Genomic DNA, 225,688 nt, shown 5'->3' on the forward strand with positions numbered 1-225,688 from the left:
GCCCTCGCGCGTATCTGAGCAGCATGTAACGGGGCCGCCGCAGGTCAGGGTGCGGCGGCCTCGCGCAGCACCAGCACCCCGTACCGGTCGAGCTTGACCGTCTGTCCACTGTCGACTCCCGCGCCGGTCAGCAGGTCGGTGCCGCCGGTGACGACGGTGACCTCGACCGGATCGGCCCGGTGGTTCAACAGGAACCGCACGTGGTCGCCGGCCGGCGTCACCCGCACGGTCGTCTCCACGTCGGCGAGGTCGGCGTACGGGCCGGTGAGGCCGTGCCGGTCGAGCACCTGCCGCACCACCCAGGAGACGCCCGTCTGGTCGAGCCCGGTGGCCACGTACCACCCGTGCCCGGCGCCGAACGCGTGCCGGGTCACCGCCGGCGTGTCGGCGTAGAAGTCCGCTTCGTACGTGCCGATCACCTCGGCGCCGTCGGGGACGACGATCTCGAACAGCAGCCGCGATCCCACGACGAGCCCGTCCGTACCCAGCCGTACGGGGTTGACCACGTCGGCGGCGCGCGCGTCCCACTCGTCCACCCGGATTCCCATCAGCGGCGCGAGCGGACCGGGAACGTCGCCCGGGAACGCGAGGTCGTTCTCGTCGACGCGACCGGACAGGAACGTCGACAGCACCGAGCCGCCGCGCCGGGCGACCGCTTCGAGGCGGGTCGCGAGGTCACCCTTGACCATGTGCAGCGCCGGCGCCACGACCACCTCGTACCCGGTGAGGTCGGCGGTCACCGGTACGACGTCGAGGTCGACGCCGGCGTCCCACAGCGCGTGGTGGTAGCTCAGCACCACGTCGAGGTAGCGGACCAGCCGCGACGGGCCGTCGGAGAGCTCCAGCGCCCACCAGCTGTCCCAGTCGAACAGCAGCGCGACGCGGGCCGGCGTGCGGGCGCCGAGCGTCGCGTCGCCCAGCCGCGCCAACTCCGCACCGAGCTCGGCGACCTCGCGGAAGACGCGCGTGTCGGCACGGTCGCCGTGCCCGATCACCGCGCCGTGGTACTTCTCGCACGCGCCGCGGGACGCCCGCAGCTGGAAGTACAGCACCGCGTCGGCGCCGTGCGCGACCGCCTGCCAGCTCCACAGCCGCAGCAGACCCGGACGCTTCAACGGGTTCACGTCGCGCGACGCCGTGTAGCTCGGCGTCTGCTCCATGAGCCAGAACGGCTGCCCGCCCTTGAGCCCGCGCATCAGGTCGTGGGCGAGCGCCATGCGCGCCTGGGACGTGTCGTCGGGCGGGTAGTTGTCCCACGAGACGAAGTCGAGGTCGGCAGCCCAGCGGTGGTAGTCGATCGGCCGGTACATGCCCATGAAGTTCGTGGTGACCGGGAGGTCGCCGGACTCGCGCAGCGCGGCCTTCTCGGCGCGGAAGTTGGCCAGCATCGCGTCGGACATGAACCGCAGGTAGTCGAGCGTGATCCCCTGGAACGCCGTGTGGTCGGGGCCGCGCCAGTGTTCGGTGAGCGCCGACGGCGGCTCGATCTCCTCCCAGTCGGTGAACCGGTGGGACCAGAACGTGGTGTACCAGGCGGCGTTCAACGCATCGAGCGTCGTATATTTGTGACGCAGCCAGGTGCGGAACGCCACCCCGCACCGGTCGCAGTAGCAGGCGCCGCCGTACTCGTTGCCGACGTGCCAGGCGACCACCGCCGGGTTCCCCGCGTAGCGGCGCCCGACCCGCCGGGCCAGTTCGGCCGACAACCGTTGGAACGCCGGCGAACTCGGGCACGAGTTGTGCCGCTGCCCGAACCGGTGCCGCCGCCCCTCGAAGTCGGTGCGGGTCACCTCCGGGTACGCCCGGGCCAGCCACGGCGGGTGGGCGCCGGTGCCGGTCGCCAGGCAGATCGAGCGGCCCTCCGCGGCGGCGCGCTCCACCACGCGGTCGAGCACCGTGAAGTCGTACACCCCCTCGGCGGGGTTGGTCAACGCCCACACGAACACCCCGACGGTCACCGTGTCGATGCGGGCGGCGTCGAAGAGTTCGTAGTCGCGGCGCCACACCTCCTCCGGCCACTGCTCGGGGTTGTAGTCGCCGCCGTACCGAATCTTCATTCGGTGAACTCCGCTTTGATGCGCCCGATCATCGGCGCGCACGTGCGCACCAGAGCGAGCACGAACAGCGGCGCCGCCAACAGGAGCACGACCTCCGACAGCAGCAGCGTCACGCCGACCGCCACGAAAAGCAGCGCGGCGACGCCGACGGTCACGCGCGGTTCGGCGCCGAGGAAGAACGCGGCGAGCCGGGCGACGTCGCGGATCCGGAAGTCGAAGAGCGAGGTGACGACGAGCGCGAGCACGCCCCACATCGTCACCGCCGCCGCGATCACCACGAGCAGCACCGCCCACCACCCGGGCACCCCGGCCGCGGCGAAGTTCGCGAGCGTCACCGCGACCACGGTGAGCCACGCCAGCGCCGGCAACCAGAGCGCGAGCGCGCCCCGCACGTTCACGCGGTAGCCGCGCACGAAGGCGGCCGCCGGTGCCAGGTCGGTGATGTCGTTGCGCCGGTGGTGCAGGGCGTAGACCGCGGCCGACAGTGCCGGACCGAACGGCACCGCGCACAGCGCCACCAACGGCAGGTTGCTGACGTCACGGTCGAGCAGCGCCAGCGGCACCAGGCCGGGCAGCGTGGCGAGAACGAGGAACAGCCCGACCACGAGCACGGTGTAGACGTTCGCCGCGGCGCGGGACAGCGGCCCGTCGCCGAACTGAAGCGGCTGGTTTGTCGCCGAGGGAGGCGACTGCCGCGCGGTGCCCACGTCCGTCATGACAAGAGCCTCTCACGAAGCGGCCCGGCCGCGCCGACGCGGCCGGGCCACGAACCGTTATCCGTTGGCCTTCTTGAACCGGTCGTAGGCCTTGTTCACCAGGTTGATGTACTGGTCGCTGTTCTTCGCCTTCAGTTCGGCGACGTAGGCGTTCCACTCCGAGAGCGGCCGCTGGCCGAGGATGAACTTCAGCGTCATCTGCGTGACGTGGTCCTTGAGCGGCGTCTCCCAGAGCGTCGCCTGCTCGCGTTCCTCGTCGGTGAACGGCGCCGGCGGCTGCACGGCGACCGGCTTGCGGTTGGCCTGTTGCTTCTGGACCTCCTGCTCCTCCGCCGAGAAGAAGCCGTTGACCAGTTCCGGCGGGCCGCCGTAGGCGAACACGCCGTTGTAGAAACCGAAGTCCTTCTGCAGGTGCTTGGTGCCCTTCGGGTTCAGCCCGATCACGTTGACGTCCGGCGCCAGCGACCGCTTGCCCGACCCGTCCTTGGTGAACGTCGTGCCCTCGACGCCCCACTTGGCGAACTCCTGGCCCGCGTCGGAATAGTAGAGCCAGTCGATGAACTGCATCATCGCCACGAAGTTCTTGCTCTCGCGCGCCTTCTTGGAAATCATGACGCCGTTCTCGGTGCGGCTGGCCGGGTTGATCTCACCGGCCGGGCCGATCGGCAGCGGGATCTTCGCGATCGTCGCGCTCGGAATGGTCTTCGCGAGGTCGTTGCGGTAGTCGTTGACGAGCGTCTGCGCATTGCTGCTGATGACGAACGACTTGCCGTTGGCCAGCTTCTGCCGCGCCTGGTCGTCGCTCTGGGTGAAGCTCTCCGGATCGAGCAGGCCCTCGGCGACGAGCTTGTGCAGGTACTCCAGCGCCTGCTTGTACGCGTCGGTCGCACCGGTGTACTCGAACTTCTTGGTGCTGTCGTTGAACTTCGCGTGCTGGTAGTTCCAGCCGCCGAACGACCCCCACGACGCGGTGACGATGTTGATGAGGTTTCCGCCCGGCGTCGGCTTGCTGAACCGGTCGGAGAACGGGTAGCTCGACGGGTTGGCCGCCTTCATCGCCTTCAGCATCGTGTAGACGTCGTCCCACGTCTTCGGCGTCTCCAGATTCAACTGCTTGAGGACGTCGGTGCGCACCGCGATCGAGTAGTCCTGCCACGGCTTCTCGTGCAGGCCGGGCAGCAGGTAGAAATTGTTGTCCTGCTGCCGGAGCGAGTCCATCTCCGGCTTCAGATTCCACTTGGCGATCTTGTCCTTGAGGTTGGGCATCAGGTCGATGTACTCGCTCACCGGCAGGATCGCACCCGAAGACACGAACGCGTTCTCCGCCGGGTGGTACGTCTTCGGGATGATGAACGGCGCGTCGCCGGCGCCGATCAGCAGGCTGCGCTTCTGCTCGTAGTCACTCAGCGGCACGGCGACGGGTTCGAGCTTCACGTTGGTCCGCTTGGTGAGTTCGGACCAGAAGAGCCAGTCGTCCTTGAGCGCATAGCTCGGGTGGTTGTTGTACAGGATCGAGAACGACAGCGCCTCGGTCGCCTTGAACTGAGTACCGACCTTGTAGTCGGCCATCGCGCCCGCGCGGTTGCCGTCGAGGTCCTCTGACTCGGATTCGTCGGGGCCGGTGTCGCACGCGACGAGCGTGAACATCGAGGCCCCGGCGGCGAGGATCGCCGTGCGCCGGGATAGGCGGTACATGGGGACTTCCTTTCGTGCGGGGGTGGGGACAGCGGCTCAGCCTTTGACCGCGCCGAGCAGGACGCCCGACACGAAGTACCGCTGGACGAACGGGTAGACGAGGAGGATCGGCAGTACGGTGAGCACGATCGTCACGGACTGGATCGTCGCCCCGGACTGCACGAGTTCGCCGGCGGCGCCGCCCATCGCCTCGGCGCCGGTCGCGCCGGCGATCAGGTTGCGCAGGTACACGGTCACCGGGAACATGTCCAACTGGTCCATGTAGAGGAACGCGGTGAACCACGAGTTCCAGAACGAGACCGCGTAGAACAGGATCATCGTGGCGACCACCGCCTTCGACAACGGCAGCACGATGCGCCACAGCACGCCGTAGGTGGACAGGCCGTCGACGGCCGCGGCCTCCTCGAGTTCCAGCGGCAGGCTCTCGAAGAACGCCTTCATCACCAGCAGGTTGAACACGTTGATGGCGTTGGGCAGCACCACGGCCCAGAGCGTGTTCGTCATGTTGAGGCTGCTGATGAGCACGTAGTTCGGGATCAGGCCGCCGGAGAAGAACATCGTGAACACGGCGATGCCGATGAGCGCGGTGCGTCCCTTGAGATGCTTCTTCGAGAGCACGTAGGCGTAGCAGGTGGTGAGCACGATGGCGATCGCGGTGGCGACCACGGTGTACACGATGGTGTTGCGGTAGTTGGTCCAGAACATCGGGTCGGACATCACGAGCTTGTACGAGGTGAGGTTGAACCCGCGCGGCCACAGGCTCACGCGGCCCGCGATGATCTGGGCCTCGTCGCTGAGCGAGCGCGAGACCACGTTGACGAACGGGTACAGCGTCACGATGACGACGATGGTCAGGATGACCGCGTTGAACACCTGGAAGACGCGGTAGCCGCGGCTGACGCGCTGCCCCTTTCGCCGCACCGGGCGGCGCAGCGCCGGCCGTGGCGTCGCGGGGGCCTGGTGACGGGCGGTGGCTACCACAGGCTCGCTCCCACCGTGCGTCGGGAGATGGCGTTCGCCGACAGCACCAGCGTCAAACCGATCACGGCCTCGAACAGGCCGATCGCCGCGGCGTAGCTGAAGTTGTTCGACTCGAAGCCCATCCGGAACAGGTACGTCGAGATGACGTCGGCGGTGGGATACGTCAACGGGTTGTACAGCAACAGGATCTTCTCGAACCCGACCGCCATGAACGTGCCGATGTTGAGGATCAGCAGCGTCACCATCGTCGGCCGGATGCCGGGCAGCGTGATGTGCCAGGTCTGCTGCCACCGGCCGGCGCCGTCGATGCGGGCCGCCTCGTACAGGTTGTCGTCGATCGTGGTGAGCGCGGCGAGGTAGAGGATCGTGCCCCAGCCGACGGTCTGCCACACCTCCGACGACACGTAGATGGTGCGGAACCACTCCGACTGCTGCAGGAACGGCGTCGGGTCGCCGCCGACCGCCTTCACCAACTGGTTGACGGTGCCGTCGACGGAGGTCAGCTGCATCACCATCGCCGCGATGATGACGATCGACAGGAAGTGCGGCAGGTACGACACCGACTGCACGAACCGCTTCAGCGAACGGGTGCGCACCTCGTTGAGCAGCAGGGCGAGCACGATCGGCAGCGGGAAGCAGAACAGCAGCGTCAGCCCGCCGAGGACGAGGGTGTTGGTGAACACGTCCCAGAACGTCGGGTCGGACATGAACAGCTTCACGTACCGCAGGCCGACCCAGTACTCGCCGAGGATGCTGCCGCCGGGCTGGAACTTGCGGAACGCGATGACGTTGCCGACCATCGGCGCGTACCGGAAGACCGCGAAGAACAGCAGCGGCAGGGCCGCCAGCGAGTACAGCTGCCAGTCGCGGCGCAACGCGCGTCCCCAGGACGGCCCGCGGGCCTTGCGCGGTTCGGGTGTCTTGCGCGGCGCCAGGGTCGTCACGACCTCACCTCCCGTGATTCGATCCGCGCCGGCACCGCGAGCCGCCGCTGGTGGCCGACGACGCGCTCCGGGCCGGTCAGGCGCAGCGGCAGCGCCGCGACGAACTCGCCGCTGGACCGTCCGAACCGCAGTTCCACGTCGCCGGGTTCGACGACGCGGTGACCGTCGACGCCGATGAACGACGTCGCGTCGGCCGGAACGGTGAACACCACGCGGGCCTCCGCGCCGGGGTCGAGCGGCACCCGCGCGTAGCCGACGAGCTTTACCACCGGCCGGGTCGTCTGCGCGACCGGGTCGTGCAGGTACAGCTGCACGACCTCGACGCCGGCCCGGTCGCCGGTGTTCCGGACGGTCACCGCGGCGGTCACCTCGCCGTCGGTCGTCCACGGGCCGTCGGCCGACGCGTCGGTCCACTCGAAGCTCGTGTAGCTCAGGCCGTGGCCGAACGGGTACGCCGGCGTCGGGTCCACCGAGGACACGTCGGTGCGCCGGCCCAGCGGCGGGGCCAGGTACGTGGTCGGCATGCCGCCGGCGTCGCGCGGGACGCTCACCGGCAGCCGCCCCGACGGGTTCACCGCACCGGTGAGCACCTCGGCGAGCGCCTGCCCGCCGCGCTGGCCGGGGAAGAACGACTGCACCACGGCGGCGGCCGGCGCGGTGTCCGGGCCGAGCGCGTACGGCCGGCCCGACAGCGTCACGAGAACGGTGGGCGTTCCGGTGGCGAGCACCGCCCGCACCAGGTCGGCCTGCACACCCGGCAGCGTCAGGTCGGCCACGTCGCAGCCCTCGCCGGAGGTGCCGCGGCCGAACAGTCCGGCCCGGTCGCCGACGGCGAGCACGCACACGTCGCTGTCGCGGGCCACCGCCACGGCCGCGTCGAAGCCGTCCCGGCCGGGGCCGTCCACTGTGGACCCCGGTGCGTAGGTGAGGCCCGGCACGAGGTCTGCCAGGGCGGTGCGCAGCGACGGCAGGTCGAGCCCGAGTTCGACGTCGGGGTGGTTGACACCGACGTGCGTCGGGAACGCGTAGCAGCCGAGCAACCCGAGCGGGTCGTCGGCGAGCGGTCCGACCAGGGCGACGCGGCTCCCCGCCGACAGCGGCAGCACGCCGTCGTTGCGCAGCAGCACGACCGACTGCCGCGCGAGCCGCAGCGCGACGTCGCGTCCGGACTCGTCGTCGAGGTCCAGGGCGTCGGCGGCCGGTGACCGCCAGCCCTCGTCGAGCAGGCCGAGTTCCGCCTTCTGCGTCAGCACCCGGGTGACCGCGCGGTCGATGAGCGCCTCGTCGACCGCGCCCCGGCACACCGCGTCGACCAGTGGCGCGCCGAACGTGTCCACTGTGGGCAGTTCGAGGTCGATCCCGGCGCGCAGCGCGAGCCCGGCCGCGGCGGCGGCGTCGGCGGCCACACCGTGCAGGGTCTCCAGGAACCGCACGGCGTAGTAGTCGGAGACGACGGTGCCGGTGAAGCCCCAGTCGTCGCGCAGCAGCGCGGTGAGCAGTCCGCCGTCGGCGGCCACGGGTACGCCGTCGATCTCGGCGTAGGAGTTCATCACCGACCGGGCGCCGCCGATCCGCAGCGCCATCTCGAACGGCGGCAGGATGACGTCGAACAGTTCCCGGCGTCCCATCGGCACCGGACCGTGGTTGCGGCCGCCGCGCGAGGCCGAGTACCCGGCGAAGTGCTTGAGCGTCGCGACGATGCCGGCGTCCTCCAGCCCGCGCACGTACGCCGATCCGACGGTGCCGACCAGGTAGGGGTCCTCGCCGATGGTCTCCTCGGTGCGGCCCCACCGGTAGTCGCGGGTCACGTCGAGCACCGGCGCGAGACCCTGGTGGACGCCGGCCGCGCGCATCGACCGTCCGATGTGGCCGGCCATCTCGGCGACCAGGTCGGGATCGAACGACGCGCCCCAGCCCAACGGCGTCGGGTAGACGGTGGCGCGCCAGGCCGCGAACCCGGTGAGGCACTCCTCGTGCACCTGCGCCGGAATCCCGAACCGGTTCGCGGCCACGATCTGCGCCTGCGCCGCGGCCAGCGACCGGGCACCGCGGGCGGGGTCGACCGGCGCGGTTCCGTACGGGCGCGTCAGCTGACCGAGACCGTGCCGGATCAGGTCGGGCCACGGCGGCACGTCGCGCGTCATCTCGGCCTGGTGCGGGGCGACACCTATGCCCGACTCGTCCGCGCCGACCCAGACGCCGACCAGCTGGGCGACCTTCTCCTCGACCGTCATCAGCGCGACGAGCGCCGCGGCCCGTTCGGCGGGCGACAGCGCCGGATCGCGCCAGGCGGGCGGGCTGTCGACAGGGATCTGAAGACTCATGCGGTCCTTTCACAACCGGCGACGGGCAGCCGGCATCGACCGGCGTCGGGGCCGGCGGGCTGATCACGTTGTGGGGGCGGGTCGTCGGGGGCGGAACGAGGTGTCGAAACTTTCGGAAAATACTTCGGTACTTGCGACGCAACATAGGTCCGCGTCAACGTCTCTGTCAAGGTTGTCAAATGCGTATCCGTCCCGATTCCAAGGCGTAACCGGGTTCAGCTTCGCGCTCACCGCTGCTAACGTCGTGCCGAAACTTCCGGCAACCCCCACTCGAGGTTTCGATGACGCTGCCGACAAACGGTGCCGCTTCTCCGACGATCGCGACGATCGCCGGCGAGGTCGGCGTCTCGGTCACCACCGTGTCCAAGGTGCTCAACGGCCGCGCCGACGTCGCGCCGGAGACGCGGGCGCGGGTCGAGGCGAGCCTGCGCCGGCACCAGTACCGGCGGCGCACCCGGCGGCAGCCCGTCGGCACCGCGCAACTCGACGTCGTCTTCCACGAGTACGCCTCCGCCTGGGCGATGGAGATAATCCGCGGCATCGACGCGGTCACCACCCCGGCGGACGTCCAGATAGGACTGTCGCATCTGGACGGTCAACACCGGCCCGACCAGCGCTGGCTCGACGGCGTGCTCGCCCGCCGTCCGCTCGGTGTGCTGTTCGTGCTGTGCACCGTCACCGACGCGCAGCGGCACCAGCTGGAGCGCCAACGGATCCCGTTCGTGGTGGTCGACTCCGACAGCGCCACGTCGGCCGCCGTGCCCACCGTCGGCGCGAACAACTGGAACGGCGGCCTGCTCGCCACGCGTCACCTCATCGGTCTCGGCCACCGGCGGATCGCGATCATCGCCGGCCAACGGGATGTGCTGTGCAGCCAGGCGCGCCTGGCCGGCTTCCGGTCCGCGCACGACGAGGCCGGCCTACCCGTCGACCCGGAACTGGTGCGCCACGGCAACTTCTTCGTGGGCGGCGGCTTCGAACACGCGATGGAACTGCTGACCGGTCCCCGCCGGCCGACCGCCGTGTTCGCCGGCTCCGACATGCAGTCGGTGGGCGTCTACCGGGCCGCCCGCCGGCTCGGCCTGCGCATCCCGGACGACCTGTCGGTGATCGGGTACGACAACCTGCCCGTCGCCGAGTGGATCGGACCGGCGCTGACCACCGTCAACCAGCCGTTGCGCGACATGGCCGGCACCGCCACCCGGATGCTGCTCGACCTCGCCCGCGGCGTCGAACCGGCGACCCGTCGCATCGACTTCGTCACCGAACTCGTGGTCCGCGAGAGCACCGCGGAGGTTTCCTGAGATGGCGCTCTTCGACCTGCCGCTGCCCGAGCTGCGCCGCTACTCCCCCGACGTCCCCGAACCCGCCGACTTCGACGCGTTCTGGAAGGCGAGCATCCCCGACGTCCCCCCGCTCGACGACGTGCGGCCGGAACCGACCCACCTGCGCCTGGTCGACACCTGGGACGTCACGTTCACCGGGTTCGGCGGCGTGCCCGTGCGGGCCTGGTACACGCGCCCGGCCGGTGTCGACGACCCGCTGCCGGCGGTGGTCGAGTACCTCGGCTACGGGCGCGGGCGCGGGCTGCCGCACGAGCGGCTCACCTGGGTCACGGCCGGGTACGCCCATCTGCTCATGGACAGCCGGGGCCAGGGGGACCAGTACGGAAACGGCGGCGACACCCCCGACCCGCACGGCGGCGCGCCCGGCGGGCCCGGGCCGGTGACCCGCGGCATCCGCACGCCGCAGGACTACTACTACCGCCGCCTGATCGTCGACGCCGTCCGCGCGGTGTCCGCCGTCCGGGCGCTGCCCGGCGTCGACCCGCGACGCGTGGCGGTGGTCGGCAACAGCCAGGGCGGCGGGCTGGCCCTCGCCGTCGCCGGGCTGGTGCCCGACCTCGCCGCGGTGCTCGTCTCGGCGCCGTTCCTGTGCCACGTCCAGCGGGCGATCGAGATCACCGACGCCGCACCGTACGGCGAGATCGTCACATACCTGTCGGTGCACCGCGGGGCCGAGGCCGCCGTGCGGCACACACTGTCCTATGTGGACGGCGTGAACTTCGCCCGCCGGGCGAACGCGCCGAGCCACTGGGGCGTCGGCCTGCGCGACACCGTGTGCCCGCCGAGCACGGTGTTCGCCGCGTACAACCGCTACGGCACCGACGACCGCACCATCGAGGTGTACCCGTTCAACCACCACGAGGGCGGCGAAGCCGTCCACGCACAACGCCAGATGGCCTGGCTCACCACGCGTCTCATCTGACCCTCCCGCGATCGTGGAGTGGACACCACGCGGTGAGGTACGTAAACTATTTCTTACGTACGTCAGGAGGAGATGAGCGAGCCGCCCCATGAGCATGCACGGTGACGAGTTGGTCCGGTTGCTGACCGCCCTCGCCAGCCCGCAACGGCTGCGGATCCTCGCGGCACTGGTCGGGGGCCGGCGTTACGTGACGGAGCTGGCCAGGCAGGTCGGATTGAGCCGGCCGCTGGTGCACGCGCACCTGTCCAAGCTGGCCGCGGCCGGCCTGGTCACCAGTGAACTGGAGCTGGCCGAGGAGGGCCACGGCATCCGGTACGTGCAGGTCACCCCGTTCGTGCTGCACCTGACCCCCGAGCTGATCGCCGACGCGGTGGCGACACTGCCGGAGAACGACAAGGAGAAGACATGACGTGGCAGGAAGCGGTGATGGGTGCGTCCGGGATGGCGTTCGTCCTGGTCATCACCGTCGTGCTCATCATGCAGGGCGCGGCGACCTGGCGGGCCCGCATGACGGTGGCGCGCGAGGAGGCGCACCGCCGGCTCAGCGAGGACGCGATAAAAGCGCAACAGGAGACCGCGGCGAAGCTGGAGAAGGTGCTGGCCGAACTCGCCGTGATCCGGGAGAAGACATCGGCACTGGAGCGCGCGCTCGCCGAGGTGGGTGAGCCGTGGCAGCCGACCCGGTGATCGAGGTCGACTCGCTGACCAAGCGGTACGACAAAACGACCGCGGTCGACGGGCTGAGCTTCACGGTCACCGGCGGCAGCGTGGTGGGACTGCTGGGCGCCAACGGGTCCGGCAAGACCACGACGATGCGGATGCTGCTCGGCCTCGCCGCGCCGACCACGGGTCGGGCGACGATCGGCGGCCGGCCCTACGCGGCGATCCCGCACCCGGCGCGGGAGGTCGGCGCGGTGCTCGACGCGGCCCAGTTCCACCCTGGGCGCACCGGCCGCAACCACCTGCGCGTGTTCGCGAAGGCGGCCGACGTACCCAAAACCCGTGTCGACGCATTGCTCGCACAGGTCGACCTGGAGGACGCGGCGCGGAAACGGGTCGGCAAGTACTCCCTCGGCATGCGGCAGCGGCTCGCCCTGGCCACTGCCCTGCTGGGCGACCCGCGGGTGCTCGTCCTCGACGAACCCGCCAATGGCCTCGACCCGCACGGCATCCGCTGGCTGCGCGACTTCCTGCGTGCCCAGCGCGACGAGGGACGCACGGTGCTGCTGTCGAGTCACGTGCTCGCCGAGGTCGCCCAGGTCGTCGACCACGTGGTCGTGCTCGCGAAGGGTCGCCTCGTCGCACAGGGCGCCGTCGACGAGATCGCCGGCACCGGCACGCTCGAAGACGCGTTCCTCAAACTCACCGGGGACACCAGATGACACTCGGCGCCGAGCTGATCAAACTGCGCACCGTACGGGTCCCCTACGCCCTGCTCGCCGTGGCCCTCGCGTTCGGTGTCGCGCTCACGGTCGCGATCGCCCTGACCAGCGAGCCGGCCGAACTGGCGAGCGAGGTCGGCGCGCGGCTCACGCTGTCGACCGGTGGGAACATGGCGGGGATCATGGCCCTGCTGCTCGGGATCATCGCGTCCGGCGGCGAGTACCGGCACGGCACGATCCTGCCGACGCTGTTCGTCACCCCCGACCGGGGCCGGGTCGCGCTCGCCAACGCGGTCGCCAGCGCCACGGTCGGCGGCCTGATCGGCGCGGTGGCGGTGGTCGCGACCGGCGGCGTCGGCCTGGGACTGATGGCGGCCCGCGACGTGACGGTCGGTCTGTCGGACGCCCAGCTCGTCGGGATCGCCGTCGGCGGGGTCGCCTTCCCGGCGCTGTCGGCCGCGTTCGGGTCTGCTCTCGGGACGCTGGTGCGCAGCCAGGTCGCCGGCCTCAGCATCGCGTTGCTGGCGCTGTTCGTGGTCGAACCGGTGCTCACCGAACTGGTCGACGGCTACCAGCGGTACTCGCTCACCGGCGTGCGGGTCGCCCTGATCGGCGGCGACGCGGAGGCGGCCGGCGCGGCGGACGGTGGCCTGCCGCCCGCCTGGCTCGCCGCCGTCCTGTGGACGGGCTACACCGTCGCGCTGGTCACGGCCGCGACCGCGGTCGCGAGGCGGCGCGACGTCTGAAAGCGACGTCTGAAAGCGACGTCTGAAAGCGACGTCTGAAAGCGACGTCTGAAAGCGCGCCTGAAACCGGCGATCCGCCGCGAAGGCGCCCGCAATGTCCCTATCGTGAGCCGTGGCATCAGATCCGATCCTCGGTGCGGCGCTGCCGGTCCACGTCGGGCGGCAGCCGATCTACCACCGCACCGGCGACGTGGCCGCCTACGAGCTGCTCTTCCGCGCCGACGCGGGAGCCGTCGAGGCGTCCGACCGCAGCAGCTTCGCCACCAGCCGGGTGATCGTCGCGGCGTTCAGCGACTTCGGGGTGGAGGCGCTGGCCGGCAACCACCCGTGCTTCGTCAACGTCACCCGCGAGTTCCTCGTCGGCGACCTGCCGCTGCCGTTCGAGCCCGGCCGGGTCGGCATCGAGGTGCTCGCCGACATCGAGGTCGACGACGCGGTCCGCGACGGCGTGGCCGCGCTGGCGCGGCGGGGTTTCCAGATCGCGGTGGACCAGAGCGGCACCCGGCCCGGGCAGGAGGCGCTGCTCCCGTACGCCACCCACGCGAAGATCGACATGCTGGTCGACGACGAGGCGACGATCAACATCGCGCTCAGCCGGTGCGCGCTGTACCCGCACGTGCAGCTGATCGCGGAGCGGCTGGAGTCGCCGGCGGCCGTCGACACCGCCACCGCGCTCGGGTTCCAGTTGCTGCAGGGCCACGCTCTCGGGCGTCCCCGCGCATTGACCGCCACGGCGCTCGGACCGCTCCGGCTGCGCCGGATCCACCTTCTGGTCGAACTCAACAAGGCCGACGTCGACCTCGACCGCGTGGTCTCGATGGCGCAGACCGACCCGGGCCTGGCCCTGCGGGTGCTGCGGCTGGTCAACTCGGCCGCGAGCGGCACCCGGCGGACCGTGTCGTCGATCGCCGAGGCCGTGATGCTGCTGGGCACGCGGCAGTTGCAGCAGTGGGTCACGTTGATGGTGATCGCCGACATCACCGAGGGCGACGAGGCGGCCCTGACCTCGGCCGCCACCCACGCCCGGCTCTGCCGGCTGGTCGCCGAGCGGCGACGGCTCAACGGCGACACCGCGTTCACCGCCGGCCTGCTCGTCGCGGTCAGCGACCTGTTCGGGCTGCCGGTCGCCGATCTGGCGGCCGAGCTGCCGCTGGCCGGGGAGCTGCGCGAGGCCCTCATCACCGGGACCGGTGCGCTGGCGGACGTGATCGGGACCGTGCACGTCTACCGCGCCGGGTACGCCTTCGACGGCGAGATCACCGCCGACATGCTCGACGCGATCCGCTGGAGCAACGCGATCCCGGCCTGAATTCGACGATTATCGACGACAATTCGACAATACGTCGATCGAATTGGTTCCAGTCAATGTCGTGCTATCGTGTCCGCAATCCGGCCCTCCCCCCGGTTCAACCTGTCGACGCAGCGTCAGGACCGGGAGGACCGCGCACCCGGCTCCGGCGTTGCCCCGCCCCCGGGAGCCCGCCATGTTTCCCACCCCCGCCCTCAATGCCCGGCGGCATTGGTTTCTCCGCGCGCTGACCATCGCCGCCGTCCTCACCCTCCTGCTCACCAACGTGTGGGTGGAGCGCGCGTCGACGCACGGAAACGTGCAGAGCCCGGCCTCCCGGAACTACGGGTGCTACGAGCGGTGGGGATCCAACCACCTCGACCCGAACATGGCCGCCACCGACCCGATGTGCGCACAGGCCTGGCAGGCCGAGCCCGCCGCCATGTGGAACTGGAACGGCCTGTACCGCAACGGTGTCGGCGGCAACCACCAGGCCGCCGTGCCCGACGGCCAGTTGTGCAGCGGCGGCCGCACCGAGAGCGGCCGGTACAACGCGCTCGACGCCGTGGGCCAGTGGCGGGCGACCGAGATCGGCAACAACTTCTCGATCCGGCTGTTCGACCAGGCCAGCCACGGCGCCGACTACATCCGCGTGTACGTCACCAAGCAGGGCTTCAACTCCCTGACGACGCCGCTCGGCTGGGGCAACCTCGAACTCGTCGCCCAGATCGGCAACACGCCGGCGAGCCAGTGGCAGGCGGTCACCGGCGGCGTGCAGATCAGCGTTCCGGCCGTGGCGTCGGGCCGCACCGGGCGGCACATGGTCTACACCATCTGGCAGGCCAGCCACATGGACCAGGCCTACTACTTCTGCAGCGACGTCCGGTTCCCGGGTGGGGCGGCCGACCCGCCGCTGCCGGGCCCCGGCCCGGACCCGGATCCCGATCCGGGCACCGGTGGCTGCACCGCCACCTACACCACCGCGTCGCAGTGGTCGAACGGCTTCCAGGGCGATGTCAAGGTGACCGCCGGCTCCACCGCCATCACCGGCTGGACCGTCAACATGACCTGGCCCGGCAGCCAGACCGTCACGCAGGTGTGGAACGCCACCGTCACCAACAACGGATCCACGGTGCTGGCGAAGAACGTGGGGTGGAACGGCAGTCTCGCGGCGGGAGGCACGGCGTCGTTCGGCTTCCTCGGCAGCACCAACAGTTTCAACAACGTCCCCACATTGGCCTGCAACGCGACCTGATTCCACCGCGGGGCCCGCGCGTGCGGGCCCCGCATTTTGTCCTCAACCCGGGAGCCGGTGCGCCGATCAGGTCGGCATGGCGACGCTGTTCAGGCGGGGCGGACACGAGCCGCCCCAGGTTCCGGAGGCCGGCATCCCGGTCGACCGGATCGTGGCCGAGCGCCTCGTCACCGCCCACTTCCAACCGATCGTGCACCTCGACACCCGGGAGGTGGTGGCGTTCGAGGCGCTGGCGCGGGGCCCGGCCGGTACCGTGCTGGAGCGTCCCGACGCGTTGTTCGCCGCGGCGGCGTCGGCCGGGCTCGCCTGGGAACTGGACACGATCGTCCGGGTGGCGGCGTTCCGGGCCGCGCTCGACGCCGACCTCCACCCGTCGGTGTCGCTGTTCGTCAACGCCGACCCGGCCAGCGTCGGCCGTCCGGTGCCGCCCGAACTCGTCGGCACGCTCGCCGAGGCGCTGAGCCGGTTGCGCGTCTTCCTCGACATCTCCGAACGGGCGCTGGGCTCCAGCCCGGCCGCGACGCTCATCGGCATCGAGCGGGCCCGGTCGACCGGCTGGGGCATTTCCCTGGACAACGTCGGGCTCACCGCGGACTCGTTGGCGCTCATGCCGTTCGCGCGTCCCGACGTGGTCAAGGTCGACGTTTCTCTGTTGCACGGGGACGGGCACCAGCGCGCTCCGCGCGTCCTCGGCGCCGTGACCGCCCACCGCGAGCGGACCGGTGCCGTGACCCTCGCCGCGGGCATCGAGACGGCCGAGCACGTCCGGACGGCGCGGGCGCTGGGCGCCTCCTACGGACAGGGCTTCCTGTTCGGACGCCCGGAGCCGCTGCCCAAGCGCACCCGCAACCCCGTGCACCCGCTGCCGCTCATCGACAGCCTGCCGCCGGTCGAGGCCGACGACACCCCGTTCCTGGTCGCCTGCGCCCACGGCCGCGCCGCGCCGGCGCCCCGCGCCGTCATCGAGGCCCTCGCCGACGACCTCGAACAGCGGGCCGCCCTCGACCAGGACCCGCCCGTCTTCCTCGCCTGCCTGCCCGCCCAGCACATGATGTCCGGCGGCCCGCTGGCGTTCCTCGAGGTGATCGCGCGGAGTGCGAGCTTCGCGGCGGCACTGTGCGCGGAACCGCCCCGGCACCTGCCGCCGGGTGCGCTGATCCACGCGCTGGACGCCGCCGACCCGCTGCGGGCCGAGTGGGTCACGATCGTCATCGACCCGCACCGGGCCGTGCTGCTGGCCGCACGCGGCGACGCCGAGGACGGGACGATGTCGTTCCGCCTGACCTACGACCGGTCGGTGGTGGTGCGCGCCGCCCGGATCCTGATGCGCCGGATCACGACGTAGTTCTGTACACCGTGAACACGAAGTCGGGGCACACCATCTGGCAGGCGGTGCACCCGGTGCAGCCCGGCGTGAGCTCCGGGTACCGGTAGCCGATCTCGTTCACCGTCGACGACATCACGAGCACGTCGGGCGGGCAGGCGGCGATGCACAGCTCGCAGCCCTTGCACTTGTCGACGTCGATGACGAGCGTGCCGCGGGAGGTCTTCACTCCGGGAACACCCCTTTCCGCTTGAGGGCGGAGACGGCGTTGGCAGCCGTCAGGTTGATGTGGTCCAGGGCCGCCCGGGCGGCGGCGTCCGGGTCGCCGGCGCGCAGCGCCTCGTACTCGGCGCGCAGGGCGGCGCGCTCGGCCGGTAGCGCGTCCTCGATCGCGAAGCGCGCCGCCGCCGGCACCAGGCCGCTGAACGTGCGCAGCAGCGCCCGCAGGTGGTTGCCGGCGGCCGACACGTTCACCACCCGCCGGAACTCGCGGGCCAGGCCCTCGAATTCGTCCACTGTGGACGCCCGGTCGAGCGCGTCGTCGAGCTTCGCCAACGACTCCAGCACCGCCGGGTCGGCCTTCGCGGCCGCGCGGCGGTTGGTGAGCGCGCTGAGCATCGCGTACAACTCGAACGCCTCGAACACGGTGTCGGCGTCGAACCCGGCCACGAACGCGCCCTTGTAGTGCGGCATGCGCACCAGGCCGTCGCGTTCCAGGCTCATCAGCCCCTCCCGCACCGGAACCCGGCTCACGCCCAGCGTGGCGGCGACGCCGTCGATGTCAATTCGGTCGCCGGTGCGCAGCGTCCCGTCGAACAGCAGGCCGAGGATGTGGTCGGCCACCGCCTCGCTCGTCTTGGTACGGATCAAAGTCACGGGGTCACCAGTTCGCCGATCGGATACGCCTGCTCCATCGTGCCGCCCTGGTAGTTGGCGCCCTCCGCCGCGGGTACGAACCACCCGGTCGGGCACATCGTGAGGATCTCCACCAGCCCGAAGCCCTTGCCTTCGAGCTGCACCTCGAACGCCTTGCGCAGCATGCGTTTCGTCTGCTGGACCCCGGCCGCGGTCGACACGGCGCCCCGCGCCACGTACGCGGTGCCGCGCAGCTTCGCGACGAGGTCGGCGACCGGCACCGGGTAGCCGTGGGTCTCCGGGTCGCGGCCGTCGAGGCTGGTCTTCGTGCGCTGCCCGATGACCGTGGTGGCCGTCTGCTGGCCGCCGGTGTCGCCGAACACGCCGTTGTTCAGCATCACGCAGGTGACCTTCTCCCCGCGCGCCGCCGCGTGCAGCACCTCCTGCAGCCCCTCGTTGGCCATGTCGCCGTCGCCCTGCAGCGTGAACACCGCGCAGTCGGGCCGCATCCGCTTGATGCCGGTGGCGCACGACGGCGCGCGGCCGTGCAGGCACTGGAGCACGTCGACGTCCATGATGCGGACGAAGCTGCCGTAGCAGCCGTGCCCGACGACGCCGATGGTGCGCTGCACGATGTCGAGGTCCTGCAGCACCTCCAGCAGCAGCCGCAGCGCCACCGGTTCCCCGCAGCCCGGGCACAGCGAGTGCTCGCCCAGCAGCAGCGACGGCTTCGGCGCCGCGACCAGCTTCCCACCCACCGGCGGTTGACTCGTGTCGATGGTCATCGGGACGCCTCCAGGATCAGGTTGCGGAGCACCGGCGCGTCGAGCAGTTCCCCGTACGCCAGCCCGGACTCGGCGATGCTCACCCCGCCGATGAACCGGATCGCCGACCGGTCGGCCGCGTGCATGCGCACGTCGTCGAGCATCTGGCCGGCGTTGAGCTCGAACACCAGCACCCGCTTCGCCGTCCGGGTGGCCTCGGTGAGCGCCGCGCCCGGGAACGGCCACAACGTGATCGGCCGGAACCAGCCGACCTTGTGCCCCTCGGCGCGCAACTCACGCACCACGTACTCGACGAACTTGGCCGCGCTTCCGAACGCCACCACGACCGTCTCGGCATCGTCCACATCGGACTGTTCGTGCAGCTGCTCGGCGTCCTCGATGGTCTGGAACTTCGTGGCGACGGCCCGCCAGTGGCGGTCGGGGCCCGGCCCCGGATCGGTGGCCTTGCCCATCGCCCAGGTCCAGATCTGGCGCGAGCGGCCGGTGCCGCCGCCGCTGCCGTCGAGGGCCCAGTCCTTCGGTGGCAGCGGCCCGAAGTCTCGCTTGCGGATCTCGACGCCGACGCGCGTCTGCGCGATCAGCGGGTCGCCGTAGAGGATCACGGGTGCGCGGTACCTGTCGGCGAGGTGGAACAGCCGCTGGGTGTGCTCGACGGCCTCGGGAACGTCCTTGGGCGCCAACGTGATCGTGCGGTAGTCGCCCCAGCCGCCGCCGCGCGTGCACTGGAAGTAGTCCTGTTGGTTGCGCGCCATGTTGAAGACGACCATCGGCGTCTCGTTGAGGGCCGCCTCGGCGATGGCCTCCTGCATCAACGCGATGCCCTGCCCGCACGAGCCGGTGGCGGCGCGCGCACCCGTGGCGGCCGCGCCGATCGCCATGTTGACGCCCTCGATCTCGCTCTCCGCGTTGATGAACACGCCGCCGGCCGCCGGCAGCTTGTGCGACATGTTCTCCAGCAGGCCGGTGAACGGCGACATCGGGTAGCCGGCGAAGAACCGGCACCCGGCCGCGATTGCCGACTCCGCGATCGCCGCCGACCCTTCAAGAAGCTCCATGACCGGCCTCCAACGCCTTCCTGTTCGCGGGCGCGTGCTGGCGCCGGTAGGGCGGCAGCAGTTCCTCCATCGCCGCGGCGAGAGCCTCCGGCTCCACCATCCGCGCGACCGCGTTGTACGCCCCCAGCAACACGAACCCGATCGCGTTCGGCGCGCCGACCTTTTTCGCCACGGCCGCGGCGTCGATCGTGTGCACCTCCATGCCGTCGGGCAACGCGGCCGGGTCGACGAGCGGAACGTTCGCGATCACCGGACCACCCGGCCGCAGCCGGGCGAGCACGGGTTCGCTGAACCGGTGGTGCGCGACGATCGCCGACCACGCCGAGGCGAGCACCGGCAGCGCGTGCAGCGGCCCGTCCCCGACGACGACGCTGGCCTTCGACGGCCCGCCGCGCATCTCACCGCCGTAGTCGGCGGACAGCATCGCGTGCAGACCGGCCCGGGTGGCGGCCAACGCCAGCGTCTTGGCCAGCAACTGGATCCCCTGCCCCCCGATACCGGTGACGATGACCTCGCGCTCCACCGCCCACCCCCTCTCGCCGCCCGCCGCCGCTGCTTGCCGCCGCCGCTTGACACCGTTTAGATATTGAATACAAAATTCAACCCGAGGGCAAGAGGAGGTCAACCATGCGCGCGGCCGTCCTGCACGGGTTTGGGAAGTTGGTCGTCGACGAGGTGGCGGATCCGGTGCCGCGGCCCGACGAGGTGGTCGTCGACGTCACCTGTGTGCAACCGAGCGTCACCGAGTGCGGGCTCGTCCTCGGCGAGCCGATCGCCATGCACGCGCAGCTCGCGCGGGCGCTCGCCGACGGGCCGGTGCGGTTCGGCGGCCACGAGTTCTGCGGCGTGGTCAGCGAGGCCGGCGCGGACAGCGGGGTTGCGGTGGGTGCGACGGTCACGGCCGTCGAGACCATCCATTGTGGACGCTGTGCGGCCTGCCGCCGCGCCCGACCCGACGCCTGTGCGCGTCCCGAGTTCATCGGGTTCACCCGGCCGGGCGCGTTCGCCGAACGGGTCGCCGTGCCGGCCGCCAGCGTGGTGCCGGTGCCCGCGGGGGTCAGCGCCTCGGCGGTCGCCGCCATCCAGCCGCTCGCCGGGGCGATCCACGCCCACGCGGAGGCGGACATCAGGCCCGGCGAGAGCGTGCTCGTCATCGGCGCCGGGGTGATGGGCCTGCTGGCGATCCAGGTCGCGCGGCACGGCAACGCGGGCGTCGTCATCGTCGCGGGCCGCAGCCCCGCCAAGCTCGCGCTCGCCGAACGCTTCGGCGCCGACGTCGTCCTCGGCGCCGACGCCGACGTCCGCCGGGCCGTCCGCGACGCCACCGACGGCATCGGCGCCGACGTGGTCATCGAGACCGCCGGCGGCCCGCCGGAGGCCGGCCTGGCGGGCGTCGCGACGCTCGACCTGGCGGCCCGGTGCGTGCGCCGGGGTGGACGGATCGTCATGGTATCCGTGCTGCCGCAACGGTTCGAGGCACCCGTCGGGCTGCTGCGCGAGCGCTCGGTGGCGCTGCTGCACCCGCGCTCCGGCGCCGGCGGCTACTCCCCCGCCGCGAGCGTGTTCGAGTACGCGCTGCGGCTCGTCGCCCGCGGCGACGTCGACGTCGAGTCGCTGGTGACCCACCGGCTACACGGGATCGACGCGCTCCCGGAAGCCGTGGAGATGACGGCGAACAAGGCCGCGCACGGCGCGATCAACCCGGTGCAGGTGGTGCTTCCCTAGCGCGCAGGGCGGCCTTGTCGACCTTGCCGCCGGTGCCGAGCGGGAGTTCCGGGAGCACCACCACGTACTCGGGCCAGTCCTGTTTGGACACTCCGCTGGCGGCGAGGTGCGCGCGGAGGTCGTCGAGGTCCAGCGGACCGCCGTCGCGGGTCACCAGGTAGGCGCAGGCGCGTTCGCCGAGGATCTCGTCGGGGACGCCGACGACGGCGACCTGGGCCACCCGCGGATGGGTGCCGACGGCCGCCTCCATGGCGGGGGCGCTGACGTTGTGACCGCCGCGGATGATGAAGTCGGCCGCGCGGCCGGCGATCGTGAGCCAACCGTCGTCGTCCAGCGCCGCCAGGTCACCGGTCAGCAGCCAGCCGTCTTCGCGGAACAGGCGGGCGTTCGCGTCGGGGTCGTCGACGTAGCCGGGCGTGCAGCCTGGACCGCGGACGCCGAGTTGCCCGTCGGCGCCGAACAGGCGTACCTCGGTGCCGGCGACCGGGCGGCCGACCGTGCGCAGGCGGCGCTCACGCGCGTCCCGGATGGTGGTGACCGAGATGGGGCCGGCCTCGTTGGAACCGTAGAACTGGAGCACCGAGCACCCGGTGCGGCGCTCGAACTCGGCGGCGCGCTCGTACGGGACGCGCTCGCCGCCGGTGAACAGCACCCGCAGCGACGACAGGTCCGCGTCCGCCATCGCCGGATGGTTGAGCAGCATGACGAACTGGCTCGTGACCGCCGCGAGCACGGTGACGCGGTGCTCCTCGATGAGCCGCAGCGTCCCGCCCGCGTCGAACTCCTCCGTGAGCACGGTCGGGAAGCCGTACATGGCCGGCACGATGTGCGCGCTCCACAGCCCGAAGCCGTACGGCGCCGGGAGAACGCTCGCCATCACCTCGTCCGGGCCGAATCCGGCCGCCGCGGCGGCGAGCGGGCCGAAGTACTTGCGGACGTTCATCGTCTGCCCGACGCACTTGGGCAGCCCGGTGGTGCCCGAGGTGGAGTTGATGAAGAAGAGGTCGTCCGGGCCGAGTCCCTCCACAGTGGACTGTCCGGAGGGGACGGTGGCGAGATCGAGTTCCAGGTGGCGGACGCCGGCCCGGGCCGCGATCTCCTTTCCGGGACGCCCGCGGTGCTCGCGCCGCGTGGCGAGCGCGACGGCGCCGGTGTGCCGCACGACATGCGCCACCTCCGCGTCCCCCGCCCGGGGGCCGAGCCCGACGGTCACCAGCCCGGCCTTCTGCGCGGCCAGGTACGCGACGTGGGTGAGCGCGCCACCGGTCAGCAGCACGGCCAGCCGGTCGCCGCGCCGCCAACCTGCGTCGACGTATGCGGTGGCCAGCCGGCTCGACAGGTCGTCGTACTCGCCCCAGGTGAGGGTGGCGTCGGGTGCGTGGAAGGCGATCGCGTCGGGTGGGTTGCGGCGCACGAGATCCGTGACCGTGCGGGCGTCCCAGTGACCGGCGGCCGTGTGCCGGGCGATCGTCGCGTCGTCGAACTCAGGCACCGGCGCCACCGTCCATCCGGAGCACGGCGCCGGTGGCGAACCGCGCCTCCCGCGAGCCGAGGAAGGCGATCGCGGCGGCGATCTCCTCCGGATCGGCCACCGGCGGGTCGACCAGCGCGCGGCCGTGGGCGAGCAGGTCCGGGTCGGCGTCCGGCACCGGTCGGATCGCCTGACGCATCGGCGTGTCGATCGAACCGGGGCACACGCACGCGAACCGCACGCCCGCCTTGGCGTACTCGACGGCGAGCGACCGGGTCAGCGCGACCAGCCCGCCCTTGGACGCCGAGTACGCCGCGCCGTACCGCCAGCCGCGCACGCCGGCCAGCGACGCGACGTTCACCACCGCGCCCCGGCTCTCGATCAGGTGCGGCAACGCCGCCCGGATGACGAGGAACGGCCCGGTGAGGTTGACGGTCAGCAGCCGGTGCCATTCGCTGAGGTCGACGTCGGTGGTGTGCCCGAACGAGGCGACGCCGGCGGCGTTCACGACCAGGTCGAGGCGGCCGGCCCATTCGACGACGCTGTCGACCGCCGTCCGGACGGCGGCCTCGTCGGTGACGTCGACCTCGATGTCGAGGCCGGCGGAGCCCAGCCGGTCGCCGATGCCGTTCGGCGTGATGTCGGCGCAGGCGACGAGCGCGCCGTCGTTGGCGAGGCGCATCGCGGTCGCCATGCCGAGTCCGGAGCCGGCACCGGTGACGAGTGCGACCCGTCCGGCGTACCTCATTCCTTTGGGCTCCGTTGTGCATCACGCATCGTCCGGGCGTCGTGGCCGGCGAGCGCGTCGATGCCGACCTCGGCGTTGTGCGCGTGCGCGACGTGGTGCAGCCCGAACACCGAGTCCATGCCGGCGTGCAGGCCCATCAGGTCCTCGGCCTGATTCACCGCGCGCTTGGTGAGGGCGAGCCCGAGCCGCGGCATCTTCGCGATCCGTCCGGCGATGTCCAGTGTGGACGCTTCGAGGTCGGCCCGCGGCACCACCCGGTTCAACATGCCCAGTTGATACGCGCGGGCCGCGTCGACCCGCTCGCCGAGGAACAGGAACTCCTTCGCGAACCGGGGACCCATCACCCACGGGTGGGCGAAGTACTCGACGCCCGGGATGCCCATCCGCACCACGGGATCGGCGAAGAACGCGTCGTCGGCCGCCACGACGAGGTCGCAGCACCAGGCGAGCATCAGGCCACCGGCGACGCAGGCGCCCTGCACGCTCGCGATCGTCGGCTTCGGGATCTCCCGCCAGCGCCGGCACATCCCGAGGTACACCTCGGACTCGCGGGCGTACCGGCTCTCCGCACCCGGCTTGCCGACGTGGTCCCACCACATGCCGGCCCGGCGCGGGAACGACGTGTCGATGTCGCGCTCCGGGGTGCCGATGTCGTGCCCGGCCGAGAAGTGGTCGCCGGCGCCGGCGAGCACGATCACCTTGACCGCGTCGTCGTCGCACGCGGTGCGGAACGCGTCGTCGAGCGCGTAGGTCATCGCCGAGTTCTGGGCGTTACGGTAGCGGGGCCGGTTCATGGTGACCACGGCCACCGGCCCCTCGGTCCGGTACTCCACGACGGTCATTGGACCTCCAGGTTCAACGCGCGGGCCAGGCGCGTGAGGTGTGCGTCGAGGTCGCAGGTGGCGGCCAGCGCCCAGGCCCGCTTGGCGTACAGGTGCAGGTCGTACTCGACGGTGTAGCCGATCGCGCCGTGGCACTGGATCGCCCGGCGCGCGACGAACCGCGCGGCGTCGACCGCGGTGACGACGGCGGCGGAGACGTCGCGTTCCCGTGTTCCGGTGGCTGTGGCTGTGGCTGTGGCGGTGGCCCACGCCGCCGCGTACACCAGCGGTTCGGCGAACTCCAGCTGCAGCAGCGCGTCGGCGAGGTGGTGCTTGACCGCCTGGAAGCTGCCGACCGGCACGCCGAACTGCGTCCGCGTCGTCACGTGGTCGACGGTCAGGTCGAGCATCCGCCGGCCGAGCCCGAGCAGTTGCGCGGCGGTGGCGAGGTCGGCCCGGTCGCGGACGAGCGCCACCAGGTCGGGGTCGTCGGTGACGACCTCGCCGGGCGCGTCGTCGAGCAGCCGGGCCGCGCGCGACCCGTCCACTGTGGACACGTCCGTGCCGGTGACCGGTCGCACCACGGCGGCCGGGCCGGTGAGGTCGAGCACCAGCGACGCCCGGCCCGCCCACGGCACCGGCCCGTCGGCGCGCCGCACCGCGACCCAGGTGTCGCCGGCCAGCACGCCCGGGGCTTCGAGCCCCGGCCACGCGGCCGCCGCGAACAGGGGTGCGGCCACCGCGGCCGTCTCGGCAACGGGCAACGGCACCGCCGCGTAGCCCACCTCGATGAGCACCGGCACCAGGTCCACATCGGACAGTCCGAGGCCGCCGTTCTTCTCCGGCACGGCCATCCCGGGTACACCGAGCTCGATGAGCGCCGCCGCCACACCGTCGACGGGTCCGCCCGTCCACGACGATCGCACCACCGCCGGCGGGCAGGTGTCGGCGAGTACCTCTCGGACCGCGTCGCGCAGGGCGAGCTGGTCGTCGGTCAGCGCGAACCGCATCACCGGCTCCTGGGCAGCCCGAGCAGGCGCTCGGCCACGATGTTGCGCTGGATCTCGTTGGTGCCGGCGTAGATCGGACCGCTGAGGCTGAACAGGAACCCGCGCGCCCACGCGTCGTCGCGTTCGGCGTCGGGGCCGAGCAGTTCCAGCGCCGTCTCGTGCAGGGCGACGTCGAGTTCGGACCAGTGCAGCTTGGTCAGGCTCGACCGGGCACCGGGCGACCGGCCCGCCAGCATGGCGTCGACCTCGCGCGCGGTGAACAGTTCGTACGCGCGGGCACCGAGCCAGGCCCGCACCACGCGGTCCCGCAATCGAGGGCCGGCGTTCGTGGAACGGGCCAGGTCGACCAACCGCTGTGCCGAGGCCAGGAAGCGGCCGGGCGAGCGCAGCGTCAGCCCGCGTTCCGAGCCCGTGGTGGCCATCGCCACCCGCCAGCCCTCGCCGACGCCGCCGAGCACCACGCCGCCCGGCACCGCGTCGTCGGGCAGGAAGGCGTCGTCGAAAAACACCTCCGCGAATCCCTCGTCGCCGTCGAGCCGGCCGAACCCGCGCACGGTGACGCCGGGCGTGTCCAGCGGCACGAGCAGATAGGTCAGGCCCTTATGACGCGCCGAGGACGGATCGGTGCGGAACAGGCCGAACAGGTGGGTGCAGAACGCGCCGCGCGTCGTCCACGTCTTCTGGCCGTTGAGCCGCCAGCCGCCGTCGACCCGTTCGGCGCGACTGGTGATGGACGCCAGGTCGCTGCCGGCGCCCGGCTCCGACCAGCCCTGGCACCACAGGTCCTCGGCCGCGGCCATCCGCGGCAGGAGAACGTCGCGCTGCTCGTCGGTGCCGAACTCGAACAGCGTCGGCGCCAGCAGGAAGATCCCGTTCTGGGTGACGCGTTGCGGCGCGCCCGCCGCGTAGTACTCCTCCTCGAAGACCAGCCACTCCCACAGCGACGCGTCGCGCCCGCCGTACGAGTGCGGCCACGACACCACCGCCCACCGCGCCGCGAACAGGTCGCGTTCCCACTCGAGGTGACGGGCGAACCCGTCCCGCGTGTCGCCCGACGGCAACGACGCGGGCACGTTGGCGCTCAGCCACGCGCGCGCCGAGGCCCGGAACGCGGCCTCGGTGGAGGTGTCGGTCAGATCGATCACTTGCCGAACTCCTCGCGCACCTTGTCGGCGACGCCCGACAGGTTCAGCTCGAACGTGAACCCCTGCTCGAACCGGTAGCTGCGGCGCACGTCCCACGGGTCGATCCCGTTGAGCGACTCCTTCGCGGCCCGGATCACGGTCGGGTCCTTGGCGGCGATCTCGCCGGCCACCGCGAACGCCGCGTCACGCAGTTCGGCGCGCGGCACCACCCGAAGGACCGACCCGTACGCGTGCAGTTCGGCCGCCGTCGCGGTCGCCGACGTGTACATCATCGCCCGCATCCGGTGCTGCGGAACGAGCCGGGACAGGTGCGTCGCCGCGCCCAGCGCGCCCCGGTCGACCTCGGGCAGCCCGAACGTGGCGTCGTCGCTGGCGACGATGATGTCGGCGTTGCCGACCAGGCCGATACCGCCGCCGAGGCAGAACCCCTGCACGGCCGCGATCACCGGCACCGGGCACTCGTACACCGCCGCGAACGCGGCCGCGCACCCGCGGTTCACGCCGATCAGCGCCGAGAAGTCGGTGGCCGCCTGCAGTTCCTTGATGTCGACGCCGGCGTTGAACCCGCGTCCCTCGGCCCGCAGCACAACGACCCGCACCGCCGGATCGGCGCCGAGTTCCCCGAGCGCGGACGCCAGCCGGAACCACCCCGCCACCGGCAACGCGTTCACCGGCGGGTTGTCCATGACGACCTCGGCCACCCCGAGTTCGTCCACAGTGGACGTGATCATTGACTCTCCCCGACGAAGAAGGTTGCCCAACCGCGTACCGCCAACGTGCCGTCCTGCTTGTGACAGAACAGTTCCAGGTCGACCATCGGGTCACCGTCCACCGTGTACTCCCGCTCGACGCGGCCCGAGCACGAGACGGTGTCGCCCGGGAACACCTGCGCGGCGAACCGGACCTTGAAGCGGCGCACCGCGGCGGCGCCCAGCCAGTCCGTCGCCCACGTCGCCATCAGCCCGGCCTGCAGCATGCCCAGCGACAGCGGCGCCGGCAGCCCGACCGACGTCGCGAACGGCTCGTCGTGGTGGATCGGGTTGAAGTCGCCCGACGCGCCCTGGTACCTCACGAGATCGGTGCGGGTGAGCGGCCCGACCACCAACGGCTCCGGGACGTTCACGTCTCCACCCCCGTCAGGGTCGCCGACGCCACGAGGGTGCCGCTTTCGTCGCGGAACTCCGTCACCATCACGGCGAACGTGAGCGTCCCGTTGCGGCCCTGCTTCTCGTAGACCTCGGTGATGCGCGAGGTGCCGACGAGTCGTTGCCCGGCGCGCGGCGGCGGGCCGTGGAACACGAACTCCTGCTCGGCGTGCAGCCCGCGGCTCTGGTCCATCGCGACGGCCGTCCACGGGTCGGATGCCCCGGTCTGCCAGAAGAACGCGGTGGTGAGGAACGTCGGCGGGATCACGGGTCCGTCGACTGCTGGTTTGTCGCCGAGAGAGGCGACGGAGGACGACCGGACGGCGCGGGCGAATTCCCGTATCTTCCCGGCTTCCAGGTCCATCACGAACGGTTCACCGGTGGTGCCGACGGCGGCGGAGTCGACCACGAAGTCCCCCCTTCACGGGTGCTGGCTGCTCACCGAGACGACCTCGCCGACCAGGTAGGACGCGTAGTCGCTCGCGAGGAACACGATGACGTTGGCGACCTCCCACGGCTCGGCCGCGCGGCCGAACGCCTCCCGGGCGGTCAGGTCGGCGAGGAGGTCGTCGGTGGTGACCTTCGACAGGTGCGGGTGCATCGCGAGGCTCGGCGCCACGGCGTTGATCCGCACGCCCGCCGTCGCGGCCTCGATCGCCGAGCAGCGGGTCAGCGCCATCACGCCGGCCTTCGCGGCGGCGTAGTGGGCCTGGCCCTCCTGCGCCCGCCAGCCGATCACCGACGCGTTGTTGACGATCGCGCCGCTCCCCCGCGGCATCATGTGCCGCAGCGCCGCCCGGGTGCAGCGGAACGTGCCGGTGAGGGTCACGTCGAGGACGCTGTGCCACTGCTCGTCGGTCATGTCCACAATGGACGCCGTGCCGCCCAGCCCGGCGTTGTTGACGAGCACGTCGAGGTGCCCGAAGTGCTCGACCGCGCGGTCGAACAGGTTCTGCACCTGTGCTTCGTCGGTGACGTCGCACGGCACCGCCAGCGGCTTGTGCCCGAGCACCTCGGCCAGCCGCTCGGCGGCCTCACCCAGCCGGCGCTCGTGCCGGTCGCTGATCGCCACGTCGGCACCCTCGCGGGCGCACCGCTCCGCGGTCGCGAAGCCGATGCCGGTGCCGGCCGCGGCGGTGACGACGACGGTCCGCCCCGTCAAAAGGCCGCGCCCGTCGGGTGGTGTCATGGATTCCTCCGTCGGTACTCGCCGAGCGGCACCGACACCGAGTCGTCGCCGGGCAGCGCCGGCCGGTCGGGTTCGGCCGCCGCCAGCGGGGTCGTCTCGCGCATCGTCGCCCGGTAGCGGACCGCGAGATCCTGGTACACCCGGGTCCCGTTCGCCTTCCAGGCGAGCTCCGCGTCGTTGAGGTCGCGGGTCACCTTCGCCGGTATCCCGCGCGCCAGCGTGCGCGGCGGCACCTCGAACCCCTCCGGCACCACGCTGTGCGCGGCGACGAACGCGTACTCCCCGATCACCGCGCGGTCCATCACGACCGCGTTCATGCCGATCAGCACGCCGACGCCGACGTGGCAGCCGTGCAGGATCGCGCCGTGCCCCACGTGCCCGTCGCGGTCGAGGATCGCCGACGCGCCCGGAAAGCTGTGGAACACGCAGCCGTCCTGGAAGTTGGCGCCCTCCCGCACCTCGATCCGCCCGAAGTCGGCGCGCAGTGTCGCGAGTGGACCGACGAACGCGCCCGGTCCGACGTGGACGTCACCGATCAGCACCGCGGTCGGGTGCACGAACGCGGTCGGGTCGACGACGGGCACCAGCCCCTCGAACTCATACGCCGGCATCGAGCCTCCTCAGGCGGTCCAGCACCGCGTCCGCCTCACCCATGATGCGGTCGATCAGCTCCGCGCACGAGGGCAGGTCGTCGATGAGCCCGGCGACCTGACCGGTGGCCATCACGCCGGCCTCCGGCCGGTCCTCCACCATCGCCGCGCGCAGCAGCATCGGCGTGTTCGCGGCCAGCAGCACCTGCCCCAGACCGAGGTCGTGCGAGCGGCGCATCACCAGCCCCTCACGCACCAGGTCGCGCCATTTCGCGCCGGTGACCCGGCGGAACCCGGCGGCGCTGCGGGCCGCGCCGGCCAACTGCCGCACGCCGCCGCGGCCGACCAGCCGGGCCACCGCGGGCGTGCGCAGGACGCGTTGCGGCACACCGTCGAGCGCCGACGTCACCACCGTGTCGGTCACCGACGCGGCCAGGTACCGCTCCTTCACCGCCGCGCCGACCGGGCTGTCGGAGGTCAGCAGGAACCGCGTACCCATCGCGATGCCGGCCGCGCCGTACGCGAGCGCCGACACCAGCCCGCGTCCGTCGAAGTACCCACCCGCGGCGATCACCGGGATGTCGACGGCGTCGACGATCTGCGGCACCAGCAACGAGGTCGGCACCTGCCCGGTGTGCCCGCCGCCCTCGGCGCCCTGCACCACGACCGCGTCGACGCCCCAGCCGGCCACCTTCTCCGCGTGCCGGCGCGCGCCGACCGACGGCACCACCGCGACACCGGCGTCCTTGAGCCGCGCGATGAGGTCGGGCTTGGGCGCCAACGCGAACGAGGCGACGCGTACCTTCTCCCGGATCAGGAGATCGACGCGGTCCCGGGCGTCGGGCGCGTCGGCGCGCAGGTTGACGCCGAACGGCGCGGCGGTGCGCTCACGCACGTCCACGATGGCTTTTTGCAGTTCGGAGAGCGACAGCGTCGCGGCGGCCAGAATGCCGAGCCCGCCGGCGTTGGACGTCGCGGCGGTGAGCCCGGCGTCGGAGACCCAGCCCATGCCGGTCTGCACGATCGGGTGTCGGATCCCGAACAGGTCGCAGATCGGCGTGCGGATGACCATCAGGAGACCTCGGCGGACCGCAGATCGGTGGGGTCGATGACGGTGCGGATCAGGTCGAGTTCGGCGTCGGTCGGCTGGCGGGTCTCGGGGACGTCGTTCGGCACGACCAGTTCGAACGCGGTGGCCGCTGTCACTTCCTCGACGGTGACGCCGGGATGGGTCGACACCAGCCGCATCCGGTGATCGGGCGTGTCGAAGTCGAACACCCCGAGGTTGCTGACGACGCGGCGGAGGTGGTGGAACCGGCTCGCCTCCGGGCCCGCCGCCGCGGCGCGGTCGTACCCGACGCCACTGACCATGTCGACAGTCTCGACGAACGAGCGGTGCGCGTGCCGGGGAACCCAGTAGCTGGTCGGGTGGTTGACGGTGTTTCCCGGCGCGCCGCGCACGCCGAGCAGCTGCACCTTGGGGCGACGGTGGTCGCCGATCGCGGAGATGTTGGCGTTGCCGTACCGGTCGATCTGGCTCGGTCCCATCATCACGTGCCGGCGCCCCGACCACAGCACGTCGAACGCGAACCGGAACGGCATCCAGCCCTCGATCACCGGTGGCTTCTCGCCGATGGCCCACGTGCCCTGGCCCAGATACGCCTCGCCGTCGGTGAGCATCAGGTCGGGTTCGAACGTGGCCCGGGCCAGCCGCGCACCGATCATGGGGACGAGACCGATGGGGCTGGCGAGGATCTCCCCGTCGCCGCGCCACGCCTCGGCGCAGGCGACCACACAGATCTCGGCCCGGGTCGCGCTCACGCTACGGCCTCTTTCTGATAGACGCTTTCGTCGACGTCGAGATAGCGGGCACGGAACGCCGCCCACGCCTCGGGATCGCCGGCCGCCTTCACGTACTCGCGTTGGAACGCCTCGTCGCGGCCGTAGTCGGGTTCGCAGGACGTGAAGTGCGCGCCACCCGGCGCCTCCACCACCCCGCGCACCATGAACCGCTTGATGAGCAGTGTCTGCACGGGCGCGGTGGCGGTCAGTTCCTTGGCGTCGACGATGCGCTCGCACGACACGTACGCGCGGTCCGCGGCGGCGCAGTACAGCTCGTCGAAGTACGGGTCGGGGCCGAGATACTGGGCGTTGCCGGCCTCGTCGGCCCGGTTCATGTGCACCAGCGCCGCGTCGAGTTTCAGCGCCGGCACGGCGACCAGTTCCTCGCCGCCGTACGGGTTGGCGACCGTGCGCAGCTCGGGGTTGACCGTCATGACGTCGGAGCCGAGGCCGACCCGGGTGGGCAGGAACGGCAGCCGGGTCGCCGCGGCGTACAGGCCCCACTGCAGCATGCCCTCGTCGTACTCGGTGACGCGCAGCGTCCCGGCCTGGCGGGCGGCGCGGAAGTGCGGTTCGAGCGGGATCGAGTCCAGCGACACGAACCCGTAGATCAGATGCCTCACCTTTCCCGCGGCGAGGAGCAGGCCGACGTCGGGCCCGCCGTAGCTGACCACGGTGAGGTCGGTGAGATCGGACCGCAGGATCGCCCGCACCAGCGACATCGGCTTGCGGCGCGAGCCCCAGCCGCCGATCCCGATGGTCATGCCCGACGACAGTTCCGCCACGACCTCGGTCTCGGTCATCCGCTTGTTCGCCATCGCCACCTCTTGCACTCGCGGCCGGTCGGGTCGGCGTCAACATAGCAAGCGCTTGGTTGGTTACGCTACACTGCGCTGGGCGATATCCCAGACTGCGTACCGAATAGACTTCAGCTGCCGTACAGACCCAACGACGAAAGAGCTGCCCATGGCGCGTGAACCCGGAGAGCGTCGGGAACGGATCCTCGCGAGTGCGGCGGGGCTGTTCGCGCGCAAGGGGGTCTCGGCGACGACGGTCCGGGAGATCGCCGACGAGGTCGGCATGCTCTCCGGCAGCCTCTACCACCACTTCGACTCCAAGGAGGCGATGGTCGACGAGATCGTCGCGTCCTACCTGGAGGACCTGCGGGTGCGGTACAAGGCGGTGACGGCCCGCGACGCCGATCCCCGCACGAAGCTGCACGATCTCGTGATCGCCTCGCTGGAGGTGGTCGAGGCGCACCCGCACGCCACGGAGATCTACCAGAACGAGGTCAACTACCTCACGCAGATCGAGCGTTTCGGCTACCTCAAGAACGCCGGCAAGGAGGTCCAGAGCACCTGGCTCGAGGTCATCAACGCCGGTGTGCGCGACGGCGTGTTCCGGTCCGACCTCGACCCGAAGGTGCTCTACCGCCTCATGCGTGACTCGGTGTGGCTGTCGGTGCGGTGGTTCAAGCCCACCCGCGACTACCCGGTGAGCCGGTTCGCGGAGGACTGCATCACGCTGTTCCTCGACGGGCTCTCCCCTAGGACCTGAACAGCCCCAACGGCTGGAGGGACCCGGCCAGGCCGCCGCTCTCGAACGCGGCGGCCACCGCTTCCACCGTCCACTGTGGATCGCGCAGCCCGTCGCCGAGCACCGCCGGGTGCCGGATCAGCGACAGTTCGGTGCCGTCGATGCGCACCACCTGGCCGTGCACCGCGGCCGACAGGTCGGAGAGCAGATACACCACCGCCGGCGCGTTCTGTTCGGCCGGCTTGCCGATGTTCTGCCGCTGCGCCCGCTCGCCGAGGTGCTTCTCGAACGCCTCGGCCATCCGCGTCTGCGCGTTCGGCGACACCGCGTTGACGCGGATGCCGCTGCCGGCGAGGTCGACCGCCCAGCTGTAGGTCAGCGACGCCACGCCGCCCTTGCTGGCGCCGTACGCGCCCATGTCGGCCGACCCGGCGTGCGCCCCCGAGGTCACGTTGACGATCGACCCCCGCGTCATCGCCCGGATCGCGTGCAGGCCGCAGTAGGCGGTGCCGAGCAGGTTCACCTCGATCACCGCGCGGAAGTCGTCCGGGTCCTGGTCGAAGGGGCTGGCGAGGCGGAAGATGCCGGCGTTGTTGACGAGGCCGTCGATCGCGCCGAACGCGTCGACGCAGTGCGCGACGAGCGCGCCGGCGCCGTCCCACGTCGCGATGTCGGACGCGTCGGCGACCGCGCGGCCGCCGGCGGCCTCGATCCCCGCGACCACCTCGCGCGCCTGCTCCGCGTCGACGTCGTTGACGACGACGGCTGCGCCCTCGCGCGCCGCCAGCGCCGCGTACGCGGCACCGAGCCCGCGCCCGGCACCGGTGATCACGACCGCCTTTCCGTTCAGAGCACCGGTCACGACAGGCGCTCCACCACCATCGCCATGCCCTGACCGCCGGCCGTGCACATGGTCTCCAGCCCGAACTGCTTGTCGCGCCAGCGCAACGAGTTGACCAGCGTGGTGGCGATGCGGGCGCCGGTCATGCCGAACGGGTGCCCGAGCGCGATCGCTCCACCGTGGACGTTCACCCGGTCCGGATCCAGCCCAAGTTCCCGGATCACCGGCACGACCTGGGCGGCGAACGCCTCGTTGATCTCGACCAGGTCCACATCGGACACTCCGAGACCCGCGTGCGCCAGCGCCCGCCGCGACGCCTCGATCGGGCCCAGGCCCATGATCTCCGGGCTGAGCGCCGAGACGCCGGTCGCGACGATCCGGGCGAGCGGTTGCAGCCCCAGGTCGCGGGCGCGCGTCGCGCTCATGACGACCACCGCGGCGGCGCCGTCGTTGAGCGGGCACGCGTTCCCGGCGGTGACCGTCCCGTCGGGCCGGAACACCGGCGCCAGCGTCGACAGCTTCGCCAGCGTGGTGCCCGCGCGGGGCCCGTCGTCGGTGGCCACGACGGTGCCGTCGGGACGCGTCACCGGCGTGATGTCCACGTCGAAGAACCCGTCGGCGATCGCCTTCTCGGCCCGGTTCTGGCTGAGGACCGCGAACTCGTCCTGCTCCTCGCGGCTGACGCCGCACCACTGCGCGACGTTCTCCGCGGTCTCGCCCATCGCGATGTGCAGGTCGGGAAGCCCGCCGCTCGCCCGCGGGTCCACCCACCGCCCGGCCGGCGCGAAGGGCCGGAACGCCGGGTTCTTCGTGTCCGGCATCCCGTCGGCCTTGCCGTTGCCGTACCGCGACACCGACTCCGCGCCGGCGGCGAGGAACGCGTGCCCCTCGCCGGCCCGGATCGCGTGGAACGCCATCCGGATCGCCTGCAACGACGAGGCGCAGTACCGGTTCACGGTCGTGCCCGGCACGCCGTCGAGGCCGAGCCGCACGGCCACCGAGCGGGCCAGGTTGTAGCCCTGCTCGCCGGCCGGCTGGGCGCAGCCGAGCATGATGTCGTCCAACGTCGACGGATCCAGCGCGGGCACCTGGCCCAGGGCCGCCCTGGCCATCGCGACCGCGAGGTCGTCGGCGCGCATTCCCGCCAGCGATCCCTTGTTCGCGCGTCCGATCGGCGAGCGCGCCGCCGCCACGATCACCGCATCCACGGCGCCTCCTATAAGGACGATTTGATGACCTTGCCGCTCGCGTTGCGCGGCAACGCCTCCACGAACTCGACCGTCCGCGGCACCTTGAAGTTCGCGAGCCGCTCCCGGCACCACGCGACGAGATCTGCCGCCGACGCCGTCCGGCCGTGACGCAGCACCACGACCGCGCGGCCGACCTCACCGAGCCGCTCGTCCGGCGCGCCGACGACGGCCGCCTCGGCCACCGCCGCGTGGTGCGCCAGCACCTGTTCGATCTCGGCCGGGTACACGTTGAACCCGCCGCAGATGTACATGTCCTTGAGCCGGTCGGTGATCTTCAGGTAGCCGCGCTGGTCCAGCACGCCGATGTCGCCGGTGTGCAGCCAGCCGTCGTCGTCGATCGCGGCCTTGGTGGCTTCGGGATCGTCGAGGTAGCCGACCATCACGTTGTAGCCGCGGATGAGCACCTCGCCGGGTTCGCCGGCCGGCACCGGCTTCCCGTCGGCGTCGACGACCGCGAGCTCCACGCCGGGCACCGGCCCGCCGCACGTGTTCGCCACGGTTTCCGCGGTGTCGTCGGGCCGGCACATCGTGGCGGTGCCGGCGGTCTCGGTGAGCCCGTACGCGGTCAGCACCCGCTCCAGCGTGAGTTCGGCGTGCAGGCGCTCGATCAGCGCCACCGGAACCGTTGTCGCGCCGGTGACCGCGACCCGCAGGCTGCTCAGGTCGTACTTCCCGCGGTCGGGATGGTTGAGGATCGACGTGTACAGCGTCGGCGGTCCCGGCATCACGGTGATGCGTTCGCGCTCGATCAGCCCGAGCGAGGCGTCGACGTCGAACACCGCCTGCGGCACGATCGTGGCGCCGCGCAGCAGGCACGCGAGCACACCGGCCTTGTAGCCGAACGTGTGGAAGAACGGGTTCACGAGCAGGTACCTGTCCCCGGTCCGCAGGCCGGCGAGGTCGCTCCAGGTGGTGTAGAGGGCGATCGCCTGCGCGTGCGTGAGCATCGCGCCCTTCGGGTTACCGGTGGTGCCCGAGGTGAAGAAGATGTCGCTGACGTCGCCACCGTCGATCGCGGCCGCCCTCGCCGCCGCGGCTTCCGCGGTGACGCGGGCGCCGCCGGCGATGAACTCGTCCCACTCATTCAACAGGACGGTTTTCTCCAGGTGCGGAACGTCCTCTGTGGACAGCATTCCCACGTAGTCGTTGCCGAGGAAGCCGTCGACGGTCACCAGCAGGCGGGCCTTCGTCCGGTTGAGGATGTACGCCGCCTCGGCGCCCTTGTAGCGGGTGTTCAACGGGATCAGCACGGCACCCGCGCGGACCGCGCCGAGCGCGGCGACCACCCACCGCCACCCGTTGGGCGCCCACATCGCGACCCGGTCGCCCGGTTCGACGCCGGCGGCCATCACCGCGCGGGCGAACCCGTCGACCTGCCCGGCGAGTTCGGCGAACCGGATGCGGGTGGCACCGTCCACAATGGCCTCACGGTCGCCGTACGCGGCAGCCGCCGCCTCGACGAGTGCGGGCAGCGTGTCTGCGCGGAGTGGATCGGGCTGCACGGAACGCAGCTTACCAAGCGAATGCTTGCTTGGTAAGCTGTCGACCATGACCGTCGCGTACCTGGTTGATGCGCTGCGCACCCCGGTCGGCCGGCGCGGCGGCGCGCTGGCCGGCGTCCACCCCGCCGACCTCGGTGCACACGTGCTGCGGGCGCTGGTCGACCGCACCGGCATCGACCCGGCCACCGTCGACGACGTGATCTTCGGCTGCGTCGACACCATCGGCCCGCAGGCCGGCAACATCGCCCGCACCTCGTGGCTGGCGGCCGGGCTGCCCGAGGAGGTGCCCGGCGTCACCGTCGATCGGCAGTGCGGGTCGTCGCAGCAGGCCGTCCACTTCGCCGCGCAGGCCGTCCTGTCCGGAACCGCCGACCTCGTCGTCGCCGGCGGCGTGCAGAACATGAGCGCGATCCCGATCGCGTCGGCGATGGCGGCCGGGCAGGCGCTCGGCTTCACCGACCCGTTCTCCGGCTCGGTCGGCTGGCAGCGCCGCTACGGCGACCAGGAGATCTCCCAGTTCCGCGCCGCCGAGCTCATCGCGACGAAGTGGGACCTCGGCCGCGCCGAGATGGAGGAGTACGCGCTCGGCAGCCACCAGCGCGCGATCCTCGCGATCGACGAGGGCCGGTTCGCGCGCGAGATCGCGCCCATCAACGGCGTCGACACCGACGAGGGCCCGCGCCGCGACACCTCGCTGGATCGCATGGCCGGTTTGAAGACCCTGTCGGAGGGGGGACGCGTCACCGCCGCCCTGGCGAGCCAGATCTCCGACGGCGCGGCGGCGCTGCTCGTCGCGTCGGAGCAGGCCGTCGCGCGGTACAACCTCAAGCCCCGGGCGGCGGTTCGACACCTCGGCGTGCGGGCCGCCGACCCGGTCTACATGCTCACCGGCCCGATCCCGGCCACCCACCGCGCGCTGGAGCGCAGCGGCCTCACCATCGACGACATCGACCTCGTCGAGATCAACGAGGCGTTCGTCCCCGTGGTGCTGGCGTGGCAGCGTGAACTCGGCGCCGATCTGGCCCGCGTCAACGTGAACGGCGGCGCGGTCGCGTTGGGCCACCCGCTGGGCGCCACGGGTGCGAGGCTGATGACGACGCTGCTGCACGAACTCGAACGCACCGGCGGACGCTACGGCCTGCAGACCATGTGCGAGGGCGGGGGGACCGCGAATGTCACCATCATCGAACGGCTCTGATGTGGACGGTCGCGCCGTTCTGGTGACCGGCGGCAGCCGCGGCATCGGCCGCACGATCGCGGAGCGTTTCGCCGCGGCCGGTGCCCGGGTGCTGGCGTGCTCGCGGCGCGCGCCCGACCCGCCCGCCGCCGGGGTCGAGCACATGTCCGGTGACGTGCGTGAGCCCGCGGTCGCCGCCTCGTTGGTGGAGGAAGCGGTCCGCCGCTTCGGGCGCCTCGACGTGGTGGTGAACAACGCCGGTGGCGGCCCGTCCGTCCCCGCCGCCGAGGCGTCGCCGAACCTGGTCACGTCGGTGGTGCGGCTCAACCTGCTGGCGCCGTTCTTCGTGGCGCAGGCGGCGAACGCCGTCATGCAGAAGCAGACCGGCGGCGGCCTCATCATCAACATCGGCAGCGTCTCGGCCACCGAACCGGTTCCCGGCACCGCCGCGTACGCCGCGTCGAAGGCCGGCCTGTCGGTGCTCACCCGCGCGCTCGCGGTGGAGTGGGCGCCGCTCGTGCGCGTCGTCGAGGTGATGGCCGGACTGGTCCGCACCGACGAGAACGAACACCACTACGGCGACGAGGAGACGCTCGCCGCGGTCGCCGCCACGGTCCCGTTGGGCCGCATGGCCACGCCGAACGACATCGCCGACGCGTGTCTCCTGATGTGCTCCCCGCTAGCCGCGTACCTCACCGGCGCTTCTCTCCGCGTCGACGGCGGCGGCCAGCTCCCCGCGTTCACGACGGTCACCCACCGCCCCTGACCCCCGTTGATCTTGGGAGGGCGGCGGGCGTCAACTCGCGGCGCAGGTCCGCGGGGGTGCCGGCCAGGAGGCGGTTGGCGGTCGCTCGTTTGAAGTAGCGGTGGGCGTCGTGTTCCCAGGTGAAGCCGATTCCGCCGAGTAGTTGGATGCATTCCCCGGTCACCTCGAATGCGGCGTCGGTGGCGACCAGCTTCGCGATCGTGGCGGCGGTGTCGAACTCGTCGGTGTCGGCGACGCGCACGGCGTACCAGGCGCTGGAGGTGGCGGCCTCGACGTGGACGGTCAGGTCGGCGACGCGGTGCCGCAACGCCTGGAACGTGGCCAGCGGGGCGCCGAACTGCTCCCGCGTCCGCAGGTGTGCCACCGCCGCCGCGAGCGCGGCGCGCGCGACCCCGACCGACTCGACCGCGAGCGCGGCGCGCAGCAGGCTCAGCGCGGGCCCGGCCGACGGGCCGACCCGTTCCGCCGGTGCCGCCTCGAACACGAGCGTCGCCTGCGAGCGGGTCTGGTCGAGCGTCGGGTGCACGGTGCGCTTCGCGTGCGCCACCGGCACCGCGAACAGCCCGGAATCCGTTGCCACCACGGCGATGTCGGCGTCCGCACCGTTGAGGACGTGGACGGCGGTGCCGTCGACGAGGTATGCGTCACCGTCGCGCGTGGCGGTCAGCGCTGGCCCCGCCGGATCGGGGAACGCCAGCGCGGCCACCGTCGACCCAGCGGCCAGGCCCGACAGCAGCGCGGCACCGGCCGGCGTCGACGGGTCGACGGCCGCCGCCGCGGTGACGGTGGCCAGCAACGGCACCGGCGCCAGCGCGGCACCGGTCTCCTCCACCGCGATCGCGACCTCGACGAGCGACGCGCCGAAGCCGCCGTGCTCCTCCGGGATCGCCAGCGCGGTCAGGCCGAGCTCGTCGACCATCTTCGTCCACAGTGGAACGTCCGACTTGGCCAGCAGCCGCCGGACGGTGGCGCGCAGGTCCTCCTGCTCGTCGGTGAATGCGAAGTCCACGACCGTCACCCCCGACGCGATCGGCCGAGCACGTGGTTGGCGATGATGTTGCGTTGGATCTCGTTCGAGCCGCCGTAGATGGTGTCGGCGCGGGTGAACAGGAACAGCCGCTGCGCCGCCGACAACTCGTACGGTTCACCGTCGGCGAGCGTCGCCGCCGCGCCGTGGACGTCCATCGCCAGCTCGCCCAGCCGCCGGTGCCACGTCGCCCACATCAGCTTCGCCACCGACGGTGCGACCCCGTCGCCCGAACCGAGCGTCCGCAACGCCTGGTGCCTCAGCGCCTGCAGCCCGACCCACGCGTCGACGATCCGGTCGCTCCACGCGGGATCGTCGAGCAGGCCACGGTCGTGGGCCACCGTCACGATCTCGTCGAGTTCGCGGGCGAACCCGATCTGCTGGCCGAGCGTCGCGATCCCGCGTTCGAACGCCAGCGTTCCGGTGGCGACCCGCCAGCCCTCGCCGGGCGCGCCGACGATGTTCGACGCCGCCGTCACCGCCCCGTCGAAGAAGACCTCGTTGAACTCCGAGGTGCCGGTCAGCTGGACGATCGGCCGCACCTCGACGCCCGGCTGGCGCATCGGCACCAGCAGGTACGACAGGCCGGTGTGCCGCTTCGAGCCCGGCTCGGTGCGGGCGAGCACGAAGCACCAGTCGGCCAGGTGCGCCAGCGACGTCCACACCTTCTGGCCGGTGACGCGCCAGACGTCGCCGTCGCGCTCGGCGCGGGTCTGCACGGCGGCGAGATCGCTGCCCGCGCCGGGCTCGGAGTAGCCCTGGCACCAGAACTCCTCGGCCCGCGCGATCGGCGGCAGGAACCGGTCGCACTGGTCCTTCGTGCCGTAGGCGATCAGCGTCGGGGCGAGCAGGTACTCGCCGATGTGGCTCAGCCGCCCCGGACCACCGGCGCGGGCGTACTCCTCGAAGAACGCCACCTGCGTCGCGACGTCGGCACCGGCGCCACCGTGCGACGCCGGCCAGCCGAGCCCGATCCAGCCGGCGGCGCCGAGCGCCTTCTCCCACCGCGCGCGCAGCTCGACGTTCTCGTGCTCGCGGCCGGGTCCGCCGGTGCCGGCCAGCGCGGCGAACTCACCGGTGAGATTCGCCGAAAGCCAGTCCCGGACGCGGGTGCGGAAATCCATCTCAGGCCCCGTACACCGGCACCGGGGCGGGCGCGTCGGCGATCAGTTTGTGCACGACGTCGCCGAGTTCCGACGGCGTCCAACGCCGGCCGGCGTCGGCGGGCGGCCCGTGCCGCCAGCCGTCGGCGAGGCTCACCTGTCCGCCGCTCACCTCGAACACCCGTCCCGTCACGCCCGCCGACCCCACGCTCCCCAGCCACACCACGAGCGGCGACACGTTCTCCGGCGCCATCGCGTCGAACCCGTCGGCGGGCGCGCGCATCATGTCGACGAACACGGACTCCGTCATCGGCGTGCGGGCGCTCGGCGCGATCGCGTTCACGGTGATCCCGTACCGCGCCAGTTCCACGGCGGCGACCTGGGTGAGGGCGACGATGCCGGCCTTGGCCGCGGCGTAGTTCACCTGGCCGACGCTACCGAACAGGCCGGCGCCGGAACTGGTGTTGATGACGCGCGCGGCCCTCGGGTCGCCGGCCTTCGCGCGGTCGCGCCAGTAGGCCGCCGCGTGGCGCAACGGCGCCGCGTGACCCTTCAGGTTGACGCGCACCGCGGCGTCCCATTCCGCTTCGGTGATGCTGACGAGCATGCGGTCACGCACCAGGCCGGCGTTGTTCACGAGCACGTCGAGCCCGCCGTACGTCGTCACCGCGTGCGTCACCAGCTCCTGCGCGAACGCCCAGTCGGCGACGTCGCCCGGGCATGCGCTCGCGGTCCCGCCGTCCTTCTCCACCGATTCCACGACGGCGGCCGCGGCGTCGGCGGACAGGTCGTTGACGACGACCCGGGCCCCGGCGGCGGCGAACGCGTGTGCGTGCGCCCGCCCGATGCCCTGCCCGGCGCCGGTGACGACGACCACGCGGTCGGCACAGATCATGTTCCGATCTCCTTCCGGTAGCGCCGCACGCGTCGCTCCGTTCCGGCGAGGTCGGACGCGTCGCCGCGGATGACGACGCGGGACACGCCCAGCGACGCCAGTTCGGCCACCTCCGCCGCGGTTCGGGGCGCCCGCGCGGTCACCTCGATCGCGGCCGGGTCGCGCCCGATCGCCGCGCATTCCTTTCGTAGCACGGCCAGCAGGTCGGCCAGGCCGCCGGCGTCGACGCCGAGCGGGTAGAAGCCGTCGCCGTACCGCGCGGCGCGGCGGGCCGCCGCCGGACTGTGGCCGCCGACGACGATCGGCACCCCGGCCGGCCGCACGGGACGCGGTGTCGAGTGGACGTCGCGGAACGCGGTGAACTCACCGTCGAATGTGGACGGTGCGTCCGTCCACAGTGCACGCATCGCGGCGAGGTACTCGTCGGCGCGGCGCCCGCGCGCCTCGAAGGGGACGCCGAGCGCGTCGTACTCCTCGCGCAACCAGCCCACCCCCACGCCGGCGAGCAGGCGTCCGCCGCTCAGCCTGTCGATCGTGGACAGTCGCTTCGCGAGGTGCACAGGATGGTGCAGCGGCAGGATGAGCATCGCCACGCCCAGTTTCAGCGTGGTGGTGTGCGCGGCGGCGAATGTCAACCAGTGCAACGGATCGGGTACGTCGTCGTCCGGCCCGAGGCTCATGACGCCGCTCGGGTCGTACGGGTACACCGGCGCGTACGCCGCCGGCACCACCACGTGCTCGACCGCCCACACCGACTCGCACCCGAGCTCCTCCACCAACCGCACGAACGCGGCCGCCGCGGCGGGATCGGCACTCGCGATCGGCGACATGACACCGAGGTTCACGCGATGCACCCTACCAAATGCTTGCTTGGTAAGGATACGGTAGGCGGGTGCTGCTCGACTTCTCCTCCCGCCCCGGAGCCGCCCTGGTCGTCGGCGCCACCGGCGGCATCGGATCCGCGGTGGCGCACCGCCTGGCCGCCGCCGGCAGCGCCCTCGCGCTGACCTACCGCACCGACGCCGCCACGGCGGACGCCCTCATCACCGCCCTGCCCGGTGAGCCGCATGCGTGGGCGCTTGATCTCACCGACGCGGCCGCCACGGCGCGGGTCGTCGCGGCGGCCGCCGAGCGGTACGGCGGCCTGCACACGGTCGTGTACGCCGCCGGGCCGCACGTGCCGATGATCCACCTCAGCCGCGTCACCCCGGAGCAGTTCCGCGATCAGCTCACTGCCGACGCGGTCGGCTTCTTCACGCTCGTCTCGGCGGTGCTGCCGGCGCTACGTGAGAGCCGCGGCAGCCTCGTCGCCGTCACCACGGCCGCCACCCGGCGGTACCCCGTGCGCGACGGGCTGTCGGCCGGTCCGAAGGGTGCCATCGAGGCGCTGGTGCGCGGGATCGCCGCCGAGGAGGGCCGGTTCGGCGTGCGCGCCAACTGCGTCGGCCCAGGCATGACCACCGACGGCATGGCGGTGCGCCTGATCGCCAACGGCGACCTCGACGACGCCGCCCTCGACGCGGCGCGGAACAACATCCCGCTGGGCCGCTTCGGCACCGCGGACGACGTCGCCGCCGCCGTCACCTTCCTCGCGAGCGAGCAGGCGCGGTACATCACCGGCCAGAAGCTGGACGTCGACGGCGGCTACGGCGTCTGACCGCCGTTCCTCAAGGCGTTTCGATCTCCTCCAGTTCGACGCCCACCGCGTGCTGGTACGCGCGGTCCAGCGCCCGGCCGCCGCCCTCCTCCGTGGCCACCACGGCACCCCGGATCAGCACGTACCCGCGGTCGATGACGCGCCGGGACGCGCCCAGGGCGGGCTCGGCCATCACCACCGCCACACCGTCGTCGGCGGCGAGCCGGGCGACGGTGTCGGCCAGTTCCCGCACGATCAGCGGCGCGAGCCCGGTCATCATCTCGTCGAGCAGCAGCACCCGGGGTTTGCCCATCAGCGCCCGGGTGACCACCAGCATCTGCTGCTCACCGCCGGACAGCACGCCGACCAGACTTTTCAAACGCGTACGCAGGATCGGGAACCGGTCGACCGCCTCGTCGACCGCCGACCGGGGCAGCCGCAGCAGTTCGGCCATCACCTGGAGGTTGTCGGCGACGTTCAACCGCGGGAACAGCTGCCGCCCCTGCGGCACGATCGCGATGCCCGCGCGGGCCCGGGCGGCGGGGCGCAACGAGCTCACGTCCTCGCCGTCCAGAAAGATCTTTCCGGACGCGGGGACGGATCCGTACGCGGCCAGCAGCAGGCTGCTCTTGCCGGCGCCGTTCGGCCCGACGAGCGCGGTGACGCTGCCGCCCGGCACCGTGAGGTCCACATCGGACAGTGCGCTGCTGTGTCCATATCGGACGGTGAGCCCCTCGACCCGCAACTCATGCGCCATGAGGCACCTCTTCGTCCTCGTCGGAGTCCGCGACCCCGAAGTAGACCTGCTGCATCTGCGGGCTCGCCAGGCACTCGCGCGGATCGCCGTCGAACACGGCCCGGCCGCGGTCGAGCAGCATGATGCGATCGACGAGCCCGGCGACGAGGTCGACGTTGTGGTCGACCAGGATCACCGCGTGCCCGCGCCGCTGCACGGTGCGGATGACGTCGATGATGCCCGCGACGCCGGACGCGTCGGAGCCCGCGAACGGCTCGTCGAGCAGCATGACGACCGGGTCGGACCCGAGTGCCCGGCCCACCTCGACCAGCCGCTGCTCGCCCAGCGTCAGGTCGCCGGCCTCGCGCTCCAGGTCGGACAGACCCAACTCGGACGCGATCGTTTCGACCGCCGACGTGTCCTCGGCCATCGACGGGCGGAGGATGCCGAGCGCCGCGGCGAGCGTCATGCGCCACGGGTTCGGCATGCGCCGGGCCGCCCGGCCGAGCAGCAGGTTGTCGCGCACCGACAGTTCCAGCGCCAGTTGCGGGTACTGGAACGTGCGGGCGAGGCCGGCGCGCGCCCGTTTCGACGCCGGACCGCTGAGCCGGTTGCCGCGCAGCGTCAGCGTTCCGGCGCTGGCGGTCTGCGCGCCGGAGATGAGGTCGACGAGCGTGGTCTTGCCGGCGCCGTTCGGCCCGACGAGGCCGAGGATCTCGCCGGCGCCCAGGTGCAGCGAGACGTCGTCGAGCGCCACCACGCCGCCGTAGCGCTTGGTGAGGCCGGTGCCCACGAGCAACTCAGCCACGGCGCACCCACCCCACCGGGACCCGCTTGCGTAACGCGTCGGCGTAGCCGACGATCCCGCGCGGCGCGATCAGCATGATGACGAGCACCCCCAGGGCGAGGATCAGCGTGCCGCTGGTGGCGACGGCCGGGAAGTTGAGCGTCAACTGCACGGCGAGCGTCGCGCCGACCACCGCGCCCCACGGCGTTCCCGCGCCGCCGATCAGCGGCATGAAGATGGCCAGGAACACCAGGTTCAGCGTGAACGTCTCCGGCGCCACGCTGCCCGCGGCGTAGGTGAACAGGCCGCCGCCGATCGCGGCGACCGCGGCCCCGATCGCGAGCGCCACGAGCGTCAGCACCGGAACCCGCACCCCGGCGGCCTCCACCGCCGCCGGCGCGTCGCGCATCGTCCGGACGACCACGCCCCACGGCGAGAGCCGCAACCGGTCGAGCAGGAACGCCACCACGCACACGAGCAACGCCGACCCGACCACCACCTGGTACGCCGACGGCTCCCAGCCGAGCAGGTTCAGCGCGCGGATGTTCCCGAGCCCGCCGGAACCGCCGGAGATGCCCTCGGCGTCGACCAGCCACGCGGAGAACGCGAGCCCGAAGAGGAGGGTCACGGCCGCGAGGAAGAACCCGGACAGCCGGCGGGTGACCAGTCCCAACAGGACGGCCAGGGCCGCCGCGACGATCGGGCCGACGATCCAGGCCAGCGCCAGCGGGAGCCCGGTGCGGTTGGACAGCAGCCCGACGGCGTAGCCGCCGATGCCGGCGTAGGCGCCGTACGCCATCGACAGCGAACCGGCCATCAGGTACGGCACGTACATGCCGAGCGCGACGAGCGCGTACGTCGCGGTGGTCGTCACGAGCGTCTGCTTGTAGCCGTCGCCACCCACCCACAGCAACATGGCGACGACCCCGGCCACGCCCAGAACCAGGCCGCCCAACCCCGGAGTTCTACGCACGGACCCTCCTCACGAACAGCCCCTGCGGTTTGAACGCGAAGAACACGAGGGCGACCAGCAGCATCCCGTACACGTGGGACTGGCCGCCGAAGTAGTAGGGGACGAACACCTCCAGCCCGCCGAGCACCAGCCCGCCGAGCAGCGGTGCCCACAGCGATCCGGTGCCGCCGACGACCATCGCGAGGAAGCCGCTGAGCGTCCAGGACAGGCCCGACAGCGATCCGACGCCGGCCTTCGGCGCGAACAGGATTCCGGTGACGGCGGCGAGCAGACCGGACACCAGGAACGCGATCAGCCGGATCCGGTTCACCGGAAGGCCGAGCAGCGACGCGGCGTGGGTGCTGTCGCCGACCGCGCGCAGCAACCGGCCGGTGCGGGTGTACCGGATCCCCAGCGCCGCACCGGTGAACACCACGGCGGTCATCACGAACAACAGCACCGAACTCGGCTGCAGCGTGCTCGACCCGACCTTCACCGGGTCGAACGTCGCCAGGCTCTGCCCCGGCAGCGTGACGTAGCCGAAGAGATAGCCGGCGAGTTGCTGGATCGCGAACAGCACGGCCGCGACCGCGACCAGCGCGGGCAGTTCACCCTTGCCCGACCGTTTCTGCACCGGCCGCACCACGGCGAGTTCGGTGGCGGCGGCGAGCGCCATCGTCACCAGGACGGCCACCCCGGCGGCGGCCCAGACCCCCATGTCCCGCTCGATCACGAGCCAGGACGTGCACAGCCCGCCCATCATCGCGTACGGGCCGATGGCGAAGTTGAAGAAGCCCGCGCCCACCAGCGTGAGGTAGTACGCGAGCGCGAGCAGGCCGAAGAAGCAGCCCATCTCCAGCGCGGACAGCCACAGCTGCGGTTGGCTCACAGGTCCTCCCTAAACCGTGGGGCGGCCGTATGGCCGCCCCACCGCCCGACAACAGATCAACACGGCGGCTGGTAGGTGCCCCATGGTCCCTTCGGCTTGTTGTCGCTGCCGAATTCGATGAGCGACAGCCCGCACAGGCCGTCGGCGCCGAGGTGCTTGGTGGCCGAGAACGACAGGGTGAAGCTTCCCTGCCCGAACGTCGCCGGCATCTTGGTGATGCCCTGGATCGCCTCGTTGATCTTCTTCGGATCGTCGCTGCCGGCCTTCTCGATGGCGGCCTTCAGCAACTGCACCGTGTCCCACGCCTGCGCGTCGTACGCGGTGATCTCGTAGTCGTCACCGTTCTTCTTCTTGAGGAACTTCACCAGTTCCTGGGTGCGCGGGTTCTGCGAGTTGATGGACCCCATGAAGATGAGCCCGTTCAACGCACCCTGGTTCGCGAGCTTCCACGACGCCGGCTGGTTGCCGATCGACGCGAGCGAGAACCGCGGCTTGCCGCCCAGTTGCGACGCGAGCGTGTTCTGCGCCAGCACCTCGAACGCGCCGCCGACGCTGGTGACCATCACCGCGTCCGGGTTGGCGTTCTTCAGCCGGGCGACCTGTGCCGAGAGGTCCGACGCGGCGGCCGCGCCCTTCTCGTTCGCCACGATCTGGACGCACGACATCTGGTCGAAGAGGGCCTTGTTCAGCGCCGCGATGGTGGCCGTGTCGTCGGCGAGCACGCCGATCTTCTTGATGCCGGCCTTCTCGAACGCTCCACAGTAGACCTTCGCCCAGTCGTTGGTGGTGTTCGCGAGCATGTAGATGAGTTCGTTGTTCGGCGGGGCGACGAGCGTCGCGGTGACGCCGGTCGGCGCGATCGCCGGCAGGCCGAGCCCGGCGAGCTGACCCTTGGCCTGGATGATCGCCGCGCTGCCGCTCTGCAGCAGCAGCACCTTGGCGCCCTGGCTGCCGAGCTTCTGCAGCGTCGCCGGCACCTTGGTCGGGTCGCTCTCGTCGTTCTCGACAACCAGTTTGATGGGACGGCCGAGCACGCCGCCCTTGTCGTTGAGGTCCTGGATCGCCGCGCGGATCGTCTTGCCCGCGATGACGCTGTAGGACGCGCCGGGACCGGTGCTGTCCTCGTCCATCCCGACGACGATCGGTTCGCCCTTGGCGCTACCGGTGTCGGGGGTGTCGGACCCGGAGTTGCTCGGCCCGCATCCGGCGGCGGCGAGCGCCAGCGCAGTCACACCGACTGCGAGCCGCACCGCCCTGCTCCTTCTCAGACCCATGTGCCCACCTTGGTTATTCAGGTCCTGATCTGTCGGGGTATCGCCGGGGTGCTGGCCTGAAGTGGCGCACGGATCGGCGGCCGGAACTGCTCAGCAGCTCCGCGTCGTTATGTAGCAAGCGCTTGTTTGTGTCATCCTGCTTACGGGCATGCTTCGTGTCAAGCGTCACAACGGCAGACTTGATCACGGATAGGTCAAGGGCTTCGATCAGCGCAAATGCGTTGCCGGGACGTCGACCCGCGTCGCGAGGATCCGGCCGGTGCGGGTGCGCCGGGACTCCTCGGGCATCCAGGTGGCCGCGACGCACACGAACAGGGTGCGGCCGTCGTCGCCGCCGAGGACGCACGAGTAGGCGCCGGCGTCACCCGTCGACCGGCGGTCGAGGATCTCGCCGCCCTCGCGGACCCGGATCACCTCGTTCGTCGACCACGACGCGAACCACACGGCGCCCTCGGCGTCGAGGCAGATGCCGTCGGGCGACTCGGGTCCCAACGATGCGAACAGCCGCCGACTGGTCAGCGTCCCGTCGGGTTCGATGTCGAACCGGGTGAGGCGGGGCGGGTCGGCGCGGGTCTCGGCGATGACGAGCGTGCCGTCGCCGATGGCCGCGCCGTTCGGGAACTCCAGCCCGGTCGCCGCGACCACGACCGTGCCGTCCGGGTGGACGAGCGCGAGGTCGGCCGGCGTGATCGGCGTGCCCGGCGGGGTGCCATCACCGAAGTTGCCGACGTAGGCGCGGCCCTGCGCGTCGACGACCATGTCGTTGCAGTGCCAGGTCGCGATGTGGCCGAGGTCGGCGTGTCCGGTGAGGCCGTCGGGGTCGAGGCGCAGCAGGCGGCGGTCGTGCATGGAGACGACGAGCAGGCGCCCGTCCGGCAGCCAGCCGAGCCCCGCCGGATCGCCCGGCACGCGAACCACCTCGGTGACGCGGCCCGGGCCGTCGACCCGGAACACGCGCTCGTCGTGCATGTCGGAGAACCACAGGTGACCGTCGTGCCAGCGAGCGGCTTCCGGAAAAGCGAGTCCGGTGACGTGCTCCTCGAACATGCTGACCTCCCGGGTTACGATGCGGTGGTTCGTGATCGTAGCAAGCGCTTGGTTGTCCAGTTCTCGCCCAAGGAGGGCCTCATGCCGGACATCGCCCTCGGTTTCCAACCCGGAGACACGATTGTCGTCACGGGTGCGGGCAGCGGAATCGGTCGTTCGGTGGCGGTACAGGCCGCACGGGTCGGTCTCCACGTCTCCGCCTGGGACCTCAACCCCGCGACCCTCGCGGCCACCGTCGAGACCATCACGGCCGCCGGCGGCACGGCGGCCGCCGTCGTGGCCGATGTGGGCGATCCGGTCGCGGTCGCGGCCGGATTCGAGGTGACGCCCACAGCGCGCCTCCTCGTGAACAACGCGGGCCCGCCCAGCTCGGTGGACCTCGACTTCGAGGCCGCCCTGGCGCTCGCCGTCGGCAGCATGCGCCGGATGACCGAGGCGTGGCTGGCGACGGGCCCGCCGGCCGGCGCCAGCGTGGTCAACCTCGCGTCGGTGGCCGGCAACTTCATCGGCACCGGCTCCGACTGGTACACCACGGCGAAGGCCGCGATCGCCGGCTACACCCGCTACCTGGCCGCGTACCGCAGCGGCGAGGTGCGCGCCAACGCCGTCGCCCCCGGCATGACCGACACTCCCCGGATCGCCGGCTTCGCCGACAGCGACATGGGCAAGCGGGTGCTGGCCCGCATCCCCTTCGGCCGCATGGGCGACCCCGACGAGGTCGCGTGGGCGATCCTGTTCCTGCTCTCGCCGCTGGCGTCCTACATCAACGGCGTCCTGCTCCCCGTCGACGGCGGCTGGATGGTCACCCAGTAGGGCGGTGGCCGCTCCTGCCCCGGCCACGCGATCTTGGACTCCGTGCGGTGCCCCAGGCCCGCCGGGAGTCCAAGATCTACTCAAGCGCGGGCGGAGAGTGAAAATGAGTGTTGACATGGGGCTGCCGCGATCGTAATTTTCTTCATCACGGGAACGTGGTGAAAGGAATTTTGATGACGGCGGTCCAGCAGATCCAGGGCATCGTCGGGCGCCTGCGGGCCGAACTGCCCGCCCTGCCCGACGCGCTCGCCCGGATCGGCGAGCAGATCCTCGAGGACCCGGCCGAGGCGGCGCAGGCCTCGATCGTCGACCTGGCGGAGCGGGCCGGCACCTCGACGGCCACCGTCACCCGATTCTGCCGCGTGCTCGGCTTCAAGGGGTACGCGGCCCTGCGGGTCGCGCTCGCCGCCGAGAGCGGGCGGCAGGAGCAGGCCCGCTGGGAGACCGACATCGGCCAGGAGATCGGTCCGGACGATCCGCTCGACCGCGTCCTCGGCATCATCGCCGGCGCCGACTCGCGCGCGATCCAGGAGACCGCCGCCCGCCTGGACCTCGACGGCGTCGCCCGCCTCGCCGACGCGATCGCCGTCGCCGGCCGGGTGGAGCTGTTCGGGCTCGGCAGCAGCGGCGCCGCCGCCCGCGAGATGGCGTTCCGCCTCGAACGCATCCGCATCCCGGTCTGGTACCGGGAGGACGCGCACAAGGCACTCACCAACGCCGCGCTGCTCGGCCCCGGCGACGTCGCGATCGGACTGTCCCACAGCGGGCGGACGCGGGAGGTCATCGAGACGCTCGCGGAGGCCGGGTCGCAGGGCGCGCTGACGGTCGCGGTGACGTCGTTCGAGCGCTCGCCGCTCGCCGAGACCGCCGAGATCTCCCTGATCACGGCGGTGCACGAGACGACGTTCCGGCTCGCCGCGCTGGCCGCCCTGCACTCGCAACTGGTCGCCCTGGACCTGATCTACGTGGCGGTCGCCCAGCGCACCTACCAGCGCACCACCGAGGCGTTCGAGGTGACCGCGCGGGCGGTCGACGCCCACCGCGTCCCCGACGAACCCGGCGCCCGCCGCCGCAAACCCCGCCGAGCCTGAGGAGACCCCCCATGACAGCCCGCGCCTACCTGGCGATGATCACCGAACTTGTCGCGAAGGTCGGCACCGAACAGGCCGAGAACGTCGGCCGGGCCGCCGACCTGCTGGTCGCCGCCCTCGACGCCGGTGGCGTGGTGCAGGCGTTCGGCTCCGGCCACTCCGAGGCCCTCGCGATGGAGATCGCCGGCCGGGCCGGCGGCCTCGTGCCCACCAACCGCATCGCGCTGCGCGACATCGTGCTCTTCGGCGGCGAGCCGCGCGAGGTGCTCGAGGACCCGCTGCTGGAACGCGATCCCGACGTGGCCCGGCGGATCTACGACCTGGCCGCCGTCGACCCCCGCGACGTCTTCGTCGTCGCCTCGAACTCCGGCGTGAACGGCGTCGTCGTGGAACTCGCGCTCCTGGTGAAGGAGCGCGGCCACGGCCTGGTGGCGGTCACGTCGTTGGAGCACTCCGGCCGGGTGACGCCACTGCACCCGTCCGGCCGCCGGCTGTCCGAGATCGCCGACGTGGTGCTGGACAACGGCGCCCCGTACGGCGACACCGCGTTGCCCGAGGGCACCGGCGCGGTCTCCTCGGTCACCGGCGCGGTGCTTGCCCAGCAACTCGTGGCCGAGGTGGTCGACCGCCTCGTCGCCGCCGGACAGACGCCGCCGATCTACCGGTCCGCCAACACCCCGGGCGGGCACGACCACAACCTGCTCCTCGAAGCGAAATACGCGGGACGCATCCGCCGCCTCGCATAAACACCGCGGTCCACCCAGCCGAGCGAGGTACGCCCGGCCGATGGACCGCGCCCCGAACTGCCTTCCGACGCCAAGGAGTCCCCCGGTGTCCATCACCCTCCACCCCACCCGACGCACCCTGTTGGCGGGCGCCAGCGCGCTCGCCCTCACCGCCTGCGCCACCAACGCCGGCAAGTCCGGCGACGAGAGCCGCAAGGGCACCGCCAGCAACGAGAACCCGCTCGGCGTCGCGTCCGACGCCCCGCTCGAGGTCGTCATCTTCAAGGGCGGCTACGGCGACCAGTACGCGCAGCAGGCCCGCGACGGCTACCGGCAGCGCCACCAGCAGTCGACCATCGACTACAAGGCGATCCAGCGCGTCGGCGAGGTGCTGCAACCACGGTTCATCGCCGACAACCCGCCCGACGTCGTCGACAACACCGGCGCCGGCCGGCTCGACCTCGCCACGCTCGTCTCGTCGGGCAAGCTGCGCGACCTGACCGAACTCCTCGACGCGCCCAGCCTCGACGACCCGTCCGTGAAGGTTCGCGACACCCTGCTACCCGGCGTGATCGACGAGGGCACCTACGACGGGAAACCGTTGGTGCTCAACTACGCCTCGGTGCTGTGGGGCATCTGGTACTCCAAGTCGCTGTTCGCCCAGAAGGGCTGGACCTACCCGAAGACGTGGGCCGACATGCTCACGCTCTGCGGCGAGATCAAGAAGGCCGGCGTCGCGCCGTGGACATGGCAGGGCAAGTACCCCGAGTACATGAACGACCCGCTGATCTCGTTGGCCGCCAAGGCCGGCGGGCAGGACCTCGTGAAGTCGATCGACAACCTCGAACCGAACGCGTGGAAGAGCCCCGCGATGACGGCCGCGGTCACCGCGATCCACGAGCTCGTCGCCCGCGGCTACGTGATGAGCGGCTCGGAAGGACTCTCGCACACCGAGGCGCAGAACGCGTGGAGCAAGGGCCAGGCGGCGTTCATCCCGTGCGGGTCCTGGCTGGAGAGCGAGCAGGAACCGGTCACCACGCCGGGTTTCGACATGGTGATGGCGACGGTTCCCTCGCTCGACAACGACAAGCTGCCCGCCGGCGCGGTGATGTCGGCCAGCAGCGAGTCGTTCCTGGTTCCGGCCAAGGCGAAGAACGCCCAGGGCGGCCTGGAGTACCTGCGGGTCCTGCTGTCCCGCGACATCGCGAAAGGGTTCGCCCAGAACTCCAAGGCGCTGCCGGTGGTTCGCGGGGCGACCGACGGGCTGACCCTCTCCAGTGGACTGTCTTCGGTCGCGCAGGCCGCGAAGTCGACGGACCTGTTCGGCTACCGGTTCCGCACCTGGTACCCGCCGTTGGCCAAGGGCCTCGACGACGCGACCGGTGAGCTGATGACCGGCCGCGTGACGCCGGCGCAGTGGGCCGACCGCGTACAGAAGGCCGCCGACGAGGTGGCGAAGGATTCATCAGTCACCAAGCGCAAGCGCTAGCGATGCGACACGGCCGGCTCCGGTTCCTCACCGGGGCGTTGATCCCACCCCTGGCGCTGTACGGGCTGTTCGTGCTGTGGCCCTACGCGCAGGCGTTCTACCTGGCGTTCACCGACTTCGACGGCGTGTCGGCCGACGTGAACCTGGTGTGGTTCGACAACTTCACGAGGCTGTGGGACGACCGGTTGTTCCGCGCCGGCCTGACGCACACCGCGCTGCTCGTCCTCGTCGTGCCGCCGCTGACCGTCGCGCTGGGACTGTTCCTCGCGGCGGCGACCAGGGTCGGCCGGGCGGCCCGCGCGTACCGGGTCGTGTACTTCTTCCCGCAACTGCTGTCGGTCGCGATCGTGGCGGTGCTGTGGCAGTTCGTCTACACGCCGAATTCGGGGCTGCTGAACGGTTTCCTGAACACGGTCGGCGTCGAGGGTCGCAGTTGGCTCGCGGAACCGGACCTCGCCCTGTGGTGCGTGACGGCCGCGATGATCTGGTCGGCGGTCGGGTTCTACGTGGTGCTGTTCGCCGCGGCGATGGACTCGATACCGGCGCACATCATCGAGGCCGCCCGCATCGACGGCGCCGGACCGGTCGAGCTGTTCTTCCGGATCACGCTGCCGCTGGTGTGGGACAGCGTGCAGGTGGCGTTCGTGTACCTCGGAATCCTGGCGCTGGACGGGTTCGCGCTCGTCCAGATCATGACGGTCGGCCCGGGCGGGCCGGACAACAGCACCGAGGTGATCGGGTTGACGCTGTACCGCGCCGCGTTCACGTACGGCCGCTTCGGCTACGCGTCGGCGATGGGTGTCGTGCTGTTCTTCCTCAGCCTGACCCTGGCCGTGCTCGCGATGCGGTTCAGCCGCCGGGAATCGGTGGAGCTGGCATGAGACGGTCCCTGGTGCATCTCGTGCTGCTCTTCTGGGCCGTCCTGGTGACGTTCCCGTTGCTGTGGGCCGTGGTCTCGTCGTTGAAGACCGACGAGGAGATCTTCGACAGCCCGTGGTCGCTTCCCGAGAGCCCGCAGTTCGACAACTGGGCGCGGGCGTGGGAGGCGGCGTCGATCGGGCGCTACCTGTTCAACACGGTGATCGTGGTCGGCGGCGCGCTCGTCCTCACCATGCTCGGCGGCGCGCTCGTCGCGTACTGCCTGGCCCGGTACCGGTTCCCCGGCAACCGGCTCATCTACTACACGCTCGTCGCCGGGATGCTGTTCCCGGTGTTCCTCGCGCTCGTCCCGCTGTTCTTCGTGGTCGACCAGCTCGGGCTGCTCGGCACGTACCACGGCCTGATCCTGGTGTACGCGGCGTACGCGTTGCCGTTCACGGTGTTCTTCCTGCACTCGTTCTTCCGCTCGCTGCCCGGCGAGGTGGCCGAGGCCGCGTTCCTCGACGGGTGCTCGCACGCGGGCGTGTTCTTCCGCGTCATGTTGCCGATGGCCCGTCCGGGGCTGCTCAGCGTCGGCATCTTCAACGTGGTCGGCCTCTGGAACCAGTACCTGCTGCCGCTCGCGCTCAACCCCGACCCCGACCGGTACGTGCTGGCACAGGGGCTGGCGTTCCTCGCCGTCAGCCAGGGCTACCGCAGCGACTGGAGCGGCCTGTTCGCCGGTCTGGTCATCGCGATGCTCCCCGTTCTCCTCGCCTATCTCCTCTTCCAACGGCAGATCCGGGCCGGCCTCACCGCAGGGGCGGTGAGATAGCGACCCGTCCGTTTGCACCTCCCCCGATTGGAGCAAAGGACGTGAGATCACCCCACCCCCTGGTCACCTCGCTGACCGCCACCATGGTGGCGCTCGCGGCCGGCACCGTCGCCGCCGCCGCGTTCGTCACCACCACTCCCAGCGTGGCCTTGGCCGCCGAGTGCCAGGCCCTGTTCGACGACTTCACCTACAGCGGCCCGGCCGATCCGCTCATCGGCCAGCGCGGCTGGACGGTGCGTACCAACGCCGGCGGGCCCGGCGTGCCCGGCGCGTCGTGGCCGGCGTCGAACGTGTCGTTCCCCACCGTCGACGGCGCGAAGTCGTTGCAACTGCAGGCTTCCACCGACGGCACCGGCGCCGGCACCAGCCAGGCCGAGTTCCTGCACCAACGCAAGTTCTTCGAGGGGACGTACGCGGCGCGCGTCAAGTTCGCCGACGCCCCGGTGACCGGCAACGACGGCGATCACCTCGTGGAGACGTTCTTCACGATCACCCCGCTGAACGCCCCGATGGACCCCGACTACGGCGAGATCGACTTCGAGTACCTGCCCAACGGCGGCTGGGGCGAGCCGAGCAACATCCTCTACGAGACCACGTGGGAGACCTACCGGCCCGACCCGTGGGAGGCCGTGAACACGCACGGCGAGCAGCGGCAGAGCTACAACGGCTGGCACGACCTGCAGTTCACGGTGTCGGCCGGGCACGTGCGGTACTACGTCGACGGCGCGCTCGTCGCCGACCACAGCGGCATCTACTACCCCGAGACGCCGATGTCGATCAACTTCAACCTCTGGTTCATCGACACCGCCACCCACTCCGGCGGCGTGTCGACGTACCGCCAGCAGATCGACTACCTGTACCACACCGTGAACGAGGCGCTCACCCCGGCGCAGGTCGCGTCGCGGGTGGCCGGGTTCCGGTCGACGGGCGTCGCGCACAAGGACACCGTCGGCAGCGGCGGGTCGTGCCCCCAGCCGTCGAACCCGGGCTCACCGTCGAACCCGGGATCGCCGTCCAACCCCGGATCGCCGTCGCAGAGCAACCCGGGCAACCCCGGCAACTGCTCCACCGCTCCACTGTGGACGATCTCCGGCCAGTACACCACCGGCGCCACGGTACGGTGGGAACGCAGCCGGAACGGTGACCCGAACGGCCCGAAGTCCGGCGACGGCGTGCACCTGTGGCGCGCCCGGTGGTGGACCCAGGGCAGCGAACCGGGCTGGACCGCGCAGTGGCAGGATCTCGGCCGCTGCTGAACGAGAGTCGGGGGCGGGTTTCCAGCCCGAAACCCGCCCCCTCCACGGAAACGGAAAGGGACCGGTGCTCGTCCTCGGTATCGACATCGGCGGCACGTCCACCCGCGCACTCGTGACCACCGTCGCCGGCGACCGGGTGGGCTTCGGGCGGGCCGGCGCCGGCAACCCCGTCACCGTGCCGGTCGACGAGGGCGCGTCGAACCTGCGAAGCGCGCTCGCCGCGGCACTGTCCGATGTGGACGTCGCAAGCATCGCGGCGGTGGTGGCCGGCGCCGCCGGCGCGGCGCACCCGGAACCGGTCGAGCGCGCGCTCCGCGCCGAAGGCATCCGCTGCCCGGTGCGCGTCGTCGGCGACGCCGTCACCGCGTTCGCCGCCGGCACCGACGAACCCGCCGGCACCGTCCTCATCGCCGGCACCGGCGCGGTCGCCGCCGCCGTCGACGGCGACCGCCTCGTCCGCACCGCCGACGGCCTCGGCTGGCTGCTCGGCGACCTCGGCTCCGCGTTCTGGATCGGCCGCGCGGCCGCCGTCGCCACCGCGAACCGGCGCTACGCCGGGGCGGCGACGAGCCCGCTCACCGACGCGGTGGCGGCGGCCCTGGAACCGGGCCCGCCGACCGGGGTGTCCACAGTGGACGGCGACGCGGTCGTCACCGCCGTCTACCGGCGCGAACCGCGGGAACTGGCCGCGCTGGCGCCGCTCGTCACGGCGGCCGCCGAGGCGGGCGACCCCGGCGCGGAAACAATCCTCGACGAGGCCGCCGCGCACCTGTTCGCGACGGTCTCGCGCGTCCGGACACCCGGCCCGCTCGTGCTCGCCGGCGGCGTGCTGCGCCACTGCGCGCCGGTGCGGCAGGGCCTGGTGAGCCGGCTGGGCCCGGAGGTGCGGATCAGCACCGCCCGCACCGGCGAGGAGGGCGCCGCCCGCCTCGCCGCGAGACTGCTAGCTCGATAGCGCCTTCTCCAGCTCGGACTTGCTCATGCTGGAGCGGCCCTTGATGTTCTTCTTCTTCGCCTCGTTGTAGAGCTGTTCCTTCGTGCGCCCCTGCGCGCCGGTGTGCGAGCGCTTGCCGCCGCGGTGACCCGACGACACGTCGTTCAACGACGACCTGCTCGCCGTGCGGGACTCGCCCGCCCGGGCGCGCTCCTTGTTCACCGTGCGCGCCGCGATCTCCGTGGCCCGCTTCTTCGGCACGCCGCGCTTCTGCGCGCTCTCCTTGATGTGCTCGTACTGGCGCTCACGCTTCGGACTCGATCCCGCCGGCATGACGACCTCCAACAGGTAGGCAACAGGCAGAGAGTTCCCGCAATGGACGCACTGAAACCGGTCAGGCAATCTCCAGAATCAGGTCGCCGCCCTCCACCTGCTGCACCTTGCCGATCGCCAGGCGCGTCACCGTGCCGCCGCGCTGGGCGGTGATCGCCGCCTCCATCTTCATCGCCTCGATCGTCGCAACCGTCTGGCCCTCGGCGACCACGTCACCCTCACCCACCTGCGGCGTCACCACGCCGGCGAACGGCGCCGCCAGGTGCGCCGGGTTCGCCCGGTCGGCCTTCTCGGCCGCCTTCACGTCGGTGTGGACGGACGTGTCCCGCACCGTCACCGTGCGCAGCTGCCCGTTGAGCGTGGCGAGCACCGTGCGGTAGCCGCGGGCGTCCGCCTCGCTGATCGCCTCCAAATGGATGATCAGCGTGACGCCCGGCTCCAGCGTCACCGTGTGCTCGATGTTGGACTCCAGCCCGTAGAAGAAGTCCTTGCTGAGGAGCACCGACGTGTCGCCGTACGAGTCGCGGTGCGCCGTGAACTCCTTCGTCGGACCGGGGAACAGCAGGTGGTTGAGCGTCGCGCGGCGGTTGTCGCGCAGGCCGGCGCGGTCGGCGTCGGTCAGTTCGGCACCGGGCCGGTGCGCCGGCCGGCCCGCCAGCGCCCGCGTGCGGAACGGCTCGGGCCAGCCGCCGGGCGGGTCGCCGAGCTCGCCGTTCAGGAACCCGACCACCGAGTCCGGGATGTCGAAGTGGCCCGGGTCCGCCTCGAAGTCCTCGGGACGCACACCGGCGCCCACGAGGTGCAGCGCCAGATCGCCCACCACCTTCGACGACGGGGTGACCTTCACCAGCCGCCCGAGCATCCGGTCGGCGGCCGCGTAGCAGTCCTCGATCAGCTCGAAGCTGTCGCCCAGCCCCAGCGCGATCGCCTGCTGCCGCAGGTTCGACAGCTGCCCACCCGGAATCTCGTGCGTGTACACCCGCCCGGTCGGCGACGCCAGCCCCGACTCGAACGGCGCGTACACCCGGCGCACCGCCTCCCAGTACGGCTCCAGGTCGCTCACCGCCTGCAACGACAGCCCGGTGTTCCGCTCCGTGTGGTCGGTCGCGGCCACCAGCGCCGACAGCGACGGCTGCGACGTCGTGCCGGCCATCGACGCCACGGCCGCGTCGACCGCGTCGACCCCGGCGTCGATCGCCGCGATCAGCGTGGCCAACTGCCCGCCCGGCGTGTCGTGGGTGTGCAGATGCACCGGCAGGTCGAACCGCTCCCGCAGCGCCGTCACCAGGCGGCGGGCGGCCGGCGGGCGCAGCAGCCCGGCCATGTCCTTGATCGCCAGCACGTGCGCACCCGCGTCGACGATCTGCTCGGCGAGACGCAGGTAGTAGTCCAGCGTGTAGAGCTTCTCCGCCGGGTCGCTCAGGTCACCGGTGTAGCAGAGGGCCACCTCCGCCACGGCCGTCCCGGTGGACCGGACCGCGTCGATCGCCGGCCGCATCTGGTTGACGTCGTTGAGCGCGTCGAAGATGCGGAAGATGTCCATGCCCGACGCGGCGGCCTCCTCGACGAAGGCCGACGTCACCTCGGTCGGGTACGGCGTGTACCCGACGGTGTTGCGCCCGCGCAGCAGCATCTGCGTGCACAGGTTCGGCACCGCCTCGCGCAGCGCGGCCAGCCGCTCCCACGGGTCCTCCGCGAGGAACCGCAGCGCGACGTCGTACGTGGCACCGCCCCAGCACTCCAGCGACAGCAGCTGCGGCGCGGTACGGGCCACGTACGGCGCGACGGCGAGCAGGTCCCGCGTCCGGACGCGGGTCGCGACGAGGCTCTGATGCGCGTCCCGGAAAGTCGTGTCGGTGACCGCGACCTTCGTTTCCGACCGCAACCACCGCGCGAAGCCCTCCGGGCCGAGCCTGCGCAGCAGTTGACGCGTGCCCTCGGCGGGTACGGCGTCGAGGTCGACCCGCGGCAGCTTGTCGACCGGTTCGATCACCTGCGGACGCGGGCCGTGCGGCCGGTTCACCGTGGTCTCGGCCAGGTAGGCGAGCATGCGGGAGGCGCGGTCGGCGCTCGGGCGGGTCTTGAGCAGGTGCGGGCGCTCGTCGATGAAGCTCGTGGTGACGCGGCCGGCGCGGAAGTCCGGATCGTCGAGGACGCCGGCCAGGAACGCCAGGTTCGAGGAGACGCCCCGGATGCGGAACTCCGCGATCGCCCTTCGTGCGCGGCGCACGGCGTTCGTGAAGTCGTGGCCGGTGCACGTGAGCTTGACGAGCATCGAGTCGAAATGGGCGCTGACCTCGGCACCCGTGTGGATCGTGCCGCCGTCGAGCCGCACGCCCGGCCCGCCCGGCGACCGGTACGCCGACACCGTGCCCACGTCGGGGCGGAAGCCGTTGGCCGGGTCCTCGGTGGTGATGCGGCACTGCAGGGCCGCGCCACTGACGGTGATCTGGTCCTGGGTGAGTTTCAGATCGGGCAAGGACATACCGGACGCGATGCGCAGCTGTGCGATCACCAGATCGCGCTCGGTCACCTGCTCGGTGACCGTGTGCTCCACCTGGATGCGCGGGTTCATCTCGATGAAGACGTGCCGACCGCTCGTGTCGAGCAGGAACTCCACCGTGCCCGCGTTGACGTAGCCGATCGCCCTCGCGAAGTTCACGGCGTCCTGGCAGATCCTCGCCCGGAGCTCGGGGTCCAGGTGCGGCGCCGGCGCGATCTCGACGACCTTCTGGTGCCGCCGCTGCACCGAACAGTCCCGCTCGTACAGGTGCGAGACGTTGCCCTGCGCGTCGGCGAGAATCTGCACCTCGATGTGGCGCGGGTCGACGACCGCCTGCTCCAGGAAGACCGTGCCGTCGCCGAACGCCGAGCGCGCCTCCCGCGAGGCCGCCTCGATGGACTCGCGCAGGTCGGCGGGGTCGCTGACCCGGCGCATGCCGCGCCCGCCGCCACCGGCGACCGCCTTGACGAAGATGGGGAAGCTAATGTCGTCCGCTTCTCTTATGAGTTCCTCGATGTCGTCACTTGGTTTTGACGACCTGAGGGTCGGAACCCCTGCCTCCCTCGCTTTTGCGACCGCGCGGGCCTTGTTACCGGTGAGGTGCAGGACGTCGGACGGCGGGCCGACGAAGATGATGCCGTGCTCGGCGCAGGCCGCGGCGAGATCCGGGTTCTCCGACAGGAAGCCGTAGCCCGGATAGACGGCGTCGGCACCGGCGAGCTTCGCCGCCCGGATGATCTCGTCGACGTCGAGGTACGCGCGCACCGGGTGGCCCCGCTCGCCGATGAGGTACGCCTCGTCGGCCTTGGCCCGGTGCAGCGAGTTGCGGTCCTCGTACGGAAACACCGCGACGGTGGAGATTCCCAGCTCATAGGCGGCACGGAACGCGCGGATCGCGATCTCGCCCCGGTTGGCGACCAGCATCTTGCGGAACGGTTGGCGCACTGTATCTGGGCCTCTCGGCTTCCCGGCGTGTGGGCCGGCCTACGGCGGTGGGGCCGAAGTTACCGGTTGACCTGCCCGGAGGCGATCGCTTGCACTGTGTTTCTCGTCTAGTACACCTGCGTGCAGCGGGACGTCGGCCCGGTCGGCGAGCCAGTGGGCGACGGCTGTGATCATCCGGCGCTGGCGCCAGCCCGCCATGATCGTCACCCGCTCCTCGTCGTCGAGCAGCGCGTGCAGCCGGACGTGCCCGGTGCGCGGCCTCCGGTCCAGCCCGAGCGCGACGACCCGTCCTCCGGGCGCCTCCAGCCGGCCGGGGCGCACCGTCCACCGGTGCGACGGGCGACGCCACAGCTGGTCCCCCACCTGCGTCCAGCGGAACGGCAGGCCGGGCGGCACCTCCCCCGCGAGCGCCTCCCCGATCGCCGTCGCCAGGGCTCTCCGCTCGGCCGGCGTACCCAGGTCGGTCACGGTGTGCTCGACCCCGTCGACGGTGCGGACGACCACCGCACGATCGAGCGTTCCGACCTCGACCACGTCCGACCGTTCCACGCAGGTGGGCTCGGCCCGGTCGTGCCGGCTCCAGCACAGGAACCGGTCGCCGAGCCACGCCCGGTCCTCGACCCGGCGCAGCTCCCGGTGGGCGTCGCGGGCCATCATCCGCCCGAGGGCCACGAACGCCGGTGCGATCACCAACCAGGTGATCAGGCCGGCCACGTCACCACCGTCCCGGTCGGGGACGACCGCGAAAAGCACCGACGGAAGCACGATCCAGAAGACACCCACGCCGGCGATCCCGATGCCAGCCCGCCGCTGGTCGACCAGTTCCCGCCGCCGCGTGCCGAGCCGGGTACGTCGCTGCTCGCCCCGCCGGGGCTCCCGGATCCGCCACATGTACGCAGTGTGGCGGACCCTGTCACCCGTTGCGAGGATCCCGCATCGATGTGGGGTGCCGCCGGGGGCGACCGCAACAACGTGGTGGTTCACCTGTGTTCTGGCACGGGCGATCAACCGCATTGTTGCGGTCGGCCACCCCGGCCGCTGCGAAGTCCACGGTCGACGGCGCCACACGCTCCTCGCCATCCTAGGAGGCTAGGCTGATTCCCTCGTTCCACAACAACGTGGTCATTTGTGCAGGTCATCGCCTGCTGAATCGACCACATTGTTGTGGGGGTGACTGTTCACCTGGTGGTTGCCGTGCCCGCCCCCACGAGTCGATCTTGCAGTTGTGCCCGCCCTTCCGCCGGAATTCTCCCGTTTTCCGGCGAGCACAACTGCAAGATCAGCGACGTTGTTGTGGAACGTCGCTCAGAACAGGTCGATCGCCTTGGCCAGGCCGGGGTCGCGGCCGTTGGACAGGTCAGCGGCGGTCAGCGGGGCGTAGTGATCCGGCGCGACGCCGACCGAGTTGACGATCTCGCGGTTCGCGGCGATCTCGTGGTACTTCGGCATCAGCAGCGCGCTGCCGTCGTCGAGCAGCCACGGCTCGGCCGGGCCGGACACGATGCCGGCCGTACGGGTGCCCACCAGCGTCCCCAGTTTGAGATCCTTCACCGCGCTGCTGAACGAGTCGCAGGCCGACGCGCAGTCGCGGTCGGTCAGGGCGACCAGTCGCAGGTTCACCAGTGGCACCGAGTCGTTCGTGCGGTTGGGCGTGCAGCGGTCGCGGATGTCGCACCAGTAGCTCGTCGTCCTTCCGTGCGCGAATGCGCCGGTCAGCCGCGCCACCTCGGCCGGGTCGCCGCCGCCGTTGCCGCGCAGGTCGAGGATGAGACCGCGCAGCGTGGCCTTCGTCCGCAGGTCGGCGATCGCGGCCAGCACCGAGTCGGTGACGCCGGGCCCGAAGCCCGTCACCTTCACGTAGGCGAGGTCGCCGTCGACGAGGCGCGCCTCCGCGGGCGGCTGCGTCGGCGGCCCGCTCGGCTCACTGCTGGGCTCATTGCTGGGATCGGGGCCGGGCGCGGGACCCGGCTGCTGCGTCACATTGATGGTGACCGTCCACGTGGCACCGGTCGCCGGGCGGCGCAGCGCCAACCGCAGCGTCCCCGGCGCACTCGTATTGGTGACCCAGCGGAGCACGCCGGGCACGACCTCGCCGTCGACGTACGGCGGGACGTCGTTGACCGTCAGGATCTCGTCACCGGCGTGGACACCGGCCGCCGCCGCGGGCGAACCCGCCGCGACCTCGGTGACCGACAGCGGCGCGGTCGCGACCGGGTCGGGGTCGACCGGCCCCCGCATGCCGTCGACCCGCAGTCCGGTGGTGTTCGCGATCATGCCGTTCGCGTAGTGGGCGTGGTTGTCGTGCAGCGCCTCGATCATCGCGCCGATGGCGGCGCGGGCCACGGCCTGCCGCACCGTGGCGTCGGCCGGAAGCTTCGCGACGAGCTGCTCGTAGGTGCGGCGGAAGGCGGCCCAGTCCTGGTCGCGCTTGCCGGTCAACGCGGGCAGCGTGGCGGTCGGCTGCTCCAGCCCGCGCCGTTGCAGTTCCTGGGTCACGGCGGTGAACGCGGGCACCAGCAGCGTGCGGGAGTCGAGGATCGGGCCCGTGACGTAGTTGTCGAAGACGCAGTGATAGGCCTGGCCGATCGTGGTCACCGAGGTCTCCCTGCGCTCCGGTGGATCGCCGGACGGTGTGGCGCACGCGGGCGGGCGCCCCGTCGCTGTCTCGGTGGCGAACACGGTGGTCGCGCCGTAGCCGATCAGCGCGGCCACGGCGGCGACGGTCACGGTGACCGCGAGCGGTCGTCGAGGATTCATGGCGGCAACTATCTCGGGGGCGTCGTAAGTCGGGGATAAACAGGTAGGTTCCACGGATGTACCGCAGCCCCACCCAGCGCGTGCTGACGCGCGCCGACCTCGACCGGTACGCCTCCGACGCGCTCGGCGTCGGGATCCGCGCCGCCACCGAGCTGTCCGGTGGTGGGTTCGCCGCCGTCTGGCGGCTCGACCTGGTCGACGGGCGCAGCGTCGTCCTCAAGCTCGGCCCGCCGCCGGAGACGCCGTTGCTACGGTACGAGGCCGACGTCATCGCGGCCGAGGCCGACTACTTCCGGCTGGTCGCCACGCACGCCCCGGCCGTGCCCGTCCCGACCGTGCTGTACCACGACGGCGACCTGCTGGTGACGACGCTGTTGCCGGGCACCGCCATCGAGCCGGGTTCGGCGCCGGAGGTGCGGCGGCAGCTCGGTGCGGCCGTGGCCGCCGTGCACACCATCACCGGCGACCGGTTCGGGTACCCGGGTTCCCGGTCCCACGCCGACAACTGGCCCGACGCGTTCGCCGCGATGATCGAGGACATCCTCGCCGACGCCGTCGACTGGGCCGTCGAGCTACCCGTCCCGCCCGACGCGATCCGCGCGGCCGTCGCCGCGCACCACGCCATTCTGTCCACTGTGGACCGTCCGGCGCTGCTGCACTTCGACCTGTGGGACGGGAACGTGCTCGCCGTGGGCGACCGGCTCACCGGCCTCGTCGACGGCGAGCGGTACCTCTACGGCGATCCGCTGCTCGACTTCGTCTCGCCGGCCGTTCTCCGGCGGATCGAGACCGAGCCGGAGCACCCGTTCGTGCTCGGCTACCACGGCGGGCCGATGACGGTCGACGACTCCACCCGCCGCCGGCTGGCGCTGTACCGCCTGCACCTGGATCTGCTCATGGTCGTCGAGATGCCGAGCCGCGGCATGACCGGCCCGGAGCACAAGCGCCGCGACGACCTCGTCCGTGCCCTCCTCGTCGAGGAGGTCGAGGCGCTCCGCTGACGTCAGCCGTGCCAGCTGCGCCACAGTTGCGCGTACGCGCCGCCGGCCTCCATCAACTCGTCGTGGCTGCCGAGTTCGGTGATCCGACCGGCTTCGAACACCGCGACCCGGTCGGCGTCGTGGGCGGTGTTCAGCCGGTGCGCGATCGCGATGACGGTGCGCCCGGCGAGCACCGCGCCCAGCGCCCGTTCGGTGCGGCGGGCGGTGGTCGGGTCGAGCGCCGCGGTCGCCTCGTCGAGGATGAGGATGTCGGGATCGGCGAGCACGATGCGCGCCAGCGCGATCTGCTGGACGTCGGCTGCGCCGAGGTCGGCCCCGCCGTCGCCGTACCGGGTGTCGAGGCCGTCGGGGAGGTCGTCGGCCCACTCGGCGCCGACCACGCGCAGGGCCTCGCGCAGGCTGTCGTCGGACGCGTCGGGGGCGGCGAACGAGAGGTTGTCGCGCAGCGTCCCGATGAACAGGTGGTGTTCCTGGGTGATCAGCGCGATCCGGCGCCGGCGGACCGCGGGCGGCAGGTCGGTGACCGGGCAGCCGCCGAGGCTGACCACGCCGGCGTTCGGCGCGTCGATGCCGGCGAGCAGCCGGGCCAGCGTCGACTTGCCGGCACCGGACGGCCCGACGATCGCCAGCCGCTCCCCCGGCACCACCGCGAGGTCGATGCCGTGCAGCACCTCGGGACCGTCGGCGTGGTACGAGAACCGGGCCCCGCGCACGACGAGGTCGCGACCGCCGGGCCGTTGCGCGGTGCCGGCCGACTCCGGTGGCACCTGCTCGACGCCGAGCACGCGGGCGAACGAGGCGAGCCCGCGCTGGGCCATCTCGATCCGTTGCAGCAACTGGTCGAGCGGGTCGATGGCCTGCTGCAGGTACAGGGCCGCGGCGACAACGGCGCCGAGCGTCACCGCGTCCCGGTGCAGCAGGAACCCGCCCACGACGAGCACCGCCGCGATCGGCGGCGCGTAACTGCCCTCGACGATCGGGAAGTACCTCGTCCGCAACCCGAGCGTCACCCGGCGACGCGCCCACAGCCGGCCGATGCTCGTGTGCCCGTGCCGGATCCGGTCGTCGGTGAGCCGCAACGCCTCCACCGTGCGGGCACCCTCGGCGGTGGTGGTGAGCGTGTCGGTCAGGTCGGCCAGCGCCGCGCCCTCGGCGATGTAGGCGGAACTGGCGCGGCGCAGGTACCAGCGGGTCGCCAGCGAGATCGGCAGCACCCCGACGAGCGACGCCAGGCCCAGCACCGGATGCAGCAGGAAGACCGCCACCAGCAACAGGATCAGCCGCACCACGCTCAGGAACACGACCGGCAGCACGTCGCGCACCGTCGTTCCCACCGTGGCGACGTCGACGGAACTGCGCGTGGCCAGGTCTCCGACGCCGACCCGTTCGACCACCGAGACCGGCAGCGCGAGCGTGCGCGTCACGAACCGCTCCCGCAGCCGGGCGATCGCGCGTTCCCCGAAGCGGTAGCCGGTGTACTGGGCGTACCGGGTCAGCAGCCCCTGCGCCAGAACACATCCGACGATCGCCAGGGCGAGCCGGTCCACAGTGGACGCACCGGCGCCGCCGACCACGTCGTCGACGATCTCGCCGACCAGCCACGGCACCGCGAGCGCGGCCACGGCCGCGGCGCCGTGCAGCGCCAGGACGACGGTGATCGCGCGACGGTCGAGGGCGACGAGCGCCAGCGCCGCCCGGCGCACGGTCGCGCGGTCGGCGACGGGCAACCGGCTCACGTCAGTGCCTCGTCGAGATCCCGTGCGACGAGCGCGCGGTAGTCGGGGTCGCGGTCGAGGAGGTCGGTGTGGGTGCCGGTGCCGGCGACCCGACCGGCGCGGAGGAACGCCACGGTGTCGGCGCGGCCGAGCAGCAGCGGCGAGGTGGTGACGAGGACCGTCGTCCGGCCGTCGCGTTTCGCCCGCAGCCGCTCGGCGATCCGGGCCTCGGTGTGCGCGTCGACGGCGGAGGTCGGGTCGACGAGGATCAGCACCTCCGGCTCGGCCAGCAGTGCCCGCGCGAGCCGCAGGCGCTGCCGCTGCCCGCCCGACAGCGTGCGCGCCCGGGCGTCGAGCGGCGTGGCGAGCCCCTCCGGCAACGCGTCGGCCACGTCGTCGGCCGACGCGGTGTGCAGGGCGGCGCGGATGTGCTCGTCACCCGTGTTCTCCTTCACGCTCAACAGCTCGCGCAACGTGCCGGCGAACAGGTACGACTCGTGGTCGGCGACGAGGATCCCGGCCCGCAGCTCCTCGAGCGCGATGTCGGCGAGGGGCACGCTGTCCCACGTCACCTCGCTTTTGACGCTTTCGGGTTGGAAGTGGCCGAGACGGTCCGCGAGCGCCGACGCCGCGGCCGGATCGTCGGCCGCGACGCCGACGACCACACCCGGGGGGACGACGAGCCCGCTGGCCGGATCCACCAGCTCGCCGCGCCGGGGCGCCGTCCGGGTGCCGCCGCCGGTGTTCTCCGGCTGGATGCGCAGCACGGCGACGATGCGGCGCGCCGCCACCCGCGCCCGGATCGCCTGGTGACCCATCTCGAGCATGAACCACACGGGGACGCTGAGCACCGCCACGTACCCGTAGACCGCGACCATCTCGCCGATCGTGATCGTGCCGTCGGCGGCCATCCGCGCCGACAGCCACACCACCGCGGCGAGGAAGAATCCCGGGATGGTGAACGTCAACGCCTCCACCCAGCTGTTGACCGCGCCGACGCGGTATCCCTTGCGCAGCAACCCTTTCGACACGGCGCCGTACCGCTCGTTGAACAACCCCCGCCCACCGACGCCGGCCAGCACCCGCAACCCCACGACGATGTCGCTGGCGCGGGTGGTCAACTGCCCCTGCTCGTGGCGGTAGGCCGACTCGGCCCGCTCCAGGCGGCGCAGCAACGGCGTCACGAGCACCGCGATCAGGGGGACGCCCACCAGCACGAACAACGCGAGCGCGGGCGCGACCGTCCACAGTAGATAGGCGACCGTCGCGAACGACGCGACCGCGCCGACACCGGGCCCGGTGGTGGTAAGAATGTGCGAGGTGTTCGTGATGTCGGCGGCCGTGACCGTGGCCACCTCACCGACCGCCATCCGGCGCGGCAGCGCCGCACCGAGCCGGGCCAGGTGCCGCAGCAGGACACCGGCGGACCGCCCGGTCGCGTCCTCCCGGACGAACGTCATGGTGCGGTGCCGGATGATGCCGAGGTACGCCAGAATCAGGCCGGCCACCACGATCGCGGCGGCCCACCGCAGGAGCGCGGCGGTATCGTCGGCGCGGAGACCGTCGTCGATCGCCCGCGACACGAGGTACGGCCGCACGGCGAGGCCCACCATCCAGGCGGTGCCGACAAGGCTGGCCCGCAGAATCCGCCACCGTTGCGACCGCACGAGCCACCACATGTAGCGCAGCGGCCCGGTGGTGGGCGGGACTCCCGGATCGAGGTGCGGGAGTCGGAGGGCCATCCGTCGACCCTACCGGCGGGGTACGGGTGGGTTCATCGTGTTTTGCGGCGGCGTGGGTCACATCGTCGCGGGCCGCTCTCTCGCCATCGCCTTACGCCGGCGCCGCCGGGCGACGACGGCGGCGTTCAACGCCGGCCAGAGCCGCAGCTTGGGCGAACTGTCCGCCGCGGCGAGCAGTTCGGCGAGGTCCGCCCGCTCCCCCGGCGGCACGAACGCAATGACGATTATCAGGGGCAGGACGGCGGTCAACATCTCCAGAGCGACGACCACGATCACCACCACCGCCACGACGAGGACCATGATCTCGGGACTCATCGCGTTACCCCGTGAGCGCAAGGACGGCGAGCACGAGGCACGCGGCCAGCACGATCGACAGGTTGGCGACTGCGGCGACCATAGCCTGCGCCAAAGCGAGGGCGGACGCGATCATCCGCCGCACCATCACTGTTGTCGTCCACGCGGTTGCCGCCACCGCCACAAGCAGGGTGAGCGCGGCTACACCGGGCCGCGACTCGACGCTGCATACAGTGAATAGCTCCAACTGGGTCCGAATTTGATCAATGTCCATGGTCTCTCCCGAGGTTCTGATCCACGGGTGGCGGGGGGCGCCGCTGGACGAGCCTCAAGTGTGAACCCGAAGTGCGTGAATGGCTATGCGCGGTTCACCAGGAGCGAATTTACTCCAACCACTTGCGTTTCAGCAGCACACGCCGTCTGATTGAGTGCAGACAGCGAGGTGGCGCGTCGCGATTTGGCATTGTGGGTTCAAGCCGTTAGCCTGCCGCAGTGAATAGTGATTCCGATATGCCGAATAACTTGTCCGAGGGCCGCACAGGCGCTCCGAAGATCACCCTTCTCACGAGTTCGTGCTCCGCCGGCACCTGCCCGACCGTCTTCACAACCGATCGGAACACCCTGGTGATTCAGGGCTACACCGTAAAGGCCCACGAGGTGGGTGTCGATCTGCCCGAGGGTGAGCATCTCATCGAGATCCCGGCTGATCTGCTGTTGGCAGCGGCGCGGGACCTCGGGTAGCGCCTCCGTCGCTACGCACCAGCAAACCAACGGAAGGGAGTGGGCCATGGCCGACAGGTCGGATCGCGGCCCACTCGAACCGCGGGTTCGGATACTCCTCGGCAGGACGGTCGCCAAGCACCGCCGACAGGCGGGGCTCACCGGTCACGAACTCGGCGCCGCTGTCGGGATGAGTCAGTCGAAAATCTCGCGTCTGGAGAGCGGGCGCGCGAACGTCACTCCGAGGGAAATCGGCAAATTGGCCAGCGCGCTCGGCATCCCAGAAAGCGAGCTCCGCCGGGTTCTCGACGAGCCGACGGACCGGGACCGGAATTCACACCAGGACCCCGCCCCGGGCCTGGTATCGCAACAGGACCGCATCGCGCAGATCGAGTCTTCGATGACGGCGATGCGCGAGTTCTCGCCGAATTTCGTCGTTGGGCTGCTACAGACCAGTGAATATGCGCGAGCCGTCGTGGCGAGTGTGCGGGCACTGCTGCACGAGAATGCCGACCCGGAAGACGAAACGGTCCTTCAACTGGTCGCGACCCGCATGGCGCGCCAGCGCATTCTGGCCGATGACGGCAAGAGATTCCACTTCATCATGGCTGAAGCGGTGCTGAGCAACCGAATCTGTCCCCCCGCACAGATGCTCGCGCAGTTGCAACGAATCGGGGAAGTATCCGCCCGCCACGCCAACGTCACGATCGCACTTGTTCCGCTCGCTGTACCCTGGCCATTCAGCAGCCCCAACTTCATGGTCTACGATGACTCGCACATCCTCGTCGATCTTCCGAACTTCGTACTATCCGGCGGCCTGGACGTCGCGTTGTACCGCCGGTTGTTTGAGATCATCGAGAAGAGCGCGACGACGGACATCAACCCGATCCTCGACAAGTACATCGACATGTACTACGACCTCGCGCGTCCTCGACGGGACTGACGCCCGTGCTCCACGCGTTGCAGCGGCGTCTCACCTACTTCCCCGACCGCACCACGCCGACGGTGCCCGACGACGTTCGGGACGTCACCCTCAGCACCTCCGACGGGTTGCGGCTCACCGCCTGGCAGGTCGAACCGTCCACAGGGGACGGTGCCGCGGTGCTCGTGGCACCCGGGAACGGCGGCAACCGGGCCGGTCGCCTTCCTTTCGCGCGACAGTTGGCGGCCGAAGGGCTCACCGTGCTCCTGCTCGACTACCGGGGCTACGGCGGCAACCCCGGCACCCCGTCGGAAGCGGGGCTCAGAAGCGATGTCCGCGCCGCCTGGGATCATCTCGCCGGGAGGTTCGATCGGGTCATCCTGTTCGGGGAGAGCCTCGGGGCCGCGGTGGTCGCCCGGCTCGCGACCGACGTCGCCCCGCACGGCGTCGTGCTCCGGTCGCCGTTCGCGTCGCTCGTGGAGGTCGGGCGGGCGCACTACCCGTTCCTGCCGGTCGGGGCGTTGCTGCGGGACCGCTTTCCGGTCGCGGACCTCGTGCCGCGGATCCACGCGCCGACGATCGTCGTCTACGGGACGCGGGACAGCGTGGTTCCGGCGGAGCAGAGTCGAAAAGTAGCCGACGCGGCGGCTGGGCTCGTCGACACGATCGTGGTCGACGGGGCGGATCACAACGACGCCGTGCTCTGCGCGGGCGGCGTCGTCGTCGGTGCGGTTCGGAGGCTGGTTTAGACGTACAGGGCGTCGTCGCCGGGGGAGGCGGAGCGGACGCAGGCGGCGAAGCCGTCGTAGAAGAACGGGATGTTGTCGGCCTCGTCGCCGGACAGGCGGCCGCGGGTCTTGTCCCACGTCAGCATCGCCACGCGGAACTCGGGCTCGCCGACCAGCAGTACCGGCGCGTTGCGCGCCTCGTACCACACGTAGCGACCGCCGTGGTTGCGGCGACCGACCTCGAGGATGTAGCAGCCGGTCTGCTCGGCGATGTCGGTGGCCAGGTCCTCGGTCATCCCGTCGACGTACTCCGCCGCCTCCGCCAGCATCTCCTCGATCACCGCGAGGCTGCCCTCCGAGTAGTCGAGCCGGTCGGGCCGGGTCGCGGCGATGCCGGCGGCCACGCGCTGGACCTCGTCGGCAAGATCGTCACTCATTCAGACGAGTATGCCCCGGCGATGCGGCGCAGAAACTGCCGGGTGCGCGGGTCGCGCGGCGCGTCGAGCAGCTCGGCGGGCGGGCCGGACTCGAGGATGCGGCCGCCGTCGAGGAAGCAGACGCGGTCGGCGACCTGTCGGGCGAAGCTCATCTCGTGGGTCGCGATGACCATCGTGACGCCCTGGCCGCGCAGTTCGCCGACCAGGGCGAGCACCTCCCCCACCAGCTCCGGGTCGAGCGCCGACGTGATCTCGTCGAGCAGCAGCAGGCGCGGCTCGTTCATCAGGGCCCGCACGATCGCCACCCGCTGCTGCTGCCCGCCGGACAGCCGGTCGGGGTACGACGACGCCTTGTCGGCAAGGCCGACCCGGTCGAGCATCGCCCGGGCGTGCTCCTCCGCGGACGCGCGCGCCCGGCTGTGCACGAGGCGCGGCGCGAGCGTCACGTTGTCGAGGACGCTCAGGTGCGGGAACAGGTTGAACGACTGGAACACGATGCCGATGCGCCGACGCACCCGGTCGACGTTCACGCGGGGGTCGGTGATGTCCTCACCGTCCAACCGGATGACGCCGTCGTCGACGGTCTCCAGCAGGTTGACGCAGCGCAGCAGCGTTGACTTCCCCGACCCCGACGCCCCGATCAGCACGACCACCTCGTGCTCGGAAACGGACAGCGACAGGTCGTCGAGCACCACCGTGGTGCCGAACACCTTGCGGACGCCGGTCATCGACAGAACGGGACCCGTCATGAACCCTGCCTCCGCGCCGCCCGAAGCGTGATCCAGTCGGTGACCGCGATCAGCGGGATCGCCAGCAGCACGAACAGCGCCCCGGCAACCACGTACGGCGTGAAGTTGTACGTCTCCGCGGTCTGGATCTGCGCGGCCCGGATCGCGTCGACCGGGCCGGCGAGCGAGATCAGCCCGACGTCCTTCTGCATCGCCACGAGGTCGTTGAGCATCGGCGGGGTGACCCGGCGCACCGCCTGCGGCAGCACGACGTGCCGCAGCGTCCGCCCGTAGCTCAGCCCCAGCGACCGCGCCGCCGCCCACTGCGACGGGTGCACCGACTCGATGCCGGCCCGGAACACCTCGGCCAGGTACGCCCCGTAGACGATCACCAGCGCCGCCCCGCCCAGCACGAGCACCGACGGCGTGCCGCTCAGCCGCAGCCCGGGAATCCCGAACGTGAACAGGTACAGCACGATGATCAGCGGCGCGCCCCGGAACACGTACGTGTACGAGGTGGCCAGTGCCCGCAACGGAAAGAACACGGCGGGACGCAGGGTTCGCAGCAACGCCATGCCCAGCCCGAGCAGCAGCGCGCCGATCGCGCAGAACACCAGCAGCCGGATGTTCAGCCACAGCCCGCGCAGGATGTCGGGCAGCGCCGCGCGGGCGGCCTCCGGGTCGAGGAAGCTCTCCTTGACGCGGTCCCACCCGGGCGAGCCGGTGACGGCGACCACCAGCACCACGCCCAGCACGAGCGTCGACACCGCCGCGACGACGACCGACCGCACGGTCTGCCGCCGCCGGTAGGCGATCCGGTCGAGCTGAACCCGGCTCGGCGTGTAGCTCACGAAAGAACCGGTGCGCCACTCACACCGGCGAGCCACTCCTTCTCCAGGTTCGCCAACGTGCCGTCGGACTTGAGCGCGGTGACCGCCTGCGAGACGCACGCCGTCAACGACGATCCCTTGTCGAGCACCAGCCCGAACTGCTCCGGCGTACCCGACGGCTGCGGCAACTGCCCGACGATCGTCGCGTCGTCGATCTCCGCCGACGTGATGTAGAACGCCGTCGGCAGGTCGACCACGAGGCCGTCGATCTGGCCGTTCTGCAGCGCCTTCTTGGCGTCGTCGTTGTTGTTGTAGACCTGCGGCTGCGCGGTCGGCTTCACCGACTCGGTGATCGCGCGAAGGCTGGTGGTGCCCACCTGCGCGCCGAGTTTGGCGCCACGCAGGTCGGCCAGTGCCTTCGTCCCCGAAAGCTTGTTGCTCTTCAGGGCGATCACCGCCTGCGTCACGTCGTAGTAGGGCGCCGAGAAGTCCACCGCCTGCTTGCGCTCGTCGGTGATGGAAAATTCATTGATGTCGACGTCGTAGGTCTTCGGCCCGGGCGCGATCGCGTTGTTGAAGGGGACCCGCACCCAGACGACCGCGTCGTCGGCATAGCCGAGCTTCTTCGCCAGCGCCTTGGCGACGGCGCCCTCGAAGCCCTTGCCGTTGTCGGGCTTGTTGTCGTCGAACCACGGCGGGTACACCGGGTCGTCGGTGCCGAACGTCAGCTTGCCCGCGGTGAGCGTCTTCAGGTCGGCGGGCGCGCACGCGGCGCCGGTGGATGCCGCGGTGCCGGAGTCGTCGGACTCGTCGGCCGGCGCGCACGCGGCCAGCCCGGCCACCACCAGAGCGGCGGTCGCGAGACGAAGGGTTCGCATTCCCCCAGGTTATCCCACTGATCCGGTAGGAATAAAGATCAATAGAGGACGATCACAGAGCGCCGCCCGGTGGTGGTCACGCCCACCCCGACCAGTTGATGGCGCGCGTTTGTGGATCTTGGACTCGCCGCGGGCCCAGAACCCCGTCAGGAGTCCAAGATCCGCGAAGCGGGCGCGCACCGGCGGGTTGACGGGACGGAATGTTATCGTTCACAGTATCCATCGAGCGTCGTCTATTAGAAGCGTGCGGGGCGGGCGGAGGCCTGATGGAACACCGGGCATGGTGGAAGCGGATCGCCGCCGTCACCGTCACGATCGTCGTCGCCGCGTTGGGGGGCGTCGCCGCGCTGCCGTCGGGTGCGTCGGCCGCCACGGTGGACACCGCCGCGTCGTACGTGGTGGTGAACCGCAACAGTGGCAAGGCGTTGGACGTCTACAACCTTGCCACCACCGACGGCGCCGCCATCAACCAGTACACCCGCAACGACGGGGCATGGCAGCAGTGGCAGTTCGTCGACTCCGGCGGCGGGTGGTACCGGCTGCGGAGCCGCCACAGCGGCAAGGTGCTCGACCTGCCGACCACCGCCGACGGCATCCAGCTCGTGCAGTATGCCGACCGCAACGACGCCCGCCAGCAGTTCCGGCTCGCCGATTCGGCCGGCGGCTACGTGCGTCTGATCAACCGCAACAGCGGCAAGGCACTGGACGTCTGGGAGTGGTCGACCGCCGACGGTGCCCGGGTGTCGCAGTACCAGGACCTCGACGGCGCCAACCAGCAGTGGCAGCTCGTCAAGATAGCGGCCGGGACCTTCACCAACCCCATCAAGCGCAACGGCCCCGACCCGTGGCTGCAGTACCACAACGGCAACTACTACCTCGCCACCACCACGTGGAACTCGACGATCACGATGCGCCGCTCCGCCACGCTCGCCGGGCTCGCGACCGCGGCGGACACGGTGGTGTTCAACCTCGCCGGGCGCGCGAACGGTTGCTGCAACATGTGGGCGCCGGAGTTCCATCTGATCAACAACCGGTGGTACCTGTACTACGTCGCCGGCCAGAACGTCTCCGACTACAACCCGACGCAGCGGTTGCACGTCCTGGAGAGCGCCGGCACCGATCCGATGGGGCCGTACGCGTTCAAGGCCGACCTCGGCTCCGACTGGCAGCTCGACGCCAGCATCCTCCGGGTCGGCGGCAACCTCTACCTGATGGGCACCTACGGGGGTGACGGCGCCGGGCAGAGCAACTTCATCCAACGCCTGTCGAACCCGTGGACGCTCAGCGGGTCGCGGGTGCGGCTCAGCTCGCCGACGCTGAGCTGGGAACGGCAGACCGCGCCGGTCAACGAGGGACCCGAGGCGCTGTACCACAACGGGCGGGTGATGGTCGTCTACTCCGCCTCCGCCTGCTGGGGACCCGACTACAAGCTCGGCCTGCTCACGCTCACCGGCACCGACCCGATGACCCCCGCACACTGGACCAAATCGCCCAACCCGGTGTTCCAGCGCAGCGACGCGAACGGCGTCTTCGCACCGGGTCACAACGGGTTCTTCACGTCGCCGGACGGCACCGAGGACTGGATCGTCTACCACGCCAACGACTCGGCGGGCGGCGGCTGCGACATGAACCGGTCGACCCGGGCGCAGAAGTTCACCTGGAACGCCGACGGCACGCCGAACTTCGGCACGCCGGTGCGGCTCGGTGTCACGTTGACGGCACCGTCAGGAGAAATACGGTGACGACATTGTCACCCTCCGGGTAGCGGTGGGCCGATCGGCAAGGTATATCGGAACAATGCGCACGGCCATCCCGGAAGCCGCCCTTCTGCAGCGACTCTGGCAGTCCGCCCCGTCGATGATGGGTGCCGGCAGCTTCGAGGGCTACCTGCTCGTCACCAACCCGGCCTTCGGCCGGCTCCTCGGCTGGTGCCCCGACGAGCTCAGGTCGGTGCCGTACTGGGAGCTCGTGCACCCGAAGGACCGGCTCGACGCCGACCTGGCCCGCCGGTGCCTGCTCGACGACGGCACGATGGACGGCTACGAGGTCCGGTTGCTGTGCCGTGACGGCAGTTACCGGTGGACCCGGTGGGACGGCGTCGCGGTCGCCGACGAGCAGTTGCTGTACCTGGTGGGCATGGACATCAGCGACCGGCGCCCGCCGGAGCCGCACCGGGAGGTGGTGGCCACCTGGCGGTGGGACCTCGCGTCCGACACGGTCAGCGGCTCGGCGGCGTTCCACGAGCTGTTCGGGCTGCCGGCCGACACGCCGTTCACCGCCGAGCGCGTGCTGGCCGCGGTGCACGCCGACGACCGTCCCGTGATCGAGGACGCGATGAAGGACGCGCTCGACAGCGGCGAGCAGTACGCCGCCGACTACCGCGTCCCCCGGGACGGCTGCGCGCCCCGATGGGTGCACGCGTCGGGCCGGGTGGTCACGTACGCGGGCGACCGCCCCCGGCGGGTGGCCGGCATCGCGATCGGCTCCCAGGCGCCGGAAGCCACGTAAGCAACCGTTCCGCACCCGACGAGCCACCCGAACGCAACAGGTTCTCGTCAGGTCGGTGACCGCGCGACCGAACTCCCCACGTGCGGCTGACTCCGATCGAAGACGACCACGAGGCCGAGTACTGGGTTCGCCAGATCTACTTCGGCACCGGTATCGCGGTCATCGTCACGTCGCTCGCGATGCTCCGGGTCGCGCTGGACTGGGACACCGAGTTGCGGTGGTGGCTCATCCCGCTCGGGCTGGCGGTGCTGGCGCAGGCGTCCGCGTTCCCGTTGCCGTGGGCCCGCATCGTGCGGCGGCCGCATGCCCGCGAGTTCCTCTTCAGCTGGTGGGTGTCCGAGCTGCCGCTGATCTACCTGTACGCGTCCAACGACCGGCTCGCCATCGCCGTCTACGTCGCCGCCGTCACGTTGGTGATCATGCTCGCGGCGGCCCTGTACCCACCCCGCGAGGTGATCGGTCTGGGCATGCTGTCGATGATCGGGCTCGCCGTGCTGATCCTCGACCGGCCGACCGGCAACACGGGCAGCGTGGTGGTGCTGGGCGCGGCCCTCGCCACGGTCTCCACGGTGGCCGCGGTCACCGCCAACAACCGGTACCGGCAGGACGACCACCGCCGGTCGACCGAGCGCCGCACCGAACTGCTGCTGGAGAGCGCGTCCGACGTCGTGGTCGCCGTCGACCCGGACGGCACGGTCAGCTACGCCAGCCCTGCCGTGCGCACCGTGCTCGGGCACGCGTCCGACGCGCTGCGTGGGACCCGGTTCGGCGACCTCGTGCACACCGACGACGCGTTGCGCTTCACCGACTGGATCGCCGCCCTCGCGAGCGGCCGGGCCGGCGACACCGACCGCGTCGAGGTCCGCGCCCACCGCGCCGACGGCTCGGTGATCTACGTGGACGTGCTGGGCCGCAACCGCACCGACGACCCCGACCTGTCGGCGTGCGTGCTCGGGCTCCGCGACATCAGCTCGCGCCGTGCCCTCGAGGTGCAGCTGACCAGGCAGGCGTTCGGCGACTCGCTGACCGGCCTGGCCAACCGGGCGCTGTTCCACGACCGGCTGGCCAACACCATCGCCCGGCTCGGCCGGGACGGCGCCCAGGTCGCCGTGATCCTGGTGGACCTCGACGACTTCAAGCTCGTCAACGACAGCCTCGGCCACAGCGCCGGCGACCGGCTGCTCACGATCATCGCCGACCGGCTGCGGGCGCAGGTGCGTCCGGGCGACACCCTGGCCCGGCTCGGCGGCGACGAGTTCGCGCTGATCGTCGAGAACCTCGACGAGTTCGGCGCCGCGCAACTGGCCGAGCGCGTGCTCGCCGTCACCCGGGAGCCGATCCGCCTCGACGCCCGCGACGTCGTCTGCACGATGAGCGTCGGCGTCGCGGTGGCCAAGGCCGGCGACGACTGCGACACCGAGGAACTGCTGCGCAACGCCGACCTCGCGATGTACGCCGCGAAGCGGGACGGCCGCGACCGGTTCGCGGTCTTCGACCCGGTCATGTACACCGACATCACCCGCGAGACCCAGCAGCGCGCCGACCTGGAGCGCGCCCTCGACGAGGACCAGTTCGTGCTCTACTTCCAGCCGATCGTCGACCTCACCACCCGCCGCCTCGTCGGTGTGGAGGCACTGGTGCGCTGGCACCACCCGGTCGACGGGCTCGTCGGCCCGGACACGTTCATCCCGATCGCGGAGGCCACCGGGCTGATCGTCCCGCTCGGCCAATGGATCATCCGGCAGGCGGTGCGGCAGCTCGCGCAGTGGCACCGCGACAACCCGGCCACCACCCACCTGCGCATGAGCATCAACGTGTCCGGCCGCCAGTTCCAGGGGTCCGGCCTGGTCGAGGAGGTCACAGCCGTCCTCGCGGAGACCGGCGTCGACCCGAACGCGATCGTGCTGGAGATCACCGAGTCGATGCTGATGCAGGACGTGGACGCCACCGCCCTCATGCTCCAGGAGCTGCGTGACCTCGGCGTGCGCGTCGCCGTCGACGACTTCGGGACGGGGTACTCGTCGCTGAGCTACCTCAAGCGCTTCCCCGTCGACATCCTCAAGGTCGACCGCTCGTTCGTCGGCGGCCACAACGCCGACGACACGACGCTGGCCGACGCCGTGCTCGGCCTCGGCCGCGCGCTGCAGCTGCAGACGGTGGCCGAGGGCATCGAGACCGACACCCAGTGGTCGACGATGCGCGACCTGGGCTACGACTACGGCCAGGGCTACCTGTTCGCCCGGCCGGCCTCGGCGGTGCACATCGACCAGTTGATGGCGGATCCGACGAGCCCGCTGCCCAGCGTCTAGGTTGGCAGGGTGGCACGCAGCATCTACATCGCCGAGAACGGCGCCGGGGCGGGAAAGTCGGCGGTGGCACTCGGTATCGCCGAGCTCCTGTCCCGCCGGGTACCGGAGCTCGGCGTATTCCGGCCGCTCGTCGTCGACGCCGACCGCGACGACACGATCGACCTGATCCGCGCCCGGTACGGCGTCGACATCCCGCGCGCGGAGCTGTACGGCGTCACGTACGCCGAGGCGGCGGCGATGGTCGCCGACGGCCGCCGGGAGGACCTGCTGGCCCACATCGTCGACCGGTACCGGGCCGTCGATCGGCGCTGCGGCGCGGTCGTGGTGGTCGGCAGCGACTTCGACGACGGTCACCACAAGGCGGCCGGCGGCCTCAGCCGCGAGCTCGCGTTCAACGCCCGGCTGGCGACGGAGTTCGGCAGCGTCGTGGTGGCCGTGGTGAACGGCGCGGCGTCGGAGGCGGCGGCGTTACCGGACCAGGCCCGGTCGGCGTACCACAGCCTCACCGACCTCGACGCGACGGTCGCGGCCGTCGTCATCAACCGGGCGCCGCCGTCGCCTCCCTCGGCGACAAACCAGCTGTTGTCAGCGTTGCGGCCGCCCGACCTGCCGGTGCCGTCGTTCGTCATCCCGGCGGTCGCGACGCTCGGCGCGCCGACCGTCGCGGAGGTCGCGGCGGCGTTGGGCGCCGAGGTGGTGACGGGCGACAGCGCGGCCCTCGGCCGCGACGTGCTCGGGTACGTGGTGGGTGCCGCGCAGGTGCCGCAGGTGCTGGCCCACCTGACGCCGGGCGCGCTGATCATCACGCCGGGCGACCGCAACGACCTGCTGGTGGCGACCGCGGCGGCACAGGTCGCCGGCGTCACGTCGGCCGCCGGCATCGTGCTCACGCTCGGGATCGAGCCCGACCCGGTGGCGCTGAAGGTGTTCGAGGGGCTCGGCTCGGGGCTCGCGGTGCTGCGGGTCGAGACCGGCAGCTTCGGGACGATCGCCGCGTCGACGCGCATCGAGCACCGGTTGTCGGCCGCGTACCCGCGCAAGGTGGAGGCGGCGCTCGGCGTGTTCGAGTCCTATGTGGACGGTGGTGAGCTCTCCCGCGTCCTCGACGTGAGCCGGTCCACGCGCGTGACGCCGATGATGTTCGAGTACGAACTGCTCGACCGGGCGCGGGCCGACCGGCGGCGGGTCGTGCTGCCCGAGGGCACCGAGGAGCGCATCCTGCGCGCGGCCGACACGCTGCTGCGGCGGGGTGCCGCCGACCTGACGCTGCTCGGCGACCCGGACACGGTCCGGCGCAAGGCCCGCGACCTCGGCCTGGACCTCGAGGCCGCCGACGTCGTCGACCCGGTCACCAGCGACCTGCGCGACGGGTTCGCCGAGCAGTACGTGGAACTGCGCCGCCACAAGGGAATGACGTCGGACCTCGCGCACGACGTCATGCGCGACGTGAACTACTTCGGCACCATGATGGTCCACAATGGACACGCCGACGGGATGGTGTCGGGCTCGGTGCACACCACGGCGGCCACGATCCGGCCGGCGTTCGAGATCGTGAAGACGCGTCCGGGCGTCTCGGTCGCGTCGAGCGTGTTCCTCATGCTGCTGCCCGACCGGGTGCTCGTCTACGGCGACTGCGCCGTCAACCCCGACCCTGACGCGACCCAACTGGCCGACATCGCGCTGTCGTCGGCGGAGACCGCGGCGGCGTTCGGCATCGAGCCGAGGGTCGCCATGCTCTCCTACTCCACCGGCGCGTCCGGCGCCGGTGCCGACGTCACGAAGGTGGCCGAGGCGACCGAGCGGGTGCGCAAACTCCGACCCGACCTGCCGGTGGACGGCCCGATCCAGTACGACGCGGCGATCGACCCCGCGGTGGCGTCCACGAAAATGCCCGACAGCACGGTGGCCGGTCGGGCCACCGTGTTCGTGTTCCCCGACCTCAACACCGGCAACAACACCTACAAGGCGGTGCAGCGGTCGGCCGGCGCGGTCGCCGTCGGCCCGGTGCTGCAGGGCCTGCGGCGTCCCGTCAACGACCTGTCCCGGGGCGCCACCGTGAAGGACATCGTGAACACGGTCGCGATCACGGCGGTGCAGGCGGCCCTGTCCCAATGAGGCGCCGGTTCAGATACTCGCGTTCGGCGTCGTTGTCGACGAGGTCCAGCGCCGCGCGGTAGGCCGCGGCGGCCTCGGCGGTGCGGCCGTCGCGGCGGAGGATGTCGGCCTTGACGGCGGGCAGGTAGTGGTAGCCGTCGAGCCGGCCGTCCCGTTCCAGGGCGGCGATCTCCGCGAGGGCCGCCGCCGGGCCGTCCACCATCGCGAGCGCGACCGTCCGGTTCAGCGCGACCACCGGCGACGGCCAGGCCTTCAGCAGTTCGTCGTAGAGGCCGACGAGCTGCCGCCAGTCGGTGTCGGCGTAGGTCGGCGCGATCGCGTGCAGCGACGCGATCGCGGCCTGCAGCGCGTAGCGGCCGACCCGTCCCGTGCGGAACGCGTCGAGGACGACCCGGCGGCCCTCGTCGATCATCGCCCGGTCCCAGCGCGAGCGGTCCTGCTCCTCCAGGGTCACGAGGCGGCCGTCGGCGTCGGTGCGGGTGGCCCGGCGGGCGTCGGTGAGCAGCAGCAGCCCGAGCAGGCCGCGCACCTCGGGTTCGTCGGGCATCAGCGCGTGCAGCGTCCGGGCCAGGTGCAGCGCGCGGTCGACGAGGTCGGCGCGCACCAGGTCGGCGCCCGTCGGCGCGGTGTGCCCGGTGGTGTAGAGCAGGTGGACGACGCTCAGCACGGCGTCGAGCCGCTCGGGGAGCTCCGCCGCGCCGGGCACCCGGTACGGGATCCGCGCCGCGGTGATCTTCTTCTTCGCCCGGGTGAGCCGGGCGGCCATCGTGGTCTCCGGCACGAGGAACGCGTGCGCGACGTCGCCGGTGGCCACCCCGCACACCAGCCGCAGCGTGAGCGCGACCTGCGCCTCGCGGGCGAGCGCCGGGTGGCAGCAGGTGAAGATCAGCCGGAGCCGGTCGTCGGCGACGGCCTCCTCGTCGGGCTCCTCCGGTGCCGCCGCCTCGTCCTCGACGAGCATCGGCATCTTGGCGCGGAACACCGTGTCGCGGCGCAGCACGTCGAGCGCCTTGCGCCGGGCGGTGGTGGTCAGCCAGGCGCCCGGCTTGTGGGGGACGCCGTCGCGCGTCCAGGCGTCGAGCGCGGCGACGTAGGCGTCCTGGACGCACTCCTCGGCCACGTCGAGATCGCCGGTGACGCGCGCCGTCGCGGCGAGCACGAACGCCCACTCCCGACGGTGCGCGTCGGCGATCGCGCGTTCCGCCTGTTCCCGACTCACCCGGTAGGTGGGAGGAACAGCGGGCGGACCTCGACGCCGCCGTCGATCGTGGCCGGGTTCAGCTTGGCGATCGCGACCGCCGTGGCGTCGTCGGGCGCCTCCAGGACGTAGAAGCCCGCCGCCACCTCCTTGGCCTCGATGAACGGGCCGTCGGTGACCACGTCGCCGCGGATCGCGGTGGCCGTGGTGCTCGGCTGCAGGGCGAACCCGGTGACGATCCGCCCGCCCAGCTCCGCCACCTGCGCGGGGTAGCGATCGAGCAGCTCCAGGTAGTCCGGCGTGATCGACATCGGGTCGGCCGGAGCGGGCGAGAAGATCAGGACTGCATACTGCGGCATCGGTTCCTCCTCGGTCTCCCATCCGATCCTTCCGGACGCCGTTATCCGGTTGTTCGGCGGCATGGGGGTCTGCTGCACTCGAGGCATGGACCGGTCACCCCGGGAAGACAAGACGCGCGACTACGAGCGGCAGTCGGTCAGCGCCGCGCGCCACGGGTTGCGCAAGCAGCGGCACCGCATCAAGACGGCGGCGCACCGCCGCTACCGGCGCGCGGAGTCGGTCGCGCTGGCCCAGGCGGAGACGCTCTCCGACGACCGCAACGCCGACGACGTCGAGGCGCGGATCGGCACCACCCGGCGCGAGCGGGACCACTACCGCGGCAGCCCGCCGACCCTGGCCGACCACGTCACCGACCGGCTGGTCGAGCGGTTCCTCGACATGGTCGACACGTTCTCCGCCGGGCCGTACCGTCCGGAGACCCAGGGCCCCCGCACCGACGAGGCCCTCACCGGGATCACCCGGGAGCGGCCGGGCGGCCGGGCCACCCCGTGGTTCACCCGCACCACGCTCGACCTCGACGACCTGCTTCCGGAACCGGTCTTTCCGGGACGCCGGTGGGCACAACGCAACACCGAGCGCCGCCGCGAGTGGTTCGCCGCGTTCCTCGCCGACCGGCCCGGGTGGGAGGCACGGCTGGTCCGCTGGCTCGCCGACCGGGCGCCCTGATACGGGAGGCACGGCTGGTCCGCTGGCTCGCCGACCGGGCGCCCTGATCCAGGCCCGGTTCAGCGGCGCGGCATGTCGATCCGGTCGCCGGCCTGGTCGAAGAAGTGCAGCCGGGTCACGTCGACCGCCACCGTCACCGGGTGGCCGGTCGCGATGCCGGGGTAGGGCGCCAGCCGCACCGTGAGCTCACCGGGCTGGCGCTGGTGCCGGCCGCTGATCCGCTCCTCCACCGGCTCCCGCACCGGCCGGCTGTTCAGCCGGGCCAGGATCCCGCGGACGCCGCGCCGGGCCGGACGGGTGGTGCGGTCGTGCCCGGTCTCGTCGACCTGCACGGCCGTGGAGCCGATGTCGAGGTAGGCCAGCGACTCGTGTCCGTGGTGCTCCAGGTACCGGACCCGGCCGTGCAGCACGTTGTCGGTCTCGCCGGCGCCGACCGGGGTGAGCGCCTCGGCGCGGAAACCGACCGCGATCCGCTCCCCGTGGTAGCGGGCCAGCATCCGGGCCTGCATGTGCAGCCACGGCAGGCGCAGTTCCTGCTCGCCCACGCCCTGCCCGCCGAACCGGATGCCGACGTACTCGTCGAGCACGACGCCGACGCTCGCCTCCATCAGGTTCATCCTCGGGTTGCCGAGGAACGCCGCCACGTACAGCGTCGCCGGGCGCGTGTACACCTGAGTCGGCGGGCCGAGGTCCTGCAGCACCCCGCGCTTGAGGATCGCCACCCGGTCGGCCATCGTCAGCGCCTCGGTCTGGTCGTGCGTCACGTAGATGCACGTCGAGCCGAGATCCTTGACCACCTCGACGATCTCGGCGCGCAGCTCGCTGCGGAGCTGGGCGTCGAGATCCGACAGCGGCTCGTCCATCAGGAACAGGCGGGGGTTGCGCACCAGGGCCCGGCCCATCGCGACGCGCTGCCGCTGGCCGCCGGACAACTGGCTCGGCCGCCGTTCGAGCAGCCCGCCGATGCCCAGCGCCGACGCCACCGCGAGCACCTTCTCGTGCCGCGCCACGTCGTCGAAGCCGGCCCACCGCAGCGGGAAACCGATGTTCTCGGCCACGTTCATGTGCCGGTAGAGCGCCAGTTCCTGGAACACCATCGCCACGTCGCGTCCGGCGAACGCCACGCTGCGTGCGGGACGGCCGTCGAGCATCACCTGGCCCGACGTGGGCAGTTCGAGGCCGGCGACCATGCGCAGGAGCGTGGTTTTACCGCACCCGGAGGGACCGAGCAGCACGACGAGTTCGCCCGGACGCACGTCCAGGCTCACGGTGTCGACCGCTACCGTTCCCCCCGGGAAGACCTTGGATACGTCCCGCAGCAGGACCTCCACGGCCACCTCCCCATCGCCAGCACGGAGACTCTCACCACTGTGACCGGACGATGACCATCGGGTGAACGGCTTAATCTGACCCCGCGACCGACCGTGGCGTCAGTCCGTATCCGGACCGGTGCGCAGCGCGACCCGATCCAGGTACAGCATCTGAACAGTAGCCACGATCAGGAGCAGCGCCACGAACACGACTGCGGGTAGCGCGAGCCCGACCGGGAACCCGTCGTCGATCCGGCGGGCGTAGACCGCCCGGGCGGTGAGTTCCACCAGGTAGAGCGGACCGGTCCGGTGCTGCGGATCCGGCCCGGCGAGCATCGGCCAGAGCAGGTCCTGGGCCCGGAAGAGCCAGGTGGCGAGGAACGCGACGCCCACCATCGGCAGCACCGGCAGCAGCAGCGTCGCGCTGCGCACCGGCCGCCCCCGCCCCAGCACCGCCTCGCCGCGCGCCGCCTGACCCGCGAACAGCAGCGTGAGCAGGAACAGCACCGGCACCACCACGAACGTCGGCGGCACGAGACCGAGGAACGAGTCGAGCACCTCCCACCTCCGGGCCCGCTCGAAGTGGCTGACCGACACCGGACCCAGCCCCACGAACAGGAAGAGCCCGAACGGCAGCAGCAGCCACTCGCTGTGCCGGCCGAGCGGGCGCAGCCAGCCGATCCCGTACGCGGCGAGCACGGTCACCGCCATCGCGACGAGCGTGGAGATCAGCGACGGGACCCAGGTCGACACGCCGACGCCGGACGGGACCTGGCCGTACGCGTCGGACCGCGGGCCGAACAGGTCGGCGAGCCACGGCCACAGGCCCACCACCGTCAACACCAGCACCGTCACCCCGACGACGCCCGCCACCACCGCGCCGCCGATCCGCAGGGCCTTCGGCGTCGGCCCGACCGGGCCGGACGGCGGCACCGCCAGCCGCGCCCGGCTCACCACGAGGGCGACCGTGACCAGCAGGCCGAGCAGGACGAAGAGCACGAGCAGCACCGTCGAGCCGGCCGCCGACACCCCGGGCCGGGCGTACAGGAACGCGAACCGGTAGATCACCTGCATCGGGTAGGCCTTGCGCGGGCCGCCCGGCCCCGGCGCGCCCACGTACGTGTAGGTGAACTCCTGGAACGCCACCGCGAGCACGGCCGCCGCGCCGACACCGGCCACCAGGAGGAGGGCGGGAACCGGGGACCGGGTGGGGTCGCGCCGGCGCAGCACCGCGAGGTACCCGAGCACGGCCAGCGCCGTGAACAGCCCCAGCGTCGACCACCAGTACAGCGCCAGCTCGCCCCGCGCGTCGGCCGGCCGCCCGGCGTCCCACTGCCCCGCGATCGCGACGGCGACCGGCGCGTAGGCGGCCAGCGGCAGCACGAGCGCGACCCGCACCAGCCGGCGCACGACGGTGCCGCCGGCCTGCGCGGCGACCGCCAGCACCGGCGCGACGACCACCACCAGCAGCAGGGGAACCGCCGCCAGCCGCAGCCCGTTCAGGAGGCTGCCGCCGAAGCCCAGCCGGAAGATGTCCCCGTAGTTGCCGAAGCCGTAGACGGGCTCCGGGTCGCCGATCCACCGGCTGTTCTCGTCGAAGCTCGTGACCACCGTGTCGAACGCCGGCAGCACCACCGAACCGACCAGCATGGCCAGCGCAGGCACCACCAGCAGGGCGCCGACCAGACTTCTCCCCCGTGACATGCGCGCCATCGTAGGATGCCGATGGCGTACCCGCGGGACGGTGCCACCATGGAACGGTGATCCGCCTCGACCTGGCCATCCGGCTCCGCGACGCCGGTGTGACGTGGCAGCCCGCCACCGGCGACCACTTCGCGATCCCCGACCGTGACCTCGACGACGAGACGTTCGTCCTCAGCGACATGATCGTCGGAATCCACGAGCTGCCGCGGGGCACCGTGATCGGGTTCAACGGCACCACCGAGTGGGCCCTCGACGACATCGAGCGCGACGAGGCGATCTGGCTGCCCCGCGAGGACCAGCTCCGCGACATGCTCGGTGACGCGTTCCAGCGCCTGGAACACGACGGCGACGGGTACCGCGTGGTCGTCGACGGCCAGCCGGACGTGCTGGCCGCGAGCCCGCCCGACGCCTACGCGGCCGCGGTCCTGTACCGGCTGGTCGGCACTAGCCCCAGTGCTGGGGAGCCGACTGCCGGGTCGTGACGTTGATCCGGTTGAAGAAGTTCGTCGTCGCGATCCACAGCACGATCGCCGCGAGTTGCTGCTCGGTGAAGTGCTCCGCGGCGGCGTCCCACACGGCGTCCGGCACGGCGTCCGGGGTGTCGGCCAGCCGGGTGGCCGCTTCGGCCAGGGCGAGCGCGGCCCGCTCGGGCTCGGTGAAGTACGGCGTCTCCCGCCACACCGCGACGGCGAACAGCCGGTCGTCGCTCTCGCCGCCCTTGCGCATCGCGCGGGCACCCGAGTCGACGCACGGCGCGCAGCCGTTGATCTGGCTGGCGCGCAGGTGCACCAGCTCCAGCGTCGCGTTCGGCACACCGGCCGAGTGCGCCGTCTTGTAGAGGATGTTGACCGCCTGGACCGCGTCGGGCAGCAGGGCGGCGGGGTTGGTGATGCGCGGCTCCATGATTCACTCCTCTGTCACATCCGTGCCTCGGTGCACGTCACCCTTACGACTCCCGCCCGGCGGGTGGTTGTGACACATGTGGTCTCCATCACAAAGGGGATGAACGGTGACCGATCAGGACGTGTTGGCCCGGCGGTTCGAGGCCGACCGGCCCCGGCTGCGCTCGGTGGCACACCGGATGCTCGGCTCGGCCGCCGAGGCCGACGACGCCGTGCAGGAGGCGTGGCTGCGCCTGCGGCGGGTGGACGCGGACACCGTCGACAACCTCAGCGGCTGGCTCACCACGGTGGTGGGGCGGGTGTGCCTGGACATGCTGCGCTCCCGCGCGGTCCGGCGGGAGGACCCGCTCGACGGGGCACCGCCGGAGGCTGCGCCCACCGCAGGTGCCGGAATCCCCGACCCCGCGCAGACCGCCGAACTCGCCGACTCGGTGGGCGTGGCGCTGCTCGTGGTGCTGGAGACGCTCACCCCGACCGAGCGGCTCGCGTTCGTGCTGCACGACCTGTTCGCCGTCCCCTTCGAGGAGATCGCCCCGATCGTGGGCCGCACCCCGACGGCGGCGCGTCAACTGGCCAGCCGCGCGCGTCGTCGGGTCCAGTCCGAGCCCGCGGAGCTACCGGCCGCGCCGGGGGCCGTGCGGCAGCGGCGGGTGGTCGAGGCGTTCCTGGCCGCGTCGCGCGGCGGCGACTTCGAGACGCTGCTCACGCTGCTCGACCCCGACGTGGTGCTGCGCATCGACCAGCCCGCCCGGCGGCTGGGCGCGCCCGCCGACATGCACGGCCGGGACGCCGTGGCGCGGTTCTTCAACGGACGGGCCCGGGCCGCACGGCCCGCGTTCGTCGACGGTGCCCCCGCCGCGGTGGTGCTGGCCGGCGGCCGGCCGCGCGTCGTGATCATGTTCATCGTCGTCGACGACACGATCATCGGGATGGAGGCCGTGGCCGACCCCGAGGTGATCGGCGGGCTGGAGGTGGTCCTGACGTAGGCTCGCCGGGTGGAGCCGGCCAGCGTCATTGCCATGCCCGGGCTGCCCGGCCGGGTCACCGTGTACGAGGTGGGGCCCCGCGACGGGCTGCAGAACGAGTCCGCGGTGGTCCCGGTCGCGGTCAAGGCGGAGTTCGTCCGGCGGCTGGTCGCGGCCGGGCTGCCGGCGGTCGAGCTGACGAGCTTCGTGCCGCCGTCGTGGATCCCCCAGCTCGCCGACGCGGCCGAACTCATGGACCTGCTCGCCGCCGACCTCGCGCCGGGCCGGCGGTACCCCGTCCTCGTGCCGAACGCGCGCGGCCTGGACCGCGCGCTCGCGGCCGGCGCCACCGAGATCGCCGTGTTCGCGAGCGCCACCGAGACGTTCGCCCGCCGCAACCTCAACCGGACGGTCGCCGAGTCGCTGGACATGTTCCGGCCGGTGGTCGAGGCCTCGCTGGCGGCGGGCCGGAACGTGCGGGGCTACGTCTCGATGTGCTTCGGCGACCCGTGGGAGGGCGCGGTGCCGGTCGACCAGGTGGTCGGCGTGGCCCTGGCGCTGGCCGGGATGGGCTGCGCCGAGATCTCCCTCGGCGACACCATCGGGGTCGCCACGCCCGGGCAGGTGGCTCGGTTGCTGGCCGCGCTGGACGCGCGCGGGCTGCCGGTCTCCCGGCTCGCGGTGCACTTCCACGACACCTACGGCCAGGCGCTGGCCAACACGCTGGTGGCGCTCCAGCACGAGGTCACGACGGTGGACGCGTCGGCGGGCGGGCTGGGCGGCTGCCCGTACGCGAAGTCGGCGACCGGCAACCTGGCCACCGAGGACCTGGTCTGGCAGCTGCACGGGCTGGGCATCGAGACCGGCGTCGACCTCGGCGCGCTGGTCGCGACGAGCGTCTGGATGGCCGGCGAGCTGGGCCGGCCGAGCCCGTCCCGGACGGTGACCGCGCTCGCCTCATGAGCCGTCGCGGCGTGCCGATAGGTGTCGGTGGGTCTGTCCACGTCGCTGCCGCGCACGCTGGGGTTCACCGGGCTGTACCTGGTGGCCACGATCGCCGGCCGGATGACCGTCCTCGACAAGACCAACCTCAGCCTGGTGTGGCCGGCGGCGGGCGTGTCGGCGATCTGGTTCCTCGTCCAGCACCGCTCGCGGTGGCGGGCGCTCGACGTGCTGGCGCTCGCCGCCGTGACCGTCGTGGTGAACGTGGCCACCGGGGTGGCGCCGTGGTTGGCGCTGTTCTTCGTGGTGGCCAACGTGGCCCAGGCGGAGCTGTTCGCGTACCTGTTCCACCGGTGGCTGCCGCACCTGTGGGGCGGCGGCGGGACCCGGCCGTTGGCGCGGCTTTCCGAGCTGTGGCGACTCGTCGCCGCCGCGCTGCTGGGCACCACGTGCGGCGCGTTGATCGGCCCCACCGGCGTGTGGATCGCGCAGGGCGCGTACTCGTGGTCGGCCACGGCCGTCTGGATGACCCGCAACACCGCCAGCATCCTGCTGATCGGCGCCGCCGGGATCAGGCTGGGTCAGTTCCTGCACGGCCCGTGTCCTGGTCAGGTGTGGACGCGGCTGAGAGCGGCCGTCAGCGCCGAGTACATCGTGGTGGTGGTGCTGTCGGCGGTGAGCTACGTGCTGGTGTTCGGCGTCCACCACGACCTGCCGCTGGCGTTCACGTTGCTGGTGATGACGGTGTGGGCCGGGGTGCGGCTGCGCACCGGGTTCGTGATCCTGCACGACCTGACGTTCGGCACGGTGGCCGTCCTGTTCACCCTGCACGGCACCGGGCCGTTCGCGGCGATACCGGGCCACGCCGCGCGGGCGCTGGTCGCCCAGCTGTTCGTCGGCATGGTGGCCGTCGTCGGTCTCGCGCTGGCCCTCGGCCGCGACGAGCGCGAGGAGCTCATCGAGGTGCAGCGCAGCGCCCAGGAGGCGGCCACCGGCCAGGCGCGGCTGCTGAGCACCATCGTCGACTCGATGAGCGAGGGCCTCACCGTGGTCGACGAGCAGGGCCGGATGCTGCTGCGCAACCCCGCCGTCCGCGACCTCATGGGCGGCTTCGTCACCGGCACCGGGCAGCTGGCCCAGCCCGGCTTCTACGGGCTGTTCCACCTCGACGGCACGCCGATCGACGGGTCGGAGATGCCGCACCGGCGGGCCATCGCCGGCGAGGACGTCCACGACCAGGACGTGCTCGTGCGCAACGCCGGCGTGCCCGACGGACGCATCCTCCGGGTGAGCTCGACCGCGCTGCCCGGCACCCGCGACGGGCACCGGTACGCGGTCACCGTCTTCCACGACGTCACCGCCGAACGCCGGCACCGCGACGAACTGGCGTCGTTCGCCGGCGTGGTCGCGCACGACCTCCTCAACCCGCTGACCACCGTGGAAGGGTGGGCGGAGGCGCTCGACGAACTGTTGCAGGACGCCGGCGACACACCGGTCGCGGCCGAGGCGGCCGGCGGGGTGACGCGCATCCGGCGCGCCGCCCGCCGCATGCGCAACCTCATCAACGACCTCCTCGCCTACACCACCGCCCGCGACGCCACCGTGGCACCGGTGTCGGTGCGGCTCGACGAGGTGGTCGAGGACATCGCGACCGCGCGCATCGACCAGGCGCAGAGCAGCGGGAAGCCGGTGCCGGTCTTCTCCCGGCCGGATCCGTCCGTGGTGCACGCCGACCCGGTGCTGCTGCGGCAGCTGCTCGACAACCTCATCAGCAACTCCATCAAGTACACCGAGCCCGGGGTGGTGGCCCGGGTCGACGTCGTCACCGAGGAGCGGCCGGACGGCCGGGTGGCCGTGCACATCTCCGACAACGGCATCGGCATCCCGGCCGGGCAGCACGAGACCATCTTCGACAACTTCCACCGCGCGCACCGGTCGGCCGGGTACGCCGGGACCGGGCTGGGGCTGGGGATCTGCAAGCGGATCGTCGAACGGCACGGCGGCACCATCGTGGCGACCGACAATCCGGCGGGTCGCGGGTCGCGGTTCACGTTCACGCTGCCGGCGGAGGGCGGGACGATCCCGGTGGACCACGAGCCGGTGCCGCCCGCTCCGGCCGAGGCCCCGCCACCGGTGGCGACTCCTGCCCCACCCGCTCCCGGACCGGTGTCGCCCTCGCCGCCCGCGCCTTCGCCGGCCGAGACCGCGACCGCGCCGGCGGAACGGTTCGACCGGGCGGCCAACCTCGTGCTGGAGTACCTGCACGAGCAGTTCCCGCTGGCGTTCTGGGCCGTCACCCGGGTGGAGAACGGCCGGCAGACGTACCTGTACCTCGACGCCGACAACGGGTACGGGCTGCGGCAGGGCGGCAGCCACCCGTGGGAGGACAGCTTCTGCATCCACATGGCCGCCGGCCGCGCGCCGACGGTGGCGCCCGACGCGCAGTCGGTTCCCGAGTACGCGCGGGCGGGCGTCAACGACCTGGTGCGGATCGGCACGTACGCCGGTGCGGTGATCAGCGAGAGCGACGGCTCGGTGTTCGGGGCGATCTGCGGGCTCGACCCGGAGGCCCGCACGAACGACCGTCGCCTGGCCGACGCCCGGCCGCAACTGGCCCTGCTCGGGCAGTTGCTGACCGCCGTGCTGGCCGCCGACCGCGCGTACGGCCGGGCCAGCCACGCGTTACTGATGGAGCGGGTGGCCGCGGCCGAGACCGACCGGCTCACCGGCCTGCCCAACGCGCGGGGGTGGGAGCGCATCCTCGCGGAGGCGCGGGCCGCCTACGAACGACTCGCCGACCCGACGGTCGTCGTGTGGCTCGACGTGCTCCCACCGTCCACAATGGACGTGCCGCCGGGAGCGCGACCCCGCGCGACCGGCCCGAGCGCCGCGGACGCCTACCGCCTGGCCGCCGCCGGCGCCGCCCGCCGGGCCCTGCGCGACGGCGACGTCCTCGCCCGCGTCGACGACGACCGCTTCGGCCTCCTGCTCCACTGCGAGGAGTCGGCCGCGAAGACCGTCGTCACCCGGCTGCGCATCGAACTCGACGCCGCGGGCGTCGCGGGCACGGTGGAGTACGAGGCGTGGACCACCGGGTTCGCGATGGCCCGGTGACCGTCCATTTAGGAATGACTTGAGGTTCGAGGTGCGCGGTGGCGCCTACGGTCGAGGCATGGCTGACGATGTGCACGCGAACCTCGACGAGCTGGGCCGGCTGTCGGCGGAGGTCGCCGCGGCGGGCGACACGATGGCCGGTGGCCAGACCACCGCCGGAAGCGTCGATCCCGTCGAGGGCGCCACGTTCGGCAACACGCCGGGCGCGATCGCCTGCTACAGCGCGTTCTGCGACGCGAAGGAGACGGCGAAGACCGCCTACGACAACCTCGTCTCGGCACTCGCCGCCGACACGGCCCGCCTCGATCAGGTCATCACGCTGTTCCAGCAGACCGACGAGGCCACCGCCGACAGCATGGTCGCGGCCGGGCCGCAGTCCCTCACCGTGATGAGCGGCCACGTACACAGCGGCAACAAGCTGGCCGACGACTACCTCCGCGGCGAGCAGCTGCGCACCATGGCGGGGCACGCCTCCACCGTCACCGGCCCGGCGCTGCTCGGCTTCGACGGCAACGAGAACACCGGCGCCAACTTCGGCAGCCTCCGCGAGGACACGCGCACCGGCCTGCCCGCCGGCGCCACCGACGACGACAACTACTCGGCCCGCGCGCTCACCGGCTTCGGCGAGATCGGCTACACCGATCTGGCCCCGACCGGCGCCACCTCGAACGACGGCGAGGGCCAGCAGATCGACCACATCCGGGCCAGCGGCCTGGCCGGCACCAACGCCCGCGTGGTCGACGGCGGCCCCTCCGACCACCAGGGCCAGACCGTCGACGTCACCGTCGCGGAGTGGTGAGGTCCACCTCGGCCACGGCGACGGCGCGGCCCTCGTCGACGGTCGACGTGTCGGGCAGCGCGCTCGGGTACGGGTGCCCCGCCGCGGCCGCGTCGCGGGCGACCTGGGCCTCGCGACCGTTCTCGTCGAGCACGAAGCCCGACTCGTCGCGGTCGCCGGCGACGGTGCCCGTCAGGTCACCGTCGCGCACGAGGACGGCGTTGCCGAAGGACTCGTACCTCCAGTCGTCGGGGTCGCCGAAGTCGAGGAAGCCGTCGCCGAAATGCTGCTTCTGGTCGGCCTCCTGGTAGCGCACCTCCCATTGGGAGCCGTCGCTTTCCAGGTGGTGCTCCAGCTCGCCCAGGTCGTTCCGGAAGACCTCCTGGACGGTGACCACGTCGGCGCCGTTCCCGTGGACGATGTCGGCGATCTCGTCCATCTCCGCGGTCTCGGTGCCCTCGTCGGCGTGGTCCATGCCGAGAAGGTGCGCGCCCTGCCAGACGTTTCCCTTGCCCTGCCCCACGTTGAGGTTCAGCAACGTGAGCGTGTTCGGTTCCCAGCGCTCCAGCACCGTGGCCAATCCGTCGCGGGCGTCGCGCAGCGCCGACTCCGCGGCGACCAGGTCGGCGTCGACGGTCGACCGGATCTCGCCGGTGTTGGCGATGACCGCCCGGACCAGGTCGGCCTGTGCCTCGTCGGCCGGGTGGAACTCCACGCCGCCGCTCGACGTCGCCTCGTGCGGCACCGCGTCGAGCGCGGCCCGCTGCGCGTCGAGTTCCACCTGACCCCACCGCAGGATCGCCGCCACGGCGTCGATCCGGTCGGCGCCACCGGTCAGCAGCACCGCCAGCGTTCCCAGCCCGCCGGTGAGGTCGGCCCGGTGGCTCTGGTAGCTGTCGGCGCTCGCGCCCACCCACGACCCGGTGAACGCGACCGTTGCGGCCGCCTGGTCGACGGTCAACTGCGCCGACGCCGCCAGCAACGCCCGCGCCCGCCACTGCCCGGCCACCTCTTCCAGGACACCCGGGTCGGCCCCGAGGGCAAAGCGCTTGGGGCCGGTGGAGATCGGCGTGGGTTCCGGCATCCTCATCACCTCCGCGCACCCAGGATGCCCGCCCCACCCACCTCGTCGCGACGCCGTCACCCCGGATTTAGCACGCTTTTAGCGCACCGGTGGGTCAGGTGAGCGGCAGCCAGCACAGGCCGCCGGGCTCGTCGCAGGAGCGGAGCCAGTGGGAGACCCGGAGCGAATCGGGGTCGAAGGCGACCGTCCACTGTCGACCGTCGCTGGTTCGCAGCTGGATCGCGCGGTCGCCCGTGAAGCGGACCTCGTCGACGCGCAGGCCCGGGTTGTCGAGGGGATGGTCGAGGACGGCGATGAAGTCGCTGCGGCGGCTCCACAGGCCCGCGCGGGACTCGACGTGGTACTCCTCGAACCAGAAGTCGGCGTCCTCGTCGCCCCGCTGTGACGTGGTGACCACCTCGAACCGCCCGTCCGGTGAGCGGCCCACGACCTCCTCCGACACCTGCCGGAAACCCGGTTCGTCGTCGGCGTACAGGTGGCGGTTCAGCACCACCACGCCGGCGACCAGCATCGACAGCGCGACGGTCACCGCGGCCAGCGCGATGCCCAGCCGGCGCCGCAGGCCGACCAGCATCGTCGCCACCGCCAGGCCCGCCGCGACGCCGTAGATGACGAACACCACGGTCTCGTCCGACACCGGTTCCAGCACGAGCAGGCGGAACGGGTTCACCCACATCGCCTGCACCGCGGTCCAGCCGATCACCAGCACCGCCGCCAGCGCGTAGCCGGCTCGCCGGCGGCCGCGCCGCTCGTGCAGCACGGCCAGGGACAGTCGACCCATCAACGAGAGAGACACGCGGGCCATCGTAGGTGGCCGATGAAAGGCCGACGCGGGACTTCACCGGATCTCCACGGCATCCGCCCGGCCCCACCTCCCCGGGATCCCGCGCAGGGCGAGCCCGCCGAACCGGTCCGGCACGTGCGGGTCGACGACCAGCCGCCCGTCCGAGGCCCGCAACCCCAGCAGGCAGCGCAGCAGCAGCAACGGCGTTCCCGCCGCCCACGCCTGCGGGGAGCACGCGGTGGGGTAGACGACCGGCGTCGCGTTCAAAGACCGCGACGTGCCGACGTACACCTCCGGCAACCGGAAACCGCTGTGGGCAGCCGCCTCCAGGAGGGCGACGGACAGCGTCGCCGCCTCGGCGCGGCGGCCGTAGCGGGTGAGTCCGGCGACGGCGAGCGCGGTGTCGTGCGGCCACACCGTCCCACGGTGGTAGCCCATCGGGTTGTACGGCCGCTGCCCGGCGGCGAGCGTGCGGACGCCCCAGCCGGAGAACAGCGCGGGCCCGAGCAGGTGGTCGACGATCCGGTCGACGTGGTCGTCGGGCACGATCCCGCTCCACAGCAGGTGCCCGATGTTCGACGTCAGCGTGCGGACGGGCACCCCGTCGCCGTCCACCGCCAGCGCGTAGAAGCCGAGGTCGGGGAGCCAGAAGGCGGCCTCGAAGCGGTCCCGCAGGGCCCGGGCGCGGTTCTCCAGCCCGAGCGCGAACCCGGGATCGCCCCACACGCACCGGAAGAGCCGCGCCGAGCGCACCAGCGCGTCGTAGGCGTAGCCCTGGAGCTCGCAGGTGGCGTGCGGCAGCGGTGCGAGCCGGCCGTCGGGGTGCACGATCGCGTCGGCCGAGTCCTTCCAGCACTGCACCGGCAGGCCGGACACCGGATTCCGGGTCTCGTACGTGATGAACCCGGTGTCCAGCCAGGCGAGCGCGGCGCGGGCGGCGCCCTCCAGGTCGCGCACGGTGGACGCGTCGCCGGTCCAGCGTTCGTACTCGTCGAGCACGATGAGGAACAGCGGGGTGGCGTCGGCCGAGCCGTAGTAGGGCGCGTGCGGCCGCTCGCCGACGTGCACCAGTTCGCCGTGGCGCAGTTCGTGCGGGATCTTGCCCGGCTCCGCGTCCCGGAAGTCGTCGACCGCGTCGGCCTGCAGCGCCGCGAGCGCGCGCAGCGTGGCCCGGCACAGGTCGGGCGCGAACGGCAGCGCCTGGTAGCTGGTGATCAGGCTGTCCCGGCCGAAGAGGGCCATGAACCACGGCAGGCCGGCGGCCGGTACCGCGCCTTCGAGATCGGGCGGAAGATCGGGGACGAAGCGCAGCGCCGCCAGGTCGGCCAGGCTGGTCCGGTACACGCGGTCCAGGTCGTCCCAGCCGGTTTCGAGACGCGGCAGCGCGGCCAGCCATTCCTCCGTCCCCATGATCGGTGCCGCGGCCCGGACCGGCGGACCCACCTCGACCCGGATCTCCACCGACCACTCGGCCGCCGGCTCCAGCCGCACCCGGAACACCAGCGATCCGGCGGTGAGAACCGCGCCCGGCGCGCGGATCACGGTCTCCCGCCGGAAGTCCGCGCGCCGGTAACCCAGTTTCACGGCGTCGCGGGCGACCTCAGACCACGCTTCACCGGCCTTGTTCAGGCGATCCTTGACCTCGAACAGGTCGGCGAAGTCGGCCTCGAACAGCACCGACAGCTCGATGGTCCGGGCCGCGTCGCCGTGGTTGGCGAGCCGTAGCTCCTCCCGCATGCCGGCACCGACCGTCCGGCGCCGCGTCAGCGCGAGCGTCGGGTCGCGGTAGATCGTTCCGGTCGGCTCGACCAGCGTGAACACGGCCTCGTCGACGGTGGTGGCGGCGCCGTGGAGGGCGTCGAGGGGATGACCGTCGAGCCGCACCTCCCACCGCGACAGGTGCCGGGTGTCCCGGTGGAACAGGCCGGTGGGGTCCTCCCGGTCGGGGGTGACGTCGCCCCGACCGTCGCTGACGACGAACGTCGTGCCGTCGAGAACGCTCACCCGCGACGAGCGCCGGAGCGGAATCAGCGCCCCACGGACAGGGCGGCCGAGATGCGCGAGACCAGTTCGTCGGTGCTGACCGGCTCGACGATCACGTCGTGGGCCGCGAGCCCGGCGAGCCGGGACACCGCGCTGCCCGGCGCCGCCGAGCCGTAGCAGATGATCGGCAGGTCGCGCAGCCACTGGCGGACCCGCACCTGGGTGATCAGCTCCATCATCGCCGGATCGGTCAGGGCGGCGTCGATGAGCACGAAGTCGAGCCGGACCTCGGCGAGCACGCTCACCGCGGCGGGCAGGTTCGTGGTGACGATCATGCGGAAATGCGCGTCGAGGCGCTTGCTCACCTGCCCGGGGTCGATGTCGCCGGCGACGAGCAGCGCCACCGGACGGCCGTCGCCGGAGGCGGCAACCCCGAGATCCGCGAGGCTCGAGAGAACGGACCGGTCAGAGCCGTTCAACGGTCGCTCGACGGACCGGCCCCGTAACCGGCCGTCTGCTGCACCAGTCATGACGCCGAGTGTCCCCCGCACCCGGAACACTGTCGAGGCGAACGGTGAATTGTCCGGAACATCGGTCACCCGATCCGGGTCGTCCGGTCGGATTCCCGTCAATCCGCTAGCGTCAGAGCGGTAAGACGGAAGCCGGGGATTGGAGGTCAACGATGACCACGACAGGCCCCACCGGATCCGATCCCGGGGGTGACCCCCTTTTAGCCGAGCGGCTGAGCCGCGCGGGTGACCCGGCCGCGATCGTCGAGGCGTTCGAGCGCGTGCCGGCGATGATCGCCTACTTCGAGGGACCGCAACACGTCCTCCGGGCCGCGAACGCCGCCTGCCGGGCGCTGTACCAGCGCGACGACGTGATCGGGCTGCCGCTCCGCGAGGCGGCGCCCGCCCTGGTCGGTCAGGAGCTCTACGAGCTGCTCGACCAGGTGCTCGCCGAACAGCGGCCGTTCACCGCCGTCGAGTGGCGCATGATGTTCGACCCCCACGACCGCGACTCCGAGGTCGTCCTGACGTTCTCGCTGATCCCGGTGCGCAACCCGGACGGGACCGCGCGGGGGGTGGTCGCGCACGCGGTCGACGTGACGGCGGAGGTGCACGAGCGCCGCGACGCCCAGGAGCGCATCGCCGGCGCGGAGCAGCGCCTCGAGGCCACCCAGCACATCCTGTTCACGTTGCAGCAGCACCTGCTGCCCGACGCGGTACCGGTGCTGCCGCAGGTGCGGATGGCCGCCCGCTACCTCGTCGCCGAGACCGAGCTCCAGGCCGGCGGCGACTGGTTCGACGCGGTGCCGCTCGGCGCGGGCCGCATCGCGCTGGTGGTCGGCGACGTCGTCGGGCACGGCGCGGAGGCGGCCGCGGCGATGGCCCGGCTGCAGACCGTGCTCCACGAGGCGTTACAGCAACCGGACGTCGACATCGCCGAGGCCGTGCACCGGCTCGACGCGTCGGCGGCCCGCACGCCGGCGACCCGCGCGGCCACCGTGTGCATCGCCGTCCTCGACCCGACGGCGCAGACGCTGGAGTACCTCTGCCGGGCCCATCCCCCGCCGCTGGTCTGCCATCCGGACGGGCGCACCGAGTACCTGCCGAACACCCACGGCGGCCCGCTCGGCGTGCGCGGGACCGCGCCGTCCCCCGTCATCCGCAAGCTCGAACCCGGCGACGCCGTCCTCCTCTACACCGACGGCCTGATCGAGCGTCCCGGCGAGACCGCCCGCGACGGCCTGGACCGGCTCGCGCGCGTGGCCGCCGCCGCCGTGACCGGCGGGGGCCGGACGACACCGCGCACGGTCGCCGACCGGCTGACGACCCTGGCGGTCGAGCGCATCACCCGGTGGGGCATCCACGACGACGTCACCGTGCTGGCCGCGCACCTGCTGCGCGAACCGGTGGCGCCGCTGGTGGTCGACGCGCGGGCCGACGCGGCCGAACTGGCCCGCCTGCGCGAGGCGATCGCCGACTGGCTGGAGCCGCTCGGCGTGCGGGCCACCGACGCGCTGAGCATCACGCTCGCCGCCTGCGAGGCGGCGACGAACGTGGTCGAACACGCCTACGTCGACCGGATGCCGGGCCGCGTCGGGCTGGTCGCGGACCTCGACGGCAGCGGATCGGTGCGCATCACCGTCGACGACGACGGCGTCTGGCGCGCGCCGGGCGGCGGCCCCGGCGGCCGCGGCATCAGCCTGATGCGCGCGGTGTGCGAGGAGGTCGTCATCGACAGCGGCGGGCACGGCACCACGGTGACGCTGACGCTCCGACCGTGTCACGCCACGGTGGTCGGTCGCGACGAGGACCAGTCCCCGGTACCCGCAGCCCGCGCCGAATTCCGCACGACGGTGACCGACGAGGCCGGCGCCCGGCCCCGGGTCGCGGTGCACGGACCGGTCGACGCGACGACGACCCCGTTGCTGCGCGCGGCGATCCAGCGCTACGAGGCCCGTCCCCTGGTGATCGACCTGACCCCGGTGACGCTGCTGGCCAGCGCCGGCGTGCAGTTCCTGTACCAGCTCACCGAGGACTGCCCGGTCGAGCTGCACGCACCGGCCGGGTCGATCGCGCGGTACGTCCTCGACCTCACCGATCTCGGCACCCGCGTGCTGCCGTGATCGTTTATGGGCTGACCGGGCGTTCGAAGAACGTGTCGAGGGCGACGATCGCCTGGGTGCCGCTCACGCCGTCGATCGTGTAGAGGCGGCGCAGCACGTCCTGGAGTTGTTCGGTGGTGGCGGTACGCACCTTGACCAGCACCGACGCGCTGCCCGCGACGATGTGCGCCTCCTGGATCTCGGTGACGGCGGCGAACGCGTCGGCGGACTCGCCCATCCACGCGTTCGAGTCGACCAGGATGAACGCGAGCACGCCGCGGCCGATCTTGACGGGGTCGACGTCGACGACGGTCCCCCGGATGACGCCGCGTTCGCGCAGCTTGCGGACCCGTTCGTGGGCGGCGCCCGCCGACAGGCCGACCGCCTGACCCAACGCGGCGTACGGGCGGGCGGCGTCCTCCTGCAGCAGCGCCAGCAGCCGCCGGTCGATGTCGTCCAATGAATCTCCTTCGGCATCTGTCTTGAACTACCGAATGGTGTCATGAATAGTTGGCTGCATGCTATACGAGGTTCTGGACGATCGGTTCCGCACCGGTCGGTGCGCCGCGGGCGACTCCAAGCTGGAGACGCTGTTCGAGGGCTGCCGGTGGGCGGAGGGGCCGCTGTACGTCCCCGCCGGGCGGTACCTGGTGTGGAGCGACATCCCCAACGACCGCATGCTCCGGTGGGACGAGACGACCGGCAAAGTGGGCGTGTTCCGGTCCCCCGCCGGCCACCCCAACGGCAACACGCTCGACGCCGAGGGCCGCCTGGTCACCTGCGAACAGGGCAACCGCCGGGTGACCCGCACCGAGCACGACGGGTCGATCACCGTCATCGCCGACCGATACGACGGCCGGCGGTTCAACAGCCCGAACGACGCCGCGGTGCGGTCGGACGGCTCGATCTGGTTCTCCGACCCCGACTTCGGGATCACCAGCGACTACGAGGGGCACCGCGCCGAGAGCGAGATCGGCGCCTGCAACGTGTACCGCGTCGACCCGCGCGACGGCGAGGTCCGCCTGGTCGCCGACGGGTTCCTCGGCCCCAACGGGCTGGTGTTCTCCCTCGACGAGCAGCGGCTGTACGTCTCGGACACCCGCGCCAACCACATCCGCGTCTTCACGGTCCGGGACGACGGCACCCTCGACGACGGCGAGGTCTTCGTGACGTGCTCGGCCGGCACGTTCGACAACATCCGGTTCGACGACGGCGGACGCCTCTGGGCCGCGGCCATGGACGGCGGCGTGCACTGCTACGACCCCGACGGCACGCTGCTCGGCCGGCTGCTCGTCCCCGAGGTGGTGGCCAACATCCGGTGGGGCGGCGCGAAGCGCAACCGGTTGTTCATCGCCGCCGACACCACGCTGTACTCGCTGGTGATGGGGGTGACCGGCCCACCCCTCCTCCCCGCCTTCCGCCAGGCATGATCGGGGGCATGGCGTACACACCTGACCCGGCCCGTTACGACTCGATGCAGTACCGGCGCAGCGGGCGCAGCGGCCTGCTCCTGCCGGCGGTGTCGCTCGGCCTGTGGCACAACTTCGGGCACGACCGGCCGCTCGACACCCAGGCCGCGATCCTGCGCCGGGCGTTCGACCTCGGCATCACCCACTTCGACCTGGCGAACAACTACGGCCCGCCGTACGGCTCGGCCGAGGAGAACGCCGGCCGCATCCTCGCCCGGGACTTCCGCCCGTACCGCGACGAGCTGGTGATCTCGACCAAGGCCGGCTACGACATGTGGCCCGGCCCGTACGGCCAGTGGGGCTCCCGCAAGTACCTGCTCGCCAGCCTCGACCAGAGCCTGTCCCGGCTCGGGCTCGACTACGTCGACATCTTCTACTCGCACCGGTTCGACCCCGACACGCCGCTCGAGGAGACGATGGGCGCGCTCGACAGCGCCGTGCGGCAGGGGAAGGCGCTGTACGTCGGCATCTCGTCGTACTCGCCCGAACGCACGCGGGAGGCGGCGTCGATCCTGCGGGCGATGGGCACGCCGCTGCTGATCCACCAGCCGTCCTACTCGATGCTCAACCGCTGGATCGAGCCGGAGCTGCTCGACACGCTGGAGGCCGAGGGCGTCGGCTGCATCGGGTTCTCCCCGCTGGCGCAGGGCGTGCTCACCGACCGGTACCTCGACGGTGTTCCGGCGGGGTCGCGGGCCTCGCGCGACAGTTCGCTCAGCCCCGACCAGCTCACCGACCAGACGCTGGGCAAGGTGCGGGCGCTGAACGACATCGCCGGCCGGCGCGGTCAGTCCCTGGCCCAGCTGGCGCTGGCCTGGTCGCTGCGTGACCACCGCATGACGTCGACGCTGATCGGCGCGTCGAGCGTGGCCCAGTTGGAGAACAACGTGGCGTCGCTGGACAACCTGACGTTCACCGACGAGGAACTGGCCGAGATCGACGGCTACGCCACGGAGGCCGACATCAACCTCTGGGCGCGCTCCTCGGACTCCTAAGGCTTCCGGGCCACGGCGGACCACATCGCGACGTCGGCCAGGGCGGGCCTCGGCTGGGGCTCGTCCTCGTCGCGCCACTGGCTGACCGGCACCACGCCCGGCTCGACCAGCTCCAGCCCGTCGAACAGGGCGGTGAACTCGGCGCGCTGGCGCGTCCAGATGTCGACCTTGCCGGCGGCGACGAGCTTCTCCCAGGCCTCGACCATCTCGGCCGGCGCGAGGTCGTACGTCGAGTGGCTCGCCACGATGTAGCTGCCCGAGGGCAGGGCGTCGAGCAGCTTGTCGACGACGCGCTGGGCGGCGCCTTCGCCGTGGACGAAGTGGAGCACCGCCACCAGCATCAGGCCGACGGGCTTGTTCAGGTCGAGCGTCTCGTGGAGGTCGGCGCTGGCCAGGATCGACTCGGGGTAGCGCAGGTCGTCTTCGAGGTACGCGGTGCGGCCCTCGGGGGTGCTCGTCAGCAGCGCCCGCGCGTGGACCATCACCATCGGGTCGTTGTCGACGTACACGACCCGCGACTCGGGGGCGATCCGCTGGGCGACCTCGTGCGTGTTGTCGGCGGTCGGCAGGCCGGTACCGATGTCGAGGAACTGGCGGATGCCGCACTCGGCGGTGAGGAACTGGGTGGCCCGCTTCAGGAAGCGGCGGTTCTCGATCGCGGTGACCCGGACCGCGGGGTACGCCGCGGCCAGCTCGTCGCCGGACTTCCGGTCGGCGGCGAAGTGGTCCTTGCCACCCAGCCAGTAGTTGTACCGGCGGGCGGGCTGCGCCGCTGACGTGTCGATCACTGCGCGCTTCGCGTCGGCCTGGCCCGTCACCAGATCCTCCTCACCGTGCCGGGGATGTGGTAGTTGCCCACCGTATCTGTCGATCACTCCTTCGGGGAACCCGAACGTGCCGCGAATTCTCGCATGCACGGATTATCTGACCGCGGCCACGGCGTCCCCCCGCATATTGACCACGGACAGTAACCGACTCACCAGACGGAGTCACCGCGGAGGACGGCGTCGCTGCCGCCGTCGACGTAGATCACCTGGCCGCACAGGTGCGTGTTCTCCGCCCCGCCGAGCCAGGCCAGCAGGCGGGCCACGGTGTCCGCCGCCGCGACGCCGTTGAGCGGCATCGGCACCACCTCCAGCAGCGCCGCCCGCTTCTCCTCGGTCGAGATCATCTCGGCCGTCATCGGGGTCGCGATCACGCCCGGCCCGATCGCGTTGAGCGGGATGCCGGCGCCGGCCCACGCCGCGCCGGGCGCCTGCCGGCGCACCCACCGGGAGATCGCCTTCTTGCTGGAGCCGTAGATCAACTGGCCCGCGGGCTCTCCCGCCAGGAGCTCGGCCCGGTTCAGGGCCGCCGCCTCGTCGCCCCTCTCGATCGCCGCGACCAGGTCGTCGTCGACCGGGTGGAGCGCGGCCATCGACGAGACCACGACGGCCCGGGGCGCCGCCGACCGCAACAGGTACGGCCGCAGCCCCTCCAGCGTGGCGACCGCGCCGAAGTAGTTCACCGCGACCGTGGCCGGCGCCGGCAGGCTGATCCCGGCGACCGCGAACACGGCGTCGACGGTGCCACCGGTGAGCCGGCGCACGCCCTCGACCATCGCCGCCCGGCCCTCGGCGGTCGCGAGGTCGAGCGTCAGGTCCGCGTCGTGCAGGTCCACGCCGACGACCCGTTCACCGCGGCCCTCCAGGAGTTCCCTCGTCGCCTTGCCGATCCCGGACGCCGATCCGGTGACCACCGATGTGCGCGTCATGACATGCCTCCCGCGGCCCGATCCTCCGTCGACCCCGATCCTCGTCCGGCCCGCACCGACCCGCCAGGGCCGAAGTCCTCCGCCGCCGGGCTTCACACACCCGGGCAACCCGGCCCCTTTCGTCCGGGTCTTCCGGCCCTGGCGGCAAGGTGCCGCCCGGGTGTCGGATCGTCCGCATCCGGCAAATACGGGGACGCGCGGAAGGATCCTGCGATGCAGACCATGGCCGAACTGCTCGCGCAACAGCCGTTCCTGGCCGGCATGCGGCCGGCACACCTGGAACGGGTGTCGGTCTACGCCCACCGGAGCGTCTTCCGGGCCGGCGCCCGGATCTTCCACGAGGGCGGGCACGCCACCAGGTGCTGGATCATCCGCGACGGCGAGGTCGAACTCGATACGACCGTTCCCGGACACGGCACCGTCACGATCGAGAAGCTCGGCCCCGGCCCCGGCGCGGTGCTGGGCTGGTCGTGGCTGTTCCCGCCGCAGACGTGGCACTTCGGCGCGGTCGCGACCGAACCGGTGTTGACCATCGAGTTCAAGGCGCCGGAGCTGCTGCGCCTGTGCGAGGGTGACCCCCAGATCGGGTACGAGTTGACGAGGCGGTTCATGGCCGTGGTCGTGGACCGGCTGCAGACCACCCGCGCCCGCCTGATCGCCGAGTACTTTTCCGAGACGTCGTAGCGGCCGGCTCCGCCGCGAGGACGATGGCGGTGCAACGGGTGTCCCGGCTCGGGGTGGAACCGCAGGGCCCGGCCGCACGGACGTCGGACCGCCAGTTGCGGACCGGCCCGCAGTCCCCGGGTCGAGGACACCGACCAGATCATCCGGGCGCTACGTGGCGGGCTCACAATGGACGGTGGACCGTGGCGGTCGAGGCCGGCGCGTACATCGGCGACCGGGCCGCCCTGACACTCTCTGTTCCAGGAGGTCTCCGCCAGTGCGCATAGGTGTGCTCGGTGCCGCGCGGATCGCGCCGGCCGCGATGATGAAACCCGCCCTGATCGTCGACGACGTCGAAGTCGCCGCTGTCGCGGCCCGCGACCGCCGGCGAGCCGAGGTGTTCGCCGCCAAGCACGGCGTACCGGCGGTCCACGACTCGTACACCGGCCTGATGGCAGACCCCACGCTGGACGCGGTGTACATTCCGCTGCCCAACGGGCTGCACGGCCGATGGACACTGGCCGCGCTCAACGCCGGCAAGCACGTGCTGTGCGAGAAGCCGTTCACCGCGAATGCGGCCGAGGCACGCGAGGTCGCGGCGGCCGCCGCGGGCACCGGTCTGGTGGTGATGGAGGCCTTCCACTACCGGTACCACCCGGTCGCGCACCGCATGCTGGACATCGTCCACAGTGGAGAACTGGGCACCGTCCAGCGGGTGGAGACGTCGATGTGCTTTCCGCTGCCGAAGTTCTCCGACATCCGGTACAACTTCGGGCTCGCCGGCGGCGCGTTGATGGACGCCGGCTGCTACGCCGTGCACTGCCTGCGGCTGCTGTCCGGCGGCGAGCCGACAGTCACCTCGGCCACTGCGCTGACGCTGCGCCGGGACGCGCGCATCGATCGGGCGATGACCGCACAGTTCACCCTTGCCGGCGGCGCCACCGGCCAGATCCGTACCTCGATGTGGTCACGGACCCTGCTCAGTATCCGGGCCCGCGTTGTCGGCGAACGCGGAACAATGACGGTCGACAACTACGCGGCGCCACACATGCCGTCGCGTTTCACCGTCACCGTCGACGACGAACGCCGCCGCGAAAGGTTCAGCAGCGAATCGACATACACGCACCAACTGCGCGCCTTCGCCGCCGCGGTCCGCGGCGAATCCACCAACCTGACCCCGCCACAGGACTCGGTGGCCACCATGACACTGATCGACGACATCTACACGCGGGCCGGCCTCCCGCTGCGCACACAACCGCACCAAGCGGGCCCCGCGAGCAGATGAACCGCACCAACCCGGGAGCGTGTGCTCAACGGCCCGGTGCGTGCCCGGCCAGGGTCTTGATCGCCGCTCCTCGTGGCACTGCCGTAGGCTCGGCGCATGTCCGAGCTGAGCCGGTTCGCCGTCCCTGATCGCGCAGACCTGCCGGCCGATCTCCGGGCGCGCATCGACGAGATCGAGGAGAAGTCGGGCTTCGTACCGAACATCTTCCTGACGCTCGCGCGTCGACCGGACGAGTGGCGGGCGTTCTTCGCCTACCACGACGCGCTCATGGACAAGGAGACCCCGGCGCTGACGAAGGGCGACCGGGAACTCGTCGTCGTGGCGACGAGCGCGGAGAACCACTGCCTGTACTGCGTGGTCGCGCACGGTGCGATCGCCCGGATCCGGGCCCGCAACCCGCGCATCGCCGACCAGGTCGCGACCGACTGGCGCAAGGCCGAGCTCGACGACCGGCAGCGAACGATCCTCGAGGTCGCGGTGCGGTTCGCGGTCGAGCCGTGGACGGTGACCGGCGAGCACCTCGGCGCGCTGCGCACGCACGGCCTGACCGACGACGACGTCTGGGACGTCGGCGCGATCGCGGGCTTCTTCGCGATGTCGAACCGCCTCGTGCACCTGACCGCGACGATGCCCAACGACGAGTTCTACCTGATGGGGCGGGTGCCGCGAAAACCGGCATGATCGGCCCCGATTCCGTGATCCGCTCGGGGTGGACGATGGAACGGGGGTGGTCGCCGTGGATCAGATCCGGCGCTGGCGGGACATGCTTACCGCGGAGCGGGACGCCGCCGCGCTGTACGAGCGGCTGGCCGCCGCGGAGACCGGTGAACGCCGGGCGGTGCTCACCCGGCTGGCCGCGGTCGAGCGGCGCCATGCCGAGCACTGGGCGGGCAAGTTGCGGGAGGCCGGTGCGTCCGTGCCGGCCCGCTCGCCGGTCTCGGTCCGCACCCGCCTGCTGGGCCGGGTCGCCCGGTGGTGGTCGGTGCGGGCGGTGCTGCCGCTCGTCGAGCGGGCGGAGCGGGTGGACGCCGGACGGTACGACAACGAGCCCGACGCCGCCGCGGCGATGGCGGCCGAGGAACGCGGCCATGCCCGGACCATCGCCGCGCTCATCCACGGACCCGGCACGGATCCGCGGGGACGCATCGCCCGCCGGGAGCACTGGCATCGCGGTGACCGCTCGGGTGCGCTGCGCGCGGCGGTGTTCGGCGTCAGCGACGGTCTGGTGTCCAATGCCGCGCTGGTGCTGGGTTTCGCCGGTTCCGGCTCGGACCGCTCGGTGATCCTGCTCGCCGGTGTCGCCGGCCTGCTGGCCGGTGCGTTCTCGATGGCCGCCGGCGAGTACGTGTCCATGTCGAGCCAGCGCGAGATGTACGAGCGGGAGCTGGCGATCGAGGCGCAGGAACTCGACGAGAACCCCGACGAGGAACGCGAGGAACTGGTGCTGCTCTACCGCGCCAAGGGACTCGACCGGGTCCAGGCGCAGCAGCTCGCCGACCGGCTCATGGCCGACCGGCAGGTCGCGCTGGACACCCTTGCCCGGGAGGAACTGGGGCTCGATCCCGACGCGCTCGGCTCGCCGTGGTCGGCGGCCGCGTCGAGCCTGTTCGCGTTCGCGGCCGGTGCGTTGGTCGTGGTGGTGCCCTACCTGTTCGCCGCCGGGACGGCCGCGCTGGTCACCGCGATCGCCCTGTTCGCTGCCGCCCTGATCGGGGTCGGCGCGGGCATCGGTGCGCTCAACGGCCGGTCACCGCTGCGGTCGGCCGCCCGGCAGCTTGTCGTCGGTGGCCTGGCCGCCGCGGTCACGTTCGGCGTCGGTCACGCCATCGGGGTGACGGTCACCTGACGGTGCTCTTCACGGTGACCGCCGCCACCCCCGGCACGGTACGCGCGAGGATCTCCACCACCCGGCGCTCCTCGTCGTCGTCGACGTAGCCGTTGATCCGCACGACGCCGTCGGTGACCGTGGCCGTCCAGCGACCCGGCTGGTCCGCGTAGGCGTCCAGTCGCTCCTGGACCTCGTGGGCCAGCACGTCGTCGGTGCGCAGCACCGACCGCAGGAGGTCGCGCCGGCTGATGATGCCGATCACGTGCCCGTCGTCGAGCACGGGCACGCTGCGCACGTCGCGGCTGAGCATGGTCCGTGCCACGTCGGCGATGTCCTCGGTCGGCCAGGCGGTGACGACGTCGCGCGTCATGACCTCCGCGACGATGTGCGGGCGGCGCGTGGAGAATTCCGGCGTGGCGCGCAGGTGGGCGGTCGGGTCCTCCGGCACGCGGTTGCGCAGCAGATCACCCTCGCTGACCATGCCGACGAGCCGGTTCCGCTCGTCGATCACTGGGGCGGCGGTGATCCCCCGGTCGGCGAGCAACGCGGCGGCCCCCTCGACCGGATCGGTGGGCCGGACAGTGAACACAGGTCGGGTCATGATGTCCCGGACGCGCATGGCGAGCCTCCTTACACGGGCATCGCGTTGACGGTGTCGTCGAGCGTCCACTCGACGCGGTTCTCGACGGAAACGACGCCGTCGACGGCCTCGACCCGCGCGGTGACGCTTTCGGCCGTCGACCGGCCGTAGACCGTTCCCCGCACCCGGACGGCGCCGTGGTCGACCTCGGCGGTAACCTCACCGTCCACAGTGGACAGAACCTCGGTCACCTGATCCCTGATCGCCGCGTCGGGGCGCAGGAACACCTTCAGCAGGTCCCGGTTGGTCACCATGCCGACGAGCCGCCCGAGGTCGTCGACCACCGGCAACCGCCGCAGTCCGGCCGTCTCCATCAGACGGGCCGCCTCCGCGACCGGCGTCCCCTTGAACACCGTCACCGCCGGAGCGGTCATGAGCTCGTGGGCCACCATCCCGGCCGCCCGGCGACGGTTCTGCCGGTGCTTCCGGCTTTCGAAGATCCGGGGCCGGTCGTGGCCACCGGCGAACTCGATCTTGTGCAGCAGGTCGGACGCCGACACCACGCCGAGCACCAGGGAGAACCGGTCGATCACCGGAACGGCGTTGACCGACCGGGTCTCGATCAGATCCACCAGGTCCCGGTACGGTGCGTCGGCGGTCGCCGACACCGCGCCGTAGGTCATCACGTCCGCGACCGTCATGCCGTTCATGTCGATTCCTTTCTCCATCCGGTTCGACCGTACGTCCGTCGCGTCCGGCGGCACAGGGCCGATGGACCCGTCCGACGGGACCCTCGCCCCTGCGTCGACGCGGCGTACCGGCCGACAATCGCGTCGTAACCCTTGGGAGGAGCCATGAACACTCGAACAGTGGGCTCGGTGATGACCCGGAACGTGGTGACGGCGCGTCCGGACACCAGCTTCAAGGACCTGGTGACGACGCTGGCCGACGAACGCGTCAGCGCGCTGCCCGTGGTCGACGACGAGGGCCTCGTCGTCGGCATCGTGTCGGAAGGCGACCTGCTGCACCGGCTCGATCTACCGCCCGACAGCCCGCACGGCCGGCTCCTGCACCGACGCCGGCCCGCGCCGGCCGGGCCGCTGGGCGACATCGCGGCCGGCCTGATGACACGGCCGGTCGTCACCATCGGGTCGGACGCGACGGTCGGCTCTGCCTCGCGCCTGTTGGAAAAGCACGGTGTCAAACGGCTTCCGGTCGTCGACGGCGGTCGCCTCGTCGGGATCGTGTCGCGGCGGGACCTGCTGTCGACCTATCTCCGGGCGGACGACGACATCCGCGCCGAGGTCCGTGCCGACGCGCTCCTGTCCGACCCGGACGCCGTCGGGATCGTCGTCGACGAGGGCATCGTGACGCTGACCGGCACGGTCGGCCGGCGCTCGACCGCCGACATCGCCGGCCGGCTCGCCCGGGCGGTGTCGGGCGTGGTCGACGTGGTGAACCTGCTCGACTGGAAGTACGACGACAGCGCCGAACTGAGGCGGCACTACGTGTTCGACGCGCAGGTCGGCCCGACGGTCCGGTGGCCGACGTGATCCGGTGGGACTTTGGTCCCGGCAGATGCGGTGCGTCCGGCACTGACCGTTTCCGGTTCGCCGGCACAGAGTGTGAGTGTCCACAGCGGACATCGACCGAAAGGACAAGTGAGTGAGATGGCGAGCATCGCCCACGGCCGCCCCACGGCCGCCACCCGTACCGGCGGCGAAGTCGTCGCCACCACGGAGACCGCCTCGGCGAAGGCCGCCCGGTACATCCTGGCCGGCATCCGGCTGGCGCTGGGTTGGACCTTCCTCTGGGCCTTCCTCGACAAGACGTTCGGCCTCGGGCACGAGACCGCCGAGAAGGCCGCCTGGATCAACGGCGGACACCCCACCGAGGGCTTCCTGAAGTTCGCCGCCGCCGGCCCCTTCAAGGGCATCTACAACGACATCGCCGGCCAGACCTGGGCCGACTGGATGTTCATGCTGGGCCTGCTCGGCATCGGCCTCGCGCTGATCCTCGGCATCGGCGTGCGCATCGCCGCGGTCACCGGCGGGCTGCTGCTCGTGCTCATGTGGACCGCGGTCCTGCCCCCCGAGAACAACGTCTTCATGGACGACCACCTCATCTACGCCGCGATCCTGGCCGTGATCGCCCTCACCGGCGCCGGCGCTACCCTCGGGTTCGGCGGCTGGTGGTCGAAGGTCGTCGGAAAGCGCACCTGGCTCACGTGACGGCAAGCGTGTGAGTGCCCACGGGCGGCGGACTTCCGCCGCCCGTCAGCGCGCACTCCGAAGGGATGGAAATTCATGTTGGTGACGCGGGTCCGGGAGCTGGTCGACGAGTTCCCGGCGCTGTTCCGCTTGTTGCCGGGGCTCTCCGTGGCGGAGGTCGACGCGCTGGCCGGCAGGATCGGGCTGCCGCTGCCCGACGACGTTCGCGAGCTGCTGGCCGTCACCCGAGGGATCGCGGTGGGACCCGACGACGTCTACGTCGAGCGGTTCGACGACCCGGACGACCGGTCGGCCTACCACCGGACCGTCGTGGGGTGGCCGGCCCATCCCTGGGTACTCTCGTCCGACGGTGGGCGCGGTGCCTTCCTCGTGTCGATCCACCCGGGCAGCGGAGCATGGGGTCCGGTGTTCCACTCCAGCAACCTGACCTCCTACGCGGTTCAGGCACCGTCGCTGGGCGCATACCTCGACCAGTGGGGCGCGGCGGCCCGGTCGGTGAACGTCCAGGAGGAACTGGACGGCCTCGGCCTGGAACTGCCCGAGGGCACGGATCCCTGGACGGACAAGGAGTTCATGTCGGTCGCGCTCGATGCGATCGTCGACTTCCGCAACGTCGACACCGTGCCGGCCAGGGTGCTGACGTCGGCAGCCGCCCGGGCCTCCGCCGACGGATCGGTGGCGGAACTCGCGGCCGGCCTCGATGACGCGTGGCTCGTGGTGGACCTGGGTGGGGACGTGCCCGCGCGGTTCGCACTCTCCCTGTCCGAACGCGACGAGGCCGTCCCTACCCGATGTCCCGGTGACAGCACGGTGTTCGCAGTGCGGATGCGCCACCCCGGCAAGGCTGTTGAGGTGGCCGCACGGCACTCCTGAGCACGAGGAGACACCTCACGCACGGACGGACCGGGGTCCTGAGGACCCCGGTCCGTGGGTGGTGGGTGTGTCTGTGTCAGGTGGTAACGGCTTCCTTCTCGGCGGCCGGTTCCGGAACCGCGAAGCCCTTGCTCTTCGGGGTGACGAAGGCGTGGGCGAAGCCGGCGATCCCGAGCAGCGCCAGCAGTGCGGCGGCGAGGTAGGCGACCGTCGCTGCCTGACCGGCCTTGGCACCGAACTCGCTGAAGCCGTACGAGGTCAGCAGCAGCCCGCGCAGGGTCTCACCCTTGAAGACCGTCTCCCGTTGCGCGTTCACCTCGGTCAGCTGCTTCTGCAGGTCGGCCAGCGCCGGGTCGTTGGTCTGCTGGGCGGTGGCGATCTTCGCGCGCAGGTCCGTCTGCACGGCGCCGAGTTCGGCGTAGGTCCTGCCACCGGCGGTCGACTTCAGGTGCAGGCCGATGAACTCGTTGGCGTAGCACTCCGCCTGCTTGCCGGTGGTCAGCTTCTGGCCGGCGTACTTCACCAGGCAGTCCGACCTGCGTTCCTCTTCGGTGAGGGTGTCGGCGGTCTTGAAGGTGATGTTCTGCTGGGCGAGCTGGTCCTGGACGTAGTCGTTGGCGAAGTTCGCGTTGCTGGTCAGCACGAGCCCGGCGACCAACAGTAGTCCGGCGAGGACGACCGCGCCGAGGCTGAACATGATGTCAATCGTCCTGCGCTTCATGGTGTGATCCCTTTCGTTTCGGTGTCACCAAAAGGATCGGGGTTCGGCAATGCGCCGGGCAGAGGAGAAATGCGGTTCCCGACAGGGACTTTCGGCCCTGCCCGGCCGGCCGGGACGGAGCGACGGTGGGATTCCGGCCATCTCGACGGAAGGAGCCGGCGATGCGTGCACTCGTCTATCACGGTCCGGGCAGCAAGAACTGGGAAGAGGTTCCCGATCCGATCGTCGATGCCGACACCGACGCGGTGGTCCGCGTCGACACCGTGACGATCTGCGGTACGGACCTGCACATCCTCAAGGGGGACGTCCCCGCGGTCACCGACGGCCGGATTCTCGGCCACGAAGCGGTCGGCACGGTGACGGCCGTCGGAGCGGCCGTCACCACGGTCCGGCCCGGTGACCGCGTGCTGGTCTCCTGCATCACGGCCTGCGGCCGGTGCCGGTACTGCCGGGAGGGCAGCTACGGCCAGTGCATCGGGGGCGGCGGGTGGATCCTCGGCCACCGCATCGACGGCACCCAGGCCGAGTACGTCCGGGTCCCGTTCGCCGACAACTCCACCTACCTGGTGCCGGCCGGCGTCACCGACGAGGAGGTGCTGATGCTGGCCGACATCCTGCCGACCGGCTACGAGGTCGGCGTGCTCAACGGCGCGGTCCGGCCGGGCGACACGGTGGCGATCGTCGGTGCCGGACCGATCGGGCTCGCCGCCGCCGTCGGTGCGCGGTTGCACTCCCCCAGCCACGTCGTGGCCATCGACGTCGCGGGTGGACGGCTCGAGCTCGCCAAGCAGTTCGGTGCCGACGTCACGGTGAACAACCGCGACGACGACCCCGTCGCCCGGATCATGGATCTGACCGGTGGTCTCGGCGCCGACGTCGCGATCGAGGCCGTCGGTGTGCCCGAAACGTTCGAGCTGTGCACCCGGCTGGTCCGCCCGGGCGGGCACGTCGCGAACGTCGGCGTCCACGGCCGGCCGGCCACCCTGCACCTCGAGGACCTCTGGATAAGGAACGTCACCATCACGACGGGACTCGTCGACACCTACTCGACGCCGACGTTGCTGCGCCTGATCGCCGCGCGCCAGCTCGACTCGGGTCGCTTCGTGACCCACCGCTTCGACCTGGACCACATCCTCGACGCCTACGACGTCTTCGGCCGCGCCGGCGAGACCGGCGCCCTGAAGGTCGCGATCAGTCGCTGATCACCGGGGACGGGCCGGTGCCGGCACCGGCCCGTCAGGCCCGGGTGGACCGCACCATGCGCGTCGACCACTGCAGCGCCTCGAAGTACGCGCGGACGGGGTCGGTGATCCGGTCGTCGGTCGGTTCGCCGCGTTCGTAGGCGTGCACGACGCCGAGCAACGAACCCAGCCGACCGCCGCCGTCGGTCAGGGCGGTCGCGATGTCGCCGGACAGCGGTAGCTGCGCCGCGACGGTGGCCACCCGCTGGTCGAGCAGGTCGGCCACGCCACCGATCAGGCCGGCGATGAACGCCGCGTCGTCGGAGACGCCGAACGCGGCGGCGAAGTACTGGCAGAGCCGGGCGTGCGCGACGGTCATCGTCAGCTGTTCGTCGGTGGCGCCGGTGACGTCGTCGAGGATCATCAGCATGGCCCACTGTCGGATCTGGGCGAGGCCGAGCAGCACGACGGCCTGCCGCACCGACGACACCGACGTGAGGACGCCGGCCGCGGCCGAGTTGCAGCCGCGCAGGATCCGCATCGACAGCGCCGGGTCGTTCGCGATGATCCCCAGCACCTTCTCGACGTCGGCCTCGGCCGAGTTCAGTTCCGCGATCAGTTCCAGCCGGCGCACCCGCGACGGGTTGAGCGTCGCCGCGGTCAGCACCTGGGGCCGGCTCAACCGGTAGCCCTGCCGCAGCTCGCAGTCGTAGCGGTCCGCGAGCTCCAGGTCGGCGTCGGTCTCCAGCTTCTCCGCGACGAACCTGACCCGATCGCGACGCCGTCGGCACGCGTCGATGATGCCTTCGATCTCCGCGGGGCCGCATTCAATGAAGTCGATTTTCACGAAGGATGCCACGTCGAGCAGCCGCTCGTGGCCGAGGCCCCAGGTGAAGTCGTCCAGCGCGATGCGGAACCCGGCCTGGGCGAGCCGGGTGACGCCGGCGACGACCTCGTCGTCCACCTCCACGGTCTCCAGAATCTCCAGGACGGCGCGGTCGGGACCGAACGGCAACGCGAGCTCGCCGACGCAGAACTCCCGGGTGAGGTTGATGAAGCAGGGCAGCTCACCGGCGACCGCGCCGATGCCGAACTCGGTGAAGGCGTTGACGATCACCTCACCGGTCGCGAACGTGTCCTGCCGCTGGGCGTCGACCGCCTGCTCCTGCCCGCGGAACAGCAGTTCGTACGCGACGACGTTGCCGCTCCGGTTGTAGATCGGTTGCCGACCGACGTGCACGCGTCGGGTGCCCGGTCCGGCGGGCGCAGGTGCTGCCATACCGTGGTCATCGACCCATCAGCCGCCGGCTGCGGAAAAGTGCTCCACGTCACCTCGCCGACGCGGGTTAGAACGGGCGATCCGACGTCAGCGCTTTTCCGACCGGGGGACGTGGACGGGACACCGCACCTCGTCCGCCGCCGCCAGCTGCGACATCGCATCATGGTAGTCGGCCCGGCTCATCGATCGACGGTTGAGTCCGGCGACCAGGGCCGCCTCGCGCCGGCGGCCACGGGCGGCGACCCGGCCCCGCGTGACGGGCTTCCACCGGTTGCGGTCGGCCCTGCCCAGCCCGTCGATCCGGTCCGTCAGGAAATGTCCCGCCGCCAGAGCGGCCGCGACCAGAATCACGACCACCGTCACCATCATCACCGCCACCGCCATCGCCTCCTCCGGCCCGCCGGCACGCCTGCCGGCATCACCCAGCCTCGGGCATCGACGACGGTCGTGGAAGGGCGGATGTGCCGTCGTTCCTCGCCGAGTGGCATCGACGTGGTCGGGACCTTCGACCCTGGCGCAGGACACCACCGTCGTGCCTACGCGGCGAAGCGCTCGCGACCGCGGTCAGGCCTCCGCTCGGGCCGGCGCGGCCCGATCTCTCCTTCCACACGCTCGGACCGGGCTATCCGGACAACCGACGCATCTCCCGCTCGATGTGCTTCTCATCGGGTTGCGGCGCGTACACGTCCCAGACGTTGAAGGCCACCCCGATGCCCCACCCGAGCAACGGAATGAGCGGCCAGTAGAACACGTCCGGGGTGGTCGCCAGCCAGACCGCGCCGAGCAGGAGGTTGACGGTCACGTAGGCGATCAGGTGGGCCTGCAGTCCCCGCTTCTTGCGCAACCGGTCGATCGCCTGGCGGCGGAGGTCCCAGTCGGTCGGATCGGTCTTGACGGTCATGGCGTTCGTCCTTTCCGCTCGTCCGGTCGGTGCAGCGCGTCCCGGAGGTCGGAGCCGACCGTGGACAGGCCGTCGGCCACCGCTTCGGCGACCATGACACCGACGTCACGGACGTCGGCGCGGACGGCGTCGTCCTGGATGGCGTTCCCGGCGGCCGCGAAGGCCTCCCGGACGCTGTCGCGCAGTTCGTCGAGTGCCCGCGGCACCCCCTCACCGCCGGCCTGCTCGTAGTGGAGCTTCAATTTCAGCGCCAGCGCGTCCAGCCGATCCGCCAGCTCCGCCCAGCGCCGATGGGAGCCGGGTGCGTGAGCGGGTGGCCGGGCGACACCGTACAGCGCCGCTTCGAGCCGGGCGATCCGCTCCTCGACGCGACGAATGCGCAGTTCCATCTCCGTGGTGACGGGGACGGCTTCGAAGACGGTCCTGGACATGACGGACCCCTACTCTCCGGGTCGTCGTTCACGGACCCGGTTCCATCGGCGTCGGCGTGTTCCACCACGCCCGCCGATCCGAGTGTCGGTGCGCCGTGCCCCGACGGACAGGGACCAAAGTCCCGGCCGGTCGTGCGCTCCGACAACCGGGACTTCCGGCCCTGTGCCGCCACCGCCCGCCGTGCGAACCTCGGTCGCACATCCGGTCAGGTCACCCGCTGGAGGTATTGATGAAGGCCAGGATCGGCGACCGGCTCGTGTGCGAGGGCCAGCATGTCGGTGACGCGCAGCGCATCGGGACCATCGTCGAGGTCGGTCATGCCGACGGAAGCCCGCCCTTCCGGGTGCGGTGGTCCGACGGTCACGAGAGCTATGTCTCCCCCGGCCCCGACGCCCGCATCCAGCCGGCCGACGGCGGGTAGGTCCCGCCAACCACACGCTGAATGTCCATTGTGGACCCGTCCGGTGGTGACGGGCAGTTCGACCCGTGCCACGGGACTTTCGGCCCCGGCCCGCCGGCGGGTCGCCGGAACAATGGAATCGGACGATGGCCGACGCCGCATCGCCGGGCGTCATCGTCGGCTCGGCGGCGCCGGCCACCTTCGCAAGGAGGTGCGTGATGTCCGACTTGTCAACCGTGCAGCTCCCGCCGCTTCCGCCGGGTGAGGAGCCGCCCGCCGAATTGCCGCCCGAGGCAGAACCTCCGGGCCCGGGTCCACGCCGGCGGTGGCTCCGGATCGCCCTGATCGCCGTGCTGGCGGTCCTCCTGGTGGCCACACCGGTGACGTTGTACCTCATCTTGCACGACGACTCCCCCGGTACCGGTGGGGTCGGCGGTGGTGGTGGGGTGCCGACGGCGGAGCCGACCGTCAGCACCGCCCCGAGCGGGGCGCCGTCGGCGACCTCCGGCGTGACCGCACCGGACGGACGGATCTCGCCCGAGGTGCTGCGCAACGCGACGATCGACGTCCCACCGTGGCCGACCGACAACCTGACCGGCATCTCGGGCCGGGTGACGTTCCACAACGGCGAGGTCCTCGTCCCGGCCGACAGCACGTTCCCGTTCGAGCGGCACATGCTCATCGGGAACGTCACCTACGGCGACGTCGACCGTGACGGCGCCACCGAGACCGTCGTCCAGATCAGCGCCTTCGTGCAGGGCGGCAGCATCCAGATCGTCGCTCTCGACCGGGACCGCAGGGGCACCATCGTCACGATGGGAACCGTCGTCGCCACCACCGGCGAGGTGCGGGGCATCGATGCCGCCGCCACCCGTGTGACCGGTGACGGCGTCGTCGAGGCCCGCGTCGGCGACTACCAGCGGTGCTGTGGTGACGAGACACCGCAGCTCTGGCAGAAGCGTGGCTACGCGTGGAACGGCAGCCGGTTCCGGCAGACCACGGGACCGGTCTCCTTCCCGATCAACCCCTCGGTGACCGAGACCTCGTACACCCCCGGTGAGCTCGTCCTCGGGCCCGCCGTCAACGGTGTGCGCCACGGCACCCTGACCGTGACCGTCCGGTACGTGCGGGGTGTCCGCCCGGCCCACCTGGCGCTCTACATGAACCTTCCGCCCGGGATGGAGCCGGACGGATCCGCGTGGCCACCGGTGCGCAGTGACCAGGTGTGGCCGATCATCGTCGACGTGCCCACCCCGGCCACCGGCGCCGACACCACGTACACCTTCGCGTTCCGCCGGCCGGCGACGTCGACAGGTGGTGACTTCGGCCTGGATGTGCGCGGAGTCAACGCCGCCGGCACGGTGCTGAGCGAGTCGAACCCGTGGAAGAGCCCGGCGTCGGTCGTCATCCGCACGTCGGACTGAGCCGGAACGAGTGAGGAGAAGGCCATGGACGGTCGCGTCGTCGTCGGCATCGACGGCTCGAAGGAAAGCCTGACCGCGATCGACTGGGCGGTCGCCGATCTGCGCGTCCGCCCGCGCCGGCTGCACCTGCTGCACGCCTGCGGTTGGTCGTTCGTCGGACTGCCCCTTCGCGGGGACGGCCTCCACCTTTCGGTGGAGGTCCGGACGCCGGAGGGTGCCTACCTCGTCGCGGAGAAGCTCCTCGCCGAAGCCGTCGGGCGCGTCGACATCAACGTGCCCGTCACGACCGAGATCTCCACCGACGTTCCCGGGCGGGCCCTGCTCACCGCATCCCGCACGGCCGGCCTCGTCGTGGTGGGCGCCCAGGGAACGGGCAGCTTCGCCGGGCTGCTGCTCGGCTCCGTGGCCTCCCAGGTCACCGCGCATGGCCGGTGCCCCGTGGTCGTCGTCCGGCCGGTGCCGGTCGCCGACGGCCCGGTGGTCGTCGGCGTGGACGGTTCGCCGGCGTCGCAACGCGCGCTGGCGTTCGCCCACGACTACGCGGCGGCACACAACCGGGTCCTGGTCGCGTTGCACGCGTGGCGATGGCCGGTCCCGGCCGGGCCCGGTGAGCCGGTACCGCTGGTGTACGACCGGGACCTGCTCCGCTCGGCGGAGGAACGGGTCCTCGGGGCCGCCATCGCCGCGTTGCCGCCGGATCCGCCGGTCCCGGTGGAACCGCGCCTGGTCGCCGGCCGGGCCTCACCGGCCCTCATCGAGGCATCGGCCGGAGCCTCGCTGACCGTGGTCGGATCGCGGGGGCGCGGCGGCTTCACCGGGCTGCTGCTCGGTTCGGTCAGCCACCAGGTCCTGCACCACGCGGTGGGCCCGGTCGCGGTTGTCCACGCGGCCTGACGGCCGGATCGGCGAGCGGCGACGGAGGAGCCATGAAAGCCCCACAGGTCATTGTCGGGATCGGAGACGCACCCGGTAGCGGCCCCACCCTCCGGTGGGCCGTGACGGAGGCCGCCCGCCGCGGCCAAGCCCTGCGGATCGTCCACGCGGCCCGTCCGGACGCGTGCCACAGTGCGGAGCACCCGGAGGTGCTGGCGCTCGATCACGCGGTGAGAGTGGTCACCGCCGCCGTCGAGGAGGCCCGGCGGTCGGCGCCCGGTGTCCGCGTCATCCCCGAACCCGTCCTCGGGTGCCCGGCCGCGACCCTGGTCGCGGCGGCCGGGCGGCACGACCTGCTGGTCGTGGGCGACCGGGAACGTACCGGGCCGGCCACCGCCGTCCGCGGATCGACGTGCCGACAGGTGGCACTACGCGCACGCTCGTCGGTCGCCGTCGTCCGTGGCCGGGCTGGACCGGAGACCGGTCCGGTCGCCGTCGGTTACGACGGTTCCCCGGCGGCCGAGTCGGTGCTGGTTTCGGCGTTCGAGTCGGCTGCCGCACGGCGCTGCGCGCTGACGGTGATCCGCGCGTCCCGGTTCCCGCCGCCCGGACCGGCGGACGGCCCGCACTCCGCGAAGGTCCTCACCGCGGTGACCGTGCGGGGCGCCCTCGCCGCCGACGCCCGGCGGGCCGTCGCGCCGCTGGCGGACAAGTATCCCGACGTCGCGGTCGACATCCTGATCACCGGCGACGACCCGGCCGGGGCTCTGGTGGCGGCGTCGCGCGAGGCGCGGCTCGTCGTGATCGGGGCGCCCGGTGCCGGCGGGGTCGTCGGCGGCCAACGTGACTCGGTCGGCCTCCAGCTGCTGCGCCACTCCGGCTGCCCGGTGCTCATCGCCCGCCCGTGACGGACGGCGGCACGCATCGACGGCGGCCGCCTGTCCCGCGCATCCGGGACCTTCGCCTCTGCGTCCGGCACGGGCCCAGGACCGAGGATCGGGCCAGCGAACACCTGGAGGCGTGATGTCGACCATCACCGACGCGGCAACCCGCGATCCGTCCGGCCCCGACCACGCCGGGCGGCCGATCGTCGCTGCCCTCGGCGACGACAACCGGCACGACCTCGGAGTCGGCCCCACCGTGCTGCGGCACCTGCGCGGGCGCGGCCTCAACGTGACCTTCGTCGACAGCGACGCCGGCGATCCGGCCCAGGTCGAGGTGTCGCGGGGCACCGACCCGGTCATCGTGGTCGATCCGATCCGCGCCGAGCCGTGCCATCCCGGACGGGTCCACCGGCTCGTCATGTCCCGGCCCGACGGCGCCGGCAGCCTGATCGTCTTCGCGGTGGAGACGGGCGACGTCGCCGACGGCGCCGGGCTCTCGCCGGCGGTCGCGGCCGCCGCCCGACGGGTCGCCGACGCGATCGCCGCCGAGATCGGGTCGGCGCAGTCGCCGGGACCGGACATCGCCACCCGGCGGTCACTCCTCCGCGGGAACGATCGGAGCTGACGGACGGTCACGCGGGCAGCTGCAGGTCACGGTGCCGCAACCGGACGAAACCCGCTGACGCGAACATGAGCAGAACCACCGTCAGCCCCGCGATCGGGCCCACGTCGACCGGCACGGCCGGCACCTTCGGCACGTGCGTGAACGGCGACAGGTCCCGCCCCCAGGCCGGCACACCCAGCGTGGCGCCGAACAGCGGGCCGAGCACGATCGACGCCAGCAACAGCGACCACGCCACCACGACCGCCGCCCGGTGCGCGAACGCGACCGCCACCAGCACCGCGGCGGCGAGCACACCGATCGCCGGGAGCTGGACCAGCCCGGCGCGCACCAACGGCGCGATCTGACCCACGGGGTCGCCCAACGCCCCGGCCGCGGCGAGCCCGGCGCCGCCCGCGAACACCAGCACGAGCGCCGTCGCCCCGAGCAGCGTGACGCCCACATGGGCGGCCGCCCACCGGACCCGGCCGACCGCGGTCGCGAGAACCGGCTCCAGCGGCCCGTCCGCCTCCTCCGACCGCATGCGGAGCAGGACCTGCACCGCGTAGATGGCGGCGGCGACGCCGGCCATCTGCATGATCGACGACCGGTAGGCGTCAACGATCTGGTCGCTGCCGCCCATCCGCACGTACCAGTCGCGGGCGCTTCCGGTCGCGTCCCGGACCTGCTCGACGAGACCGCCCATGACCACGCCGAACCCGAGCATGCCCACGGCCCAGCCGATCGCGGGCCCCCGCTGAAGGCGCCAGGCCAGCCCGACCGGTCCGCGCAGGGCCCGGCCGGCGTGCGCCCGGCCCGGTCGCTGCGGCAGCATGCCGAGCGCGAAGTCGCGGCGCGTCGCCAGGACGGCACCGGCCGCCGAGGCCGTGACGAACACCGCCACCGACAGGGCGAGCGGCCACCAGTCGTTCCCGCCGAACGGCCGCATCTGCTGCCCCCAGCCGATCGGGGAGATCCAGGCCGGCCACGTGCTCGCCACCCGCAGACCGGCCGCGTCGACCCGGCCGGTCATGTTGCCGACCCCGCTGGTCAGGAACGCCACGCCGAGAACGGCGGCGGCCAACCCGCTGGCGGCCCGCGTGCTGGTCGCCAACTGCACGGTGACCGCCGCGACCCCGGCGAACACGAGACCCACGCCGGCGACCGCGGCACCGGCGGTGATCGAGCCCCCGGCCGGCTGCCCGGCGACCATCAACGCCACCGCGATCAGCACGGCCAGGACTCCGTTGGCGGCCGTGGTGACCGCCAGAGCCGCCGCCAGTGCCGCGTGTCGGCCGACCGGGCCGGCGCCGATCAGCTCCGCCCGGCCCGTCTCCTCGCCCTGCCGCGTGTGCCGCACGACCGCGAAGATGCTCATCAGCGCGGCCAGAACAGCCAGGAGGACGAAGTTCCGCACCATCGCGTATGCGCCGAGGCTGGGACCCGACGCCAGACCGAGCAGCCGGATTCCGGGGCTTCCCGCCGCGGCCCGGGTCTCCCGCACCAGGTCCGCGGTGTCGCTGAAGTCGTTGGCCCACAGGGCCGTCGTCGCGGCGGTGAAGGCGGCCAAACCGATCATCCACAGTGGAAGGACCAGCCGGTCGCGACGAACGGCGAGCCGGCTGAGCTGGCCGAGGCCGGTCGTCGCGGTCATCGCACGCCCGCCAGGTCCGTGTCGGTCGACGCGCTGTCGTAGTGGCGCAGGAACAGCTCCTCGAGGGTCGGTGGCGAGGTGACGAGCGATTGGACGCCCAGAGTGACCAGCCGCTGCAGCACCACGTCGAGTTCGCCCTGGTCGACACTGAACCGGGCCAGTCGACCCTCCACACGCGCGTCGTGCACGCCGGGCAGCTGGGAGATCCCGTCGAACGGCCGGGCGGTCTCGACGGCCACCGTCACGCGGGTCAGGTGCCGCAACTGCTCGAAGTTTCCCGTCTCCGCGGCCCGACCGGCCCGCACGATCGTGACGCGGTCGCACAGGGCCTCGACCTCGGACAGGATGTGGCTCGACAGCAGCACCGTCCGCCCGGCTCCGCGCAGGTCCCGCACCACCTGCTGGAATTGCGCCTCCATCAACGGATCCAGCCCGGAGGTCGGCTCGTCGAGCAGGTACAGGTCCGCGTCGGAGGCGAACGCCGCCACCAGCGCCACCTTCTGCCGGTTCCCCTTCGAATAGGCCCGGCACCGCTTGGTCGGGTCGAGTTGGAAGCGTTCGAGCAGCTCGACCCGGCGTACCGGGTTCAGCCCGCCACGCAGCGAACCGAGCAGGTCGATCACCTCACCGCCGGTGAGATTCGGCCACAGGTTCACTTCTCCCGGTACGTACGCCAGCCGGCGGTGCAGCCGCACCGCGTCCCGCCACGGGTCCTCGCCCAGCACACTGACCTGACCGCCGTTGCGTCGCAGCAGGCCCAGCAGCACCCGGATCGTCGTCGTCTTCCCCGCCCCGTTGGGGCCCAGGAACCCGTGCACCTCCCCGGCGGAGACGGTCAGGTCGAGCCCGTCCAGGGCCCGCGTCGCGCCGAACGTCTTCACCAGTCCGGACGCGAGGATCACAGAATCCAGCTCGCTCATGACTTCAGGACATCCGAGGGCACCGCATCCGCCCAGTGACTTTCGACCCATGGGTCGATGACCTGCGGCACTCCTCCGCGGCACCGCACGGCGCGACGCTCGACCTGACCGGCCGTACGCCACCGTGCCGGCCCGTCAGAAGGAGGAACCATGCACAGCAACGAGATCGTCGTCGGCTTAGACGGGTCCGCGCAGAGCCGGGCCGCGTTGCGGTTCGCCGTCGCGCAGGCGCGGCGGATGCGGGCCACGGTGCGCGTCGTCACCGCGTTCGACTACAACTGGGGGTCCGGTCGGTTCGGCGGATCCGAGGAGCAGGAACAGGCCGTCCGCGCGCGGCACGAGAAGGCCCTGGCCGAGGCCATCGAGGAGGTCCGCCCGGTCGCGGCCGACGTCACCGTCGCCGGCTCGGCCGTGCTCGGCGAACCCGCCCCCGTGCTGCTCAACGCCGGGAAGGCCGCGGTCCTGACCGTGGTCGGCAACCGTGGCCGCGGCGGCTTCGGCAGCCTGCTGCTCGGATCGGTCAGCCAGAAGGTCGCCACGCACGCCCGGCACCCCGTGGTCGTCGTGCGCGGCACCGTCGACACCGCGACCGGACCGGTCATCGTCGGCGTCGACCACACCGACCACAGCGAGCACACGATCGGCGCCGCGTTCGAGGAAGCGGTCCGCCGCGGATCCTCCGTCATCGCGATCCACGCCTACGAGTTCCCGGCCGCCTACGGCGTGATGGCCATGAGCGTCCTGCCCTACAAGCCCGAAGACCTGCGTGACGCCGAGGTCGCCGCGTTGGAGACGGCGTTGGAGCCGTGGCGGGAGAAGTTCCCCGGCGTGCCGGTCGAGGCGCTGGTGGCCCGGGGCACGGCTGCCCGCGTGCTGGTCGACGTCTCCAGCAACGCGGGTCTGGTCGTCGTGGGCTCGCGCGGCCACGGCGGGGTCGCCGGAACCCTGCTCGGCTCGGTCGGCCTCCAGGTGCTGCACCACGCCGACTGCCCGGTCATGATCGTCCACCCGACCGACACCCCGGCCCCGGAGGGGTGACCCGCATGCGAGCCCTGGTGGTCTACGAATCGATGTTCGGCAACACGCGGGCGGTGGCGACCGCCATCGCCCGTGGCCTGGCGACCCGCATGGCCGTCGACGTGTTCGAGGTGGGCGCCGCGCCCGACCGGGTCGACGACGGCGTCGACCTCGTCGTGGCCGGCGGACCGACCCACGCGTTCAGCATGAGCCGCCCCAACACCCGCAAGTCGGCGGCCGACCAGGCCGACGAACCGCTGGTGTCGGCCGGACGCGGACTGCGGGACTGGCTCGACGCCGCCGGCCCGACGTTGCGCGGGCGCGCCGTCGCCACGTTCGACACCAAGATCGAGAAGGCGTACCTGCCCGGCTCCGCGGCGCGGTCCGCGCACAAACGGTTGCGCCGCCTGGGATGTCGCCCGGTCGCGCCGGCGGAGAACTTCGTCGTCCTCGGGACGGCCGGCCCGCTCGCCGACGGCGAACTGGACCGGGCCACCCGGTGGGGCGAACACCTCACCACACTCACCGACGAGCCGGCCACCGTCTGAACCACTGACGGACACGGGTCCCGCGACGGTCGTCGCGGGACCTGTCTCCGTCAGCCGAACAGTGCCGACCCGTACTTGAGCACAACCGCCAACGCGAGCACGAGCAGCCAGATGGTGACGGCGATCAGGTCGAGATCGACGTCGATGGCGGCCATCAGCGCGCGCTGCGCCCGCGCGGGCAGGTAGAGGTTGCCGTCGCGGATGTTGACGTGGGTGAGGCTCATGAACACGAACGTCGTCGACACGGTGACGAGCAGGCACCACGGGCACAGCGCGCCGATGTCGAACATGGACTCGTAGAACAGCCAGTAGGCGAAGAGCAGCCCGAGCGTGTAAATCACCTGTGCCGCGAGCATGAACCACCGCGGGAACCGGACGCCGCCCAGGCTCGCGACCGCGATGGTGATGACGACCGGCTCGGCCGCGATGCCCAGGAACGCGTTGGGGAACCCGAACAGGTGTGCCTGCCAGGAACCGGCGACGGTACCGCAGCTGATGACCGCGTTGATGTTGCACGAGAGGGTGGCGTCGGGGTCGGCGGCGAGGTTCACGGCCTCGACCGCGAGGACGAACGAGGCGAGCAGGCTCAGCACCGACGACACGAGCATCGTCCCGAAGATCCAACCGTTGCGGTGACGTATCGTCCGCAGCCTGGTCAGCACGTCCGTCACGGCCGGCCCGCCGCGGCCTCGACGGCCCGCGTCAGCGCGCCGGCCGTGTACAGGTCACCGGTGAAGGCCTTGCCGTTGATGCGCACGGTGGGCGTCCCCGACACGCCGTCGTCGACCGCGGCCGACGTCGCGGCCACGACCCACGGCTCGAACGTCCGGAGCCGGAAGCGGTCGGTGACCGGTGACGGTACGCCGACGCCCGCGGCCACCGCCGCGATCTCGTCGTCGGTCAGGCCCGGGCCGCCCTCGGCCGGCTGCCGGTCGTACAGCGCGCGGTTGACGGCCAGCACCCGGTCCGGCGCCGCGTCGGCGACCGTCGCGACCGCGTTGGCCGAACGCGTCGAGTAGCGGGTTCCGGCCGACAGGCGGTCCAGGAACGACAGCGGGTGCAGTTCGAGCCGTACGGTGCCGGCCGCGATCAGCCGATCCAGTTCGGCGGCGTTGGCCTTCTCGAACCTGCCACAGTACGGGCAGAGATAGTCGAGATAGACCGCGACGGTCACGGGTGCGTTCGCCTGCCCGGTGACGATCGCTCCGGCGGCGGTACCGGAGGACGGAACGACGACCGGGCCGGCGGACGTCGTCGTGGCGCCGGGGTCGTCACCGGCGTCGTCGGCCGCCTTGACCACACTCACCACGATCGCGACGACCAGACCGAGGATCACCACGCCACCGACGGCGAGCAGGCGCCGACGGACCCGCCGGCGCCGCTCGGCGGCGGCCAGCGCGAGACGGCGCTCGCGGGACCTGGTCCGGGATCGAGTTCCCACCTGTCGCACCTTCCTGGCGTCATGAACGCATCGGACACGTCCGCACCAGTCTCGTTCCGGCGGGCGCCAGGCACCCGGGCACAAGGTCCCGAACCGACCGGACGTTCGCCTTTTCCGGCACCGGTTCCGGCCCGACATGCTCGACGCATGAGGAAAGCCGAGGAGTTGACGACCAACAACCGCTCCGGCGATGTCCTGTCCGCCTGCCTACGCGCGGCCGCCGCCGCACCGTCCATACACAACACCCAGCCGTGGTTGTTCCGCGTCCACGGCCGTCAGGTTTCCGGCGCGGTGATCGAGGTCCGCGTCGACCGGAGCAGGCGGCTGGAGGTTCTCGACCCGGACGGCCGGGAAATGTTCGTGAGCGTCGGTGCGGCCGTGTTCAACCTGCGCGTCGCGCTCGCCGCCGCCGGCTTCGAAACGGCCGTGTACCGGACGCCGGAGAACGACCTGGACATCGCCGCCCGGATCACCGTGGGCGACGCCGAGGCGCCGTCCGGGGCCGCGCTGTCCCTGCACGCGGCGATCGCCCGCCGCCACACGAACCGGCGGCCGTTCGCCGACCGGCGGATCCCGTTCGGGACGATGGAGGAGTTGCGCGGCGCCGCCACCGCGGAGCGGGCCAGCCTGCTCGACGTCGGGCCGGACCTGCGTGGCGCCGTACTCAGCCTCACCCGTACCGCCGAGAAGCGGATGCGGTCGGACCCCGCCTACCTGCGCGAACTGGCAGCGTGGACCAACCCGTCCAGCGTCGGACGGGCCGACGGGCTGCCCCAACACGTCCTCGGCCCGCGCGACAAGGACGCGTCGCTGCCGTTGCGCGACCTGGGAATCGGCCTCGGTCTACCGACGGCTCAGGTCGAGTTCGAACCCGACCCGACGCTGGTGCTGCTGTACACGCCGGACGACACACGCGGCGACTGGGTCCGGGCGGGTAAGGCCCTGCAACGGATCTGGCTGACCGCCACCGTCCGCCGCCTGGCCCTGACCCCGATGAGCCAACTGACCGAGATCGCCGCCCTGCGCGACCTCCTGTCGGACTCGGGGACCCGGTACGTGGCCCAGATGGTCATGCGGATCGGCTATCCGCTGTCACCGGCGCTGCCGACGCCGCGCCGTCCCCTACCCGACCTGCTCGTCTGACCCCATGGACGGTGGACCATGACACAGCACACCCGCGCCGAGATCGACCAGCTGATGGAGGCCTCGCTCGCCGCGCTGCGGGCGCCGTCGATCCTCAACTCCCAGCCGTGGCGGTGGCGCACCCGCGGCCCGGACGTGGAGCTGCAGCTCGACCCGGACCGCCGCCTGCCCGGGGTCGACCCGGCCGGTCGGCTGATGATGATGAGCTGCGGCGCCGCCCTGCACCACGCGCTGGCCGCCCTGGCCGGTGCCGGGTACGCCGGTGACGTCGACCGCCTGCCCGCCGGCGCCCGACCGGACGTGGTCGCCCGCGTGCGGCTCGGCCCCGCGGTCCCGCCCGACCGCTCCGCGTCCGCGGCCATCAACCGCCGCCGAACCGACCGCCGGCCGTTCGCCGACGTCCCGCCGAGCGACCGCGACCTGAGTGCCCTCCGTGCCGCGGCCCATCGACACGGTGTCGCCCTGCAGATCCTGCGTGCCGACCAGGTGGACGCGTTCGCGGACATCGTGGCCCTGGCCGGCGCCGCGGAACGCGAGGTACCGGCGTACACGCGCGACGTCGCCGAGTGGAGCGATCGCGCACGGACCAGCGGGGACGGGGTGTCGCTCGCCGACGTGTCCGCGTCCGGCCCGTACCGGGTGCCGCCGCGCGACTTCGCGCTCGACCGCCGGCCGGGGTTGGATCCCGGCGGCGGAACCGACCGGGGCACCGTCTACGCGGTGCTCGTCACCCGTGGCGAGGACCGCGCCGACTGGCTGGCCGCCGGCGAGGCGATGTCCGACGTCTGGCTGACCCTGACCGCACGCGGCCTCGCCGCCTCCCCGATCAGCGAGGTGGTCGAGGTGCCGCAGGCCGCCGCCGCGCTCCGCCGGTTGCTCGGCTGGACCGGGCACCCGGCGATCGCGTTCCGGATCGGCCGGCCCGGTGATCCGACACCACCGCCTCCGAGCACCCGCCGCGCCGGCACCGACGTGGTCGGGCTGCCGGGCGACCCCTGAGCCGATGGCCACCACGTCCCCGGCCACCCGGAACGGGCTGTCCACCGCCGAGGCGGCCGCTCGTCGGGTGGAGACCGGTCCGAACGTCCTGCCCGAGCCGGCACCGCCGCGCCTGGCCGCGCGGGTCGGCCGCCAGGTGCGGGATCCGCTGATCCTGGTGCTGCTGGCCGCGATGGCGGTGACGGCCGCCCTGCGTGACGTGGCCGACCTCGTCGTGATCGGTCTGGTCATCGTTCTCAACACGACCGTCGGTGTCGTGCAGGAGGTCCGTGCGGACCGTGCCGTCGCGGCGCTGCGGCGGCTCGCCGCACCGACGGCCCGGGTCGTCCGGGACGGCTCGCCGGTGGTCCTTCCGGCCGCCGAGCTCGTTCCCGGCGACCTCATCCAGGTGCAGGCCGGCGACGTCGTGCCGGCCGACGCGACGCTCACCGAGGCGGTCCGGCTGACCGTGGACGAGTCGGCGCTGACCGGCGAATCGGTGCCCGTCCGCAAGAACGCCGAACCGTCCACTGTGGACGAGCTGGCGGCCGGAACCGTGGTGGCGACCGGGCGCGGCGCCGCAGTGGTCGTCCGCACCGGCCCGGACAGTGCGCTCGGCCGGATCGCGGCACTGGTCGCCGCGACCCCGCACCGCAGCACCCCGCTGCAACGGCGGCTGGCCGGCCTCGGCCGGACCCTCGCCGTGGCGACCGTGGTGCTGTCCCTCGTCGTGCTCGTCAGCGGACTTCTCCGCGGGTTGCCGCTGGCCGACATGGTGCTCGCCGCGGTGAGTCTGACGGTGGCGGCGGTACCGGAGTCCCTTCCCGCGGTCGTCACGGTCGCCCTGGCGCTCGGCGCGCGTCGCATGGCCCGCCGCCACGCGATCGTTCGCCGCCTGCCGGCCGTGGAGACCCTCGGATCGGTGACGGTCATCGCGGCCGACAAGACCGGCACCCTCACCGAGGGCGCGATGTCCGTCGAGCGGGTGGTGCTGCCCGACGGGACGACGGAGACGCTCACCGGAACCGGATACGAGCCGGTGCCCGTCGTGGATCGCCCGTCGCTTTCCGGAGTGGGTCTGGCGATGCTGCTGTGCAACGACGCCGACCTGGCCGCACCGCACGGCGACGACGGGCGGTGGAGTGCGGTCGGCGACCTGATGGAGGCCGCCCTGATCACCGCGGCCGCCCGGTGCGCGGTGCCGCCGGAGACCCGCAACGCGTATCCACGCGTCGCGGAGATCCCGTTCGACGACACCCGGCTGCGCATGACGACCGTGCATGCCCGCCCGGACGGCGGCTTCCTGGTGGCCTCCAAGGGCGCGCCGGAGCGGATGCTCGCCGCCGACGGCCCGCTCCGGATCTCCCCGGAGGTGCGGAACCGGATGCGCGCCACGGCTCACGAGCTGGGCGCCGACGGATACCGGGTACTGGCCGTCGCCACCCGCCGCACCGACGGGATCCCGCACGATCCCGAGCGGGATCTCGACCTGTTGGGTCTGGTGGCGCTCATCGACCCGGTCCGGGCCGAGGCCGGCCCGGCGGTGGCGGAGATCGGGCGCGCCGGCATCAGGCTGATGCTCGTCACCGGCGACCACCCGGCCACCGCCGCCACGATCGCCGGCCGGGTCGGCCTGCCCGCCCAACGGGTCATCACCGGAGACAGGCTCCCCGAGGGCCCGCTTCCGGCCGCGCAGGTGTTCGCCCGCATCAGGCCCGAGCAGAAGCTCAGCATCGTGCGCGCCCTGCAGCAGGCCGGTGAGGTGGTGGCGATGACCGGTGACGGCGTCAACGACGCGCCGGCGCTGCGGGCCGCGGACATCGGCGTCGCGATGGGCCGTGGCGGCACCGAGGCCGCCCGGCAGGCCGGCGACCTGGTGCTCGCCGACGACAACATCGCCACCGTCGCCGCCGCCGTCGAGGAAGGGCGGCGCATCTACACCAACATCCGCCGGTTCCTCACCTACGCGCTGTCCGGCGGACTCGCCGAGGTCGCGGTGATGCTGATCGGACCGTTCCTGGGCCTCGCCGTTCCGCTGCTTCCCGCCCAGATCCTCTGGATCAACATGCTCACGCACGGGCTGCCCGGCGTGGCGCTGGGGGCCGAACCCGCCGAACGGGCCGCGATGGACCGTCCACCACGGACACCCGACGAGGCGATCCTCGGCGACGGCCTGGCCGGCCGGGTGCTCGTCACCGGCAGCATGATCACAGCCGTCGCCCTCACCGCCGCCACCGTCGCACAGGCGAACGGACGGCCGTGGCAGTCGGTGCTGTTCACCGTCCTCGGGCTCGCCCAACTCGGGGTGGCGCTCGCCATCCGCAGGCAAGGGCGGCGCAACCACAGCCTCGACCTCGCCGTCGCGTCGTCGCTGATCCTGCAACTCGGCGGCGTGTGGCTGGAACCGTTGCGGAGCCTCCTCGGCACGGCCACCCTGTCGCTGACCGACGTCGCGCTATGCGCCGTGGCGGCCGCGGTGCCGGGACTGGCGATCGTCGTTTACACCAGGTTCGCAGCGGCGCCCCTACGTTCGGCCGAATGAGACTGCTGTACGGCATCGCCGTTCTGGTCATTGCCGCCGGCGTGACCGCGTGCACCACCGACGACGATCCCCCGGCGACCAGCGCGAGCAGCTGTCCCGGCGCGCTGGGCGCGGCGTTCGACGCGTGGGGCCGGGCCGGGTTCAGCGGCACCGTCGCCGTCTCGACGGCCGGCCGGTTCGACTGTCTCGCCGGCTACGGGTCGGCGAACGACGCCACCGGCGCGCGGAACACGGCCGACACGGTCTACGCCATCGGCTCGGTCACCAAGGCGTTCACGGCGGCGAGCGTCCTGAAGCTCGCCGACGAGCGCAAGCTCTCCCTCGACGACCGGATCGGCACGCTCGTCCCGGCGGTCACCGGTCCGGTCTCACAAGCGACGGTGCGGCAGGTGCTCCTGCACACCAGCGGCATCCGCGGCTCGATCGGCGCCGACCGCCAGCCGTTGAGCCGCGACGAGGCGATCGCCGCGATCAACCGGCTCGAACTCGCGTTCCCGCCGGGCACCGACGACGCGTACAGCAACGCCGGCTACACGCTGCTCGCGATCGTCGTCGAGGCCGTGTCCGGAAAGAGCTACCGGGACTACACGGCGTCGACGACGCTGGGTCTGGCCGGAAAAACGCTGGGTGGATTCTGGGACGGCCAGCCGGCCGCACCCGGTCCCCGCGCACTCGGGTACCTCGACGGCGGCGAGCCGGGCCCGGCCGGCGACTTCGCGGGACCGTACTGGGCGACCGACGGCAACGGCGCCCTCGCCATGACCACCCGCGAACTGGCGACCTGGACCCGAGCGCTGTTCACCGGCGCGCTGCTGTCGCCGGAGTCCACGAAGAGCGTCGCCGCGCCCGCGTTCGACGTCGGGGACGGGCGGGCGCACACGCTGGGCGGGATGGTCGTGTTCGACGCCGCTGTCTACGGGAAGCCGTTCGTGGGAATGGCCGGCGGTGGCGGCGACGTCGGCCACAACGTCGTCGCGGTGTGGATCCCCGAGCAGGACCGGGTGGTCGCGGTCGCCTCGAACCGGCCGGTGCTGACGGCGGAGAAGCTGTTGTCCGCGACGATCGCGGCACTGGTGACCGGTGCGGCGCTGCCGACCCCGTCGGCACCGGCGGGCACCGCCGATCTCGCGAAAGCGGTCGGCACGTACCGGCTCGACTCCGGCGGCACGCTGCGGGTGAGCACACCGGACAACCGCCCGACGATCACCGCGGACGGCGCCGACGCGGTCGCGGCGCTGTTCCCGCCCCGCGGGCGCTTCTCCGTCGAGGGGTTCCGCGCGCACGAGGACCGGGTGCGGGCGCTGCTGGCCGGGCAGACCAGGGAGGGCCGGGAGGAACGCGAGGCGCTCGAGGACGAGCACGGGAAGATCTCGGGCGTCACCGTCGCCGGGACGATCGTGGCCGACGGGGAGATGCGCACCTACGTCACCGTGACCTTCAAAACGAAAACCGTGCTGGGCTGGTACGCGCTGGACGACCACGGCGGCATCCAGGGGGTGGAACTGCCGACGCCGCCACCGGCGTTGGTCCTCGTCCCGGTCGGCGCCGACCGGTACCGTCCGGACGACCCGACCGGCACAGGTCCCGACGTGACGATCGGGTTCGGCACCGACCACCTGACCGTCACCACACCGGCCGGAAACCTGATCGCCCGGCGAACCGGCTGAGGAGCCCACCGTGCGCATCCTGCTCGTCGAGGACGACCACGACCTGGCCGAGATCGTCGCGCTCGGCCTGCGCAACGAGTCGTACGCGGTCGACGTCGCCGGCACGTACGCCACCGCCGAGGAACTGCTCGCGACCACGAGCTACGACGTGGCGTGCGTCGACCTGGGCCTGCCGGACGGGGACGGGCTCGACCTCGTCCGGCGGGCCGGCCGCGACGGTCACCTGCGCCGGCCCCGGCGGTGCCTCGTGCTGACCGCCCGCGACGCGGTGGCCGACCGGGTCGGCGGGCTCGACGCGGGCGCCGACGACTACCTCGTGAAGCCGTTCCACTTCGCCGAACTGCTGGCCCGGCTGCGGGCGTTGGGGCGGCGCGACGGCGAGCACGGCACGACGCTGCGGGCCGGTGAGCTGACGCTCGACCTCACCGGTCACCGCGCCTGGCGGTCCGAAAGGCCGTTGACCCTGACGGCGCGGGAGTTCTCGCTCCTGCGGTACTTCATGCACCACCCCGGGCAGGTGCTGTCGGCCGAGGATCTGCTCGAACACGTCTGGGACGCCAACGCCAACCCGTTCACCGCGTCGGTCCGGGTGATCCTGAGCCGGTTGCGGCGCAAGCTCGGCGACCCGCCGCTGATCGTGACGGTCACCGGTGTCGGTTACCAGTTGGAGGTGACGCCGTGAGGGCGTCGCTACGCGTCCGCTTGACCCTGCTGGGTTTCGTCGCGATCTACGCGCCGGTGCTGCTGGTGTTCGGCGTCGACGTCGCCACCGACGTCGACACCGACGTGGGCGCGGGCGGGATGCCCACGATCGACCACGCGTCGCAGGGCCCGTTCACGTGGACCGTCCTCGCGCTCGGCCCGGTCGCCGCAGGCCTCGCCTGGTGGTGGGCCGGCCGCGCGGTGCGCCCGATCGACCGGGTCCGGAAGGTCGCCGAGGACATCGAGGCCACCGACCTGAGCCGGCGCATCGGCCTCGACCGGGGACCGACCGAACTGGTCGCGCTCGCCGCCAGCTTCGACGCGATGCTGGCCCGGCTCGACGACGCCGCCGAGACGCAGCGGCGGCTGATCGAGGAGGCCAGCCACGAGCTGCGGGTGCCGCTGGCCGTGCTGATGAGCAACGCCGAGGTGCTGCTCGCGCACCCCCGGCCGACCCTGGAGGTGTACCGGGCCGGGCTGGAGCGCACCCGCACCGCCGCCGTACGGCTCCAGACCACGATCGAGGAACTGCTGGTGGACGCGCGCGGCCGCGCCCGGCGGATGACGCGGGCGCCCGCCGACGTCGCGGCACTGGTCCACGACGTCGTGGCCGACGCGGCCGGGCTCGCCGAGGCGAACGGTATCCGGCTGACCGCACCGGCCGACCCGTCCCCGGCGGTCTGCCCGGTCGACGAGCCGACGGTGCGGCGGGCGATCGCGAACCTCGTCGACAACGCCGTCCGTTACGCCCCGGCGGGCTCGGCCGTCGACGTGGCCATCGAGACGACCGACGACGAGGTGGCTGTCGTGGTCACCGACCACGGCCCCGGCATCCCACCCGACCAGCAGGACCGGGTGTTCCAACGGTTCTGGCGCGGGCGCGCCGACACCCGGGGCACCGGCCTCGGCCTGCCCATCGCCAACCAGGTGGCGCTGGCGCACGGTGGCGAACTGACGCTCCGCTCGCCAGGCCCGGCCGGCGACGGGTGCGTCTTCCGGCTTTCCCTGCGCCGCTGACGGCGACTCACGTCGCGTGGACCGTCGACGCCGCCACCGACACCGGCGTGGGCGGCTCGCCCGCTGGGGTCGAAGGGGTTCACGCCAACCGATGGCCCAACCGGCACCCAACTGCCGGTGGGCGGGTACCCAACTGACCCCAACTGACCCAACCGGTCGCGGATCCAGTTGGGTCAGTTGGGTAGTTGGGTGCTCAACGGGCAGGCCCGACCCCCCGGTCACAGACCGGTTGAGCCATGAACCGGCCGGCGGTCACCTGGTCGGGCGCCAGCACCGGTAGGTGACCGGTGCGGTCCCGGCCGGTCGACCCGCGTGACCGGTACCGCGGTCGGCGGGCGCGCCGGTCACCGGACCGGTTCCGTGACCGGTCCCGGCGGTACCGGCGGCGGCCTGGGCGGTATCGCGGCGGTCCCGTGGCGGTCCTGCCGCGGTACCGCCAAGCGACGGTCCGGGTGGGAACCGGTACCGGACCGCGGTTCGGCCGGACCGGCTCCTGCCCGGTCATTGCCGCACCGGTACCGGCGTCGGACCGGCGGTGAAGGCGGCGACGACGTCGTCCCGGTAGTCGGTCCACGCCGGGTAGAGGTAGTGGTCGCAGGAATCGGCGTGCACCCGGCCCGACCGCCAGAGCAGATTCAGGTGCTGGGACTCCCCGTGCGTCCACCCGCACGGCCGCACCGCGACGCCCTCGGCCGGCCGCAGCACGGCTGCCCGGTCCAGCAGCTGGCGTCGCCGGTGCGGTTCCGCCTCGGCGAACCGGTCGAACGACCCACGGCAGCACGACGCAGGCGGCGCCGTCGATGATCGCGACCGTGTCGCCGACCGCGACCCCGGCACCCGCACCGGCAGACCCCCATCCGCCAGCGCCACCACGGCCCGGTGCTGACGCCAGGCATCCTCATGCGGTCACATCGAGGATTACCACAAGCCGGGCTCGCAACCAGCCGCCACTCAACTGACCAGTTGGGTGACCGTTGGTCGTTGACCGATACGCCGCCGCTCCGGGCACCTAACCCGCGGCGCCAGTTGGGCCCAGTTAGGCCCAGTTGGGTCCAGTTGGACCCCGGTTGGGTGCGGGCCGCTGAGTTGGGTGCCCAACCGGAGCCCTTGGTGGACGAAGTGTGAACACCGAACCGCAATCCGTCTGCCGACCGTCGCCGGCATCGCCGGCGAGACGGTCACGGCGTCGGCATCCGCCGCTGTGGCCGCAAGCCCGCCGCATGCGGTCAATGACCTGCCCACGGTGATCGGAAACATGACGCCGCGGTCACCACCCTGTTCTTGATCATCGGCGGCGCCCGGCACCTGATGGCCGACGACGATCCGTCCGAGGTCGAACGCGCCAAAGGCGCGCTGAAGCCGGCGATCGTCCGTATTCGCCTGCGCCTGGCAGGCCGCCACCGCCCGCGCCCACCGCCCCAACCCGAACGCCGCGACGCCATCTGCTACACCGACGAAGCCCAATCGACGAAGCCCACAACGTCCTCACCCTCGCCGGCTCCGTCACCGACATGCTCGCCGAAGCCCGCGGCTACGCCCCCGAACAAGATCTACTTTGCCTGCTCCCCCGAGGACGCAACCCAACTAGCCACACCCAACCCGAACTCGACAGCCACGACCTCGCCCACCTCGGACGCCTACACCCCGCCGTGCGCCTCGTCGTGTCCGCCCGGCAGACCACCGCATTCACCATGTGCACCTGGCATGCGCTTCTGATCGTCGGCGAAGCGTGACTGCCGCGCAGACACGGACGGCGACGGACGCGGCAAAGGCCGGGCCGAAACCCGGAAGGCCTCCACCGAGCACCGGCCGAGGCCGTAAGGGGGAGGTACCTACCGGCACACATCCGATCCGGCCATCACCGCTTTCACTGTCGTCAGGCACCGGCCGGCACCCCGGATTCGCTGCGTGCGATGTCCTGCCGGCTGCAGCCGCGCGACTACGTGCCGGCCGATCTTCTCAATGAGCACCGCATGCTCACCACCGCTCAGATCTCGGCGACCGGCGAGTCTGCCGCGAGAGCATTAACGCGCCCAGCGGCCGATCGCCCGGGCGGTGCCGACCAGGCACTGCACCTCGACCGGAAACCCCGCCAGCGCGTGTCCGGTCAACCGCAGGTGACCCTCCAGGCATACCAGGGTGTTCCGTCGCGGCCCGGTCAGGATGAGCGGCGCGAAACGATCCCCTCGCCGGACGGCACGAGCGGCCGCGACAAATCTGTGGTTCGACACGTCGAATGCGCGCATCCCTGCCTGGATGCGGTCGGCGGCATCGCGAGGCAGTCGGCTGCCGCCCGACAACTCATTCCAGTACGGGTAGTCGATGTAGCGCACTCGCGCCAGCTCGTCCGGTGTCAACACCGCCCGGACCCAGCGAACGCGAGCGGGAAAGTCCTTGAACAGATCACGGTTCTCGCCGTAGCCGCGGGTGGCCGCCAGCAGGCCCCGTCGTGCCCGGTTCGCATCGGGGTCGGCCGGGTCTGCCTCCGTCAGCAGGTGCTCGGACTCACCGGCGGCCGCCAGTGCCCGTCGGATCCCCGCACCGAACCTTGGACTTGTCAGCTCGCCGAGCAGGAAGCAGGCGACCATTTCGTCTTCGCTGCTGTCGCTGATGATCCGCACGTCGGCCATTATCAGCCTCGCCGGTGGTGCGTACCGGCTCGCCCTTGATCGACGTGCTCGGCGGCGACGTCGTTCTCGACGCCGCCCTGACGACCGGAACCACGGTGACGGTGACCCTCCCGACCCGTGGTCCGTCATGGTGAATGGAGCGCCTTGGCCGTCGGCGAGGGTGGCACGGTCTGCGGGTCGGCATAGGTGCCCAGGATCCGGTCGGCGGTGCCGGCGGTGGTGACGGTGAACCAGTAGTGCTCGTTGCGGTAGTGGTGCAGGCGGTGGTTTCGCCAGACCGCGCGGTAGAGCCGGGTACGTGGGCGGTAGTCGCTGTGGATGAGGTAGTGCGTCCACTCGTAGCACAGGCCCAGCGCGCCGAGCACGACGAGGAAGGTCAGGCCGAGCGCGAGGCGCGGGAAGGCCAACAGGCCGACGGCGGTGAACGCCGCGAGCACCCACAGCAGCGCCTGCCACGGGATGAACACCAGCGGCACGTCGCGTGGATCGGCGTGGTGCTCGCGGTGCTTGCGCGCCAACAGCGGGTCGATGGTGAAGCGACCCCACCGTTTGGGGCGCCAGTGCAGAATCGCGGTGTGCACCGTCCACTCGGAGAACGGGAACGCGGCCACCATCAGCAGCGGTAGCCAGGCGTCGCTGAGCTGCCAGTCACCGGCGACGACGCGAGCGGTCGTGGCCGCGACGAACACGGCGCCGATGAGCCACGGCGAGGGGTGCCCGACGAAGTCGACGGCGGCCCGCGTGAGCGTGAACCCCCGGCGGCGCCGGCCCGCGAGGATCGCCTCGTCGGCCTGGACTCTCAACTCCGGTGTCATCGGTGAGCCTCCAATTGGTCGATGGCGTCCAGCAGAGCGGCGGTGGACGGCGTGAGGAGCTCGGCTGCGCGGCGGCGGGCCCGGCCAGGATCACCGGAAATGACCGCCCGGGCGAGCGCGCGGTGCCGCCCGGGATCCTCGGTCAGCACGGTGGCCAACGCGTCGAGCACGGGTTCGTACGCGACCCGCAGGCTGTTGAACATCAGCCTGAACACGATCGAACCGGTCCCGTCCACGAGCACGTCCCAGAACGCCAGTGCTCTGCGCTGCCGGTCCACCGGGTCGGCGATGTCGTCGAGCGCAGCGACGAGGTCATCCAGCGCTGGCCCGAGCGTCGGACCCGACCGCTCGGCGGCGAGTGCGGCGATCTCGGGTCCGATCCGCTGTCGAGCGTCCGCAATGGACCGGGCCACGGACAGGTCCACCCGGCCACCGGCGGACAGCAGTTGCGCGAGCAGGTTGAGCCCGCCGTGCCGCTTGAAGTCGCGCACCGTCGTCGAGCCGCCCTGGCGCACTTCCACCAGGCCGGCGCTCGCCAGCCGTTGCAGCGCCTCGCGCACGATGGGCCGCGACACGCCCAGCACCTCGGCCAGGCGACGTTCGCTGAGCAGAGCTTCACCCGCTGCCAGCCCACCACCGACGATGTTCGCCGTCAGCTGGTCGAACACCTCGTCGCACGCCGACTTCTTCGCCACCGCCCGCAGATCCACAGCACTCAATGTGCCACCGGTCCGGTCAAGTGGTCAAGTGGTCAGACCACACGTTCGTGTGCCCCAACCGTGTGCCGGTCAGCGGGCGTGGCTGGCCCTTCTTTCACGCCGCGTGGTGGGCGGAGACGCGGCACAGGTCACGGACGGTCAGTGTCCGTCCGCGTTCGAGCCGGGTCGCCAGCGCGAGGAACAGTTGGGCGGTGGTGAACGCGTCGCCCAGCGCGTGGTGCGGGGTGTACACCGGCAGGCCGATCCCGCGGGCGGCCGTCTCCAGGTTCGGCTCCGTCCCGCTGTCGGACCCGGCGAGGCGGCACGCCCGCAGCAGCGCCGCCGTGTCGACGACGGCGCGACCGAGCCGGCGGCCGCGCGGGCGCAGCGCCCGGTCGAGGAACGCCCGCTCCACCCAGGCCGCGTGCGCGACCGGGACCCGGCCGGACAACAGGTCGATCACCTCGTCGATCACCTCGTCGAGGACCGGCGCGCCGGTGAGGTCGGCGGCGCGCAGGCCGTGGACGGTCAACGCCGCCACCGACACCGGACGGCTCGGACGCACCTCGCGGTAGACCGACCGCCCGCACGGGATCCGTCCGCCGACCACGAGCGCGACGCCGAAGGAGACGATGTCGTCACGGCTCAGGTCGAGCCCGGTCGTCTCCACGTCGAGAACACAGAACTCGGCTTCCCGCCAGGGCATGCGCGGATCCGGTCCGGGCAGCCGCCGACGCCGTCTCATCGAACGTCTTCTCATCATGCGGAGACGATCGGCTCGGCCCGCGCGATCCAGTCCCGGTCGATCCGGTTCTGGATCAGGGCGACGGCGCGGAACGACTCCCGCAGGTGCCGTCGGGTGAGCAGGTCGAGATCACGCGGGTCGATGTACGTCGACACCGTGCCTCCCGTTCGCATCGCGGCAACCTCATGGTTCAGCAGCACCGAGTAGGCGTCGCCGAAGCCGCCCGCCAACGTGTCCGCCTCGTCGGCGCTGAGCAGGCCGGTCTCGGCACCGCGGCGCAGCCGGTCGGGTGTCGTGCCGCTGGCGTCGCCGCTGACGACCGCGATCCACCGGGCCAGCCCGACGACCGGCATCAGGCCACCGGCCTTGAGATCGAGCTGGCCGCGGTGCTCACCGGTGTGGTGGACGACGAAGTCGCGGACGAATCCGGTCGGTGGCCGCCACGCCAGTGCCTCGTCGAGCAGCGCGCGGAGGAACTGGGTGGTGCGGGTGTGCGAGCGGATCCGGTCCGTCAGCGCCCGGCCCAGCGACGGCTCGGTCAGCGGCCGGCTGTCGGCGACCATGGCCGAGAGCAGTAACGCGTTGTCAGTGGTCGGGTCGTGCTGCCAGTGCCGGGCCGCCTCGATCCAGCCCGACCGCGACCGGCTGAACAGCGGGTTGTGGGCGTTGGCGCCGTTGACGCACAGGGTGAGCCCGCAGCGTTGGATGTCGCGGAGTACCTCGCGCGCCGCGGGCCGGATCGCCGCCGGGTCCGCCGCCGGGTCCGCCCAGACGAGCGCGGTGTCCACATCGGACAGTGGCAGCGGTTCGCGACGTGCCAGCGACCCGAGCACCACCCACGACATGCGCATCCCGTCGAGGACGGGATCACGGTGCAGCTCCAGCACGCGACGCACGATCGCGTCGACCACCGCGGCGTGCACCGCGCCGATGCGGACCGCCGGGACCCCGTCGTCGCACAGGTCGACGATCGTCGCCGGCAGCAGGCGGGCGGCGTCGGCGAGCTCGTCGATCGTCGTGGCGTTCTCGACCGCCGCGCGGACCAGGATCGGGTCGCGGAGCTCCGCACCGGCCAGGTCGACCACCCGCACGATACCGACGGGCGCGCCGGCATCGGTGACCACGAGGTGGTGCACCCCGTGCTCGACCATGCGCACCAGGGCCGCCGCCCGCGACGCGGCCACCTCGACGGTGAGCGCGGGGACGGTCGCGAGCTCGCCGATCGGTGCGTCGGAACCGATCCGGCCCGTGGCCACCTGACGGCGGAAGTCGTAGTCGGTGACGATCCCGAGCCCCCGCGCGGTGCGCACCAACGCGCACGAATGTCCGGCGGTGCCGATCCGCTCCGCCACGGTCCGGACCGGATCCGCCGCCGTGGCCCAGACGATCGGACGCATCACCTGTTCCAACCGCCGGTCGGTGACGACCGCGTCGGCGCCGGTGAGCCGGGACCGTCCGGGCTTCGCGTGGACGGCCGCGAACCGCAGCAGGTCGGGCCGGTCGAGATAGGTGCGGGGATCGGGGATCCGCAGCAGCAGGCTCTCCTCGTGGACGCGCACCAGCAGGCGCGGCGGCAGCCCGGCCAGCAGCCACAGGTGACCGAACATGTCACCCGGCCCGAGCAGGTCGACGATCCGCCCCCGGTCGAGCACCTCCAGCGCGCCGGTGCGCACCACCCAGAGATGCTCCACCCGCTCGACGTCCTCGGCGACGACCACCGCGCCGGCCGCGAAGTACTCCACCTCCACCCGCCCCACCAGCCGGTCGAGGTCCGCCTCCGGCAGGGCGTCGAACGGCGGCTGGCCGGCGAGAAAGTCGGCGATCTGCTGCACCCGTCACCTCCGTCCGCCGAACATCGCCAGCCTCCGCCCGGACCCCGACCGCCGGCAAGAGGCCGTTCACCCGTCGACATCGGGCGATGGTCCCCGGGACAGTGCCGGCGACAGGGCCCGCACGTACGTGTCCGGTTCGTCGAGGGCCGGGGCGAGCCGCAACTTGACGTCGACCGCCAGCACCCCGCGGGCACTGGCGAGCACGGGGTTGAGGTCGAGCTCGGCGACCTCGGGCAGGTCCTCGGCGAGCCGCCCCACGCGCGACAGCAGATCCTCCAGCGCCCCGGTGTCGGCCGGCGGCACGCCCCGGTAGCCGGTGAGCAGCGGGGCGCCGCGCAGTGACCGCCACATCGCCGCGGCGTCGGCGTCGGTGACCGGGAGCAGCCGGAACGCGCGGTCGCCCAGCAGATCGGTGTGCACCCCGCCGAGGCCGACCATCACGAGCGACCCGAAGAGCCGGTCGTGCACGACACCGGCGACGAGTTCGGCGCCGGCCTCGGCCATCGCCTGGACCACCACAGTCGGTTGCTCCTGTCGCAGGGCCAGGCCGATCGCGGTGTACGCGGCGCGGACGGCGGCGGCGTCGGCCAAGTTGAGCCAGACCGCGCCGACGTCGCTCTTGTGGACGACGTCGGGATCGGCCGCCTTGACCACGACCGGATAGCCGGTCTCGTCGGCGACCGCGACGGCGGCGTCCGCGCCCCGTGCCACGGCCGTCCGCACCACCGGAATGCCGTAGCAGGCCAGCAGGTCGCGGGCGGTTTCGGCGCCCTGCCAGCCACCGCCGGCGGCGAGCGCCGTGGCGACGATCGACCGGGCCCGATGAGCGTCCACCTGGGACAGTTCCGGCTGGCGACCGAGCGGCTCGCGGCGCCAGGCCGCGTACCGGGCCGCCCGGCCGAGCGCCCGGACGGCGTCCTCCGGCAGCGGGAACACCGGCGCGCGGCGGGAGCCGAGCGTCGTCGGGGGCTGGGCCGCGCCCACCACGGCCACCGCGACGGGAAGCTCGGGGGCATCGTCGATCGCGGCGGCGAGCGCCGCCAGCGCACCCGCGATGTCGTTGCTGCGGGTGGCGACGAACGAGGCCACCACGGCGTCCACCTCGCCGCTGGCCGCGAGCGCCGCGATCGACGTGGCGAGAGCCGCCGGGGTCGCCTCGGCACCGAGGTCGACCGGGTTGGCCACGCCGGCCGCCGACGGTGCGGCGGCGCGGATCCGGTCCCGCACCCCGGCCGACAGCTCCGGCACCGCCAGACCGGCGGCGTCGGCCGCGTCGGCGGCCAGGATGTTGAGTCCGCCCGCGTTGCCGATGACGGCGAGCCGGTTTCCGGCCGGCAGCGGCTGGTCGGTGAGCATGCGGGCGGCGTCGAGCAGTTCGCCGAGGGTGTCGGTACGGATCACGCCCGCCTGCGCGAACAGCGTCTCCACCGCGACGTCCGGCGCGGCCGCCGCCGCCGTGTGGGACGCACCCGCGCGCCGGCCGCCGCTGGACCGGCCGCTCTTGACCGCCAGGACAGGCTTGCGGCGGGCCAGCGCGCGGGCCGTCCAGGCGAACCGGCGCGGGTTGCCGAACGACTCCAGGTACAGCGCGACCGCCTTCGTCGCCGGGTCGTCGTACCAGTAGGCCAGCAGGTCGTTGCCGCTGACGTCGGCCTTGTTGCCCAACGAGACGAAGCTCGACACGCCTGCTCCGGTGCGTGCGGCCGACTCCAGGATCGCCACGCCGACCGCGCCGGACTGCGACGCGATGGCGAGCCCGCCGGCCGGCGGGAGCGACGGCGCGAACGTGGCGCTCAGCCGCACGGCCGGGTCGGTGTTGACCACGCCGAGGCACTTGGGCCCGACGAGCCGCAGGCCGTGTGCCCGGGCCAACCGGACCATCTCGGCCTGCGCCGCCGCACCGGCCTCGCCGGTCTCCGCGAGACCCGAGGTGAGGATGACGGCGGCGCCGACACCGGCGGTGGCGCATTCCGCGACGACGTCCCTGGCCCGGTCGGCGGGCACGGCGACGACCGCGAGGTCGACCGGACCCGGAACGGCCGTGACGGACGGGTACGCCACCAGGCCGGCGATCTTCTCCGCGTGCGGGTTGACCGGGTACACCGGGCCGGTGAACCGGTCCGCCAGCAACGCCCGCAACACCTCGTGCCCGATGCCGCCGGGGTGGCGGCCGGCGCCGATCACCGCGACCGACCGGGGCGCCAGCAGCGGCCGGAGCGAGTGGTGGGCCGCGGTGCGGTCACGGGCGCACACCGCGGCCAGCGCGGCGGCGTCCGGGGTCGTCGGCACCCGGACCCGGGTCACGCCGAGCTCGTAGTCCATCGCCCGGTCGACCCCGGGTGCCAGGTCCCGGCTCACCCGCAGCATCATCGCGTTGTTCGGGAGCACCTCGCCGACGAGTTCGGCGATGCCGTGCCGGCGCGCCTCGGCCGCCAGTTGCTCCAGCAGCAACGTCCCGACCCCCTCGCCCTGGCGTACGTCGTCGACGAGCACCGCGAACTCGGCGTGGTCGGCGTCGGTCACCTCGTACGACGCGACCCCGATGGCGCGGCCGCTGTCGTCGGCGAGAAGGGCGAGATGCGTGCTGTCGTCGGTGCGGACCAGCCGCTCGACCTCACCCGACAGCGACGGCGCGCCGCTGAAGAAGCGCAGGTAGCGGCTGCGTTCGCTGACGCGTTCGTGCAGCGCGAGCAGCTGATCGGTGTCTGCCGCGGTGACCGGCCGGATCCGGACGACGGCGCCACGCGCCGTCAGTACGTCCACTGTGGACATGGGTCCAGGTTCACAGCCGCCGGGCCGGACCGACAGGGACCTACGGTCATGATCTCAGTGACCTTGGACCTGGCCGTTGCGCGCGCCTCCACCGCAGGATGTGCATAGGATTTCGCGAAGGACAAACTCCCCGGGGAGGAAACGGCAGTGATCGCCGACGAACTACTGGCAGCGCTCGCGAACCCGGACGACGGCGAGGTGGAACGGCTCGACACCTGGTGGCGGGCCAACAACTACCTGACGGTCGGGCAGATCTACCTGCAGGGCAACCCACTGTTGCGCGAGCCGCTGGCGCCCGAGCACATCAAGCCCCGCCTCCTCGGACACTGGGGCACCAGCCCCGGCCTGTCGCTGATCTACGCGCACGTGTCACGGCTGATCTCCCGTACCGGGCAGCAGGCGATCTACCTGGCCGGGCCGGGCCACGGTGGCCCCGCGCTGGTGGCCGCCGGCTACCTGGAGGGCACCTACAGCGAGATCTACCCGGACGTGTCGCTCGACGAGGCCGGCGTGCTCCGGCTGTTCCGCCAGTTCTCCAGCCCCGGCGGCATTCCGAGCCACGTCTCGGTGACCACGCCCGGCTCCATCCACGAGGGCGGCGAACTCGGCTACGTGCTCGTGCACGCGTTCGGTTCGGTGATGGACAACCCCGACCTGCTGGCTGTGGCCGTCGTCGGTGACGGCGAGGCGGAAACCGGTCCGCTGGAAGGGTCCTGGAAGGGCGTCTCGTTCCTCAACCCGGCGCACGACGGCGCGGTCCTCCCGATCCTGCACCTCAACGGCGCGAAGATCGCCGGGCCGACGGTGCTCGCCCGCAAGGACCCGGCCGAGGTGCGCTCGCTGTTCGAGGGCCACGGCTACGACGTGCTCGAGGTCGGCGGCGACGACCTGCCCGGCATGCACCACCGGTTCGCGGCGACGCTCGCCGACGCCTACGGCCGCATCCGGAAGATCCAGGCCGCCGCCAGGAACGGTGACTGGGACGGCTCGCGGCCGCGGTGGCCGATGATCATTATGCGGACACCCAAGGGCTGGACCGGACCCGAGGAAGTGGACGGCATCCGCGTCACCGGAACCTGGCGCTCGCACCAGGTTCCGCTGTCGGGCGTGCGCGACAACGCCGAGCACCTCGCGATCCTGGAGACGTGGCTGCGGTCGTACAAACCCGAGGAACTGTTCGACGATTCGGGTGCTCCCGTCGCGTCCATCAAAGATCTTGCCCCCGACGGCGACCTGCGGATGAGCGCCAGCCCGCACGCGAACGGCGGCCGGATCACCAGGGACCTCGACCTGCCCGACTACCGCGACTACGCGATCGACGTGAACCGGCCGGCCGAGCAGCGGGCCGAGTCCACCCGCAAGCTGGGTGAGCTGATGCGCGACATCTACACCCGCAACCCCGACCGGTTCCGGCTGTTCTGCCCCGACGAGACCAACAGCAACCGGCTCGGCGCGGTCTTCGAGGTCTCCGACCGCGGCTTCATGGAAGCGGTGACCGACGACGACGTGTCGATCAGCCGCGACGGCCGGGTGATGGAGGTGCTGTCGGAGCACAACTGCCACGGCTGGCTCGAGGGTTACACGCTCACCGGCCGGCACGGCATGTTCGCCACCTACGAGGCGTTCGCGATGGTGTCGGCCTCGCAGACGGTGCAGCACGGCAAGTGGCTGCAGGAGGCGGCACACCTGCCGTGGCGGGCCAAGGTGCCCAGCCTCAACGTGCTGCTCACCTCCACCGCCTGGCGCAACGACCACAACGGCTTCTCGCACCAGGGACCCGGCCTGATCCAGGTGGTGCTCAACCAGCGCGGCGACGTCTCCCGGATCTACCTGCCGCCCGACGCCAACTGCCTGCTGTCGGTGGCCAACCACTGCTTCCGGTCGCGGTCCTACGTCAACCTGATCGTCATCGACAAGCAGCCGCAACTGCAGTGGCTGACCATGGACCAGGCGATCGAGCACTGCGCCCGCGGCGCCGGCATCTGGGACTGGGCCGGCACCGACGACGCCTCGTCCGACCCCGACATCGTGCTTGCCTGCGCCGGTGACGTGGTCACCATGGAGACGGTCGCGGCGGCGCAGATCCTCAAGGAGAAGCTGCCCGGGTTCCGGGTGCGCGTGGTCAACGTCGTCGACCTCATGTCCCTGACCCGGCCCAAGGATCACCCGCACGGCATGTCTTCCACCTGGTTCACCGAGTTGTTCACGGATTCTGTCGACGTCGTCTTCGCGTTTCACGGCTACCCCGGCGCGATCCACCAACTGGTGCACGGGCGGCCCGACGCCGACCGGTTCCGGGTGCGCGGCTTCGTCGAGGAGGGCACCACCACGACGCCGTTCGACATGACCGTGCGGAACCGCGCCTCGCGCTACCACCTCGTCATGGACGCGATCAACAACGCCAAGCGGCTCCCACGCGGCGCCAGCGACCTGAAGGCGTGGTGCGAGCGGCAACTCGACAAGCACGCCGCGTACGTCGTGGAACACCTCGAGGACATGCCCGAGGTCCGCGACTGGTCCCTCGGCGACTGGGCCGAACAGGGCTGAAGTCCCTTTGGCAGGGGGCGCAACGCCTCTCCCGGTACTCCTCCTTGATGGCGATACTGAGCTACAGGCCCGGGCTACCCATCGAGGAGGAGCCATGAGAGCCGCGGAAGTCATCGTCGGAATCGACGCCTCATCGGAAAGCAGGCTCGCCCTGTGCTGGGCCGCCGCGGAGGCGCAGCGGCGCGGGTGCCGGCTGCAGATCGTCCACGGGGTCCGCTCCCACTGGCCGGACTCGGCGCTCAGCCCGCAGCACGCCCACCTCGCCGCCCGGCACCAGGCCCCGAAGATCGTCGACGCGGCCCGGGCCGACGTCCGGGAGTGGGCGCCGGGCGTCGAGGTCGACGCGCAGACCGAGGCCGGCGGCGGCGCCGCGGTGCTGATCGCCGCCGCACAGCCCGGTGACCTGGTGGTCGTCGGCAGCCGCGGCCACTCCGAGTTCACTGCCCTGCTGGCCGGCTCGACCTGCCAGCAGGTGGCCATGCACGCCCCCACGTCCGTGGTCGTCGTGCGCGGTCGCCCCGGCCAAGGGGTTGTCGCCGGGTTCGACGGCTCGTCGGACGACGTCCTCGCGGTCGCCTTCGAGATGGCCGACTCGCTGCGGTGCCCGCTGACGGTCCTCCGCGCGTTCCGGCCCTCGACGCCGGCCTGGCCGGCCGACGCCCCGCCGCCGGACGTTCTCAACGCCACCACCGCACAGGCCGCGCTCCGCGACGACCTGCAGGCGATCGTCATGCCGCTGGCCGAGAAGTACCCGGACGTGCGGGTCGAGGTGCAGGTCGCCGGCGGCAACCCGGCCCAGCTGCTCGTCGAGGCCTCCCGCGACGCGCAGCTCGTGGTGGTGGGTTCCCGCGGGCACGGCGGCTTCGCCGGCCTGCTGCTGGGATCGGTCGGGCTGCACCTGGTGCATCACGCCGGCTGCCCGGTGCTGCTCGCCCGGTAGTGAGGGGTGACGACCATGAGGAAGACCGACATCGTCGTCGGCGTCGACGGTTCCCCGGCGAGTTGGGACGCGCTGTACTGGGCCGTCCACGAGGCCTACCGGTGGCGGGCCGACCTGCACGTGGTGACCGTCGACACGAGGTCGACCGACGACCGGCTGGCGCGGATGGTCGCCGACGCGCGGCGGCTGGAGCCGTCCGTGCGGATCACCGGGCACCTGATCCGTGGCGGGGGCGTCGCCGCCCTCCGGTGCCGCATGCTCGTGGTGGGTGGCGCGGGCGGGTTCAGTGCGGAGATCGCCGCCCACGCGACCGTTCCGGTGGTGGTGGTCCGCGGCCGGCTCGGCAGCGAGGAGAGCCCGATCGTGATCGGCGTCGACGGGTCGGCCGGCGCCGAGGCCGCCCTCGCCGTCGGGCTGGGCGAGGCGCGGCTGCGCGGGTCCACGGTGATCGCCGCCTTCGCCTACGGCAGCGCCGGGCATCCGTGGCTCGGCCGTCCTCTCGGTGGCGGGTCCGTGCACTGCTCCGCCTATGCCGCGGTCGAGACGGCGGTGACGCCGTGGCAGGACAAGTTCCCCTGGGTCAGCGTCGAGACGATGACCACGGCCGAGCAGCCGCTACCGGTCCTCACCGGGCTGTCCAGTCACGCGCAGCTGCTCGTCGTCGGTGCGCAGGGCCACGACGCGTCCGAGTCCCTCGGGTCGGTCCCGGCGAGGCTCATGCACCGGGCGCACTGCCCGGTCATGATCGTGCGGTGACCGCGGATCCGGCGACCTCGGACTCGGCGACTTCGGTGCGGTTGCGGCCGCCGTGCTTGGCCGCGTACAGCGCGCGGTCCGCGCGGGCGACCAGCTCGTCCGACGTCTCCTCGCCGGTCCACTCGGCGGCGCCCGCCGAGAACGTCTGGCCGAGCGGGGTGACCGCGCGGAGCCGCTCCACCGTCTCCACCGCCTCGCCCAGCGGCGCGCCGGGCAGCAGCAGGATGAACTCCTCGCCGCCGTAGCGGGCCAGCTTGTCGACCGCGCGGATCTGCTCCTGCCAGGCGGCGGCCGCGCTCTTGAGCAGCCGGTCGCCGGCCGGGTGGCCGAACTCGTCGTTGAACCGCTTGAAGTGGTCCAGGTCGATCATGACGACGGTCATCGGCTCGCCGCTGCGCCGCGCCAGCTCGGTGGCGTGCGGCAGGTGGGTGGTCCAGTCGCGGCGGTTCGACAGGCCGGTCAGGGCGTCGGTGCGGGCCAGCTCGCGGAGCTGGCGCGACTGCGCCTCGATGTGCCGGACGAGGCCGGCCAGGCGGGTGACGACCAGCAGGAACAGCACCGTCGAGCTGGCGGCGATCGCGAACGCGTCGGTGACCTTGCCGCTCAGCGCCTGGGTGGTCAGCACCACCGGACCGACCAGCGCGGCGACGGTGAGCGCCACCAGCAGTGTCGGCCGCACCTGCATGCCGGATCCGGTGTCGAGGGGCTCGCCGAGCTGACGCATGCTCGGGTGCAGCGCGGCCGAGCCGATCGTCGCGAACACCGTCAGGAAGATCATGCTCATGCCGCTCTCCGCGAGGCCGGTCACCTCGAAGCCGGCCTGCGACCAGATCACCCAGAGGATGTCGCCGACGAGCAGCAGCCCCATCGCGCCGACGATCGCGCGCAGGGCGGGCAGCCGCCAGCCGCCGCGGATCAGCAGCCGCGTCGTCATCGCCAGCACGACCACGTCACCGATCGGGTAGCTCGCCACCACCACGTGCCCCACCAGCGTCAGCGACGCGTCGTGCACGCTCGGCCGGATCACGTACACCCAGGAGAGCAGGGCGAGGCCGGCGGTGATGGTGGCGCTGTCGAGCGTCGCGGTCCAGTTGCCGCCGATCCGGTGCCGGCGCTGGACCACCAGCATGCCGGCCACCAGGCACGGGTACAGCGCCAGCCACAGCGCGTCGGCGATGCTCGGGTACGTCGGCCCCTGGAGCTGTTCGATCAGCGTGGCGACCGGGATGCCGGTGGTGTTGAGGAACACGCCGGCGGCGAAGAACAGCCAGGCCGCGCGGCCGGGCGGGCGGTACCGGAGGACGCCGAGGACCGTCACGGCGGCGGCGCTCCACCCGATGGCGACCTGCCAGGCGGTACCGAGCCACGGATGGTCCGCGACAACCGGGTAGAACCCGATCATTCCGGCCATCACGACGACGTACCCGACGAACATCCGCGATCTCACGCCGGGCAGATCGTCAGCGGACCGGCGGAACTGAGCCTGTCCGGCCCGGGGTGATCTGGCCGACACGGTGCCGCGTGATCAGAGGGGGACCCGCCACGTCACCACGGTTCCGCCCGACGCGCCCGCGACGATCTCGGCCGTGCCGCCGAGGTCGGTCGCGCGCGCGGCGATGTTGCGGCGGCCGTGCCCGGTGGAGGTGCCCGGTCCGGGGCCGACGCCGTCGTCGGTGACGGTCAGCCGGACCTCTCCCCCGCCGATCGCGAGATGGACCCGTGCGGAGGAGGCCTGCGCGTGTTTGGCCACGTTCGACAACGCCTCGCGGACCACGGCGAGCAGCGCCACACCCACGTCCTCCGGGATCGCGGTGTCGACCGGACCGTCCAGGCGCAGCTCCGGCCGGAATCCCAGGCCGGCCCGCGCCTCGTGGACGATGCGGCGCAGCTCCGATTGAACGCCACCCGGAGCCGGCCCGCGCAACTCGAAGATCGCGCCGCGGATGTCGCGGATCGTGGTGTCGAGGTCGTCGACGACCGTGTCGAGGCGGCTACTGATCTTCGGGTTGGTGGCCAGTTGCGCCGTCGTCTGCAGGTACATTCCGGCCGCGAACAGGCGCTGGATGACGACGTCGTGCAGGTCGCGGGCGATCCGTTCGCGGTCGCCGAGGACGGCCAGCAACTCCCGCTCGTCCAGCGCCCGGGCCCGTTCCAGCGCCAGTGCGGCCTGGCCCGCGAACGACTCGACCACGGTGACGTCGAGGTCGGCCAGCACGGTGCCGCTGCCGGAGATGTAGGCGACGACGAGCGCGCCGTACGAGATCTCGCCGGCGGCGAGCGGCACCAGCAGCGCCGTCGCGGTGCTCAGCGGGACCGGCCAGTCGGCGGCGCGGCCCAGGTCTTCGAGGACGGTCAGGTGACGCTCGTCGAGCACCGCCGCGAACTCACTGCCCGGGACGGTCACCCGCGCACCAAGGAGGCGCTCGTCGCAGCCGCTGGCGACCTCGACCACCAGGTCGTCGTCCTCGCGGAGCAGGACCATCGCGAGATCGGCCTCGGCGACCTCGCGGGCCCGCGTCGCGACCAGGTTCAGGGCCTCGGTGCGCCGCACGTCACCGAGCAGGACGCCGGTGATCTCCGCCGCCGCCTCCAGCCAGCGCTGCCGGCGGCGGGACTGCGCGAACAATCGCGCGTTGTCGATCGCGGCACCGGCGGCCACCGCGAGCGCGACGACCATCTCCTCGTCGTCCTGGCCGAACTGCCCGCCGCCCTCCTTCTCGGCCAGGTACAGGTTGCCGAAGACCTGGTCACGGATGCGCACCGGCACGCCGAGGAAGCTGTGCATCGGCGGGTGGTTCGGCGGGAACCCGTAGGCGCGCGGGTGCCGGGTGATGTCGTCGAGGCGGATCGGGCGCGGCTCGTCGATGAGCAGGCCGAGCACGCCGTGGCCGCGCGGCAGGTCACCGATCGCGCGGTGGGTCTCCGCGTCGACGCCGTGGGTGATGAACTCGACCAGCATCCGGTCGTCACCGATCACGCCGAGCGCGCCGTACCGGGCGCCCGCCAGCCGGCACGCCGCCTCCACGATGCGCTGCAGCGTGGAGCGCAGGTCGAGGTCGGCGCCGATCGCCACCACGGCGTCGAGCAGGGCCCGCAGCCGCTCCCGGCTGGCCACGACCTCACCGACCCGGCCGAGCACCTCGTGCAGCAGATCGTCGAGATCCACCGGCGGCAACCCGAGTGCGGACCCCACGGTCTCCTCGTGCGGCTCGGTCATGCCGGGATCCTAGAGCCGGTCGGTGCCGAACAGCTTCGCCGCCAGCACCGCGGCCTGGGTGCGCCGTTCCAGGCCGAGCTTCGCCAGCAGGCTGGACACGTAGTTCTTGACCGTCTTCTCGGCCAGAAACATCCGGTTGGCGATCTCGCGGTTGGTGAGACCCTCGGCGACGAGGAGCAGGATCCGCCGCTCCTGATCGGTCAGGTCGCGCAGCTCGTCGGGCTGCTCGGGGCCCTTGCGGATGCGCTCCAGCACCCGGGCGGTGACCGCCGGGTCGAGCAGCGACTGGCCGGCGGCGACCCGGCGGATCCCGTCGACCAGGTCGGTGCCGCGGACCTGCTTGAGGACGTAGCCGGCCGCACCGGCCATGATCGCGGCGAACAGCGCCTCGTCGTCCTCGTACGAGGTGAGGATCAGCGCCTTGATGGACGGGTCGACCGACCGGATGTCGCGGCACACGTCGATGCCGCTGCCGTCGGGCAGCCGCCCGTCGAGCACGGCGACGTCGGGCCTGAGGGCGGGGATGCGGTGCGTCGCGTCGACGGCCGAGCCGGACTCGCCGACCACCTCGATGTCGTCCTCCTGCTCCAGCAGGTCGCGCAGGCCGCGGCGGACCACCTCGTGGTCGTCAAGCAGGTAGACCCTGATCACATCCTCATTTCTACCGGATACGGCGCCGGATACCCACCGTTCCTCCGGCCCGTCCCATACAGGTCGTTCGACCCTGAACAACCACGTCGTCGATGGCGACAGTTGATGCCATGGCCGCCATCCAGTTCACCGACCGCCGGAGCGTCGAGAGTCTCGCTCTCGCGCGGGCGGCGTCCGCCGCGATGTCGGCGCCGGCCACCGTCGACGGACGCCCGTGGCGCTGGCGCATCGACGGTCCCCTGCTGTCGTTGTTCGCCGAGGACACCCTCGGGGCGGTGACCGTGAGCTGCGGGATCGTGCTGCATCACGCACGCATCGCGCTCGCCGCCGACGGTGTCGCCGCCGACGTCCGGTACCTGCCCGACCCGGCCCGTTCCGACCTGCTCGCCACGATCGGCCACACCGGTCCGGCCCGCCCCGGTACCGCCGAGGTGCGGCTGTACCGGGCGATCGCGGCCCGCCACAGCGACACCCGGCCGATCTCCGCCGCTCCGGTTCCCGAGGCGGTACTGGACCGGGTGCTGGCTGCGGCGCGACGGCCCGGCGTCACCGTGCGGACGCGGGACGCCCGCCTCAGTGTCCACCCCACGGATGACCGCCCGGAGCTCCTGCTGGGGGCCGGCGAGGCGACGTCGGCGATCCTGCTCGCCGCCAACGTGGAAGGGCTGGCCACCGAGCTGGGCCCCGGCCCGGGCGGAGCGGTTGCCACCGTCCGGATCGGGGTGCCGGCCGCCGGCCCGCGCATCCGGTGATCCGCCGCCGGCGGAACACGCCGGCCCGCACGTCGTCGTCGTGGGCCGCGCCGGCACAGGGGTGTCGGCAACGGCGGACACGGCGGACCTCGATGACCGGGCCGTCGGTCATCGAGGTCAGACCGCGAGCAGGCCCGTCTCGCGGAACTGCCCGAGGGCACGGGCGACCGTCGCGTCGTCGGGTGGTTCGACGTCGGCCAGTGGGAACCGCAGGCCGAGGTCGCGGTACTTGTGGGCGCCGAGGCGGTGGAACGGCAGGACGTCGACGCGTTCCACGTTGCCGAGGCCCGCCGCGAAGCGGGCCACTCCCCCGACGTTGTCGGGGTCGTCGGTCAGGCCGGGTACGAGGACGAACCGCACCCACACCGGCGTGCCGCGGTCGGCCAGCCGTCGCGCGAACGTGAGCGTCGGGTGCAGGTCGCGGCCGGTCAGCCGGTGGTAGAGCGTGCGGTCCCAGCTCTTGATGTCCAGCAGGACCAGGCCGCACGCGTCGAGGAGGTCGTCGGTGGCCCTGGCACCCAGGAACCCGGACGTGTCGAGCGCCGTGTGCAGGCCGAGATCGCGCGCGCCGGCCAGCAGCGCGCCGGTGAACGCCGGTTGCAGCAACGGTTCGCCGCCGCTGACGGTGAAGCCACCGCCGGCGGCGATGATGAACCGGCGGTGCCGCTCGACGTCGGCCAGCACGCCGTCGGAGGTCGTCGCGGTGCCCGACCGCATCCGCCAGGTGTCCGGGTTGGCGCAGTACAGGCACCGCAGCGGACACCCGGCGGTGAAGGCGACGAACCGCGTCCCGGGACCGTCGACGCCCGTCGACAGGTCCCAGGAGTGCAGCCGGCCGGGAACGTTCATGCCGATTCGTGGAACGTGCGCGAGAGGACGTCGCGCTGCTGTTCGGGCGTGAGGCGGACGAAGTTGACGGCGTATCCCGACACCCGGATGGTCAGCTGCGGGTACTTCTCCGGGTGCGCCATCGCGTCCTCCAGCGTCTCGCGGGTGAGCACGTTGACGTTCATGTGGTAGCCGCCCGCGTCGGTGTAGCCGTCGAGGATCCCGACCAGGTTGGTGACGCGCTCCTCGACCGTGCGGCCGAGACCGGCCGGCGTGACGGTCGTGGTCAACGAGATGCCGTCCCGGGCGTGCTCGAACGGCAGCTTCGCCACCGACAGCGCCGAGGCGACGATGCCGTGCCTGTCCCGTCCGTTCATCGGGTTCGCGCCCGGCGCGAACGGTTCACCGGCCCGCCGGCCGTCGGGCGTGTGGCCGGTGTGCTTGCCGTACACCACGTTCGACGTGATGGTCAGCACGGACAGGGTCGGTATCGCGTCGCGGTAGGTCGGCTGGCGGCGCACCTTCGCCATGAACGACTCGACCAGTTCGACGGCGATCGCGTCGGCCCGGTCGTCGTTGTTGCCGTACGTCGGGAAGTCGCCGGCGGTCACGAAGTCCACGACCAGGCCGGTCCCGTCGCGCACCGGTTCGACGGTGGCGTAACGGATCGCGGAGAGGCTGTCGGCGGCAACCGACAGGCCCGCGATCCCGGTCGCCAGGAACCGCCGCACGGGGTGGTCGTGCAACGCCATCTCGATGCGCTCGTAGGCGTACTTGTCGTGCATGTAGTGGATGGTGTTGAGCGCGTCGACGTATGTGGAAGCGAGCCAGTCCAGCACGCGGTCGAACGCCGCCCGGACGGTGTCGTAGTCGAGCACGTCGTCGGTGAGTGGCGGCAGCGGCGGGGTCACCTGCACGCCGCTCACCTCGTCGCGGCCGCCGTTGATGGCGTACAGCAACGCCTTCGCGAGGTTGGCGCGGGCGCCGAAGAACTGCATGTCCTTTCCGACGCGCATGCCCGACACGCAGCAGGCGATCGCCGCGTCGTCGTCCAGGTACGGTCGCAACAGGTCGTCGTTCTCGTACTGGACGGCGCCGGTGTCCAGCGACACCGTCGCGCAGAACCGCTTGAACCCCGCGGGCAACCGGGGCGACCACAGCACGGTGAGGTTCGGTTCCGGTGCGGGGCCGAGGTTGTAGAGCGTCTGCAGGTACCGGAACGAGGTGCGGGTCACCAGGGTGCGGCCGTCGGCCGACATGCCGCCCAGGCATTCGGTGACCCAGGTCGGGTCGCCGGAGAACAACTGGTCGTACTCGGGTGTGCGCAGGAACCGGATGATGCGCAGCTTGATGACGAAGTCGTCGACGAGTTCCTGCGCCTGCGTCTCGGTGAGCCGCCCCTCGTCGAGGTCGCGTTCGACGAAGACGTCGAGGAAGGTGGACGTGCGACCGAGCGACATCGCCGCGCCGTTCTGCTCCTTCGCGGCGGCGAGGTACGCGAAGTACAGCCACTGGATCGCTTCGCGTGCCGTGGTCGCCGGCTTCGAGATGTCGTAGCCGTAGGACGCCGCCATCCGCTTGAGTTCGCCGAGCGCGCGGACCTGCTCGGCCAGCTCCTCCCGGTCCCGGATGATGTTCTCCGTGGCCCGGGAACCGTTCAACGCCGCGCGCTCGCCGCGCTTGGCCTCGACGAGGCGGTCGACGCCGTACAGCGCCACGCGGCGGTAGTCGCCGATGATGCGGCCGCGGCCGTAGGCGTCCGGCAGTCCGGTGATGATGCCGGCCTTGCGGGCGGCCAGGATCTGCGGGGTGTATGCGTCGAAGACGCCGTCGTTGTGGGTCTTCCGGTAGGTGGTGAAGATCTCCGTGACCTTCGGGTCCGGCGTGTACCCGTACGCCTTGAGGCCACCCTCCACCATCCGGTAGCCGCCGTTCGGCAGGATCGCCCGCCGCAACGGCGCGTCGGTCTGCAGGCCGACGATGAGTTCGCTGTCCCGGTCGATGTAGCCGGGCGCGTGCGAGGTGATCGTGCTCGGCGTGGCCGGGTCGGCGTCGTAGATTCCGCGCTCGCGTTCCTCGACGAACATGGCCGTCAGCCGGTTCCACAACGCCGTGGTGCGGTCGGTCGGTCCCGCCAGGAACGTGCCGTCACCGGTGTAGGGACGCACGTTCGCGCGGATGAAGCCGGCGACGTCGACGCGGTCGCGCCAGCCGCTGCCGGTGAAGCCGCGCCATGCGTCCACTGTGGACAATTCGACGACCGTGGTTGTCATGGTTTGACCTCCAGAGTCTCCCCGGCGGGCAGCCGGGGGGTGTCCGGGACGGTGTCGGCGGGTGCCACCCCGAGCCGGACCACCAGGTACGGGTAGCCGACGTGCGACACGAGCCGCTGGATCAGCAGGCGCGTGCTCGCGATCTCGGCCGGAGCGCTGAACGGCAGCAGGGTCAGTCCACTGTGGACGGCGTCGAGCCACGCGGCGGACAGCGCCTCGCCGGCGCGCAGCCAGTCGATCGGGGTGTCGCCGGCACCGAACACGACCGCGTACACGGCCGACTCGTCGTGGCCGGCGCCCGGCGGCAGCGTCCCGGTGACGCCGAAGTCGCGGCCGGGCACGGTCGTCTGCGGCGCCTCGCCGGGAATCGACGTGTCGGGGACGCCGGTGCCGGCCGCCCGGTCGCCGCCGACCCAGCCGGCGAGTTCGGCCCGCTGCCGGTCGTCGGTGCCCTCGGCCCGGATCGCGTGGTCGACGGCCACGGCGAGGTCGATGACCTGGTCCCGCCGCAGCACGTGGATGCGCAGGCCGGTGCCGGTCACGGCGCGGGTGACCGCGGCGAGCGCGTCGGCCGGAACCGGTTCGGGCGGCACCGGGCGCCGATCGGTGTGCCGGCGGGGAATCGCGGCCAGCCGCCGCACGGCGGCCGGATCGGGCTCTCCGCGTCCGGTCACGCGGATCCGCGCCACCGGTCCGGCGGTGCCGGCGATCCGGTCGATCTCGACGCTCCAGCCCTCGGCCGCCAGGGCGGTCCCGGCGTGGTGCAGCGCGGCTCCGCAGCTGACCAGCATCATGTGACCGTCCGGGTCGAGCTCGATCAACTGCCGCGACGGTTCGGCCCGGACCTCCAGTTCGGGACCGGCGACCACCAGTCGCCACGGCTGCGTGTTGTGGATCGACGGTGCCCGGCGCGCGGTGTCAGCCGCGCGGGCCAGCGCCTGCGTCACGTCGTTCATCTATGTGGTCCTTTCAGGGCCGGTCGGTCACGACGAAGTGGACGATCGGATCGGTGGTCCGCGCGGACGTGTGCGGGTGCGCGGCCCGGTATCCGGCCAGCAGGCGCGGATACTCGATCCGGTCCGGCCCGACGACCTCGCCCCGGGCTGTACGCCAGCGTCCGTCGAGGAGCAGTTCGGCCGGGTGACCATCGTGGAAGTTGCGCCACCAGCGCTTGTCGGTCGCGTGCCCGACCAGCACCATGACGTCGGTGCCGCAGGCCGCGTGCGCGACCGGCAGGACGACGGTCCGGCCGGTGCGCCGGCCGGCGAACCGCAGCCCGCACAGGTTCGGCAGGATCCGCCGGCCCGTGACGGTCGACAGGGCCTGCAGCACCCACCGGTTGTGGGCCGGGACGGTCGGTGTGGCAGCGCTTGTCATGTCCTCAGCGTGCGCCTCCCGGCACCAGCGGCTCCAGGGGCCAAGGTCCCGAATCCGGATCGAGGATGGACCGGTGACCGCAGTACCCGGACGGGACCTTCGGCCCTGCACACCGGGTGCGTCCGGCACTGACCCTCGGTGGCTCCGGGGTCGATCGTGGGGGCATGCGACCCGGCAGCCGCCCCGCCGACGTCGTCGTCGGATCGCGCAGCCACGGTGCTGATTGTCCGATCATGAACAGCAGGAGGTCCGCCATGGTCTGGAATCTCACCCCGGAACGGTTCGCCGCTCTCGTGGCCGACGCCGTCCGCGCGCCGTCGATGCACAACACCCAACCGTGGCGGTTCCGGTTGTCCGGCGACGCCATCGACGTCCTGCTCGACCGGGAGCGGCTGCTGCCCGTCGCCGATCCGGCCGGCCGGGCGGCCCGGGTCGCCTGCGGTTCCGCGCTGTTCAACCTGCGACTGGCGCTCGCCGTCGACGGTCACCGCGCCGAGGTGCGGCTGGTGCCCGGACCCGACGTCGTCGCCCGCCTGACGCCGGCCGACCCGCACCCGGCGACGCCCGCCGAGCGACGGTTGCACGCCGCGATCCCCCGCCGGCACAGCAACCGGCACCCGTTCGTGGACATCCCGGTACCACCCGAGGCCCGCACCGCTCTCGTCCGCGCCGCCCACGACGAGCAGGCGTGGCTGCACCTCGCCGAGTCACCGGCCGACGCCGAGGCGACCGCGGACGTGATCCGCGAAGCCGACCGGCTCCTGCGCTCCGACACCGCGTACGCGGCCGAACTGGCCACCTGGACCGGACCGGAAGGCGTCCCGGTCGGCGCCGGTGGGCCGGAACCCGGCCAGCACGAACTGCTCGCCCGCCGCGACTTCGCCGGCCCGCCCGGCACGCGCCCGTTCGAGCGCGAGCCGCTGATCGGCGTCCTGGGCGCCGCCGGCGACCTGGCGGCGGACCAGGTCGTGGCCGGGATGGCGCTGCAACGCGTCCTGCTGACCGCCACCGACCTGGGCCTCGCCGCGTCGATCTTCACCCAGCCGATCGACCACGCCGCGAGCCGCGGGCGGCTGCGCGACGTGTGCCACCGGCCGTTCCCGCCGTTCGCGGTGCTGCGCTTCGGCTACGGCGTCGCGGGCCACCACAGCGCCCGCCGCCCGGTCGCCGACGTGATCGCCTGACGCGCCGCCGCCTTGAACTCGCTGACCCGGACGGATCGCTCAGGTGGCGCGGCGGGAGCGGGCCAGCACCAGCCCACCGGTCACCGCGCCGACAACGCCGAGCACGATGGCGACCACACCGCCGGCCAGGCCGTTGCCGGTGCCGAGCCCGCCGTCGGCGGTGGCCACCACCACCGCACCGACGATCCCGCCGATCGCCGCGAGGGCCAGCGCGACGACCGCGCCGTTGCGGCCGCGGTTTCCGACCCCACGGGCGGCGCGCACCGCCGCCATCACACCGAGCACGACGCCGACCAGCGCCAGCACGGCGGCGATCGTGGCGACGACCCGGTCGCCGGTGAAGGTGGGAACGTCGTTGGCAGCAAACAGATTCATAGGCCGAAGCGTAGGGACGGACCGGTGGTGGATCGTCATGCCGGAGTTGCCACTACGGCCGACACGGCCACAACCCCGGATGTAGGCGCGCGCGACGGGCTACCCCAACGGTTGCGATTTTCCATCAAACCGATTTGATGTATTGTCGAGGTCATGGACGATGCGCCGCCGCCGTTCGTGCGGGCCGCCGGCCACCCGCTGCGCTGGCGACTGCTGGGTGAGCTGGCCCGCGGCGACCGGCAGGTGCACGAGCTGACCGCGCTGGTGGGCCAACAGCAGAGCCTCGTCTCCTATCACCTGGGCCTGCTGCGCAAGGCCGACCTCGTCCGCACCCGGCGCAGCACCGCCGACGGCCGCGACGTCTACTACCGCCTCGACCTGGCCCGGTGCGCCGATCTGCTGTCGGGGGCGGGCGGCGCGCTGCATCCCGGGCTGCGGCTGGCACCGGCGCCGCCGGCCGTGCCGCCGCGGTCCCGCGTGCTGTTCCTCTGCACCGGCAACAGTTCCCGGTCGCAGATGGCCGAGGCGTTGCTGCGGCAGCGGTCCGGCGGCGCGGTCGACGTCGTCAGCGCCGGCAGCCGGCCGAAACCGATCCATCCGGACGCGGTGGCGGCGATGGCCGGGTACGGCATCGACCTCGGCACCGCCCGGCCGAAGCACCTCGACGAGTTCGCCGGACACCGCTTCGACCACGTGATCACCTTGTGCGACCGGGTCCGCGAGATCTGCCCGGAGTTTCCCGACCATCCGGCGACCGCGCACTGGAGCATTCCCGACCCGGCCGCCGACCCCGCCGGCCCCCCGGCGTTCGACCGCGTCGCCGCCGAACTCGCCGAGCGGATCGGGTTCCTGCTCCACGTCCTCGACGACGATGAAAGGACGACGACATGACCGACAACACCGTCCACGTGCGATACCTGGTCGACGACGTCCAGGCCGCGATCGACTTCTACACCACGCACCTGGGCTTCACCACGAACACCGCGTTCCCGCCCGCGTTCGCCGACGTCCTGCGGGGCAACCTGCGGCTGCTGCTGTCCGGGCCGACGAGTTCGGCGGGCCGGCCGATGCCGGACGGCCGCGCGCCGCACCCCGGCGGCTGGAACCGCATCCACCTCCTCGTCGACGACATCGACGCCGAGGTCACCCGCCTGCGCGACAAGGGCGTCGTGTTCCGCAGCGACGTGGTCACCGGCCCCGGCGGGCGGCAGATCGTCCTGGACGATCCGGCCGGCAACCCGGTCGAACTGTTCCAGCCGGCCGGCGCCTGAGTGGACCGCCCCGGTCTCGGCACCGTTCTCCGGGAGTGGGGCCGGATCGGCTGCGTCGGCTTCGGCGGGCCACCGGCGCACATCGCGCTGTTCCGCACGCTCTGCGTCGAGGACCGCAAGTGGCTCGACGCGCGGGAGTTCGAGGACGCGATCGCGGCGTGCAACCTGTTGCCGGGGCCGGCGTCCACCCAACTCGCGATCTTCTGTGCCTGGCGGGTGCGCGGGCGGGCCGGCGCTCTCGTCGGCGGGGCCGCGTTCATCGTCCCCGGTCTGATCCTCATCCTGTTCCTGGCCGCGCTGTTCCTACGCGGTGATCCGCCGACGGCGGTCCGCGCCGCGGGTGCGGGCGCGGGCGCCGCGGTGGCCGCTGTCGCGGTCCACGCGGGCGCCGCGCTGGTTCCGCCGGGTTGGGGACGCGCACCGGAGCACAGCAGTCGCGTCCGCTGGACGGTGTACCTGGCCGTCGGGGCGGTCGCCGCCGCCACGATCGGCCCCTGGCTCGTCGTCCTCCTCATCGCCTGCGGCCTCGCGGAGACGGCGGCCCAGCGCATTCCGGTGCCTTTCCTCCCCGCCCTTGCGGCGACGGGATCCGTCGGCGGAGTGCTGCTCCCGGTCACCCTGCTTGCCCTGAAGGTCGGAGCGCTGTCCTACGGCGGCGGGTTCGTCATCATCCCGCTGATGCACGCCGACGCGGTCGACCAGCATCACTGGATGACCGACGCGCAGTTCCTCAACGCGGTCGCGCTGGGCCAGATCACGCCGGGACCGGTGGTGCACACCATCGCCGTGGTCGGCTACGCCGCGGCCGGCATCGGCGGCGGCCTCCTCGCGTCGGCGGTGGCGTTCGCACCGTCGTTCGCGTTCATCCTCCTGGGCGCGCACCGCTTCGACCGGATCCGCGGCAACCGCACCGTCCGGGCGTTCCTCGACGGCGCCGGACCCGCCGCGGTCGGCGCAATTCTCGGCTCCGCCGTCCCGCTCGCCCTCGCGCTGAGCCAGCCGTGGCAGTACGCGGTCCTGGCCGGCGCCGCCGTGCTGTTGCTGGGGTTGCGCCGCGGCCCGGTGCTCACCCTGCTCGCCGCCGCCGTGGCCGGCGTCCTCATCGTGCTCGCCGGTGGTGCGGTCTAGGATTCGGCGGTGACGATGCGGGTCGACGATTCGTGGTCCGAGATCACCGGCCACCTGGAGCGCCGCTGCCCCGCGGTCGCCCGCCAGGTACGCGCGCCCGCGTCCTCCGAATCGCTGCGACGCGCGGAGACGGCGGTCGGCGGCCCGTTGCCGGCCGACCTGGCCCGGTGGTGGCGGCTCGCCGACGGCATGGACGGGCACCACCGGCTCATCCCGCAACTGCAGACCCCGATGTCCGTCGAGTCGGCGCTGAGCAGTCGCCGAACGTGGCTCGATGTCTCGGAACACGGCGACACCTGTGCGGGCGGGCAGGCCGGTTCGCCCGTGTACGGGGTGTGGCTGCCACAGTGGCTGCCGATCGCCTCCGACCATGGTGGCACCGAACTGTTCGTCGACCTGCGTCCCGGACCGGCCCGCGGCTGCGTGGGCGAGTTCTACTCCGACGCCTGGGAGTTCAGTGCGCCCCGATGGAGGGGTGTCGCCGCGATGCTCGACGAGGTCGCCGCCGCCTTCCGCTCCGACGAGCCGGTACACGGTTTCCGGATCTGGATCGACGACGACGGCATCGCCTGGGATCACCCGGGATGGCGCTGGGCGATGGGTGGCAGTGCCATCGTCGACCCGGACCGCCTGCGGCAGCGGTACCGGGACCTGGTCGCGGAGCTTCGCGTCCCGACGACGACGTCCGATGACGGCTGGACCGCGGAGCGGATCGCCGCCCACGTCAAGCGGAACACCGAGCTGCTGCTCGCCGTCACCGACGCGATCGCCGCGACCGACCCGGACTTCGACCGACGGATGGCCCGGGCGTGGTCCACCGGCCGCCGCCGCCGATCCGCGAGCGGCGACCGGGTCGAGCCCTACATCTGTTACGACAACAGCGAGACGTTCGACCCGGCCGTCCTTGACCGCTACGCGGCGGCCGGGCGATCCGCGCTCGCCGACGACATCGAGCGCCTCAGCGAGCGGCTCGCCGGGTCCGTGGGCCGCATCCGCGGCCGAAGGCCGATCGTCTACGTGCACATCGTCGACGGGGAAACGCTTCTGGACACCGCGGTCGAGGGCTGGTTCGGCGTGCTGTGGGCGGTGTGCCTGCGGCAGCTGCCGATCCGCGTCCGGCAGCTGCGCGCCCTGCGCCGCCCTGCGTGACCGCGAAAACGCGTGGCCGGGCGTCGGGCAGGATGGGACGGTGAGACATGTCGCGCTCTTCCACTCCGTGTACGGCCTGCGTCCGGCCGTGAGCGCCGCGGCCGACCTCTTCCGTGCGGCGGGCCACCACGTCACCGCGCCGGATCTCTACGCGGGGCGGGTCGCGCAATCGATCGAGGAGGGGTTCGCGATCAGCGGCCGCGTCGGCTGGACGACGATCCTGCGGCGGGCACACGAGGCGCTCGACGGCCTCCCCGCCGACACCGTCCTCGCCGGCCTGTCGATGGGCGCGGGAGTGGCGGGCGCCGTGCTCGCCGAGCGTCCGGAAGCCGCCGGACTTCTCCTGCTGCACGGCACCGGCGGCGACCCCCGCACGGTGCCCGCGGGCCTGCCGGTCCACGTGCATGTCGGGGAGGCGGACGCGATGTTTCCCCCCGCGGACGTCGCCGCCTGGCGGGACGCCATGACCGCCGCCGGTGCGGCCGTCGACCTCTTCACGTATCCGGCCGTCGGACACTTCTTCACCGATTCCGGCGTGTCCGAGTTCGATCCGGCGGCGGCGGAGCTGGCGTGGCAGCGCGGCCTGCGTTTCGTCGACGCCCTCTGAACGCCGGGTCAGAAGCCGCCGCTGTCGCTGTCGAACGCGTCGCGGCGGCGTTGCTCCTCCTCGTACCGGGCCGTTCTCGCGCGCATGCCGGCATCCAGCATGTACAGCCGGTCCGGGTCGAGCGCCTTGATCGCCCCGGGCAGCGGCAGCGTGGCGCAGTGCTCCGCGAACAGGTCCCGGCGGCGTGGCCAGCAGCGGTGGTGGAGCCAGCCGAGCGAACCGATGATCATGGGACCGAGAATGAGCGCGGCGCACAGGCCTTCCAGCGGCCCACCCGGGACGGCGATCACCACCATGACGGTGTAGAAGCAGCCGAGCAGCACCGTCGCCAGCCCGGCGACCCCGCCGATGCCGTCGTCGCGGAAGCGGGACGAGTGGACCAGCCGGGCGTCCTGGTCCCGTTCGAACGTCTCGCGGTGCCGCCGCAGGTCGTCGTTCCCGCCCAGGTCGTCCGCGACGACCGGCCCCTCGGCGTGGCGGACGTGGTCGAGCAGGGCGGCGGTGAGGGGATGGGTCGGTGCCGTGTCGTCGGCGGGTGCCGGGAGGGTCAGGGCGCCGTCGTGGTCGACCGTGATCAGCCCGTCGAGCAGGAGCCTGGCCGCCGCCTCGCGCCACAACGGCCGGTCCGAACGGAATCTGACGAGCAGTACGTGGTACGGGTCGACCGTCAGCGTCGGCAGCAGCGCGGCGACCCTACGGTCCCGGATGCCACGCCACCGCCACAGCACGAGGAGCACCACCTGCAGCGCCACCACACCCGCCGTCACCACAGCCGTCAGCGCGAGGATCGACATGCCCGGATCATCGCAGGGCGACACCAGCGCGGCGGGCAGCTACGGCGTCAGTGCGGGTCGGGCGTGAACGCCGGGCTCACCAGGTAGTCGGAGTTCTGCCAGCTCTCGGTGGGGAACGCCGCGCCGCCGCCGAAGTCGGAGTTGTAGACGTACAGCCCGTTGCCGGCGCCGACCGTCGAGTCGGCATTCGACGGCGCGACCAGGTGACCGGTGGTGGAGCGCTCCTCGTCGAAGCCGTTCGGCACGTACGAGTACTGCCCGCCGCGCAGCCAGAAGCCGACCACGTAGGTCTGACCGGCGTCCACATGGGTGGGGCTCGTGCTCACCTTGTAGAAGCACGGCGCGGCGTACTGGATGCCCTCGGACGCGGCGCCCGTGACCAGTTTCTCGCCGCCGGCGGTCCACAGGCTGCCCGTCAGCGGCAGGCGGGAGTTCACCTGCTGCGGGGTGAGGTCCAGGCAGATGCGGATGCCGGTGACCGTGCCACCGACGGTCGGCCGCCACTGCACCGCCAGCAGCACGTCGGAGGTGTCGGTGACCTCCTGGACCCGTCGGTCGAGATACGGATCCGACGGCGAGTACAGGTACTCCACGCCGGAGCCGTGCGCGGCGCTCGGCGTCACCGGCGCCAGCGCGATCGTCGATGCCAGGATCGTGCAGACAGCGAGCAGCCGTCGGCTGCGGTGGACCGGACTCATTCGAAACCCCCGTGTTGTCGATAGAGTGCCATGCGGTCGAGGTTTGTGGGCATGATAGGGGACGATGTGGCCGTCGACGACCTACGGGTCGCGAACCTGCCGGAACTCGCCGGGCAGCGCGCGCTGGTCGCGTTGCTGGACCGTACGTTCCGCGCCGGCGCGGCCGACCAGGTGCTCGCCGTCGACGTGGTGCGGGCGCTCGCGCACGCCGGCAACTACGTGGCGGGCGCGTGGCGCGGCGAACGGCTCGTCGGCGGCACGGTGGCATTTCTGGGGACGGGGCACCTGCACTCGCACGTGACGGCGGTCGATCCCGGCACCCACGGGCGCGGCGTCGGCCACGCGCTCAAGCTGCACCAGCGCGAGTGGGCGCTGGCGCGCGGGATCACCGACGTCCGCTGGACGTTCGACCCGCTCGTCGGGCGCAACGCCTACTTCAACATCACGAAGCTGGGCGCCGAGCCGACCGCGTACCTAACCGACTTCTACGGCCCGTTGACCGACGGCGTCAACGCCGGCGACGAGACCGACCGCCTGTACGTGCGGTGGGACCTCACGGCGTCCCGGAGAGCAGCGGAAGCGGAGCCCGCCGCGGCGGTGCCGGTGCTCGGCCGGTCCGCTGACGACCGTCCACTGTCGACAGTGCCGCCACCCGGCGGCTCGCCCGCGCTCGTGGCCACCCCGACCGACATCGAGGCGTTGCGCGGCCGGGACCCGGACGCCGCGCGCGCCTGGCGGCTCGCGGTCCGCGCCGCCCTGACCACCCTGCTGGCCGACGGCTACCGCGTCACCGGGTTCCGGCGCGACGGCTTCTACATCCTGGAGGCCCGATGACAAGCTCGGTGAACGGGTTCGAGCTGCGCCGGATCACGCTGCCGTTGGTGAGCCCGTTCCGCACCTCGATGGGCGTGGAGCACGGCCGCGACGTCCTCCTCGTGCGTGCCGTCGTCGGTGACGCGGAGGGCTGGGGCGAGTGTGTGGCGATGTCCGACCCGCACTACTCGCACGAGTACGTCGACGGCGCGGCCGACGTCATCCGGCGTTTCCTGATCCCCGCCGCGGGTAGCTCCGACGACTTTCACCTTGTGGAGCAAAGGTTCGCGGCCGTCCGCGGTCATCCGATGGCCAGGACCGCGGTGCACACCGCGCTGCTCGACGCCCGGCTGCGGGCCGCCGGCATGTCGCTGGGCGAGTTCCTGGGCGCGGTCCGCCCGACGGTTCCGGCGGGCGTGTCGGTCGGAATCATGGACGACGTGGGCGAACTGCTCGACGCGGTCGCCGGTTACCTGGACGCCGGCTACGTCCGGATCAAGCTGAAGATCGAGCCCGGATGGGACGTGGCACCGGTGGCCGCGGTACGCGACCGGTTCGGCGCCGAGATCCTCCTCCAGGTCGACGCCAATTGTGCCTACACCGCAACGGATTCCGCCCGACTGTCCACATTGGACGATTTCGGCCTGCTGCTGATCGAGCAGCCGTTCCCCGAGGAGGACCTCGCCGGGCACGCGCGGCTGGCGGCGTCGGTGCGCACACCGATCTGCCTCGACGAGTCGATCACGTCGGCCCGGGTCGCGGCGCAGGCGATCGGCGCCGGCGCGTGCTCGGCGGTGAACATCAAGCCGGGACGCGTGGGCGGCTACCTCGAAGCGCGCCGCATCCACGACGTGTGCGCGGCGCACGGCGTCCCCGCCTGGGTCGGCGGCATGCTGGAGACCGGTGTCGGTCGAGCCGCGAACGCCGCGCTGGCGGCACTTCCGGGTTGCACGCTCCCGGGCGACATCTCCGCGTCGGACCGCTACTACGCCCGCGACATCACCGCGCCGTTCGTGCTCCGCGACGGGCACATCACCGTGCCCACCGGTCCCGGAATCGGCGTCGACGTCGACGACGCGGCCCTTGCCGACGTCACCACGGGCACCGAGTGGATCCCGGTCCGTTGACGCTCTCGTGGAGCTCCCGGGTCAGGGGATCGTGCGGGCGGGCGGCGAAGAAGATGTGCAGCCAGCCGTCGGCGTCGGCGTGGAAGATCTCGTCGCGGATGGACGGATCGGCACCGCGCTCCAGGAGCAGGCGGACCACCTCGAGATGACCGGGCTGGATCGCCCAGTGCAGGCCGGTCCGCCCGAAGTAGGGCGCGACGTCGGGGTGGACGCCGCGGTCGAGGAACCAGCGCACGACGTCGACCCGGCCGTGCTGGCAGGCGTGGACGAACGCCTCCCCCACGATCTCCGCCGGGTCATCGGTCGCCGGTAACCGGGGCGGAAGGCCGACGCCGGCGTCCGCGGGCTCGGGGCGGGCCCGTTCCGCGCCCGCCGCCTCGTACCGGTCCCGCACCAGGTCGAGCCGGCCGCAGGCGGCGTACGTCCACAGCGCCGGCGGGACGATCCCGTACCCGGCGAGCACGTCGACGACTCCCGTGTGGCCGTGGTGGATGGCGTTCTCCAACGCGGTGGCGCCCCGACTCCGGTCGCCCGGGTCGGCGCCGGCGGCGAGCAGCAGGCGCACGTACTCGACCCGGTTGGAGCGGGCCGCCCAGACCAGCGGGAGGTTCAGGTCGGTGGCCTTGCCGAGCACCACCTCCAGCGCGGCGCGCGGCACACCGAGCGCCTCGTCGAGCCGGACACCGGGGATCGCCTCCGGCATCGCGACCATGTGCAGCAACGTGTCTGCCTGCCCGGCGGTCAGGCCGGCCAACCGATCGGTGTCGCCGGCCAGCAGGGCCTCGGCGTCGCCGTGCAGGCTCCGCCACCTCTCCCGCCGCTCGTCGAGATCGCGCCGGGACTTCTCCGTGAACGACATGAGCTCCCGCCACGTCGGGAAACCGAGCTCGCGCGCGATCACCAGCCGTGCGTCCCGGAGCCCCGCGGTCGCGGCGGACGTCGCGGTGGCGTACCGGGGCACGCCGGCCCGCAACCGTCGCAGCGCACCCGGGTCGTCGCGGCGCAACTCGACCAGGAGGGCGTCGGCCATCGAGGCGTAGGCACCCGGCCCGATCCCCACGAGGCGGGAGACCGGCCGGTCGCCGGTGGTGTTCCGGTTCTCGACGTGGGCGCGGAACTCGGCCCAGTTCGGGAATCCGTGTTCCTGGGCGAGCACGAACTGGGCGTCGGTGAGCTGGAACCGCTCGGCGGCCCGACCGCCCAACACGTCGGCGACCCGGGCCTCGGCTTCGGCGTCGGCCGTGGCGTACGCGCGGTGCAGGTGCTTGGCCTGCTTGCGGTAGTACTCCAGGTTCGGACTGGCCGGCAACTCGAAATGACGATCGGACACCACAACCTCCTTCGTCGCCGAGGTCCGCTTGCCCGGCCGGAAAGAGGTTGGTCCTGCCCAATGCGTTCACGTGTGGTGCTCGAGGTGGGAAAATCCCTGCCCGCGGACCGGCAGCGTCCTCGCACGCTCCATCCACACTAGTAATCCGCTCCACCCGACGGCAACCCCTTGCTACGGTCGTGCGCCCGGCAAGCCGCGAACGGAGAGCGCATGCCATTCCCGTCCACGCCGACGCCTCCGATCCTGGACGGTGCCCTCGTCCGGCTGGAGCCGCTCGATCACCGGCACGCCGCCCACCTGGCGGCGGCGGCCGACGAGGATCGGACCTCGTACCGGTTCACGTGGGTGCCCACGGCGGCCGACGTCGGCGACTACGTCGACACCCAACTGGCCCGGGCCGCGGCCGGGACGCTGATGCCGTACGCGCAGGTGGAGAAGACAAGCGGACGGGCGATCGGCGCCACCGCCTACTGGGATCCCCGGCTGTGGCCCGACCGCGACGCGCTCTACGCGGTGGAGGTGGGCTTCACCTGGCTGGCCGCCTCGGCCCAGGGCACCGGCATCAACACGGAGGCGAAGCTGTTGCTCTTCGCCAACGCCTTCGACAACTGGAACGTGGCTCGCGTCGACCTCAAGACCGACGCCCGCAACACCCTGTCCCGCACCGCGATCGAACGCACCGGAGCCCGCTTCGAAGGCGTCCTGCGACGGTGGTCGCGCTCGTGGGCACCGGGCGAGGCCGGACTCCTGCGGGACTCCGCCATGTACTCCATCATCGACGCGGAATGGCCGGGCTGCCGGGCCACCCTGGAAGCACGGCTCCGCCGGACCCCGAATACCTGAATCACGCGGGCCGGATGCCCTCCGCGGCGGCCACGGCGGCGGCGAACTCCCGTGGACACTCCAGCGGCAGGAAGTGCCCGCCGTCGACGCGTCGCAGGTCGACGTCGGCGAAGAAGTCGCCGAGCCGGTCGGACCAGTCGAGCGGGAACAGCGGGTCGTGGTCGGGCCACAGCACCGTGGTCGGCACGGCGATCCGCTGCGCCGGGTGGGGCGCGTGCTCGCCCACCACGCCATCGAGCCGGCCCGAGCCGACGCGGTACCAGGCGATCGAGGCCGTGAACGCACCCGGGGCGGAGTACACCGAGACGAGGTGGTCGAGGTGCTCGTCGCCGACGGTGAACCCTGGCTTCGACCAGTGGGTCAGGAAGTGACGCAGGTAGTGGCGCACGGCCTCGGGCCGCCCGTCGACGAGTTCGTCGGCGATCGGGAACCGGTGGAAATGCAGGTACCAGAACTCCCGCTGGGCGGCCGGGGTCAGGATGCGGTCGCCGATGCCGGGCAGCGGCGGGGCGAGCACCAGCGCCCGGATCAGGTCGGGGCGCTGTCGGGCGAGGGCCTGGGCGATCCGGCTGCCGATGTCGTACCCGGCGAGGACGGGACGGTCCAGCCGGAGTTCGTCGATGAGCCGGATGACGCCGTGCGCCTGCGCGTCGGCGCTGTAGTGCTCCGTCGGGTCGACCGGGTGCTTGTCGGACGCGCCGAAGCCGCGCAGGTCGGGCACCACGACGTCGGCCGTCGGCAGCAGCGCCGCGACCGCACGGTATTCGGTGCGGTCGCCGGGCCACCCGTGCAACAGCACCACGGCGGGACCGGAGCCGGTCCGTTCGTACGCGAGGCGGAATCCGTCGACGGCCGTTGTGCGGTCCACGCCGCCACGATACAGCCGGCGCTCAGTCGAGGCAGAACTCGTTACCCTCCACGTCCTGCATCACCTGGCACGACTCGTTGACGCCGTCGGCAACCAGCAATTGCCCGCGTACCGCACCGAGCGCGACCAGCCGGACGCATTCGGCCTCAAGGGCCGCCAGGCGCTCGTCGCCCACGAGCCCGGTGCCGACCCGCACGTCGAGGTGCACCCGGTTCTTGACGACCTTGCCCTCGGGAACGCGCTGGAAGAACAGTCGCGGCCCCACACCTGAGGGATCAACGCACGCGAACGCCGAGCCCTGATGCTCGGGCGGCAACGAGCGATCGAAATCGTCCCACGTGGCGAACCCCTCCGGCGGCGGCGGAACGACGTACCCCAACACCTCGCACCAGAAACGCGCGACGCGCTCCGGTTCCGCGCAGTCGAAAGTGACCTGGAACTGCCTGACCGACGCCATCGGCCCACAATAGAGGCCGGCTCGGGCGGGTGTTCAGTCGAGGCAGAATTCGTTGCCTTCGGGGTCGGCCATCACGATGAAGCCGGCGCTCATGGGCGGTTCCGGCTCGTATCGGCGGATCCGCGCCGCTCCCAGCGCCACGAGCCGGTCACACTCGGCCTCCAGCGCCGCCATGCGCTGTTCGCCCTGAAGGCCCGGGGCCGCGCGGACGTCGAGATGGACCCGGTTCTTGGCGAGCTTGTCTTCCGGAACGCGTTGGAAAAAGATCCGTGGGCCGTGCCCTTCCGGATCCTCGATCGCCGATCTGGTGTTGCGCTGATCCTCGGGAACGCCGAGGCGGTCGAGGAACTCGGCCCATGCCGCCAGCGGATCGGCGCCCTCGGCCAGGTCGACTCCGGGCGGGCCGGGGTGGACGTACCCCAGTACCTCACGCCAGAAACCGGCGACGCGCCCGGGATCCGCGCAGTCGAACGTGATCTGGACCTGCTTGACCGATGCCATCGACCCACCTTAGAGGCGGAATCCCGCGTCGTCTCCACAGACCCGGAATCAGCGGACGATCGCCACCGGGCAGTGGGCGTGCTGCGCCACGGACAGGCTGACCGAACCCAGCAGCAGGCCGGCGAAGCCACCGTGGCCGCGGGTGCCGACGACGGCAAGGCCGGCGTGGGCGGACTCGGCGACGAGGTCCTCCGCGACGTTGGCGCCGGACACCAGCTTCTCCTCCAGCCGCACGTCCGGGAACTTGGCGCGCCAGGGTTCGAGGGCGTCGTCGAGCACCGCACCGGCCGTCTCCGCCCGGTGCTGCGCGTCGGCGTCCGACGCCATCCGGCCGGTCCACCAGACGTGCGCCGCCACCACCGACGCGCCTGTGCGGCGCGCGATGTCGAACGCGAAATCCAGTGCCGCGACGCTGTGGTCGGAGCCGTCGACGCCGACCAGTACCGGCAGATCGGGTCCCGGCATGGCCGCCGGCGGCCGGGCGATCACGACCGGACCCCTGGCGTGGGTGGCCACGATCGTCGCTGTCGCGCCGAGTGCGGCGGTCGGGATCGAGCCGCCGCCGCGGCTGCCGACGACGGTCAGCTCCGCCGCGCCCGACTCCTCCACCAGCACGGCCGACCCCGCACCGGGCACCGCCCGGCAGACGATCGACAGGCCGGGATGCTGCGCGGTCAGGCAGTCGGCGACCCGGCGCAGGACGTCGTCACCGGGCTCTCCGTGCCGCGACCCGTGCACCAGGTGCAGGTCCCGGCCGGACCGCTCCGCCCACTCGGCGGCGTACTGCGCCGCGGCGACGCTCGACGGCGACCCGTCGATCCCGGCAACCACGTAGGCCTGCATCATGACCAACTCCCTTCAGCCAGCTCGGTCCTTCGGCCAGCTCCGTCGATTCAGCCTGGCAGCCGGGCCGGACGGGTCGTCAGGGCCGAAGGTCCCCACCGCGCGGGTCCGACGGAGCCGACGGGTCCTTTGGTCGCGCTCCGGGTGCCGTTCGGCCCTGACGGTGTGCGCCACGCGGCGGGACGCTCGCCCTGACGACAACGCTCAGGGAGGACGTCATGGTGTACCGGGTGGCCATCAACGGCTTCGGCCGAATCGGCCGCAACTACCTCCGCGCCACGCTCGAACGCGGCATTCTCGGCGACGGCAACGTCGACATCGTCGCCGTCAACGACCTGTGGCCGCCCGCGACGCTCGCGCACCTGCTCGCGCACGACTCGACGTTCGGGCCGCTGCGCTGGCCGGTCGAGGCCGACGACTCGACGCTGCAGGTCGGTGGTCAGCGGATCGCGCTGCTGAGCGAACGCGACCCCGCCGCCCTGCCGTGGTCGGAACTCGGCGTCGACCTCGTGATCGAGTCCACGGGCCGGTTCCGCACCCGCGACGACGCCGCCCTGCACCTGAAGGCGGGCGCGAAAAGGGTCCTGATCTCCGCGCCGGGCAAGGGCCCTGGAAACGGCGCGGACGCGACGGTCGTCCTCGGCGTCAACACCGCAGACCTCGGCCCCGCCCACGAGATCGTGTCGGCCGCGTCGTGCACCACCAACTGCGCCGCACCGATGGTGCACGTGCTGCACGAGGCGTTCGGGCTCGAACAGGGCTACCTCACGACCGTGCACGCGTACACCAACGACCAGGTCATTCTGGACACCCCGCACAAGGACCTGCGGCGCGCCCGCGCGGCCGCCGTCAACATCATCCCGACGAGCACCGGCGCCGCGAAGGCGATCGGGCTGGTCCTGCCCGAGTTGCAGGGCAGGTTGAACGGTGTGGCCCTGCGGGTTCCGGTCGAGAACGGGTCGCTGACCGACCTCACCGCCAGGCTCAGCCGCCCGGTGACGGCCGCCGAGGTGAACAGTGCCTTCGCCGCCGCCGGCGCCGAGAGCCCGCTCGCCGGGATCCTGCGCTACACCGAGCAACCGCTGGTGTCGCGCGACATCGTCGGCGACCCGCACTCGTGCATCTTCGACGCCGCCCTCACGCAGGCCGACGGGAACCTGGTGAAGGTGTTCGGCTGGTACGACAACGAATGGGGCTACACCCAGCGGCTGGTCGACCTGACGACGCTCATGGCAGGTCGGTGAGCGACATGCGCACCGTGAGCCTGCGTCCGGTGACCACCGCGGGTGAAACCGTGGTGGTCCCGGTGGGCCGGGCCGACGGCTGTGGACGGCCGGTGGCCGTCGTGATCGCCGACCGGAACGGCGCGCGGCTCCGGCCGGTGGTCGACGTCGAACGCCTGGCGTGGTGCGCGGTCACGGCGACCGCGCTCGCCGCGGCCGCCATGGCAGCCCGGGGGGCCGCGCGGCGCCGGCCGGCGATCGGTTCGGTGTCGATGGGACCCGGCGGCTGGGTGAGCCTCAAGGGCGCTCCCCTGCCGCCCCTGCGACCGGCCGGCCGCCGCCCGTGGTGGGCGCGCCTGCTGCGGGCCCGTCGTCTTGTCGTCGAGTGAGGACGCCATGAATGTTCAATGGATTGTGGTGACGGCGGTCGGCCTCGTCGTCGTGGCCGTGCTCGGATTCCGGGTGCGGCCACCCCGGGCGCGCCGCGTGCCGGCCGGTCCGCCGCGCGGCACCGTCGAGGTGACGCGGGACCTGCCCGAGCCCGTCGTCCGGTATCACCGGGCGCTCGGGTTCGACGGGTGGCACGTCCCCGCCGTGGACACCTTCGTTCTGTGGGGCCGCGCCTGGATGCGCCCGGCGCGGATGCTCCGGTTGCCCGTCCGGTTCTGGTCGGCCCACCGGGTCGGCTGGAACGCCCGGCAACGGCTCGCCGTCACCTGGTACGGGTTGCCGGTGCTGCGCGCGGTCGACGACTACGTCGACGGGCACGGACGCACGCGCATCGGCCGCCGGACGGTCACCGGACCGGAGATCGACCAGGGCGAGAACCTGTTCCTGTGGGCGGAACTGCTCCTGGTGCCGGCGGTGCTGGCCGTCCGCCCGGGCGTCCGGTGGCAGTCCGTCGACGCGGACTCGGCGCTGCTGCGGGTGCCGTTCGGCGGTGGCACCGATCGGCTGATGGTCCGGTTCGACCCGGACACCGGCCTGATCACCGAGTGCCGCGCCCTGCGGTACCGGACCCCCGGCGGACCGAAGGTCGGTTGGTACGTGTGGTTCGAGCGGTGGACGCACGGGCCGGGCGGATGGTGCCCGGCGCGGATCAGCGTCCGTTGGGCGGATCAGCCGCGGCCCTGGTTCGTCCTCGATGTCGACGGGATGGCGACCAACGTCCGCGTCGATTCCGATCTGGAAGGAGTTCGGCAATGGCTGCCAAGTACGTCTACGACTTCGTTGAAGGAAACAAGGACCTGAAGGACCTGCTCGGCGGCAAGGGCGCGAACCTCGCCGAGATGACCCGGCTCGGCCTGCCCGTGCCGCCCGGGTTCACCATCTCCACCGACGCGTGCCGCGCCTACCTGTCCACCGGTGACGTCCCCGCGGGCCTGTTCGCCGAGGTGGCCGATCACCTGCACCGGCTCGAAACGCAGATGGGCCGCACCCTCGGCGACCCCGACGATCCGCTGCTGCTGTCGGTGCGCTCGGGCGCGAAGTTCTCGATGCCCGGCATGATGGAGACCGTCCTCGACATCGGACTCAACGACACCAGCGTCCACGGTCTCGCCGCGCACGCCGGCGACGTCCGGTTCGCCTGGGACTCCTACCGCCGGCTCATCCAGATGTTCGGCCGCACCGTCTTCGACGTTCCCGGTGAGGAGTTCGAAGCGGCGCTCACGGCGGAGAAGGCGCTACGGGACGCCACCGCCGACACCGATCTCGACGACGCCGCCCTGCGGCACCTGGTCGACGTCTACAAGAAGGTCTTCCAGACCCACACCGGCCGCGAGTTCCCGCAGTCGCCGCACGAGCAGTTGCGGCTGGCGGTGCAGGCCGTGTTCCGGTCGTGGAACGCCGAGCGCGCGGTGGTGTACCGGCGCCAGGAACGCATCCCGGCCGACCTCGGCACCGCCGTCAACGTGATGGCGATGGTCTTCGGCAACCTGGGTGAAGACTCCGGGACCGGAGTGGCGTTCACCCGCGACCCGGCGACCGGCGCCCGCGGCGTCTACGGCGACTACCTGGAGAACGCGCAGGGCGAGGACGTCGTCGCGGGCATCCGCAACACGATGCCGCTGTCGCAACTGGCCACAGTGGACAGACGATCGTACGACCGGCTGCTGGAGCTGATGGCGCGCCTCGAAAAGCACTACCGCGACCTGTGCGACATCGAGTTCACCATCGAACGCGGAACCCTGTGGATGCTGCAGACCCGTGTCGGCAAGCGCACCCCGGCAGCCGCGTTCGTCATCGCCAACCAGCTCGTCGACGAGGGGCTCATCGACCTCGACGAGGCGCTGCGCCGCGTCACCGGCCGCCAGCTGACCACCCTCATGTTCCCCACGTTCGACCCGGCCGCCACCCCGAAGGCGCTCGCCCGCGGCGTGCCCGCCTCCCCCGGCGCCGCCGTCGGACGCGCCGTGTTCGACTCCGCCCGCGCGGCGGCGGCCACCGGACCGGTCATCCTCGTCCGGCGCGAGACCAACCCCGACGACCTGCCCGGCATGATCACCGCGCAGGGCATCCTCACCAGCCGCGGCGGCAAGACCTCGCACGCCGCCGTCGTCGCCCGCGGCATGGGACGCACCTGCGTGTGCGGCGCCGACGCCATCGACATCGACGGCGACAGCTTCCGGGTCGGCGACACGGTCGTGCGAGAGGGCGACGTCATCTCCATCGACGGCGCCACCGGCGACGTCTACGTCGGTTCCGTCCCGGTGCGCCCGTCGCGGGTGGCCCGCTACCTCGACGGCACCATCAAGGCGGGTGAGGATCCGTTGCTGCGCGCGGTCGGCCGGCTGCTGGCGCACGCCGACGCACGGCGCCGGTTGGGTGTGCACGCCAACGCCGACACCGGCGACGACGCCGCCCGCGCCCGCCGCCTCGGCGCGACCGGCGTCGGGCTGTGCCGCACCGAACACATGTTCCTCGGTGAACGGCGTCCGCTGGTGGAACGCCTGATCCTCGCCACCTCCGACGAGGAGCGGCAGGCCGCCCTCGACGCCCTGCTCCTGTTGCAGCGAAAGGACTTCATCGAGATTCTCAGTGCGATGGACGGGCTGCCGGTCACGATCCGGCTGCTCGACCCGCCGCTGCACGAGTTCCTGCCCCCGCTCACCGAACTCGCGGTGCGGGTCGCGCGGGCCGAGGAGCGGGGCGAGGATCCGGGCGCCGACGCCACCATGCTGGCGGCGGTGCAGCGGATGCACGAGGAGAACCCGATGCTCGGGTTGCGCGGTGTCCGGCTCGGCCTGGTCGTCCCCGGGCTGTTCGCGATGCAGGTACGGGCGATCGCCGAGGCCGCGGCGCAGGTCCGCGCCGACGGTGGCGACCCACGGCCGGAGATCATGGTTCCGCTGATCGGTTCCGTACAGGAACTCGAGGTGGTCCGGGCCGAGATCGAACAGGTTCTGTCCACTGTGGACGGCGGCCGGTCGGCGCGTATCGGTACCATGATCGAGGTGCCGCGCGCGGCGTTGACCGCCGGCGAGATCGCACCGGTCGCCGAGTTCTTCTCGTTCGGCACCAACGACCTCACCCAGATGGGCTGGGGCTTCTCCCGCGACGACGTCGAGAGCGCGTTCTTCTCCCGCTACCTCGAACTCGGCATCTTCGGCGTTTCCCCGTTCGAGTCGATCGACGCCACCGGCATCGGCCGGCTGATCCGCATCGCGGTCGACGAGGGCCGCGCCGCCAACCCCGGCCTGACCATCGGGGTGTGCGGCGAGCACGGCGGGGACCCGGACTCGGTGCACTTCTTCGACGAGGTCGGGCTGGACTACGTCTCCTGCTCCCCCTACCGGGTTCCGGTGGCCCGATTGGAGGCCGGGCGGGCGGCAGTGACGGGCGAAGGCTCGGACAGCCGGTGAGGAGTCGACATGTTCACCACCGACAACCGGCGCCGGATCAGGTTGGCGATCGTCTCACCGACCCCGCCGCGGCCCTGCCCCGTCGCCGCCCACACCGATGAACTGTGCCGGATGCTGCCGGTCGTCGCACCCCGCATCGGCCTGACCGTATTCGCCATCGACCACGGTGACGGCCCGCCGCACGCGGCGGGCCGGGCGGCGGCGGGCAGCATCGCCGCCGACGACCCCAGTGCCTACCGCCGGGCCGGTCAGCGCCTGCGGCGCCTCGGCGTCGACGTCGCGCTGCTGGAGGTCGGCCCGGGAAGCGCCGGCGGCCCGCGCGGGCGGTACCTGCTGGGGCTGACCGACGAGCTGACCCGGTTGGGCGTGCCGTACCTGGTCGCGCCGCACCAGGTGCGCCCGTTCCCGCGACCGGACGAGGCGAACGTGTTGTCGGCGCTGTGCCGGGACGCGGCTGGTGTCGTGGTCTCGTCGAACTGCGCCCGGCAGGCACTCGCGGCCAGTGGCATCGTGCCGCCCCGACGGGTGGCGGTGGTCCCGCCGGGGCCGGCGCCCGACCTCCGCGTGCCGCGCCCCCGACCCGCCGTTCTGGCCCGGTGCGGTGCCGGACCGGTGCTCACCACGCTGGGACACCTGTCACCCGCGCGGGGCATCGAGGTCGCCGTCGCCGCGCTGCCCGCCCTCGCCGCCGTCCACCCTGACGTCCGTTACGTGGTCGCGGGCCGGACGCTCGCGTTCCAGGCCGGGCCGGGCGACGACCCCTACCGACGGGCCGTCCTCCGGGCAGCGACCGCGCTGAGGGTCGCCCACCGGCTCATCCTGCTCGACACCGACCTGTCGATCACCGACACCGCCGCACTGTTGCACGCCACCGATGTCTACGTCGCCCCCGACCTCGACATCGGCCGCACCGACGACCGGCCGCTCGCCGACGCCGTCACCCTCGGCCTACGGGTGGTCGCCACGCGGACGCCCTATGCGATCGAGACCATGGGCGACCGCCCCGGAGCGGTCGTGCCGCCCGGGAACCCCGACGCGCTCGCCGCCGCGGTCGAGCGGACCCTCGCCGGACCGACGCCGGCCGGCGGAAACCACACGTCCGTTCACGCCGCCGAGCAGATCGCCGGGCTTGTCGCGCTCGTGGCGTCGCCTCGCTCCGCGCCACGACAGCGGGCACCGGCTACCGGCCGGCGAAGCGCTGCCTGACCGACCCTTCGCCGGACCCGACGTACCGGTGGTGGCGGCCGATTCCACGGTCGTGGGTTGCTGGTCCGTGGCGGGCGGCAGGGCGGTCAAGGCGGTTCCGGCGCCCGGGCTGGAGGCGATGGAGTCGGCGCATCTGACGGTCGACGGGACCTGTGTAACCCGCGAACGTGCCGTTCGGCCCTTCCGAACGGCGGTCTCCCCGGTCAGATTGGCCGGATGGCGCGGTTGTCACCCCTCGGTCCGGAGAAATGCCTGTCGCTGCTCGCGTCGGTCCCGTTCGGGCGGGTGGTGTTCACGCAGCGAGCGCTGCCGGCGATCAGGCCGGTGAACCACATCGTCGACCAGGGACACGTGGTCATCCGGACGAGCCTCGGTTCCGGGCTCGGCGCGGTGGCCGGTGCCGGCACCGTCGTCGCCTACGAAGCCGACGCGATCGACCCCGACGCCCGCAGCGGTTGGAGCGTCGTGGTCACCGGCGTCGCCCGCGTCGTCACCGAACGGGACGAGATCGCCCGTTACGAGAGCCTCCTGCGGCCGTGGGTGGACGGGCCGCGCGACAGTTTCATCCGCATCCCCGTGGAACTGGTGACGGGCTATGCCATGGAACCGACCGCGGCGGACGGCTGAGAACGGGTGCAGCGGACGGAGCGCCCGCCGGCAGGTGGCCGACGGGCGCTTCGAGACGTGCTGGGGCTACGCGCCGGTCGCGTAGAACAGCTGGTTCCTGGCGCCGTTGCCGTACCAGGTGATGATGTCGGCGCCGGATGCGCCGCTCGCGCCGCGCACGTCGAGGTACAGGCCGGAGGCGCGGTTCTGGATGGTGTAGGCCACGCCGTTGCCGGCGACGAGACCGGTGGCCCACTGGAGGTGGTAGTCGGTGTCGTTGCAGTACCACTGGAACGCGGTGTGTCCGGCGACGCCGTCCGAGGCCAGGCACAGGCCGCTGTTGACGTTCTTGATCCAGACGTAGTTCCCCTTCGCCTCCAGCTTCCACTCCTGGTGGTTGCCGGCGTTGAGCAGGTACTGGTCGATCTCGGCACCGGCGGCGGTCGAGGCTCCCCGCACCTCCACCGTCAGGAACGGGTTCGAACTCGGGGCGATCTTCACGGCCGTCCCGATGGTTGTGGCGTGGGCCGCGGTCCCGCTCATGCCGAGCATCGCAACGGCGGCAAGCGCGCCGAGGAGGGCGAGGCGGGTGGCGCGGGCCAGCCGGCTGCGGCCGGCCTGCAACAGTGGCGTCATGGTGTGGTCCCCATTCGTGGATGGCGGCCCGCCCGTTGCGGGCCGCCGGTCGGATCGAACGGTATGGAGACCGTCGTGGCGTCCGGCTGTAGCCGGACCGTGTCGCAATGGCGGCAGATAGTAGCGGTCGACCGGCAAGAACCGGCAATGTCCCCCGGGACCGGCCTCCCGTCACCGCGGGGGCGACGACTCGAACCGGACGGTCGATGAGGCAGGGATCAGACACCACGGGGTTTGGCGCGATGGTTCGGCGGTACCGGTTCCGGGCCGGCCTGACCCAGAGCGAGCTGGCCCGCCGGGCCGGCGTCAGCGAGAGGTCACTGCGCTACCTCGAGCAGGGCCAGGTGAGCCGTCCGCAGGCGGTGTCGGTCGACCGGCTCGCGCGGGCGCTCGACCTTGCCGACGCCGACCGGGGCGCCCTGGTGTGCGCGGCGGAACCGGTCGCCGGAATCCCGGCGCGGCGGGAACCCGTGCCGGCCACCGATCAGCTCCGGATGGGCGTTCTCGGGCCACTGGTCGTGCACCGTGGCACCGCGGTCGTCGACATCGGGTCGACCCGGTTGCGGACCCTCCTCGGCCTGCTGGCGCTGCAGCCCCGGGTGCCGGTCAGCGCGGGCGACCTGATCGACGTGCTGTGGGACGAACCGCCCCGCACCTGTCGGGAACTCGTGCACACCTACGTCCGGCAACTGCGTCAACTCCTCGAACCGGCCCGGTCGCCCCGCGCACCGGCCGAGCTGCTTCAGCGCACGCGCGTCGGATACCGGCTGCAGGTGCCGCCCGGCGGCATCGACACCGACGTCTTCGACGATCTCCTCGCGCGGACGCGGACCGCCGGTGGCCCGGAGCCGGCCCGGGACCTGTACCGGCAGGCGGAGGCGCTGTGGCGAGGCCCCGTGCTGGCCGACGCCACCGACCGGCTCCGCCAGCACCCGGCAGCGGTGGGTCTGGGCGTCCGGCGGCTCAGCGCTGTCCTGGAGCACGCCGATCTCTCGCTGGCGGCCGGGCACGGTGACGAGGTGATCGAACCGCTGCGGGTTCTCTCCTCCGCCGATCCGCTGCACGAGGGGCTGGCCGCCAGGCTGATGCTGGCCTACGCCGGCTGCGGCCAGCAGGCGGCCGCCCTCGAACTGTTCGAGTCCGTCCGCACCCGGTTGGATGACGAACTGGGGGTGCGCCCCGGGGAGGAACTGCGCGAGGCGCACCTCCGCCTGCTGCGCGGCGAGTGCGTCCAGCGGGTACCCGGCCCGCCGGGAACGTCCCGGACGGTGCGGCCCCGGTCGTCCGACGCGTCGCCGGCGTCGCCCAGGCCCGCACCGGCACCGCGGGGCACGGTGTCACCCGCCCAGTTGCCCGCCGACGTGCCCGGTTTCACCGGCCGGGACTCCCATCTGCGCCATCTCGACCGCGACCACCACGCCGGTGTCACGGTCATCACCGGCATGGGCGGCGTCGGGAAGACCGCCCTCGCCGTGCACTGGGCACACCAGGCCCGGGACCGGTACCCCGACGGTCAGCTCTACGTGAACCTGGGTGGCCATTCGGGCGGCGAGCCGATGCCGGTCCTGACCGCCCTCGCCGGCTTCCTGCAGGCCCTCGGGGTGCAGGCCGACCAGGTGCCCGCGGAGCCGGCACCCGCCGCCGCGCTGTACCGCAGCCTGCTCGCGGGCCGGCGCGTGCTGATCCTCCTCGACAACGCGGCATGTGCCGACCAGGTCCGCCCGCTGCTGCCCGGTGACCCGCGGGTGCGGGTGCTGGTCACCAGCCGGGAGCGGCTGACCGGCCTGGTCGCGCGCGAGGGTGCGGACGCGCTGCCGGTCGACGGGCTGACCCCGGCCGAGACGTACGCGTTGCTGGCCACCATGCTCGGTGCCGAGCGGGTGGCCGCGGAGGCCGACGCCGCGGTGAGGTTGGCGGCGGCGTGCGGCTACCTGCCGCTGGCGCTGCGCATCGCGGCCGCGAACCTCGCCGGACGGTCCGGTACGGCGATCGCCGACCACGTCGACCGGCTCGACGCCGGTGACCGGCTGACCGCCCTGGCCGTCGCCGGTGACCCGGACACCGCCGTGCGGGCCACCTTCGCGATGTCCTACCAAGGCGCCGATCCGGCCGAACGCGTCATGTTCCGCCGGCTCGGGCTGGTGCCCGGCCCGGACATCACGGCGGCGGCCGCCGCCGATCTGACCGGACAGAGCCCCGCGCGGGCCCGGGCGGTGCTCGATCGGCTGTCCGCCCGGCACCTGCTCCAGGAGCTGACGCCGGGCCGATACTCCCTGCACGACCTGCTCCGCCTCTACGCCACCGAACTCGCGCACACCACCGACGATCCGGAGACCCGCACCCGCGCACTGGCCGGGCTCGTCGCCCACTACCTCACCGGCGCCCGGAGCGTGTGCCACCTGGTGTACCGCAACCTGCTGCATCTGCCCGCCGGTGCCGACGACCGGTCACCCGCCGCCCCCGGCGCACCGACCGACTTCGAGACGCCCGAGCGGGCACTCGACTGGCTCGACGCCGAGCGCGCCAATGTCGTCGAGATGATCCGCCACCGGGCCGCGTCGGGCTCACCCGACGCCTGGCTGCTCGCCGACCCGGTGTTCGGCTACTTCCGGGTCCGGGCCCGCCACCTCGACTGGCAGGCCGTCGCGGAGGTTGCCCTTCGCGCCGCGCGCGTCGGCGGGAACACACACGCACAGGCACAGGCCGAACTGAACCTCGGGTGCGTGTCGGAGGCCCTCGGCAGGTACGACGCCGCCGCCCGGCACTACCGGGACGCGCACGATCTGGCGGGCGCGGCCGGTTGGCCGGACTGCCAGGGCGTCGCCCTGAACAACCTCGGCAGCGTCCACTGGGCGCGCGGGGACGTACCCGGCACCGTCGAGCAGCTGAACCGGGCACTGGTCCTGCACGAGCGGGCCGGCCGCCGCGCCGGCATCGCCGTCACCCTCGCCAACCTGGCGGTGGCACAGCTGGAACTGGCGCGTGACCCGGCGGGCGGGCCGCAACCCGCCGCCCTGGCGCGTGCGCACCTGCGGCGGGCGCGGGCCATGCACCAGGACATCGGCGACCGACGCAACGAGAGCGACACCGTGCGGGTGCTCGCGCTCGTCGAACTGGCCGCCGGGCAGCCGGGTGCGGCCCTGCCGCTCGCCGAGCACGCGGTCGCGCTCGCCCGGGAGATCGGCGACCGCCGGTTCGAGGCGCTGAGCGTCAGCGCGCTCGGACTGGTCCGCGCACACCTCGGCGACCGCGCGGCGCTGGAACTCGCCATCCGGGCCGAGTCGCTGGCACGGGAACTGGACGAGGACCGCCTCACCGCGTCCGTCCTCACCGATCACGCCGGTGCGCTGCAGCGCCTGGGCGAGACCGAGGGTGCCCGGTCGACCGCCCGTCAGGCGCTGGAGACCGCCCGGCGCGCCGGCGTCCAGATCGTGGCGCGGCGCGCCGTCGCCATCCTGTCCACCATCGACCGGCACGGCTCCGGCACGACCACCGCGAGCGTCCCACCGATCCGGACCGCCTGCCGTCAATAGGTCCGCGGGTCGAGCACGACCGCGAGACCGCGCCGGGCGGCGGCGGGGCCGACGGTGTTGGCGGTCGCGATCTCGGTGAACCGGTGCATCGCGTCCGGGCCTGACAGGGCGCCGGTGTCCTCGTCGAGATGTTCGGCGAAGAGTTCGGTTCTCAGGGCGCGGGCGAAGTCCGGGTCCCAGACGCTGGCGTTGATCTCCGCGTTGCCGTGCAGCGACGCCCGATGGATGTTGGCCGACCCGATCGTGACCCACGCGTCGTCGACGATCATCAGCTTGTCGTGGACGTACACCGGCCGTGGGTCGCCGCCACCCGCGACGAGCCCGGCGAGCAGGAAGGTCGGTCGCGACGCCAGCGCGGATCTCATCGACCGCAGGGTCGCGATCGTGCCGCCGTCGGGCTCCGTCGGGACGACCGCGATCACCGTGACGCCCCGGTCGCACGCGTCGGTGAGCGCGCCGATCACGCTCTCCTCGCCGAAGTACTGGTTCTCGAGGTAGATCGTCCGGCGTGCGCCGGTGATGGCGGCGAGGTACTGGTGGAGGATCGAGCGCTCGCCGGCCGCGATCGGGAACGCGTCCGCGCCCGGAGCGGGGTGGGCGTCTTCGATCGTGCCGGGGTGGATGGTGCGCTGGATCTGGACGACGCTGTCGCCCCGGTGCGGGCCGACGGCGTCGGGGAACGCGAGGTCGTCGGCGCCGTCGACGGGCCACCGGCCGTCGTCGCGGTGGCGTTCGGTCGCGGCGTTCCAGCGTTGGACGAAGTTGTGCCGCACGTCGGTCGCCGACGGCCCGGCCAGCTCCAGGTACGCGTCATGTGTGCTCCGCGGTTCCGGGTGTCCTTTGTGGACGACCGCCTGCGGGTTGCAGTTGATGCCGCCGACGAAGGCGACCTCGGTCGGCTGGCCGGCGTCCACGATCCAGCTCTTCTGATGCTGGGCGAAGCCGTGCCCGGCACGGTCCCACCGGATCTTCACGGCCGAGCCACGCGCGGCCAGGAACCGCCGCTGTTCGACCGACCCCGAGAAGACGATCGGGCCGAACTGCTCCGTCTCGGGGCCGTGCCGCCAGAACAGCACCCGGACGTCGAGGCCGCGCGCCACCGCCGCGTCGAGCACGTCGAACAGCCCGCCGCGGCCACCGGGCAGCGCGAACCCGTCGCGGAGAATCGTCACCGTGATCCACACGCTCGACCGCGCGGACTCGATGACCTCGCAGATCCGCGTGAACGCGGGCAGGCCGTCGACCCAGGCACGGACCAGGTTTCCGCCCCGCACCGGATACGACGCGGGGACGTCGGCGATCCACTCCTCTTCCACGACGCGGCTAGCGCAGTTCGCCGGGGAGCAGGCTGTAGATGACGCTGTCGCGGCGGCCGCCCTTGAAGGGCACATGGGACCGGAGGAGGCCCTCGCGGGTGAACCCGCACCGCTCGGCGAGGTGCCGCGACGCCTCGTTGTCGGGGCCGCACGTCAGTTCCAGCCGCGCGATCCCGAGGTCGGCGAACGCCCACCGGGCGAGCAGGCGGACCGCCTCGGTCGCCGCGCCCCGGCCCCGGGCCTCCGGGGCCAGCCAGTAGCCGACCGCCGCGCAGCCCTGACCGGGGCGGACCTCGTGCAGCGAGACGCTGCCGAGCACCGCGTCGGGGTCGCCCGGGCCGACGATCGCGAGGTCGAGCGCCTCGCCCCGCACCCGGGCCGCCTCCTGCTCGACGAGGTTGGCGCGCGCGTCGGTCTCGGTGTACGGGGCGGTGCGCCAGGAGAACCGCATCATCGCCGGGTCGTCGAACGCCCGTACGATGGCCGGCACGTCGGCCCTCCCCCACGGGCGCAGCCGCACGACGTCGCCCGCCAGCGGCGGGTCCGGGAACCGGAGCCTGGGCATGGCGGACAGCGTAATGGCAGCCCCCGCCGGGATCGTGCCACCGGCGAGGGCCGCTCGCTTCGACGCCGCTACCGGACGGCGGCGGGTTCGGGCTCCTCCGAGACCTCCTCCGCGGCTGCGGACGCCCGGGCCTGGTGCGCGGAGACCTTCCGCAGCGGAAGCTCCTTCATCAGCAACGACAGCACGAACCCGACGGCCGCGACGCACGCGGCGATCGCGAACACGACCTCCATCGAGTTCGCGAAGCCCTCCTGGAACGGTTGCGCCAGGCGCGGGTCGATGTCGTGCAGGAACGACGAGTCGTTCAGGACGCCGCTGCGGTCGACGGCGTTCGCGGGATCGCCGACCGCGTCGAGGATCGGCGCGTTCGCCGGGTCGCCGGTGACGGCCGGATCGGCGAGGGCGGCCCGGAACCGGTCGGTGCCGAGGGCGGCGGTGATCGTGCCGGCGATGCCCGTCCCCGCGTAGTGGAACAGGATCGAGAACAGCACGGCCGTGCCGGACATGAGACCGAACTGGCGGACGAACGACGCGGCACCGGTCGCGACGCCGATGTCCTCCATCGGCACGGCGTTCTGGGTGGCGACGGTGAGCGTCTGGATGCAGCAGCCCAGCCCGACGCCGTACACGCACATCAGGAGCATCACGCCGACCAGCGGCGTGGACGCGTCGAGGCCGAACGCGAACAGCACCAGCGACGCCGTCACCAGCGCCATCCCCACGATCGGGTACCGCTTGTACCGGCCGCTGCGCGACATCAGCCGGCCGACGAGCAGCGACGCCAGCACCATGGCCACGACCAACGGCAGCACCATGAGGCCGGCCGCCATCGGGCTGGCGTTGCGCACGATCTGCAGGTACTGCGGAATGATGACCGACCCGGTGAACAGGCTGATGCCGTAGATGAGGCCGAGGCCGCAGAACCGGCTGAACTCGCCGCTGCGGAACAACCGCAGGGGAATGAGCGCGTCGTCGCCGGCCCGGCGCGAGGCCGCGAGCCACGCGGCGAACCCCAACGGGACGACCGCCAGGCACGCCAACGACTCCAGCGACCCCCAGCCCCAGAGGCGTCCGCGTTCGACGACGAGCAGCAGCGGCACCAGCGTCGCCACGAGCGTCACCGAACCGAGCCAGTCGACCCGGCTCGACCGGCGCGCCGTCTGCACGTTGAGCACCTTGGCGACCACGACGAGCGCCACCAGCCCGACCGGGACGTTCACCAGGAACACCCAGCGCCAGCCGGTGATGCCGAGGATGGTCGGCTGGCCGGCGAGCACGCCGCCGATCACCGGGCCGAGGACGCTCGACGTCACGAAGATCGCCAGGAGGTAACCCTGGTACCGGCCGCGTTCGCGCGCGGGCACGATGTCGGCGATGATGGCCAGCCCCAACGAGATCAGGCCGCCGGCGCCGAGACCCTGCAACCCGCGGGCGAGCGCCAGCTGGTCCATCGACATCGCGAACGTGCACGCGACCGAGCCGACCATGAAGACCGAGATGGCGATGAGGAACATCGGCTTGCGGCCGTGGATGTCGGAGAGCTTGCCGTACAACGGTGTCGTGGCCGCCATCGCGACGAGGTACGTGGTGAGCGTCCACCCCTCCTGGCGCAGGCCGCTCAGGTCGTCGGCGATGGTCCGGATCGCGGTGGCGAGGATCATCTGGTCGAGCGCCGCGAGGAACATGCCGATCTGCAGACCGGCGAGGATCGTGAGGATCTGCCGGTGGGTCAACGCGCCCTGCCGGGCCGCCGCGGTTACGGCGGCGGTCCCGGCAGTGGTCGGGTCGGTGCGGGTCATGTCAGGCCGCCACGCGCTGCGCGGTGGTCGCGGGCTCGGTCGGCGGGACGACGATGCTGCCGCTCCACGCGTGTCCGCTCCGGCGGCGCTTGCGGGCCCGGTACAGTCCCCGGATCCAGAGGAAGATGCCGCCGCCGTCGATCGCCAGCACGATCACGCCGATCGTGAAGAAGTCGAGCGACGTGAACCGCGAGTCCTGGCCGGTGACGAGCAGCACCACCTGCTCCAGGTAGCCCCACAGGATCGGGATGTAGAAGAACACCAGCACCGACAGCGAGAAGAACCGGCCGAGGCAGTAGACCACCGCGTACCCGCGGACGGCGCGCCGCTCCCGGCGCGGGATGCCCGACTGGTCGACCAGGCGGTGCCGCTGCCGGAACACGCGGGCCACGACGTTGCGCAGGAACGCTTCCGTGTCGGCCATCAGGTTCTTCGTGTTGAGCATGTTGGCGATCACGTAGTACAGGTCGGTGCGCAGGTAGAAGAACAGCTGGAACGTGATCCGCAGGACGTAGGTGTAGAAGACGGCGTGCAGCAGCGCGGCGAGGATCGGGTGCACGTCGATGATGCCGTGCCGGCCGGCGTACAGCACGCCGACGAGGATCGACGCCGACGCGGCGTCCACAATGGACCCGAACAGGTAGGCCAGGTACCGCCGTCGCTTCGGCGCCATCATGATGCCGCTGATGTCGGTCTGCGCGACCATCGTGTAGAGCAGGTTGCCCATGCCGAGGCTCGCGCTCACACCCGCGGCGCGGGCGGCGATCGCATGGGCCAGTTCGTGCACGGCGGTCGCGACGATCGTGCAGATGATGGTGAGCCAGGTGAGCAGCGCGAAGTGGCCGCCCTCGAACAGGAACACCTCCGGACCCGGTGTGAGGCCGGGGTCGCGCGTCAGCAGCGTCACGCCGCCGGCGGTGAGCAGCGCGGCGACCGTCAGCACCACGGGCCCGCAGAAGCGCCGCGCCACGTGCGGCGGGATCCAGTCGAAGCTCCACTGGCGGCGGGGGGCCGGCTTGGGTTCCTCGGCCGTACCGGGCAGCGCGGGCGCCACCGCTGTCGGCTCCACAGTGTCCGAATCCACAGTGTCCGAATCCATAGTGGACAGTGACACGAAGCCCTCGCTGGCCAGCGCGGCCAGGAAGTCGTCGAGATCCGGGGTCTCGTCGTACTTCTCCCGGTACAGCGTGGCGGCCTCACCGACCGTCCTACCGTCGGCAAGGGCGTTGAGAATGTCCAGCCCTTCGGCCGGGATCGAAAGATAGACGTTGCGATCGACGTGGCCGATGGTGACTTCGTCGCCCTCGCGCCTGTGCGCGAACGGCGGCACCACGACCAGGGCATCGGGTGGGTAGCCGGCCATCGGCCTGTCCTTCCGGAGGTTGCTGGTGGGTCTGCGCTGGTTCGGCAGGAGCCGGATCGTGGGTCCGATGCCGACGCCCGGCTCCTGCCGTGCCTCATCGGAGCGATCAGACCTGAACGGCGCACGCGGTCGCGGCGTTGGCGCTGGTCTTGATGTCCTCGATCTTGCGAACGGAGAGCTTCTTCACTGTGGTCACCTCCTCCCCTCGCTCGGTGTGAACACATAGTGCCGAGCCGGTCGGGGTGTTCTCTGCTCACTTGTGCGCGCGCGGATCGCGCCTTTTCCGGTAGACCGCGCGGATAAAACCGGTACGGGGCAACGGAAAACCGGTCACGCACAACTTTGAGCGGACCGTCGGCGACGCCGTCGGGTGCACTTGCCGGCAACCACGAGACGCGCGAGAAGGGAACCGACCATGGCGGAGCAGGCGAAGGCCACACTCACCATCGGCAGCTGGAACGAGGGCCCGTACCAGGAGTGGGACTCCGGTGCGAAGCTCGTGAAGGCGTCCGTCACCGGCACGTTCGCCGGCGACATCGAGGGCGACGGATCATCGGAGATGCTCATGGCGTACCGCAGCGCGAGCAGCGCGTCGTTCACCGGCCTGCAGCTGGTCGACGGCTCGGTGGGCGGGCGCAGCGGCCGGTTCGTCATCGAGCTGTCGGGCACGTTCGAGGCCGGCACCGCCACCGTCGCGTGGACGGTCGTCCCGGGCTCCGGCACCGGCGAGCTTGCGGGCATCACCGGCACGGGCGGCTACACGGCCGGCCCCGGCGACTTCCCGACGATCACCGTCGGTCTGGACTACGACCTCTGACCCGCACGCTCACGACGGCCGGCCGCACACCGCGGCCGGCCGTTTCGTGCGCAACGTACCCCCATCGTCCCACGACGCCGGGTCGGCCGTGCCGGCATGCTGTCCGACCGTATCGGTGGATGAACGGAAGGTGATCAAGGTGTAGAAAGCTATCGATGTCCTCACGGGGGCGAGACCGGAGAAGGTGATGCGACGATGCATCCACTCACGAGCTCCCCGCACCGGCGATCACTCCGGACGGCGCTGATCGCCGCACCCGTTGTGGCCGTGCTCCTGCTCACCGGCGGACCGGCGGCGGCGAACGTGCCGGTGACCCAGGTCAGCAACGATCCGTTCACCGACGCGCAGGCCCAGCACCAGACCGAGGTGGAGCCCGACACGTTCGCGTTCGGCGCCACGATCGTCTCGGCGTTCCAGGTCGGCCGGGTCGCCGGCGGCGGCAGTTCGAACATCGGCTGGGCCACCTCCACCAACGGCGGCGCGACCTGGACCAACGGCTTCCTGCCCGGGATCACCACCGTCGGCGGCGGCACCTACACCGCGGCCAGCGACCCGGTGGTCGCCTTCGACGCACAGGACAACGTGTGGATGATCTCCAGCCTCGGCATCCGCTCCGGTGGCGCCGACGTGCTGACCAGCCGCTCCACCAACGGCGGACTCACCTGGGGCAACCCGGTCGTGACGGCCACGGGTGACCTGGACAAGAACTGGATCGTCTGCGACAACACCGCGAGCAGCCCGTTCTTCGGCAACTGCTACACGCAGTACGACATCGTCAGCGGCAACCAGATCCGGATGCGCACGTCCACCAACGGCGGTCTCACCTGGGGCGCGGCGCTGGCGTCCGGCGGCGGGGCGACCGGTCTGGGCGGCCAGCCGGTGGTGCGCCCGAACGGGACCGTGATCGTGCCGTACCGGGCCACGAACGCGGCCCAGATCCGGTCGTTCCGGTCGATCGACGGCGGGGCCAGTTGGCGGGCGACGGTGCTGGTCTCCTCGATCAGCCACCACACCGTGGCCGGCGGTCTGCGCGAGTCGCCGCTGCCGTCCGCCGAGATCGACTCGGCCGGGACGGTGTACGTGGCCTGGGCGGACTGCCGGTTCCGCGGCGGCTGCACCCGCAACGACATCATCGTGAGCGAGTCGACCAGCGAGACCACCTGGGCGGCGCCGTACCGGGTACCGATCGATCCCACGGCGAGCACCGTCGAACACTTCGCGCCCGGCATCGGCGTCGACAGATCAACGGCCGGCGGGTCCGCCCGGATCGGCCTGACGTACTACTCCTACCCGAACTCGGCCTGTACGGCCGCGACCTGCCAGCTCAACGTCGCGTTCATCTCGTCGACCAACGGCGGTACCAGCTGGAGCGCACCGACCCAGATCGCCGGGCCGATGACCCTGTCCTGGCTCCCGAACACCACGCAGGGACGCATGTTCGGCGACTACATCTCGACGTCCGTGCTCAACGGCGGCAACGCGTGGACGGTGATCCCGGTCGCCACCGTGCCGACCGGATCCACGTTCCACGTGCCGATGGTCGTCCCCACCGGCGGCATGGCCGTCACCGGCGGCGCCCTGCGGGCCACCGGCGAGCCCGCCACCGACTCCGCCACCGACGCCGGCGCCACCGCCGTCGCGCCGGCCACCGCGAACTGACCCGGTCACGACCCACGTCCCGGGGCCACCGCACCGATCGGAGGAGTACCGATGCGAACTGTCCGACGAGCCCTCGCGATCGGCGCGGCGGCCCTGCTCGTCCTCGCCACGCCCGGACCGGCCGGCGCCGCGTCCGTCGACGGCCTGGTGCGCGTCTCCGGCGGTTCACCGTTCGCGGGCTGCGCCGTCGGCGCGACGCCCGACTCGGTGGTGTACCCGAACGCGGAGGTCGAACCGTCGGTCGCCACCAACCGGTTCCTGCCGTTCGAGGTCGTCGGTGCGTGGCAGCAGGACCGCTGGAACGACGGCGGGGCGCGCGGTCTGGTCTCGGCCTTCTCCCGGGACGGTGGCCGCACGTTCCGCCGGTCGGTGTGGCCGGTGTCGCGGTGCGCGCGCGGTGGGCTGAACTACGAACGGGCCTCCGACCCGTGGGTGAGCATCGGACCGGAGGGCACCGTGTACGGCAGCGCGCTGCCGTTCGACGTCAACACGCCGCGCAACACCGTTGCCGCGCTCACGTCGTACGACGGCGGCCGTACCTGGCGCAACGTCACGGTGCTGCTCGACGACACGCAGCCGCAGTTCGCCAACGACAAGAACAGCGTCACCGCCGACCCGGTCCGGCCCGGCTCGGCGTACCAGGTGTGGGACCGGTTGGAGTTCAGCCCGGACCTGACGGAGTTCGTCGGCGGTCCCACGTACCTGTCGGTCACCCGCGACTTCGGCCGCACGTGGAGCACGCCGCGCGTGATCGTACCCATGGCACCGTTCCAGCAGACGATCGGCAACGTCATCGTCGGCGACCCGCGCACCGGCGCGCTGTACAACTTCTACACGTCGATCCAGTACACCGACGCGGCCGGCAGCGGGATCGTGTTCGCCAGGTTCGAGGTCGTCCGGTCCACCGACGGCGGAACCACCTGGAGCGCGCCGTCGGTGGTGGCCACCGACTCCAGCGTGCAACCCGTGAACCCGAACACCGGCCAACCCCTGCGCACCGGGTTCGGCCTGCCGTTCCCGGCCGTCGACCCGCGCACCGGCGAGCTGTACCTCGCCTACGAGGGATCCGACTTCACCGGCGGCCGGTACAACCAGATCCAGCTCGTGCACAGCACCGACCGCGGCCGCACCTGGAGCGCACCGGTACGGGTGAACGCGGACCCGTCCGTCCCGGCGTTCACCCCGTCGATCGCCGTCACCACCGACGGCGATGTCGGCGTCACCTACTACGACCTGCGCACCCTGCGCCCCGGCAACACCACCACCCTGCCCACGAGTACCTGGCTGACCGTCTCCCCGCGCGGCGGCCGGCATTTCGACGCCGAACGGCAGATCGCGCCCGTGTTCGACCACAACGTCGCCCCCGACGCCGGCGGCCTGTTCCTCGGCGACTACCAGGGCCTGGCGACCTTCGGCGACCGGTTCCGGGCCCTGTTCGTCACCACCAACGCCCATCAACCGAACAACCGGACCGACGTCCACTTCGGCCAGTTCCGCCCGACCGATCTCGATCGGCGCGTCCCGGCCGGTGCCACGGCCGGTGCCACGGCCGGTGCCACGGCCGGTGCCACGGCCGGTGCCACGGCCGGTGCCGTCGCCGGGCCACGCGCGATCGGTCCCGCGGCCACGCGGCCGGCAGCGGCTACTCGACGGTGACCGCGGCGCCGGCGACGCCGCGGACGCCGGCCAGCACCTCGGCCTCGGCCTCGATCGCATCGCGGGCGTTCTTCGGGAGCTTTCCGAACGCGGTGACGGTCACGGTCAGCAGCTTCCGGCCCGAGGACTTGGCGCGCCAGGTGCCGGCGATCTCGCCACCGGCGAGGACGGCGCCCGGGTTGCCGAGGATGCGCCACACCTCGCCCTGGCGGGCCTTGTCGGGGACGATCAGCGCACGGTCGCGCGCCTGCAGGAACGGGTCGCTCGGCGGCAGCAGCCGCACGGCGTCGGGCCGCTCGGCGGCGGCGAACGCGTCGACGGCGTCGGCGGGCAGGAACGCCTTTCGCCCGTCGACGCGGATCTCGGTGAGATCGTCGGGCCAGTACGGCTTCAGGTGGGCCTGCGTGGTGCCGACGAACTTGGCCACCTCGGCGGCCGTCGCCGGTCCGAGCAGCCGCAGGTAGGCGCGGATCACCGCGTCGAGCCCGGCCATTTTCTTCGGGGTGGTGCCGCGGTCGGCCAGCGGTTCGATGACGGTCGCCGAGCCGTCGACGCGGAGGCCGACGCCGCCGGCGAGCCCGGCGAGCTGGAACAGCGCGCCGGAGATGTGCCGCGCGCCGCAGGGCCGGCAGTCGAGCGTCAGCGTCGGATCGATCCGGGCGCTGACGGCCGTGCTCACCTCCCCCTTGAGCATCGGCGCGCCGACGACGGCGCGGAACGCCTCGGCCGTCTGCCGGTAGGCGTCGACGCCGAGCGGGGCCGCCGCCTTCACCGGCGTGGTGACGAAGCGGGCCGCCGCGTCGGCGTCGCTGACCGGCCACAGCGCGGCGGCCAGCGCCGGCAGGTCGGTGGTGCGCTGCAGGTGCGGGGCGCCGCGGTGCGACCAGACCAGCCGCAGCGCCGCGTCGTCGACCGGTTTCGAGGTGCGGGCGGCGAGCGCCTGGCGCGCCGCCCCGTACGGCGTGTCCTGCACGCCGAGGTCGAGCACGGCCAGCTCCGCCGGCGGCAGGTCGACCCGGTGCAGTTGCTGGGCGAGTATCCGGTAGGCCATGACCTTGCTACGGTCCGCGTCCACCCGGACACCCTACCGAGCCGGCCGGAAGGTCTGCCGGCCCGCGGGCTTCAGGCGGCGAGCATCGCCAGCAGCTCCGGTGTATACAGCTCGGATACCGGACGGATGCCGGCGACGGTGTTGAAGTACCGGCGGGTCAGCTCCGGGCTGCTGCCGACGGCGCGCAGCAGCGCGCGGCGCCGGTCGCGGGCGGTGGCCTGGGCCACGAGCAGCGTCGCCTGGTAGCTCTCCATCAACGCCTGGTCCCGCTCCTCCGCGAAACGCTTCAACGAGACGTCGAGCGCGGCCGGGTCGTCGAGCGTCCCCGCAGTGTGCCCGGTGAGCAGGGCGGCCTGCAGGAACGCGTCGCCGATGCCGCGCGCGGTGAGCGAGTCCTTGTGGTGGCCGGCGTCGCCGATCAGCGCCCAGCCGGGCCCGGACGCCTCGCGGAAGAAGTTGCGCTGGTCGCCGGTGGCGTAGAGGCGTTCGGTCTGCTCGGCGCCGTCGAGCTTCGCGTACAGCTGCGGCGCGTTGTCGCGCACGTTCTCCAGGTACGCCTCGCGGGCCCGCTTGCGGACCTCGTCGAAGCGCTCCTGCGGGTAGTAGGCGGAGATCAACACGACGTCATTGGTGGGGACGGCCGAGACCCAGCCGGTCGGGCCCTCGTACAGCTCGAAGTGGGTGCGCGGCCCGCGCCAGAACGTGTAGAAGGCGCACGTCAGCGGCGGGTGCTCGGTGACGGTGCGCGCGCCGACGAGTCCGGCCACGGTGGACCGCATGCCGTCGGCGCCGACGACGAGGCGGGCGCGTTCCTCGGTCCCGTCGATCGTGACGCCGACGACCCGGCCGTCCTCGACCACCACACCCTCGACGGCGGCCCTGGCCCGGAACTCCACACCGGCGGCGACGGCGGCGTCGACGAGGATCGGGTCGAGCAGGTGCCGCCGCGGCGCGTAGGCGGCGGTGATCCCGTCGTACGGATCGGCGCAGCCGGCGACCTCGACGTCACCGAGGCGGTAGACGACGTGGTCGAGCGGCGGGCAGCCGGTCGCCGTCACGGCGTCGAGCAGTCCCCAGTCGCGCAGCAGTTTCACGCCCGGCTGCTGGATGTAGAGCGTCGAGAGCTTGTCGGACGGGAACGCCGCCCGGTCGACCAGGAGCACCCGGTGGCCGGCGCGGGCGAACAGCATCGCCGCCGGTGCGCCGGCGCACCGGGCGCCCACCACGATCACGTCGTACATGTCAGTCGCCTTCCTGGAGAAGTCCGTCGACGGTGCGGTGCACGTCGGGGTCGCGCATCAGTTCGCGGTGCGACACGTCGAACTGCACGACCTCGGCGACGAGGTCGGCCCGTTCCGCCTCCGGGAACGCGTCCAGGCCGAAGCCGTCGGTGTTCGAGTTCAGGGCGGTGGCCGTCGCCCATTCGCGCCGACCGTCCACAGTGGACCCGGCGGCGAGCCAGTACAGGTAGCTGGAGAAGATCTCGGCCAGCTCGACGCTGCGCGGCCCGCTCATACCGGCCTGGCGCGCCGCCGGTGGCAGATACCGGCGGCACAGGACGCCGAGTTCGGCGGCCAGGTCGAGCGGGTCGGCGCACGTCTCGTCGGCCGCCCGGCCGGCGCGCACCGCGTCGTCGACCTCTTCGGCCGGCATGACCACGCCGAGCCGCGCGCGGACGAACTGCTCGTAGTGGTTGGTCACCATGAACCGCTCGGCCCGGTCGGGGTCGATGAGGATGAGGCGCGGTCGCCGCTGCCAGGCCGAGATCTCGCGGACGAGCGCGCCGGCGTAGACGCTGCCGCTGCAGAACCCGATGACGGCCCGCACCGGCAGCTCCGCCGCGCGGATGTCGCGCACCCACCGGTCGACGTGCCATTTGCCGTCGCGGCCGACCTCGGTCCCGTGCGGCGGCGGCATCGTCTCCCAGACCGTGTGTTCGGCGCGCAGCCCGGCGACGAGTTCGGTGAACGTGGCCGACGGCCGGCCGGCGCTGCCGAAGTCGGCCGCGACGACGAGGTCGCCGGTGTCGCTCTTGCGCAGCACGGAATGCGCCTCGGGAATGTGCATCGCGACGTTCCTTTCGCAGGTCAGTGCTGGAGAGCGGGTCGGTTCGCCGCCGGGCGGTCGCCGGCCGGGTCGGAAGTTCGGGTGACGCCGTCCCAGCGGCCTTCCGCGATGACGGCGTCGTAGCGGCCCGGCTCCGTCGACGGGACGCAGTAGCAGGTGAGGCCGTGCCGCTCGACGTCGGCGCGCAGGTCGGCGGGCGCGATGCCCTCGGCCGGCTCCGTGAGGAGGCCCGCCACATCGACAGGCGCGGACGGGTCGAGTGTCCGCACGGTTTCCAGCGCCCGCACCGACGGCAGGAGGCCGGGATGCGGGATGCCGGTCAGCACCTGCGGGACGAACTCGACGGCGCCGCGCCACGGAGTCCGCCGCAGCGACGCCGGATCGAGGAGCCGGTCGGTCGGCGGGCGCAGCCGGACGTCGTAGCGGAACAGGTTCATCTCGGTGCCGTGCCGGCCGGGCTTGAGCCGCACGTCGGCGACCAGCCCGTGTTCGGCGGCCACGTCGACGAAGAAGCCAGGGTCGAGGATCAGCTCGCGCTCGCGCGCGTTCTGGTTGTCGAGCCAGCCGCGGACCTGGCCGGCCGTGAGCGGACCGGGTGCGCGTACCGCCAGTGCGCACAGCCGCAGCGCGTCGCGCAGGGGCAGGCTGTGCACGTCACCGAGAAAGACCGTACGTCCGACGGAGGTCGCGCGATCGATGACCCGGCGCAGATACTCCACGCCCGGGAAGTGATGGATCACCGAGTTGAACACGACAACATCGGCGGGTCCGAGGTCGGCGATCTCGTCCGCCGCCCGCACGAGGAACCGGGTGCCGGGGCGCGAGCCGTACGTGCGCGACATCCGCTCGACGGCGGTCGCCGAGATGTCGACGGCGACGTACTCGTCCACTGTGGACAGCAGCTCGCGGACCACGAGACCGGAGCCGGCACCGACGTCGAGGACCCGACGCGGACGCAGCGCACGGATTTCGGCGACGGTGCCGTCGAGCCATTCGGCGGTCTCGGCCTCGGTGTAGTTCTCGCCGGTGATGCTGCTCCGCCAGCCGGCGAAGTCGGGCTCGTCGCTGCTGCCGTCGGTGGTGTAGACGGCGTCGTAGATCGTCGCCCACTGGGACACGATCCGCGTCTCGACGTCGACGGTCATGGTCAGCCCATCGCGCCGAGGCAGAAGGGGTGCCCGGCCGGGTCGAGCAGCACGCGGGCGCTGTCCGGGTTGGGCTGGTGGCCGGCCACGGTCGCGCCGAGCCGCAGGGCCTCCGCCTCGGCCTCGGCGAGGTCGTCGACCGACAGGTCCAGGTGGAACTGCTGCGGGACGGATTGGTCCGGCCACTGTGGACGGTTGAAGCCGGCGACGCGCTGGAACCCGATCGCCGGCCCGCCCTCGGTGTCGAGGCCGGCGAAGTCGTCGGTGCTGTAGGAGATCTTCAGGCTCAGCAGCTGGCTGTAGAACTCGGCCAGGGCGGCCGGGTCCGGGCAGTCGACGGTCACGGCGTACAGCCGGATGGTCGCGGGCATTCTGTTGCTCCTTCAGCTGAATTGGTTGCGAAGCACGTTCTTGAGCACCTTGCCGCCGGGCCCGCGGGGCAGGTCGGCGACGACGTGGGTCCGATGTGGACGGTGCCGGTCGGCGAGGAAGGTGTTCAGGTCCGGCGCGTCGCCGACGACGACGGCCACGATCTCGCCGGCCACACCGATGACGGCCACCTGCTCGACGCCCGGGTGGTCGTAGATGGCGCTCTCCACCTCCAGCGAGGACACCAGCCGGTCGCCGGTGCGGATCGCGTCGACGCCGCGGTCGAAGAAGAACACCTCGCCGTCCGGGCTCACGCGCGCGAGGTCACCGGTGCGGATCCAGCCGTCGGTCTCCGCGTCGTCCCCGGTCAGGTACCGGCGACGCGGCGCGCCGTGCCGCAACACGACCTCGCCGACCTCGCCGACAGCCACCTCGCGGCCGTCGGCGTCCACCAGGCGCAGTTCCGTTCCCGGGCCGGGACGCCCGACGCACGTCGGCTTCGCCGGGTCGTAGAACGTGCGGATGCTCGCCGGCACCGCCTCCGAGCCGCCGCCGTAGGCCGTCATCAGCTTCGCGTTGGGCATCGCCGCGAGCAGCGCCCGCGCGTACCGGGCCGGCAGGTTCGCCGAGGCGACGCCGACGGTGGTGACGCTGCCGAGGTCGTGCCGGTCGCCGACGCGGGTGAGCACCATCCGCATCGCCGCCCACGGCGTCAGCATCGCCGAACCGGCCCGGTGCTTGGCGATGAGGTACGCCATCCGCTCGACGTCACCGGTGCCGCACAACACGATCGGCGCGCTCGTGGTGAGCGCGAAGATCCCGACGGCGCCAGCGCTGTAGACGGTGCCGAGTTGCGTCGGGCTGAGCACCGGCGCGGCGGAGTCGAACACCTCCTCCGACACCGATCCCGGTCCCTGGTTGAAGCTCAGGTTGCCGTGCGGGTTCAGCACCGGCTTGGGCGGGCCGGTGGTGCCCGACGTGTAGAGGATGTCGGCGATGTCGTCCGGTCCGAGGTGGACGTCGACCGGGGTGTGGTCACCGGTCTCGACGGCGGCGACCGGGAGCCGCCAGGCGCCCGGCACGTCCGGCGGTTTCAGGTTCCCGCCGTGGATCAGGCCGACCGGCTCGGCGTGCGCCAGCCGGCGGGCGAGTTCGCCCTTGTCGAGCTCGTCGTTGAGGTGGGTCGCGGTGCCACCGGCCTTCAGGACGCCGAGATAGGCGACCGCGTAGTCGACCCAGTCGACGCCGCCGAAGTACAGGGCCACCCGGTCGCCGACGCGCAGCCCCCGGCCGAGGAGCCCGTGCGCCACGGCGTTCGAGCGGCGCTCCCAGTCGGCGTAGGTGACGGACGGGCCACCGTCCACTGTGAACGGTCGGCGGTCGGGTTGATCCTCTGCCCTGCGCCGGAGCAGGTCCGGAGCGAAAAGAAGGCCGGACCCGGTGCGCGTCGCGATAGCCATACGGCGAACGCTATGCGCGGCACCGGGATCCGGCCGCTCACAATTGTCTACTCCGCGGGCAGCGTGTAGTCGAGCGTCACGTTGTGCGCGCCGTCGACGACGTCGACGTTCAGGGTGCCCTTGATGCCGGCCAGCTCGCCGGTGCCCGAGTCGGGCAGCACGACCACGTTCAGGAACCTGTCGCCGCGGTCGGAGATGGCGTTGTGCAGGAGCACGAACGATCCGACGCGGCCGTTGACCTTGCCGGTGACCCGCTCGACCGCGACGAGCCCGGCCGACGTCGGCTCGGCGGTCATCGCTTTGATCAACTTGGTGACGCTGGTCGCCTCGATGTCGCCGGTCCACGTCTTGGTGATCGTCACGGTCGCCAGCGTGGCACCCTCGGCGTCGTCGTACGGCGGCTGCTCGTCCCACTCCAGCTCGAACGTTCCGGTGGCGCGCAGGCTCATGGTCGTCTCCTCGTCTGAAATCGGTACGGACCCAGCGTGGTGCGGTGCCGGCGGGCGGCGCTGCTCAACAGTGCGCATCAGGAATGCGCAGACGCCCGGGCCGCGCCGGCCCGGGCGTCGGAACCGGAATGCTCAGTCCCGGTTGGCCTTCGTGGCATACATGCCGGGGTGCTGCGGGGTGAGCGCCATGTCACGCAGGGTACTCTGCACGAACAGCTTCTCCCAACCGCCGCCGCCCTTCTCGGCCGGCACCCACTGCTTGGTGAACAGTTCCCGCGCCGCCGGGTCGACCCGCGCCCGCAGCCCCATCAGGTGGTAATAGCCGACGAGCGAGCGCAGGTGGATGAACCAGTGGATGCGGTCGGACAGGCCGAACACCTCCTCGTAGAGGAAGATGGTCGCCTCGCCGGCGAGGCTGGTGTTCCAGTTCTCGGCGAGCGCGCGGGCGAACTGCCGGCCTTCTGCGCGGTGGTCGTAGTGGAGTTCACCGGTGCGGTGCATGAGAATCCCGCAGTTGCCGGAGTGCAGCAGCTCGTTCTCGCCCTGCGTCGTCTGGCCCAGCGCCGTCGGCACCACGAACCGCTCCACGGCGTCGCCGTCGAGCTTCACGACGGTGTCGGGCTTGCTGTCGGCGGTGCCGTACATGCCGAAGCTCTGCGGAATGAGGACGGTCTCCTGAAGGCTGCCGTCGACGAACATGCGCTCCCACGAACCGCCGCCGCGCTCGGCGGGGATGCGGTTGCGCATGATGACGTCGCGCCAACCGAGGTCGGTGCTGCCCATCGCGATCAGTTTCTCGTACGCGTAGAACGACTCCAGGTGGATCAGCCAGTGCAGCCGGTCCTCGGTGCCGAAGCTCTCCTCGTAGATGAACACGGTGGCGACGCCGACATACTTCGTGTTGATGTACTCGGCGAGATCGCGGGCGAACTGGCGACCCTCGGACCGGAACTCCGACCGGAGCTGGCCGACGCGTTCGACGATCACGCCGGCGTTGCCGGAGTGCAGGATCTCGCTCGGCGCCAGCGAGGTCTGCTGCTGCGCCACCGCGATCGCGGATCGGGTTGTGGTCATCGGGACTCCTTCAGCTTGTGTTTGAGGACCTTGCCGGTGACGCCACGGGGTAGAGCGGCGACCGCGCGCACGGTGGGCGTCACCCCGAATGCGGCCAACGCCGCGCGGACCTCACGCGCCGCGCCGCGTTTTTCTGTGACGATGAACGCGCGCACCCCCGACGGAAATCCGACCACCGCCGCTTCCCGCACGCCTTCCACGCCGTACACCGCGTCTTCGAGTTCCAGCGACGACAGCAGCCCGGCGGCGGTGGGGATCGCGTCGACGGCGCGGTCGAACAGGTACAGGTCGCCGTCGGCACCGATGTAGCCGAGGTCGCGGGTGCGGGTCCAGCCGTCGGTGTGCGTCTCCCGGTTGGCGGCCGGGTCGAGGTAGAGCCGCTTCGGCGCGGCCGACCGCAACCAGATCTCGCCGAGATCGCCGGCGGGAACGGGATTCCCGTCCGGATCGGCCACGCGCAGGTCGGTTCCGGGCGCGGGACGGCCGAGCGCCGCCGGCCGGGCCGGGTCGTACGTGGCGAGCACGACCGCCGGCACCGCCTCCCCCTGCGCGTAGGCGCTGGTGATGGTGACGCCCGGGATCATCGCTTCGAGCGCACGCGCGACGGCGCCGGGCAGTTGCGCCGAGGCCACCGCGAGCGTGGTGACGGACGACAGGTCGTGCCGCTCGTGCAACCGTGCGTTCGCCATGCGCAACGCGATCCACGGCGTGACGAGAACCGTTGCCACGCCGTGTTTCTCGACGAGCGAGCCGATCGTCCCGACGTCGTCGGGCCGGCACAGGACCACCGTGGACGGTGCGTTCAGCGGCATCATGCCGACGCACATCGCGCTCGACGCGGTACCCATCGGCATCGGCGCGAGCATCGGCGCCGACCCGTCGAGGCGGGCGAGGCCGGCCGGCCCGCGCCGGAACGTGAGGGTGCCGTGCGGGTTGGTGAACGCCTTCGCCGGTCCCGTGGTACCGGAGGTGTAGAGGACGTCGGCGATGTCGTCGGGCTGGATGTCATGCTCGATCGGCCCTCCGGGCCCGGTCTCCAACGTCGCGGCGGCACGCGTCCAGCCGGTGAAGCCGGTCGGTCGGCGGCCCGGCCTCGTGCGGACCAGGCCGTCCGGTGCGGTCTGCGCGAGGCGGCGACGCAGTTCGGCCGGCGCCAGGGCGGTACCGAGGTGCACGGCGGTGCCGCCGGCCTTGAGCACACCGAGGTACGCGACCGCGTAGGGGACCCATTCGTCGTCACCGAAAATGAGCGCGACCCGGCAGCCGCGCCGCACGCCGAGCCCCCGCAACCGGTGTGCGGCCGTGTCGGAGCGCCGGTTCCACTCGCCGAACGTCAGGCCGCTGCCGTCGGCGAGGCTGATCGCCAGCCGGTCGGGGTGGGCGTCGGCCCGCGCGCGGAGCAGGTCGGGTGCCACCGGAAGCGTTGCCATGGTGGGACCGTAGGCCGCTTCCCGGCCGCTTCCCGCTCAGAACTGAGCGTCCGCCGGGCGTCCGGCCCGGGAGCATACGAGCATGACAGAGTTGCTGCAGCCGATGGTGGAAGACTGGAGCCGGGCGCTCGCCGTCGTGGCACACCCGGACGACGTCGAGTTCGGTGCCGCGGGTGCCGTGGCAGCATGGACCGCGGCCGGAAAGAGCGTGGCGTACCTGCTGCTGACCCGGGGCGAGGCCGGCATCGACGATCTGGAACCCGCGCGGTGCGCCGAGGTGCGCGAGGCCGAACAGCGCACGAGCGCGAAAATCGTCGGCGTCGACGACGTCGAGTTCGGCGACCATGCCGACGGCATCATCGAGTACGGTGTGCCGCTGCGCCGCGACATCACCGCCGCAATCCGCCGGCACCGGCCGGAGCTGGTCATCGGTTTCAACCACCACGACACGTTCCCGGGCGGGAAGCGCAACTCCCCCGACCACCGCCACGTCGGCCAGGCACTCCTCGACGCCGTCGGCGACGCCGGCAACCGCTGGATCTTCCCGGACGTCGGCCCCGAACCGTGGAACGGCGTGAGGTACGTGGCGTTCGCCCAGTCACCGGTGCCCACGCACGCCGTCGACATCACCGAGACGTTCGACCTGGCGGTATCGTCGATCGAGGCGCACGGGTCCTACCTCGAGGCGATCGGCATCACGGACGTGCGCGGCCCGTTCACCGCGATCACGAACGCCATGGGCCAGAATTTCCGCGGCGGCCCGGCGATCGCGCTGGAACTCATCACCCGCTGACGGCCCGCGCTTTCACGCGATTTACGACGCTCGATCCAGTGTGGTTCGCGGGACGAAACCCACACCGGATCGAGCACCATCTATTGGCGTCCACGCTCCGGCATCACCCCCGCCGACGTCCGGCAGCTGTCCGAGGCCGGCCGCACCCGTGCCCGCCGCACCCGTGCCCGCCGCGCCCATGCTCGCCGTGCCCAGGCTCGCCGCTGCCGGTGTCCGCCGCACCCATGCCCGTCCCGCCGGTGTCCGCCGCACCCATGCCCGTCCCGCCGGCTCGTCCGCCCGTGCCCGAGTTCACCCCGCCTGAGCATCCTAGGAGGCTAGGCTGATATCGCCAATGGCCGCCGGCGCGACCGACCGCCGGATGACTGGCGCGCGTCGTCGCGCCTGCGCATGCCCGCCTTGCGGATCTTTGTTCGCACGACTTCCGGATCTTGGACTGCGCGAGGTGCCATAACCCCTCCAGGAGTCCAAGATCTGCAAACCGGGCTCGTTCCGGCTGGACAAAGCGTGCAAATCACCCGGTCATCGGATCGGCGGCCGAAGGCGCGATAGTCGAGTACTCGCCATGGCGTGTCGCGGAGTCCAAGATCCCGGAGGTTTCTTTGGTTCCCGAGGGGGATATTGGGCCATGGTCAGGGACGAGCGAAGAGAGAGGTTGACCATGAGTCTGCCACCTGTAGTCGATCATGGGACCTGGCGCAAGGAACTGGAGGAGTTGCGCGTCCGGGAGAAGGCGGCCACCAAGGAGCTCGACGCGATCGCCGCGCAGCGACGACGGCTTCCCATGGTGCGGATGCCGGAGTACACCCTGGTCGGGGCCGAGGGACCGGTGCGGCTCGTCGACATCTTCGGCAACCGGTCGCAGCTGATCGTCTACAACCACATGTGGGATCCGGACGCCGAGTGGCAGTGCGGCGGGTGCACCAGCCTCACCTCGTCGTACACCCGGCTGGACTTCCTCGACAACTACGACGCGCGGTTCGTGATCGTCACCCAGGGTCCGATCGAGGCGGCCCTCGCCTACGCCGAACGCGTCGGCAACACGATGACGTGGTACTCCACCGCCGACAGCCCGTTCGGGGCCGACGTCGACGCACCACCCGGCGGCGGGTTCGCGATGAACGTCTTCCTGCGCGACGGTGAGACCGTCTACCGCACCTGGCACACGACCGGCCGCGGCGTCGAACAACTCACGTTCACGTTCGCCCTCGCCGACGTGCTGCCGTACGGGCGGCAGGAGGAGTGGCAGGACTCCCCCGAGGGTTGGCCCCAGGCGCCGACCTACAGCCCCTGGCTCGACTCGCCCGACATCGCCCGCCTGTACGGCCGCGCGACCTGATCAGGTCGCGCGACCTGATCAGGCGGCCGTCGCCCGTTCGCGCAACCTTGCCGCCAGGCGTTTCACGGTGGGGTTCGCGAACAGGTCGGTCACGGGTAGATACGGGTCGATGCACTGCACGATGCGCATCGCGGCGAACGAGTCACCGCCGAGGGCGAAGAAGTCGCTGTCGCGGTCGATGCCGGCCGCACCGAGGATCTCCTGCCAGGCGTCGACCACGCGCTGCTCCCACTCGTCGCGCGGGCGTCCGCCGGCAACGACGGCCGGTGGCGCGGCGGGTAGGGCGCGGCGGTCGACCTTTCCGTTGGGGCTCAACGGGAGCGCGTCGAGGACCACGAACCTGGCCGGTACCAGCCCGGCGGGCAGCAGGGTGGCGGCGGTGTCGCGCAGGTCGGCGCACGTCGCGGCGGTGCCCGGGCGGAACACCACGTACGCGACGAGCCGGCGGGTGGCGTCGGTCGAGCCGGTGGCCGTCACCGCGCAGGCGCGCACCGCCGGATGACGCCGCACCGCGGCCTCGACCTCGCCGGTCTCGATCCGCACCCCGCGCACCTTGACCTGAAAGTCTATGCGCCCCAACAGTTCCAGCAGCCCGTCGGCGTCGAAGCGGGCGAGGTCGCCGGTGCGGTACAGCCGCTCCCCCGTGACCGGTCCGAACGTCCACGACGGGACGAACCGCGACGCCGTCAGCGCCGGATCGCCGACATAACCCCGCGCGAGTCCGTCCCCGGCCAGGTACAGCTCACCGGCGACGCCGGGCGGCACCGGTTGCCGCGCCGCGTCCAGGACGTAGACGCGCTGGTTCGCCATCGGGCGGCCGTAGGGGATGCTGACCCAGTCCGGATCCGGGTGCCCGACCTCGTAGAGGGTCGAGTGGATCGACGCCTCGGTCGCGCCGCCGAGGGCGACGAACCGCAGCGCGGGCGCGTACGCGCGCAGCCGGTCGGGCAGCGTCACCGGGATCCAGTCGCCGCCGAGCAGGGCCAGCCGCAGCGACGTCAGCTCGGCACCGGCCCGCTCGGCCTGGCTCACGAGCAGCTCCAGCAACGCCGGTGCGGAATTCCATACGGTGACGCGGTGCGCAGCGACCAGTTCCACCCAGTGCGACGGGTTGCGGGCCCGGTCGGGGCGCGGCACGATCACGGTTCCGCCGGCCACGGTGACGCCGAGGAACTCGTACACCGACATGTCGAAGCTGAGCGACGACAGGGCGAGCACGGCGTCGCCGGGTCCGACCGCGTAGCGGGTGTCGAGGTCGAGCAGGTTGTTGAGGACGCCGCCGTGGCGCAGCGCGATCCCCTTGGGCCGCCCCGTGGACCCGGACGTGTAGATGACGTAGCACAGGTCGTCGGGTCCGACGGCACCGTCCGGCGGGCCGGGATCCGTTATGTCGTAAGGAGTTCCGTCGATGACGGTCGCGGTGACCGGCAGCTCCGCCAGCACCGGCGCCAGGTCGGCGCTCGTGAGGACGGTGGCGCAGCCGGCGTCGACCACCATCGTCCGCAGCCGCGCCGGCGGGTACGCCGGGTCCAGCGGGACGTACGCGCCGCCGGCCTTCATGACCGCGAGCACCGCCACGAGGAAGTCCGCCGACCGGTGCAGGCACGTGCCGACGCGCGTGCCGCGGGTCACGCCGCCGGCCCGCAGTCGCCGGGCGAGCCGGTTCGCCGCCGCCTCGACGGCCGCGAACGTCATCGGCACACCCGCGTCGACGACGGCGACCGCGTCGGGCCGCGACAACGCCTGCCGCGAGAACGCGCCGTGGACGGTGCCGTCGCCCAACGGCAGCACGGTACGGGTGTTGTTCCAGTCGACCAGTACGGTCGTCAGCTCGTCGCCGGACATCAGCGGCAGGCGGGACACCGGCAGGTGCGGCGCGGCCAGGCCGCCGGCGAGCAGCGTGGCGTAGTGGCGCATCAGCCGTCGGACCGTGTCGGCCCGGAACAGTCCGGTGTCGTAGTCGACATCGACGGTCAGCCGTCCAGTGTGGACGGCCGACCGCACCCGCAGTTCCGCCGAGCCCCAGCCCGCCGCGGTCGGCACCGTCTCCAGCAGGTCCCGGAACGTCCCGTCGGCCGGGATCTCGACCGTGCGGTCGTCCGCCTCCACGGTCACCACGGTCTGGCCGGTGTAGCGGGCGAGCAGCGCCACGAACCCGGCCAGCAGCACGACGTCCGGGTCGGGAACGGCCGGGCCGAGGTCGGCGCGGACCGTGGCCGGAACCGGTGCGCGGCCGGGCACCCGGCGCCCGTCGGCCGGCAGCCGCACGGTCGGCGGGCTGACCGCCGGCGCGCTCATCGAACGTCCCCGGTCGCCAGCGCGGCCCGCAGCGCCGCCGCGCGCATCCGCGGCCCCGGCCGGCACGGCACGCCGTAACCGGGCAGCGGGAACCGGGCGCACAGTTCGCTCACCGCCGCCCGCACCGCCTGCCGGACGTGGGCCTCTAGCCGGTACCCGGTGTCACCGACCGGGACGACGTTGCGCAGCACGTGGTCGATCAGCTCGGCGCAGTGGACCATGTCGGCCGGGCGCATGCCGCGCTGTGCCAGGATGTTCGTGCCGAGCCGCAGCCCGCTGGCGACCAGTGGTGGGCGCGTGTCGCCCGGGATGCGGTTGCGGTTGGTGAGGATTCCGCAGTCCTCCAACGCCTTTTCCGCCGTGACACCGGGCAGCCCGGTCGGGCGCAGGTCGACGGTCACCATGTGGTTGTCGGTGCCGCCGGTGAGCACCACGTAGCCACGGCCGGTCAGCGCGGCGGCAAGCGACCGCGCGTCCCGGACGATCAGCCGCGCGGTGCGCCGGAACGCGGCGCCGCGCGCGAGCGTCAACGCGCGGGCCTTGGCCGCGATCGCCGCCGTGCTCGGCGTGCCCTGTGTACGCGGGAACACGGCCCGCCGCAACAGATCCGACAGCGGCGTCCGGCCGTCCGGGCCGGGGGTGTCGTGGTCGCGGCCGAGCAGGATGAGCCCGCCGCGCGGCCCGCCCAACTGCTTGTAGGTGCTGGTGGTCGTGACGTGCGCGACGTCGATCGGGCTCGGGTGCGCGCCGGCGATCACCAGGCCGGCGATGTGCGAGATGTCGGCGAGCAGGTAGGCGCCGACCTCGTCGGCGATCGCGCGGAACCGCTCGAAGTCGATGACGCGCGGGTAGGCGCTCGCGCCGGCCACGATCACACCGGGCCGGTGCTCGCGGGCGAGCCGCGCCACCTCGTCGTGGTCGATGCGACCGGTCGGGTCCAGACCGTAGGCGACGGCGCGGAAGTGCCGCCCGGTGATCGACGCCGACGAGCCGTGGGTCAGGTGGCCGCCCTCGTCGAGGCCCAGTCCGAGCAGCACGCCGCCCGGTGGCAACAGTCCACTGAGGACACTCAGGTTCGCGCTCGTGCACGAGTGCGGCTGGACGTTGGCCCAGCGGGCACCGAACGCCAGCCGAGCGCGCTCCTCGGCGAGCAGCTCCACGCGGTCCACATAGGTGGTGCCGGAATGGAACCGGGCGCCCGGATAGCCCTCGACCGTCACGTTCGACAGCACCGCCGCGCCGGCGGCGAGCACCGTCGGGTCGGCGACACTCGACGACGCGACCATCGCCAGCGTCGAGCACTGCTGTTCCAGTTCCCCGTCGAGGAGGTCGGCGAGCACCGGATCGGCCTGCGCCAGCGCCTGCCCGGCGGCCGCCAGAAGGGCGACGTGCGGCCGGGTCGTCGGCACCGCGAGAGGTTCCGCCACGGTCGTCATGACGGTCGCCCCACGCGAAGTTGTTCGCGGAGGATGTGCTTGAGCACCTTGCCGTTCGCGCTGCGGGGCATGGAGTCCACTGTGTACACCCGGGTCGGCCGCTGGCGCGGCGTGAGCGTGCCGGCGAGCAGGTCCGGTAGTTCGTCGACGGCGGCGGGGTCGGCGAGCACCACCGCGGCGGCGATCGAGCGGGACCCGTCGGCCTCCTCGGCACCGAACACCGCGGCCTCCTCGACGGCCGGATGCTCGTACAGGGCCGCCTCGACCTCGATGGTGGAGACCAGTTCGCCGTCGACCTCGACGGCGGTGTTGCGGCGGTCGAAGAAGTACAGGAGACCGTCGGCGGTGACCCGGCCCAGATCGCCGGTGCGCGTCCACCGGTCGGCGTGCACCCGCTCGTTCAGCTCCGGGTCGTCGAGGTAGTAGCGCTTCGGCGCGGGGCTGCGCAACCAGATCTCGCCGAGCTCGCCGACCGGCACCTCGCCGCCGTCGGGTCCGGCGATCCGCAGTTCCGTCTTGCGCACCGGGCGCCCGGTCGCCATCGGCGTCGCCGGGTCGAACCGGTGCCCGATCGACGCGGGCACGGCCTCGGACGCGGCGTAGGACATGTTGAGCACGGCGTTCGGCATGACCTCCAGCAACCGCCGGGCGACCGCCGGCGGCAACGCGGTCGACGCGTTCGCGATCGTCTCGACGCAGCCGAGGTCGTACCGCTCCCAGACCCGGGCGCGCAGCAACTGCAGCGCCAGCCACGGCGTGATCATGATGGAGCCGATCCGGAACTTCTCGATGAGCTGACCCATCCGCTCCGGGTCGTCGATCGGGCAGATCACGAGCGTCGACGGGGTGTGGATGGAGAAGTTCAGCGTCGTGGCGCTCGCCGTCGTGCCCAGCGGCATCGGCGTCAGCAGCGGCTCGGGGTCGCCGAACAGGTAGAAGCCCTCGGGTCCGCGACCGTGGGTGAGGTTTCCGTGCGGCGACGTCGACGCCTTCGCCGGGCCGGTCGTGCCGGAGGTGAACAGCACGTCGGCGATGTCGGTGACGGCGACCGGCACCCCCGGGTCGCTGGTGTCCGATGTGGACAGTGCCGCGACGGTGGCCGTCCAGCCGTCGAAGCCGGCCGGCGGGGTGACCGTCGCGCCGTGCACGATGGCCACCGCGCGCACCCGCGTCATCCGCGCCACGATCTCGTCCGCGCCGACGTTGCTGTTCAGGTGGGTGGCGGTGGCGCCGGCCTTGAGGACGCCGAGATAGGCGACCGCGTAGTCGAGCCAGTCGAGCCCGTCGAAGACCAGCCCGACGACCTCCCCGCGGCCGACGCCGACCTCGAGGAGCCCCCGGGCGAGCGCGTTGGACCGGTGGTCCCACTCGCCGTACGTCATCGTCGCCGCGCCGTTCACGTTCAGGGCCACCCGGTCGGGTTGCAGCTCCGCCCGCCGGCGCAGCAGGTCGTGCGCGGTGAACGCGGTGGTGATCTCCGGTAGGTACGGACGCTTGGTCATCGGGGACCCCGATCTGGTTGGCTGGTGACGGAAACCGGCTCGGTCCACGCCGCGAGCTCGGCCTCGCGCAGGTGTTCCGCGGCGGTGGTCTCGACCCGTCGCATCGACCACCGCAGCATCGGCGGGGCCATGACGGACGTGAACACCGCGATGAGCACGACGATCGTGTAGGTGGCGGTGGTGAGCACACCGAGCCGCAGGCCGACGCTGGCCACCACGATCTCGACGACGCCGCGGGCGTTGAGCCCGGCACCGAGGGCGATGCCCTCCCAGTGGGTCAGCCGGCTCAACCGCGCACCGGTGTAGGCGCCGGCGAACTTGCCGAACACGGCGATCGCGAGCAGGCAGCAGCCGGCGAGGAGCACGGGCGGGTCGGCGAGCGCGGTCAGGTCGACCCGCAGGCCCGCGCAGGCCAGGAAGATCGGTGCGAGCACCGACATGACGACGGTGTGCAGCGGCGCCAGGCGCGTCGGGTCGACCGCGCGGGGCGCGCCGATCAGCATGCCGGCGACGAACGCGCCGAACACCGGTTCCAGGCCGAGGGAGTGGCTCGCCGCGGCGCTGAGGAGGATCACGACGGCGGCCGTCGCGGCGGTGGGGCCGGAGTCGGGCGCGCGGCCGGCGAGGCGCAGGACCGAGCGGACGGCGGGACGGCCGACGGTCGCCGCGACGAGCACGAAACCGAGCAGGCACAGCGCCGACACGGTGAGGTCGCCGGACAACGGTCCACCGACGGCCATCGCCGACACGAGCGACAGCAGGAACCAGCCGACGGCGTCGTCGATGGTGGCCGACGCGAGCGTCAACTGGCCGATGTCGCGGTGCATGAGGTTCATGTCGTTGAGCGTCTTGGCGATGACCGGGATCGCGCTGACGCACATCGCCACGCCGATGAACACGGCGAACGTGTGCCGGTCGCCGGTCCCGCTGACCAGCGCCGCCGGCACGAGGAATCCGGCCGCGAGGCCGAGCCCGAAGGGCAACATGAGGCCGCCGAGGCTGACCCGTACGACGGTGGTGCTGCGGCGGCGCAGCAGCCTGCTGTCCAGGTGCGCGCCGGTCAGGCCGACCAGCAGCAGCACACCGAGTTGCCCGACGGCGTCGAGCAGGTGCGCCTGCTCCGCGCGCGGCGGCAGGAACCAGGCGGCGAAGCCGGGCGCGGCCCAGCCGAGCAGCGACGGTCCGAGCAGCACGCCGGTGAGCAGTTCACCGACGATGGCCGGCAGGCCGACGCGACGGGCCAACCGGCCGAGGCACAGGGCCACCGCGAGCAGGACGCCGAGTTGCAGCAGCAGGTGCAGCAGCGGATCGGCACCGAGTGGCGGGGCGAGCGTCATGGTCACCTCCGGTTCAACAGGTACGGTGACGAGCATGCGGTGCCCGGCGCCGGGGAGGCTGGCCAAAACTGCGCAGGCACCGGTGTGCACAAAGGGGAGCAGCGGCCGGCGCCGCCACGACGGACGATCGAGGACGTGAACGCTCCGAACGTCACCGGCTGGGTGCTGCTCGAACACCCGGGCCCGTGGGGCGGCTCGGCCGCGCACGAAAGCGCGCTGGTTCCGGAGCGGCTACGGGCCGCGGCCCGCGACCGGAACCTGCGCGTCCACCTGGTCCGCCCGCACGGCCGCCGGTCCCGCGGATCCGCGCCGGGCGCGGTGTTCCTGGCCCGCACCACCGGGCCGATCCAGTTCGTCGAGCGGCTCCGCGACGCCGACGACCTGGACGCGGACGCGCTGGACCTGATCGTCGCCGGCCGCCCCACCGGTCGCGGCCCCGTCCTCACCGACCCGCTGTACCTGACCTGCACCCACGGCCGCGTCGACGCGTGGTGCGCGATCCGCGGCCGCCCCGTCGCCCGGGCGCTGGCCACCGCCGCCCCCGGACGGGCGTGGGAGAGCACCCACGTCGGCGGCTGCCGCTTCGCCGCGAACGTCGTCTGCCTGCCGTCGGGTGTCTACTATGGACGGATGACGGCGGCCGAGGTCGCCGGCGTGGTCGCGGCCACCGACTCCGGTGCGATCGCGCTCCCGTGGTACCGCGGCCGGGCCGACCTACCGGCCCCGGCCCAGGTGGGCGAGCGGTTCCTCCGATCGCTGACGGGCCTGGAACGCCTCGCCGACATCCGCTTCACCGGGTTCGGCTCCGGCACGGCCACCGACGTCCACGACCTGAGGTTCACGTCCGCCTGGGGCGACTACGAGTTGCTCCTGCGCGCGGGCCCCACGCCGTCGGCCGGGTTCGAGGTGGTGTCCATAGTGGAGCATCGCCACCCCGTGGCCACGCGGTAGCCGTCCACGATCAGTGCGTCGCGACGGGTTCGCCGAACCGGACCTGGTCGGCGGGTGTCGGACGGCCGTACCACGGGCCCTGTATCGCGTCGCATCCGAGTTCACGCAGACGCCGCAGCTGGTCGTCCGTCTCCACGCCGTCCGCGACCACGAAGAGGCCGAGCGTCCGGCAGAGCGCCACGATCATGGCGATGACGATTTCGTCGTCGGGTCGTCCGATACCGGTCACGAACGTCCGGTCGACCTTGACGGCGTCGACGGGCAACCGCGGTAACTGCACGAGCGACGAGTGACCGGTGCCGAAGTTGTCGATCACGATGCGCACACCGAGGTCGCGCAGGTCGTCGAGGGTCTGTCCGGTCGCGTCGGCGCCGGCGCCGAGGCTGGTTTCGGTGACCGCGAGCCACAGCGCCGCCGCGTCGAGGCCGGTCTCGTCCAGGGTGTCCGAGAGCGTCGCGACGAAGGTGGGGTCGGCCAGTTGCGTGCCGGAGACCTTGACGGCGACGTGCAGGTCGGTGTGGATCGCCCGCCATTCGGCGGCCTGCCGGCAGGCCTGCCGCAGGATCACGGCCCCGATCGGTCCCACCAGTCCGTCCTCCTCCGCGATGGTGCTGAACTCGGCGGTGTCGAGCACGCCGCGGCGGGGGTGATGCCACCGCGCCGACGCCTCGACGCCGACGACCCGGCCCGTCGCGACCGACATGAACGGCTGATAGTGGGCGTGGAGCTCGCCCGCGTCGATGGCCCGGCGCAGGTCGTGGTGCGCGTCCGCCCGTTCCTGCATGGCCGCCCGGAGCCGGTCGTCGAAGACCTCCACCCGTCCGCGTCCGCGCTGCTTGGCCTGGTACATCGCCATGTCGGCGGCGCGGATGAGGTCGTCCGGTTCCGCGTCGGTGATGCCCTCGTTCAGGGCGATGCCGACGCTGGCTCCGACGCTGACCTCGCGCACGGTCGTACCGACCTGGACGGAGATCGGCTGGCACACGCGGTCGACGATCCGCTCCGCGATGCCGACGGCTCCGTCGACCGAGGTCAGGCCCTCGCAGATGACGACGAACTCGTCGCCGGCGAGGCGGGCTACCGTGTCGCCGGTCCGCTTGAACGCGGTGATCCGGGCGGTGACGGCGCGGAGTACCTGGTCGCCGGCCTCGTGGCCGAGCGAGTCGTTGACGATCTTGAAGCGGTCCAGGTCGACGAAGATGACGCACACCAGCTCACCCGTGCTGGCCGACCTGTCCAGGATCTCCCCGAGCCGGGTCAGCATGTGTGACCGGTTGGGCAGGCCGGTCAGCGCGTCGTGGGTCGCCCGGATCGACAGGCGGTTGGTGGCGGCCTCGGTCCGGGCGATGGTGTCGTTCAACGCGTGCGCGACGAAGGCGAGTTCGTCGTGGGTGTCGACCGATGCCCGCCGGGTCAGGTCGCCGTGTGCGACGGCGTCGAGCGTGTCGACGATACGACGGATCGGCCGCGCGACCGACAGGTAGAAGCCGACGAACAGGTACCCGGCGAGCAGGCCGGCGGCGCCGCTGCCGATGCTCACGCGCAGCGCCCGCGTCGTGAATCCGGAGATGCGGGCGCGCAGCCGTTCGTCCAGCGTGGTGGCCACCCACCCGGCGAGCCGGGACGCCTCCTGCCGAACGGCGGCCGCCGGCTCCGCGACCTCTTCGAACCGATCGGCCGCGGTGGCGCGCTGCAGTGACCGGCTGAACGCGTCGACGACCTCGGCGAGCCGTTCGTAGCCGTCCCGCGCACCGAGCCGCACGGACGCCGATCCGGTCGAGTCGACGACGGCCGTCGCGGCCCGGGTCAACGCGGAGTTGATGTCGGTGATCACGCCGAGGTTCCGGCCCAGGTCCACGACGGCGTCGACCCCGCCCGCGTAGTCGACGGTCGAGCCGGTCCGGACGACCCGGTCGGCCCGCTCGGCGGCGCGGCCGGCGACGTCCAGCAGCTTCGGCAACCGGAACTGCAGGGTGTCCATCAGGTAGTAGGTGTCGATGTCCGGGTCGAGGGTCAGGTTCGACTCGTCACCGACGCGGACGATCAACTTCAGAAGGGCTTCCATCGCCATGTCGAAGGCCGCCCGTCGCACGGGCAGCGAATCGGTCCGGCAGGCGGCGACCACCAGGTGCCTGGCATCCCCCCATGAGCGGCTCGTCCGCATCCGTGTCCCGAGCCGGCGGTCCAGCGCGTCGATGTGGTTCAGGAGGCCGTCGATCGGTCCCGTGCAGGGTGTGTCGGCGGCGGGCTCCGCGCGGGCGGCCACCATGACGCCCGTCAGGTCGACGAGGGGCGCCATCAGCACGACTCCGTGGCGCTCCTCCGCGCTGAAGTCGATCTGGTCACGCTGCAGATCGACGTAGGCGCCGGCGACGAATCCCAACGGCACCAACAGCACCAGGCCCACCAGGACGAACTTGCGTATGTACCGCAACCGGCCGAGCAGGACCGCCGCCGGCCGGAACAAACCGGCCAGCCGGCGCGCAGCGGCGCCACTGGCCATTGTCGTGTCCTTCCCCGCCGGTCGCCTCTCCTAGGCACTCATCGGCCGGCAGCGGAGCGCTCTTAGCTTGTTGCGCGGACATCTACATGCTTGAATGCGTCGAGCGCCCAACGATCTTGGAGAGTGCCGCATGTCGATCTCGCGTCGCGCCCTGCTGTCGGTACCTCCCGCGGCGGCCCTGCTGGCAATGGCACCGGCCCGGGCGCGAGCGGCCACCCCACCCACCGACACCGCACCCACCGACACCGCACCCACCGACACCGCACCCACCCACACCGCACCCACCGACACCGCGGCCGACGACCACGCCGCCGTCATCGACAACGCCGTCGCCGTGTTCGCCGGCACCGACGGGTCGAACGCCCGCACCGAGGTCGCCGCCAAACTGGCGTCGATGGAGACGACCGCCCGCGCGCGGCTCGCCGCGATGGACAACGCCGGGCCGGGCGAGCTGTTCGCGGGCATCGCGCTCGGCGCCAACGACGCCAACCTCGCGACCTCGTTCCGGTACCTGTACGAGATCGCCCTGGCGACCCGGGTTCCGGGCGGAGCGCCGGATCTGTCCGGCGCCACCGCCGTCCAGCACCGGGTGATCGACGCGATCGGTTGGCTCCACGACCGCTACTACGGTGACCAGGCGGCCGGCTACTACGGCAACTGGTTCAACTGGGAGATCGGCATCTCCTCGTCCCTGAGCATGATCCTGGTGCTGCTCAAGGACCGGTTCGCCGCCCACCGGCCCGACCTCGTGGGGTCGTGCGTCGCGGCGATGGACGGATACCTGCGCAACGGCACCAACGGTGACGTCAACCTCGACTCGCGTTTCCACACCGGGGCCAACCTCGCCGACATCACCACGAACCGGATCCTCCAGGGCGCCGTCCTCGACGACGGCTCCCGGGTGGCCAAGGCGATCTCCGACCAGTTGACCGTCTTCGCGACCGTGGACCCGTACCGCCTGCAGCACGGTGTGACCGACGGCCACTACGCCGACGGCTCCTTCATCCAGCACGCCTCGGTCGCGTACACGGGCTCCTACGGAAAGGGTCTGCTGACCCGCGTCGTCCAGACCCTGAAGATCCTCGACGGGACGGGCTATTCCACCGGCGGAGCCCGGACCGACCTGGCCGGTGTCGTCCACGGCTGGGTGGCCAACGGCTTCGCTCCGCTCATCTTCGAGGGCTGGATGATGGAGATCGTCAAGGGACGCGCGGTGGCGCGGACCACCACCGGGTACGCCGACGTCGCGATCGTCGTCGAAGCCGTCGTGGACCTCTCGACGTACCGCACCGGAACCGACGCCACGGCGCTCAAGAGCTTCGTCAAGTTCGTGCGGCAGACCTCCCGGGCGGCGCTCGACCCGACGAGCTTCGTCTCGCCGGTCAGCATCGTCCGGTACGCCGACATCCTGGCCGACCCGTCGATCCCGGCGGCCGACCTCAACCCCGCGGCGACCACCGTCGCCTTCAACGCCATGGACAGGACCGTGCACCGGCGCACCGGCTACGCGTTCGCCCTCGCCCGCAGCTCCGGCCGGATCAGCAAATACGAGTACATGAGCGGGGAGAACCTCCAACCGTGGTTCCAGGGCGACGGCGCCCACTACCTGTACCTCTCCGGGCAGGACCAGACCGGGTCGTTCGGCGTCGACTACTACACGGCCGTCTCTCCGTACCGGCTCGCCGGCGTGACCGCCCCGGTGGAGACCCGCCGGTCGGTTCCGGAGCTCTACGGCACCGCCTGGTACGACAACCCGGCGCTCGGGTTCACCTCGTCGTCCGAGAAACAGAACACGTACGTCTACTTCCCGCGCGGCACCGACGGATACTCCGGCGGCGCCACCCTCGGCGGGTACGGCGCGGTCGGACTCGTCCAGTCCGACGATGCCGCGTACGCCGCGAAGCGGGCCGGTCTCCTCCCCGACGACTTCGTGGTGTACCGGAACGCCGATGCCACGAAGTCGTGGTTCATGCTCGACGACGAGATCGTCGTCCTCGCCGCCGGTGTCGGTGACTCCGCCGGACGTGCCGTCACCACGACGATCGACACCCGGATCGCCGACGTCGCGGACGCGATCAGCCTGACCGGCCGGTCATTGCGCGGCACCGCCTGGTCCGGCGTCGGTACGGCCGAGCTGGCCTGGCTGCGCTACGCCAACGACAGCCGGGGAACCGCCGTCGGCTACGTCTTCCTCGACCGGCAGCCGGTGACCGTGGCGCTGGACACCGTCTCCCGCAGCCGGCGCGTCGTGCGCACCGCCAACCCGGACACCGTGGTGAGCAAGCGGGTCTTCGCCGCCGTCGTCGAGCAGGCGGCCGGTGCGGCCCATGCCCCGATGGCGTACGCCCTCGTACCGAACGCCACCCGGCGACAGCTCGACGGATATGCCCGCGGGCCGATCTCCGTTCTCGCCAACACCACCGGGATCCAGGCGATCAGGCACGCCCGGCTGGACCTGGTCGCCGCCAACACGTTCACCGCCGGCCGGCACCGCGCCGGGCGACTCGTGATCGACGGGCCGGCGTCGGTGATCCTGCGCAACGGCGACGCCGGCACGTGCTCGATCGGCGTCTCCGATCCGACCATGAACCGGGACGCGGTCTCCGTGACCATCGCGGGACCCGCGATGAGGGCACTGTCGGCGGACGACGGCGTCCAGGTGCGCCGGGTCGCCGGCGGCACCCGGATCGAGGTCGCGACCCGGCACGCCTACGGCCGGACCCGTGCCGCGACACTGAGGTAGCGTCCAGGGATGGGCATGGCGTCCCGGCACGAGCGTGCGGTCGCCGCGCTGCGGGCGTCGTATGCCGCGGCGCCGGCCGGTCGGCCCGTGCGCCTCGCCAAGCGGACGACCAATCTCTTCCGGTCCCGGGCGGCCGGCGGACGCGGCCTCGACGTCGGCGGCCTGTCCGGGGTCATCGAGGTCGACGCCGCCGGCCGCACCGCCGACGTGCAGGGCATGTGCACCTACGAGCGGCTCGTCGACGCGACACTGCCGCACGGGCTCATGCCCCTGGTGGTGCCGCAGCTGAAGTCGATCACGCTGGGCGGCGCGGTCACCGGGCTGGGCGTCGAGTCGACGTCGTTCCGGCACGGGATGCCGCACGACTCGGTGCTCGAGGCGGACGTGCTCACCGGCTCCGGCGACCTCGTCACCGCCCGGCCCGACGGTGCGCACGCCGACCTGTTCGCGGCGCTCCCCAACTCGCTGGGCAGCCTCGGCTACGCGACGCGGCTGCGCATCGCGTTGCAGCCGATCGCCGCCCGGGTGGCCCTGCGCAACGTCCGCTTCACCGACCTCGACGCGCTCGTCGCCGCGGTGGAGGAGGTGACGGCGATCGGCGCCTGGGCCGGCCGGGCGGTCGACGCGATGGACGGCGTGCTGTTCGCGCCGGACGAGGCGTACCTGGTCCTGGGCACCTTCACCGACGACGTCGGCACCACCAGCGACTACACCGGTCGGGCGATCTACTACCGGTCCCTGCGGGAACGCACGACCGACCTGCTCACCGCGCACGACTACCTGTGGCGCTGGGACACCGACTGGTTCTGGGTCTCGCGGGCGCTCGGCGTCCAGCGACCGCTGGTGCGACGCCTGTGGCCGGCCCGATACCGCCGCAGCGACGTCTACCACCGGCTCATGCGGATCGACGACCGGTACCGGATCACCGCCCGGTTCGATCGCACCCCGCGGGAGCGCGTGGTGCAGGACGTCGAGATCCCGATCGGGCGTACCGCCGAGTTCCTGCGCTGGCTCGTCGACCACGTACCGATCACGCCGGTGTGGCTGTGCCCGGTGACTCCCCGCCGGTGTGCGCCGTTGTTCCCGCTCGCCTCCGGCCGCACGTACGTGAACGTCGGCTTCTGGGGCACCGTGCCGGCCGGCCGCGGGACCAACCGGGCCGTGGAGTCGACGGTGGCCGAACTGGGCGGCCTGAAGACGCTGTACTCCGAGGCGTTCTACGACCGGGAGACGTTCGACCGGTACTTCGGCGGCGAGGCGTACCGCGCGGCGAAGGCGCGGTACGACCCGGACCACCGGCTCACCGGTCTCTACGAGAAGGCGGTGGAGCGACGATGACCGTGGCGGATGTGGTCCGCGCCGTGACCGACGGTGAGCCGGCGGTCCGCGTCACCGCGTACGACGGCAGCGCGATCGGCCCGGAAGGCGCGGAGGTCACCGCGCACCTCGCGTCGGAGCGCGGCCTGTCATACATCCTGACCGCGCCGGGTGAACTGGGCATGGCGCGGGCGTACGTCGCGGGGGACCTCGTCGTGAGCGGGGTCCACCCGGGCGACCCGTACGAGGCGCTCCGCCTGTTCCGCGACGGCCTGCGGCTGCGCCTGCCCTCGCCGCGCGACGGCCTCGCGCTCGTGCGCGGGCTCGGCTGGCACCGGCTGCGGCCACCGCCCCCGCCGCCGGAGGAGGCGCCCGCGCCGTGGCGGCGCGCGATCCGGGGACTGCGCCATTCGCGGACCCGGGACCGGGAGGCGATCCATCACCACTACGACGTGTCCAACGCGTTCTACGAGTGGGTGCTCGGCCCGTCCATGACGTACACCTGCGCGGTCTACCACGACCCCGACGACCCGCTGGAACGGGCGCAGGCGGCCAAGTACGAGCTGGTCGCCGGAAAGCTCGCGGTCGAGCCCGGCATGCGGCTGCTGGACGTCGGCTGCGGCTGGGGTGGCATGGTGCGCCATGCCGCGCGCGAGCACGGTGTCCGCGCGCTCGGCGTCACGCTGTCACCCGCACAGGCCGAGTGGGCGAACGCCGCCATCGACCGGGAGGGCCTGGGTGACCTCGCCGAGGTGCGGTGCATGGACTACCGCGACGCGCCCGCCGAGCACTTCGACGCGGTCAGCTCGATCGGCCTGACCGAACACATCGGCGTCCGGAACTATCCGCGGTACTTCGCCGCGCTGCGCGACCGGCTGCGCCCCGGCGGCCGGCTGCTCAACCACTGCATCACCCGGGCGGACAACACGATGCCGACCAGGTTCGGCCGGTTCATCGAGCGGTACGTCTTCCCGGACGCCGAGCTCGCCGGCCCCGGTCGCGTGCTCGGCGCGGTGCACGACGCCGGGCTGGAGGTCCAGCACGAGGAGAACCTGCGCGCCCACTACGCGCTGACGCTGGCCGCCTGGAGCCGCAACCTGGTCGAGCACTGGACGGACTGCGTCGACGACGTCGGCCCCGGCGCCGCCCGCGTGTGGGGCCTCTACATGGCCGGCGCCCGCCTGTCGTTCGAGCGCAACGAACTGCAACTGCACCAGATTCTCGCCACCCGGACGACCGCACGCGGCGTGTCGTCCTACCCGCTGCGCCCCGACTGGACTTAAGGCCTTAAGCGGCCACGAGAGCCCGGGTCCAGGGGTGGGACGGGGCGTCCAGGATCCGCTCCACCGGGCCCTCCTCGCACACGACGCCCTCGTGCAGCACCAGGACGCGGTCCGCCAGGCGGGCCAGCACCGCCCGGTCGTGGGTGATGACGACCAGGGCCAGCCCCAGCCGCTCGCGCAGGTCCGACACCAGGTCAAGCACCTTCTCCTGCACGCCGGCGTCGAGGCTCGACGTCATCTCGTCGCACACCAGCAGGTCGGGCCGGGCGGCCAGCGCCCGCGCGATCGTCACCCGTTGCCGTTGGCCGCCGGACAGCTGGGCCGGGAACCGGCCGGCGAACGTGGCCGGCAGGCCGACCAGGTCGAGCAGGCGGGCCGTCTCCTCCCGGGCGGCGGCGCGGTCGAGGCCGTGCAGGCGGCGCAGCGGCCGGCGGATCGCGGCGCCCACGGTGCGGCGCGGGTTCAGCGAGCCGGCCGAATGCTGCGGGACCAGTTGGATCCGGCGGCGTTGCGGCACGGTGCGGTCGGTGACGCGGGCCGCGAGCGGCTCGCCGTGCAGGGACACCGATCCGGCGTCACGCACGTGGGTTCCGCTCAGGCACCGGGCGAGCGTGGTCTTGCCGCTGCCGGACACCCCGAACAGCGCCACGCACTCCCCCGCCGCCACGTCGAAGGAGACGTCGCGCACCACGGTCGTGCGCCCGCCCCGGGTCGGATGGCCGGCGCTCACGCCGTCGACCCGGAGGACGGGCACGCCACCGGACGCGGCCGGGATCGTCCGGCGAAGGGCCGCGATTGGGCGGCGGGTGGACGGGACGACCGGGCCGTCGGCCACGACGCGACCGGCCTCGACCACGACGAGCCGGTCGGTCATCCGCTCGACGGCCGCGTGGTCGTGCGTGATGAACACCAGCGCCATGCGGTGCCGCCGCACGAGCGCGTCGACCTGGTCGAGCACGAGCTTCTGCACGAGCGCGTCGAGGCCGGTGGTCGGCTCGTCGAGGACCAGCAGGCGCGGATCGCCGGCGGTCATCCGGGCCAGGGCCAGCCGTTGCTGCTGGCCGCCGGAGAGCTGGTGCGGGTAGCGGCGCAGCAGCGCGGGTTCGGCCGGCAGGCCGACCTCGGCGAGCCGGCGCAGCAACGACGCGTCGGCGCGGTCGGTCGCGAGTTCGGCCAGCTGCCCGCGCACGCGCAACGTCGGCGTGAGCGCGGAGGCCGGGTCCTGCGGCAGGTAGGCGAGGACGCGCCGGCGCACCGAACGCAGCGCGGAGTCGGTGAGCCGCAACAGGTTCTCGTCCCCGACGAACACCCCACCGTCCACGACGGACAGTCCACGTCGGACGGCGCCGAGCATCGCGAGCGCCAGCGTCGTCTTCCCGGAGCCCGACTCGCCGACGACGCCGACGCGTTCGCCCGGCCGCACGTCGAGCGAGACCCGGTCGAGCACCGGGCGCCCGTCGGCGGCGACAACGGTCAGGTTCTCGACCCGCAGGACGCTCACCGGTCCAGCCTTGCCGCGAGACGGTCCAGGCCGAGGTTCGCGGTCACCGCGAGGACCGCGAGGCACACGGCGGGCGCGAGGACGGCCCACGGCGTCAGGCCGACGCCCTCGACGTTCTGGCTGATCATGGCGCCCCAGTTCGGTTCGTCGGGGCCGAAACCGAGGAAGCCGGCCGCGGCCGTCAGGGAGACGGCGATCGCGAGCCGGGTGCCGGCGTCGGCCAGGATCGGACGGACGATGTTGGGCAGGATCTCGCGCAGCAGCACCGACACCGTGCCCTCGCCGAGCCCGACCGCCTGCTCCACGTAGCCCTGCCGCATCGCCTGCAGGGTGGCCGCGCGCGCGACCCGCGACACGAACGGGGCGCCGGTGACGACCACCACCGCGACGAGTGTCACCGGGTTGTAGCCCCAGCCGTGCAGGATCACGAGCAGCACCAGCACCGGCGGCACGGCGAGCAGCAGACCGTCCACTCTGGACACCAGCGCGTCGACGATCCCGCCGCGGTAGCCGGCGAGCATCCCGGTGGCCGTCCCGATCACCGCCGTCAGCGCGACGGCGAGCACCGGCACCAGAACGAGCGGACGCCCACCGGCGAGCAGCCGCAGCCACACGTCGCGCCCGGCGCCGTCGGTTCCCAGCGGCAGCCCGGCGCCCGGGCCGGTGTACGGGCGGCCGACGATCCGGCCGGGATCGCCCAGGCCCGCGGCGATCCAGTGCCCGGCGACGGCGAGCGCCACCACGGCCGCCCCCGGAAGGGCCACGAGAGTGCGCAGCTTCACGGCGTCCCCGTCCGCAGCTTGGGGTTCGCGAGGAACCCGAGGAGGTCCGCGACGATCAGCGAACCGACGATGACCACGGCCAGCAGCAGGCCGACGCCTTCGAGCACCGCGGCGTCGTGGTTGCGGACGGCCGTCAGGAGAACGGTGGACAGTCCGGGGTAGTTGAAGACGACCTCGACCACGGTGGTGCCGCCGAACAGCGCGCTGACGAGCCACGCGAACACCGGCGCGAGCGCCGGCACCGTCGTCGGCAGCACGTGCCGCCACACCACCGTCCGCTCCGGCACGCCGGCCAACCGGGCCGCCTCGGCGTTGGGCGCCAGGTTGGCGTCGACGACCGTGGCGCGCACGAGCCGGCTGGCCCACGCGGTGGCGAACAGCACCAGCGAACCGGCCGGCAGCACCAGGATCTCCGGGCGGTCCAACGGCGTTCCACCCAGCGGTGGCAGGGAGACCGCGGGCAGCAGCCCGAGCGTCACCGAGAACACCATCACCAGCAGGCCGGCCACGACGAAGCTCGGGATCGCCACGACGGTCAGCGAGACACCGGAGACGAACCGGTCCAGCCGGCCGCCGGGACGCAGCCCGGTGAGGACGCCGAGGAGGACCGCCAGCGGCACGGTGACCGCGCTGGCGATCAGCACCAGCACCGTGGTCGACCACAACGGTTCCGCGATGACGTCGATCACCGGGCGGTGCGAGATGAGGCTGGTGCCGAGGTCTCCCCGCAGCACCGCGCCCATCCACTCCGCGTACCGCACCGGCAGCGGCCGGTCCAGGCCCCACTCCGCGCGCAGCGCGTCGATCTGCTCGGGCGTCGTGCTGATGCCGAGCGACGCGCTGGCCGCGTCGCCGGGCACCATCGACGCACCGGCGAACAGCACCATCGACACGGCGACGAGCGTGAGCGCCGCCGCGGCGAGCCGCTTGCCGACAGCGAGGACCGGCCGCTTCACGGTTTCCGCCTCAGCCGAACGTGGCGCGGCCGAAGGCCTGCACCGTCTGGTTGACCGGCACCGCCTTGACGCTCGCGTTGGAGACGTCGATCGACTCCTGGAAGCCCCACAACAGGTCGCCGCCGTTGTCGTAGAAGTCGCGCTGCAGTTCCGCGAACGCCGCCGCCCGCTTGTCGTTGTCGACCGTCACCTGTGCGGCGGCGAGGCGCTTCCAGTGGTCCGGGCCGGCGCCCGTCACGTTGAAGACGGCCCGTTCGTTGGTGACCGCCGACAGGTGCACCTGCGCCGGCCGGTTGCTGTAGTAGAACGTCTGGAACGGCACCGTCGACAGCGCCTTGAGGTCGGCGTAGAAGCTGTCGGCCGGCACCGTCTGCACGGTCAGCTTCACGCCGGCCTCCTGCAACTGCTGGCTCAGCAGCTTGGCGGCCGTCATGAACCCGGGCACCAGGTCCGACGCGCGCAGCGTCAGCTCGGAGACGCCGGCGTCGCGGAACAGCTGCCGCGCGGTGTCGACGTCACGCGAGCGCTCGGCCAGCCCCTTCGCGTACCCGGGCAGGCCCTTGCCGACGACGTCGTCGCCCGGCGTGCCGAGGCCGATCAGCGCGTTCTCCACGAGGGCCTTACGGTCGGCGGCCAGCCGCACGGCGCGCCGCACCCGCGGGTCGTTGAACGGTGCCAGCCGCTGGTTCATGGCGAACGACAGCGCGTTGGAGTTCGCGACGCCGCCGCGGTGGATGCGCACCTGCGGGTTGGCCCGCTCGGTCTGCGCACCGGCGGCGCTGATGCCGACCGCGTAGTCGACCTGGCCGTCCTTCACGGCGGCGAGCCGGGCGGAGGCATCGGCGATCCGCGTGATCTCCAGTTCACGCAGGGCGGGCGTACCGCCCCAGTGATCCTCGTTGGCGACCAGGCGCACGATCCGCTCGTCGCTCGCGTCGAGCCTGTACGGCCCGGAACCGATCGCCTTCGAGAAGTCGGTGGTGCCCTCCGGGAAGACGGTCGAGAAGACCACGAGCACGGCCTCGCGGAAGTCGGCGCGGGCGCGCTTGAGCGGCACCTCGACGGTGCGCTCGTCGACCACCTTGAGGTTGGCGACGTCGACCTCGCCGTACACCGAGGCCCGGTTGCTGGGCGGGGTCGCCAGCGTGCGGATGCTGTAGGCGACGTCGGCCGCGCGCACCGGTCGGCCGTCGTGGAACGTGACGCCGGACCGCAGCCGGATCGTCCAGCGGGTGGCGTCGGCGTTGGGCTCGACGGACTCGGCGAGCTTGAGCTTGAAGGTGCTGTCCTCCAGCGCCATCAGCGAGTCGTACACGTGCTGCACGACGATGACGCTGGCGCCGGCGCTCACCGAGCGCGGGTCGAGCCCGGTCGTGTTGGTGGCGTCGGCCGCGGCGACCCGGAGCAGGGTGGGCGCGGCCGCCTGGGCCGGCTTGTCCGCGGGTCCGCACCCGGCCAGGCCGCTGCCGGCGAGGCCGGCTCCACCGGCGGCCAGCAGCCCGAGTCGGAGAATCTGACGGCGGTTCGTGCCGGAGACCTCGGTCATGATGGTCGTCTCCTTTGCTTCCCCGGTGCGGGCACCGGTCATTCGAACGGAAATGTGTAGGCGCGTCTGCGCAAATCTGCGCCGGCCTCAGACACGGGCCGGTGCCAGCAGCGAGTCGGTGATGCTGCCGTCGACGAACAGGTGCTCCCAGGTGCCGCCGCCCTTGAAGGTCGGTATCCACTGCCGGGCCAGCAGGGCGCGCATCCCGGGGGCCGACTCGGTGAACTCCATGAGCTCCTCGTAGGCGTCCAACGAGGACAGGTGGATGAGCAGGTGCAGGCGGTCCTGGCGGCCCCACATCTCCTCGAAGAGGAACGCGGTGGCCCGCCCGACGAACGCCTCGTTGACGGCGCCGGCCCACTCGTAGAGGAACACCCGCGCCTCGTCCCGGACGGCGTACCGGGCCTGTCCGACGCGGTGCAGCGTCAGGGCCGAGTTCGCCGAGTGCAGCAGCCGGTCGGCGGGCACGGTGGTCTGGAACCGGGCCGCGGGTTGAAAGGTGTCACCGTGGTCGTCATCATCAGCGTGGCCGACGCCGTGCTGCGGGCACATCACCGTCTCGCTGATGCTGCCCTCGACGAAGATGCGTTCCCAGCCGCCGCCGCCCTTGGTGGGCAACCGGTCCAGGTCGGTGATCTCGCGCCACTTGGCGTCGTGGTCGACCTTGTCGAGCAGCCGGCCGTAGTCGTTGGGCTGCTTCAGGTGCAGGATCCAGTGCAGCCGGTTGTGGACGCCGATCACCTCTTCGTAGAGGAACACCGAGACGTACCCGACGTCGCCGGCGTTGATCAGCTCCACCAGTTGCCGGCCGAACTGCAGCCCCTCGGCCCGGAACTCGTACTTGATCAGGCCGCTGCGGTGCACGATGAAGCCCGCGTTCCCGGTGTGCAGCACGCGGTCCAACGGCACGCTGCTCTGCAGGTGCGCCAGCCGCGGCGCGGCGCCGACGTCCGTGGTCATCCCGCCACCCCCTCGGCGGCCAGAGCGTGGACCCGTGCGGCCAGCCGGGCCGGGGTCGGATCCTTGAACAGGTCGGCCAGCCGCAGCGAGATCCCGGTCCGCTGCTCCAACCGGTCCAGCAGCACCATGCCGAGCAGCGAGTGGCCGCCCTCGACGAAGAAGTTCGAGTCGGGGGTGAACGCGTCGGGGCCGCGCAGGCCGTCGTCGAGCAGTTCGCGCCACAGGGCCACGAGGTCGTCCACGAGGTTGTCCATCGGGTTCTCCTTACTCGGTCAAGAGATCGGCGACGGCCCGCGCGGTGAGCGGGCTGCGCATCAGGTCGGTGTGCGAGACGTCGAGGTAGCGCGCGGAGGCGACGAGGCCGGCGCGGTCCGCGGGAGGCACCGAGCGCAGCCCGATCCCGGGAGTGGCGCAGTTGACGGCGTGCGCGGTCGGCCACCGCGCGGGCAGGTCGATCGCCGCCGCGAGCCAGTGCAGGTACGAACCGGCCAGGCCGACGAACTCCGTCACGCGCGACCCGGGCAGCCCGACCCGTTCGCACGCGGGTGCGACGACGTCGTGGCACAGGTCCCGCAACCGCGCGGCCAGCGCGAGCGGCGGCGATGACGCGGCGACGCTGTCCTCCCCCGCCCGCAGGGCCGCCGCCACCTCGTCCGGCGCGAGGACGGACGCGAAGCGGTTCACCCGCTCGCGGTAGAAGTCGAGCATCATCGCGGGCGTGGCCGGCTCCGGGTCGAGCAGCACGAGCCGGGGCCGCGGCTGCCGGGCCGCGATCCGGTCGGCGATCATCCCGGCGTAGACGCTGCCGGAGCAGAACCCGAGGACGGCCCGCACCGGAAGAGTGGCCAGGGCACCGGCCCACCGCTCGACGTGCGCGGCACCGTCCATTCCGGACTCCGCGCCGAACGCCGGTGGAGCGCTCTCCCAGACACTGAAACCCGGTGGCAGCAAAGAGACAAGGTCGGTGAACGTCGCGATCGGACGCCCAGCGGACGCGAAGTCGCACGCCACGACGAGCTCGCCAGGCTGGGACAGCGCGGTCCACCCGACCGGAACCGCTTGTTCCACAAGGTTTTCGGTCATCGTCGTGTCCCGTTCAGAACGCCGCGGGACGGAACCGCGTCACGACGGCCATCGGGTTCACCCGGCGCGGGCCGGCACCGGCGGGGCCGGCGGCCGGACCCGACGGCGCCGGTCCCACCGACGGGCGGGGCACGCTGACGGCCGGGTGATCACCGACGATGAACGCGTCGAGCCGTTGCTCGTGCAGGGCGAGGAAGCAGTCCCGCCGCCGGGCCACCAGTCCCGCCTGCCGGAAGTTCTTCAGGAAGTAGCCGACCCGGGAGCGCGTCGTGCCCACCATGCCGGCGAGCTCGTCCTGCGTGATGCGCTCCTCGATCCGCAGAATGTGGCCGTCGCGCCGGCCGAGCTTGCGACCGAGGTGCAGCAGGATCGCGGCCAGCCGGTGCTCGCTGTCGACGGTTACCAGATAGGCGATCATCTGTTGTTGTTCGTACATTCGACGGGCCATGTACTTCACGAACTCGTGTCGGAAAGACGTGTCCGCCATGGCGGCCAGGACCTTGGCCGCGGAAACCCGGCGCAGCACGGCCGGGGTCATCGCCGTGACGGTGTCCCGGCGCTCCGTACCGAGGAGGCACAGCTCTCCGAACACATCGTCAGTTGTAAATATGTTGAGCAGGCATTCCTTGCCGTCCGCGGATGGTGCCACGGCTTTCAACTGACCCTGTTCGATCAGATAGATGCTGCGGTCGCCGTCGAGACAGCTGTACACGACGTCCCGGCGGGACACCTTCAATGTGGACGCCCCCAGCGTCCCGGCCGCGATGAGGCGACGGAGGTCCGCGCCCACCCCGAGGGGCGCCGGCGCCGAAGCCTGTGTGGCGACTGCCATGTTCTCTCCTCCCAGCGCGCCGCCCACCCGCGGCGTGCCCGGCCGACCCGGTCGGTCAGGCGCGCTCGCGTCGCCACACCCGGAAGCCGTCGAACCGGACCTGGGCGAACTCGACGGCGACCGCCGCGCCGATGGACCGGGCCAGACGTCGGGCATCGTCGACGTCGTGCGCCAATGCGAAAATCACGAAGTAGATGTCGATGGAAATCGTTCGGACGACGACGTGTTCGATCTGCCGTCCCGCCCGGGTCCCGTTGAGCCGAACACTCGCTTCCATGACCTCGACCGACGGCAATATTCCCGTTTCGGTCGGAATGAAGCGGAGCTCGACCGCGTACATGCGGTGCTATTTCCTGTCGCTATTGACAGGCGTCTTATGCGGGGCCGACATTCCCCATTCCCAACCTTCGGGTACGGGCGGAGGACCGGGCGGTGGCTCGGGAATGACGACAGTGAGCACCGACATCGCGAAAAGCGCAGCAACTACCCGTCGAACAGACATGGTCGACCCCTTGAATTAAGCGTGGAGAATTATTGAAAGCGGCGATTCCGCTGGGCCGGCCCCTGGTTCGCTTCGCTATGCACAGCCTGCCGTCGTCAAGGCCCCGTGTCTGCATTTTCCGCGGCGCAGAGGATGTCATGGCACCTTGGTGCCAAACCTCGCATCCCCGCTCCCCGGGCGGTCCGCGGGCGCCGAAGTCGTTGTTCGCACAGCGAAGGCGGCCGGATCGGCGCGGCATTCCCGATCGGGCAGGTAGGTCGAAGCAAATGGACCCCCGATTGTGAGAAGTCAATGCCGGGCGCATACTTGGGGTCTGAGACGGGAGGATGCCAGGGTGGGTCGGTCCTTGTTCCCAACGAATGCGAATTCATCGGGGGATGAGGAGGACCGCCCTCGTCCCGACGATGGCCTGGTGACCACGGCCTACAATCTTCTGCTGCAGAGACCGGGGCTCGACCTCGCCCAGTTCGCCGAGGAACTCGGGTGCGACGCCGAGTTCGCCACCGCCATTCTCGACCGGTTGGTCGACCTCGCCCTCCTGCATCGCCGGTCCGACGAGGTCGGCATGCTGGTCGCGGTCAGCCCGATAGTCGCGATGCAGCACCTGATCGCACGCGAACAGCTGCTGCTGCACGAACGACACGATTTCCTGCAACGCAGCCACGACACGTTTACGTCTATTTTGCGGAGCTATTCCACAACAACTGAGTTCGAAAGTCCCGAACCCGACATAGAGCAATTGACCGATTTGCGAGCGGTCCGCCGGCGGCTCGAGGAGCTGGCCATGTCGGCCCGCACCGAGGTGCTGTCGTTCAGCCCGTCGGCCTACAACCCCACCGCGACCCGCGACGCCAGCCGCCCGCTCGACATGGCGATGCTCGACCGCGGCGTCCGGATGCAGACCCTCTACCTCGACACGCTCGCGTTCGAGCCGGCCGGGCTGGAGTACGCGCTGACGCTCGTGAACGCCGGCGCCGACGTCCGGCTGGTGCCAGCGCTGCCGATGCGGCTCATCCTCGTCGACGGGGAGACGGCCATCGTGCCCCGCGATCCCGACGACGACACGGCCGGCGCGCTCATCGTCCCGCATTCCGGGCTCGTCACGGCGCTGCACGCGTTGTTCATGTCGTACTGGAAGCAGGGCCGTCCGCTGACGGCCGACGGCGACTCCGACGCGGGCGCCCGCACCGCCGACCGGGCGGTCCTGCGCCTGCTCGCCACCGGCGCCAAGGACGAGGCGATCGCCCGCCAGCTCGGCATGTCGGTGC

General features: G+C 72.0%; 213 protein-coding genes and 1 pseudogene (2 of these 214 only partly in view). 92 read left to right on the top strand and 122 right to left on the bottom strand.

Going from position 1 to position 225,688, the window contains the following annotated elements; genetic code table 11:
• On the top strand, positions 1–18 hold the final stretch of the coding sequence (locus Vau01_RS10395; protein ID WP_203989880.1) for an RICIN domain-containing protein. It extends 1,794 nt beyond the left edge of the window; 18 of the gene's 1,812 nt are visible here — the last part of the coding sequence; the start codon falls outside the window, past its left edge; it ends in the stop codon at positions 16–18.
• Between the two features lie 26 nt (positions 19–44).
• On the opposite strand, the gene Vau01_RS10400 is transcribed toward Vau01_RS10395, so the two are convergent.
• The 6 genes from Vau01_RS10400 to Vau01_RS10425 are packed head-to-tail and all read right to left on the bottom strand — an operon-like array spanning position 45 to position 8,717.
• Positions 45–2,057: a beta-galactosidase gene (locus Vau01_RS10400; RefSeq protein ID WP_203989882.1), complete on the bottom strand. Its 2,013-nt coding sequence runs from the start codon at positions 2,055–2,057 to the stop codon at positions 45–47.
• A complete protein-coding gene (locus Vau01_RS10405) occupies positions 2,054–2,773 on the bottom strand; it encodes a hypothetical protein (RefSeq protein WP_203989883.1) in 720 nt (239 codons plus the stop codon). The genes Vau01_RS10400 and Vau01_RS10405 overlap by 4 nt, the downstream gene beginning before the upstream one ends.
• A 57-nt stretch (positions 2,774–2,830) precedes the next feature.
• Positions 2,831–4,468 carry an ABC transporter substrate-binding protein gene (locus tag Vau01_RS10410; RefSeq protein WP_203989885.1) on the bottom strand — a complete coding sequence of 546 codons (1,638 nt, stop codon included), beginning with the start codon at positions 4,466–4,468 and terminating at the stop codon, positions 2,831–2,833.
• A gap of 36 nt (positions 4,469–4,504) precedes the next feature.
• Entirely contained in the window at positions 4,505–5,449 is a 945-nt protein-coding gene (locus Vau01_RS10415) for a carbohydrate ABC transporter permease (RefSeq protein ID WP_203989887.1), read from the bottom strand.
• A complete protein-coding gene (locus Vau01_RS10420; RefSeq protein WP_239151474.1) occupies positions 5,443–6,393 on the bottom strand; it encodes an ABC transporter permease in 951 nt (316 codons plus the stop codon). The genes Vau01_RS10415 and Vau01_RS10420 overlap by 7 nt, the downstream gene beginning before the upstream one ends.
• A complete protein-coding gene (locus tag Vau01_RS10425) occupies positions 6,390–8,717 on the bottom strand; it encodes a beta-xylosidase/alpha-l-arabinosidase (protein ID WP_203989889.1) in 2,328 nt (775 codons plus the stop codon). Before Vau01_RS10425 ends, Vau01_RS10420 begins: the two co-directional genes overlap by 4 nt.
• Positions 8,718–8,998: 281 nt before the next feature.
• On the opposite strand from Vau01_RS10425, the gene Vau01_RS10430 reads away from it, so the two are divergent.
• The 9 genes from Vau01_RS10430 (at position 8,999) to Vau01_RS10470 (ending at position 17,001) form a co-directional block, all read left to right on the top strand.
• Positions 8,999–10,021 (top strand): LacI family DNA-binding transcriptional regulator, encoded by a 1,023-nt coding sequence (locus Vau01_RS10430; RefSeq protein ID WP_203989897.1) that lies wholly within the window; start codon positions 8,999–9,001, stop codon positions 10,019–10,021.
• Between the two features lies 1 nt (position 10,022).
• On the top strand, positions 10,023–10,985 hold the full coding sequence (locus Vau01_RS10435; RefSeq protein ID WP_203989910.1) for an acetylxylan esterase: 963 nt from the start codon (positions 10,023–10,025) through the stop codon (positions 10,983–10,985).
• 88 nt (positions 10,986–11,073) lie between these two features.
• Entirely contained in the window at positions 11,074–11,394 is a 321-nt protein-coding gene (locus Vau01_RS10440) for an ArsR/SmtB family transcription factor (RefSeq protein WP_203989911.1), read from the top strand.
• Positions 11,391–11,672, top strand: coding sequence for a hypothetical protein (locus tag Vau01_RS10445; RefSeq protein WP_203989912.1), 282 nt, complete (start codon positions 11,391–11,393; stop codon positions 11,670–11,672). The genes Vau01_RS10440 and Vau01_RS10445 overlap by 4 nt, the downstream gene beginning before the upstream one ends.
• Positions 11,654–12,367, top strand: a complete 714-nt coding sequence (locus Vau01_RS10450; protein ID WP_203989918.1) for an ABC transporter ATP-binding protein — start codon at positions 11,654–11,656, stop codon at positions 12,365–12,367. Before Vau01_RS10445 ends, Vau01_RS10450 begins: the two co-directional genes overlap by 19 nt.
• A complete protein-coding gene (locus Vau01_RS10455) occupies positions 12,364–13,113 on the top strand; it encodes an ABC-2 transporter permease (RefSeq protein WP_203989920.1) in 750 nt (249 codons plus the stop codon). Before Vau01_RS10450 ends, Vau01_RS10455 begins: the two co-directional genes overlap by 4 nt.
• 112 nt (positions 13,114–13,225) lie before the next feature.
• Entirely contained in the window at positions 13,226–14,422 is a 1,197-nt protein-coding gene (locus tag Vau01_RS10460) for an EAL and HDOD domain-containing protein (protein ID WP_203989922.1), read from the top strand.
• A gap of 175 nt (positions 14,423–14,597) precedes the next feature.
• Positions 14,598–15,656: a lytic polysaccharide monooxygenase auxiliary activity family 9 protein gene (locus tag Vau01_RS10465; RefSeq protein ID WP_203989929.1), complete on the top strand. Its 1,059-nt coding sequence runs from the start codon at positions 14,598–14,600 to the stop codon at positions 15,654–15,656.
• A 76-nt stretch (positions 15,657–15,732) separates the two neighbouring features.
• A complete protein-coding gene (locus Vau01_RS10470; RefSeq protein WP_203989931.1) occupies positions 15,733–17,001 on the top strand; it encodes a sensor domain-containing phosphodiesterase in 1,269 nt (422 codons plus the stop codon).
• On the opposite strand, the gene Vau01_RS10475 is transcribed toward Vau01_RS10470, so the two are convergent.
• Genes Vau01_RS10475 through Vau01_RS10495 form a run of 5 tightly spaced genes read right to left on the bottom strand, consistent with a single transcriptional unit; the run spans position 16,991 to position 20,198 of the window.
• The gene (locus Vau01_RS10475; RefSeq protein WP_203989933.1) at positions 16,991–17,209 is read right to left on the bottom strand and encodes a 4Fe-4S dicluster domain-containing protein; all 219 of its coding nucleotides are present in this window, start codon (positions 17,207–17,209) and stop codon (positions 16,991–16,993) included. The two genes, Vau01_RS10470 and Vau01_RS10475, sit on opposite strands and share 11 nt — an antisense overlap.
• A complete protein-coding gene (locus tag Vau01_RS10480; RefSeq protein ID WP_203989935.1) occupies positions 17,206–17,856 on the bottom strand; it encodes a GntR family transcriptional regulator in 651 nt (216 codons plus the stop codon). The genes Vau01_RS10475 and Vau01_RS10480 overlap by 4 nt, the downstream gene beginning before the upstream one ends.
• Positions 17,853–18,620, bottom strand: coding sequence for a thiamine pyrophosphate-dependent enzyme (locus Vau01_RS10485; RefSeq protein ID WP_203989937.1), 768 nt, complete (start codon positions 18,618–18,620; stop codon positions 17,853–17,855). Before Vau01_RS10485 ends, Vau01_RS10480 begins: the two co-directional genes overlap by 4 nt.
• Positions 18,617–19,675, bottom strand: coding sequence for a thiamine pyrophosphate-binding protein (locus Vau01_RS10490; protein WP_203989945.1), 1,059 nt, complete (start codon positions 19,673–19,675; stop codon positions 18,617–18,619). Before Vau01_RS10490 ends, Vau01_RS10485 begins: the two co-directional genes overlap by 4 nt.
• Positions 19,662–20,198 carry a 2-oxoacid:ferredoxin oxidoreductase subunit gamma family protein gene (locus Vau01_RS10495; protein WP_203989954.1) on the bottom strand — a complete coding sequence of 179 codons (537 nt, stop codon included), beginning with the start codon at positions 20,196–20,198 and terminating at the stop codon, positions 19,662–19,664. Before Vau01_RS10495 ends, Vau01_RS10490 begins: the two co-directional genes overlap by 14 nt.
• 104 nt (positions 20,199–20,302) lie before the next feature.
• Between Vau01_RS10495 and Vau01_RS10500 the strand changes: the two genes are divergently transcribed.
• Positions 20,303–21,400, top strand: coding sequence for a zinc-dependent alcohol dehydrogenase (locus Vau01_RS10500; RefSeq protein ID WP_203989960.1), 1,098 nt, complete (start codon positions 20,303–20,305; stop codon positions 21,398–21,400).
• On the opposite strand, the gene Vau01_RS10505 is transcribed toward Vau01_RS10500, so the two are convergent.
• Genes Vau01_RS10505 through Vau01_RS10565 form a run of 13 tightly spaced genes read right to left on the bottom strand, consistent with a single transcriptional unit; the run spans position 21,372 to position 32,179 of the window.
• Positions 21,372–22,892, bottom strand: a complete 1,521-nt coding sequence (locus Vau01_RS10505; RefSeq protein ID WP_203989962.1) for a class I adenylate-forming enzyme family protein — start codon at positions 22,890–22,892, stop codon at positions 21,372–21,374. The genes Vau01_RS10500 and Vau01_RS10505 overlap by 29 nt on opposite strands.
• Complete coding sequence (locus Vau01_RS10510) at positions 22,885–23,619, bottom strand: SDR family NAD(P)-dependent oxidoreductase (RefSeq protein WP_203989963.1); 735 nt, start codon at positions 23,617–23,619, stop codon at positions 22,885–22,887. The genes Vau01_RS10505 and Vau01_RS10510 overlap by 8 nt, the downstream gene beginning before the upstream one ends.
• Positions 23,616–24,461: an enoyl-CoA hydratase gene (locus Vau01_RS10515; RefSeq protein ID WP_203989965.1), complete on the bottom strand. Its 846-nt coding sequence runs from the start codon at positions 24,459–24,461 to the stop codon at positions 23,616–23,618. The genes Vau01_RS10510 and Vau01_RS10515 overlap by 4 nt, the downstream gene beginning before the upstream one ends.
• Entirely contained in the window at positions 24,458–25,450 is a 993-nt protein-coding gene (locus tag Vau01_RS10520) for an acyl-CoA dehydrogenase family protein (protein WP_203989967.1), read from the bottom strand. The genes Vau01_RS10515 and Vau01_RS10520 overlap by 4 nt, the downstream gene beginning before the upstream one ends.
• The gene (locus Vau01_RS10525; protein WP_373320227.1) at positions 25,450–26,592 is read right to left on the bottom strand and encodes an acyl-CoA dehydrogenase family protein; all 1,143 of its coding nucleotides are present in this window, start codon (positions 26,590–26,592) and stop codon (positions 25,450–25,452) included. Before Vau01_RS10525 ends, Vau01_RS10520 begins: the two co-directional genes overlap by 1 nt.
• The gene (locus Vau01_RS10530; protein WP_203989977.1) at positions 26,592–27,326 is read right to left on the bottom strand and encodes an enoyl-CoA hydratase family protein; all 735 of its coding nucleotides are present in this window, start codon (positions 27,324–27,326) and stop codon (positions 26,592–26,594) included. The genes Vau01_RS10525 and Vau01_RS10530 overlap by 1 nt, the downstream gene beginning before the upstream one ends.
• On the bottom strand, positions 27,323–27,718 hold the full coding sequence (locus Vau01_RS10535) for a MaoC/PaaZ C-terminal domain-containing protein (RefSeq protein ID WP_203989978.1): 396 nt from the start codon (positions 27,716–27,718) through the stop codon (positions 27,323–27,325). Before Vau01_RS10535 ends, Vau01_RS10530 begins: the two co-directional genes overlap by 4 nt.
• Complete coding sequence (locus Vau01_RS10540) at positions 27,715–28,149, bottom strand: FAS1-like dehydratase domain-containing protein (RefSeq protein WP_203989979.1); 435 nt, start codon at positions 28,147–28,149, stop codon at positions 27,715–27,717. The genes Vau01_RS10535 and Vau01_RS10540 overlap by 4 nt, the downstream gene beginning before the upstream one ends.
• A gap of 12 nt (positions 28,150–28,161) precedes the next feature.
• The gene (locus Vau01_RS10545; protein WP_203989980.1) at positions 28,162–28,929 is read right to left on the bottom strand and encodes an SDR family oxidoreductase; all 768 of its coding nucleotides are present in this window, start codon (positions 28,927–28,929) and stop codon (positions 28,162–28,164) included.
• A complete protein-coding gene (locus Vau01_RS10550; protein ID WP_203989989.1) occupies positions 28,926–29,540 on the bottom strand; it encodes a gamma carbonic anhydrase family protein in 615 nt (204 codons plus the stop codon). The genes Vau01_RS10545 and Vau01_RS10550 overlap by 4 nt, the downstream gene beginning before the upstream one ends.
• Complete coding sequence (locus Vau01_RS10555; RefSeq protein WP_203989998.1) at positions 29,527–30,591, bottom strand: NAD(P)H-dependent flavin oxidoreductase; 1,065 nt, start codon at positions 30,589–30,591, stop codon at positions 29,527–29,529. Before Vau01_RS10555 ends, Vau01_RS10550 begins: the two co-directional genes overlap by 14 nt.
• Positions 30,591–31,340, bottom strand: coding sequence for a CoA-transferase subunit beta (locus tag Vau01_RS10560; protein ID WP_239151475.1), 750 nt, complete (start codon positions 31,338–31,340; stop codon positions 30,591–30,593). Before Vau01_RS10560 ends, Vau01_RS10555 begins: the two co-directional genes overlap by 1 nt.
• Positions 31,337–32,179: a CoA transferase subunit A gene (locus Vau01_RS10565; protein WP_203990001.1), complete on the bottom strand. Its 843-nt coding sequence runs from the start codon at positions 32,177–32,179 to the stop codon at positions 31,337–31,339. The genes Vau01_RS10560 and Vau01_RS10565 overlap by 4 nt, the downstream gene beginning before the upstream one ends.
• Before the next feature lie 148 nt (positions 32,180–32,327).
• On the opposite strand from Vau01_RS10565, the gene Vau01_RS10570 reads away from it, so the two are divergent.
• On the top strand, positions 32,328–32,918 hold the full coding sequence (locus tag Vau01_RS10570) for a TetR/AcrR family transcriptional regulator (RefSeq protein ID WP_203990003.1): 591 nt from the start codon (positions 32,328–32,330) through the stop codon (positions 32,916–32,918).
• Here the strand turns inward: Vau01_RS10570 and Vau01_RS10575 are convergent.
• Genes Vau01_RS10575 through Vau01_RS10585 form a run of 3 tightly spaced genes read right to left on the bottom strand, consistent with a single transcriptional unit; the run spans position 32,908 to position 36,490 of the window.
• Entirely contained in the window at positions 32,908–33,759 is an 852-nt protein-coding gene (locus tag Vau01_RS10575) for an SDR family NAD(P)-dependent oxidoreductase (RefSeq protein ID WP_203990005.1), read from the bottom strand. The genes Vau01_RS10570 and Vau01_RS10575 overlap by 11 nt on opposite strands.
• Entirely contained in the window at positions 33,756–34,946 is a 1,191-nt protein-coding gene (locus tag Vau01_RS10580; RefSeq protein ID WP_308440450.1) for an acetyl-CoA C-acetyltransferase, read from the bottom strand. The genes Vau01_RS10575 and Vau01_RS10580 overlap by 4 nt, the downstream gene beginning before the upstream one ends.
• Positions 34,947–34,954: 8 nt before the next feature.
• Positions 34,955–36,490: a FadD3 family acyl-CoA ligase gene (locus tag Vau01_RS10585; RefSeq protein ID WP_373320215.1), complete on the bottom strand. Its 1,536-nt coding sequence runs from the start codon at positions 36,488–36,490 to the stop codon at positions 34,955–34,957.
• Positions 36,491–36,536: 46 nt separating this feature from the next.
• On the opposite strand from Vau01_RS10585, the gene Vau01_RS10590 reads away from it, so the two are divergent.
• Complete coding sequence (locus Vau01_RS10590; RefSeq protein WP_203990009.1) at positions 36,537–37,688, top strand: acetyl-CoA C-acetyltransferase; 1,152 nt, start codon at positions 36,537–36,539, stop codon at positions 37,686–37,688.
• On the top strand, positions 37,663–38,433 hold the full coding sequence (locus tag Vau01_RS10595; RefSeq protein WP_203990011.1) for an SDR family oxidoreductase: 771 nt from the start codon (positions 37,663–37,665) through the stop codon (positions 38,431–38,433). Before Vau01_RS10590 ends, Vau01_RS10595 begins: the two co-directional genes overlap by 26 nt.
• Positions 38,434–38,511: 78 nt before the next feature.
• On the opposite strand, the pseudogene Vau01_RS10600 reads toward Vau01_RS10595, so the two are convergent.
• From Vau01_RS10600 to Vau01_RS10615, 4 genes and pseudogenes are all read right to left on the bottom strand, one after another.
• A pseudogene (locus Vau01_RS10600) lies at positions 38,512–39,403 on the bottom strand (acyl-CoA dehydrogenase family protein); the annotation flags it as partial.
• 44 nt (positions 39,404–39,447) lie between these two features.
• Positions 39,448–40,584 (bottom strand): acyl-CoA dehydrogenase family protein, encoded by a 1,137-nt coding sequence (locus Vau01_RS10605; RefSeq protein WP_203990036.1) that lies wholly within the window; start codon positions 40,582–40,584, stop codon positions 39,448–39,450.
• Between the two features lies 1 nt (position 40,585).
• Positions 40,586–41,458: an SDR family oxidoreductase gene (locus tag Vau01_RS10610; protein WP_203990043.1), complete on the bottom strand. Its 873-nt coding sequence runs from the start codon at positions 41,456–41,458 to the stop codon at positions 40,586–40,588.
• Entirely contained in the window at positions 41,455–42,303 is an 849-nt protein-coding gene (locus tag Vau01_RS10615; RefSeq protein WP_203990045.1) for an LLM class F420-dependent oxidoreductase, read from the bottom strand. The genes Vau01_RS10610 and Vau01_RS10615 overlap by 4 nt, the downstream gene beginning before the upstream one ends.
• A gap of 47 nt (positions 42,304–42,350) precedes the next feature.
• Here Vau01_RS10615 and Vau01_RS10620 point away from each other — a divergent pair, with 47 nt between their 5' ends.
• Positions 42,351–43,115, top strand: coding sequence for an SDR family NAD(P)-dependent oxidoreductase (locus Vau01_RS10620; RefSeq protein ID WP_203990047.1), 765 nt, complete (start codon positions 42,351–42,353; stop codon positions 43,113–43,115).
• Positions 43,116–43,125: 10 nt separating this feature from the next.
• On the opposite strand, the gene Vau01_RS10625 is transcribed toward Vau01_RS10620, so the two are convergent.
• The 6 genes from Vau01_RS10625 to Vau01_RS10650 form a co-directional block, all read right to left on the bottom strand.
• Entirely contained in the window at positions 43,126–43,851 is a 726-nt protein-coding gene (locus Vau01_RS10625; protein ID WP_203990054.1) for an ABC transporter ATP-binding protein, read from the bottom strand.
• Complete coding sequence (locus Vau01_RS10630; protein WP_203990058.1) at positions 43,841–44,638, bottom strand: ABC transporter ATP-binding protein; 798 nt, start codon at positions 44,636–44,638, stop codon at positions 43,841–43,843. Before Vau01_RS10630 ends, Vau01_RS10625 begins: the two co-directional genes overlap by 11 nt.
• On the bottom strand, positions 44,631–45,590 hold the full coding sequence (locus tag Vau01_RS10635) for a branched-chain amino acid ABC transporter permease (RefSeq protein WP_203990059.1): 960 nt from the start codon (positions 45,588–45,590) through the stop codon (positions 44,631–44,633). The genes Vau01_RS10630 and Vau01_RS10635 overlap by 8 nt, the downstream gene beginning before the upstream one ends.
• Positions 45,583–46,458 (bottom strand): branched-chain amino acid ABC transporter permease, encoded by an 876-nt coding sequence (locus Vau01_RS10640; RefSeq protein WP_203990060.1) that lies wholly within the window; start codon positions 46,456–46,458, stop codon positions 45,583–45,585. Before Vau01_RS10640 ends, Vau01_RS10635 begins: the two co-directional genes overlap by 8 nt.
• A 56-nt stretch (positions 46,459–46,514) precedes the next feature.
• On the bottom strand, positions 46,515–47,708 hold the full coding sequence (locus Vau01_RS10645) for an ABC transporter substrate-binding protein (RefSeq protein ID WP_203990061.1): 1,194 nt from the start codon (positions 47,706–47,708) through the stop codon (positions 46,515–46,517).
• A 231-nt stretch (positions 47,709–47,939) separates the two neighbouring features.
• On the bottom strand, positions 47,940–48,779 hold the full coding sequence (locus Vau01_RS10650) for an SMP-30/gluconolactonase/LRE family protein (protein WP_203990063.1): 840 nt from the start codon (positions 48,777–48,779) through the stop codon (positions 47,940–47,942).
• 81 nt (positions 48,780–48,860) lie between these two features.
• Here Vau01_RS10650 and Vau01_RS10655 point away from each other — a divergent pair, with 81 nt between their 5' ends.
• The 8 genes from Vau01_RS10655 (at position 48,861) to Vau01_RS10690 (ending at position 56,801) form a co-directional block, all read left to right on the top strand.
• Positions 48,861–49,592 (top strand): SDR family NAD(P)-dependent oxidoreductase, encoded by a 732-nt coding sequence (locus Vau01_RS10655; RefSeq protein WP_203990071.1) that lies wholly within the window; start codon positions 48,861–48,863, stop codon positions 49,590–49,592.
• 173 nt (positions 49,593–49,765) lie between these two features.
• Positions 49,766–50,683 carry a MurR/RpiR family transcriptional regulator gene (locus Vau01_RS10660; protein ID WP_203990073.1) on the top strand — a complete coding sequence of 306 codons (918 nt, stop codon included), beginning with the start codon at positions 49,766–49,768 and terminating at the stop codon, positions 50,681–50,683.
• 11 nt (positions 50,684–50,694) lie between these two features.
• Positions 50,695–51,429, top strand: coding sequence for a sugar isomerase domain-containing protein (locus Vau01_RS10665; protein ID WP_203990075.1), 735 nt, complete (start codon positions 50,695–50,697; stop codon positions 51,427–51,429).
• A gap of 85 nt (positions 51,430–51,514) precedes the next feature.
• Positions 51,515–52,897, top strand: a complete 1,383-nt coding sequence (gene ngcE / locus Vau01_RS10670; protein ID WP_239151476.1) for an N-acetylglucosamine/diacetylchitobiose ABC transporter substrate-binding protein — start codon at positions 51,515–51,517, stop codon at positions 52,895–52,897.
• Positions 52,898–52,899: 2 nt separating this feature from the next.
• Entirely contained in the window at positions 52,900–53,778 is an 879-nt protein-coding gene (locus Vau01_RS10675; protein WP_203990078.1) for a carbohydrate ABC transporter permease, read from the top strand.
• Positions 53,775–54,590: a carbohydrate ABC transporter permease gene (locus tag Vau01_RS10680; RefSeq protein WP_203990080.1), complete on the top strand. Its 816-nt coding sequence runs from the start codon at positions 53,775–53,777 to the stop codon at positions 54,588–54,590. Before Vau01_RS10675 ends, Vau01_RS10680 begins: the two co-directional genes overlap by 4 nt.
• 41 nt (positions 54,591–54,631) lie before the next feature.
• Positions 54,632–55,846, top strand: coding sequence for a family 16 glycosylhydrolase (locus Vau01_RS10685; RefSeq protein WP_239151477.1), 1,215 nt, complete (start codon positions 54,632–54,634; stop codon positions 55,844–55,846).
• 64 nt (positions 55,847–55,910) lie between these two features.
• Complete coding sequence (locus Vau01_RS10690; protein WP_203990082.1) at positions 55,911–56,801, top strand: N-acetylglucosamine kinase; 891 nt, start codon at positions 55,911–55,913, stop codon at positions 56,799–56,801.
• On the opposite strand, the gene Vau01_RS10695 is transcribed toward Vau01_RS10690, so the two are convergent.
• The 4 genes from Vau01_RS10695 to Vau01_RS10710 form a co-directional block, all read right to left on the bottom strand.
• Entirely contained in the window at positions 56,790–57,113 is a 324-nt protein-coding gene (locus Vau01_RS10695) for a plasmid stabilization protein (RefSeq protein ID WP_203990085.1), read from the bottom strand. The genes Vau01_RS10690 and Vau01_RS10695 overlap by 12 nt on opposite strands.
• 61 nt (positions 57,114–57,174) lie before the next feature.
• Positions 57,175–60,561, bottom strand: a complete 3,387-nt coding sequence (locus Vau01_RS10700) for a pyruvate carboxylase (protein WP_275423932.1) — start codon at positions 60,559–60,561, stop codon at positions 57,175–57,177.
• A 39-nt stretch (positions 60,562–60,600) separates the two neighbouring features.
• On the bottom strand, positions 60,601–61,452 hold the full coding sequence (locus tag Vau01_RS10705) for a hypothetical protein (RefSeq protein ID WP_203990095.1): 852 nt from the start codon (positions 61,450–61,452) through the stop codon (positions 60,601–60,603).
• 414 nt (positions 61,453–61,866) lie between these two features.
• On the bottom strand, positions 61,867–63,318 hold the full coding sequence (locus tag Vau01_RS10710) for a S41 family peptidase (protein ID WP_203990097.1): 1,452 nt from the start codon (positions 63,316–63,318) through the stop codon (positions 61,867–61,869).
• Between the two features lie 56 nt (positions 63,319–63,374).
• Here Vau01_RS10710 and Vau01_RS10715 point away from each other — a divergent pair, with 56 nt between their 5' ends.
• Positions 63,375–64,319, top strand: a complete 945-nt coding sequence (locus Vau01_RS10715) for an aminoglycoside phosphotransferase family protein (protein ID WP_203990099.1) — start codon at positions 63,375–63,377, stop codon at positions 64,317–64,319.
• Between the two features lie 2 nt (positions 64,320–64,321).
• Here Vau01_RS10715 and Vau01_RS10720 read toward each other — a convergent pair whose 3' ends face one another.
• The 4 genes from Vau01_RS10720 to Vau01_RS10735 are packed head-to-tail and all read right to left on the bottom strand — an operon-like array spanning position 64,322 to position 68,344.
• A complete protein-coding gene (locus Vau01_RS10720) occupies positions 64,322–66,055 on the bottom strand; it encodes an ABC transporter ATP-binding protein (RefSeq protein WP_203990101.1) in 1,734 nt (577 codons plus the stop codon).
• Complete coding sequence (locus Vau01_RS10725; protein ID WP_239151478.1) at positions 66,052–67,776, bottom strand: ABC transporter transmembrane domain-containing protein; 1,725 nt, start codon at positions 67,774–67,776, stop codon at positions 66,052–66,054. The genes Vau01_RS10720 and Vau01_RS10725 overlap by 4 nt, the downstream gene beginning before the upstream one ends.
• A gap of 57 nt (positions 67,777–67,833) precedes the next feature.
• Positions 67,834–68,091 (bottom strand): hypothetical protein, encoded by a 258-nt coding sequence (locus Vau01_RS10730; RefSeq protein ID WP_203990102.1) that lies wholly within the window; start codon positions 68,089–68,091, stop codon positions 67,834–67,836.
• A gap of 4 nt (positions 68,092–68,095) precedes the next feature.
• Complete coding sequence (locus Vau01_RS10735) at positions 68,096–68,344, bottom strand: hypothetical protein (RefSeq protein ID WP_203990104.1); 249 nt, start codon at positions 68,342–68,344, stop codon at positions 68,096–68,098.
• Between the two features lie 218 nt (positions 68,345–68,562).
• Here Vau01_RS10735 and Vau01_RS10740 point away from each other — a divergent pair, with 218 nt between their 5' ends.
• From Vau01_RS10740 to Vau01_RS10750, 3 genes are read left to right on the top strand one after another with little or no spacing between them, the layout of a single operon-like run.
• Positions 68,563–68,811, top strand: coding sequence for a hypothetical protein (locus Vau01_RS10740; RefSeq protein WP_239151479.1), 249 nt, complete (start codon positions 68,563–68,565; stop codon positions 68,809–68,811).
• Between the two features lie 46 nt (positions 68,812–68,857).
• Positions 68,858–69,733 (top strand): helix-turn-helix domain-containing protein, encoded by an 876-nt coding sequence (locus Vau01_RS10745; protein WP_203990106.1) that lies wholly within the window; start codon positions 68,858–68,860, stop codon positions 69,731–69,733.
• Between the two features lie 5 nt (positions 69,734–69,738).
• Complete coding sequence (locus Vau01_RS10750) at positions 69,739–70,461, top strand: alpha/beta hydrolase (RefSeq protein ID WP_239151480.1); 723 nt, start codon at positions 69,739–69,741, stop codon at positions 70,459–70,461.
• Here the strand turns inward: Vau01_RS10750 and Vau01_RS10755 are convergent.
• Genes Vau01_RS10755 through Vau01_RS10770 form a run of 4 tightly spaced genes read right to left on the bottom strand, consistent with a single transcriptional unit; the run spans position 70,458 to position 73,313 of the window.
• A complete protein-coding gene (locus Vau01_RS10755) occupies positions 70,458–70,877 on the bottom strand; it encodes a hypothetical protein (RefSeq protein ID WP_203990108.1) in 420 nt (139 codons plus the stop codon). The genes Vau01_RS10750 and Vau01_RS10755 overlap by 4 nt on opposite strands.
• A complete protein-coding gene (locus Vau01_RS10760) occupies positions 70,874–71,626 on the bottom strand; it encodes an amino acid ABC transporter ATP-binding protein (protein ID WP_203990110.1) in 753 nt (250 codons plus the stop codon). Before Vau01_RS10760 ends, Vau01_RS10755 begins: the two co-directional genes overlap by 4 nt.
• Positions 71,623–72,456 (bottom strand): amino acid ABC transporter permease, encoded by an 834-nt coding sequence (locus Vau01_RS10765; protein WP_203990112.1) that lies wholly within the window; start codon positions 72,454–72,456, stop codon positions 71,623–71,625. The genes Vau01_RS10760 and Vau01_RS10765 overlap by 4 nt, the downstream gene beginning before the upstream one ends.
• On the bottom strand, positions 72,453–73,313 hold the full coding sequence (locus tag Vau01_RS10770) for an ABC transporter substrate-binding protein (RefSeq protein ID WP_203990114.1): 861 nt from the start codon (positions 73,311–73,313) through the stop codon (positions 72,453–72,455). The genes Vau01_RS10765 and Vau01_RS10770 overlap by 4 nt, the downstream gene beginning before the upstream one ends.
• 266 nt (positions 73,314–73,579) lie before the next feature.
• Here Vau01_RS10770 and Vau01_RS10775 point away from each other — a divergent pair, with 266 nt between their 5' ends.
• The 4 genes from Vau01_RS10775 (at position 73,580) to pta (ending at position 80,245) form a co-directional block, all read left to right on the top strand.
• The gene (locus Vau01_RS10775) at positions 73,580–75,055 is read left to right on the top strand and encodes a family 43 glycosylhydrolase (protein ID WP_203990128.1); all 1,476 of its coding nucleotides are present in this window, start codon (positions 73,580–73,582) and stop codon (positions 75,053–75,055) included.
• Positions 75,056–75,110: 55 nt separating this feature from the next.
• Complete coding sequence (locus Vau01_RS10780) at positions 75,111–75,821, top strand: PAS domain-containing protein (RefSeq protein ID WP_203990136.1); 711 nt, start codon at positions 75,111–75,113, stop codon at positions 75,819–75,821.
• Between the two features lie 80 nt (positions 75,822–75,901).
• A complete protein-coding gene (locus Vau01_RS10785) occupies positions 75,902–78,130 on the top strand; it encodes a putative bifunctional diguanylate cyclase/phosphodiesterase (protein WP_203990138.1) in 2,229 nt (742 codons plus the stop codon).
• 9 nt (positions 78,131–78,139) lie between these two features.
• The gene (pta, locus tag Vau01_RS10790; RefSeq protein ID WP_203990140.1) at positions 78,140–80,245 is read left to right on the top strand and encodes a phosphate acetyltransferase; all 2,106 of its coding nucleotides are present in this window, start codon (positions 78,140–78,142) and stop codon (positions 80,243–80,245) included.
• Here the strand turns inward: pta and Vau01_RS10795 are convergent.
• Together Vau01_RS10795 and Vau01_RS10800 are read right to left on the bottom strand one after the other, a co-directional pair.
• The gene (locus Vau01_RS10795; protein ID WP_203991019.1) at positions 80,214–81,404 is read right to left on the bottom strand and encodes an RNA polymerase sigma factor; all 1,191 of its coding nucleotides are present in this window, start codon (positions 81,402–81,404) and stop codon (positions 80,214–80,216) included. The two genes, pta and Vau01_RS10795, sit on opposite strands and share 32 nt — an antisense overlap.
• Positions 81,405–81,460: 56 nt before the next feature.
• Positions 81,461–81,802, bottom strand: a complete 342-nt coding sequence (locus Vau01_RS10800) for a YciI family protein (RefSeq protein ID WP_203990142.1) — start codon at positions 81,800–81,802, stop codon at positions 81,461–81,463.
• A gap of 85 nt (positions 81,803–81,887) precedes the next feature.
• On the opposite strand from Vau01_RS10800, the gene Vau01_RS10805 reads away from it, so the two are divergent.
• Positions 81,888–82,469, top strand: a complete 582-nt coding sequence (locus tag Vau01_RS10805) for a hypothetical protein (protein ID WP_203990144.1) — start codon at positions 81,888–81,890, stop codon at positions 82,467–82,469.
• A 59-nt stretch (positions 82,470–82,528) separates the two neighbouring features.
• On the opposite strand, the gene Vau01_RS10810 is transcribed toward Vau01_RS10805, so the two are convergent.
• The gene (locus Vau01_RS10810; RefSeq protein WP_444546026.1) at positions 82,529–83,806 is read right to left on the bottom strand and encodes an ABC transporter ATP-binding protein; all 1,278 of its coding nucleotides are present in this window, start codon (positions 83,804–83,806) and stop codon (positions 82,529–82,531) included.
• Between the two features lie 93 nt (positions 83,807–83,899).
• Positions 83,900–85,483, bottom strand: coding sequence for a hypothetical protein (locus Vau01_RS10815; RefSeq protein WP_203990148.1), 1,584 nt, complete (start codon positions 85,481–85,483; stop codon positions 83,900–83,902).
• Positions 85,484–85,539: 56 nt separating this feature from the next.
• Between Vau01_RS10815 and Vau01_RS10820 the strand changes: the two genes are divergently transcribed.
• Complete coding sequence (locus Vau01_RS10820) at positions 85,540–85,965, top strand: pilus assembly protein CpaE (protein ID WP_203990150.1); 426 nt, start codon at positions 85,540–85,542, stop codon at positions 85,963–85,965.
• On the opposite strand, the gene Vau01_RS10825 is transcribed toward Vau01_RS10820, so the two are convergent.
• Positions 85,928–86,386, bottom strand: a complete 459-nt coding sequence (locus Vau01_RS10825; protein ID WP_203990153.1) for a carboxymuconolactone decarboxylase family protein — start codon at positions 86,384–86,386, stop codon at positions 85,928–85,930. The two genes, Vau01_RS10820 and Vau01_RS10825, sit on opposite strands and share 38 nt — an antisense overlap.
• A 106-nt stretch (positions 86,387–86,492) precedes the next feature.
• On the opposite strand from Vau01_RS10825, the gene Vau01_RS10830 reads away from it, so the two are divergent.
• Genes Vau01_RS10830 through Vau01_RS10845 form a run of 4 tightly spaced genes read left to right on the top strand, consistent with a single transcriptional unit; the run spans position 86,493 to position 92,205 of the window.
• Positions 86,493–87,371, top strand: coding sequence for a sigma-70 family RNA polymerase sigma factor (locus tag Vau01_RS10830; protein ID WP_203990155.1), 879 nt, complete (start codon positions 86,493–86,495; stop codon positions 87,369–87,371).
• A 9-nt stretch (positions 87,372–87,380) separates the two neighbouring features.
• Positions 87,381–88,313 (top strand): hydroxymethylglutaryl-CoA lyase, encoded by a 933-nt coding sequence (locus Vau01_RS10835; protein ID WP_239151481.1) that lies wholly within the window; start codon positions 87,381–87,383, stop codon positions 88,311–88,313.
• 21 nt (positions 88,314–88,334) lie between these two features.
• Positions 88,335–91,406, top strand: a complete 3,072-nt coding sequence (locus Vau01_RS10840) for an ATP-binding protein (RefSeq protein ID WP_239151482.1) — start codon at positions 88,335–88,337, stop codon at positions 91,404–91,406.
• 58 nt (positions 91,407–91,464) lie between these two features.
• Positions 91,465–92,205, top strand: a complete 741-nt coding sequence (locus Vau01_RS10845; RefSeq protein ID WP_203990157.1) for a hypothetical protein — start codon at positions 91,465–91,467, stop codon at positions 92,203–92,205.
• On the opposite strand, the gene Vau01_RS10850 is transcribed toward Vau01_RS10845, so the two are convergent.
• The 4 genes from Vau01_RS10850 to Vau01_RS10865 all read right to left on the bottom strand — a co-directional run bounded on the left by Vau01_RS10850 (position 92,186) and on the right by Vau01_RS10865 (position 96,565).
• On the bottom strand, positions 92,186–93,268 hold the full coding sequence (locus Vau01_RS10850; protein ID WP_203990159.1) for a hypothetical protein: 1,083 nt from the start codon (positions 93,266–93,268) through the stop codon (positions 92,186–92,188). The two genes, Vau01_RS10845 and Vau01_RS10850, sit on opposite strands and share 20 nt — an antisense overlap.
• A 94-nt stretch (positions 93,269–93,362) precedes the next feature.
• Positions 93,363–94,064 carry a hypothetical protein gene (locus Vau01_RS10855; RefSeq protein WP_203990161.1) on the bottom strand — a complete coding sequence of 234 codons (702 nt, stop codon included), beginning with the start codon at positions 94,062–94,064 and terminating at the stop codon, positions 93,363–93,365.
• A 42-nt stretch (positions 94,065–94,106) separates the two neighbouring features.
• A complete protein-coding gene (locus Vau01_RS10860; protein WP_239151483.1) occupies positions 94,107–96,056 on the bottom strand; it encodes an amylo-alpha-1,6-glucosidase in 1,950 nt (649 codons plus the stop codon).
• Between the two features lie 23 nt (positions 96,057–96,079).
• Positions 96,080–96,565 (bottom strand): response regulator, encoded by a 486-nt coding sequence (locus tag Vau01_RS10865; protein WP_203990164.1) that lies wholly within the window; start codon positions 96,563–96,565, stop codon positions 96,080–96,082.
• Between the two features lie 152 nt (positions 96,566–96,717).
• Here Vau01_RS10865 and Vau01_RS10870 point away from each other — a divergent pair, with 152 nt between their 5' ends.
• Positions 96,718–98,667: a SpoIIE family protein phosphatase gene (locus Vau01_RS10870; RefSeq protein WP_203990169.1), complete on the top strand. Its 1,950-nt coding sequence runs from the start codon at positions 96,718–96,720 to the stop codon at positions 98,665–98,667.
• Between the two features lie 4 nt (positions 98,668–98,671).
• On the opposite strand, the gene Vau01_RS10875 is transcribed toward Vau01_RS10870, so the two are convergent.
• Positions 98,672–99,106, bottom strand: a complete 435-nt coding sequence (locus tag Vau01_RS10875; protein ID WP_203990173.1) for an Lrp/AsnC family transcriptional regulator — start codon at positions 99,104–99,106, stop codon at positions 98,672–98,674.
• A gap of 58 nt (positions 99,107–99,164) precedes the next feature.
• Here Vau01_RS10875 and Vau01_RS10880 point away from each other — a divergent pair, with 58 nt between their 5' ends.
• Both Vau01_RS10880 and mgrA read left to right on the top strand, forming a co-directional pair.
• A complete protein-coding gene (locus tag Vau01_RS10880; RefSeq protein WP_203990175.1) occupies positions 99,165–100,076 on the top strand; it encodes an SMP-30/gluconolactonase/LRE family protein in 912 nt (303 codons plus the stop codon).
• Between the two features lie 8 nt (positions 100,077–100,084).
• On the top strand, positions 100,085–101,110 hold the full coding sequence (mgrA, locus tag Vau01_RS10885; RefSeq protein WP_203990177.1) for an L-glyceraldehyde 3-phosphate reductase: 1,026 nt from the start codon (positions 100,085–100,087) through the stop codon (positions 101,108–101,110).
• Here the strand turns inward: mgrA and Vau01_RS10890 are convergent.
• Positions 101,107–101,928: an SAM-dependent methyltransferase gene (locus Vau01_RS10890; protein WP_239151484.1), complete on the bottom strand. Its 822-nt coding sequence runs from the start codon at positions 101,926–101,928 to the stop codon at positions 101,107–101,109. The genes mgrA and Vau01_RS10890 overlap by 4 nt on opposite strands.
• 158 nt (positions 101,929–102,086) lie before the next feature.
• Positions 102,087–102,863: an SDR family oxidoreductase gene (locus Vau01_RS10895; RefSeq protein WP_203990179.1), complete on the bottom strand. Its 777-nt coding sequence runs from the start codon at positions 102,861–102,863 to the stop codon at positions 102,087–102,089.
• A gap of 213 nt (positions 102,864–103,076) precedes the next feature.
• On the opposite strand from Vau01_RS10895, the gene Vau01_RS10900 reads away from it, so the two are divergent.
• The 4 genes from Vau01_RS10900 (at position 103,077) to Vau01_RS10915 (ending at position 106,657) form a co-directional block, all read left to right on the top strand.
• Positions 103,077–103,547, top strand: a complete 471-nt coding sequence (locus Vau01_RS10900) for a cyclic nucleotide-binding domain-containing protein (RefSeq protein WP_239151486.1) — start codon at positions 103,077–103,079, stop codon at positions 103,545–103,547.
• Between the two features lie 256 nt (positions 103,548–103,803).
• A complete protein-coding gene (locus tag Vau01_RS10905) occupies positions 103,804–104,811 on the top strand; it encodes a Gfo/Idh/MocA family protein (RefSeq protein ID WP_239151487.1) in 1,008 nt (335 codons plus the stop codon).
• Positions 104,812–104,907: 96 nt separating this feature from the next.
• Positions 104,908–105,492 carry a peroxidase-related enzyme gene (locus Vau01_RS10910; RefSeq protein WP_203990181.1) on the top strand — a complete coding sequence of 195 codons (585 nt, stop codon included), beginning with the start codon at positions 104,908–104,910 and terminating at the stop codon, positions 105,490–105,492.
• A 55-nt stretch (positions 105,493–105,547) separates the two neighbouring features.
• Positions 105,548–106,657, top strand: coding sequence for a VIT1/CCC1 transporter family protein (locus Vau01_RS10915; protein WP_203990183.1), 1,110 nt, complete (start codon positions 105,548–105,550; stop codon positions 106,655–106,657).
• Here Vau01_RS10915 and Vau01_RS10920 read toward each other — a convergent pair.
• A complete protein-coding gene (locus Vau01_RS10920; RefSeq protein WP_203990185.1) occupies positions 106,650–107,258 on the bottom strand; it encodes a CBS domain-containing protein in 609 nt (202 codons plus the stop codon). The two genes, Vau01_RS10915 and Vau01_RS10920, sit on opposite strands and share 8 nt — an antisense overlap.
• An 11-nt stretch (positions 107,259–107,269) precedes the next feature.
• Positions 107,270–107,947, bottom strand: a complete 678-nt coding sequence (locus Vau01_RS10925) for a CBS domain-containing protein (RefSeq protein WP_239151488.1) — start codon at positions 107,945–107,947, stop codon at positions 107,270–107,272.
• Between the two features lie 126 nt (positions 107,948–108,073).
• Between Vau01_RS10925 and Vau01_RS10930 the strand changes: the two genes are divergently transcribed.
• The 3 genes from Vau01_RS10930 (at position 108,074) to Vau01_RS10940 (ending at position 110,323) form a co-directional block, all read left to right on the top strand.
• Entirely contained in the window at positions 108,074–108,772 is a 699-nt protein-coding gene (locus Vau01_RS10930) for a CBS domain-containing protein (RefSeq protein ID WP_203990187.1), read from the top strand.
• Positions 108,773–108,889: 117 nt separating this feature from the next.
• On the top strand, positions 108,890–109,450 hold the full coding sequence (locus Vau01_RS10935; RefSeq protein ID WP_203990189.1) for a DoxX family membrane protein: 561 nt from the start codon (positions 108,890–108,892) through the stop codon (positions 109,448–109,450).
• Between the two features lie 75 nt (positions 109,451–109,525).
• On the top strand, positions 109,526–110,323 hold the full coding sequence (locus Vau01_RS10940) for an SMI1/KNR4 family protein (RefSeq protein WP_203990191.1): 798 nt from the start codon (positions 109,526–109,528) through the stop codon (positions 110,321–110,323).
• Between the two features lie 76 nt (positions 110,324–110,399).
• Here the strand turns inward: Vau01_RS10940 and Vau01_RS10945 are convergent, their stop codons facing one another.
• Positions 110,400–111,044, bottom strand: coding sequence for a hypothetical protein (locus Vau01_RS10945; RefSeq protein WP_203990193.1), 645 nt, complete (start codon positions 111,042–111,044; stop codon positions 110,400–110,402).
• Between the two features lie 161 nt (positions 111,045–111,205).
• On the opposite strand from Vau01_RS10945, the gene Vau01_RS10950 reads away from it, so the two are divergent.
• The gene (locus tag Vau01_RS10950) at positions 111,206–112,246 is read left to right on the top strand and encodes a zinc-dependent alcohol dehydrogenase family protein (RefSeq protein ID WP_203990195.1); all 1,041 of its coding nucleotides are present in this window, start codon (positions 111,206–111,208) and stop codon (positions 112,244–112,246) included.
• A gap of 34 nt (positions 112,247–112,280) precedes the next feature.
• Here Vau01_RS10950 and Vau01_RS10955 read toward each other — a convergent pair whose 3' ends face one another.
• The 4 genes from Vau01_RS10955 to Vau01_RS10970 all read right to left on the bottom strand — a co-directional run bounded on the left by Vau01_RS10955 (position 112,281) and on the right by Vau01_RS10970 (position 114,836).
• Complete coding sequence (locus Vau01_RS10955; RefSeq protein ID WP_203990197.1) at positions 112,281–113,504, bottom strand: EAL and HDOD domain-containing protein; 1,224 nt, start codon at positions 113,502–113,504, stop codon at positions 112,281–112,283.
• An 87-nt stretch (positions 113,505–113,591) separates the two neighbouring features.
• Entirely contained in the window at positions 113,592–113,888 is a 297-nt protein-coding gene (locus tag Vau01_RS10960; RefSeq protein ID WP_203990199.1) for a hypothetical protein, read from the bottom strand.
• 238 nt (positions 113,889–114,126) lie between these two features.
• Positions 114,127–114,405 (bottom strand): 2TM domain-containing protein, encoded by a 279-nt coding sequence (locus Vau01_RS10965; protein WP_203990201.1) that lies wholly within the window; start codon positions 114,403–114,405, stop codon positions 114,127–114,129.
• Positions 114,402–114,836 (bottom strand): hypothetical protein, encoded by a 435-nt coding sequence (locus Vau01_RS10970; protein ID WP_203990203.1) that lies wholly within the window; start codon positions 114,834–114,836, stop codon positions 114,402–114,404. Before Vau01_RS10970 ends, Vau01_RS10965 begins: the two co-directional genes overlap by 4 nt.
• A gap of 230 nt (positions 114,837–115,066) precedes the next feature.
• Between Vau01_RS10970 and Vau01_RS10975 the strand changes: the two genes are divergently transcribed.
• The 5 genes from Vau01_RS10975 to Vau01_RS10995 all read left to right on the top strand — a co-directional run bounded on the left by Vau01_RS10975 (position 115,067) and on the right by Vau01_RS10995 (position 119,043).
• Positions 115,067–115,258, top strand: a complete 192-nt coding sequence (locus Vau01_RS10975) for a DUF1918 domain-containing protein (RefSeq protein WP_203990205.1) — start codon at positions 115,067–115,069, stop codon at positions 115,256–115,258.
• Between the two features lie 197 nt (positions 115,259–115,455).
• Positions 115,456–116,661 (top strand): hypothetical protein, encoded by a 1,206-nt coding sequence (locus Vau01_RS10980; RefSeq protein ID WP_203990207.1) that lies wholly within the window; start codon positions 115,456–115,458, stop codon positions 116,659–116,661.
• A gap of 24 nt (positions 116,662–116,685) precedes the next feature.
• Positions 116,686–117,555, top strand: a complete 870-nt coding sequence (locus Vau01_RS10985; RefSeq protein ID WP_203990209.1) for a universal stress protein — start codon at positions 116,686–116,688, stop codon at positions 117,553–117,555.
• Positions 117,556–117,587: 32 nt separating this feature from the next.
• Complete coding sequence (locus tag Vau01_RS10990; protein WP_203990211.1) at positions 117,588–118,442, top strand: universal stress protein; 855 nt, start codon at positions 117,588–117,590, stop codon at positions 118,440–118,442.
• A gap of 115 nt (positions 118,443–118,557) precedes the next feature.
• The gene (locus Vau01_RS10995) at positions 118,558–119,043 is read left to right on the top strand and encodes a hypothetical protein (RefSeq protein WP_203990213.1); all 486 of its coding nucleotides are present in this window, start codon (positions 118,558–118,560) and stop codon (positions 119,041–119,043) included.
• A 7-nt stretch (positions 119,044–119,050) separates the two neighbouring features.
• Here Vau01_RS10995 and Vau01_RS11000 read toward each other — a convergent pair whose 3' ends face one another.
• Both Vau01_RS11000 and Vau01_RS11005 read right to left on the bottom strand, forming a co-directional pair.
• Positions 119,051–120,673 (bottom strand): ABC transporter permease, encoded by a 1,623-nt coding sequence (locus Vau01_RS11000; protein WP_203990215.1) that lies wholly within the window; start codon positions 120,671–120,673, stop codon positions 119,051–119,053.
• Positions 120,670–121,593 carry an ABC transporter ATP-binding protein gene (locus tag Vau01_RS11005; RefSeq protein WP_203990217.1) on the bottom strand — a complete coding sequence of 308 codons (924 nt, stop codon included), beginning with the start codon at positions 121,591–121,593 and terminating at the stop codon, positions 120,670–120,672. The genes Vau01_RS11000 and Vau01_RS11005 overlap by 4 nt, the downstream gene beginning before the upstream one ends.
• A 150-nt stretch (positions 121,594–121,743) precedes the next feature.
• Between Vau01_RS11005 and Vau01_RS11010 the strand changes: the two genes are divergently transcribed.
• Both Vau01_RS11010 and Vau01_RS11015 read left to right on the top strand, forming a co-directional pair.
• Positions 121,744–122,631, top strand: a complete 888-nt coding sequence (locus Vau01_RS11010; protein WP_203990219.1) for a universal stress protein — start codon at positions 121,744–121,746, stop codon at positions 122,629–122,631.
• Positions 122,632–122,636: 5 nt separating this feature from the next.
• Positions 122,637–123,158 (top strand): flavodoxin family protein, encoded by a 522-nt coding sequence (locus tag Vau01_RS11015; RefSeq protein WP_203990221.1) that lies wholly within the window; start codon positions 122,637–122,639, stop codon positions 123,156–123,158.
• 50 nt (positions 123,159–123,208) lie between these two features.
• Here Vau01_RS11015 and Vau01_RS11020 read toward each other — a convergent pair whose 3' ends face one another.
• Both Vau01_RS11020 and Vau01_RS11025 read right to left on the bottom strand, forming a co-directional pair.
• Positions 123,209–123,829: a vitamin K epoxide reductase family protein gene (locus tag Vau01_RS11020; protein ID WP_203990230.1), complete on the bottom strand. Its 621-nt coding sequence runs from the start codon at positions 123,827–123,829 to the stop codon at positions 123,209–123,211.
• The gene (locus Vau01_RS11025) at positions 123,826–124,599 is read right to left on the bottom strand and encodes a DsbA family protein (RefSeq protein ID WP_203990231.1); all 774 of its coding nucleotides are present in this window, start codon (positions 124,597–124,599) and stop codon (positions 123,826–123,828) included. Before Vau01_RS11025 ends, Vau01_RS11020 begins: the two co-directional genes overlap by 4 nt.
• 147 nt (positions 124,600–124,746) lie before the next feature.
• Here Vau01_RS11025 and Vau01_RS11030 point away from each other — a divergent pair, with 147 nt between their 5' ends.
• Genes Vau01_RS11030 through Vau01_RS11055 form a run of 6 tightly spaced genes read left to right on the top strand, consistent with a single transcriptional unit; the run spans position 124,747 to position 132,648 of the window.
• Positions 124,747–125,742 carry an Acg family FMN-binding oxidoreductase gene (locus tag Vau01_RS11030; RefSeq protein WP_203990240.1) on the top strand — a complete coding sequence of 332 codons (996 nt, stop codon included), beginning with the start codon at positions 124,747–124,749 and terminating at the stop codon, positions 125,740–125,742.
• 18 nt (positions 125,743–125,760) lie between these two features.
• Positions 125,761–126,741: an Acg family FMN-binding oxidoreductase gene (locus Vau01_RS11035; protein ID WP_203990250.1), complete on the top strand. Its 981-nt coding sequence runs from the start codon at positions 125,761–125,763 to the stop codon at positions 126,739–126,741.
• Positions 126,742–126,745: 4 nt separating this feature from the next.
• A complete protein-coding gene (locus Vau01_RS11040; RefSeq protein WP_203990252.1) occupies positions 126,746–129,262 on the top strand; it encodes a cation-translocating P-type ATPase in 2,517 nt (838 codons plus the stop codon).
• On the top strand, positions 129,259–130,929 hold the full coding sequence (locus Vau01_RS11045; RefSeq protein ID WP_203990254.1) for a serine hydrolase domain-containing protein: 1,671 nt from the start codon (positions 129,259–129,261) through the stop codon (positions 130,927–130,929). Before Vau01_RS11040 ends, Vau01_RS11045 begins: the two co-directional genes overlap by 4 nt.
• Before the next feature lie 10 nt (positions 130,930–130,939).
• Positions 130,940–131,611, top strand: coding sequence for a response regulator transcription factor (locus Vau01_RS11050; protein WP_203990256.1), 672 nt, complete (start codon positions 130,940–130,942; stop codon positions 131,609–131,611).
• Positions 131,608–132,648: a HAMP domain-containing sensor histidine kinase gene (locus Vau01_RS11055; RefSeq protein ID WP_203990258.1), complete on the top strand. Its 1,041-nt coding sequence runs from the start codon at positions 131,608–131,610 to the stop codon at positions 132,646–132,648. The genes Vau01_RS11050 and Vau01_RS11055 overlap by 4 nt, the downstream gene beginning before the upstream one ends.
• 501 nt (positions 132,649–133,149) lie before the next feature.
• Here the strand turns inward: Vau01_RS11055 and Vau01_RS11060 are convergent.
• Positions 133,150–133,521, bottom strand: coding sequence for a hypothetical protein (locus Vau01_RS11060; RefSeq protein ID WP_203990260.1), 372 nt, complete (start codon positions 133,519–133,521; stop codon positions 133,150–133,152).
• Between the two features lie 638 nt (positions 133,522–134,159).
• Between Vau01_RS11060 and Vau01_RS11065 the strand changes: the two genes are divergently transcribed.
• A complete protein-coding gene (locus Vau01_RS11065) occupies positions 134,160–134,381 on the top strand; it encodes a hypothetical protein (RefSeq protein ID WP_203990262.1) in 222 nt (73 codons plus the stop codon).
• Positions 134,382–134,672: 291 nt separating this feature from the next.
• On the opposite strand, the gene Vau01_RS11070 is transcribed toward Vau01_RS11065, so the two are convergent.
• From Vau01_RS11070 to Vau01_RS11095, 6 genes are all read right to left on the bottom strand, one after another.
• Positions 134,673–135,269: a hypothetical protein gene (locus tag Vau01_RS11070; RefSeq protein WP_203990264.1), complete on the bottom strand. Its 597-nt coding sequence runs from the start codon at positions 135,267–135,269 to the stop codon at positions 134,673–134,675.
• Between the two features lie 134 nt (positions 135,270–135,403).
• Positions 135,404–136,093: a sterol desaturase family protein gene (locus Vau01_RS11075; protein WP_203990266.1), complete on the bottom strand. Its 690-nt coding sequence runs from the start codon at positions 136,091–136,093 to the stop codon at positions 135,404–135,406.
• A complete protein-coding gene (locus tag Vau01_RS11080; RefSeq protein WP_203991039.1) occupies positions 136,090–136,803 on the bottom strand; it encodes a FadR/GntR family transcriptional regulator in 714 nt (237 codons plus the stop codon). The genes Vau01_RS11075 and Vau01_RS11080 overlap by 4 nt, the downstream gene beginning before the upstream one ends.
• 103 nt (positions 136,804–136,906) lie before the next feature.
• Complete coding sequence (locus Vau01_RS11085) at positions 136,907–137,536, bottom strand: 3'-5' exonuclease (protein WP_203990268.1); 630 nt, start codon at positions 137,534–137,536, stop codon at positions 136,907–136,909.
• Between the two features lie 14 nt (positions 137,537–137,550).
• On the bottom strand, positions 137,551–139,368 hold the full coding sequence (locus tag Vau01_RS11090; RefSeq protein WP_203990270.1) for a putative nucleotidyltransferase substrate binding domain-containing protein: 1,818 nt from the start codon (positions 139,366–139,368) through the stop codon (positions 137,551–137,553).
• A gap of 66 nt (positions 139,369–139,434) precedes the next feature.
• The gene (locus Vau01_RS11095; protein WP_203990280.1) at positions 139,435–142,140 is read right to left on the bottom strand and encodes a bifunctional acetate--CoA ligase family protein/GNAT family N-acetyltransferase; all 2,706 of its coding nucleotides are present in this window, start codon (positions 142,138–142,140) and stop codon (positions 139,435–139,437) included.
• 147 nt (positions 142,141–142,287) lie between these two features.
• Between Vau01_RS11095 and Vau01_RS11100 the strand changes: the two genes are divergently transcribed.
• From Vau01_RS11100 to Vau01_RS11110, 3 genes are all read left to right on the top strand, one after another.
• On the top strand, positions 142,288–144,687 hold the full coding sequence (locus Vau01_RS11100) for a phosphoketolase family protein (protein ID WP_373320216.1): 2,400 nt from the start codon (positions 142,288–142,290) through the stop codon (positions 144,685–144,687).
• 94 nt (positions 144,688–144,781) lie between these two features.
• Complete coding sequence (locus tag Vau01_RS11105; RefSeq protein WP_203990282.1) at positions 144,782–145,627, top strand: universal stress protein; 846 nt, start codon at positions 144,782–144,784, stop codon at positions 145,625–145,627.
• Between the two features lie 15 nt (positions 145,628–145,642).
• A complete protein-coding gene (locus tag Vau01_RS11110) occupies positions 145,643–146,383 on the top strand; it encodes a universal stress protein (RefSeq protein WP_203990284.1) in 741 nt (246 codons plus the stop codon).
• Here Vau01_RS11110 and Vau01_RS11115 read toward each other — a convergent pair.
• From Vau01_RS11115 to Vau01_RS11125, 3 genes are all read right to left on the bottom strand, one after another.
• Positions 146,367–147,830: a GGDEF domain-containing protein gene (locus Vau01_RS11115; protein WP_239151489.1), complete on the bottom strand. Its 1,464-nt coding sequence runs from the start codon at positions 147,828–147,830 to the stop codon at positions 146,367–146,369. The two genes, Vau01_RS11110 and Vau01_RS11115, sit on opposite strands and share 17 nt — an antisense overlap.
• A gap of 78 nt (positions 147,831–147,908) precedes the next feature.
• Complete coding sequence (locus tag Vau01_RS11120) at positions 147,909–149,600, bottom strand: GAF domain-containing sensor histidine kinase (RefSeq protein WP_203990286.1); 1,692 nt, start codon at positions 149,598–149,600, stop codon at positions 147,909–147,911.
• A 9-nt stretch (positions 149,601–149,609) separates the two neighbouring features.
• Positions 149,610–150,251 carry a response regulator gene (locus Vau01_RS11125; protein WP_203990288.1) on the bottom strand — a complete coding sequence of 214 codons (642 nt, stop codon included), beginning with the start codon at positions 150,249–150,251 and terminating at the stop codon, positions 149,610–149,612.
• Positions 150,252–150,361: 110 nt separating this feature from the next.
• On the opposite strand from Vau01_RS11125, the gene Vau01_RS11130 reads away from it, so the two are divergent.
• Positions 150,362–151,003: a hypothetical protein gene (locus Vau01_RS11130; RefSeq protein WP_203990290.1), complete on the top strand. Its 642-nt coding sequence runs from the start codon at positions 150,362–150,364 to the stop codon at positions 151,001–151,003.
• Between the two features lie 117 nt (positions 151,004–151,120).
• On the opposite strand, the gene pflA is transcribed toward Vau01_RS11130, so the two are convergent.
• The 4 genes from pflA to Vau01_RS11150 are packed head-to-tail and all read right to left on the bottom strand — an operon-like array spanning position 151,121 to position 155,481.
• Positions 151,121–151,852, bottom strand: a complete 732-nt coding sequence (gene pflA, locus Vau01_RS11135; protein ID WP_203990292.1) for a pyruvate formate-lyase-activating protein — start codon at positions 151,850–151,852, stop codon at positions 151,121–151,123.
• Entirely contained in the window at positions 151,849–154,104 is a 2,256-nt protein-coding gene (gene pflB, locus Vau01_RS11140) for a formate C-acetyltransferase (RefSeq protein WP_203990294.1), read from the bottom strand. Before pflB ends, pflA begins: the two co-directional genes overlap by 4 nt.
• The gene (locus Vau01_RS11145; protein ID WP_203990296.1) at positions 154,101–155,060 is read right to left on the bottom strand and encodes an Acg family FMN-binding oxidoreductase; all 960 of its coding nucleotides are present in this window, start codon (positions 155,058–155,060) and stop codon (positions 154,101–154,103) included. Before Vau01_RS11145 ends, pflB begins: the two co-directional genes overlap by 4 nt.
• A gap of 13 nt (positions 155,061–155,073) precedes the next feature.
• Positions 155,074–155,481 (bottom strand): hypothetical protein, encoded by a 408-nt coding sequence (locus Vau01_RS11150; RefSeq protein ID WP_203990298.1) that lies wholly within the window; start codon positions 155,479–155,481, stop codon positions 155,074–155,076.
• Positions 155,482–155,735: 254 nt separating this feature from the next.
• Between Vau01_RS11150 and Vau01_RS11155 the strand changes: the two genes are divergently transcribed.
• A complete protein-coding gene (locus Vau01_RS11155) occupies positions 155,736–156,665 on the top strand; it encodes an Acg family FMN-binding oxidoreductase (protein ID WP_203991047.1) in 930 nt (309 codons plus the stop codon).
• A 39-nt stretch (positions 156,666–156,704) separates the two neighbouring features.
• Here Vau01_RS11155 and Vau01_RS11160 read toward each other — a convergent pair whose 3' ends face one another.
• Positions 156,705–157,040, bottom strand: a complete 336-nt coding sequence (locus Vau01_RS11160; RefSeq protein ID WP_203990300.1) for a DUF6223 family protein — start codon at positions 157,038–157,040, stop codon at positions 156,705–156,707.
• Between the two features lie 153 nt (positions 157,041–157,193).
• Between Vau01_RS11160 and Vau01_RS11165 the strand changes: the two genes are divergently transcribed.
• Genes Vau01_RS11165 through Vau01_RS11185 form a run of 5 tightly spaced genes read left to right on the top strand, consistent with a single transcriptional unit; the run spans position 157,194 to position 161,195 of the window.
• Entirely contained in the window at positions 157,194–157,931 is a 738-nt protein-coding gene (locus tag Vau01_RS11165) for a metalloregulator ArsR/SmtB family transcription factor (RefSeq protein ID WP_203990308.1), read from the top strand.
• Positions 157,928–158,311 (top strand): VOC family protein, encoded by a 384-nt coding sequence (locus Vau01_RS11170; RefSeq protein WP_203990310.1) that lies wholly within the window; start codon positions 157,928–157,930, stop codon positions 158,309–158,311. The genes Vau01_RS11165 and Vau01_RS11170 overlap by 4 nt, the downstream gene beginning before the upstream one ends.
• Positions 158,312–159,439 (top strand): chromate efflux transporter, encoded by a 1,128-nt coding sequence (gene chrA, locus Vau01_RS11175; RefSeq protein WP_203990312.1) that lies wholly within the window; start codon positions 158,312–158,314, stop codon positions 159,437–159,439.
• A gap of 15 nt (positions 159,440–159,454) precedes the next feature.
• Positions 159,455–160,588 carry an SMI1/KNR4 family protein gene (locus tag Vau01_RS11180; RefSeq protein WP_239151526.1) on the top strand — a complete coding sequence of 378 codons (1,134 nt, stop codon included), beginning with the start codon at positions 159,455–159,457 and terminating at the stop codon, positions 160,586–160,588.
• 40 nt (positions 160,589–160,628) lie between these two features.
• Complete coding sequence (locus Vau01_RS11185; protein ID WP_203990321.1) at positions 160,629–161,195, top strand: dienelactone hydrolase family protein; 567 nt, start codon at positions 160,629–160,631, stop codon at positions 161,193–161,195.
• Between the two features lie 8 nt (positions 161,196–161,203).
• Here Vau01_RS11185 and Vau01_RS11190 read toward each other — a convergent pair whose 3' ends face one another.
• On the bottom strand, positions 161,204–161,989 hold the full coding sequence (locus Vau01_RS11190; RefSeq protein ID WP_203990322.1) for a hypothetical protein: 786 nt from the start codon (positions 161,987–161,989) through the stop codon (positions 161,204–161,206).
• A gap of 47 nt (positions 161,990–162,036) precedes the next feature.
• Entirely contained in the window at positions 162,037–162,687 is a 651-nt protein-coding gene (locus tag Vau01_RS11195; protein ID WP_203990324.1) for a DUF4082 domain-containing protein, read from the bottom strand.
• Between the two features lie 51 nt (positions 162,688–162,738).
• On the opposite strand from Vau01_RS11195, the gene Vau01_RS11200 reads away from it, so the two are divergent.
• Positions 162,739–163,521: a GNAT family N-acetyltransferase gene (locus Vau01_RS11200; protein WP_239151490.1), complete on the top strand. Its 783-nt coding sequence runs from the start codon at positions 162,739–162,741 to the stop codon at positions 163,519–163,521.
• A complete protein-coding gene (gene menC, locus Vau01_RS11205) occupies positions 163,518–164,627 on the top strand; it encodes an o-succinylbenzoate synthase (protein WP_203990326.1) in 1,110 nt (369 codons plus the stop codon). Before Vau01_RS11200 ends, menC begins: the two co-directional genes overlap by 4 nt.
• Here the strand turns inward: menC and Vau01_RS11210 are convergent.
• Complete coding sequence (locus Vau01_RS11210; RefSeq protein WP_203990328.1) at positions 164,593–165,957, bottom strand: ankyrin repeat domain-containing protein; 1,365 nt, start codon at positions 165,955–165,957, stop codon at positions 164,593–164,595. The genes menC and Vau01_RS11210 overlap by 35 nt on opposite strands.
• A gap of 210 nt (positions 165,958–166,167) precedes the next feature.
• Between Vau01_RS11210 and Vau01_RS11215 the strand changes: the two genes are divergently transcribed.
• Positions 166,168–166,800 (top strand): GNAT family N-acetyltransferase, encoded by a 633-nt coding sequence (locus Vau01_RS11215; RefSeq protein ID WP_203990330.1) that lies wholly within the window; start codon positions 166,168–166,170, stop codon positions 166,798–166,800.
• 1 nt (position 166,801) lies between these two features.
• Here the strand turns inward: Vau01_RS11215 and Vau01_RS11220 are convergent, their stop codons facing one another.
• The 4 genes from Vau01_RS11220 to Vau01_RS11235 are packed head-to-tail and all read right to left on the bottom strand — an operon-like array spanning position 166,802 to position 169,472.
• Entirely contained in the window at positions 166,802–167,668 is an 867-nt protein-coding gene (locus tag Vau01_RS11220) for an alpha/beta fold hydrolase (RefSeq protein WP_203990331.1), read from the bottom strand.
• Between the two features lie 22 nt (positions 167,669–167,690).
• Positions 167,691–168,125: a VOC family protein gene (locus Vau01_RS11225; protein WP_203990332.1), complete on the bottom strand. Its 435-nt coding sequence runs from the start codon at positions 168,123–168,125 to the stop codon at positions 167,691–167,693.
• A gap of 33 nt (positions 168,126–168,158) precedes the next feature.
• Complete coding sequence (locus Vau01_RS11230; RefSeq protein WP_203990333.1) at positions 168,159–168,626, bottom strand: VOC family protein; 468 nt, start codon at positions 168,624–168,626, stop codon at positions 168,159–168,161.
• Positions 168,627–168,674: 48 nt separating this feature from the next.
• On the bottom strand, positions 168,675–169,472 hold the full coding sequence (locus Vau01_RS11235; RefSeq protein WP_203990335.1) for a universal stress protein: 798 nt from the start codon (positions 169,470–169,472) through the stop codon (positions 168,675–168,677).
• Between the two features lie 215 nt (positions 169,473–169,687).
• Here Vau01_RS11235 and gap point away from each other — a divergent pair, with 215 nt between their 5' ends.
• From gap to Vau01_RS11265, 6 genes are all read left to right on the top strand, one after another.
• Positions 169,688–170,713 carry a type I glyceraldehyde-3-phosphate dehydrogenase gene (gene gap, locus Vau01_RS11240; protein WP_203990344.1) on the top strand — a complete coding sequence of 342 codons (1,026 nt, stop codon included), beginning with the start codon at positions 169,688–169,690 and terminating at the stop codon, positions 170,711–170,713.
• Between the two features lie 5 nt (positions 170,714–170,718).
• Positions 170,719–171,081 (top strand): hypothetical protein, encoded by a 363-nt coding sequence (locus tag Vau01_RS11245; RefSeq protein ID WP_203990346.1) that lies wholly within the window; start codon positions 170,719–170,721, stop codon positions 171,079–171,081.
• 7 nt (positions 171,082–171,088) lie between these two features.
• Complete coding sequence (locus Vau01_RS11250; RefSeq protein WP_203990348.1) at positions 171,089–171,943, top strand: DUF6544 family protein; 855 nt, start codon at positions 171,089–171,091, stop codon at positions 171,941–171,943.
• Positions 171,895–174,555 (top strand): pyruvate, phosphate dikinase, encoded by a 2,661-nt coding sequence (gene ppdK / locus Vau01_RS11255; protein WP_203990350.1) that lies wholly within the window; start codon positions 171,895–171,897, stop codon positions 174,553–174,555. Before Vau01_RS11250 ends, ppdK begins: the two co-directional genes overlap by 49 nt.
• Before the next feature lie 9 nt (positions 174,556–174,564).
• Positions 174,565–175,761, top strand: coding sequence for a glycosyltransferase (locus tag Vau01_RS11260; RefSeq protein ID WP_203990352.1), 1,197 nt, complete (start codon positions 174,565–174,567; stop codon positions 175,759–175,761).
• A gap of 216 nt (positions 175,762–175,977) precedes the next feature.
• Positions 175,978–176,388, top strand: a complete 411-nt coding sequence (locus tag Vau01_RS11265; protein WP_203990354.1) for a pyridoxamine 5'-phosphate oxidase family protein — start codon at positions 175,978–175,980, stop codon at positions 176,386–176,388.
• 66 nt (positions 176,389–176,454) lie between these two features.
• Here the strand turns inward: Vau01_RS11265 and Vau01_RS11270 are convergent, their stop codons facing one another.
• A complete protein-coding gene (locus tag Vau01_RS11270) occupies positions 176,455–177,003 on the bottom strand; it encodes an RICIN domain-containing protein (protein WP_203990356.1) in 549 nt (182 codons plus the stop codon).
• Positions 177,004–177,245: 242 nt separating this feature from the next.
• On the opposite strand from Vau01_RS11270, the gene Vau01_RS11275 reads away from it, so the two are divergent.
• The gene (locus tag Vau01_RS11275; protein WP_203990358.1) at positions 177,246–180,536 is read left to right on the top strand and encodes a BTAD domain-containing putative transcriptional regulator; all 3,291 of its coding nucleotides are present in this window, start codon (positions 177,246–177,248) and stop codon (positions 180,534–180,536) included.
• Here Vau01_RS11275 and Vau01_RS11280 read toward each other — a convergent pair.
• The 4 genes from Vau01_RS11280 to Vau01_RS11295 form a co-directional block, all read right to left on the bottom strand.
• Positions 180,530–181,852, bottom strand: a complete 1,323-nt coding sequence (locus tag Vau01_RS11280) for a phospholipase D-like domain-containing protein (protein WP_203990360.1) — start codon at positions 181,850–181,852, stop codon at positions 180,530–180,532. The two genes, Vau01_RS11275 and Vau01_RS11280, sit on opposite strands and share 7 nt — an antisense overlap.
• 7 nt (positions 181,853–181,859) lie before the next feature.
• The gene (locus tag Vau01_RS11285; RefSeq protein WP_203990362.1) at positions 181,860–182,417 is read right to left on the bottom strand and encodes a GNAT family N-acetyltransferase; all 558 of its coding nucleotides are present in this window, start codon (positions 182,415–182,417) and stop codon (positions 181,860–181,862) included.
• A 68-nt stretch (positions 182,418–182,485) separates the two neighbouring features.
• Entirely contained in the window at positions 182,486–184,216 is a 1,731-nt protein-coding gene (locus tag Vau01_RS11290; protein ID WP_203990365.1) for a DHA2 family efflux MFS transporter permease subunit, read from the bottom strand.
• Between the two features lies 1 nt (position 184,217).
• Positions 184,218–185,579 (bottom strand): PqqD family protein, encoded by a 1,362-nt coding sequence (locus Vau01_RS11295; protein ID WP_203990367.1) that lies wholly within the window; start codon positions 185,577–185,579, stop codon positions 184,218–184,220.
• A 415-nt stretch (positions 185,580–185,994) separates the two neighbouring features.
• On the opposite strand from Vau01_RS11295, the gene Vau01_RS11300 reads away from it, so the two are divergent.
• The 3 genes from Vau01_RS11300 to Vau01_RS11310 all read left to right on the top strand — a co-directional run bounded on the left by Vau01_RS11300 (position 185,995) and on the right by Vau01_RS11310 (position 189,711).
• Positions 185,995–186,396 carry a DUF3224 domain-containing protein gene (locus tag Vau01_RS11300; RefSeq protein ID WP_203990368.1) on the top strand — a complete coding sequence of 134 codons (402 nt, stop codon included), beginning with the start codon at positions 185,995–185,997 and terminating at the stop codon, positions 186,394–186,396.
• 195 nt (positions 186,397–186,591) lie between these two features.
• The gene (locus Vau01_RS11305; protein WP_203990377.1) at positions 186,592–188,055 is read left to right on the top strand and encodes a sialidase family protein; all 1,464 of its coding nucleotides are present in this window, start codon (positions 186,592–186,594) and stop codon (positions 188,053–188,055) included.
• A gap of 51 nt (positions 188,056–188,106) precedes the next feature.
• Positions 188,107–189,711, top strand: a complete 1,605-nt coding sequence (locus Vau01_RS11310; protein WP_203990379.1) for a sialidase family protein — start codon at positions 188,107–188,109, stop codon at positions 189,709–189,711.
• Here Vau01_RS11310 and Vau01_RS11315 read toward each other — a convergent pair.
• The 9 genes from Vau01_RS11315 to Vau01_RS11355 all read right to left on the bottom strand — a co-directional run bounded on the left by Vau01_RS11315 (position 189,698) and on the right by Vau01_RS11355 (position 198,756).
• A complete protein-coding gene (locus Vau01_RS11315) occupies positions 189,698–190,786 on the bottom strand; it encodes a winged helix DNA-binding domain-containing protein (protein ID WP_203990381.1) in 1,089 nt (362 codons plus the stop codon). The genes Vau01_RS11310 and Vau01_RS11315 overlap by 14 nt on opposite strands.
• Positions 190,787–190,833: 47 nt before the next feature.
• The gene (locus Vau01_RS11320) at positions 190,834–192,003 is read right to left on the bottom strand and encodes an NAD(P)/FAD-dependent oxidoreductase (RefSeq protein WP_203990383.1); all 1,170 of its coding nucleotides are present in this window, start codon (positions 192,001–192,003) and stop codon (positions 190,834–190,836) included.
• A 1-nt stretch (position 192,004) separates the two neighbouring features.
• The gene (locus Vau01_RS11325) at positions 192,005–192,829 is read right to left on the bottom strand and encodes a hypothetical protein (protein ID WP_203990385.1); all 825 of its coding nucleotides are present in this window, start codon (positions 192,827–192,829) and stop codon (positions 192,005–192,007) included.
• Positions 192,830–192,849: 20 nt separating this feature from the next.
• Positions 192,850–193,974, bottom strand: coding sequence for a class I SAM-dependent methyltransferase (locus tag Vau01_RS11330; protein WP_203990387.1), 1,125 nt, complete (start codon positions 193,972–193,974; stop codon positions 192,850–192,852).
• A gap of 2 nt (positions 193,975–193,976) precedes the next feature.
• Entirely contained in the window at positions 193,977–194,345 is a 369-nt protein-coding gene (locus Vau01_RS11335; RefSeq protein WP_203990389.1) for a VOC family protein, read from the bottom strand.
• Positions 194,346–194,357: 12 nt separating this feature from the next.
• The gene (locus tag Vau01_RS11340) at positions 194,358–195,803 is read right to left on the bottom strand and encodes a class I adenylate-forming enzyme family protein (protein ID WP_203990391.1); all 1,446 of its coding nucleotides are present in this window, start codon (positions 195,801–195,803) and stop codon (positions 194,358–194,360) included.
• Positions 195,804–195,850: 47 nt separating this feature from the next.
• Positions 195,851–196,252, bottom strand: a complete 402-nt coding sequence (locus Vau01_RS11345; RefSeq protein ID WP_203990393.1) for a DUF3224 domain-containing protein — start codon at positions 196,250–196,252, stop codon at positions 195,851–195,853.
• 132 nt (positions 196,253–196,384) lie between these two features.
• Complete coding sequence (locus tag Vau01_RS11350; RefSeq protein ID WP_203990401.1) at positions 196,385–197,326, bottom strand: DUF6039 family protein; 942 nt, start codon at positions 197,324–197,326, stop codon at positions 196,385–196,387.
• Positions 197,323–198,756, bottom strand: a complete 1,434-nt coding sequence (locus tag Vau01_RS11355; RefSeq protein ID WP_203990403.1) for a class I adenylate-forming enzyme family protein — start codon at positions 198,754–198,756, stop codon at positions 197,323–197,325. Before Vau01_RS11355 ends, Vau01_RS11350 begins: the two co-directional genes overlap by 4 nt.
• 82 nt (positions 198,757–198,838) lie before the next feature.
• Here Vau01_RS11355 and Vau01_RS11360 point away from each other — a divergent pair, with 82 nt between their 5' ends.
• Together Vau01_RS11360 and Vau01_RS11365 are read left to right on the top strand one after the other, a co-directional pair.
• On the top strand, positions 198,839–199,549 hold the full coding sequence (locus Vau01_RS11360; RefSeq protein ID WP_203990410.1) for a PIG-L deacetylase family protein: 711 nt from the start codon (positions 198,839–198,841) through the stop codon (positions 199,547–199,549).
• A gap of 661 nt (positions 199,550–200,210) precedes the next feature.
• Positions 200,211–200,888, top strand: a complete 678-nt coding sequence (locus Vau01_RS11365) for a DUF899 domain-containing protein (protein WP_203990412.1) — start codon at positions 200,211–200,213, stop codon at positions 200,886–200,888.
• Positions 200,889–200,906: 18 nt separating this feature from the next.
• Here Vau01_RS11365 and Vau01_RS11370 read toward each other — a convergent pair whose 3' ends face one another.
• The 4 genes from Vau01_RS11370 to Vau01_RS11385 are packed head-to-tail and all read right to left on the bottom strand — an operon-like array spanning position 200,907 to position 207,461.
• Positions 200,907–203,186 (bottom strand): non-ribosomal peptide synthetase, encoded by a 2,280-nt coding sequence (locus tag Vau01_RS11370; protein WP_203990414.1) that lies wholly within the window; start codon positions 203,184–203,186, stop codon positions 200,907–200,909.
• Complete coding sequence (gene glyA / locus Vau01_RS11375) at positions 203,183–204,622, bottom strand: serine hydroxymethyltransferase (protein WP_203990416.1); 1,440 nt, start codon at positions 204,620–204,622, stop codon at positions 203,183–203,185. Before glyA ends, Vau01_RS11370 begins: the two co-directional genes overlap by 4 nt.
• Positions 204,619–206,124: a class I adenylate-forming enzyme family protein gene (locus tag Vau01_RS11380; RefSeq protein WP_203990418.1), complete on the bottom strand. Its 1,506-nt coding sequence runs from the start codon at positions 206,122–206,124 to the stop codon at positions 204,619–204,621. Before Vau01_RS11380 ends, glyA begins: the two co-directional genes overlap by 4 nt.
• On the bottom strand, positions 206,121–207,461 hold the full coding sequence (locus Vau01_RS11385; protein WP_203990425.1) for a cation:proton antiporter: 1,341 nt from the start codon (positions 207,459–207,461) through the stop codon (positions 206,121–206,123). The genes Vau01_RS11380 and Vau01_RS11385 overlap by 4 nt, the downstream gene beginning before the upstream one ends.
• Positions 207,462–207,596: 135 nt before the next feature.
• On the opposite strand from Vau01_RS11385, the gene Vau01_RS11390 reads away from it, so the two are divergent.
• Positions 207,597–208,412, top strand: a complete 816-nt coding sequence (locus tag Vau01_RS11390; RefSeq protein WP_203990427.1) for a sucrase ferredoxin — start codon at positions 207,597–207,599, stop codon at positions 208,410–208,412.
• Positions 208,413–208,422: 10 nt separating this feature from the next.
• On the opposite strand, the gene Vau01_RS11395 is transcribed toward Vau01_RS11390, so the two are convergent.
• Positions 208,423–210,915 (bottom strand): putative bifunctional diguanylate cyclase/phosphodiesterase, encoded by a 2,493-nt coding sequence (locus tag Vau01_RS11395; RefSeq protein WP_203990429.1) that lies wholly within the window; start codon positions 210,913–210,915, stop codon positions 208,423–208,425.
• Positions 210,916–211,045: 130 nt separating this feature from the next.
• On the opposite strand from Vau01_RS11395, the gene Vau01_RS11400 reads away from it, so the two are divergent.
• The 3 genes from Vau01_RS11400 to Vau01_RS11410 are packed head-to-tail and all read left to right on the top strand — an operon-like array spanning position 211,046 to position 216,258.
• Positions 211,046–213,658: a polysaccharide lyase family 8 super-sandwich domain-containing protein gene (locus Vau01_RS11400; RefSeq protein WP_239151491.1), complete on the top strand. Its 2,613-nt coding sequence runs from the start codon at positions 211,046–211,048 to the stop codon at positions 213,656–213,658.
• Between the two features lie 9 nt (positions 213,659–213,667).
• Positions 213,668–214,996 carry an FAD-binding oxidoreductase gene (locus Vau01_RS11405; protein WP_203990431.1) on the top strand — a complete coding sequence of 443 codons (1,329 nt, stop codon included), beginning with the start codon at positions 213,668–213,670 and terminating at the stop codon, positions 214,994–214,996.
• Entirely contained in the window at positions 214,993–216,258 is a 1,266-nt protein-coding gene (locus Vau01_RS11410; protein WP_203990438.1) for a class I SAM-dependent methyltransferase, read from the top strand. Before Vau01_RS11405 ends, Vau01_RS11410 begins: the two co-directional genes overlap by 4 nt.
• A 4-nt stretch (positions 216,259–216,262) precedes the next feature.
• On the opposite strand, the gene Vau01_RS11415 is transcribed toward Vau01_RS11410, so the two are convergent.
• From Vau01_RS11415 to Vau01_RS11455, 9 genes are all read right to left on the bottom strand, one after another.
• Complete coding sequence (locus Vau01_RS11415) at positions 216,263–217,759, bottom strand: ABC transporter ATP-binding protein (RefSeq protein WP_239151492.1); 1,497 nt, start codon at positions 217,757–217,759, stop codon at positions 216,263–216,265.
• Positions 217,756–218,541, bottom strand: coding sequence for an ABC transporter permease (locus Vau01_RS11420; protein WP_203990441.1), 786 nt, complete (start codon positions 218,539–218,541; stop codon positions 217,756–217,758). The genes Vau01_RS11415 and Vau01_RS11420 overlap by 4 nt, the downstream gene beginning before the upstream one ends.
• Positions 218,538–219,497: an ABC transporter permease gene (locus Vau01_RS11425; protein WP_239151493.1), complete on the bottom strand. Its 960-nt coding sequence runs from the start codon at positions 219,495–219,497 to the stop codon at positions 218,538–218,540. Before Vau01_RS11425 ends, Vau01_RS11420 begins: the two co-directional genes overlap by 4 nt.
• Positions 219,498–219,507: 10 nt before the next feature.
• Positions 219,508–221,043, bottom strand: a complete 1,536-nt coding sequence (locus tag Vau01_RS11430) for an ABC transporter substrate-binding protein (RefSeq protein ID WP_203990443.1) — start codon at positions 221,041–221,043, stop codon at positions 219,508–219,510.
• 87 nt (positions 221,044–221,130) lie between these two features.
• A complete protein-coding gene (locus Vau01_RS11435) occupies positions 221,131–222,003 on the bottom strand; it encodes a DUF6039 family protein (RefSeq protein ID WP_203990445.1) in 873 nt (290 codons plus the stop codon).
• Positions 222,000–222,257 (bottom strand): acyl carrier protein, encoded by a 258-nt coding sequence (locus tag Vau01_RS11440; RefSeq protein WP_203990447.1) that lies wholly within the window; start codon positions 222,255–222,257, stop codon positions 222,000–222,002. The genes Vau01_RS11435 and Vau01_RS11440 overlap by 4 nt, the downstream gene beginning before the upstream one ends.
• A gap of 10 nt (positions 222,258–222,267) precedes the next feature.
• Positions 222,268–223,086: a hypothetical protein gene (locus Vau01_RS11445; RefSeq protein WP_203990455.1), complete on the bottom strand. Its 819-nt coding sequence runs from the start codon at positions 223,084–223,086 to the stop codon at positions 222,268–222,270.
• Between the two features lie 13 nt (positions 223,087–223,099).
• Entirely contained in the window at positions 223,100–223,918 is an 819-nt protein-coding gene (locus Vau01_RS11450) for a Crp/Fnr family transcriptional regulator (protein WP_203990457.1), read from the bottom strand.
• A gap of 55 nt (positions 223,919–223,973) precedes the next feature.
• Positions 223,974–224,195: a hypothetical protein gene (locus tag Vau01_RS11455; RefSeq protein ID WP_203990459.1), complete on the bottom strand. Its 222-nt coding sequence runs from the start codon at positions 224,193–224,195 to the stop codon at positions 223,974–223,976.
• Positions 224,196–224,832: 637 nt separating this feature from the next.
• Between Vau01_RS11455 and Vau01_RS11460 the strand changes: the two genes are divergently transcribed.
• Positions 224,833–225,688, top strand: the 5' portion of a protein-coding gene (locus tag Vau01_RS11460; protein ID WP_203990461.1) for a helix-turn-helix transcriptional regulator. Its footprint extends 98 nt past the window's final position; only the first 856 of its 954 coding nucleotides appear in the window; its start codon is at positions 224,833–224,835; its stop codon lies off the right edge, out of view.

It is taken from the genome of Virgisporangium aurantiacum, from assembly GCF_016863635.1.
Classification (GTDB): Bacteria; Actinomycetota; Actinomycetes; order Mycobacteriales; family Micromonosporaceae; genus Virgisporangium; species Virgisporangium aurantiacum.

What these genes read in the sequence shown, in the direction of transcription:
- Vau01_RS10715 (WP_203990099.1), top strand. Translation starts at nt 63,375, where the DNA reads ATGTACCGCAGCCCCACCCAGCGCGTGCTGACGCGCGCCGACCTCGAC.
- Vau01_RS10675 (WP_203990078.1), top strand. Translation starts at nt 52,900, where the DNA reads ATGCGACACGGCCGGCTCCGGTTCCTCACCGGGGCGTTGATCCCACCC.
- Vau01_RS11270 (WP_203990356.1), bottom strand. Translation starts at nt 177,003, where the DNA reads ATGACGCCACTGTTGCAGGCCGGCCGCAGCCGGCTGGCCCGCGCCACC.
- Vau01_RS11350 (WP_203990401.1), bottom strand. Translation starts at nt 197,326, where the DNA reads ATGACCACAACCCGATCCGCGATCGCGGTGGCGCAGCAGCAGACCTCG.
- Vau01_RS10655 (WP_203990071.1), top strand. Translation starts at nt 48,861, where the DNA reads ATGCCGGACATCGCCCTCGGTTTCCAACCCGGAGACACGATTGTCGTC.
- Vau01_RS11065 (WP_203990262.1), top strand. Translation starts at nt 134,160, where the DNA reads ATGCTCGCCGAAGCCCGCGGCTACGCCCCCGAACAAGATCTACTTTGC.
- Vau01_RS11120 (WP_203990286.1), bottom strand. Translation starts at nt 149,600, where the DNA reads ATGACCGAGCCGCACGAGGAGACCGTGGGGTCCGCACTCGGGTTGCCG.
- Vau01_RS11165 (WP_203990308.1), top strand. Translation starts at nt 157,194, where the DNA reads ATGGACGATGCGCCGCCGCCGTTCGTGCGGGCCGCCGGCCACCCGCTG.
- Vau01_RS10660 (WP_203990073.1), top strand. Translation starts at nt 49,766, where the DNA reads ATGACGGCGGTCCAGCAGATCCAGGGCATCGTCGGGCGCCTGCGGGCC.
- Vau01_RS11230 (WP_203990333.1), bottom strand. Translation starts at nt 168,626, where the DNA reads ATGGCATCGGTCAAGCAGGTCCAGATCACGTTCGACTGCGCGGATCCC.
- Vau01_RS10870 (WP_203990169.1), top strand. Translation starts at nt 96,718, where the DNA reads ATGACCACGACAGGCCCCACCGGATCCGATCCCGGGGGTGACCCCCTT.
- Vau01_RS11235 (WP_203990335.1), bottom strand. Translation starts at nt 169,472, where the DNA reads ATGATGCAGGCCTACGTGGTTGCCGGGATCGACGGGTCGCCGTCGAGC.
- Vau01_RS11105 (WP_203990282.1), top strand. Translation starts at nt 144,782, where the DNA reads ATGAGAGCCGCGGAAGTCATCGTCGGAATCGACGCCTCATCGGAAAGC.
- Vau01_RS10950 (WP_203990195.1), top strand. Translation starts at nt 111,206, where the DNA reads ATGCGTGCACTCGTCTATCACGGTCCGGGCAGCAAGAACTGGGAAGAG.
- Vau01_RS10845 (WP_203990157.1), top strand. Translation starts at nt 91,465, where the DNA reads ATGGCTGACGATGTGCACGCGAACCTCGACGAGCTGGGCCGGCTGTCG.
- Vau01_RS11040 (WP_203990252.1), top strand. Translation starts at nt 126,746, where the DNA reads ATGGCCACCACGTCCCCGGCCACCCGGAACGGGCTGTCCACCGCCGAG.
- Vau01_RS10695 (WP_203990085.1), bottom strand. Translation starts at nt 57,113, where the DNA reads ATGCCGGCGGGATCGAGTCCGAAGCGTGAGCGCCAGTACGAGCACATC.
- Vau01_RS10970 (WP_203990203.1), bottom strand. Translation starts at nt 114,836, where the DNA reads ATGTCCAGGACCGTCTTCGAAGCCGTCCCCGTCACCACGGAGATGGAA.
- Vau01_RS10780 (WP_203990136.1), top strand. Translation starts at nt 75,111, where the DNA reads ATGCGCACGGCCATCCCGGAAGCCGCCCTTCTGCAGCGACTCTGGCAG.
- Vau01_RS11380 (WP_203990418.1), bottom strand. Translation starts at nt 206,124, where the DNA reads ATGACCAAGCGTCCGTACCTACCGGAGATCACCACCGCGTTCACCGCG.
- Vau01_RS10530 (WP_203989977.1), bottom strand. Translation starts at nt 27,326, where the DNA reads ATGATCACGTCCACTGTGGACGAACTCGGGGTGGCCGAGGTCGTCATG.
- Vau01_RS10760 (WP_203990110.1), bottom strand. Translation starts at nt 71,626, where the DNA reads ATGACGGGTCCCGTTCTGTCGATGACCGGCGTCCGCAAGGTGTTCGGC.
- Vau01_RS11385 (WP_203990425.1), bottom strand. Translation starts at nt 207,461, where the DNA reads ATGACGCTCGCCCCGCCACTCGGTGCCGATCCGCTGCTGCACCTGCTG.
- Vau01_RS10935 (WP_203990189.1), top strand. Translation starts at nt 108,890, where the DNA reads ATGGCGAGCATCGCCCACGGCCGCCCCACGGCCGCCACCCGTACCGGC.
- Vau01_RS10755 (WP_203990108.1), bottom strand. Translation starts at nt 70,877, where the DNA reads ATGAGTGACGATCTTGCCGACGAGGTCCAGCGCGTGGCCGCCGGCATC.
- Vau01_RS10955 (WP_203990197.1), bottom strand. Translation starts at nt 113,504, where the DNA reads ATGGCAGCACCTGCGCCCGCCGGACCGGGCACCCGACGCGTGCACGTC.
- Vau01_RS10865 (WP_203990164.1), bottom strand. Translation starts at nt 96,565, where the DNA reads ATGACTGGTGCAGCAGACGGCCGGTTACGGGGCCGGTCCGTCGAGCGA.
- Vau01_RS11160 (WP_203990300.1), bottom strand. Translation starts at nt 157,040, where the DNA reads ATGAATCTGTTTGCTGCCAACGACGTTCCCACCTTCACCGGCGACCGG.
- Vau01_RS11260 (WP_203990352.1), top strand. Translation starts at nt 174,565, where the DNA reads ATGTTCACCACCGACAACCGGCGCCGGATCAGGTTGGCGATCGTCTCA.
- Vau01_RS10500 (WP_203989960.1), top strand. Translation starts at nt 20,303, where the DNA reads ATGCGCGCGGCCGTCCTGCACGGGTTTGGGAAGTTGGTCGTCGACGAG.
- Vau01_RS11010 (WP_203990219.1), top strand. Translation starts at nt 121,744, where the DNA reads ATGCACAGCAACGAGATCGTCGTCGGCTTAGACGGGTCCGCGCAGAGC.
- Vau01_RS11215 (WP_203990330.1), top strand. Translation starts at nt 166,168, where the DNA reads ATGCCATTCCCGTCCACGCCGACGCCTCCGATCCTGGACGGTGCCCTC.
- Vau01_RS10555 (WP_203989998.1), bottom strand. Translation starts at nt 30,591, where the DNA reads ATGGTCATCCGCACGCCGATCTGCGACCTGTTCGGGATCCGACACCCG.
- Vau01_RS10880 (WP_203990175.1), top strand. Translation starts at nt 99,165, where the DNA reads ATGCTATACGAGGTTCTGGACGATCGGTTCCGCACCGGTCGGTGCGCC.
- Vau01_RS10590 (WP_203990009.1), top strand. Translation starts at nt 36,537, where the DNA reads ATGACCGTCGCGTACCTGGTTGATGCGCTGCGCACCCCGGTCGGCCGG.
- Vau01_RS11310 (WP_203990379.1), top strand. Translation starts at nt 188,107, where the DNA reads ATGCGAACTGTCCGACGAGCCCTCGCGATCGGCGCGGCGGCCCTGCTC.
- Vau01_RS10605 (WP_203990036.1), bottom strand. Translation starts at nt 40,584, where the DNA reads ATGGATTTCCGCACCCGCGTCCGGGACTGGCTTTCGGCGAATCTCACC.
- Vau01_RS10625 (WP_203990054.1), bottom strand. Translation starts at nt 43,851, where the DNA reads ATGGCGCATGAGTTGCGGGTCGAGGGGCTCACCGTCCGATATGGACAC.
- Vau01_RS11405 (WP_203990431.1), top strand. Translation starts at nt 213,668, where the DNA reads ATGGGCATGGCGTCCCGGCACGAGCGTGCGGTCGCCGCGCTGCGGGCG.
- glyA (WP_203990416.1), bottom strand. Translation starts at nt 204,622, where the DNA reads ATGACGACCGTGGCGGAACCTCTCGCGGTGCCGACGACCCGGCCGCAC.
- Vau01_RS10990 (WP_203990211.1), top strand. Translation starts at nt 117,588, where the DNA reads ATGAAAGCCCCACAGGTCATTGTCGGGATCGGAGACGCACCCGGTAGC.
- Vau01_RS10815 (WP_203990148.1), bottom strand. Translation starts at nt 85,483, where the DNA reads ATGTCACGGGGGAGAAGTCTGGTCGGCGCCCTGCTGGTGGTGCCTGCG.
- Vau01_RS10980 (WP_203990207.1), top strand. Translation starts at nt 115,456, where the DNA reads ATGTCCGACTTGTCAACCGTGCAGCTCCCGCCGCTTCCGCCGGGTGAG.
- Vau01_RS10735 (WP_203990104.1), bottom strand. Translation starts at nt 68,344, where the DNA reads ATGGACATTGATCAAATTCGGACCCAGTTGGAGCTATTCACTGTATGC.
- Vau01_RS11110 (WP_203990284.1), top strand. Translation starts at nt 145,643, where the DNA reads ATGAGGAAGACCGACATCGTCGTCGGCGTCGACGGTTCCCCGGCGAGT.
- Vau01_RS11275 (WP_203990358.1), top strand. Translation starts at nt 177,246, where the DNA reads ATGGTTCGGCGGTACCGGTTCCGGGCCGGCCTGACCCAGAGCGAGCTG.
- Vau01_RS11015 (WP_203990221.1), top strand. Translation starts at nt 122,637, where the DNA reads ATGCGAGCCCTGGTGGTCTACGAATCGATGTTCGGCAACACGCGGGCG.
- Vau01_RS10570 (WP_203990003.1), top strand. Translation starts at nt 32,328, where the DNA reads ATGGCGCGTGAACCCGGAGAGCGTCGGGAACGGATCCTCGCGAGTGCG.
- Vau01_RS11430 (WP_203990443.1), bottom strand. Translation starts at nt 221,043, where the DNA reads ATGACCGAGGTCTCCGGCACGAACCGCCGTCAGATTCTCCGACTCGGG.
- Vau01_RS11290 (WP_203990365.1), bottom strand. Translation starts at nt 184,216, where the DNA reads ATGACCCGCACCGACCCGACCACTGCCGGGACCGCCGCCGTAACCGCG.
- Vau01_RS11295 (WP_203990367.1), bottom strand. Translation starts at nt 185,579, where the DNA reads ATGGCCGGCTACCCACCCGATGCCCTGGTCGTGGTGCCGCCGTTCGCG.
- Vau01_RS11325 (WP_203990385.1), bottom strand. Translation starts at nt 192,829, where the DNA reads ATGCACATTCCCGAGGCGCATTCCGTGCTGCGCAAGAGCGACACCGGC.
- Vau01_RS11365 (WP_203990412.1), top strand. Translation starts at nt 200,211, where the DNA reads ATGAGTCTGCCACCTGTAGTCGATCATGGGACCTGGCGCAAGGAACTG.
- Vau01_RS10825 (WP_203990153.1), bottom strand. Translation starts at nt 86,386, where the DNA reads ATGGAGCCGCGCATCACCAACCCCGCCGCCCTGCTGCCCGACGCGGTC.
- Vau01_RS11340 (WP_203990391.1), bottom strand. Translation starts at nt 195,803, where the DNA reads ATGGCTATCGCGACGCGCACCGGGTCCGGCCTTCTTTTCGCTCCGGAC.
- Vau01_RS10710 (WP_203990097.1), bottom strand. Translation starts at nt 63,318, where the DNA reads ATGAATCCTCGACGACCGCTCGCGGTCACCGTGACCGTCGCCGCCGTG.
- Vau01_RS10520 (WP_203989967.1), bottom strand. Translation starts at nt 25,450, where the DNA reads ATGCGGTTCGCGCTGACCGACGACCAGCTCGCCCTGCGCGACGCGGTC.
- Vau01_RS11195 (WP_203990324.1), bottom strand. Translation starts at nt 162,687, where the DNA reads ATGAGTCCGGTCCACCGCAGCCGACGGCTGCTCGCTGTCTGCACGATC.
- Vau01_RS11335 (WP_203990389.1), bottom strand. Translation starts at nt 194,345, where the DNA reads ATGCCCGCGACCATCCGGCTGTACGCCGTGACCGTCGACTGCCCGGAC.
- Vau01_RS10490 (WP_203989945.1), bottom strand. Translation starts at nt 19,675, where the DNA reads ATGGAGCTTCTTGAAGGGTCGGCGGCGATCGCGGAGTCGGCAATCGCG.
- Vau01_RS10900 (WP_239151486.1), top strand. Translation starts at nt 103,077, where the DNA reads ATGCAGACCATGGCCGAACTGCTCGCGCAACAGCCGTTCCTGGCCGGC.
- Vau01_RS10705 (WP_203990095.1), bottom strand. Translation starts at nt 61,452, where the DNA reads ATGTGGCGGATCCGGGAGCCCCGGCGGGGCGAGCAGCGACGTACCCGG.
- Vau01_RS11330 (WP_203990387.1), bottom strand. Translation starts at nt 193,974, where the DNA reads ATGACCGTCGACGTCGAGACGCGGATCGTGTCCCAGTGGGCGACGATC.
- Vau01_RS10515 (WP_203989965.1), bottom strand. Translation starts at nt 24,461, where the DNA reads ATGACCGTCGTGGAGTACCGGACCGAGGGGCCGGTGGCCGTGGTCACC.
- Vau01_RS10730 (WP_203990102.1), bottom strand. Translation starts at nt 68,091, where the DNA reads ATGAGTCCCGAGATCATGGTCCTCGTCGTGGCGGTGGTGGTGATCGTG.
- Vau01_RS11455 (WP_203990459.1), bottom strand. Translation starts at nt 224,195, where the DNA reads ATGGAAGCGAGTGTTCGGCTCAACGGGACCCGGGCGGGACGGCAGATC.
- Vau01_RS11370 (WP_203990414.1), bottom strand. Translation starts at nt 203,186, where the DNA reads ATGAGCGCGCCGGCGGTCAGCCCGCCGACCGTGCGGCTGCCGGCCGAC.
- Vau01_RS11285 (WP_203990362.1), bottom strand. Translation starts at nt 182,417, where the DNA reads ATGCCCAGGCTCCGGTTCCCGGACCCGCCGCTGGCGGGCGACGTCGTG.
- Vau01_RS10440 (WP_203989911.1), top strand. Translation starts at nt 11,074, where the DNA reads ATGAGCATGCACGGTGACGAGTTGGTCCGGTTGCTGACCGCCCTCGCC.
- Vau01_RS11030 (WP_203990240.1), top strand. Translation starts at nt 124,747, where the DNA reads ATGAGGAAAGCCGAGGAGTTGACGACCAACAACCGCTCCGGCGATGTC.
- Vau01_RS10800 (WP_203990142.1), bottom strand. Translation starts at nt 81,802, where the DNA reads ATGCCGCAGTATGCAGTCCTGATCTTCTCGCCCGCTCCGGCCGACCCG.
- Vau01_RS11180 (WP_239151526.1), top strand. Translation starts at nt 159,455, where the DNA reads ATGCGGGTCGACGATTCGTGGTCCGAGATCACCGGCCACCTGGAGCGC.
- Vau01_RS11250 (WP_203990348.1), top strand. Translation starts at nt 171,089, where the DNA reads ATGAATGTTCAATGGATTGTGGTGACGGCGGTCGGCCTCGTCGTCGTG.
- Vau01_RS10400 (WP_203989882.1), bottom strand. Translation starts at nt 2,057, where the DNA reads ATGAAGATTCGGTACGGCGGCGACTACAACCCCGAGCAGTGGCCGGAG.
- Vau01_RS10435 (WP_203989910.1), top strand. Translation starts at nt 10,023, where the DNA reads ATGGCGCTCTTCGACCTGCCGCTGCCCGAGCTGCGCCGCTACTCCCCC.
- Vau01_RS11005 (WP_203990217.1), bottom strand. Translation starts at nt 121,593, where the DNA reads ATGAGCGAGCTGGATTCTGTGATCCTCGCGTCCGGACTGGTGAAGACG.
- Vau01_RS11190 (WP_203990322.1), bottom strand. Translation starts at nt 161,989, where the DNA reads ATGTCGATCCTCGCGCTGACGGCTGTGGTGACGGCGGGTGTGGTGGCG.
- Vau01_RS11300 (WP_203990368.1), top strand. Translation starts at nt 185,995, where the DNA reads ATGGCGGAGCAGGCGAAGGCCACACTCACCATCGGCAGCTGGAACGAG.
- Vau01_RS11305 (WP_203990377.1), top strand. Translation starts at nt 186,592, where the DNA reads ATGCATCCACTCACGAGCTCCCCGCACCGGCGATCACTCCGGACGGCG.
- Vau01_RS10665 (WP_203990075.1), top strand. Translation starts at nt 50,695, where the DNA reads ATGACAGCCCGCGCCTACCTGGCGATGATCACCGAACTTGTCGCGAAG.
- Vau01_RS10945 (WP_203990193.1), bottom strand. Translation starts at nt 111,044, where the DNA reads ATGAAGCGCAGGACGATTGACATCATGTTCAGCCTCGGCGCGGTCGTC.
- Vau01_RS11200 (WP_239151490.1), top strand. Translation starts at nt 162,739, where the DNA reads ATGATAGGGGACGATGTGGCCGTCGACGACCTACGGGTCGCGAACCTG.
- Vau01_RS11095 (WP_203990280.1), bottom strand. Translation starts at nt 142,140, where the DNA reads ATGTCCACAGTGGACGTACTGACGGCGCGTGGCGCCGTCGTCCGGATC.
- Vau01_RS10895 (WP_203990179.1), bottom strand. Translation starts at nt 102,863, where the DNA reads ATGACGCGCACATCGGTGGTCACCGGATCGGCGTCCGGGATCGGCAAG.
- Vau01_RS10995 (WP_203990213.1), top strand. Translation starts at nt 118,558, where the DNA reads ATGTCGACCATCACCGACGCGGCAACCCGCGATCCGTCCGGCCCCGAC.
- Vau01_RS10725 (WP_239151478.1), bottom strand. Translation starts at nt 67,776, where the DNA reads ATGGCCCTCCGACTCCCGCACCTCGATCCGGGAGTCCCGCCCACCACC.
- Vau01_RS11445 (WP_203990455.1), bottom strand. Translation starts at nt 223,086, where the DNA reads ATGACCGAAAACCTTGTGGAACAAGCGGTTCCGGTCGGGTGGACCGCG.
- Vau01_RS11225 (WP_203990332.1), bottom strand. Translation starts at nt 168,125, where the DNA reads ATGGCGTCGGTCAGGCAGTTCCAGGTCACTTTCGACTGCGCGGAACCG.
- Vau01_RS11085 (WP_203990268.1), bottom strand. Translation starts at nt 137,536, where the DNA reads ATGAGACGGCGTCGGCGGCTGCCCGGACCGGATCCGCGCATGCCCTGG.
- Vau01_RS10940 (WP_203990191.1), top strand. Translation starts at nt 109,526, where the DNA reads ATGTTGGTGACGCGGGTCCGGGAGCTGGTCGACGAGTTCCCGGCGCTG.
- Vau01_RS11450 (WP_203990457.1), bottom strand. Translation starts at nt 223,918, where the DNA reads ATGGCAGTCGCCACACAGGCTTCGGCGCCGGCGCCCCTCGGGGTGGGC.
- Vau01_RS10745 (WP_203990106.1), top strand. Translation starts at nt 68,858, where the DNA reads ATGGCCGACAGGTCGGATCGCGGCCCACTCGAACCGCGGGTTCGGATA.
- Vau01_RS10610 (WP_203990043.1), bottom strand. Translation starts at nt 41,458, where the DNA reads ATGATCTGTGCCGACCGCGTGGTCGTCGTCACCGGCGCCGGGCAGGGC.
- Vau01_RS10445 (WP_203989912.1), top strand. Translation starts at nt 11,391, where the DNA reads ATGACGTGGCAGGAAGCGGTGATGGGTGCGTCCGGGATGGCGTTCGTC.
- Vau01_RS11035 (WP_203990250.1), top strand. Translation starts at nt 125,761, where the DNA reads ATGACACAGCACACCCGCGCCGAGATCGACCAGCTGATGGAGGCCTCG.
- Vau01_RS11400 (WP_239151491.1), top strand. Translation starts at nt 211,046, where the DNA reads ATGTCGATCTCGCGTCGCGCCCTGCTGTCGGTACCTCCCGCGGCGGCC.
- Vau01_RS10775 (WP_203990128.1), top strand. Translation starts at nt 73,580, where the DNA reads ATGGAACACCGGGCATGGTGGAAGCGGATCGCCGCCGTCACCGTCACG.
- Vau01_RS10485 (WP_203989937.1), bottom strand. Translation starts at nt 18,620, where the DNA reads ATGACCATCGACACGAGTCAACCGCCGGTGGGTGGGAAGCTGGTCGCG.
- Vau01_RS11360 (WP_203990410.1), top strand. Translation starts at nt 198,839, where the DNA reads ATGACAGAGTTGCTGCAGCCGATGGTGGAAGACTGGAGCCGGGCGCTC.
- Vau01_RS11145 (WP_203990296.1), bottom strand. Translation starts at nt 155,060, where the DNA reads ATGAACGACGTGACGCAGGCGCTGGCCCGCGCGGCTGACACCGCGCGC.
- Vau01_RS10465 (WP_203989929.1), top strand. Translation starts at nt 14,598, where the DNA reads ATGTTTCCCACCCCCGCCCTCAATGCCCGGCGGCATTGGTTTCTCCGC.
- menC (WP_203990326.1), top strand. Translation starts at nt 163,518, where the DNA reads ATGACAAGCTCGGTGAACGGGTTCGAGCTGCGCCGGATCACGCTGCCG.
- Vau01_RS11320 (WP_203990383.1), bottom strand. Translation starts at nt 192,003, where the DNA reads ATGTACGACGTGATCGTGGTGGGCGCCCGGTGCGCCGGCGCACCGGCG.
- Vau01_RS11000 (WP_203990215.1), bottom strand. Translation starts at nt 120,673, where the DNA reads ATGACCGCGACGACCGGCCTCGGCCAGCTCAGCCGGCTCGCCGTTCGT.
- pflB (WP_203990294.1), bottom strand. Translation starts at nt 154,104, where the DNA reads ATGACAACCACGGTCGTCGAATTGTCCACAGTGGACGCATGGCGCGGC.
- Vau01_RS11245 (WP_203990346.1), top strand. Translation starts at nt 170,719, where the DNA reads ATGCGCACCGTGAGCCTGCGTCCGGTGACCACCGCGGGTGAAACCGTG.
- Vau01_RS10545 (WP_203989980.1), bottom strand. Translation starts at nt 28,929, where the DNA reads ATGACACCACCCGACGGGCGCGGCCTTTTGACGGGGCGGACCGTCGTC.
- Vau01_RS11345 (WP_203990393.1), bottom strand. Translation starts at nt 196,252, where the DNA reads ATGAGCCTGCGCGCCACCGGAACGTTCGAGCTGGAGTGGGACGAGCAG.
- Vau01_RS10910 (WP_203990181.1), top strand. Translation starts at nt 104,908, where the DNA reads ATGTCCGAGCTGAGCCGGTTCGCCGTCCCTGATCGCGCAGACCTGCCG.
- Vau01_RS11410 (WP_203990438.1), top strand. Translation starts at nt 214,993, where the DNA reads ATGACCGTGGCGGATGTGGTCCGCGCCGTGACCGACGGTGAGCCGGCG.
- Vau01_RS11435 (WP_203990445.1), bottom strand. Translation starts at nt 222,003, where the DNA reads ATGACCACGGACGTCGGCGCCGCGCCGCGGCTGGCGCACCTGCAGAGC.
- Vau01_RS10680 (WP_203990080.1), top strand. Translation starts at nt 53,775, where the DNA reads ATGAGACGGTCCCTGGTGCATCTCGTGCTGCTCTTCTGGGCCGTCCTG.
- Vau01_RS11170 (WP_203990310.1), top strand. Translation starts at nt 157,928, where the DNA reads ATGACCGACAACACCGTCCACGTGCGATACCTGGTCGACGACGTCCAG.
- Vau01_RS11355 (WP_203990403.1), bottom strand. Translation starts at nt 198,756, where the DNA reads ATGGCAACGCTTCCGGTGGCACCCGACCTGCTCCGCGCGCGGGCCGAC.
- gap (WP_203990344.1), top strand. Translation starts at nt 169,688, where the DNA reads ATGGTGTACCGGGTGGCCATCAACGGCTTCGGCCGAATCGGCCGCAAC.
- Vau01_RS10925 (WP_239151488.1), bottom strand. Translation starts at nt 107,947, where the DNA reads ATGGAGAAAGGAATCGACATGAACGGCATGACGGTCGCGGACGTGATG.
- Vau01_RS10510 (WP_203989963.1), bottom strand. Translation starts at nt 23,619, where the DNA reads ATGAGGTACGCCGGACGGGTCGCACTCGTCACCGGTGCCGGCTCCGGA.
- Vau01_RS10550 (WP_203989989.1), bottom strand. Translation starts at nt 29,540, where the DNA reads ATGCCGGCGTATGAGTTCGAGGGGCTGGTGCCCGTCGTCGACCCGACC.
- Vau01_RS10960 (WP_203990199.1), bottom strand. Translation starts at nt 113,888, where the DNA reads ATGGCGGTGGCGGTGATGATGGTGACGGTGGTCGTGATTCTGGTCGCG.
- Vau01_RS10470 (WP_203989931.1), top strand. Translation starts at nt 15,733, where the DNA reads ATGGCGACGCTGTTCAGGCGGGGCGGACACGAGCCGCCCCAGGTTCCG.
- Vau01_RS11395 (WP_203990429.1), bottom strand. Translation starts at nt 210,915, where the DNA reads ATGGCCAGTGGCGCCGCTGCGCGCCGGCTGGCCGGTTTGTTCCGGCCG.
- Vau01_RS11155 (WP_203991047.1), top strand. Translation starts at nt 155,736, where the DNA reads ATGGTCTGGAATCTCACCCCGGAACGGTTCGCCGCTCTCGTGGCCGAC.
- Vau01_RS11045 (WP_203990254.1), top strand. Translation starts at nt 129,259, where the DNA reads ATGAGACTGCTGTACGGCATCGCCGTTCTGGTCATTGCCGCCGGCGTG.
- Vau01_RS10455 (WP_203989920.1), top strand. Translation starts at nt 12,364, where the DNA reads ATGACACTCGGCGCCGAGCTGATCAAACTGCGCACCGTACGGGTCCCC.
- Vau01_RS10805 (WP_203990144.1), top strand. Translation starts at nt 81,888, where the DNA reads ATGGACCGGTCACCCCGGGAAGACAAGACGCGCGACTACGAGCGGCAG.
- ppdK (WP_203990350.1), top strand. Translation starts at nt 171,895, where the DNA reads ATGGCTGCCAAGTACGTCTACGACTTCGTTGAAGGAAACAAGGACCTG.
- Vau01_RS10650 (WP_203990063.1), bottom strand. Translation starts at nt 48,779, where the DNA reads ATGTTCGAGGAGCACGTCACCGGACTCGCTTTTCCGGAAGCCGCTCGC.
- Vau01_RS11440 (WP_203990447.1), bottom strand. Translation starts at nt 222,257, where the DNA reads ATGGACAACCTCGTGGACGACCTCGTGGCCCTGTGGCGCGAACTGCTC.
- Vau01_RS11265 (WP_203990354.1), top strand. Translation starts at nt 175,978, where the DNA reads ATGGCGCGGTTGTCACCCCTCGGTCCGGAGAAATGCCTGTCGCTGCTC.
- Vau01_RS11075 (WP_203990266.1), bottom strand. Translation starts at nt 136,093, where the DNA reads ATGACACCGGAGTTGAGAGTCCAGGCCGACGAGGCGATCCTCGCGGGC.
- Vau01_RS10595 (WP_203990011.1), top strand. Translation starts at nt 37,663, where the DNA reads ATGTCACCATCATCGAACGGCTCTGATGTGGACGGTCGCGCCGTTCTG.
- Vau01_RS10985 (WP_203990209.1), top strand. Translation starts at nt 116,686, where the DNA reads ATGGACGGTCGCGTCGTCGTCGGCATCGACGGCTCGAAGGAAAGCCTG.
- Vau01_RS11150 (WP_203990298.1), bottom strand. Translation starts at nt 155,481, where the DNA reads ATGACAAGCGCTGCCACACCGACCGTCCCGGCCCACAACCGGTGGGTG.
- Vau01_RS10975 (WP_203990205.1), top strand. Translation starts at nt 115,067, where the DNA reads ATGAAGGCCAGGATCGGCGACCGGCTCGTGTGCGAGGGCCAGCATGTC.
- Vau01_RS10565 (WP_203990001.1), bottom strand. Translation starts at nt 32,179, where the DNA reads ATGGCGAACAAGCGGATGACCGAGACCGAGGTCGTGGCGGAACTGTCG.
- Vau01_RS10410 (WP_203989885.1), bottom strand. Translation starts at nt 4,468, where the DNA reads ATGTACCGCCTATCCCGGCGCACGGCGATCCTCGCCGCCGGGGCCTCG.
- Vau01_RS10425 (WP_203989889.1), bottom strand. Translation starts at nt 8,717, where the DNA reads ATGAGTCTTCAGATCCCTGTCGACAGCCCGCCCGCCTGGCGCGATCCG.
- pflA (WP_203990292.1), bottom strand. Translation starts at nt 151,852, where the DNA reads ATGAACGTTCCCGGCCGGCTGCACTCCTGGGACCTGTCGACGGGCGTC.
- Vau01_RS10930 (WP_203990187.1), top strand. Translation starts at nt 108,074, where the DNA reads ATGAACACTCGAACAGTGGGCTCGGTGATGACCCGGAACGTGGTGACG.
- Vau01_RS11130 (WP_203990290.1), top strand. Translation starts at nt 150,362, where the DNA reads ATGGCCGCCATCCAGTTCACCGACCGCCGGAGCGTCGAGAGTCTCGCT.
- Vau01_RS10430 (WP_203989897.1), top strand. Translation starts at nt 8,999, where the DNA reads ATGACGCTGCCGACAAACGGTGCCGCTTCTCCGACGATCGCGACGATC.
- Vau01_RS10850 (WP_203990159.1), bottom strand. Translation starts at nt 93,268, where the DNA reads ATGCCGGAACCCACGCCGATCTCCACCGGCCCCAAGCGCTTTGCCCTC.
- Vau01_RS10770 (WP_203990114.1), bottom strand. Translation starts at nt 73,313, where the DNA reads ATGCGAACCCTTCGTCTCGCGACCGCCGCTCTGGTGGTGGCCGGGCTG.
- Vau01_RS10405 (WP_203989883.1), bottom strand. Translation starts at nt 2,773, where the DNA reads ATGACGGACGTGGGCACCGCGCGGCAGTCGCCTCCCTCGGCGACAAAC.
- mgrA (WP_203990177.1), top strand. Translation starts at nt 100,085, where the DNA reads ATGGCGTACACACCTGACCCGGCCCGTTACGACTCGATGCAGTACCGG.
- Vau01_RS10920 (WP_203990185.1), bottom strand. Translation starts at nt 107,258, where the DNA reads ATGCGCGTCCGGGACATCATGACCCGACCTGTGTTCACTGTCCGGCCC.
- Vau01_RS10965 (WP_203990201.1), bottom strand. Translation starts at nt 114,405, where the DNA reads ATGACCGTCAAGACCGATCCGACCGACTGGGACCTCCGCCGCCAGGCG.